Source organism: Deltaproteobacteria bacterium (assembly GCA_016709225.1).
In the GTDB taxonomy this organism is placed as follows: Bacteria; Myxococcota_A; Polyangia; order Nannocystales; family Nannocystaceae; genus Xiheibacterium; species Xiheibacterium phototrophicum.
The window spans coordinates 2,351,252-2,581,937 of record JADJEE010000012.1; the positions used below are offsets into that span (position 1 = coordinate 2,351,252).

Below are 230,686 nucleotides of genomic sequence, written 5' to 3' on the forward strand. Positions count from 1 at the left end.
CTGCAGCGCGTCGCGGCGGTCGACCTGCACCACGAAGGTGTGGAAGCTGTTGAACTGCGCGGGCTCGCACGGCGGGGAGAACACCCGGCTGCCATCGAGCAGCGCGCGGTAGCGGGCAGCATTGCGGCGCCGCGCCGCGATGACCTCGTCGATGTGCGCGAGTCGGTGCGCGAGCACGACCGCCTGCACGGTGTCGAGCCGCGAGACGGTGCCCCACTCGGCGACGGTGTTGCGATCGACGAGGCCGTTGTTGCGCAGCCGCCGGAGCCGCGTCGCCAGCTGGTCGTCGTCGGTGACGATGAAGCCGGCGTCACCCATGGCGTTGAGGTTCTTGAGCGGGTGAGCGGAGAAGCAGCCGACGTCGCCCATGCGACCGGCGTGGCGGCCTCCCAGCCGTGAGCCGAAGGCCTGCGCAGCGTCCTCGATGATCCGCAGGCCGCGCTCGGCTGCGATCCGCATGATCGCATCCATCGCGGCGACACGACCGGTCAGGTGTACCGGCATGATCGCGCGGGTGCGCGAGCCGATGGCGCGCACGACCGCATCGGGGTCGATGTTCTGATCCGGCAGCACGTCGGCGAACACCGGCGTCGCACCGACCATCGTGATCGCTGCGGTCGAGGCCACGAAGGAGTTCGGCGGTGTGATGACCTCATCGCCGGGGCCGATGCCCATCGCGCGCAGCGACAACACCAGCGCGTCGGTGCCCGAGGCCACCGCGATGGTGTGCGCGGCCCCGGTGTACGCACAGACCTGCTGCTCGAAGCGCTCGATTGCCGCGCCACCGATCCACTGAGCCTCGGCGAGCGCGTCGAGGATCGCCGGGCCCAGCTGCTCGCGCTCGGCGGCGAACTGCGCAGCGAGGTCCACGTACGGGATTGGCGCGCCATCGATGGCGACCTCGGGCATTCGTCGCGGTGCTGCGTGGTCCATGGCCGAGCCTTCGTGGTCTCCAGCTCTTCGTAGTGAGGACGGATGTTCGGCGCCAGTGCAGGGCTTCGCGGCGCAACGCCGCAGACGCACGAAGGGCGCCCACGGGCGACGGGCCCGCGCGCGCCCGTCGTGGAACGCCCGCGCGATCCGGAGATCGGTGCTACTGGGCGTAGAAGCTACGCACGGTCGCGATCACGTGGTCTTGCTGCTCGCGCGACAGGTGCTGGTCGCAGGGGAACGTGATGATCTCGCCGAGGTGGCGATCGGTCACGGGGAAGTCGCCCGCGCGGTAGCCGAGGTGGGCGAGACCCTTCTGGCGGTAGACCGGGATCGGGTAGTGCACCTTGGCCTCGATGCCGTGCGCGAGACAGTGCGCGAGCAGCTCGTCGCGTCGCTCGGCGAACACGATGTAGAGGTGGTAGACGCGGCGCATGCCATCGACCCGCGGCGGGATGCGGATGCCGGGGATCTCGCACAGGTGGCGGTCGTAGTACGCCGCGTGCTCGATGCGCTTGGCCGCGATCGACTCGGTCTGCGGCAGCAACCAGTTGCCGACGACGGCCTGCAGGGTGTCGAGCCGCGAGTTGTAGCCGAGCACCGCGATCTCGTCGCGGTTGGACATGCCGTGGTTGCGCAGCAGTCGCAGGGACGCGGCAGTGTCGTCGTCGTCGGTGACGATCACGCCGCCGTCGCCCCACACGTTGAGGTTCTTGAGCGGATGCAGCGAGAAGCCACCCGCGCGGCCCCAGGTACCGGCCCGCTTGCCGCCGATGTCGGCGAGGATCGCCTGGCAGGCGTCCTCGACCACCACCAGGCCGCGGCGCGTCGCGATCTCCATCAGCGCCGGCATGTCGGTCATGTAGCCGGTGTAGTGCACCGGCATGATGGCCTTGGTGTTGGGCGTGATGGCCTTCTCGACCTGCGCGACGTCCATGCAGAAGGTGTCGTTGCAGTCGACGAACACCGGGCGCGCGCCGACCTCGGCGATCGCACCGACGGTCGCGATGAAGGTGTTCGCGGTGGTGATGACCTCGTCGCCGGGTCCGACCCCCGCGGCGCGCAGCGGCAGCTTGAGCGCGTCGGTGCCCGAGCCCACGCCGATCGCGTGCTTGCTGCCGATGAGGGCCGCGAAGCCCTGCTCGAAGCGCTCGAGCTCGCGGCCGAGCGTGAAATCCCCCGACTGCACGAGGGCCTTGATGTTCTGCAGCAAGTCGTCGATCTCGGCGAACTGCTGCGGCAGGTACGAATAGCGCACGTGCATGATGGCGATCCTCGGGGCTAGAACGGGCCCTTGAAGCTGGGGTGCGGGATGTCGAGGGGTCGATCTTCGCGGTGTTGCGCGAGCTTGCTCGCAACCGCCTCGGTGACGCTGCGCGGCAGACCCACGAGCTCTCCGATGGTCTCGGCGATCTTCGGCGAGCGCGGGTAGTAGTGCTGGGAGAGTGCGCTCGAGCTGGGCGTGGGGTGCTCGGGCAAGCCGATCCGGCGGGGGGCGGCGCGCAGATCGTCGAACGCACCCGCGACGGTCTGCGCGATGACCTCGGCGCCGATGCCATAGCCGGCGTGGCCGGTGTCGACGGTGAGCAGGCGACCCGTGCGTCGCACGGACTCGACGATGGCGTCGGTCTGCAGCGGTCGCAGCACGCGGAGGTCGAACAGCTCGACGCCGCAGCCGGCCTCGGCCAGCGCCTGTGCGGCCTGCAGCGCCTCCAGCGTCATGTACGAGGTCGCAACCACGGTGACGTCGTCGCCCGAGGTCAGCTTGCGCGGGCCATCGAGCGGTAGCGGGGCATAGCCGGGATCGATCGCGCCCTCGGCGTAGTGCACCCAGCGGTGCTCGATGATGACGACGGGACCATCATCTTCGATCGCACCCAGCAGCAGGCCCTTGGCGTCGCGGGCACACGAGGGCATCACGACCTTCAGGCCCGGGATGTGGGCGAACAACACCTCGAGGCTCTGCGAGTGCGCGGGCCCCTGGCCCCAACCGCGCCCGACGATGAGCCGCACCGTGATCGGCACCCGGTGTCGACCGCCGGAGACGTAGTGCATCTTGGCGGCGTTGTTCACCAGCTGCTCCATCGCGAGCAGCGTGAACTCGACGCGCTGGTGCACGAGCAGCGGTCGCTGGCCCGCCAACGCGGCACCGATCGCGGCGCCGGTCCAGCCGTTCTCGGCGATCGGCATCTCGAGCACGCGGTCGGCACCGAAGCGCTCGCGCAGGCCCGAGGTGGTGCCGAACACGCCCTTGGGATCGGTCACGCCCTCGCCCATGACGAACACGCGCGGATCGTGCTCCATCGCGAGCACGGTGGCCTCGTGGATCGCATCGGCCGCGTGGGTGACACGGGCTCGGTTGTCGCGTGCGAGCTCAGGCATGGACGGACTCCGCGATCGTGTGCGGCGCGGGGAACGGCGCGGCAAGGGCTGCAGCGAAGGCCGTGTCGATCTCGGCGGCGATCTCCGCCTCCATCGTCGACAACGCCTCCTCGTCGAGCTCGGCGGTCTCGATGAGTTCGTTGGTGAAGCGCGCGATCGGACAGCGCGCGGCCCAGCGCGCCAGCTCGCCCGGCGGGCGATAGCCGAGGTGATCGTCGTCGGCCGGCCCGCAGTGTTCGAGCAGGCGATAGGTGTGCGCGATGATGAGGCTCGGGCCCTCGCCCCGACGCGCGCGCATGGTCGCGTGGGTCATGGCGCCGCGCACCGACAGGACGTCGTTGCCGTCGACCTCCATCGCCGGCATGCCGTGGGCGTCGGCGAATGCCGACAGCGGACGCACCGGCTGCCGCTGCGACAGCGGCGTATAGACCGAGTAGAGGTTGTTCTCGAGCACGAACACCAGCGGCAGCCGGCCGGTCGCGGCCAGGTTGGCGCTCTCGTGCACGACACCCTCCTCGAGCGCGCCGTCACCGAAGAACGCCACCGACACGCCGTTGTCCCGGCGCTGCTTCGAGGCCAGCGCCAGGCCCACGCCGAGCGGCACGTTGCCGCCCACGATCGGCACGCTGGCCATCACGCCGGCATTGTCGTCGAACAGATGCATCGAGCCGCCGCGACCACTGCAGCAGCCGGTGACCTTGCCGTGCAGCTCGGCGATCATGCCCTCGAGATCGCCTCCCTTGGCGAGGTAGTGCGCGTGGCAACGGTGGGTGCTGACGATGCGATCGGTGCGTCGCAGCACCGAGCACGCTCCGACCGCCGCCGCCTCCTGGCCGATCGAGAGGTGCACCGGGCAGCGCATGCGACCGGCCGGGTACTCGCGGGCGATGCGTTCTTCGACCCGACGGATGCGGATCATCTGGCGCAGTAGCTCGCGGCGCTCGAGCGCCGCGGGCACCGCGTGGACACCGGCTCGGGGCAGGCCCAATTCGTAGAGTTCGTCCATGACGTCACTTCAGGTTCGCGACCTGCATGCGCTTGATGTTGTGGTAGAGTGGATCGTTCATCGCGTCGGGCACCTTGCCGGCCGCGAACGCATCGCACAGCTCGCGCACGGCGTCGGCGATGGTGTGGCGGGGCGCGAGCCCGATGCGAGTGCGGAGCTTGTCGTCGGTGACGTGGTACGAACGGTTGTCGTTGGTCGGCACCACCTCGAACTCGATGCCCGGATCGACGTTGCGTCGGACCACGTCGGCCAGCTCGCGCACCGTGAGGTTCTCGTTGCCAGCATTGAAGATCTCGCGATCGACGAGCTCGTCGGGCTGCACCAGCAGGTCGAGGTAGACCGCGACCATGTCGGCGATGTGGATGTTCGGCCGCATCTGCTCGCCACCGAACACGCGGATGCGGCGGTTGTGCCACGCGTGCGCAGTGAGGATGTTGACCACGAGGTCGAGGCGGAGCCGCTTGGCATAGCCACACACCGTCGAGGGCCGCACCGTCACCGTCACGAAGCCCGGTGCAGACTCCTGCGCCAGCACCTGCTCGCACAGCGCCTTGTACTTCGAGTAGTCGGTCAGCGGCTCGAGCGGCAGGTCCTCGGTCACCGCCGACTCCTGCTTCACGCCGTACACGCTCGATGACGACGCGTACACGAAGCGCTTCACACCGGCCTGCTTGGCGGCCTGCACCAGCGGACGGAACGCGTCGTAGTTGATCGAGCGGCCGAGTGCGGGGTCGAGGTCGTAGGACGGGTCGTTCGAGATGCACGCGAGGTGGATGACCGCGTCGACCCCCTGCATCGCACGCGCGACCGCCTCGGGATCGCGGATGTCACCCTCGATCTCCACGAGATCGGGGGTACGCACGTCGTCGAAGAGGTCGCGGCCGTAGAGGTAGAGATCGAGCACGGTCACGCGATAGCCCTCGCGCAACAGCGCGGGCACCAGCGCACTACCGACATAGCCGGCGCCGCCGGTCACGAGCACGTGTTCGATGGGGGGACGAGTCGGGGCAATCATGATCCACTCCGCGCAAACTTCGTAGTGAAGCGGACCGCCGTCTGCCAGGGGACCGCACCCCCGGGCCGCACTGGAACCGACGGCCCCGATCGGGCCACCTTCGCTGGTAGACTGCGGCAGCCAAGCCCGTGAGCCCATCGGATCCTTCGCAAGGCCAGGCGCCGGCCCGCGCTCCTCGTGCACGTGGGATGGCATTCCTCGGCCTGCTGAAGCAGCTTCGCGCGCGCTTCGGGGCCGACGCCGTCGCCGCGGCCTTGCCGACGTGGGGCGACGAGCTGGCCGCGATCTGCGGCGAGCGGCTATCGAAGACCGAGTGGTACCCCTACGCCGCGTTCGTGCAGCTGCTGGAGGGCTCGGAGCGCGACTTCGGCGATGGCGACGGCGCGCTGGTGTCGGTGCTCGGCGAGGGCGCGGCACGCAGCGATCTCGGCGGTGGCGCGTTCTCGATCCTGCGTGTGCTGGCCTCGCCCCGCCACCTCATCGGCTCCTGCGAGCGGGTGTGGCCGCGCTACTACGAGCACGCCGGTCGCATGGTCGCGCTCGCGACCGAGCCGAACGACACCGTGCTGCGCATCCTCGACTTCCCGAGCATGGCCCGGCTGCACTGCCGCATGATGGAAGGGTGGATGATCTCGGCGATGGCTCAGCTCGGCGCACGCGTGGCGCCGGGGGGCCGTGAGACCGTCTGCGTGAGCGACGGCGGCCCGTTCCACGAGTTTCGTTGCCGCTGGACCACGTGATCGCGGACGTTCAGGTCCCGACGCGCGCCAGCGGCGATGGGGCTGCGATCGCCACCGACGCTTCGTTGCGACGCTGGCCGGCCGCGACCGCGTGGGTCAGCCAGCTGGTCATCATGTGCGAGAGCACGCCGTGCGCCCCCTCGACCAGGCCGTAGTCGCGACACGGCACGAGAATCGGGAAGTCGCACAGCGCCATCGCCTTGCCGCCCTCGAAGCCAAGGAAGCCGACCGTGATCACGCCCTGGGCGCGGGCGACCTGCAGGGCCTCGACGACGTTGGGCGAGTTGCCGCTGGCGGTGATCACGATGAGGACGTCGCCCTCACTCGCCGCCGTGCGCAGCGGCTCCGAGAACACGCAATCGAAGGTCTCGTCGTTGGCCCACGCCGTCATGCGCGCGACATTGTCGACCAGCGAGTGCACGCGAAAGCGCTTGCGCGCGCTGCGGGGGTCCTTGCCGCTGACGGTCTTCTCGAAGTCGCACGCCAGATGACTGGCCGCCGACGCGCTGCCGCCGTTGCCAGCCACGAACACCCACGCCCCGCGCTCGTACGCGGCCAGCAGCGCGCGATTGGCCGCGATGACCTGCGCCTGGTCGATGCGGGCGAGTACCTCACCGACGCTCGCGAGGTAGGTCTGCGTGAAGAGGTCGATGCCGTACTCGTTGTCGTCGTTCATGGGCGCGCTCTCGCGATGGCGAAGGGGTCGGAGGCAAGGGTGCCGGCCGCGATCGCCTCGCGGGCGAGCTCGAGGCGGGCGGGGGAGTCGATCGCAACGCGGAAGCCGTCGAGCCGCTGGGCCGCCAGGCGACCGCTGCGGGCCAGCGTCGGGAACACGTGGGCCGGCAGGTCGCAGATCGGCAGCGATGGAATCGCCGCGCGTGCCCGCGGCGACAGCACGCACACGCCCGAGAACGCCCACCACGGGATGTGCCCCTGCGCGACGCGGGTCGGACGCTCGAGGAAGTCGACCACGCGGTCGTCGGCGTCGAGCACCGCGCGGCTGTTGGTGCCGATGCGCTGGTGCACGAGGATGGTGCCCCAGGCCTGCTGCTGGCGGTGGTGCGCGAGCAGGCCCGCGAGGTCGTGGTCGGTCAGCACATCGCCGTAGTGGACCAGGAGATCGTCGTCCTCGCCGAAGCACTCGGCGAGCTCGCGCACGGTGCCCGCGGTGCCGCGCGGCGCAGACTCGTGCACGAAGTGCACCCGCACGCCGTGCCGTGAGCCGTCGCCGAGCACGGGGAAGAAGCGCTCGGCGAGGTGGTGGATGTTGATCCACACGTCGGACACGCCGGCGATCGCGAGCCGGGCGACGATGTGCTCGAGGATCGAACGATCGCCCACCGATAGCAGCGGCTTGGGCGTGTCCTCGCACAGCGCGCCCAGGCGCGTGCCGAAGCCCGCACACGGCACCAACGCGTTCAGCCGACGAGCCACTGTGCGGCCTCCATCAGCGTCGAGCAGCAGTGGTCGGCGGGGGCCGGCGTCACCCGCAGTGCCGACACGATGGCCGGGTCGTCGTGGCGACCGCTGTGCAGCCACACGGTGCGACAGCCGGCCGCCTGACCCGCCGCGACGTCCGAGGGACGATCACCGATCATGATGGACTCATGGGGATCGAGGCCGAGCTCGGCAATGGCCCGCAGCAACATCCCGGGCGCCGGCTTGCGGCACGTGCACGCGACCCGGTACGCCTCGAGATCGGCGTTGGGGTGGTGTGGGCACAGGTAGAACGCGGCCAGCGGCACACCACCGCGCTCGACGATGGTGGCCTCGATCCGCTGTTGCAGCGTGCGAACCGCCAGCTCGTCGAGCAGCCCGCGGGCGATCACGGTCTGGTTGCTGATGCCGACGAGCACGTAGCCCGCGGCATGCAAGCGTGCCAGCGCGGCGGGCACGTCGTCGGGGATCTCGGCGTCTTCGAAGCGGGCCAGCGGTCCACGGTCGTGCACGAGCACGCCGTCACGGTCGAGGAACACCGCGCGACGGCGCGGCGTGCCCTCGACCTCGGGCGTGCTCACGGCCGCACCCCGGCGACGCGCAGCTGCGGCACGCCGGTGAGCTCGCGCAGCGAAGCCAGCAGCGTCGCGCGTCGGATCGACGCGCTGTTGCCCATCACGGCCACCATCTGCGCCCCGGCGAGGTTGCCCAGGATGCCGGCGATGTTGGGCTCGAGACCGGCCGCGATCGCCATCGACGACAGCGCGAGCACGGCGTCGCCGGCCCCGATGCGCTCGACGACGGTGTCGGCGAGCGCGGGGCAGCGATGGATGCCCGACCCGCGGGACCACAGCATGGTGCCATGCTTGCCGAGCGTGGCCATCATCGCGCGAGCCCCCATCCGCACCGCGGTGCGCTCGAGCAGGGGTGCGAGGTCGCTGGTGAGGTCACGGGCGTCGAGCCGCAGCTCGCCCTCGTGCAGGCACGCGTAGTCGGCCCGCGGGTACTTCGAGAGCACGTGATAGCCGGTGTTCGCCGCGTTCAGCTGGGTGTTCACCGCCAGGAACGGCGCCTTCGCGGTCAGCAGGTCCACCGCCGCGGGCGTCAGCAGGCCGTGGCCGTAGTCGGTGACGATGCAGAGGTCGCAGCGCGAGAGCGCGTCGTCGAGCCGACGCAGGAACGCCCGCTCGTCGTCGCCGGCGATGGGCGTGAGGTCCATGTGGTAGACGCCCATCATCTTCGCGCGGGAGTAGGCATCGATGTAGCGTCGCTTCACGATGGTGGGGGATCCCGTCATCGTGGCGAAGCTCGCGCGCACGTGGCCCCGCAGCGACTGTCGCACGAACTCCTCGCGCGGCTCGACGGTGCCGAGCGCACTGACGACCTCGACGTCGCCACAGAACTCGGCGACATGGTTGGCGACCGCGAGCACACCGCCGGCCTGCGCATCGCAGCGCAGGAAGCGGTTCACGATCATCGGCTCCTTGCCGCTCTTGCCGATCGCGTCGCAGTACGCGTACTCGTCGATGATGGTCTCGCCGACCACCGCCACGCGCAGGCCCTGCATCGATTGCAGGCCGTCGTGGATGTCCTCGAGCGAGAGGCTGGCGGCGATCTGCTCGCGGGTCGGAGTGCGATCGTCGAACGAGGTGCGATCGTCAAGCTGAGACATTGCGTCCTCCATGGGCGGCCGCCCCGAGGTGTCGAAACCACGCGTCGGTCGCGACCGCAATCGACTCCGGCGTCCACACCGGCGCGTCGCGCCAGTCGTCGATGTGCGAGAGCAGTCGTGCGACGCCCTCTTCGATGCCCACCTTGGCGTGCCACCCGAGCAGGCGCTCGATCAGGCCGGTGTCGGCGTGGGTCCGGTCGGGCTCGCCGGGGCGCTTGGGCAGGTGCACGACGGGGCCGCCGAGCAACCGCACGATGTCGGCCACCGCGACCGGTCGACCGGTGCCGACGTTCATCGCGACCCCGCAGATCGAGCTCTCGGCCGCGCACACGAAGGCATCGACCACGTCGGTCACGTAGGTGAAGTCGCGCGACTGCGAGCCGTCGCCGACCACCGTATAGGGCTTGCCGGCCAGGCGCTGCGCGAGGAAGACCCCGAACATCGCGCCGTAGGTGCCGCTGGTGCGTGCGCGCGGCCCGTAGACGTTGAAGAGCCGCAGCGCCACCACCGGCAGGCCGTAGACCTGCCCCCAGTGCATCACCGCCTGCTCACCGAGATACTTGGTGAGGGCGTAGGGGTACTGCGGTCGGCAGGGCGCCTGCTCCGGCGTCGGGTAGTGCTCGGGGATGCCGTAGCACGATGACGACGCGGCGTAGAGGAAGCGCTCGACCCCCGCCGCGCGGGCAGCCTCGAGCACCGCCATGGTGCCGTCGACGTTTGCGTGGGCATACGCGAGCGGCGACTCGATGGAGGGCACGATGTCGGCGAGCGCGGCGAGGTGGAACACGCGCTGGCAGCCCTGCACGATCGGCCGCACCGCCGCGATGTCGGCGACGTCGACCCGATGGAACTCGAGCGCGGGGTTGCCTTCGTGGTGCGCGAGGTTGCTCAGCCGACCGATCGAGAGATCGTCGAGCACCCGCACTCGCCAGCCCTCCGCGAGCAGCCGATCGCAGAGGTGGCTGCCGATGAAGCCCGCACCGCCGGTCACCAGCGCGGTTCCGCGGTGGCCCTGCTGCGCGCCCTTTGCCGTGTCGGTGTCGTCCAACGTGCGATCTCCCGCTGACGGGAGGTTCGTAGTGACGTGGACCGGCCCGTGCCAGTGCCAGGGCGGCGGGGCGCCCCACTTCGACGCGTCCGCGGGCCGCAATCGGGACGCCCATGGCCGCCGCGCGTCCGCTCGGACGGCGCACGACGGGGATCCTGCGGCGAAGCGACGCGGCTACCGGCGTCCGCGACGGCGACGCACGAGCGCCAGTGCAAGCAGCCACGGCGCGCCGACCAGCCCACGATCGCGCGGGCCGACCACACACGCACAGCCGCCGCCACCGTCGGTACCGGTGGGGCCGCCGCTGCTCGTGCTGCCGTCGGCGGCGAGCGTGGTGCTGCTCTCGCCGAGCGTGGTCGCGCCCACCGAGGTATCCGCGACGCCGGTGGTCGAGCCGCCGGTGCTTCCGCCGGTGGTCGAGGTGCCAGTGCCCTCACCTGTGCCGGTGCCGGTCGAGGTGCCCGCGACGGCACCGAAGTTCACGATCGGGATCGAGATCGACTGCTCGCCGAGGGTCTCTGGCGTCGCGCCGCCGGCGAGGTCGAACAGCTCCGCGACGTGCTCCCCCGCAGCACCGCCGTTGTCCCCGAGGAACTCGATGTACTCGGGCGTGTTCAGCAGGTAGCGCATGCGGACGTGGACGACCAACAGATCGTCGTTGGGATCGTCGGGGGTCGCGTCGACGACCTGCGGCATCGGCTCGAGCACGTAGCTGTGATCGTCGAAGTTGGGCCAGGTCCCACCGGGCTGCAGCTGGTAGCGATCGCCGACCGGATCGGTCTGCGGATCGGCGATCAGACCCAGCGGCGGGATGCGATTGTCGAGGACCCAGTGGTTGTTGCGCAGCAGGTGCAGCTCGGTGCCATCGGCGAAGTCCTCCGCGATGGCCTCGTAGGTGCGGATCTGGCCATCGCGCTGCAGGCCGTTGTCGGCGTCCCACGAGCCCGAGCTGTAGAGCACCTCGCCGTTGTACTCGGCGGTCATCTCGAGCCAGGCCACGCGACCCTCGGCGTAGCCGCTCGGCAGCTTGTGGCCGGTGTTGTTGGCCACGCGCACGCCGAGATCGGCGATGCCCTGCTCGAGGTCGATGGTGTTGGGCGCGAGGATGCTGATGCTCGCGGCACCCTCGAGCAGATCGTCGTAGCGCGCCATGGTGTTGTCGAAGGAGCTGTCCGGCAACACGTTCGCGCCGGCCGAGCCGTACTCCTGCTTGAGCAGCGAGACCACGAAGCGATTGGCGCCCACGAGGTCGTGGCGACGGCCGCCGCTGGGGTGCGACTGCACCGGCTGGTACTGCGTGCACGCAGCGATGTCGTCGACCTCGGGCATGTGGCAGTCCTGACAGCTCAGGAACGCCGGGCCTTCGATGGCGTAGTCGCTGTTGAGCCACTCGCTGTAGGTGCGCTGCTCGTTGAACGGCGTGCCCATGCCCACGCCGGCGTCATCGACCCGCTCGAGCGGCGTGCTGACGTCGTGGCACGTGCCACACAGCCGCGACGAGCCGATGTAGGGGTCGTACAGCCATGCGTGCGGCGGCGGCAGCAGGCCGTCGCTGTAGTCCCACGGGCCGCGGCGCGGCACGTTGGTGTCGACGAACACGTCGTCGATGGTGTAGTTCGCGTTGCCGACCGGTGCCTCGAGGTCTTCCATCGCGCGATGGCAGATCTCGCACTCGACACCCGACAGCTCGTCGCTGGTCAGCTCGTCGATGCTCGTCACATCGCCGTGGCCATCGAGGAAGGCCCGCGGCGCGTGGCAGCGGATGCACAGCTCGGTCTCGCCGGGGGCGTCATCCGCCGCGACCGCGACCGCGCCCCAGAACACGGGATCGCGGCCGGCATTCGCCATCATCGAGCCCTGCCAGGTGCGAAACGGCGAGAAGGGGGGCTCGGCCGCCATCGAGGCGGGGTTCGGGAACAGGTGGCAGTTCTCGCACTCGTCGGTGGTGTTGAGCGGATTGACGAGGGTGCCGGGTTCGGTCGGCGCCGCGATCGCGTGCGCCGGGACCAGTGCCAGCACGGTGATCGCGAGCGCCCGGCGGCTCACTTCGCCGCGCCTCCACGTCGGCGCCGCACGCCCACGGCGAACGCGACCAACAGCCACGGCCAGCCGCGCGACGGCTGCCCCGCGTCGCAGCTACAGCCGCCGGCGCCGTCGTCCTGCGCCGCGCCGCCGCTGCTGTCGTCGAGGCCACCGCTGCTCTCGCCCGCCGTCACCGTCGCAGACTCGCTGTTGCCGGCGGTCACGGTCGCGCCGCCGCTGGTGTCCGCACCACCGCCGGTGGTCTCACCGCCACCACCGCTGCTGCCGCCACTGCTGCTGCTCGAGCACTCGAGCCCCTCGTCGATCGTGCCGTCGCAGGTGTTGTCGGCGTCGTCGCAGACCTCGACGTTGCCCGGGAAGTTGGCGCCGTCGGTGTCGTCGCAGTCGGTGGCGTCGGCGACGTAGCCCTCGGGCGGGACGCAGCCGCCGATGGTGTCCTCGAGGTTGCCGTAGCCGTCCATGTCGGCGTCGCGGTACCACGTGTCCGGGCAGCCCTCGGTGACGTGGATGGTGCGATCGATCGGCGGATCGAGCAGGGTGTCGACGTGGCCGGAGGGCCACCGCACGACGATGCTCTCGGCCGAGGTCGCCGAGCCGAGTCCGAAGTGCCGCGTCGCGGCATTGACGATGCCGTACGCCTCACCGGCCCGGACCTCGCGGACCTGCGTGCCCAGGTCGCTGGTGACCTCCACGCGCGCCCCGACGGCGCTGCGGTTGCTCTCGACGCCCGTGAGCCACACGTTCACGTAGTGGTTGTCGTTGCCGGGATTGATGAACATCCGGTCGGCGACGTTGCTGGGCTCGTTGTAGCCGGTCGCGAAGCCGGCCAACACATCGGGGAAGCCATCGTCGTTGAAGTCGCCGATGACCGCGCTCTGGATGCCGTGGTTGTCGGCGGGGAACGGATCCATCATCGCCGTGAAGGTCAGATCGCCACCGTTGTTGAGGAACAGCCGGTGCTCGCCGGCGCGGCCCGTGACCAACAAGTCGATGAAGCCGTCGTTGTCGAAGTCCTCGAAGTGGGTCTGGATGCCGAGGTCGATCGCGTCGAGGTCGGCGATCATGCCGGAGTCCGCGGTGACATCCGTGAAGATGCCGAGCTCCGCACCCGGGCCCATGTTCTCGTAGAGGCGGCTGCCGATGTTGTGGGTGATGAGGAACGCGTCGAGATCGCCATCGTTGTCGATGTCGCCGAAGTCGGCCGACCACGATTGCGCGAGCGGCCGCAGGCCCGCGGCCTCGGCGACGTCGGTGTAGTTGCCGCTGCCGTCGTTCTGGAACAGCAGGTTGAGGCGACGGCCGTCCATCGGGTTGTTCACGCCGAGCCGACACTTGGCGATGTACAGGTCGATGTCGCCGTCGTTGTCGTAGTCGGTCCAGGTGGTGCCGTAGTTGCCGCTCGAGTCGGAGGGGATCGTCGACTGCGGCACGATGATGGTCGGGTCGTACGCCAGCGCGCCGGTGCCATCACCGCGGTAGCGGGAGGCGATGCCATCGTCGTGGCAGGCGAACAGGTCCAGCTCGCCGTCGTTGTCGATGTCGGCGAAGTTGGTGCACTGCACGAAGATGTCGGGGCCGTCGAGGAAGCCGGTCTGGAAGTCGGCGCCGTCGTCGTCGGCGAGCAACAGCTTGAGGCCGTCGTAGAAGCCGCCGGTGAAGATGTCGGCGTAGCCGTTGCGATCGACGTCGGCGATCGCCATGCCCCACGAGTTGCCCTGGATGGAGCCGTAGTCGAGCAGCACGAAGCTGCCGTCGGGCTGCTGGTACTCGATCTCGAGCGACTGCGTCTCGTCGAGCCGGATGAGGTCGTCGAGGCCGTCCTCGTTCATGTCCCAGGTGCCCATGACGACACCGCTGTGCAGCGAGGGGTTGTTGAGCGAGGCGCTCTCGTTGGTGAAGGGCTCGAGCGCGAGCGCTTCGGCGGGCAGCGTCAGCGCGAGGAGCCCCAACCAGCGGGTTCGCAGGGTCGCGTGGGATGAGCGCAGTCGAGGGGTCGCGGACGCACGCAGCTTGTTCGAGCGGATCATGGGGGTAGCCTCTGCCAGGCACGACCATACCCCAGGGTCCCCGCAAGGGTTTGTCGACGGTTGCGGCGCGGGCCCGCCAACGACGACGCCACGGCACTCGCGCCCGCACGTCGCCGCGTCGTCTGCGATGGCGCCTTCGCACGCGCAGCGGCGGTCATGCGCCACGATGCAGCCCCAGACGGGCGGATACCCCCTGTCGCGCGTCGTTGCGCGCGCTACGACCGCTACGATGCGTGCGTTCGTTGACTCACGAACGCCGCACACGATGTGGGCGAGATGCTGCACATCCGGAACGCGCGACTCGGGCAGCGCGACGCCGACGGATGCGAGCACGCGCTCAGGATCGCCGCACCCATCGCTTGATGCGCACGCGCCTCGCATCACGTGGTCGGCTCATCGCTCGCGCGTTCGCGACGCACGACGCGTGGGGCCGGTGCCGCGGTCGCGTCGCCGTCGCACGACGGCGAGGAGCCACGGCAACCACATCGCGTGGGTAGTGTGGGCAGCGTGGGGGCCGGGGCGTGACGGCGCGGCGCTGGCACACGCGCAGCCACCGGCGTCGACGTCGTCACGTGCGCCCGGCGTGTTGCCGCCCTCGCCGTCGCCCGTGACGCTGCCGCCTTCGCCGTCGCCCGCGGTGGTCCCGTCGCCATCCACGGTGGTGGTGCCGTCGCTGCTGGAGGTCGGCTCGCCCTCACCTGCCGACGAGTCGCTGGCATCGTCCCCCGCCACCGTGACGACGAAGCTCTGCTGCACCGCGCCGACGTCGTTGTCGAGCTGCACGGTGAACGCGTAGCTGCCCGGGGCCGTGGGCGTCCAGGTCAATGCACCGCTGGCCGCGTCGATGCGCGCGCTGGCGGGCGCGTCGGCCAGCGACCACCACAGCGGCAGATCGCCGGCCCCGCTCGGTTGATACGCCAGCTCGATGTCGAGCTCGGCGCTGTCCGGCGGGCTGCCAGCGATGCTCGGGAGCACGAGCGCGTCGGGCTCGTCGACGACGATGCCCTCGCCCTCGACGAAGGCGTCCTCGAACTCGAACAACACCCCGTCGTCGGCATAGACGAACGGCCAGCGCGGCTCATACGGCACGTGTCGCGTGGCGGCCTGCGCTCGCCAGGTGGCGACGCGGTGGTAGGCCTCGCCATCCCATTGCGCGACGGTGGTGGTGCGTGCCGCATCGAAGCGCACCGGCACCCGGCACGGCGCGTCGAGCTGCGGCGGGGTGGTGAGGATGTTCGCGCCGTACGCGGTCGCCTGCCGTGCCTCGCCTTGGTCGTCCCAGTCGACCACGTAGAAGAACGGTGCGCACAGCGGTGGCTCGTACTCGGCCAACAGCGCCCACGCCAGCAGCAGTGAGCCCGAGCCGACGCCGGCGGGCGCGTAGTCCTCGTCGTAGAGGTCGCGCACCGCCGTGTAGACCGCCGTGCGCGTCGGCGTGAGCGACAGCCAACGACCGACCTGCGGGCGATAGCTGCCATCATTGGTGGGTCCGCCACCGATCGCGTTGCGAATGGTGCCGTCGTCGACATAGACCCGCTGAACGAAGGTTGCCGCGAGACCCTCGAGATCGGCGGCATCGAACACCACGCCGCGTCGCGCCGCCTGCACGGCGAAGTCGACGTTGATCGCCGCGTGCGACACATCCTCGCCGTTGCCGGCGTAGGCGCCACCCCAGTAGTTCCACAGGTACGCGCCATCACCCGCGACCGTCATCATCGCGCGCAGGCGTGCGGCCAAGGCGGTGGCCTTGGCGGTCGCATCGGCGTCGCCGGTCAGCGCGCCGTACAGCAGCAGCGCGCGCCCGAGCGCGTTCGATTGATTGAGCGGCTGATCGCTGCCGGCGTAGTCGAGGAAGCTCGCGTCGGCTGCGAACACGTAGTAGCCGGCCGGGTTCCACTCGAACTCGTGGAACGCGATCGATTCCTGCGCCGCCGCCAGATACGCCTCGGCCTTGGCACCGAAGCTCTCGCCGTCGTAGGCGAGCTCGTCGGCGTACGGCGAAGCCCGTACCGCCTCGACGAACTCGAGCATCGGGTGGATGAGCATGCCGGTGTGCACCGCATAGCAGTACGCGCCGTCCTGGTAGCTCATGTTGCGCCAGCACGCCCCCGAGATGCCGCGATAGTCGCTGACGCCGCGCGCATCGTCGCGCTGCTCGAGCACACCATCGGCGTGCCAGGCGAGGCGATCGAGGTACATCGGATCGCCAGTCACGCGGTACATCGCGGCCAGCGAGGCCATCACGTACGACTCGCCCCACGCCAGCGTGGCGGTCTCGTTGTCGGCATCGCGGTACCAGTCACCGTCGGCGACGTTGTCGTAGGCGTCCTCGTAGGACCACCGGGCCGAGACCGCCAGCGGAAGAACGGCAAGCCACGCGAGCAACATCGCAGCAACGGTAGCACGCGGGCGCGATGCGGCGTGTGGCCGCGCCTACGTCACACCGCGTAGGTGCGACCAGATCGCCCGCGTCACTCGCAGATCTGGGCCATGCCCATCGCAAACGTCGCCGTGGCGCCACCGCCGTCGATCATCACCTGACCGACGGACGACACCGTGACCGTGGCCTTGCCGGTCACATCGACGACGCCACCGTCGACCGACACGCACGTGGCGCTCTCGAGCATCAGGGCGGTCACGCCTTCGATGGTGGTCGACGGCGCGCGCAGACGCGCGGTGCCGTCGAGCGTCAGCCGGCTGTCCATCACCTGTGCGCGCACCTGCGTGGAGCTGTTGAGCAGCGCGCCGGCATCGAGCTTCAGGCCGCTGGCGGCCGAGGTCAGCGTCGTGGTGGTGCCGAACATCGTCGCCTCGCCCGGCTGCAGCAGCAGCGAAGCGTCGGCGCCCATCAGCTGCAGCTTCGGCGTGTTCACGACCACGCTGTCGGGCTTCATGACGATCGACGAAGCGCCGCACACGATCTTGATCTCGTCGCGCACGGTGATCGCATAGGTGCCCTGCACGGAGAGCTCGGCGCCGGGGATCCCCGGTGCCTGCACGTCGCCGCCCTTGCCTGCCCCGCCCTGGATCACCGTGCGCAAGCTGCCGGCGATCTCGAGCGACTCGTTGCCGCCCACGCTCCGCCCGCGATCGCCGTCGACGTGGATGGTCTCGTGGCGATCGATGGTGGTGCCGCGATCGCGACCGACCTTCTCGGTCTCGTCGACCCCGACCGAGCGCGTGCTCGAGGCCAGCACCACCTCGTCGAGGTTGCGTTGCGCATGCAGGTAGATCTGCTCGTGACCGGCCGCGTCCTCGAACGACAGCTCGTTGAAGCCATCGGAGTCGGGCGTGCTACGGGTCTTGAGCACCGTGCGGGTCTTGTCGTCGGGCAGCGCGCGCGGGGGCTGGTTGCGACCGTTGTAGACACAGCCGGTGCACAGCGGCCGGTCGACGTCGCCGTCGATGAACGTGATGACCACCTCCATACCGATGCGCGGCAGGAACACGGTGCCGAAGCCCGGACCCGCCATCGACTGCGCCACGCGCACCCAACAGCTCGGGGCCGAACCGTCGCCGCGATCCTTGGCGTGCTGGTCCCAGTGCATGCGCACGCGGATGCGACCGTGCTCGTCGACGTGGATCTCCTCGCCCTCGGGGCCGACCACGGTGGCCGTGTGCACGCCGCTGATGCGTGGCTTGTGGCCCCGCCGTCGTGGCCGGAACACCGCGGTCGCGGGCACGCACGAGAAGTGGTTCTCGTGGTGGGTCGCACCGCCATCGCGCTCGGGCTGGGTCATGCGGTGGTCGACACGGGTCACCAGCCAGCTCGCGTCCGACGCGGGGTTGGCCATGCCGCCGAGCTCGACGACCTGTCCGACCGCGAGCCCGACCACCGTGCTCGCGCCGTGGGCGTGGCGGCCGCGCAGGATGTCGCGCTGCAGCTCGAGCTCTGCGCGCCACGGCGTGCGATCGGGCCCGACCGCGGGGTCGTCCTCGTCGACCGCTGCGAAGACGCCGTGCTCGAAGCTCTCGTAGGTCGGTGGATCGTGGTCGCCGATCTCCGCGTAGATGACGTCGTCGTCGCCCGCGCGCCAGCGTTGCTCGAGGTAGCGCACGCGCTGCGGGCGGGGCTCGGCGTGGTCGGCGAACGCATGCACCGTCTCGAGCTCGAGCATGCCGCCCTGCTGATCCGGCGCGCGCAGCTGCAGCGTGTCGGGCACGTCGGCGAAGGCGAAGGAGCGCCCCTCGTCGATCAGCTGCAGCACCTCGGCGCCGGCCGCCTGATCGTGGAAGAAGTGCGCCGTGATGCCCTCGTCCTCGAGCAGGCGGTGGATGAAGGCCAGGTCGCTCTCGCGGTACTGCACGCAGTAGTCGTGGACCGGGTGCTCGCCGAGCTTCGCGACGTCGATCTTGCGCTGCGTCCGCTCGAAGGTCGGCGCGACGATGGCCTGCACGATCTGCGGCACGCTCATGCCCTGGAAGATCCGCGATCGTCGGCCGACGTCGAGCAGCGCACAGGCGGGCCCGACCGACAGCCCCAACACCAGGCCCTCGCGCGTGCTGCCCAGCACCGCCGCCTGGCGCACCACGCCGAACATCGTGCGGATGTCACTCTCGCGCCCGAGCGTCAGCTCGACATGGGCGCCCAACAGATCCTCGAGCTCGACGGTGTGATCGACCAGCAGTTCGAGCTCGATGGCGTAGGGCCGCGCGAGCTCCTCCGTGATCCGCACCCGCCGCACGGTGGTCGCAAACGTGCTGCTCTCGCCGGCGATCGTGCGCAGCTCGACGCGCCACTGCACGGGCTCATGGGTGACTCGGGGGTCGCTCATCGGTGGGATCCTCGATCGAAGGGCGGTGGGCGACCGGCCATGGCCGCCCCCCTCGCTGCTGCCCGTGCCGGACCTGGTCGCTCGCCGCGCCGAGGGCCGTGCAGGCGCCATGCTGCATCGCCGGGTCGTGCCCGCCAAGGGGGCGCGCGGCCGGGGGCTCGGCCGCAGCGTGGGTGCTCGGGCATGCCGGTGGCCGGTCGACCCGCGCGTGCCGGCGCTTGCACGCCGGCCAAAGACGTCGCCCCGCGGGTCAGGCATGCGAGCGGGGCAGCCGGCGCGAACACAAACCATGCCCGCGTCGATGCGATCACCCCGGGCACTGCTCGAGCCGAGCCGCGCGCGCGATCAGATAGTCGCGCTCCGGAACGCTGGTGGTGCACGCGGCCGCGGCCCGGTAGTGCACGAGCGCGGCCGCACGGTCGCCGGCCATCTCGAGCAGGTGCCCTCGCACGGCGTCGAGCCGATGGCCACCCGCGAGCCGCGGCTCGTCGGCGAGGGCGGCCAGCGCTGCCAGGCCCGCCGCCGGCCCGCGCACCATCGCGAGCGCGACCGCGCGATTGAGCCGGACCATCGGGTTGTCGCTCATCGCCTCCAGCGCTCCGTACAGCGCGAGGATCTGCGGCCAGTCGGTCTGCGCGGTCGAGGGCGCTTCGTCGTGCAGCGCCGCGATCGCAGCCTGGATCGCGTAGGGCCCGAACCGCCGTCGCGACAGCGCCTCGGTGACCAACGCGATGCCCTCGGCAATCGCGGCGCGATCCCAACGGCTGCGATCCTGCTCGTCGAGGGCGACCAGCTCGCCGCGGGCCCCCGTCCGCGCATCCCGACGGGCATCGGTCAGCAGCATCAGCGCCAGCAGGCCCAGCAGCTCGCCGTGGGTCGGCCGCAGCGTCAGCAGCATGCGCGCGAGCCGGATGGCCTCGCGCGCGAGGTCGACCCGCACCAGGTGCGCGCCACCGCTGGCGTAGCCCTCGTTGAAGACCAGGTAGAGCACGTGGAGCGCGGCATCGAGGCGGGCATCGAGCTGCTGCGGTCCGGGCAGCTCGAAGCCGATGCCCGACGACGCGATGGTCTGCTTGGCCCGGCTGATGCGCTGCGCCATCGTTGCCTCGGGCACCAGGAACGCCCGCGCGATCTCGCCGGTCGTGAGCCCCGCGACCGCGCGCAGCGTCAACGCGATTGCCGAGGTGCGCGTCAGCGCGGGGTGGCAACACATCAACACCAACGCGAGCGTGTCGTCGGCGGCGACCTCGGCATCGTCATCGGGTGCGGGGGCCGCGACCGGCCCGGCATCGAACACGAAGATCTCACGGCGCGTGCGCGCCAGCTCGGCGCGCACGTGATCGGCCAGCCTGCGCGACGCGACCCGCAACAGCCACGCGCGCGGCTGCTGCGGGACGCCCGTGTCGGGCCACTGACGCGCGGCGGCCAGCAGTGCCTGCTGCAGGGCGTCCTCGGCGGCCGCGAAGTCGCGGTGGCGACGGGCCAGCTTGGCCAGCACCTGCGGCGCCAGCTCGCGCAGCAGCGTCGCCATCGACCCCGCTGCGGCCGTACTCACGGCTCGACCGGCGGCGCGCTCATGACCTCGCGGATCTCGATCGGCATGCGCAACGGCTTGCCGTCCTTGCCGGGCGCCGACGAGGCCTGCGCCGCGATCGCGTGGGCGCGCTCGGGCGTCTCGACGTCGACGATCCAGTAGCCGGCGAGGAACTCCTTCGACTCGGCGAACGGCCCGTCGGTGACCTCGGGTGCGCCCTTGGCCCCGGCTCGCACGAGCCGCGCCTGGGCCGGTGGCGCGAGGCCCTCGGCGGCGACCAGTTCGCCGTCGCGCTGCAGCGCCTCGGTCATCTCGGACATGTACCGCACGTGGGCCTGGATGGCCTCCATGGGCCACTTCATGACGTTCCAGTCACCGTCGCCGCGGGGGGCATTCATCATCAGCATGAACTTCATGGCTTCGTCTCCTCGGGTGCTCGGCCGCCGGTGATTCGGGCGGCGTTCACGGCCCTGTCGGAGCCACCACCCGCGTTCTCGACATCGCGCCGCGACTTTTTCGGAGGCCCTCGCGGGCTACAGGCACCCACTCATGTCGGGGAACGCGCAGACCCCATCGGTGCACTCGTTGGTGATCACGCCGGTACGCAGGAAGGTGTCGAGCTGGCGCTGGAACTCCGGCAGCTTGCGCAGCTTGCCGTGGGGATCTTCGCAGGCGCGCTGCGGCAGGTTGCCGACCGGGTCGGGCGGCAGGCCGAACGCGTACTCGACGATGCCCGAGCCCTCGTGCGGCGCGGTCACGGTCTCGAGCCCGTAGATTTCCCGGACGCCGCTGTCGATGTGCGGCATGCCCATGGTCCGCGCCATCACGTGGGCACCGAGCGTGGTGACCTGGTGATCGCCGACGGCGTCGTTGATGAAGACCTGGTGCGCGGGCGTACCCGGCAGCATGTCGCGCAGCACGTAGGGCGCATAGCCAGCGGGCTCGGTGCGCTCCCACAGCATGTCGGTGAGCGCCAGCAGATACGTCTGCTGGCGGGTGTCGGGGTAGCTCGCGCGGATGATCTCGAAGAAGGGATCGAAGTCGGCGCTGCGGCTGAGCAGCAGGTTGTAGGGCATGCCCGGCACGCCCAGCACACCGCGCTCGACGTCGGTGGTGAGCGCCATGTACGTGGCGCCGAAGATCCCGCCCTGGCTGATGCCGTGGTAGTAGGCGCGCTCGGGATCGATGAACCCGCCGTAGTCCGGATCGGCGGCGAAGCGCCCCTTCATCATGCGCATCGCCAGCAGCGAGTTGAGCATGCCCTGGTGCTGGCGGTCGACGACGTCGGCGAAGCGGTGGAACTCGCCGGCAGCGATCAACGCACCGATCTGCAGCTCGTCGTCGGCGGCCATGCCGATGAAGTCGACGCCGAACATGATGTAGCCGTAGGCGTCCATGAACTCGAGGAAGTGACCGCTCTCGATCTGCTCCTTCTCGCCCAGCAGGCCGTGGCCGTACTGGATGAGCCCCGCGGGCGCCTGCACGGCCGCGTGCGGGATGAGCACCTCGAAGCCGAAGCTCGCGGTCGGCATCGCGGGGTTGATCACCGGCAGGCCGTCATCGCCGAAGACGAGCTTGGCGCCGGGCCCCGGTTGATCGAGGTACATCGGCACCGTCATCTCGCCGAAGATGCGGTAGGCGATGTGGTCGGGCTCGTAGTCGTCCTCGACGCTGGTGATGGTGTACTCGGGGCCATCGTCTCCCACCATCGCGAGCGACTCGTCGCGCATGCGCAGCATCCAGCCGGTCTGGTTGTCGCGCGACGCCGTGGTGAAGTCCCACGCCAGCTGCAGGCCGTCGCGGGCCACGCCCGCGTCCGCTAGGCGGGCGAAGATGTCGGCGTAGAGCGGTCGGCGGGCCTCGATCGAGGCCTCGTCGGAGGCGGTACCGTCGCGCAGGGCGGCGAAGCCTGCGGTCGGCGCGAGCTCGTCACCCACGCCGTTGCGCAGGTGCGAGTAGCCGACGATGTAGCGGTGATCGTCGCGCAGGCGGATCGCCGGATGCATGATGAGCAGCTTCTGCTCGGGATCGTCGGTGGTCGCGTCGAGCTCGACGAAGTGGGGGACACGCTCGCCGGTCTCGGCGTCGAGCAGGATGCTGGGGCAGTCGGCCGCCATCGAGCGCGCGATGTCCTTCGAGCTGGGGAAGCCGACCAGGCCGTAGGGCACCAGCTCCGGGAAGTGGGCCAGCATCGCGATGCCGGGCGTGAAGCCATCGGCGCGATTCCACGGATCGGCCTGGGGCCGACCGCCGTAGTAGTCCATCGGCATCGCGTCGACCTCGAGCTGCACGCGGCGACCGGTCTGGGTCGCGTCGTCGGCCACGGTGTACACGTTGCTCGGGAACGGCAGCGGGCAGAAGCTCGGCACCAGCGGATCGCACGCGACGTGCGGCCACTCGACCACCGGCGCGATCGGATCGCCGGTGGTGGTCGAGTCGGCGGCGCCGGTGCTGGTCTCTGCGGCGCTGGTGCTGCCACCGGCGTCGCCACATGCGGCGAGGGTGAGCGTGACGAGCAGCGGAGCGAACGAGCGACAGGACGGCATGGGCTTCCTCGCGGTCAAGGGGACCGCGCGAGGATAGCGAGCCGACGCGCGCTGCAGGGTACGCGCGCGCGTGCGTCTGGTCTCGCGCGTGCGGAGCAGGGTGTTCCATCGCGATCAGTCACGTCGGGCCACGCGCGCGGCCCGACGCGCCCGCACGCGCTCGACGAACTCGCGCCACAGCGTCTTGGTGGGCACGTACTCGAGCCGATCACTGCGACGGTACTGCGGCTCGATCGCGGCCACGTGGGTCTGGACGAGCACCATGCCGCGCGAGACGGTGGAGCCCGCCACGAGGCGCGGGTCCTGTTCGTCCGCATCGGCCTCGTCGGCGGCCTGGCCGGGCGGGTCACACGGTGCGTCGGCAGTCGCGTCTGCATCGCTCGCGTTGCCGGGCTCGATCGTGTCTTCATCGGCGATCCGCAGCGCCTCGGCGTCGGCGGGCGCCACCGGGGTCGTCGCTGCGTCGACCGCCGGCGCGTAGGCGAGATCGAACGGCCGCGTCGACTCGGCCTCGGGCCACGTGCTGGGCGACACCTCGCCGTGCCCCGTGCACGCGGCGAGCCCTGCCAGCGCCGCCGCGAGCAGCGGCCGTGGGCTCGCAGGCTCGGGTCGCAGCGCGATGATGCCGTCGGCACGGGTGCGGTACTCGACGCAGATCCGCTCGCCGTCGTGCTGAGCCAGCAGCGCGCGGACCTCGGGCTCGGTCATCTCGCCCAGGCGCAGGACCGGCTTGCTGCACTGCTCACACCACGCGCGTCCGCGACCGCGCGCCGCCAGCTCGACCCCACTCGGACACGGCCCGATCACCGGCAGACGATCGCGATGCAGCGGCATGGTGGCGGATCGAACGACACTGCACCGCGGCCCTGACACGACAACCGTCCCTGCCCGCCCTTGCACCAAGCCGTGAGGCTCGAATCGACGACGACGGGGGCGGCGGATCACGCCACCGACGGTGCGCTCGCGGTGCCCGAGCCGAGGCCACGCCCGGGGTGCACGGCGATCGCATCCCAGCACGCACGCTCGGCCTGCGCGACCACCTCGTCGTCGAGCACGAGTCGGCCCTCGGTGTGCGCGCGCATCATGCCCACGAAGGCGCCGAACACGAGCTCCATCAGCAACGTTGCGTCGAGCGGCTTCACGAGGCCCTGCGACTGCGCGAGCCCGAGCATGCTGCGCGCGAAGTCCTTCAGGTTGCGATCGAGCGCCACGCTCTCGTCGTCGAGATACGAGGCGTGGTTGTGGGTCTCGATGAACATGAACGCGTCGGGGTCGTCGCGCGCGAACGCGATGATCTCGAGCCACATCACGCGGAATTGTTCGCGCGCGCCGACGCCCTGCGGGAAGGCCTTGAACACGCGCTGCATCACCACCGACTTCCACTTGCGGTAGAGCTCGTTGACCAGCGCCTCCTTGCTCGGGAAGTAGTGATAGATCGTGCCGGCCGCGACCTCGGCACGCTCGGCGATGTGCGGCATGGCGGTGCCATGGAAGCCGCGCTCCACGAAGCACGCGAGCGCGGCGGCCATGATCGACTCGCGTCGGTCCGGCCGGGCTGGCGGTCGGCCCCGTCTTGGCTTGCCCTCCAAAATACCGAATGAATGTTCGAACAATTCCGGGCGCTTTGCCAGCTCCCCGTGAATTTCCCTTGCCACGTGGGCTTCCCGGTGCTTCCCTACGCCTCAGATTTTTCGAACGAACATTCAATCAAGAACTCTGGAGCACCATGACGACGCGATCCCTCCCCGCCCTGATGGGCCTGGCCCTGACCCTCACCTCCGTCACCGCCTGCGACCTCGATCTGCCGCCCGGCGACATCACGCAGCCGCAGTACTGGGGTGACCTCTTCCTCGCCAAGTACGCCGACGAGCTGGTGCTGAACGAGCTCGAGCCCGGTCCCACTCCGCTCGAGCAGCCGCGCGTGGTGCTGCTCATCACCGGCGTCACGATCCCCGCGGCGTGGTTCGAGCCGATGATCGCACGGCTCGAGCGCGACGGCTTCGTGCCCGTGGTCTACGAGCCGCCCGAGCTGCTGAGCGGTGACCTCTTCGAGAACTCCGAGCGGCTCGCCGATGTCATCGACCAGGTCCGCGCCGAGCACGGCGTCGACACCATCGACATCCTCGCCGAGTGCACCGGTGGTCTCATCGCGCGTCACTACGTGCAATCGCTCGGCGGCGCGCCCAAGGTCTCGCGACTCGTCACCTTCATCTCACCGCAGCACGGCCTGCCCAAGGCTCCGTGGGCGCAGGACATCGTCGGCTGGCCCGCGCTCGACGACCTCACCCCCGGCAGCGAGTTCCTCTCGGCCGTCAACGACGCGCCGCTACCCGAGGGCCTGCCGATCACGTCGATCTACACCTGCACCGACGAGTACATCCAACCCTACGAAACCTCGATCATCCCCGGCGCCCGCAACATCGGCCTGTGCGACGGCTTCGTCGGCCACTTCCAGTTCTTCTACGACCCCGCGATCTACCTCGTCATGCACGGCGCGCTCGTCGAGCCCCTCCCCGGCGACCCCGCACCGGGCAGTGACGACGACGGTGGTGAGGCCGACGACGGTGAGGCCGACGACGGTGAGGCCGACGGTGGTGAGGCCGACGACGGTGGTGAGGCCGATCCCGACGACGACGGTGATGATCCGGACGCGGACGCCCCCGGCGAGACGGCGCAGGGATGCAGCGTCGCCCCGCGCACGGCTGCTACGCCGACATGGCTCGCGGGCCTCGCGATCGGACTGCGTCGCCGACGTCGCATCCGCGTTTGACGGCACCGCCCGCTCCTTGCGAACGCCGTCCCGGGTCGTCGGACGCACTTGGGTTGCCGCCCATCCGCGTCCGTGGCACCACGAGATCGATGGACCTGTCCCCGCAGAACCTCGGGCGTGCTGGCGGCATCGTGGTGATCCTCCTCGGCGTGGCCGGAGTCGTGGGGGCCGGCTACATGGCGCAGGAGGAATGGGCGGCGTGGCTCTTCATCGGCACCGCGGCGTTCGGACTCGCCTTCGTGTTCGCAGGCGTGAGCGCGATCCGATCGGCCGCGCCACGCGTGGTCGAGGTGATGCCCAAGGACGAGCTGAAGCAGCTCATCGACGCCCGTCCGGTGCCGTTCTCGATCTGCGTGCGCTGTCGCGCGATCATGGATGGGGCCGCGCTCGGCTGCAGCGCCTGTGGGTCGGTCGTCGACTGCGTTCAGATCGCCACCGAGGCCGAACGCACCATGGGTCGCGCGGCGCTCGGATAGGCGCGGCCGGTCTCCTGGCGTCGCCCAGCGCCATCAATCGAAGCGGCTGCCGATGCGCAGGGTCCAGGACCCCAGCACGCCGGTGTTGCCGGCGACCGCATCGACCACGCGCAGGGTCCACTCGCCGTTGACCGACTCGTCGCCCGAGAAGCCCACCGGCGCGGCGTGGAAGCGGAACAGATCGGCCTGGTCCTGTGCCACGAGCACCTCGTTGCCCGCGGGATTGGTGAGGGTGACGCGGAGGTCCTGCGGGTTGGCGTGGTCGATCTGCAGGTCGATCTCGACGTCCATGTCGACGGTCGCGAGGCCGTAGACGAGCAGCGAGCGCGACAGCCCCTGCGCGTCGCCGTCGGGGATCGCGACGTCGAGTGAGGTCTCGAAGCTGCCGTCGGCGAAGTTGCCGACCATCCACGCCGGCAGGCACAGGCCCTCGTCGCCGCGGGTGAGTCCGGCGCACATCAGACCCTGACCGAGGTCGCACGGGGCCGATGCACTGCACTCGGTCTGCTCACCGAAGCCCGCGAGCAGGGTGCAGCGGCCCACGTTCGAGGCCTCGGAGCTGCCGACGCAGGTGCCCTCGGCACAGTCCGCGTTCGAGCTGCAATCCTGGCCCTGCGAGCCGACGCCGGCGCTGCAGCGCTCGATCTCGCCGTCGCTGATCACGGCGACGCGCTCGGCAGCGTCGAGCGGGAAGTAGGCGCCGACCGAGGTGTCGCCGGCGCCGAACTCGTAGACCACGTACGCGCGCGCGCTGGTGCGGTCCCACAGCTCGGTGCGGTTGATCTCGCCCTCGTCGGCGCGGGAGAACGCGTCGTCGACATCGGTCACGTCGGTGTGGGCCGAGCTGCGTACTGCCTCGACGACCTGCGCGCGCTGCAGCTCGCTCAGGCCAGCGGGCGATTGCAGCCGCACGCGCGGGCCGCTGACGACGTCGTGGGAGCTGCGCAGGTCGTGATACTGGTCCCCGAACACGCACTGCACGGCGAACGGCGACAGCTCGTCGAAGCATGCTGGGCCCATCTCCTGCGCGAAGGCCTCGAAGCCCGCCGCACAGAAGGCCGCCGGCATCGGCGCCTCGCACAGGCGATCGAACACCGGCCCGAGCGCCTCGCCATCGGTGCAGATCGCGAGCGCCTCGGCGGGGGTGAGATCGGGGCTCTCGGGATCGGCGGCCGAGTCGGCGACCTGCGCGTTCATGCAGGCGAGGATGTTGTTGGCGACGGTCTCGTCACAGCCGGCGGGCGCCGGGGGCAGCGGCGCGCAGTCACCGTTCTCGCAGGTCGACGACAGGCGATAGGCCCCGCGACCCCGCGCGTCGTGGGTGCCGACCACCACGAGGTACTCGCCGGCAGCGAGCGTGAGGCCGGTGATGCGGGACTGTCGACCCCAGCCCGCGTCGTCGTCGAAGGCGATCGCGGTGTCGCCGAAGGCCTCGCCCTGGCGGGGGCCGAACACGAACAGCGTGGTGTCGAGCGCCTTCGCGGTGCCCTGTCGCGTGATCTCGATGCGCACGCGTGCGCCCTCGCGGACCGAGAGGTGATAGCCGTGGAACTCGAGGTCCTCGGTGAAGCGACCGGTGCGGGCGGCCTCGAGCTCGAGCGTGCCGAGGTCCTCGACGTGATCGATGGCGTCGCCTTTGCCATCGCCCAGCTCGGGGATCACGGCGTCGCTGCGATCGTCGGCGCTGCAGGCAAACAGGGAAACGGCGGCGAGTGCGGTGATGGAGGCGCGCATGTCGAGCTCGACCGGCCGCTGTGCAACCTCGGCGCCGCGGTCTGTCACGGACCCGCACGCGGGATCTCGGGGGCTTTCGCTGGACGCGTGACTCCGACGTGACCCACGCGGGCCGGCCCGGCCGGCCGTGGCCACGAGAGTCGCCACCCCACCCGAGCGGCCGCCAGGGGCCCGCCCGAGGCCGTCGCGCACATGGGCGGCGCTGCCACGGATCGATTTGGCCGCGGGTTGCACGTGCAGGTCGAGACCCCATGACACGCGCCACGCATGTTCCATCGTTGCTGATCCTCACCGCGCTCGCGGGCGCATGCGCCTTCGAGTCCACCGCAACCGCGCATCGCGTGCCGGTGCCGGTGTTGGTCGGGCCAGTCGAGCAGATCGGCGGCGCACCGCGTCCGAGCAGCGCCGACGACGGCCCGCAATTCGACATCAAGGTCGATCGCACGGTGACCGCCTCGAGCAGCTCGCAGACCAGCGGCAACGTCACCGTCACCACCACCACCGCGACCGCCTCCACCGCCGGTGCCGGCCTGGTCGACGCCCGCGTGCGACTGGCCGCCAACGGCGCCAAGAACCGCCTGGTCCGCGTCGACCAGCTGCGCGTGAACTCGTACAGCGGGTTCTTCTACTCGGCGGCGTGGATCAGCAGCCGCGTGCGCATCAAGGGCCACGTCGGCCGCGATGTCGTGCTGCCGGATGCGCCCGCGCTCGCGCCGGGAATCGAATCGCCGCCGGGTGACACCACGAACTCGAACGCGGCTGCAACGACGACACCCGCTGCGAACTCCAACCTGCGCTGACACCAAGGCCCCGGACCATGACCCGCCGCATCTGTGCTCTCACGTCGATCTCCTGCGTCGTCCTCGCGCTCCTCGATGGCTGCGCCGGAGGACGCTCCAACCTCCGCTTCGACGACACGCGCTACCCCGTGTCGCTGTCGCCGACGGTGCTCGGCTCCGACGGCGTCGTGTTGTTGCCCGCACGCCGCGAGGTCGTCGGCAAGCTCGAGATCGAGACCAAGGTCTACGGCCTGCTGTGGGCAGCGGTGCCGCTGACGCCCAACAAAGATCTCTCGACACAGGTCAACGATCAGATCGAGCGCGCCGGCGGTCAGGCGGTCGTGAACCTGCGCGTCACCAGCCGGCAGTGCGGCCTCAACAGCGCGTGGGTGCTGAGCACGGTGCCGCTGTGGCCGGGGTGCAGCAAGGTCTTCGTGCAAGGCGACATCATCCGCGAGCGCGCGCCCGAGGCCGTGGTCGAGATCGAAGCGCCGCCCAGCGAACCCGCGGCCAGCGAACCGATCGCGCACGCCCACCCCATGACCCTGCCGTGAACTCCGCGAGGAACTCCATCATGAAGACGTTCGCATCTCTGCTCGCCACCTCGACCCTCATGCTCGCGTGCAAGCTGGCGCCACCGGCCCCGCCGTACCTCAGCACCGAGGAACTCGCCGTGGTCGTCGTGCGCCCCAGCCAGGACATGGCGATCCGCATCGCGCAGTACTGCGAGCCGGTCGCCGCGGTGACGGCCTTCGGCGACAACCACCTGCGCCAGAACGCGCACACCCGCGGCGCCAACCTCGTCGAGGTGCTGTACGACGCCGGTGGCAGCACCGCGGTGCTACACAGCTGCCCGCTGGGCTTCGACGCCGGCGAGGGCACCTTCGAGAGCAACGACGCGGCCGCGCGCGGGTCCTCCTCGAGCGTGACCACCCAGACGGTGACGTTGCACTGAAAAGCGCTCCGCGCTCGGACGTTGGCGCGCACCCGGAGCCCGCATCGGGCCACGCACACCCGCGGCGATCATCGCAGATGAATGCGAGAGGATGCCGCCGGCTCTCGATCCCGACGCGCTCGCACTGCCGGTGCTGCAGGACCCTGCCTGCGCCGCCTACGTGCGCGAGCTGTTGCGCACGCGCTGGACCGACGGCCACGACGAAGACGCCGTGGCACGCGTGCAGGCCCGCATCGACGCACGCACGATCGTCTTCGTCGCCGTCCACCACGGCAACTTCCCCAGCCTCGAGTTCCTGGCGCCGGCGCTGCGCGAGCGCGGGCACACGACGCTGGCGATCTATCTGCAGGGCGACGCACACGGCGAGGGCTTCGACCACACCGAGTGCTGCGGTGGTTCGCTCTCGCGGCTGGCGGCGCTGCTGCGGTCACTGCCCGACGGCACCGCGATCTATCTGCAGGCCCATGCCCGCTGGGTGTGGCTCGGGCAGCTGGTCGCCGCGGTCGCACCGCGACTGCGGCTGGTGCAGGAGATCTGGGACTGGATGGATCAGTTCGCGCCGGCCGCACGCGCGCAGGACTTCGTCGACGACGGCGTGTTCACCCACGCCGAGCTCGCGCTGATGCGTGGCGCCGAGGCGTGGGTGCGTGACCACGCGTATGCCGTCGTGCACAAGCACGGTGGGCGCGAGCAGCCGCCGTGGCCCACCGGCGCCGCGGCGCGCGAGTGTCGGATCATGCCGTGCCCGCCGCGCGCGTGGTCGCGGCCGCCGCTGCGCCGCGAGCCCGGCCCGTGGCGGATCGTACACGTGGGACAGATCAAGTCGCAGCACGCACCGGTGCGGGCGTTCGGCGACCTGCAGCTCGCATCGCTGTTCCAGCGCTGGACCCGTCAGGGCCTCTACGTGAGCGCGTACCCCGGGGTCGCACCGGCCGCCGATGCACTCGTCGACTACGAGGCGCTCGCGCGCCGCGATCGGGCCTTCGCGCTGCATCGACACCGCTCGATCGGTGAGCTGGTCGGCGCACTGCACGGGGCCCACGACTACGGCCTGCTGCTGTATCCGTTCCCGCGCGAGCTCGCGGTCGGTCGTGCGCACCTGCGTACGGCGCTCGCGAGCAAGCTGTTCACCTACGTCGCCGCCGGCCTGCCGGTGTTGGTGAGTCCGGAGCTGGCGTACATGGCCGAGCTGGTCGAGCACCACGGCATCGGCCTGGTCGTCGAGGCGCGCGATCACGATCGGTTGCGCGAGCGCCTCGACGTCGTCGACTACCCGGCACTGCAGCGCGCAGTCCGGGCCGCGCAGTCCGAGTTCCACATCGAGCGCTTCGTCCCCGCGCTGGTCGAGCTGCTCACCGCCTGCGGACCCGTCGCCGCCGAAACACCACCATGACCGCTCGTCGACCGCAACGCATCGCGATCGCGCTGCCCCGCGACAATGACTTCTACCGCGCCCTCGCTGCGCAGATGTGCCGCGGCTTCGAGGCGTGCGGCCTCGAGGCCACCAGCGTGCTGCGTCTGCTCGCCGCGGACGACATGCGGGACTTCTGCGCCAGCGTGCGCCCCGACGTGTTGCTCGAGATGAACCGCTCGCGCGCGATGGCGGAGTTCGTGCCCGACGACGTCGTGCACCTGACGTGGGTCGTCGACCTCGGCGGTCGCGCGGTCGATGACTTCGCGGGCTCGGCGTACACGTATCTCTTCAGCGACGCGTGGCTGCCCCACTTCACGCTCGACGCGCCGCATCGTTGGCTCGGCCCCGGCGCGTGCCCGCAGGACTACCCGCAACGCGCCCACACCTCGAACCAACGCCTGGCGTTCCTCGGCCACATCCCGAATCCGTGGACCCCGGAGGAGCTCGCGCGCGACGTCACCGGCGGGGCTGGCGTGTGCGACTTCGGCAGTCTGCTGCCGGCGATCGAGCGGCTGCTGCGACCCGACGATCCGCACCAAGCGCTGCTCGGCGTCGAGGACTTCCTACGTCGCATCGACGGGGCCTGCTATGCGATCGGCGGCCACCCCTTGGTGATCGACGACGCGCTCGCCTACGACATCACGTGCCGCGTGGTGCGGCACCTCAACCGCACCGAGCTGGCCGACGCGGCGCTCGCGATGGCATCGCGGCGCGGCCTGCAGGGCGACGCGCTCGCACGGTGGCTCGGAATCTGGGGCACGCCCAACTGGTCGCGGTGGCCTCGCTTCGCGCCGCACTACCACGGCTGGCTCGCCACGCCGGCGCAGATGTCCGAGGTCTACACCGGCACGGAGATCGTGCTGCACGAGGGCACCGGCGTGCACTTTCGATCGATGGATGCGATGAGCACCGGCGCGCTGGTGTCGTTCCGCGAGGGTGATCTCGGCAGCCATGTCGACGCGATCCACCTCGGCTTCGAGCCGCACGTGCACTTCGTGCCGTTCCACCTGCACGAGATCGACGACGCCCTCGCGCCGTACCTCGCCGACCCCGTGCGCGCGCAGGCCATGCGCGACGCCGCGGCCGCGCGCATCCGCGACGCCCACACCTGGCGCCACCGCGCGCAGGGAATCCTCGACGACCTCGCGAGCCTGTGACCCGATGAACGCACCCGTAGCCACCGACACCCCGGTCGAGCCGACCGCCGCCGACGCGCGCTGGTCCGAGGCGCGGATCCTCGAGGCACTGCTCGACGCCGGGCTACCGCTGCCCGAACTCGACGCGGTGGTGCTGGCGATCCCGCAGCCCGCCGCCGCGATCGTGAGCCTGCGACGACTCGCACCGAACCTGCGCGCGATCGTGGTGCTGTCGTCGACGGCCAGCGATCTGCCGCTCGTCGGCGCGACCTCGCTGGTCATCGGTGACGCCGACACCCAACGCGACGACGGCCTCGCACTGCTCGAGACGCTGCTGCGTGCAGGCGTGCGTGCCGCTCGGGTCGCGTGGATCGACGACCCCGATGCCGGCGATGACGACGTTGCGACCGCGTTGGTGCGTGCGCTCGGTTGGCGTGGTCTGGAGCCGTGGCTCGACACGATCGCGCCGGAGGACGCTCGTGCGCACGCGGTGCTCGGCGCATGGGCCGAGCGACTCGAGCTCGAGCAGAGCTCCGTGGCGGCGCTGCGACTGTGGCTGCTGCTCTACGCGCACACGCGCTCGGGCGCGATCGCAACCCGCGTCGCCATCGCCTACGACAAGCTCGGCGCACCCCAGCACGCTGCGCGATGGCTGCCGCGTGCCGATGCACCGCCCGCAGCGATCGACGAGCTGGTCGCCCAGGCACGCGCCGACGCGGCCGTGCAGGCCCAGGCCGAGCAGGCCCAGCGCGACGCCAACCTCGCGGCCCTGCGCGAGCGCTGGCCGGCAGCCGCGGAGGCCCTCGCTGCCGCGTCGTGCAGCGGTCTGGACATCCTGTGCACCGATGCCCTGCCGTGGCGCTGGTCCAGCGCGGCCGGGGTCCGGCGCGATCCGTATCCGTTGGTCGTGAGCATCGACGACGACGGCATGCGCGAGCGCGTTCGCGTGCACGCGCATCCCGAGTCGCCGGCCCGACTGCGCGCGCAGATGACCGCGCGCGTCGGCGCGGCGGGACGGCACGCGATGGTCGGCCTCGCCGACTGGGCCGCGGTCTTGAACCTGGTGGGCAACCGCGTCACCACCACCCTGCCGGGCTGGACGCAGCAGGTCTACGGCTTCGCCGACGACACCGCAGTCCTGCGACGACTGCTGGGCGCGATCGATCTGCGCGCCGTGCTCGCGTCGGGCGTGTTCGCGGCGGTGTTCGTGGGCGATGACGCCACTTCGCAGGCCCTGCGATTCTTCGCGAGCGAGCGACTGCGACCGGTACCGAGGATTCGCGTGGGCTGTGATGCCATCGATCCCGCGCTCGCGCGACTCGATCGCGAGCGCATCGAGGGTTGGCACCGAACGACTGCGGCGCTCGCCGACCACCACCGCGACACCGCCGCCCGCGCGCTCGCGAAGCTCGACGCCGGCGCACCGCTGCGCGTGTGGCTGTGGTCGTCGATCCACACCACGGTACTGCGCCACGTCGGCGCGGGTCTGATGGCCGGCTTCGACGCGCTCGGCCACACCGCGCAGCTGCAGATCGAGCACGACCCGCGCGACAACTACGACCTCCCCGCGGTCGCCGATGCATTGGCGGCGTTCGATGCCGACCTCGCGATCCAGCTCGATCACATCCGACCCGAGTACGGCCCGCTGCTGGCGCCCGGTCTCCCGGTCGCCGCGTGGGTGCTCGACGAGCTGCCGCCGCTGTCGGATCCTGCGCTCGTCGCCAAGCTCGGCGCGCTCGACCTCACCTTCGCGTGGAGCGCTCCACTGGCGCGTGCCTACGCCGAGCGGGGCCATCCCCACAGCGCCAAGCTGCTGTTCGCGGTCGACCCTGCCACCTACCACGCCCGCGATGTGCTGCCCGCCGAGGACGCGATCGCCTACGCGACCCATCTGACGCTGCCGTTCGAGCCACGCTGGGCCCCTGGCATCTACGCCGAGCTCGAGCGCGTGCTGCAGACGATGCCACAGCTGCCGTCGGGCCTGGTCGAGCTCGCACCCGTGATCGAGCGGCTGCTCGCGCGCACCGGCGTGATCGTGCCGGAGCCGCTCGCGAGCACGTTTGCCTACGACGCCCTGCTGGTCGCGCGCCACGTCGAGCGCACCCGCGTGGCCGACGAGATCCTCGCGGCGGGTCTGCCCCTGCGACTCTACGGCCGCGGGTGGAATCGCATCGAGCGCTTCGCAGCCCACGCCCACGGCGAGATCGCGGCCGGGCCCGACCTGCGCGCGATGTACCAGCGCCACAAGGTCGTGCTGCACATCAACACCCGCTGCAACCTGCATCCCCGCGTGCTCGAGGCCGCGGCCAGCGGCGGCTTCGTGCTCGCGCGCTCCGACGGCGACTTCGACTGGGCCGATGGCGGGGTCCACGACGCGCTCGAGATCGGCCGCGAGCTGTGCCTGTTCGACGACCCCGCCGACATGCTGGCCAAGCTGCGCCGGGCCCTCGTCGACGAGCCGTGGCGACGCGAGTTCGCGCGGGCGGCCCACGACCGCGTGCACGCCGATCACACCTACGTGCAGCGGGCGCGTACGATCGTCGACGCGCTGCACGCCCGCCTGCGCGCCGTGGCCGGCGATCCGACCACGCACGACCCCGCGTAGTATCGTCACCCGCGATGCTCTTCCCGCGTCGCGCCTCGCTCGGTGTGTCCCTCGTCGTGCTCGCGTGCGGTTCGCCCTCGGGCGGTGACACCGGCACCAGCTCCGGCGACGGCAGCACCTCCTCGACCGGCAGCGACGCCAGCGACAGCGGCACCTCCGACCCGGGCACCAGCGGCAGCTCCGGTGCCGCCGATGGCTCGAGCAGCACCGGCACCACCGGCGATCCCGACGCGTGCTGGACCGACCTCGCGTTCGGCGAGCAAGAGGTCTTCTACGACGGCTTCGCCGACGGCAGTGAGGGGCTCGCGTTCGGTGCCGACGGCAAGCTCTACGCGACCACGATCGCGGGCACCGACGGCACGCTGTGGCAGCTCGACGCCGATGGCAACGCCGTCGACTTCGCCCACGTGCCCTACGCCCTCGGACTCGCGCCGCGACCCGAGGGCGGCTTCGTGGTCGCGTCCATCGGGGTCAACATGCAGCCCGACGGCGCTGTGTATCGCGTCGACGCCGACGGCACCGCCACACAGTGGGCGACCGGCATCGACAGCCCCAACTTCGTCACGCTCACGCCCGACGGCGGCGCGTTGGTATCCGACGATTTCGACACCCGCATCTTCCACGTCGCCGCCGACGGCACCGTCACCGTCGCGCTCGAGATGATCGAGTCACCCAACGGCATGGCCTACAGCCCCGACGGCAGCCACCTCTACGTCGCGACCACCTTCGCCGACGATCCACCGATCACACGCTTCGAGGTCGACGCGCAGGGGCTGCCCGTGGCCGGCACCGGGGTCGAGATCCTCCGCATCGGCCCGGTCTCGACGCCCGACGGCATCGCGGTCGACGAGGCCAACATGGTCTACGTCGCCGCCAACTTGAAGGGCGAGATCTGGCGGGTCGACGGTGGGTCGACCGAGGTCGTGCCCGGCGAACTGGTGAGCGATGGCCTCGGCTCGCCGGCGAGCCTCGCGTTCGGCCACGGCGCCGGCTTCGACCCGTGTTCGATCTACGTCACGCAGCTGTTCGGCGCGAGGATCCTGCGGGTCGGCATCGGCACACGCGGCCTGCCGCTGCCGTAGCGCGGGAGTCCCTGGACGCCTCACCGCGCGTCGCGTCGCGTGCGTCACCGCAGGTCGTCGTGCTCGCGCAGCCACGCCTGCACGGCGGCCAGATCGAGCGGCGTCTTCTCGGGATGCTCGCGGTAGAGCGCGAGGGCTTCGCGCGCCAGCGACAGCGCTCGTGCTCGCTCGCGTGGCTGCGTCCAGAGCACACGAGCGAGGGCCCAACGCGTGGCCGCGAGCTCGTCGCTCGGCAAGGGCTCGCTGGCTTGCAACGCCAGCGCGCGCTCGAGCACAGGGCGAGCCGCGGCCACCTGACCCGCGCGCAGCTGCGCCTCGCCCAGCAGCGTCAAGAACGACGCGAGCTTGATGTGCTGCGGGCCGAACTTGGACTCGTAGATCGCGATCGCCCGCGAGGCGTGCTCGCGGGCGTCATCGAGACGCGCGAGCTCGATCTCGGTCGCCGCGAGGTACGACAGCGCGCGCGCGAGGTCGGGGTGGTTGGGCCCCAGCGCGGCCTCACGCAGCGCACACACGCGGAGATAGCCCTCGCGCGCGGCATCGAGGTTGCCCAGCGACATCTCGTCGCTCGCGAGGTTGCCGAGCGCCATCGTCGTGATCGGATGCTCGGGCCCGTATACCCGCGACGCGAGCTCGTAGGCCCGCTGATCGAGATCGCGGGCACTCGCATGCTCCCCGCGCGCATCCTCGGTGACACCCAGCGACAGCAGCGACGACACCAACTCCGGGTGATCGGGCGGCAACGATCGCTCGCGGATCAACAGCGCACGCTCGATCAGCACGCGGGCCTCGTCGTAACGACCCACCTGCACCAACGCCGTGCCGAGGTTGTCGATCGCGAAGGCGGTGTCGGGGTGGTCGGCACCGAGCGCTGCTTGGCTGTCGTCCGCGAGTCGCCGCATGATGTCGAGCGCGATCGTGGTGTCGCCCAGCTGCAATCGGATCGCCGCGAGCAACGTGTCGGCGCGAGATGCCTCGGGACTGCCGACGATGGTCGTCTCGCGGGAGCTCTGCGCCGCCAGCTCGGCATACGCGTGCGCGAGCGGCAGCTCGCCCATCTCCATCAGCGAGAGCGCCAGATGCGAGAACAGGCGCGTGCGGAGATACGAATCCTGATCGCCGGCTCGCATGCGATGCAGCTGCGCCCGCTCGGCCCACGCGAGCCCGTCCTCGAAGCGCCGCATCCGCGCGCCGATGAGTGCGAGCAGGCTGGCCGCCGCATGCGCGGCCTCCTGCTCGAGGCCGGCACCGGCGGCGCGGTAGTACGCGTCGAGCATCATGGCCTCGGCGCGCGGCAGCTGCCCGACCTCGCCAAGCTGCAACGACAGCCGCATGCGGCTCTCGACCACCAGCGGTACCCAGGCGAGTCGATCGGCCTGCGCGACCGCGGACTCGAGCGACTCGAGCATCTCGTCGATGCGGCCGGTCAGCCGCGTAGCGGCGGCGCTGGCGAGGTGTTCGCGAATCGACGCGATCTCGTCGTCGGCACCTGCAGGCTGCGCAGGCTGTCGTAGCAGCGCATCGTCGTCGAGGCAGGTGGCGACGCTGGGCAGCGAGAGCGCGGCACCGGCCGCCAGCCGTAGCATCGCGGTATCGGCAGTCGGCAGGCGGTGCACCAGGCCCGCGAGCACGAGCTGGCGGTTCGCGAGGCAGGCATCGGCGCGCGCGACGAGCTCGCGATCCCAATCACGCGCGAGCTCGGCATGACCACACACCTCCGCGCGCGCGGTCGCGAGTTCCGCGGCGTAGGCATCGAGCCGCGCTTCGACCCGCTCGTCGGTGGCGGCGGCGTAGCCCGCCCCGGTCGCCAGCAGGCCCTCGCGCACCGCCGTGCGCACGCCGTCGTCGACGCCCGGCCACACCGCGACGATCGACTCGCCCGCCTCGGCGCAGCCGGCCGCACGGCGTCGTTCGTCGAGTTCCTGCCAGCCCCACCGCATCGACGCCACCGCGACCACGACCCCGAGCGCACCGAGGGCCATGCGACGGCGCCTGCGCGTACGCAGCTGGGCGAGCGCGTCGAGCAGCGCATCCATCGACGCAAAGCGACGGGTGGGGTCGGCCTCGAGCCCACGCGCGAGCACCCGACGCAGCGCGGGCTCGGGCTGCGCGACCATGGGGTGCTCGCCGCGATCGGGCTCCTGCGTGACGCGGCTGTTGGGTCGCACGCCGCACAGCGCCTCCCAGGCGCTCACGCAGAAGGCGTACTGATCGGAGCGGGCATCGGCGGTGGCCCCCGCGAACAGCTCGGGCGCCATGTACCCCGGCGTGCCCGCGATGCGAGCACCAGTTGCGTTGGACTCGGCCGGTGTCGGCGCGCTGCCGTTCGATTCGTACCCATCGACGCCGCTGGCGAGCGCGAGGCCGAAGTCCAGCACGCGCACGCGCCCATCGTCGCCGAGCATCGCGTTGTCGAGCTTGAAGTCGCGATGCACGATCCCGACCGCGTGCGCGGCCGCGAGCGCACGACCGGCCTGCACGAGCAGCTGCAGCACCGCGCGGGGGCGCCGATGCGCCGCGCGCAACCATGTCCGCAGCGTCTGCCCCTGCACCTGCTCCATCGCCACGAACAGCTGCCCCTCGTGCGTGCCGACCTCGAAGACCGCGACGACATTGGGGTGGTTCAGCTGCGCCAGTGCCCGCGCCTCGCTACGCAGCTGCTCGGGGTCAGCCGCGTGCGCGTGCAACAGCTTGATCGCGACCCCCCGGTCCAACAGCGGATCGAACGCCGCGTAGACGCTGCCCATCCCACCACGCCCGAGCGTGGCGACGATGCGATAGCGACCGATGCACTGCAGCGGCGTGCTCGGATCGAACAGCCGCTGCTGTACGATCGCCTGCGTCGCTGCGGTGTCGATGCCCGGGGCCTGCTCGCGCGTGTCCATCCCGGCGTGTGACCGACGGTGACGAATGGGAGGGCCTGCTGTCCAGGCCTGCGCGCAACCGCACCACCGGCGGGCCGCTAGCCGGGGTCGTCGGCCAGCGCGGGCGCGGCCGGGTCCTCGACGTGGGCGGCACACCCGGCGAAGCCGCGGCGCAGCGCGTCGGCATCGAGGGCGTAGCCGACCACGACCATGCGACCGTGGCGCGGCGTGGCGTCCCACGGCGCGCCGAAGGTGATCTCGACCAGGTCCGCGACGCCCTGCAGGATCATCCGCTCGTCGACGCCGGCGACCGCGAGGATGCCCTTGGTGCGGAAGATGCGACCAGCGAAGGGCGCGAGCTCGGTCTCGATGAACTCGGCGAAGCGATCGCCGTCCACATCGCCGTCGAGGCTGAGCGAGACCGACTCGTAGACGTGGCGCATCCGCTTGGGCGCCGGCCCACGGTAGACGGGCAGCTCGCCGTCGCGTGCGGCGAGCAAGGCGTCGAGCGAGCCCGGGGCCGCGATCTCGCCGCGCGCGCTGGCGACCACCACCGCCGCGCCGTTGTGCGCCGCGATCACGCGGGTGGCGTCGGCAATCGCGACGTGGTCGCACGCGTCGGTGCGCGAGAGCACCACGACGTCGGCATAGCCGACCTGTTCGACCGCGAGGTCGTGGCGCTCGAGCAGGTTCACGCGCGTGGCATCGACCACGGTGATCACACCGTCGAGGACGAACGCGCCCGAGCGACCGCCGCTGGCAATGGCGGTGACGACACCGGCGGGTGAGGCCGCGCCAGAGGTCTCGATCAGAATCCGACGCGGCGGGGTCGCGGTGGCCGCGAGCTCGTCGAGTGCGTGCACGAGCTCGGCCTGCGTGCTGCAGCAGATGCACCCGCCGGTGATCTCGACGAGCGTACGCACCCGCGCCGCGAGCAGCTCGCCATCGATGCCGATGTCGCCGTGTTCGTTGACGATGACCGCGACCTCACCGCGAGCGAACCCGCCCAACCACGCGTTGACGAGCGTGGTCTTGCCGGCGCCGAGGAAGCCGGTCACGACCGTCACGGGCACGGGCAGCGACATCCCTCGCGAGTGTGGCACGCGCGACGCGACGCGCGAAATCCCGCGCGCGCGAGGCCATCGCGCTGGTGCCGGCGACACCCCGTGGTCGTCGCCGTATGATCGCGGCCATGGCAAACGGCAGCGCTCATCGGGGTGTGGCGTGCTTGGTGGCGTGGCTCGTGGCGTGCGCACCACCGACGTCGCCCAGCTCGAACGCCGCTCCGGTGGAGCCCGCGACACCGACCTCACCGGCGGCGCCGGTCGAGCCCGCCACGCCGACGTCGCCCGTCGAACCGGCCACGCCGGCCGCACCGGCCACGCCGGTCGAGCCCGCCGCGCCGGCGACACCGGTGCGTGCCGACGAGACGCCGCCACCCGGCTTCACGCCGATCCCCGCCTCGCGCAAGGGCGCCTTCCCGGGTGTGGCGTTCACCGAGGTGCGGGCGTTCGCATTCGATCTGCATGTCGACGAGCGCTCGGTATGCGGCATGCCGCTCGATGCCGACGGCACACCGTGCGAGACCGTCGAGGGACCCGGCGTGGTGCTGACCGAAGCGCAGACCAAGACGCTGCTCGCGATGCTGTCGAGCAAGAGCACGTTCGGGTCGGGCTCGTCGTGCTTCCTGCCGCACCACGGCTTCGTGTTCTACGACGCCGCCGGCACACCGGTCGCAGAGCTCTCGCTGTGCTTCATGTGCGCGATGATGGTCGCTCTGCCCTCGCTGCCGAAGATGAAGCCGGTCCAGGGCACCGATACCTACGGGCTCAACGAGAAGTCGACCGCACGACTGCGGGCGCTGTGCCACGAGCTGGGCCTGCCGATGTGCGACGCGAAGAGTCCGGCGGAGTTCTCCGGCACCGCTCGCTAGCGCGCCGCTTCAGGGGAGTTCGGCGTCGATCGACTCGCCATCGAGGTAGTACCAACGCACGCCCTCGCGCACGAAGGTGCTGTGCTCGGTGAAGCTGACGTCGCGACCGTCCTGACGCAGCGCGGCGGTGAAGGTGACGCTCGCGCGACCGGCCGCGTCGTCGCGCTCGTGCGCGTGCACGGTCAGCCCCACGAACTCGGTCGCGCGACAGTAGGCCACCAGCTCCTGCTTCCACGCGCGCCGATCGGCTTGGGCGTGCGGACTCTCGGGATGGGTGGTGTCGATGAGGAAGTTCGCGTCACCCGTCGCATACGCGCTGTAGCGTGCTCGCATCAACGCCGGCGGCGTGGCCGGACGGCCACGGTGGTAGACGCCACAGCACTGCTTGAGCTTGGCACCGGAGCCGCACGGGCACGGCGCGTTGGGCGAGGGCTTCACGCCGCGCGAGCTTAGCAATGAACGGCGGTGACGAGACCTGCCCGCGCCGCGGGGCCGCGGCGCTGCGGCGCTGCCGGGGTGCTATCGTCGGCGCCGTGGCACAGCTCGACCTGGTGACGCTCATCGTCGAGGAGTACGACCCTGCGATCCGATTCTTCGTCGGTGCGCTCGGCTTCGATCTCGTCGAAGACTCGCCCTCGACCACCAACGACGGTCGCGCCAAGCGATGGGTGGTGGTGCGCCCGCCCGGCGGTCAGACCGGCCTGCTGCTCGCCCGCGCCGACGGCGATCGTCAGCGCGACGCGATCGGCCAGCAGATGGCCGGCCGCGTGGGCCTGTTCCTGCGCGTCGACGACTTCGAGGCCAGCCATGCCCGCATGCGCGCCGCGGGGGTCGAGTTCGTCAGCGAACCACGCGACGAGCCCTTCGGCCGGGTCGCGATCTTCGTCGACATCGCCGGCAATCGCTGGGACCTGCTGGGCCCGCGGCCCGGTCGCTGACGCAGATCACCGTCACGCATGTGCAGCGGCGGCCTGCTCGACGAGGCAGGCCCGCAGCGCGTGCTTGGCCCGGTGCAGCAAGACATCGACGTGGCCACGGGTGAGCCCGAGCGCAGCCGCGACATCCTCACCGCCCTGCTCTTCGAGCAGGCGCAGCGTGACGACCGCGCGTTGCGTGTCGCACAGCCGCGCGACGCAGGCCTGTACGCGCACGTGCTCCTCGGCGCGGGCGATCCACAGCTCGGCATCGTCGATGTCGCCGCTGGGCTCGGCGCCATCGATCGGCAGGTGGGGCTTGGCGAGATGATGCCGGCGTCGACGGTTGCGCGCGGCGTTGCGCACGATGCCGGCGAGGTACGGCCGCAGTGCTTCGTCGTCGTCGAGCTCCAGCTCACCCTGGGCCAGCATCGACAGCAGCGTGCACAGGCCGTCCTGCACGCAGTCGACCGCGTCCTCGGGGGCGAGGCCCTCGCGGCGGGCGACCGCGGCCAGCGCGGATCGATCCACGAGGATCAGCCGCTGCAGGAGCGCGAGGGGATCGAAGGACGCAGTCATCCGTGGGTGTGAGGTGCCCAGGCCCCCGCGATCTTACGCCGGTAAGATCGAACGCGCCCGCGACCTCCCCGGGCATGTCCCCGCTGCTTCCCGACACCGTCGATGCGACCTTCCCCGCCGCCGCCGCCGCCGCACCCACGACCGCGCTCTACTTCTCGGCGACCTGGTGCGGCCCCTGCCGCAGCTTCGGCCCGCTGCTCGAGCGCGTGATCGCCACCATGGGCGATCGCGTCGCGCTCGTGAAGGTCGACGTCGACGCGTCGCCGGAGCTCGCCGTGAAGTACGGCGTGCGCAGCGTGCCGACCGTGGTCGTGCTGCGCGACGGTGAGATGGTGGCACGCAACAGCGGTACGCTGCCCGAGGGCGGCGTGCGGCGTCTGCTCCACGCAGACGGCTGACGGTCGCGGCGTGACTCACACTTCGGCGATCTCGGCGTGGTTCGTGCGGCGCTTCGGTGATTGTGTGGCACCGAGCAGCGCCGCGAAGCGTCGCGCCATGGCGGCCGCGCGCCGCGGACTCGGCCACCCGAGCCCCGGTGGTGTCGCCGCCGCGGCTGCAGCAGCGCGCGTCGGCAACGACGCCAGCGCCTGCGCACGCGCGGCTTCCACCTGCGCGCGCTGATCCGACGGCAAGCGTGCGAGCAGCCACGCGTGCACGTCGAACGCCAGCTGACCGTGCCGACACTCGTCGTCGGCGATCGTCGCGAACACCCGACGCAGCTGCACATCGGTGAGCGCCTGCACCTGGGCAGCCGCGAGCACGGCTGCGAAGGCCTCGTCGACGCAGCCCTCGACGGCGTTGTGCAACGCGACGGCGAACAGGTCGTCGTGGCACGGCCCGGCTTCGCAGCGCGGCACCGTGGCGCCCTCGCGTGCGGCCAGCCGCGCCATCGCGTGCGCATGCCGACGTTCGTCGCGCGCCGCTGCGACGCAGCGCGACCGCAGCCCCACCGGCGCCCGGTGTCGCGCGAGCGCCCGCGCGAGCTCCTCGAAGGCCTGCACCGACGCGGCCTCGAGGTGGGCCGCGAGCGCGAACCACCGGCCACGCCCGTCGCCCGCCACGGTCGCCGCGCGGTGCCCCTGCGGTCGCCGGCCGCAGGTCGGCTCGACCTGCTGCGACTCGATGCTCTCGACGCGGCAGCTCACCGTCACCGCGGTCTTCTCCGGCGACCATGGATCGACGACCTCGTCGGGGTCACCGGTGCTGCACGCGGTGATGTAGGTCCCGTAATCGTCGTCCACGTCGAACAGCAGGTGGCACGCCGCCTCGCAGCGCGCGTCGTCGTCGAGCTCGGCCTCGCGAACCTGCTGCACCTGCGCGGCGGTGAGGGTCCCTTGGTGCTCGGTGGTCACGGTGGTCTCGACGGTCTCGAGCCCACCGCAGCAGCCGTCCGCCAGCACCGCGGCGACCAACGAGGCGAGGTGTGGGAGATGCGTTCGCGCCATGGCAGCCGAGGTGGTGCCCCGCCAGGCGAAACGATCACCGGTGCGCACGAGATTCTTCGCAATGCCCTAGCTAGCAGCCGATGCGTTGGGTCGCGAACACCACGTCGTCCACGAAGAACGACAGCCGGCGAGCGGAGGGCTCGCCATGGTTCGTGAAGCGCAGCGCGTTCCAACCAGCGGCTGCCCAGCTGCCGCGAAAGCGGATGTCGGTGACCGCGATCTGCGGCTCACCGTCGACCCAAACCCGCGCTTCGCCGTCGTCGAGGCCGGGTCGGTCGAGCCGCACGAAGGCCTCGACGCAGCGCCAGCGCCCGACGTGGGCGGCATCGAACCACGGCGTGCGACCGCGGCGGGCCCACAGCCGCTGCAGGCCGCCGCGCCAGTCGTTGCGACCGTCGCAGCCCAGGCGGCCCTCGGCGTCGATGCAGCTCCAGCCCAGCGGTTCGAGCAGCGCCGGCGCCTCGGAGCGGATCGCGATCTCGGCTGCGATCGCCCACCGCGTGGGATCCATCGCGATGACCTCGCCGAGATCACCGGGCGCGTCGCGGCCCCAGTCGTCGTCGGTGCGCACGCGGTAGCGAACCCATAGCTCGTCGAAGCGCCGGTCGGCAGCGGCGACCGCCTCGGCGCGCCCGGCCGGCTCGGGGCCCGCACCGACCCGCAGCGTGACCCAGCCACCGAAGCCGACGTGGGCGGCTCGCGTCACCCGCAGCACGCGGTTGCCTGCGTCGGCGCCGTGCGATGGATCGGGCTCGATCGCGAAGCCGTCGTCGAACACCAACCACTCCGCGAGCTGCAGCCGCGGATCGTCGATGGCGTCGAAGTCCTGGCAGGCGATCCATGCCGCGGGCGCGGCCTCGGAGCAGCCCTCGGCGACATGCTCGTCCGTGGCCACGGCCACCTGCTGCGAGGGCGCCCGCATGTCCCCACGCGTCGACGGGCCACACGCCGTGCACGCGACGACCAGCCAAGATCCCCCACGCACGCGGTGCCGCGCCACCTCGCGAACGCTACCCGATCCCCGCGTCACTGCGGGGCCGATCACTCGCTGGCGTAGGGTGCGAAGCGCTGCTCGCTCTTGCGGCCGCGATTGAGCTCCGCGAGCTCGTCGGCGGGATAGGCGTCGGCGCTGCCGGCCGGGAGATGCTTGCGCACGAACGCGACGATGCTCTCGCGTGCGCGGGTGCCCGCGCCCTTGCGGACCTCGTCGATGCGCGGCACCTCGGCGTCCTCGAAGCCCGGCAGCGCCACACGCATGCGCTCGTCGCAGTCGTCCCAGCGGTCGAACAGCGTGCGACGCCGCGATCGCGCGTCGCGATCGGGCGCGCCCCACACGTCGAGGAGATCGCGGTACAGCGCCGCGAGTCGACGATCGATCTGCGCCTCGGCGTGCGCCACGGCGATCGCCAAGCGCAGCTCGAACGTGCGCTCGAGCAGGAGCTGCTTGTCGCGCGACCACAGCTCGCGCTTTTGTCCCTTGCGCACGAGCGTGTACAGATCGGGGATCTTCAGGCCACCGGGCGCGGCCTTGACGATGTGATCCTTGAAGCGCACGCGGCCGTCGGGCAGGAGCTTGGCCGTGAAGTGACCGGCGGGCTCGCGGTAGGCGTAGTTGCCTCGACGATCGCGCGCGAAGCCGGCTTCGGCCAGCGTGCGCGGCTTGCCATCGCTGCGCCGCCGGTCCCCCTCGGGCTCCCCACCGATGCCTTCGTCGGCGCCCGGCGAGGCCCCGAGCGCCGCCGCGCTCGAGCCCGACAGCCGCGGGCTCGGCAGCGTCACCTTGCCGGCCGTGGCTTGATCCCGCAGACCGCTCAGCGCGAGCGCGTGCGGCGAGGCCCGCGTGCCGGCGCGATCGGAGGGCGGCGCCGCCTCGGACGGCGCGGGCACGGCCGCCGGTGGACTCGGCTTCGGATCCGTCGGCGCGCCGCGATCAGGACGATCACGACGATCAGGACGATCAGGGGATCGCGATCCACGGGGCGTCGTCCCGGTCGCCGCCGCGCTGGGCCCCGGTGTGTCGGCCGTGGGGCGCGGCGCGGGGGCCTCGGCCTCGGGCGGCGGTGCGGCCGGGCGCGCACCAGCGGGCTGCGACGGATCCCAACGGACCACCTCGATCGGCGCGAAGGACTCCGATCCGCCCACGAGATCCGGCAGCAGCGGCGGCGCATCGACGCGCGACACCAGCACGAACGCCAGGCCGTGCACCGCGAGCGACACCACCACGAGCACCGTGTGGCGGACTGGAGACGACGACGCCATGGACCGCGCGCGCGAGCATAGCTCGCCGCTGCGGCGGGCGCCGCGACGTCACCTTGCCGGAGCCGAAGGCGCGTCGTCCGTTCACCGCAACAGCTCCGCCAAGCAGCCGTCGATCGCCGCCCACGCACGGGCCGCGGCGATGGGATGGAACGCGAGTCCGTGTTCGGGCGCGGCCGCCTTCGCGAACGTGAAGGCGTGCATGGCATGCCCGTACGCACGCAGCTCCCAGTCAGCCCCGGCGGCGGTCAGCTCGGCCGTGATCGCGAGCACGTCGGCGGGTGGTGCGACGGGATCCTCCCAGCCGTGCAACAGCAGCACCCGCGCATCGATCGGCCGCTGCTCCCCGAGCGACGGCGGCGCGAGGGCCCCGTGCACGCTGATGACACCGCGCAGGCCCGCCGGCTGCGCGCGGACCAGGTCGAGCACGCACAGACCACCGAAGCAGAAGCCCAGCGCGGCGCAGCGCGAGCCATCGATCGCGGGATGGCGGCGCGCGGCGTCCAACGCCCCGAGCAGGCGCGCGCGCAGCAACCCGCGATCGGCGAGCAGCGGGTTCATCAACGCGTGGTTGTCGCCCAGCGGGTCGCCGCGCACGCCCTCGCCGTAGACGTCGAACGCAAACACGGCGTGGCCGCCACCCGCGAGGCGATCCGCGATCTCGCGGATGCCGTCGTGCAGTCCGCTCCAGTCGTGGGCCAGCAACACGGCGGGTCGCGGCGGGCCCTCGGGCCACGCGACGTAGGCCTCGAAGCGCCCGTGGTCGATGCGATGTCGATGGGTCTCGCGGTGGATCGCCGGGGACATGTGCGCCCCAGCTGAGCACGGCACGCGCGCCGACGATTGAACGAATCGGACGCCCGCGACGGCCGGTGGCCGGCGCTACAGATAGAATGCCACCGGCGCATCGAGACCGAGCGTGTCCTGCACGAGCACGGATCGCCCGGCGCGTCGGTAGGCCCCCGGCGTGGTCGCGAGGCGTCGACGCCAGCTGCGGATCTGGTGCGCTTGATCGCTGTAGCCGTCGAGCGACTCACCACGCCCGTGCTGCACCGCGAGCACGCTCGCGTGCAGCCGCTCGAGATCCATCAGCGCCTTGGGTGCGACGCCGAGGTGACGGCGCAGCCATCGGTCGAGCTGGCGCACGTGCGTGTCGGCGGCCGCAGCCGCGTCGGTGACCTTGGCCCCCGCGCGCAGGCACGCATGCGCCCTGGTGATCGCCGCGAGCTCCGGTGGTGCCGCGACGCGCTGGGCGAGCGCGAAGAACCACGCGTCGAGGGTCGCAGCGCGCTCGGCTTGGCTGCCGGCGGCCAACATCGACCCGCGCAGCCGCGCGGCCGCAGCGTCGCCGATCACCGCGCCGAGATCGAGCAACGCGGCGGCCGACGCACCGCTGTGCGGCAACAAGCGCGCGAGCCCGACCGGCGTCAGCATCACCATCACGAAGTCGGTGCATTCGGACGGCCACCAGCACCGCGCGCGCGACTGCAGCCCGAGCAGCGAGGTCGTCGGCACCGGGCGGCCGCACTCGTCGGCGTTCGGACGCCCGAGATCGATCGACAGCACCGCAAAGGGTACCGGCCCGGTTCGCACCGGACGCCCTCGGTGCGCCCCCTCGAGGTCGCGCACGAACCAGTAGCCGGCGATCCACCCGCGCAGCGGTCCCGCCGGCGCGACGATCGACAGCGGCGTCGGCGGTGTGCGCAGATCCATCGCGTCGCGATCGTAGCCCGTGCCGGCATCGATCGTCGCGGGGCAACACGCGCACGTCCGCGCGCCTTGCTCGGCGGTCCAGCGCCACGGTTCCTTGCGTCGGCCGGGCCGACGCGCGCGCAGATCGTTCTCCTCGGCCCCATGGCCGGCGTCGCTATCTTCGAGCGACACCGAGCACGCGATCGCTCGCTGCCCTGCGCGCGATCGCCATGTTCCCCGCCCGAGGAGCACAGACGTGATGCACCCCCAAACCTCCCCGACCTTCGATCGCACCGTGATGCGTGCCGTCCTCACGGTGACGCTGTCGACCACGGCCGCCTGCTTCAACCCGGGGGCGAAAAGCTCCTCGGACACCGGCACGGAGGGCTCGTCGAGCGGCACGTCGACCACCGACGGCAGCAGCTCCGGATCGAGCGCGACCGACACGAGCACCACGCACGATGGCAGCAGCAGCGGCGCGGCGGATAGCAGCAGCGGTGGCGACGACACGTCGAGCTCGAGCACGACGGCGCAGACGGACTCCGGCTCGTCGAGCAGCGGCGAGCCGGTCGCGGTCTGTGGCGATGGTGTGCTCGACCGCGCGACCGAGCAGTGCGACGATGCCAACGACGTCGCCGGCGATCTCTGCGACGCCGCCTGTCACTTCGAGAGCCTCACGTTCTCGTTCACCGGCGCGAGCGAGAGCTTCGAGGTCCCCGCGTGGGTCGACGAGCTGCGCATCGAGGCCTGGGGCGCGCAGGGCGGTGGCGCACGCTGTTGCGACGACACGCACCAAGACGACGGCGGGCTCGGTGGCTACGTGGCCGCAACCTTGCCGTCCCTCGCCGGCGAGACGCTGACGATCGCGGTCGGCGGGCAGGGCACCTCCGAGGGCGCCGGTGGCTTCAACGGCGGCGGCAACGGTGGCCTGTACGCAGCCGGCGGTGGCGGTGCTTCGGATGTCCGCATCGGCGACGATCTGATCGCGCGCCTCGCCGTCGCGGCCGGGGGCGGCGGGGGCAACTGCGGCTGTCCGGACCACGGAGCCGGCGGCGCGGGCGGTGGCCTCGACGGCGACCCCGGCCTGAGCTACGGCGGGTACACGGCGGCAACCGGCGGCACACAGAGCGCAGGCGGTAGCCCCGGTGATGTCGCGACGGCGGGGGATCTCGGCGTCGGCGGTGGTCCGTTGATGGACTCGTATCACATCGCCGGCGGCGGCGGCGGTTACTACGGCGGCGGTGCGGCCTACGCCGCCGGTGGCGGTGGCGGTTCGTCGTACTACGGCGCCGCCCTCGATGCCTCGACCACCGCGGGCCTGCGCGCGGGCGATGGCGAGCTCGTGATCACGCCGCTGTCGGCGTTGTGATCGCGGGCGCTGACGCCACGTTGGGCGGTGGCCGCACGGGCGCGTGCCCGCGCGCATGCGTGGGTCGCCGCGTCGTCGCGCGGCACCGCGGTTGCACTCGCGGCCCACCTTGCCGAAGCTGCACCCGCCGATGCCCGCGACCGCGACGCCCCCGCGCACCCCATGGGTCCGACGCTTCGTCCTGGCGATGCTGCTGTGCTCGTGCGTCGCGCAGCGCGAGCGTCAGCTCGAACGGCGCTTCGGCGCGCTCGCGGTGCGCGATCGCAGCATCGATCACGTCGACGCGGGCGCCATCGACTACACCACGCAGGTGCGCCCGATCCTCGAGGCGCGCTGCGTGGTCTGCCACGCCTGCTTCGACGCACCGTGCCAGCTCGATCTCGGCTCGCCCGAGGGCATCGATCGTGGCATCAGCAAGCAGCGCGTCTACGAGGCCACACGCCTGCTGAACATCGACCCCACGCGGCTGTTCGAGGACGAGCAGAGCACGACGGCGTGGCGCGAGAAGCACGACTTCCGCCCGGTGCTCAACGAGCACGACCAGAGCGAGAAGGCCAATCGCGAGGCCAGCGTGTTGTTCCGCGCGCTCGAGCTCAAGCGCAAGCATCCGCTGCGCGCGGGCGCGACGCTGTCCGACGACATCGACCTCGACCTGCACCGCGATCAGCAGTGCCCGACCGAAGCCGAGTACAGCCACTTCGCGCAGAAGCATCCCCAGTGGGGCATGCCGTTCGCGCTGCCGGGCCTCGATGATCGCGAGCACGAGATCGTCACGCGGTGGATCGCCGAAGGTGCCCGCAGCACGCCCACACCCCCGCTTCCCGCGTCGCTGCAGCAGCAGGTCGAGCGCTGGGAGGCGTTCTTCAACGCCGACGACGCCAAGACGCGTCTGACCAGCCGCTATCTCTACGAGCACCTTTTCCTCGCCCACCTCTACTTCGGCGAGCCACAGGGTGCGCCGCAGTTCTTCGAGCTGGTGCGCTCCAAGACCCCGCCCGGTCAGCCCATCGAGCGCATCTCGACGCGGCGGCCCTACGACGATCCCGGCGTCGCGCGTCCATTCTACCGCCTGTGGCCCGTGCACGAGTCGATCATCTCGAAGCTGCACCTGCCCTACCGCCTCGACGAGGCGCGACGCGAGCGCTGGACCAAGTGGTTCATCGACGCCGACTACACGCTCGACGCGGTGCCCGACTACCGCAACGGCGCCAACCCCTTCGCGACCTTCGCTGCGATCCCGGCGCGCTCGCGCTATCGCTTCCTGCTCGACGAGGCCGAGTTCACGATCATGGGCTTCATCAAGGGCCCGGTGTGTCGTGGGCCGGGCGCGATCAATGTCATCGAGGAGCAGTTCTGGGTCTACTTCGTCGACCCCGAGCTCGACACCCAGCTGAACGACGCCGGGTTCCTGGCGCGCAACGCCAGCGCGCTCGCGTTGCCGGCCGAGGCGGGCTCGAATGCGCGGCCGCTGGCGACCTGGCTGCACCAGAGCAAGGACGAGGAGCGCTGGGCCAAGGCCCGTCAGCGCGCGTTGCGAGAGGACTTCGCCGAGCGTCGCGCGGACCTCGGGATGTTGTGGGACGGCGACGGTGACAACGCCAACGCGGTGCTCACGGTGTTCCGCCACTTCGACAGCGCAGCGGTGGTCAAAGGGATGGTTGGTGACGCCCCCAAGACCGCGTGGGTGATCGACTACCCCGTCTTCGAGCGCATCCACTACCTGCTCGTGGCCGGCTTCGACGTCTACGGCAACGTCGGGCATCAGCTCGCCACGCGCACGTACATGGACTTCTTGCGCATGGAGAGCGAGATCAACTTCCTGCAGCTCCTGCCACCGAGGGCGCGCAGCAGCGAGCGGGCGTACTGGTACCGCGACACCCACGAGCGTCCGTACCGCGAGCTCGTCGATCGCTTGATGAAGACCGACATCACGACCGGCATCGAGTACGCGACCGATCGACCCAAGCAGGAGCTCTACGCCGCGCTCGCCCGCCACTTCGAGAAGCTCCTCGAACGCCGCTACGATCTCGACGAGGCACCCGACGACATCGCGACCCCACTGGCCGAGCTAGGCCAGCTCCACGGCGCGCGACTCCAGCACGCCGTGCAGGCAGCGCTGTTGCTGATCCCCGACGCACCCGCGGGCTCGCAGATCATCAGCATCATCCGCAACGACGGCCACACCAACATCGCGTCACCGTTCTTCGAGGAGAACCGACGCGTGCCGGCCGAGGACACCCTCACGATCGCCCGCGGCTTCGTCGGTACCTACCCGAACGCGTTCTGGGAGGTCGAGCGCGCGCGACTCGGCGAGTTCGTGCGGCGCTTCGCGGCGGTCGACGGCGAGGCCGACTACGCGGCCCTGCAACACGACTTCGGCAAGCGTCGCACCGACCCCGACTTCTGGCAGACCAGCGATCGCGTCGCGGAGATCTACCGCAACGACTCGCCGATCGAGTTCGGCCTGCTCGACCTCGCCCGCTACGAGCGCCCCGCGAAGCTGTCGCGGGGCCGCTAGCGGAGCTCGGACGCCACCTCGGTTCACGAAGTGGCCCGCGCTCGGGCGACGGTCAGCAGGCGATGTGCCGGCAGTTCCAGGTCTTGCAGACCCAGCCAGCCGAGGTCTCCTTGCACGATGCGTCGCAGATCGTGCACGTGCCGTGGTCCTCCGGCGGAAGCTCCTGGGGGTCGAGCGTCGCCTGCAAGTCGCTCGCGCCCACGTTCGGGTTGTCACGCGAAGGCGAGCTGTCGAGCTCGACCGCGAAGTCTCCCTCTTCGGTGCGCAGCGTGCCCGAGGCTCGGTCGGCGCCCAGCCACAGCTCGCCGTCGACGAACTCGTCGAACGTCGTGACGATCGAGAGTCGGGTGGGCGCGTCGTCGCCGTCGTCGACGAGCTCGTCAGCGTCGCGGTCGAAGGTCGGCGCCTGCTCGGCGTCGCACGCAGCCGCCAGCACGGTCGTGATTGCAAGGATGGTCATCAGGGCTTTCATCGCTCAGCTCCTCTTCGGTGCATCGCGGCACCGATCGCGAGCCATGAGTGGATGCGGCCCTTGGCTTCCGTCACCGGCCGGATGGCGCGAGCCTCCGTCGTGATCACGGACACGCTCCGGTGAGCGCGCGCGCGGCCCAGGCGGTGGCTCGTCACGACGCCCGAGCCGTGCGACCGGCGTCACGCGATCGCGGCGCGCGGGCTGGACGGCATCACCGCGAGGAGGATCAAGTACAGCAGCACGCCCTTGCCGAACAGCAGCGCAAGGGCCACGAAGCCGAGGCGGAACAACACCGGGTCGGCACCGAAGCGCTCCGCGAGGCCGGCGCAGACGCCAAAGAGCACGCGATTGTCACGCGAACGAACGAGCGGGCGGGTCACGAAGGGGTTCAATCCAGGGTGCGGCGTCGCCATTCCCTCGCCCCCACGCGGGTGTGACGGCGATCGCCGACGGCACGTGCCACGCTTCAGCTGAGGTCGGCGAGGTCGGCCATTGCCTTGGCGACCTGCGGCCGCACCTCGGGCGGGAAGATCGCCCGGTAGTGGACGAAGGTCTCGCGCGATAGACCGCGTAGTACCGGCGACGCGTCGAGCAGCCGTTCGAGCCGGCCACCGCTGCGGACCATGAGGGTGGCGTCCTCGATGTACGCATCGATCTCGACGCGATCGATGCTCGCCTGATCGCCGTCGATGGCGGCGCTGCGCATGACCTCGGCGAGGCGCTCGCGGGCCTGCTCGACGGCGACGTCCTTGCGCAGGCGCAGCGTCTTGAACAGCCGTCGCTCGCGCAGCCGCGTGGCCAGCTCGGCGAGCTGACGATCGTCCGAGTCGCTCCACGCCCGTAGCCCCGACTCGAGCGCGTGATCGTCGAGATCGAGATAGCCCGCGACGTCGATCGGCTGACCCGCCAGCAGCGCGGCCAGCGGGGCCGGCGTGCCGCGCTGCGGGCCGAGCCGCGCGAGCCGACGAAACAACGACCGCAGCACCGCCTCGGCGGCGCGCACCGCCTTGTGCAGGTAGACCTGGCGATACATGTACAGCCGCGCGAGGAAGAAGCCTTCGACCGCGGTGAGGCCCTTTTCGCCGTCGACCGTGAGGGTGACCGCGCTCGCGCCGGGAGCGTGATCGAGGCGCAGCGAGCCCAGCAGCCAGTCGAGATCGAGCAGGCCGTAGCGCACGCCGGTCATGTGCGAGTCGCGGAGCAGGTAGTCGCAGCGATCGACATCGAAGGTGCCCGACACGGCGCGCGCGAGGTGGCCGATCGGATGCTCGCCGTGGATCAACCGCTCGACCTTGGCGGGCATCGTGGGATCGATGCTGCGCAGCACCGCGTTCACCTCGGAGCCGCGATCGAGCAGGATGCGCGAGGTCCAGTCCTCGTGGGCCAGCGCGCCCGGGACCACCGCCTCGAAGGTGTGGCTGTAGGGTCCGTGACCGAGGTCGTGCAGCAGCGCCGCCGCGAGTGCGACGCGCGCGTCGTCCGGCTCGATGCGCTCGCGCTGCGGGATGTCGCTCGACAGCCTTGCGACCCGCTGGAGGTAGCGCTTCATGACGTGCGCCGAGCCGATCGCGTGGGCGAAGCGCGAGTGCTCCGCACCCGGGAACGCCAGCGAGGCCGCACCGAGGCTGCGGATCCTGCGGAGGCGTTGCACCTCGCGGGTGTCGAGCAGTCGCACCACCACCGACTCGACCTCGCCATCGAACGCGATGAGGCCGTGGACCGGATCGCGCAGGATCATCACTGCATCACTACCTGGTTTGTTCGCTTTGGACCATGCCGGTGTCGGGCCCCGACGCCCGACTGGGGTTCCAGTGCGCGCTGGCTCGGGACACACGAAGGTGTGCGCATGGGCGCCGTCGTGCCGCAATCAGGCCCGCATCGGCCGCTTCGCGCTGGGGCTGCCGTGCTATGCTGCCGCGAGCTGAAGATGGCGACCTGCGCGAAGTGTGGTTTCGTGATGGACGCGCGGCGGCCGACGCCGCCCAGCTGTTCGCGCTGCGGTTCGCCGATGGCTGCGGCTGCGGGCAGCTCCGGTCCACCCTCGGTCGGCCTCGAGGATCTCGATGGCGTCGGCGCGCCGCCGGCGTTCGGCGGAGAGGGCCACATCGGCACCACCTCGGGCTCGACGCTGTTCGGACTGATCCCCGACGACGCCCTCGACGCCCCGGTCACGCGGCCGCACGGCGCGAGCTTCGACGACACCTTCGGTGAGCTCGACCTGCCGATGCCCGGCGACGATCTCGAGCTCGATCTGCTGTCGGGGACACCGGTCGGCCCGACGCCGCAGTCGTCGCGTGTGACCCCGGCCGTGGCGACCCCCGCAGCTCGCTCCGCACCGGCACCGATGCCGCCGCCGCGCAGCGGTCCATCGCGGGACACCATCGACGCACCGGCGCCGCGCTTGTCGAGCGCGGCCCCGCCACCGGCACCGGCACGCAGGCCCGCCGCTGCACCGCCCTCGCCACCGGCCTCGCCACCGGCCTCGCCACCGGCCTCGCCACCGGCCGCTGCGCGACGCCCGGACGTGCCCACGCCGTTCGACCTGCCGGCACCGGTCGATCGCGCCGCCACGCCTGCCTTTCGTCCGCCGTCGGATCTGCCCGCGCCGGTGGAGCGCGGCACGTCGAGCACCTTCAAGGTGCCCTCGGTGGATCTGCCGGCGCCGTCGCGTCCGGTGCCCACGGCGTTCCGCGCCCCAGAGCCTCCGCCGTTTCGCGGGCCACCGAGCCCACCCGGCGGCACGCGACCGTCCGACGGCGCGCCCCGCTTCGGCACCGACAACAACATGATCTCGATCGCCGAGCTCGACTTTCCATCGAGCAGCGACGCCGATCTACCCGCGCCCGCGGGCGTCACCGATCTGCCACGCCCCGCGGGCCTCATCGATCTGCCCAAGCCCAGCGAGGCCAACCTGCCGCAATCCGCCGAGGGTGGGCTGCTGCGGCCGGCCGAGGGCGGAATGCTCACCTCGGCCGAGGGCGGCCTGCTCACGCCGGCCGCGCTCGACGTCGAGCCCGCACACATCCTGCCGACCGCGGCCGAGCAAGCGCTCGTGCCCGCGGGCGAGCTCCCGGCACCGAAGCAGGGTGGCAGTGCCGCGGCGAGGGCCGCCGGCGCGAAGGCAGCCGCCGACGTGGCCGCGGTGGGTGTCGATCCCATGGGTGCCCGCCGCTCGCCGGCACCGCGTGCCGTGAGGGGCGAAGGTGGTCGACGTCCGTTGATCCTCGCCGCGGTCGGCGTCGGTCTCATCGGTCTGCTCGCCGGCGGCGCGTGGGCGGCCGGCGTGTTCGACCCGCCGAGCGACGAGGTGCCGGTGACGCGCGGCGGTGCCGGCTCCAAGCCCAAGCCCAAGCCCAATGCGCCGGTGGCCCCGGCCGGCAAGGCGGTCGAGCGCGCACCCGAGGTGTTGGGACAGCTCGCCCTCGACACGCCCGCCGGCTACGCCGCGGCGATCGATGCCGCGGCCGCCACCGGTGATCCGGTCGGTCAGGCCGAGGCGGCGCTGTTGCTGCACCTGCGCTTCGGCCCCGATCCGCTGCGCAGCGGCCAGGCCGCCGGTTGGCTCGAACCCTACGCAAAGCAGGGCGAGCCCTTCGTGCAACGCGTGCTCGGGCTCGCCGCGCTCGCGGCCGGCGCGTTGCCGCAGGCCGAGTCCGCCTGTGCCGACGACGGCCCACGCACGCGCGTGTGTCGAGCGATGATCCGCATCGCACAGCGTCGCTTCACCGACGCGGTCACCGAGGCGGACGCCGTGCTCGCGACCACGCCCTCCGAGGTGATCGCGACCGTGCTGCGTCACGAGGCCCAGGCCGCGATCGATGCCAGCGCGGAGCTGCCGAAGATCGAAGCGTCGCTCACGAAGCTCCCGCACCACCCCGACCTGCTCGTGGTCGGCATCCATGCGGCGGTCGACGCTGGTGCGCTGCGAAAGGCCCACGCGTGGCTCGCCGAGCTTGGCCCCGCCGATCCGAGCAGCAAGTCGGCCAGCGCGCTGCGGCTGCGACTGCGCGCCGAGCTGGCGCAGGCCGCCGGCGCCACCGCCCAGGCGGCACGACTGTACGAAGAGGTCGCGGGCCTCGTGCCCGACGACACCGCGTCCTCCATCGCGCGGGTGCGATCGCTGATCGCAGCCAACCGCGTGCTCGAGGCCGAGACCGCGCTGCGGCCATTGCTGCAGTCGCGCCCCGACGACGCCGCGGTCGCGATCTTGGCGGCGACGGCGAAGCTCGAGGCCGGCAAGGGCGACGACGCGCTCGCGGCGGTACAGGCGATCGAAGCCAAGTGGCCGGGCCGTGGCGACACCGCGCTCGTGCTCGGCCAGGTGCAGGCCATGCGCCTGCAGAGCGAGGCCGCACAGACCTCGTTCGCCTCGGCGCTGCAGCGCGACCCCACGCTCGTGCAGGCGTCGATCGAAGAGGCGCGCCTGCTGGCGACACTCGATCGACTCGGCGACGGCATCGCCAAGCTGGACACCGCCCGCAAGCACGCCAGCGACCGTGGCGATCCGGCCGCGGTCGCGCAGGTGCTACGGGCCAAAGCCGCCCTGCTCGACAAGGGTGGCCAGCAGACCGCCGCGCTGGCGGCCTACGATCAAGCCCTCGAGGCACGACCGAACGACAACGCCGCCCAGCTGGCGCGTGGGCTGCTGCGCCTGCAGCTCGGGCAGCACGACGCCGGCCGCAGCGATCTGCTCGCGGTCTACGAGCGCACCGGCAGCTTCGTCGGGCTCACGGCACCGCTCGGCCGCATCTTCGTCCGCGAGGGCACCTACGACCAGCTCGAGGCGCTGGTCGGTGACAGCCTCGACGATCCCGACGCACCGACCGAGATGCTCATCGTCGGCGCGCGACTGCGCCTGTCGCAGGGCAAGACCGACGACGCCAAGGCGTTGCTGCAGCGCGTGCTGGCGGTCTCGCCCAACGACTGGGAGACCCACTTGCTGATGGCGCAGGCGCTGCTCGACGCGCAGGAGAAGGAGGAAGCGCTGGCCGAGATCGACCGCTCGATGCCCGCGACCCCGAGCGCCGAGCGACACCTGCTCCGCGGCAAGATCCTCGAGCATCTCGGACGCTACCCCGAGGCGCGGCCCGACTACCTCAAGGCGCTGCAGATCGATCCCGATCTCGACGAGGCGCGGTTCCTGTACGGACGGCAGCTCTCGCGCGCCGGTGAATCGCGGGCCGCCGTCGAAGAGCTCGGCACCGTCACCTCGCACACCGATCGCTTCCCGGCCGCGTACGTCGATCTCGGACGGTCGTGGCGCGAGCTCGGCGAGGGTGGCAAGGCGATCGCCGCACTCGATCGCGCACTCGAGCTCGACGCCACGCTCTACGAGGCCTACTACCTCCGGGGTCGCGCATACTTCGATTCGAACGAGATCGCCAAGGCGGCGACCTCGTTCGAGTCGGCGTGCGCGGAGGCGGCGTCGCACGAGTATTGGTACCCCGAGGCGCTGGTATTCCTCGGCCGCGCACAGGCTCGCAGCGGCAAGACCAAGGCTGCGCGCGAGGCCTTCGAGAAGTTCCTCGCGGTCGCGCCCGCCAACCATGCCAGCCGTGCCGAGGCCGAGCGTCAGCTCGCCGACCTCCGATAGCGCCCTCGACAGGGCGACACCGACGGCTCGCTACGCGAGCTGCACGTCGGTGTCGTACTCGCGCGTCACTTCCTTGCGCTCCGGATCGACCATGAACACCCGCGCCTTGCCGGTGTGTCCGTCGAACTCCGTGAGCAGCCAGATCTCGACGGCCCAGTTCTCGGTGTTCGCCAGGCACGGCGGCGCCCAGCCGATCACCACCGCCCCACCGAGTCCGTCGGTGCGGCGCGAGGCCGCCGCCTTCTGGTAGTTGGGACTGCGCGTGACGGTCTTGATGGCCTGGTCCGCGATCGTGCCGCCGACCTGCTTGCGCCAGTGGCTGAGGAACCGGAAGTCCTCGATCTTCGAGGTGCCGGCCCGCAGCACCGCGACGTAGGACTCGCTGGCGTCGATCTCCCCGTAGTCGGGCAAATCGAACTCGGGATAGAGATTGGTCTCGCCGATCTCGTCGTCGCGATCCTCGACGACCGCCTCGACGCGCTCGCGGTCGCGCTCGTCGTACGAGGCGAGCACGCGCAGCAGATAGAACTGCGACGGTAGCTGGTGATCCCAGTCGAGGATCGCCCGCACCGAGGCGAAGGTCTTGCCGCCGAACGCCGACAGCTGGGGCAGCGCACCCGCCAGCTCCTGCAACATGGTCGGGTCGGGCGCGTGGCCCTGATCGATCACCCGCGGATGCAGCTTCAGCTGCTCGAGGATCGCGCGCCGCACGAGCTCGATGTCACGTTGCCGCTCGGCGCCTGTGCTCACGCGACCTCCTGTCGTGCCGTCGCGGCCGCACGGATCGCCGCCACCGCAGCCGCGATGACCGTGGGCCGCAGCTTCGACGCCGCGGGGTGCACCACGAGGCGGCCCGTCACGTCCACGATGGTCTCGACCTCACGCAGCCCATTCTGCCGCAGGGTCTCGCCGCTCTCCACCAGATCGACGATCTGATCGGCGAGTTCGGTCACCGCGGCGAGCTCGACCGAGCCGGACAGCTCGATGACCTCGGGGTCGATGCCGCGCCCCGCGTAGTGCCTGCGCGCGACCTGGGGATACTTGGTGGCCACCCGCACGCTCGTGCCGCGCCGCAGCGTCGCCGGCCGCGCGGTCGGCTCGGCAACCACCAACCGGCAGCGACCGATGCCCAGATCGACTGGCTCGTAGAGGTCCCGCCCCTGCTCGAGCAGGGTGTCGAGGCCCGCGATGCCCAGCTCGGCCACGCCGTACTCGACGTAGGTCGGCACGTCGATCGGCTTGACGAGCAACACCCGGTGCCCGCCCGGCAGATCGATGCTGAGCCGGCGGTCGTCGGCCGCGAGCGCGCGCGTATCGAAGCCGGCCGCCGCCAGGATCGAGGCCGCGCCGCGGAGAATTCGCCCCTTGGGCAGCGCGAACGTCAGACCGTCGACCACGGAGGTCTTTGGAGACTACCACCGTTCGCCGGCCGCGGCGCTGGACGAGCGGGCCTCGCGGGGCCCGACCCCGACCCGATCGTGGCCACGGCCAGCCCGTTCAGCCCTTGGCGCCGTGGAACCGGCGGATGTTGGCGCCCAGCCCACGCAGCCGCTTCTCGATCGCCTCGTAGCCGCGATCGAGGTGGTAGACCCGGCGGATCTCGGTGGTGCCGTCGGCCACGAGCCCCGCGAGCACCAGCGACGCGGATGCGCGCAGGTCGGTCGCCATGACCTCGGCGCCGGTCAGCCGTGGACCGCCGCGCACGACCGCGCTGTGACCGTGCACGGTGACGTCGGCGCCCATGCGCGCGAGCTCGGGCACATGCATGAAGCGGTTCTCGAAGATCGTCTCGGTGATCAGGCTCTGCCCGGCCGCACAGGTCGCGAGCACCATCATCTGCGCCTGCATGTCGGTGGGGAAGCCCGGGTAAGGTCGTGTCGAGATGTCGACCGGCGACAGTCGCTCGGGCCCGATCACGCGCAGGCCGGCGTTCTCCACCCGGCACTCGACGCCGGCCTCCTCGAGCTTCGCGATCGTCGCGTGCATGTGATCGACCGGCGCATCGAGCAGCATCACGTCGCCGCGCGTGACGGCGGCCGCGACCGCGAACGTGCCGGCCTCGATGCGATCGGGCACCACCGCGTGATCGAAACCGTCCAGCGCGTCGACGCCCTCGATCTCGATCGCAGTGCCGCCGGCACCGCTGATGCGAGCACCCATCTTGACGAGCACCCGCGCCAGCTCCTCGACCTCGGGCTCGCGCGCGACATTCTCGAGCCGCGTGACACCCTTGGCCAACGTGGCCGCCATCATCACGTTCTGCGTGCCGCCGACGGTCACGGTGTCGAACACGAAGTTCGCACCGCGCAGTCGCTTGGCCTTGAGCTCGACGTAGCCGTGCTTGATCGCGATCTTCGCCCCGAGCGCCTCGAGCCCCTTGAGGTGCTGGTCGATGGGCCGCGCACCGATCGCACAGCCACCCGGCAGCGACACCCGACAGAACCCGTGCCGCGCGAGCAACGGCCCCATCACGGTGACCGACGCGCGCATGGTCTTGACCATCTCGTACGGCGCCTCGCGCGGACCTTCGCCGACGCCGGCGGGGTCGATCTTCAGCGTTCGATCACCGGTCACCTCGCAGCCGAGGTGGCCGAGCAGCTCGGACATCGTCGCGATGTCGGACAGTCGCGGGAGATGCCGGATCGCACACTTGCGATCGGTCAGCAGCGCCGCGCACTGGATGAGCAGAGCGGCATTCTTGGCGCCGTGGATCGTGACCTCGCCCTTGAGGCGCTGGCCACCGTGGATGACGATCTTGTCCATGCTGTTGGCTTCGGGGTCGCGTCGGTCGGGCTCACGGCGAGGGCAGACGCACGGTGCCGTCGTCGGGGTTCTCGCGGCGCGCGCGGGCATCGGCGCGGCGCAGGGTCTCGGCGTCGGCGAGCTGGGCGAGCGCGTCGTCGATCGCCGCGCGTGCGTCGGCATCGATGGCGACCCCGAGCTGCGGCAGCGCGCCGGCACAGGCGTCCTGCGCCTGCAGCTCCCACGTGCGCACCACCGGTGCGAAGCTGCGATCGGCGGTCGGCTGCGGGAAGCGATGGTTGACGCGCGTGCGTGACCACAGCGGGCGGCCGTGATCGAGCGAGACCAGCGTCATGCGATCGGTCTCGATGCCTTGGCCCTCGTGGCCGTCGTCCCAGTGGCTCTCGACCAGCGCCACGCGCTGCCCCGCGATCTCGTAGACACCGGCCAGGCGCTCGCGCCACGGCATCGAGATGCACGCACGATGGTGATTGTCGGGCCCGCCGCCACCGGTCTGGGGATCGACGCACGGCGAGCGGTTGCACTTCCCTTCGACCCGCAGGCCGTTCCAGTGCTCGTCGACCGCAACGGTGCGCGCAGGCAACAGCGGCCAACCCAGCGCGAACGCGTCTTCCATCGGATCCCAGGTCCGCGGCATGCAGGCCGCCGTCGGGGCCGCCGGCCCGTAGAACGCCGCGCTCGCCGACGCATCGCGCACCTGGCCGCGCCGCTCGGCCCGAAGGCCGCGGTAGTACAGCTCGAGCGCAGCGGTCTCACCGGCCGGGATCGCGACTCCGTCGGCGACGTGATCGTCGTGATCGGCATCGCGACCGAGCGCGAGCCACGAGACCGAGTCCTGCTCGTGCATCTGCGCAGGCGTATAGGACGCGGACAGGCGCAGCACCTGCGGACAGTCGCGTGCCGGGGCCTGCCACGCCAGGTTCGCGGCGGCGTCGGACACCGGCTCGACCTCGAGCCCCAACGGCGCCAACGCCTCGCGCAGCGCCGGCAACGCGTGATACGTCGAGCCCGGCGCCTCGGCGCACGCGGAGCTGACGAGGCACATCGTCACGAAGATCTGCAGCGACGCACGCACGGGCAGGCCGCAGGAGCATCGCCCCATCGCGCGCGCTTGGGCAAGTCCGCCACCACCCTCGCACCGTGGGGCCGCGTCGAAAACTTGCGCACTGCGTCGCAGTTGTGTCTTTGGCGTGGGTCATGCTCCGCGCGATCACCCACCGCGTCATCACTGCTCCCGCGCTCGCCGCCGTCTTCGCGAGCTCGCTGGTCGGCGGTCTCGTCGTCCCCACGCAAGCATCGGCGAGCAACAACAGCCTCACCACGCCGATCACCGGCGCCTCACTCGATGCGATGTGGCCCATCGCCGTCGAGGTCGAGATCGTGCGCGTCGACGGCGACGGCGAGACCGTGCCGCGCACGCGATCGCGGGCCGTGCTCAGGCGTCAGCGATCGATCGTGCCCGATGGACACGAGCTGCAGCTGCACAGCGCCGTGCGAACCGATCGCGGCCGTCGAGAGTTCGCACTGAGCGTCACCGCCCATCAGCACCCAGGTGATGCGGTCGAGCTCGAGTGGTCGCTGCAGGTGCGCGATGCCGAGTACCGCAAGCTAGATGCGCCCTCATACTTGCTCCATCGTCTGCAGCTCTCCAACGTGCTGGAGCTGGCCGAGCCGACCCTGAAGATCGCGCGCGCGGACATCGTCTCGGTGCGACGCGAAGGCCACACGCAGCGGCTCGAGATCGACGGAGAACTCCACGAAATCCGCATCTTTGCCCGCTCCATGCGCGGTTGACACAGGCCACCGGCGTGCTATTGCTTGGCCCGCCGAAAGCCCCGCTGCGGTACCTTCGTTCGGGCTTCGCGGCAACCACCGACCCACCCGCCGCACCCTCTTCTGCGGGAGAACCGAAACGATGCGCAATACCCTGTCTCGACTGGCCCCGTCCTCGCTCTTCGCGTGCGCACTCGTGATGGTGCTTCCCCTCGGCGGCTGCAAGCCCGAGTACCCGAAGTGCAAGAAGGACAAGCACTGCAAGGTCGACCTCGGTGAGAAGTGCGTCGACGGCCAGTGTCAGAACTGCGCCACCGACGACGACTGCAAGGGCAAGGCGCCCGGTGGCGGTGACTGGACCTGCTATCAGTTCCGCTGCACCGATCCGAGCACGATCCCCGCGGGCGCCGGTGGTGCCGGTGCGTTGGGCTCGCCCTGCACGGCGACCAACGAGTGCGGCGGTGGCCTGGTCTGCGCCGAGGGCAAGTGTGCCAACTGCACCGACGACCTGCAGTGCTCGCCGGGCACCTGCGATCTCGGCACTGGCACCTGCACCACGCCTGGCGGCGGCGGTGGCACGGCGTGCCAGACCGACGACCAGTGCGCGATGGACGAGATCTGCGACAACGGGCAGTGCGCCTTCTCGGGCGACACCCCGGCCGGTCCGAACCCCTGCTCGGTGGAGGCGGTCTTCTTCGACTTCGACAGCCCGAACCTCTCGAGCGAGGCGCAGGACCAGCTCAAGGGCCTCTCGGAGTGCATGAAGCAGCAGAACCGGCTGGTGTACCTCGAGGCCCACGCCGACCAACGCGGCACCGAGGAGTACAACATCATGCTGACCGACAAGCGCGGCAACGGCGTGAAGAAGTTCCTCGAGGACCTCGGTGTCACCGCGTCGAACATGCAGGTGGTCTCGAAGGGCGACCTCGAGGCGACCGGCACCGACGCCGCGTCGATGCAGAAGGATCGTCGCGTCGAGTTCGTGTGGCCGTAGTCTGCGAAGGGGAGTGTTGAACGTGCGAATCCGTCTCGGTGCTCCATTCGTTCTCGCGCTCGCGCTCCCCCTGCTGCCCACCGGCTGCCTCGCGCTCAAGGCCGATCAGGACGAGATCGCCCGCGAGGTGGCCAAGCTGCGCAAGGAGGTGGCGCAGAGCCAGGAGACGCTGCAGCGCGCGTCGTCGCTCTCCGACGAGCTCGAGAAGAAGCTCGCGCAGGTCGAAGAGGTGCTGCGCAGCAACCAGGCCGGCCTCGGTGCCCGCGTCGACGTGCTCGAGACCGACACCCAGGACCTCCGCGGTCGGGTCGAGAACGCCGAGAACGTCGCGAGCGCGGTGCAATCCGAGCTCAAGGAGGTCCGCTCGGATCTCGACGCGCGCCTCAAGCAGCTCGAAGAGAAGCTCAACGAGGCCACCAACATCCCCGAAGGCAAGTCGGAACTCTACGCCGAGGCCGATCGGCAGATGAAGGCGAAGAAGTACAAGAACGCCCGACGGCTGTGGCGCACCTACGAATCGCGCTACCCCGAGGACAGCAAGCTGGCCGAGGTCAAGTTCTTCATCGGGCTGACGTACTTCTCGGAGCGCGACTACAAGGCCGCGCTCGGCGAGTTCTACAACGTAATCCAGCAGTCGCCGGACTCCTCGGTCATCCCCGACGCGCTGTACTACTCGGGCCTCGCGTTCGCGAAGCTCGGTCAGTGCACCAACGCGATCGCGTACTTCGACGCACTGCGCCAGAAGAAGACCAAGGCCCCCGAGGACTACAAGAAGAAGGCCGGCGAGCAGATCGATCTGCTCAAGAAGGACACCGGCGAGATCTGTCTCGACAAGGACAAGGCGCCCGCGAAGCCCAGCTAGGCGCGGCGTCCGGCCCTCGCACGAAGGCCGGCGCCGCTGCAGCCGCTACAGCAGCTGCATGTACGCGATGATGTCCGCGCGCTCGTCCATCGACAGCGGCGGCAACCCGACGATCTGGAAGTAGTCGGAGTAGTGGGCCATCAGCTCGTCGAGGTCCGCGGCGGAGTTGTCGTGGAAATACGGCGCGGTGTCCTTGGCGCCCCACACCGTGGGGATGCGGAAGAAGTTGGCCTCGGCCGGATCGCCCGTGACGAGCGCGCGGCCCGGATCGGGCGAGTCGATCACGGTGGTGGTGCCGTCGCCATTGTCGACCACGAAGCTCTGCACCGGGTTGCCGGCCTTGTTGAGCTCCGACACGAACGCGGTGAAGAACCGCGAGCCCGGGGGCAGCGGCGCGAGCAGGAACTCCGAGGTCTGGTTCAGCATCGGGCCGGCGTGGCAGTGCCCGCAGACGCCGCCCGCGCTGGGCACGAACCACGCGCGCCCGCGGATCTGCGCCGGCGTGTTACCCGGCGGCAGCGTCGGCTCGGGGCCACCGTTGGCCCAGTGCTTGAGCTTGTTGTTCGAGAAGAACTTGTTGGTCTGCTGGAACTCCGCGATCGCGGTCAGCTCGGCGAAGGTCGGCTCGCGGCCAGGCTCGGCGTGGGCATGGATGGCGCCGTTGGCCTGGTCCTGCAGCGTGGTGAAGCGACCGTCGGCCATGAAGATGGTGTCGAGCGATGGCACGTTGTTGGTGGTGGGCACGCCGCGGGCAAAGGTCGCGTGGGTCGCCGATGGATCGGCGGCGAGCGACCAGTTCGCCGGCAGCGGGATGTCGATCAGCACCGTCGCGTCGGTGAGCAGGCGATCGTAGGACTCGCCCAGGCGATCGTCGCTGTCGAGCGCGCGAAACAGCGGCCCGTCGTCGTCGCACTCGAACGCGTCCTGCACCTGCTCGGGCGACAGCGCGCCGGTCGAGCTGGTGTGGCACGTGCGGCACGTGCGTCCGTTGCCATCGAAGGTCTCGTCTTCGAACAGCTTCTTGCCGTTGGGTTTCTTCGCGGCCTGTGGCGAGGTCGCGGCGGCGAGCCCGACGTCGGCCACCGGCGGGTCGTCGGGCTCGACGAGCGAAGCGGTGGGCGTGGGCCCATCACCACCTTCGTCGCAGGCGACAGGCAGCAGCAACATGCAGGCGGCGAGGAGCGAGAGCGGAGCAGAGCGGTCGGCGTGCATCGTCAGCCACGATGGACCTCGCCGTCGCGGGTGGTCAAGCGCGGCCCACGGACACGAACGCCGTGACACGGGCGTCGACGCGACGCGATGCGCGATCACGAACTCGCGCATGCGATGGCCACCGCCGTTCGGTGGTTTCAATCACACTTTGCGGCACCACGCTCGGTGATGGCCGGTTCAGCCGCGGAAGTAGGCGCGGCCGGCCAGCACACCGATGACCCCGCGTGCGCGCAGCTGCGTGCTCTGCAGGCGGATCATCTCGTCGGGGTTGCCGGGGCGCACGGCCTCGATCTGGAACTGCACCTGCGGGAACGGCTCGAGGCTCTGCAGGTACTCGAGCGAGTACTTGCGGGCCTCGTCCTCGTCGCGGGCGAGCACGCTGAAGCCGGTGGTGTAGCCGTGGGCGTCCTCGGGCCAGTGCTCGAGGGCCGAGGGCGACTGCGCGCGCGCGGTGACGGTGAAGGTCGTCATCTCGGGCGCACGCCCGTGGTCGGCCTCGTTCAGGGTCTCGAGCATGTGCGCGGTGATCCAGTCGCGCTGGCCGGCCATGCGCGCGACCTCGCGGGCCTCGCCGTAGCGCTGCCGCGACCACAACGCGTCGAACACCTCTTCGGACACCAGGCTCGCATAGCTCGGCGAGAGATGAGCCGAGTCGATCGCCGCCAGCCGATCGATGGCGCCGTAGAGCAGGCCCAGCGCCTTGTCGAGATCCGCATCGGGCTGCGCCAGCGTCCACGCGCCGAACACCGCCAGCGTCAGCGGGCTGTTCGGGTCGGACTCGTGGGCGTTGCGCATCGACGCGAACGCCTCCTCGGGCTGACCCATGCGGTACTGCGTGATCGCGAGGTTGTACCAGCCGCTGCCGTGGGTGCGGTCGATCGAGAGCGCGGTCTGGAAGCGATCGATCGCCTCCTCGAACTCGTCGAGATCCGACAGGCAGATGCCGTGCTCGACCAACATCTCGACCGACAGCGGGTCTTCGTCGAGGTAGGCCTCGTAGACGTCGGCGGCCTCCTCGAGCCGACCGCTGCGACGCAGCAAGGCACCGAGGGCGGCATTGGCCTCGAAGAGGGTCGGGCCATCGCCGTCGACCTCGATCGAGCGGCGATAGCACTGCTCGGCCGCGGACTCGTCGCCCAGGCGCTCGAGCACGGCGCCGAGGTTGTAGTGCTGCAGCGAGCCGGTCGCGTCGACCTCGATGGCCTTCACGAAGGCGTCGCGGGCATCGGTCAGCTGGCCGCGAAGGTCGTAGACGTTGCCCAGCGCGATCAGCACGTCGGCCTCGCGGGGCAGCTCGTCGGCGGCGCGCTCGGCCAGGGTCAGCGCGTGGTCGAGGTCACCGGTGTCGCACAGGCCGCGGATCCACATGCAGTAGAGCGGCAGGCGATCTTCGTCCGGTAGCTCGGGCTCCCAGGAGCTGCGGAGCATCCGTACCGCGGAGTTGGAGGCGCCCTCGTCCAGGAGCGTGGCCGCGGCGTCTAGCTGAGCGCGAAGCGACATCAGGCAGCTCCAAGATTTTTTGCACGGTCGGGCCCACGAGGCAATTGCCGAAACGGTGCGGGTCCTCGCGGGGCGATGCGGCGCACACCGACCTCGCCTGCACCAGGGCTCGTGGGCGCTCGTCCGCGGCGTCGCGCGACGACGAGCGCCGGGTTGACAGATGCGATGCAAACAGCGGCCGCGCGAGCCCGGTTCGGGCGCCCAGGGCGCCCGGACGGTTCCGCGCGGCCCGCTCGATCAGCGACGCACGCGGCGACGAGCGGCCCATGCACCGAGCACGAGCAGCGCCCACGCCGGGGAGCCGAAGCGTGCGCCGGGATCGACCGCACACGACTGCTCGCCCTCGACCCCGCGACCCCACACGTCGCCGCCACCGATGCCGTCGTTGGCGTCGGGGTCGACGCCCGCGGCCTGCTCGTCGATCCGGGTCAGACGGATCGCGTCGAACACCACGCGCCGACCGAGCGAGTTGGACTCACCGGTGGCATCGGCGAGCGTCAGCGAGCCCCCGCTGCCGCCGTCGAAGTTGAACGTGCCCAGCGACACCCAGCCGTTCTTCGTCGACTGGTTCATCACCACGGTCGCGAGTCCACCGGCGTGCTGGAGCTTGTACTTGGCCTGCTTGCTGGTGTTGTTCGGCGTCGGCACGTTGGCCTCGACGCGGTACGTGCCGGCCTCGGCGAAGTCGAACAGCACCTCGGCGTAGTTGGTGACCGTGGTCTTGGTGGTGCCGGTCCACACCGAGTCACCGCCCTGACCGCCCTGGACCTTGCGCCACCACTGCGAGGGCCCGTGGAAGACGTAGCAGGCGTCGCCGTCGTCGATGGTGCCGCCGTCGGCCGCGATCAGACCGCAGCTGGGACAGTCGGCCGCGCAGGTGCTGCTGTCCTCGCTGCCACCGCAGGTGCCGTCGCCACAGCTGTCGCCGTTGCCACCCCAGGCCAGCAGCGCCTCGAGATCGCCGTTGAAACGGTTGGTGTCGGTGTTGCCGTTGACGCCGGCCGTCGAGCCGCTGTCGGTGTATTGGTGGAAGGTCCACTCGCTCCACTGCGACGGCAGGTTGGGGCAGCCGTTCGTATAGTGGGCGATCCACAGCGGGTAGTCGGCGAACGCGGACGACTTGACGTAGTCCTGCCAGAAGAAGCGGCCGGTGTAGATGATCGGCTTGACGCCGGTGGCCGCCTCGACGCGGTTGACCCACTTCGTCACCGCCGCCGCGACCGCGGTCGACGACAGACCGCCATGGCTCTCGACGTCGATCACCGGCGGCAGGTCACCCGGCTGCAGCGGGCCCATGTGCTCGAGCAGCAGATCGGCCTGCGCCTCGGCGTTCTGGCCGGGCTCGAAGTACTGGTACACGCCGACCCGCAGACCCGCCGCGCGGGCCTTGGACCAGTTCGCGTCGAAGAACTGATCGAAGGTGTTGAGCCCGTGCGAGACGCGGACGAACGCGAACTCGACCCCGTCGTTGGCGACCGAGGTCCAGTTGACGTTGCCCTGCCACTTGGAGATGTCGATGCCCTTGACCGTGCCCCCGCTGGCGCACACCGAGGCGGCGCTGGGATCGATCTCGGTCGCGAGCTCGTCCGGTGAGCTCTGGCCGGCGGCCTCGACCTCGCCGGCGCGCAGGGCCGCCGCGAGCTCGTAGTCGCGCAGGCCGTCGCCCATGGCGCGGTCGTCGTCGGGGTGTGCCGGGGCGGCGGTGGCCGTCGCAGGCAGGCCCACGAGGGCCAGGGTGATGCCGAGGTTCAGGACGCTGGCCGCTACCGCGGCCCACACCGTGCGGCGCTCTCGCCCGATTCGAAGTCGCTCTCGCATGTCCGCATCTCGTCTCTCTGCCCCAGCCCAACATCACCTTAGGGGGGCGCGACGACGAGCGACAGCTCAGTGAGGGCGCGACTACGCAGGCCTACGTACGAAGATCGCATGTAGGCAACGGCCGCGGTGAACCGCGACCGCAATTGCAGCACGCGGTCGGCCGATCAGCCGCGGCGTCGCTGCACACGACGTCGGCGTGGCCACACGATTGGCAGCAGCAACCACCACGCCGACGCGCGTGCGTCGAGATCGCTGCGACAGCCACAACCGCCGGCGTCGTCGCCATCGGCGAAGCCCGGCGGCAGCGCACTGTCGTCGCCGCTGTCGACCCCACCGCTGCTGTCGCCGCTGGGCAGGCCCTCGGTGCCCTCGCTCGGCGACCCGTCATCGGTGTCGTCGCCCGCGGTCGGATCGGTGGTGCCGCCGGTGTCGTCGCTCGCGGGCGGATCGAGCCGCGTGAGCCGCACCGCGTCGTAGACCAGCTTGATCTCGCTGGCCGGCGGATCGCCGGTGTTGTCATCGAGCTCGATGGCCTGGTCGTGACCACCGGCCTCGAACACGAACTCGCCCAGCTGCGCCCAGCCATCGTCGGACGCGGCCGCTGCGACCTGATCGACGATCATGTCGTTGCTGCCGCCGGCGTGGGTGATGTGGTAGCGGGCCCGCGTCGACATCGCGAACTCGGGCACGAGGTGGGCCTCGACGCGGTAGGTGCCGGCGTCGGCGAAGTGCAGCTCGATGCGACCGAAGTTCGACTTCGTGTCGTAGTCGGTGGCCATCGTCCACGCCAGATCGCCGCCTTCACCGACGCTCTCGTGACGCCAATACTCCTGCGGTCCGCCCAGCTGATAGCAGGCGTCGCCGTCGTCGATGGTGCCGCCCAGCGCATCGACGATGCCGCACGCGGTGCAGTCCTCCGGGCACACGTCGGCGTCCTCGTCACCGGTGCACTTGCCGTCGCCGCACACCGCGGGCGCGGCGAACAAGCCCGAGAGCGCGGTCAGATCGCCGTTGAAGTCGTTGCGATCGACGTCGCCGCTGATGCCCGCGACCGAGCCGCTGCTGGTGTACTGGTGGAAGTACCAGTCGTCCCACTGATCGGGGATGTTCGGGCAATCGGTCGTGTAGTGGGCGATCCACAGCGGGTAGTCGGCGAACGCCGGCGACTGCACGTAGTCCTGCCAGAAGTAGCGACCGGTGTAGATGATCGGCTTCACGCCGGTCGCGGCCTCGACGGTCGCGATCCACTGCGCCACTGCGTTCGCGACCTCGGCCGGCGGCAGGTTGCCGTGGCTCTCGACGTCGATCACCGGCGGCAGATCCTCGGGCCCGAGCGGGCCCATCATCTCGAGCATGATGTTGGCCTGCTCGACGGCATCCTGACCCGGCTCGAAGTACTGGTACACGCCGCCGTAGATGCCGGCCGCGCGCGACTCGGCCCAGTTCTCGTCGAAGAACTCGTCGATCGTGTTGATGCCGTGGGTCGCCCGCATGATCGCGTAGACGATTCCGGCGCCCGCGACCGAGTTCCAGTTGATCGAGCCCTGCCACTTCGAGACGTCGATGCCCGGCAGCGTGGTGCCGTCGGCACAGGTGGTCGCGGCGAAGGGGTCCTGCGGCGCGAGCAGCTCGTCGGCGCCGACGGCATCACCGGCGCGCTGCAGGCCCGCGCCCATCGTGCCCACCGGGCGCAGCTCGGCGGCCCCTGCGATCCCCGCGACCGTCATCGCCGACAGCGATGCGACTGCGGTCACACGCCCGACGCGACCCGCACGCCCCACTCGAAATCCCTGTCGCTCGCCCATCGCCGCCGCCCCTCCCAGAAGGACCCGAGGGCCCCCCATGAGAGGTACCCGGTTGCTCGCCCGGTGAGGGCGACGATATCGCCGCGTACGCAGGCCGGCGTAGGCGTTCACGCGCATCGCCCTCGCGCACGCGCACGCGCACGCGCACGCGCGCGCGGGGGCGGGGACTCCGCCACCGGTGCCCCGCGTGGCCCCGGCCGACCAAGCTCTCGCCAGTTTGAGCTGCGAACCCGCCTTCGGACGCCGATCTTGCGCCAGGTCACGTTTCGCCGATCGCTTGATCGTGCCGCCACGACGACTAAGATCTGGCCCATGTTCGCGTCGTCTCGTCTGCGCGCCCGCTTCGTGGTCCCTGGCTTGTTCGGTCTCTCCCTCGCGGTCTCGGGCCTCGTGTTGCCCGTCGCCCACGCCGAGGACGACGACGTGATCGCGGCCGAAGACGAAGACGCGCCCAAGGACGCCGCGGCGATCAAGATCGAGCTCAAGCAGGAGAGCGGCAAGGTCCTCAAGTACGACGGCGCCGTGCTCGACTGGGGCGCCGACGGCAACGTCGAGTTCAAGGCCGACAACCACGTGCACGACGTCGCGCTGCGGGTCGATCGCGGCGAGGGCGAGGGCAAGACCATCCAGCTGACGGTCGGCTACACCCGCGATGGCAAGTCCATCATCGAAGACCACACGGTCTCGTCCGAGATCAAGAAGCGCGAGGTCATCCGCATCGAGGGTGGCATCGCGATCGCGATCACCGTGACGCCGAAGCCGAGCAAGGCCACGCCGCCGCCGGAGGAGACCAAGCCGAGCGAGAAGCCCGACGAGACGCCCGACGAGCCCAGCGAGCCGCCCGCGCCCAAGAAGCGCAAGATCGAGGGCGGCGACAGCGACGACCCGCTCGACGGCCTGCGCTGATCCATCGGCCCCGCAACGCCAACGGGCTCGGCACCACACCCACGTGGTCCCGAGCCCGTCGTCGTTTTCGGTGCGTGCGTGCGTGCGTGCTACCGGCCGGCGGCCTCGAGCTTGGCGAGCCGCTGCTCGAGACTGCCGAGCTCGCGCTGCAACGCCGCCTTGTCCTCGCGCAGCTGCTCGAGCTCGGCGTGTAGCGCCTGGATCGACGCCAGCGCGACACCATCGGCGTCGACCTGGAAGATGAGCCTGTCGGTCTTGCCCACGCCGAAGGCGGCGTGGAAGTCCTGCGCCATCGGGCCGATGTGCCGGATCGCCTCGTCCTCGAAGCGGTAGCTCCACGTCGTGATCGGCATCGCGAGCACACGCTCGAGCACGTTCTTCGGATCGACGGCCGCGAAGTTGTGCTTGCGATTGCGATCGCTGATCGGACACACCTGCCCGCAGAACTCCTGGCCGGGCTCGATCGGCACGCCGCCGCAACACTGCAGGTCTTCGCAGCAGGCTTCGCCCATCGCACAGCTCTCGCCGTCGCCGACGCACATCCCGCCGCAGACCTCGCCCAGATCGCACGCGGGCGGTTCGTCGCCGTTGGGGCACTGCCACATGCCGTCGGCGCAGCACGACGCCGTGCCGATCAGGCAGAAGGGCATCGCGTCGGGGTCGCAGCAGCTCGGCGGCGGCGGACAGGGCTCGCCCTCGACGTCACAGGCCCCCTGCTCGGGGCATGACCACTCGCCATTGCCGCAGCAGGAAGCCGGGCCGCCCATGCACGCCGGCGGATCGCCGACGCAGCACTGGGGCTGCTCGCACACGACGCCGACGTCGCAGGTCGGATTGCCACCCTCGTCGTTGCACGCCCACGTGCCGTCGACGCAGCAGCTCGATCCTTCGATGCACGGCGGCGCCTCTTCCGGCAAGCAGCACACGTCGGGACCCGTCGTGTTGCCGCCGCTGCTGCTGCTGCCGTCGCTGCTCCCGCTGCTGCTGCTGCCACCGCTGCTCCCGCTGCCACTGCTGCCACCGCTGCTGCTGCTGCCATCGGTGGTCGCCGTCGTCGTCGCGGTCGTGCCGGTGTCATCGGTCGTCGTCGCGGTGCTCGACGCCGAGGTGTCCGCGGTGGTCGCGGTCGTCGATGCGGTGGTCGAGGTCGAACCGCCCGAGGCCGAGCTCGAGCTCGAGCCCGAGGGATCGGTGTCGCCGGTGACATCGTCACCACAACCCGCGACGAGACACGCCGACGCAAAACCAATGGAGATCAACTTGCGCATGGTCCACCAAGCCCTTCCCGGCCCGCGGATGAACGCCATCCACGAGGTCCGCTCGGGTGAACGGCCGCGACGCGGGCAATCCTTCGCCGAGGATTGCTCGCGCCTTGCGGGACCGGTCGGAACCGACGTCCGGTGGCATCGCGACCTGCCGTAAGGTGACGTCCCGACGGACGTGCACGTCGGTGCACAAGCGCGGACGTTGGCGGCGAGTGACGCGTGCCCGCGGCGTGCTAGGCTCGCTGCGGAGCGCCCGCGTTGGGGTGTTTCGAGCATCGGGTCCCATTGGGGGGCCGAGCAGGGCCGGACCGGCCAGGTGGGGTGGAGACGATGGTCGCGATGGATCTCGTGCGTGCAACCATGGTGGGTTTGGTCGTCGCATCGGCGTGCGGCGGTACCGGCGGCGGCGATGGCAGCGGTGACGGCTCCGGTGGTTCGTCATCGGCGTCGACGCACGGCGACGACAGCAGCGCCGGTGGTTCGTGCGTCGAGGGGTGTCCAGCCGGCAGCGATTGCGTCGACGGCACCTGCGTGCCCTGGTGCGACTGCGCCGATCCATGCAACTGCGGCTGTGCCGTGGCCGCGGACGACTGCCCGTCGATCGAGTGCTCCGTCGACGGTGACTGCGGCGAAGGCCAGGTCTGCCTCGACGGCCTGTGCAACCCGGCACCCCCGGACTGCGCGTCGCGTCCACAACCTGGCCCCGCGGAGCCGCTCGCGCTCGGCGAGGGCGACGGCGTCGTCACGGCGCTGGCCTTCGTCGAGATCGATGCCGGCGCGCCGCAGCTGCTCGTCGCGCGCGGCGACGCCGTGTTGGCCGCGAGCGACACCACCGTGACACCCCTGCTCACCGCCGGGCCGGTGCAGCGCCTCGCAGCCGCCGACCTCGACGGCGATGGCGTGGCCGAGCTCGCCGTCGCCGGCATCGCGCCGGCGCCGACACTGCAGGTGTTCCGCCGCGATGCGGACGGCACCACGTGGACCGCCTTTCATGAAGACGCGCTCGGCGGGCACGCCATCGACGTGTTGGTCTTCGGCGATCACGACGGTGACGGCATGATCGATCTGTTGGTGCAGACCGAAGCCGGTATCTCGTCGCTGCCGGGCCTCGGCGGCGGCGGTCTCGCGGACGCGGTCGCGCTGGGTGCCGCACAGGCGCAGGGCCGCATGGCCGCCGGCGATTTCGACGGCGACGGCAGCGTCGACCTCGCATATCCCGTGGCCATGGGCTACGGCATCATCGTCGGCGGTGCGGGTGGCGAAGCCGGCCTCGAGGGGGTCGGTGCCGCCTCGCCGTCGGTCGGGATGTTCGCTGACGACTTCGACGGTGACGGCGTGGTCGATCTGCTCGACGTACGCGCCGACGCGAACCTGCGCCTGTGGGACCCCGCGTTCGGAAGCCGTGGCAACGCCGACGACTTCGATCTCACCGACGTCGTCCACGTCGGCGTCGCGCGCATCGACAGCAACGAACGGGCCGACGTGTTCGCGATCGCCTCCGACGGCTCGCTGGCGACGCGCTTCGGCTGGGACGTGCGCCCGGAACTCGAGCTGGTGCCGCTGGCGTGCGACGAGGTCGACGCCTCGCTGACGCCGCCCTCGGTCGTCGCGGTCGGACGCGACGCCGACGGGGTGCTGTGGCTCGCGACCAGCGATGGCAGCACGGTCGAGCGACGCCGCTGGTGAACCACCGCGGCGATATGCTCGCGCGCCCCTCAGCGTGACAGTCGTGTGATGCCGGCCGGCAAGCTCGCGAACACCGAGCCGACATCGCCCGCGCGCGCGCTGCTCTGTCCGTCGCTGCCCGCTCGGCCGGGCTGGCCCGCGCTGCCCTCGGCGCCATCGATGCCGTGCTTGCCCGCCTTGCCGCCGCTGCCCTGGCCGTTGCCGCTGAAGCCACCGTCGCCCGCACGGCCCGCACGGCCGGCCTCACCCGCGCGACCGGCCGAGGCATCGAGCGCGATCATGCTCGCGAGCTCTGGCAGTGACGCGTCGTAGATCACCTCGAGCACACCGCCGTTGCCGCCGTTGCCACCGCTGCCTCCGTTGCCGCCGCGGCCACCATTGCCGCCGGTGCCACCGGGGTTGCCTCCGCCGCCGCTGCCTCCGCGACCACCATTGCCACCGGCACCACCATCACCGCCGTCGCCCCCACCGGCGACGATCATCACCGGCTTCGAGGCGTCCATGAGCACGAGGTCGTCGACATCGCCCTCGATCTTCACGAGCACCATCCGATCGTGGTGTGGCGTCTTCACGAGCGTGGCGTAGGCGGTGATGCGCGGCCCATCGGCACCGTCGCCGCCATTGCCACCGTCGCCACCGTCGTCGCCGATCGCACCATCGGCACCCGGCGCGCTGTCACCTCCGCCGTCGCCAGACTTGCCCATCGAGCCTGTCGCACCACCGCGACCGCTGCTGCCGAACTCGCCGAACGATCCAGCGTGGGTGATGCAGTCGTAGCTCGGCTCGAAGCGCAGGGTCGAAGGCGCGACCTTGCGCTCGCGGGGATAGCTCGCCGTGATGGTGAAGCCGCTCAGCTCGTTGGCGAGCATGTCGCTGCCCGGCACGAATGCGCCGGTCTCGAGATCGACCTCGCCGCCCTCGGCGGTGAACCCGAACTCCTCGAAGTCGAGCTTGCCGGCGTGCTTGCCCTCGTCGGCCAGCGACCAGGTCTCGAGCCGCTTGTGCTTGCCCTTGCGGCGCTTGTGCTGCGCGTCGGCGTACACCGCCAGCTGGACGCCACCGCGGGCACAGATGCCCTTGGCGTCGCGCAGCCCCAGCGTGATCTTCGAGACCTCCCAGTGATCGAGCTTGGCGGCGTTCTTCTTCGCCGCATCGACCACCATCGTGATGATGCTGCAGCCCGCCAGCGGAGCCGCGAGCGCGGTGACGAGGGACGCGGCGAGCAGCTTCGTGGGGAGCTTCGTTCGGAGCTTCGTTCGGTGCATGGCGGGGCCTCTTGGCGTCCCCTCGAGAGCAGGCGGTGTTCCAGGCCCGGGGAGTGCCCCGTGGAGAGCCGCGATACCCGTGGGATCGCGCAGGCTTGTGCGGCGCACGAAGGGCCCGGGCCGCGAGCTGGGTCGACGCGGATCGATCCGCACACGACCCCTGCGATGACCCGATCCGCGTCGCGGCGCGACCGCACCGCACCGCGGGCGGTGTCACGTTCGCCCATGGCGTCAGCGCACGATGGTCAGGCCGAACTCCCGCTCGATGCAGGGCGCGCGGGTGAGCGGGGGTTCGTCGCGACTGCAGAGCCCCGTGCCGCTGCTGGCGTGATAGCCTGTTGGTGCGAATGCTCCGCGTCGCGCTCGCCGCTTGTGCCCTCGCGCTGGCCTGCGTTCGACCGAGCAGCGCACCGCCCTCGGGTTCGCAAGCCGTGCCGGCGGGGCGCGGGCGGGCGATCGGCATCGTGACCGGCGCTCCGTGGATCGGCGGCGGCCCGCCGGACCACCGACCGTGGCGGGCGATCACGGCGCTCGACCGTCGATTCGACCTCGTGCCGCTCGACCTCGATGGTCCGATGGAAGCCAGCGTCGGCGTCGTCGTCGTGCCGCAGCTCTCCTCGCTCACTCAGCCGCAGCTCGAACGCCTCGCGGAAGCCATCGACGGCGGCGTGCCGGCGATCCTCGTCGCCGATCCGATACCGATCGTCGACCTCCGCCTCGGGCCGAGCGAACCGATCGCCGGCAGCGCGGGGTCGAGCCTGTCGGGCGACACGTCGGGCCCGACCAAAGGCAATGCCGTCGGGTTTCTCGCACGACTGGGCGTCGCGTGGCGGCCCGGTGACGTCGTGGTCGATGCCGAGGGCATCGCGGACGCGCCGCTCGAGCTGGTGACCGCCGACGCCAAGGCGCCGCTGGTCGGACCGCTGGTGCTGTCGTTCTCCGGTGACCTCTCCGCCACCGGCGATGCCATCGCGTGGACGCCCCTCGTGACGACGCGGCGTCCGACGCGGACCGCCGCGAGCGACGACTACGTCCAGCATCATCCGTTGTTCGGGCCGCAACTCATCCGCTCGAGCGAGGAGGCACCCGTGCCGCGCAAGAGCACCGATGCGCAGGTGCGCACGATCGTGGCCCGCGTCGACGCACCCGGCGGCACGACCCGCGCGCCGGTGATCGTCGCCGCCGACCTCGACGTCTTCGGCGACGCGCGCATCGACCTCGAGATCGACCACGAGCGAGTTGTCAACGAACGCCTGCTCGCCGGCCTCGTCGGCCAGCTCGTGGGCGATGGCGACGACCCCGTGGCACCGGTCGTCGGCGCGCCGTTGTTGGATCCGGCGACGCGCGCCTCGGTCGTCGCGATCGAGGTGCGCTCGCAATACGATCGCAGGCTGCCGGCGGAGCTCGGCAGTCACCAGGAGCGGCTCCTCCAGTGGCTCCGGTTGGAGCACCGCGAGAACGCGTGGATCATGCATTCCGGCCTCGCCGAGCCCGCCGAGCCGGCACGCGTGGACGCGCTGCTCGACGCGCTCGCGACGGCGCGCTGGGAGCCCGCGCCAGCAATGTCCACGGTACTGCGAGATCCGAGCGCCGATGGCACGTCGGACGCGATCCGGATCGTCGCGCGCGATGCCGACGGCGCGACCGTCCTCGACGTGCTCGTCGCCGGCAACGGCGACCCACGACTCGCGCATCCGACCTTCGCCTCCGAGCCACGCGCCGTCCGGCTGGCGCTCGCGGCGAACCCATCGGTGCGGTCGTTCGCCCGCGGCGTCGATCTCGGCCCGACGCCCCCGCAGATCGCGTCGGCATCCGTGACCACCTATCGCATCGACGCGGCGCGAGGGCTCCTCGCCGACGTCCAGACACACCCCGCGAACGCTGCGGCACTCGCCGCGTTGCTCGGCGCTCGCTTCTTCCCGATCCATCGATCGACCCAAACGACGGCCCTCGAGCTCGCCGCGCGCGGGTTCAACCTCACGCAAGGCGGGAAGCTCTGGGGCAGCGTCGGCGAGATCGAGCTGAAGCTCGCGAGCGGCAAGACGATGCGCGTCGTGTTCGGCGCCTCCGGCGACGACGGGCGCGCCACGCTCGTCGAGGGACGCGACGACGACGCGCTGTGGATCTACGCCGTCGACGAGGCGATCGTGCAGCGCGTGCTCAGCGGGAGCTGAGCCGGCACGAGGCTCCCGCACCCCCTTCGAGGGCCGAGCATTCGCCCACCGGGCTCGGACGAGGCCGACTGTGCGCTGAGCCGTCTTGCCCGGCTCGTGCGACCTCCTACGGCGATGCCCACGCGCCCGCTTCCGTGGTTGTTCCCGGCCCTCGTCGTCGCGCTGCCCGCGGTCGCGCACGCGCAGGACGAACCGATCGTCTACGTGCGCTGCCCCCACACGACCGAGCCGCTGCAGTTGCCGACCGGCACGACGATCTTCGGCATCGACATCTACGACATCCTGCCCGACGTCACGCACTTCTTCGGGGGCTTCGCAGCACCGTGCGATCTGGTGCTGCGCGAACCCGAGGGCACCGAGACCGTGCTGTACGACTGCACCGCGACCTCGACCGACGAGGCCGGTTGCGCGGCGATGGACCCGGCGGTCTCGTTCGACGGCGAGACCATCGCGTTCTCGGTGTTTCGCGGTCCGCTGGTGCCCGGCGAGGAGAGCTTCTCCGAGGCGATCGGCGGCGACGGGGCCTTTCACGACCTGCCCGGGCGCAACCTCGCGACGACCGAAGCGCAGCTGCACCTGGTCGATGTCGCGAGCGGCGAGGTGACTGCGCTGCCCCACGTGGCGGGCGCGATCGATGCCGGCCCCGCCTGGCTGCCCGACGGACGCATCGCGTTCACATCGACGCGCGACGGCAACCGCTCGACGATGGTCTTCGGCACCAACAGCGCCGCGCCGGGTTCGCGGATCTGGTCGATGGATCCCGACGGCCGCAACGTCGATTTGGCGAGCCATCACTCGCTGTCCCAGGAGCAGCATCCGCTCGTGCTCGCCGACGGACGCGTGGCCTACTCGAGCTGGCAGATCTTCGGCGGCATCACGTTCCGCTACACCAACGGCAGCCCGGGCGGCTTCGGCACCATCGGCAACCACTTCAACATCTTCGTGCAGTCACCCGACGGCGCCGAACCGTTCGCGTTCTATGGGCAGCACTGCGGCGACCACTCGCCGATCACCTCGGCCAATGTCGATCACAAGGCCGCGCACTTTCTCACCCAGGACTCCGCCGGCCGCGTGTGGTTCAACGACTACTACCGCGGCAACAACAACGCGCTCGGAAACATCGTCGGCGTGATGCCCGAGCCCGAGGGGCAAGAGGGCATGCTCGACCACGAGGCGCCCCTGCCGGATCTGTACGCGCCGCGCGACATCATCCGACTCGCGACGTGGTCGAGCAGCTCGGACAGCTTCGCGGCGCTGATGCCTGCGCCCGCGTACGTCCATCCCGAGTACGCCGATCCGCTGCCGTGGGCGGGCAAGCTCGGCCACCCCACGGCGCTACCCGACGGTGGCCTCGCGGTGGTGTGGGGCAAGGGCGCGTGCAGCACGGTCGCAGACAACGGCGTGTTCGCGTCGTTGGGCCTGCCCACGCCGCCGAACACCTCCGGCTCGGGGGGTGGCAACGCGGCCAACGTGTTCACCCAGCTCGGCCTCGACACACCGGGCTGTGATGCGGGCATCTACGAGGTCACGACGATCCCATCGCTGCATCCGAGCGACCTCGAACAGATCGTCGATTCGAAGCAGTATCACGAGATCATGCCGCGCGCGGTGGTCCCCTACGCGGCGATCCACGGCATCGAACGCCCGGCCGAGATCCCGCGCGCCGATCGGGCCACATCGCGCCCAGACCTTCCTGTCGGCACGCCGTTCGGCCTGCTCGGCGCCGCGTCGATCCTCGACCGCGAGACCCACCCCGTGGGTGGCATCCACTTCCAGGGCGAGCACCAGTTCCACCTGCAGGGCACCGACACGATCGACTACGGCGACGACGATCTGTGCGGCGTGCGGATCCTCGGCGTGATGCCCAACCGCGGCGACAACACCTACGAGCAGATCGCCAACGTCGCCGGGGAGCGCGTGCTGATCCTGGGCGAGTTCGGCGTGCGCAACACCGACGAGGGCGGCGCCGCGCTGATGGATCCGAGTGGCAACCCCGACACGAGCTTCCTCGTGCGCTTCCCGGCCAACATGCCGTACTTGATGCAGGGCATCGATTGCGACGGCCGCACGCTCAACACCGACCAGAGCTGGCAGAGCCTGCGCCCCGGTGAGATGAAGACCTGCGGTGGATGCCACGTGCACTCGAAGGAATCGCGCGTCGGGTTCGACGAGACCTTCGCCGGCCTCCCCGACTACCCCATCATCACGCTCGGCGAGGGCACCGTGCCCCTGCTGGCCGGCGTCACCGCCGACGGTCCCGCGGTGCGGGAGGTCGAGGGCTACGGGCTGCAGATCGACTTCGAGCGCGACATTTCGCCGATCTTCGACGCCCACTGCAGCAGCTGCCATGGCGGCGCGACGCCGGCGGGATCGCTGGCGCTCGATCTGCCGGGTATCGAAGAGGGCTCGACGTGGTGGTGCCTCGTCGAAGACGGCGGGCAGTCATGCGTGCCCGAGGCGCAACGCATGAACACCGGCGCCGGTGGCAGCAGCACCTCGTTCCGCCGGCCGCAGCTCACCCGCTACGTGCGCGCGTTCAACTCGCTGGGGAGCTTGCTGTACTGGAAGGCCGCCGGCCAGCGCACCGACGGCAACACCGATGCGACCTTCGACGACGCGAGCCCGGCGGAGGATCGCGACCTCGACTTCGGTCCCGCCCACGAGACCACGATCACGCCCGAGGAGCTGGGCCTGCTCGCACGTTGGATCGAGATCGGTGCACCTGGCGGCCCCGAGGAGCTCACCGACACGCAGCGCCCCACCCTCACGCTCGCGGCGCTGTACGAGAACGACGCCGTCACGGCGTTGCGCGTCGGCACCGTCGACGTCCCCAGCGGCATCGATGTCGCGTCGCTGCTGGTGTGCATCGTCGACGGCGCGGGCAACTGCACCACCATGCTCGCCGAAGGCGGCGCGATGCCCCACGACGTGCTCGAGATCCCGCTCGACACGCCTCTGGACGATCCCGAGGTCGAGGTGCTGGCGCGCGTGCGCGACCTGGCGGGCAACGAGACCGAGCTGCGACGCACCGTGCGATGGCTGCTCGACTCGCCGCTGCCGCCCGACCCCGCGGGCACGACCGGTGGCGCGGACGAGAGCGGCTCGGGTTCGGCCACCGCCGACGGCACCGCTGGCGGAGCTTCGGCCGGCACGGCCAACGACGAGAGCGGCGCGGGGCTCGATGGCGGCGGCGGTGGTGGCGGCAGCGGCTGCGGCTGCACGCAGTCGCGCGGCAGCAGCGGGTGGTGGCTCGCGCTGGTCTGCGTCGTGCTGCGGCGCCGTCGCGCAGCCGCTCGCGCGTGACCACGGACACGCGCCACGACGAGCGTGGTTCGTGATCGACGTGACGGTCGATCGCGGCGACGCCGAACGGACCGATCGCGGTGCGGCTCGGCGACGACGCAGCGGCGCTCGCACGGTTGAGTCGTGGCTCTGTGCAGGCAGTGATGACGTCGCTGCGTCGAGCTACACGTGGATCCCGTCCACGGCGAGCGCCTCGACGAGGAGTGCCTTGCCTTGCGTCAGCCGCTGGGTGTCGCTCAGGCCATTCGGCGAGTGAAGACCCCAGACCTTGGGGAGCCCGACGGTGTGCGCGGGCATGAGGAAGATGTCGAAGTAGTCGTACCTCTCCTCGTGCCACGCAGTCGACTGCATGTTGTCGGCAACGTGGACGCGGTGATTCCACTCGTTCGCAAACGCCGACCAATATACTTCTTGCGATTCGTAGTCCTGGAAGAGATATGCGATCGTGGTCCCGTACTCCGCGTTGGTGACGTGAAATGCCTTGGTCCCGACCTCGTGTGCGCTGTTGCACCACGGATAGATGACCCCGTGCCAATCTGCGACCTCGCGTGGGCCGATGATGATGCTGAGCCCGGGATTCTCTTGATCGACGATGTTGATCGTGAACTCGTGTCCGTTGCCGATGATGCGCGCGCCTGTGTTCCAGATTCCCATGGCTTCCTCCTGCGCCGTACGCGGGGGTCCGCGCGTTGACTCGACGACGCAGCCGTGGGTGCCGTTCGGCGTCGTATCGATCCTCGCGCCACCCGCGAGACAACTCACAGGTCCCGCAGCTCGATCGTCAGGTTCACCCAACGCGCCCGATCATCGCCTCGCCGACCAGCCACGAGGTGGACACTCCGTACGAGCCCTCGGCCCGCAGAAGAACTTTGGCACGGCACCGCTGCCGGGTCGGTTGGTGATCGATGTGGGCATGAACCTGCACGATCTCGCCTGCGCGAGCAAATGCGATGGCCTGCGTCGACCCGCCCTCGATCGGATGGCGCGTGATCCTGCGGCCGCAACGCATGACGAGCTCGAGTGACGCGGACTCGGGCGCGGGTGCCCATAGCGTGAGCTTGCCAATGACGAATGCCGACGAAGCGTCTCGGCTCGGGAGGAACACCGAGAAGTCGAACGTAGCCGGCGGCTGCGCGGGCTGACGGATTGTCCGCGCTGGCGGTGGCGGCGACACGCACTCACCGGGCGTCATCTCGCCGTTGCGCAGGCATACGCGTGCCAACGGTATCGTCCGCTGTCCCGGTGATACGCCGACGACGGCACCGCGGCACACATGCTCACGAAGACCGGTGTCGGGCTGGATGTGCGCCGATAGCCGGACCCATTCGCCGGCATCGAGCGCCACGAACTCATGCTCGACGATCTGAGACTCGACCACTGGCAGTCCAGATTGTGGGCAGCTGGTCAAGACGACCAAGTGGTCGGGTGCCGGGGTGCGGCCTGCGGTGACGCCCAGGTCCCACCTGCTGCCGTCCTTCTCGATGTCGACGGACCAAGCATGCGGGCCGATCACGGCGCGTGGCGGGCAAGCGCCCGGTTCGCTCGCATCGCGATCGAAGCACACGTCTACGCGGTCGCGAACTGCGGGGGTCAGGCCCGGATCCACGAGCAGTGTCGTCACGCGACAGCCGATCCCGGATCCGTAGTATCCGACGCGGATGAACAGACGTTGATCGATCGCCACCGTGCCGCCAGCGCGTGGCAGTGCGCCCGCGGGGATCACTTCCCTCGCTTCGGTGGTGAGCCCTTCGTAGGGTGCATTCGAGCAGGTGGCGTTGACCACGAGTCGCGCGCTCGGTCTGGTGTCGACCGTCAACCGTGCCGTCGAATGCAATGCAAGAACCTCCGAGGACGCTTGGGGCTCTTGGGACTGCCACACGACCCGCAACCCTTCGATGCCGAGCGCACCGGGCTCGGGCATGGTGACCTGCGGATCGGCTGCGACATCGACGAACTCGATGTTCCCGTAGGTATCCGTGGCCATCGCACCAACCTCGTCGGCGCCGGCGACGAGCGCGGCCTCGGCGAGCGCCGCCAGCTGCTGCCCAGGCACATCGTGGTCGGCCACCAGGATCAGTTGCGCACCGAGATCGCTCGCGCGCGTGGCCGCGAGGTGCGGCGCGATTGCTGCGATCGCCGCGTCGATCTCGCTGGTATGCAGCGCGGCGTCATCGACACCGACAGTCATGCCGCTTCGCGTGACCCGCATCGCGATGCCCGCGCCCTGACGGCCTCGGACATCAACGGTGGGCAGTCGCGCCAAGTCGGCGTCGGATAACGCCCAAGGGCTCTGCCACAGCCAGTGGTCGGCGAGCGCCGCAGCCAGGTCTGGCTCGGCGCCCTGGCGCACCATCTGGTCGTAGGCGGCGAACGTGCTGAGGTGCGACCCGGAGAGCTCGAAGCGGACAGGGTCGGCAAGTCCGAAGTGACCCAGCTCGCAGGGCTCGTAGGCCGCCCGCCGTGCCTTCGCAGATCCAGCCCCGTTCGCGAAGGCCTGCCTGGCAGCGACGAGTGAGGCCTCGAAGTCCGCGCACGTCGAGCGCAGCGCGGCGTCGTGCCGGTCGAGGTTGAGAGGGACGTGAAGATGCTCATCCGAGAGAAAGGCCACGGGCAGTCCGGGACAGGCCTCGTAGGCGATCCGGCCGGCTCGACCCTCGTTGGGGCTCGGACCGAACCACAGCGGGTGTGCCTCGCGCCATGACTCCAGACTCGCGACACCGGCGCGCAGCGTCGCGTTGGAGCAGGGCTGTGACGGCTGGCAGGCCGCAGCCGCCACGACCGCGCACGCGAGCCATCGTCTCCACCCGATCATGTCGTCGGTCCGTCCTCAGTTGCGAAGATGCCGCGCACGAGCCTCCGGTTCGCACGAGTGGCGGCGCGAGATCCAGGGCCCGTCGATTCCTCCCGCGATCGCACGCGACTGGAGCGAATGATCCGCGAAGACGCCCACGCTCCTGGATGGCGACGCTCAGCCCTCGGGCTCGCAGACCGAGCCGCCCTCGATCTGAGCGTTGGTGCGGAAGGTGTTGAGGTACTGCCAGTGCGGCGGCTCGTGCTGCGGGATGGTGCCGTCCTCGCGCACGTTCGTGACGTGGTAGGTGTGCTGGTTCCAGATGCGGCGGGCTTGGATCCACCGATCTTGGGCGTCGCGGTACACCTGCACGGTCGGGTGCGCGTCGTTGTGATTGGTGACCACGACGATCTCGGCCGAGCCGTCGTTGTCGACGTCGGCGACCACGGGGTACTCGATGATCGTGATGCTGCCGCGCGGTGCCATCAGCTGCACGTCACCGCTGAGACCGTCGAAGACCCACAGCTGGCTCTCGTCACCGTAGATGGCCTCGGCGATGCCGTCGCCGAGGAAGTCGAACGCGGTGCCCGAGGCCAGGCCGCTGAGGTCGGCCACCGGTGCGCTCCAATTCGTCGAGGCGTCGCCCTCGAACGAGGTGTAGTGATTCGAAGAGCTGACCGCGAACTCGGCATGATCGTCGCCGTCGAGGTCGTGGATCGTCGCGGGCCGACGCCAGTCGCCGTCGCCGGTGGGATTCATGGGGCCGAGCTTCACGGTGCCATCGTGCTCGAGAATGGTGAAGCCGCTGCTCTGAATCACGATGATCTCCGGCGCGCCGTCGTCGTCGATGTCGCCGATGGTCGGGTGTCCGCCTTCGATGCTGGTGCTGAACAGCTGCGAGCCGTCGTGATGCCACGCGCTGCGCCCGAGCACGAGCTCGAGATCACCATCGTCGTCGAGATCCGCGGCCGCCGACGAGGTCCAGTACAATGAGCTGAAGTCGGTATCACCGGCGGCGAACAGCTGGTTACCATCGCCGTCGAGCACCCGATTCGCGATGATGATCTCGGTGCTGCCGTCGTTGTCGAGATCGGCCAGCGCGATCGCGTGCTCGCCCGAGAGCCCCATCCCGTCGTTCTGCCACTTGGGGGTGCCGTCGTGCTCCCAGGCGGACACGCCCGAACCACCGCAGCTGCCGTTCGAGCCGGTCTGCGCGACGATCTCCATCAGCCCATCGCCGTCGATGTCGCCGATCGCGGGCGTGCTCGCGCGCGCGACCGCAGCGACGATCTCGAAGTGCAGGCTGCCGGTCGCGCCATCGAGCACGAACAGGTGCGCGTCGGCGCAGGTGCCGGTGTTGACCGTCACGACGATGTCGGGCGTGTCGCAGAGATCGATCTCGCCGTCGCTGTTGTCGTCGGTCAGGTTGCCGACCAGCGGCGTCACGATGCTGTCGTTGAAGCTGCCCTGCCCGGCCCAGCTCCACTGCAACATCGGCGCAAACGAGTCTGCCGGCGCCTTCATCTCGCACGGCCCCATCGCATCACCCTCGTCGCTCACCTTGCAGATGTCGATGGGCGCACCGGTGGTACCGGACTCGTCGCCGACGCCGACATCGAAGATCGGACCCTGGCCGCTGCCCGAGCCGCTCGAGTCCGCGGGGCCCGTCGCGCTCGTGGTCTGGCCGCTCACCGAGGTCGCCGCCGTCGTGCTCGTGCCGCCGTCGGAGCCCGGCGCAGAGGTCTCCGAGATGACCGCGTCGTCGCGATCGCCAGTGGTGCCGCAGGCCCACGCGAGCAACGGCGCCAACGCGAGGTAACCACCAGCAGCAGGACGGATCGTCATGTTCACCTACCGCGGGGGATCATCGCCGGTCTGCGATCCGCCGTCGAGGCACGCCCGCGGCCGCTGGGCGGGCGCCACGCCGCGATGGTCGAGCTCCCGCGCGTGACCACGGACACGCGCCGACCGAACCACCGGCGCGTGGGCGTTACCAACCCCGACGTCGGGCGCGGACCCGGCAGGGATGGTGGTGCGATGCACGGACGGGTAGCGAATCTCTGGGTGGTGTCGATCGTGGCCGTGACGGCCTGCGCGAGTGAGTTGGACGAGATGGACGCCGCGGACACCGATGGGTCCGCGCTGCGTGCCTGGGTCAGCAGCTCGTCGTCGTCCAGCTCGTCGTCCAGCTCGTCGTCGTCGAGCACGTCGTCGTCGACGGGCACGTCGTCGTCGTCGTCGAGCAGCTCCTCGTCGTCGACGGGCACGTCATCGTCGTCGTCGTCGGGCACGACCGGTAGCGAGTCCACGGGCGGCGGCTGCACGCAGAACTCCGACTGCGACGACCTCGAGGACTGTACCGACGATGTCTGCGCCGACGGCCATTGCTCGAACACCGCCGTGGCCGACGACACCGAGTGCGACGACGACCTCAACTCTTGCACCCGTGACGTGTGCGTCGCCGGCGTCTGCACCCATCCCGAGAAGGAGATGGGTGCGTCGTGCGACGACGAACCCAACCCGGCCACCGAGGACAAGTGTTGTGGCGACGCCTGCACCCACTACCCGAGCGGCGCCCTCGCGGTCTCCTACGCCGCCACGCTCTACGATCCCCAGAACCAGCGCGGCGACGTGAACAAGGACGGCAAGATCGACGACGCCGATCGCTGCCCGATCGGCAGCCTGAGCGCGAGCCTCACCGGGCCGAGTCCCGGTGCCGATGCCGGCGCTGCCGTCGTCACCTTCACCGTCACGATGACGTTCTACGTCGACGGCGACCCCGCGGTCCCCGCCGCCTGCACACAGCTGGAGGGACGCGACATCGCCCAGGCCTTGGGCAACATGACACCGCCGATCGAGGGCTACAGCTACAATCCCGCGACCGGCACGGCGACGATCACTCGTGAGTCCGTGCTGTGCTGCGAGAGCAGCCCGATCGATCTCACGCTCGACATGAGCGGCCCGAGCTTCGCGAACAACGTGTTCTTCCTGAGCGCAGATGTCGACGTGGGCGTCGACGACTGCTGCTATGTCAGCTCGATCTCGGGCACGATCGGGGAGCTGATCTTCCACGAGGAATGAGCGAGCGAGCCGGACTTCTGGCATGCCGCCACCAGCACGCCGGCCCGTCCAACGCACACAGGGCGTTCAACGCCGAAGCGTCCGCGATGCGTTCACTCCCGGGTCTCCGTCGTCGCCGATTTGCTTCTGGCGGCAACGCGCGCTGCGAGACCTTTGCAACGGCTGCCGCCGCGTGCTACCCGATCTCCTGGTGGGGGCGAACAACAATCGCAGATGCGTTCTTTCTGACTCGCGCAGGTCGAGTCGGCACGGCGCGCAGGCTTCTCGACTGCGCTGGCTACCGCTGTGTGGGCTGGTCGCGTGCTCCGAACCAGGCGAGGACCGAGCGACGCCACAGCTCGAGCCGGTCGCCGCGTATCAATCGTGCGAGAGATACACGAACCAAGTACTCGTTCGTGACTGCCTTCCCCTTGGGACCTTGCATCACGTGGATGCCGACCACTTCGTGGGGATCTCCGCGGCCGGTGAGAACACCGACGAGTACGAAGTTTGCGCGACGATCTTGGGAGCGGACAGCGACACCATCTGCAGTGTGTCGGATGCGGCCGGCACCGCGGCGGACACCGGCGGAGAGCGCGTTTGCGTGCCGATCGACACGTTGGATTCCCTGCAGCTCGCGTGGCAGCATTCGGATACATCGAACGGAAATTGCTCATGGAAGTTCGAAGTCGTCGACGACAGGGATGACCCGGCGGACGAACTCACGCTCCACCTCGTGCCTCCGCCCGACGAGTGTGCGCCGGCAGAGGAACTCGAGCGTTGTTTCGAGTTCTAGTGTCCGGACACGCCGCCCCCCCGAGTCCGTTGCAGCCGGTCCCGCCGCCGACACTCGATCCGCACGCGGCACCCACCGCGGAGCTTCAGGCCCCCGAAGAACAGCTACGGGGTCGGCATCCTCCGCGGCATCCTCGGCATCAGCGCGCGCGTTCGTCCACGATGCCGAGGAACATCGCGATCGCGTCCGGAATCACGCGATCGTCGAAGTCGAAATCGGGGTGATGACACCCGGGCGTCTCGCGATCGGCGTCACCCGTGCCGACGAAGAAGAACGCGCCCGGCACCGCTTGGCACAGGTAGGCGAAGTCCTCGCCGCCCGCGATCGGCAGGCCCGCATCGCTGACGCAGTCGGGCCCGAGCACGCGCGCCGCGACGCTGCGCACGACCTCGGCACAGTCGGGGTCGTTCATGACCACCGGGTAGCCAGGCTCGAGCTGCAGGTCGGCGCGCACGCCCATCGCCGCCGCAACACCGTGCACGACCTCGCCGATGCGCTCGAGCACGCGCGCGGTGATGTCGGGCGCGAAGGTGCGGACGGTGCCCTCGAGCTCGGCGCGCTCGGGCAGCACGTTGTCGGTGGTGCCGGACGTGAAGCGACAGATGCTCACGACGGCGCCGCCGTCGTAGCCGAGCCCGCGCGCGACCACGGTCTGCAATGCGACGACGATCTGCGCCGCCGCGACGATCGGATCGCGGCAGATCTGCGGCTGGCTGCCGTGACCACCGACACCGTGCACGGTGATGCCGAGCCAGTGGGTCTGCGCCATCATCGGGCCCGGCTTCACGTGCACTCGGCCGCGCGCATGGCCGGGCCAGTTGTGCAGGCCGTAGACCTCGTCGACGCCCGCGAGCGCGCCCTCGGCGACCATGCGCTTGGCACCGCCACCATCGACGCCCTCTTCGGCGGGCTGGAACAGCAGCCGCACGTTGCCCGCGATGTGCTCGCGGCGCGCCGCGAGCATCGCCGCGACACCGAGCAGCACCGCGGTGTGACCATCGTGGCCGCACTTGTGCGCGCGGCCCTCGTGCACCGAGCGGTACGGCAGATCGGTGTGCTCGGGCATCGGCAAGCAGTCCATGTCGGCCCGCAGCGCAATCGTGCGACCGCGCGGCTGCCCGTGTAGATCGGCGACCAAGCCGGTGCCCGCGCACGCCCGCGGCGTCCAGCCGTGGCGCTCGAGGAACGTGCGCACGAGTGCCTGCGTGCGGTGCTCCTCGAAGCCGAGCTCGGGGTGCTGGTGGAGATCGTGGCGGATCGTCACCAGCTCCGGGTGCAGGCGCTCGAGATCGGATCGCACGGCGGCATCGAGGACGGGCATGGGCGAGTGCAGGCTACTCCAGGCCCGCGTTCGGCTACGCTCGTGCGCCGGACATGGCGACGTGAGCGATCGATCACCGTGGCACGACCATGTGCCGCTGCGGGCCCTGGCGCGGCGTTACCCCGCGCTCGCGAGCGCCGAGCCACCGACGCGCGACGAGCTCGCGCGCCTGGTCGCGCCCGAAAACTGGCAACTGGTCGCGCCGTCGTCGCGCGCCCACGCCTACGAACACGCGATCGCCCAGGGGTGCATCCCCACCCGCGATCGCTCGTGGCATGATGCGTTCAACGTGATCGTGTTCGCGGGCTTCCCCGTGGCCAAGCGCGCCCTGCATGCCCGCGTCGCCGCGGCCATGGCCGCTCGCGCGCGCACCGGCCCGCGCAGCCGCGAGGAGGACGCTCTGGCGTTGCTCGACGAGACCGCGGTGCTGGTGGTCGGCGACGACACGACGATCGCGGGCTTCGACGCCGCGCGGGCCCACGCCGACGTGGACGGCATGGACCACGCCCTCGCCGATCGCGGCTGCGCCTTCGTCTTCGGCCACGCGCTGCTCGAGCACCTCGTGCTGGGTCGCCATCCGATCGGCGCCGGCGTGTGCACGCTCGTGCTCGATCGCCCGCACGACCGCGGCGCCGTCGACCTCGCGCTCGCCGGGGCCATCGCCGCCGGTCGTTTCGCAGCGCCGTGCTTTGCACCCACGGTGCCGTGGCCCGAGCCGCGCGTCGAGGCCTGGTGCCACGCGCCCGACGTGGCATGATCGCCGGTGATGGCGACCGGCGTGCAGGGGCGCGGCCCGATCCGCTCGAAGGCGCTCGTGCTCTACCAGGGCGAGCGCACGCCGCATCGCTCGTGCGGCATCGCGTTGGCCGAGGCCTTCGGCCGCCCCACCGCGGCCTACCAGAGCCTGCGCCGCGGCGGCATCACCGGTGAAGGCACCTGCGGCGCCATCGTGGCCGGGCAGCTGCTGCTTGGGGAGCTGCTCGGCGACCCCGACCCCTGCGGCAAGGTCACGCCCGCGCTGCGCAGCGCGATGACGCGCTACCTCGCCCGGGTCCACGCGGAGCTCGATCGCGACGGCGTCGAGTCGACGATCTGCAACCACATGACCGCGCCCAAGGGCGAGTTCACCTCGGCGGCGCGTCACGCCTTCTGCACGGGGATTGCCGCCCAGGTCGCACAGCTGGTCGACGAGACCTTGCGCGAGCACGGCGTCGCGGTCACGGCGACGCCCGTGGCCCTGGCCGATGGCGGGCAGTTCGATCCCAACGTCGACGACGACGTGCCCTGAGCGGGCGATCACCCGTCCGCGCCACCCTCGCGCCGGCGGGCACCGCGGGCGTTCCAAAGCTCGCGCTCGGGTGGGGATCTCTGCGAACATCCCCGCGCCCGTCCACCGACGGGCCGACAACACCATGGTTCAGATCCCCGACGAACTCGCCCGTGCGATCCAATCCGGCGACTGTGTGCTCTGGGTGGGCGCCGGTATCGGTGCCCTCGGTGCACGCCCGGGCTGGGAGCCCCTGCTGCGCAAGCTCGTCACGAGCTGCCCCGAAGATGCCCGCGAGGCGCTCGGCGATCTCATCGAGCAGGGCCGCTGGCGCACGGTGCTGTCGTACGTGCACCGCCACTTCGGTGACGAGCCGCTCGCGAAGGTGCTCAAGGAGGTCTCGAGCGAGTCACAGGATGCCGCGCTCGACCCCGGTGCCGCAGCGCTGGCCGAGCTGCCGTGGCGCGCCTGCTTCGCGACCACGTACCCCGATCTCGTGGCCCGCGTGTTCGCGCAGGCCGGCCGTCGCGGCGATGTCATCTCGCACGTCGACGTGCACCACCTCTCGCTGCGCGACCACGCAGAGTTCTTCATCCTGCGTACGCCCCCCAACGGCCGCGCGATGCGGGCCGACGGCGTGTTCTACGATCTGGTCGAGGAGGTCGCGCGGACCCGCACGATCCTGTTCCTCGGCTTCGATCCCGACGATCCGGATCTCGTGCAGATCCTCGATCTGCTCGATCGCATCGGACGCGGCAACCAACACTTCGCGCTGCTGCCGTGGGTCACGCCACCCGAGGCCGAGGAGCTGCGCGATCGCTACGCGATCGAGGTGATCGGCGGGGCCGCGAGCGCGTCGCTGCCGGCACTCGTCGCCGACCTCTCGCGCGCGTGCACCGAGGTCGCGGTGCGACCGAGCACGGCCGGCGATCGCCTGGTCGCGCTGGACCTCGCCCGCGTCGTGCGCGGGGTCGACGTGCGGGCCGACCTCGCCCGCGACGAGGCCTTGACCCTCGACATCGGCTGGATCGAGCACCTCATCGACGCGCTGCCCGCCGGTGGGCTGGCCGGCGTCGGCAGCAGCACGCTGCTGCGCACCGGCAGCGCCCTGCTCGCGCACGGCCGCATCGATCGCGCGCGCCGCTGCTTCCAGCAGGTCATCACCCACGGTGCCGGCCGCGAGTACAGCAACATCGCGCGCTTCGATCTCGCGTGGGCCGCTGCGCTCGAGGGTGATCGCGCGGCCGCGCTCGAGGGCTTCACCGCCTGCCTCGAGAGCGATCGCAGCCTCGCGATCGTGCCGCCGCGCTTCGAGCTCGTCGAGATCACGGGCGCCACCGGCACCGGCCTGGTGCTGCGATGCCGCGATCGCGAGCACAAGACCGAGCTCGAGGTCACCGTCGCGACCATGCCGCGTGCGGTCGGCGAGCAGGAGCAGTCGCGCTTCCACGTCGCCGTGCAGGCGCTCGCGGGCGTCGATCACCCGAGCGTGAAGGGGGTGCGCGGCGGCTTCGCCGACGGCCGCCTGTTCGGCATCACGCGCGAGCCGACCCCGGGGCTGTTGCTCTCCGACTCGCTCGAGGACAAGCCGATGGCGCTGGCCAAGGTGCTCGAGCTGGTGCGGCCGCTCGCCGACGGGCTCGCGGCCTGCCACGCGGCCGGCGTGCTGCATCGCAACGTGAACCCACGCAACGTGCTGGTATCCGGCGACGGTGCGGTGCTGCGCGGCTTCGGCTTCCCGCCGGTGATCGGCTTCTCGCGACCGTCGGTGCGCGCGGCCAACCTCGGCTACGCGGCGCCCGAGCTGCTCGCCGGTGCGGCTGCCACGGCGGCCAGCGACGTGTACTCCCTGGCCGCGCTGGTCTATCGGCTCGTCACCGGGCAGACGCCCGCTGGTGCGGTCGCAGCGGTGCACGGCTTCGGCGACGACATCGATCCGCGACTCGAGCCGGTGTTGCGCGCGGCGCTGCACCCCGACAGCGCCGCACGTCCTTCACTCGCAAAGCTGCGCGAGCAGCTCGACGAGATCCTCGCGACGCCCGACATCGGCCGCGCGCTGCGGGAGTCGGGGCGCACGGCTGCGCCTGGGGCCGAGCAGGTCGTCGACCTCGGCTCGCGACCGATCGCGGTGCCGAAGGCCACCGGCGATCGCGGCTCGGCCGAGGCCGCGGTGCCGCAGGCGGTGGCCGACGCCGTGTCGGCGCCGCTGGGCCAGAAGTTCTTGCCGCCCGAGGATCCCGACGATCTCGAGGGCTGGGCGTGGATCCTCGAGCGCAAGCCGACCCACGTCGAGGCTCGCGCGGCGATCGTGCGCATCGAGAACCAGGCCCGCGAGGCGCTGCGGTGGGATCGCGTGGCCGAGGCGCTCAAGGTGCGGCTGGGCAACACGCAGATCGCCCGTGACCGCATCGCGCTCATCCGCGAGCTGGCCGAGATCTACGAGCAGAAGCTGGCCGCGCCCGCGAGCGCGTTCGAGATCGTGCAGAGCCTGATCGAGGAGCTGCCGGCCAACCTGCAGCCCTCGGCGGCCGACGATCTGCGACGACTCGCGGAACTCACCGGCCAGTGGTCGCAGCTCGCCGACAGCATGATGATCGTGGCCGAGCGTGCCACCGAGGTCGAAACCCAGGCGCGCTTGTTCGCCGAGCTCGGAGGCATCTTCGCCGAGAAGCTCGGCGCCGGCGACCGGGCCGTCGCCGCCTTCGAGAAGGCCAACGAGCTGGCCCCGACCGCGGCCACACTGCAGGCCGTGGTGCCGCTGTACCGCAAGCTCGGCCGCGACGCGGAGCTGGGCGGTGCGTTGATCTCGCTGGCAGATCTGCAGCAGGGCGCCGATCGCCACGCGTCGCTGGTGGCGGCGGCCAAGCTGCTGCGCGAGTCGCTGGACGACGAGGAGAGCGCCTTCGGTGCCATCGAGATCGTGCTCGCCGAAGACCCCGAGCACGCCGACGCGCTGGCCGCAGGCGAGTCGCTCGCGCGCGCGCTCGATCGCAAGGCATCGCTGGTCGACATCCTCGCCCGCCGCGGTCAGGCCGCGCTGAGCGACGCCGACGCGGCCGCGGCCCTGCGCGAGGCCGCGTCGCTGGCCCAGGAGTTGGGCGATGGCGATCGGCGCATCGAGCTGCTCGGCAAGCTGTTGCAGCGCCGTGGTGACGATCGCGAGGCCGCCCTTGCACTCGTGACCGCGCTGCGCGACGCGTACGGCCGCGACCCCGGTCGCCGCACCGCGCTCATCGACGCGCTCGCGACCTACGTCGACCGCGTCGATGCGGCGGCCGAGCGCGCGGCGCTGCTCGCCGAGCAGGCCGCACTGCTCGATCAGGAACTCGACGGCAAGGAGCGCGCCGCCGATGCCCGCGAGCGCATCCTCGAGACCGTGCCCGCCGACCACGCGCTGGCGGGCGAGGCCGTCGCGGCGCTGGCCAAGTGGTACCGCCGCCAGGACGACCGCGCCGCGCTGGCCAAGCTGTGGCAGCGCCGCGCGCAGGGCAACGACGCCAGCGAGGCGGTGCAGCTCGAGGCGTGGCAGCAGCTGCTCGAGCTGCGCAAGGCCGCGCCCGACGACACCGCCACGATCGAGGCGCTCGAGCAACTCTCGCGGCTGCAACCCGCCGAGACCAAGTGGCGCGACGATCTGCTCGAGCGCTACCTCGCGATCGACGACTTCAAGCGCGCCGGACCGCTGATCCGCGCGCAGGTCGACGCCGAGACCGACCCCAAGCGCAAGGCCGAGCTGCTGCTGCGCGGCGGCATCCTGCGCCAGGAGCTGGGCAAGATCGAAGGCGCCGTCGATGCGCTCGAGCAGGCGGTCGCGCTCGATCCTTCGCTCACCGATGCATGGCTGCAGCTGCGCGAGCTGTACGCCGCCAACGACCAGCCGCTCAAGGCCATCGAGGCCCAGGTCAACGCCGCGCAGGGCCACGGCAACCGCATCGAGAAGGTGAAGCTGCTGTTCGACGCCGGCCGGAAGTACGTCGACGAGCTCGGCAAGCCCGATCGCGGGCTGGTGCTGCTCGAGCAGGTCGTCGAGCTCGATCCCGACCATCGCGAGGCGACCGGCATCTTGCTCGAGCGCCTGGTCGCGCAGGGCGATCTGCAGCGGGCGTGGCCGCAGGCGCAGACCTACGTGATGCAGGTGCGCTCGCAGCAGGCCAACGACCACGCGCTCAACCTGCGCGCGCTGTCGCTGGCCGGCCGCTGCGCGCTGGCTGTCGACGCCAAGGATCGCGCCCGCGAGTACCTCGAGAAGGCGCGAGCACTCGATGCCACCAACCTCGACGTGCTGCGCTTGCTCGCCGAGCTCGACATGGACGCCGGCAAGTTCGCCGATGCCCTGCGTCACTACCAATCGGTGGTGCTCGGGGTGGGTGACAAGCTCGCGCCCGGCGAGCTCTCACGGCTGTACGTGCGCATGGGCGACGCTCGCCTGGGCATGGACGAGAAGCCCAAGGCGATCCAGATGCTCGAGCGCGCGATCGACATCGATCCCGACAACGAGCCCGCGATCGAGCGCATGATCGAGCTGGCGACCGGGGCCGGCGGCGCGCCGGCGCTGGTGAAGGCCAAGCGCCTGCTGGTCGATCTGATGGCGCGGCGCGAGCAGTCGGCCGATGATCCCGCGCCGCTGCAGCAGCGCCGCATCGCGCTGTTGCAGGAGATCTCGAAGGTCCAGGTCGACGATCTCAAGCTGCTCGAGGACGGCGTGCGCACCCTCGAGGAGGTGCTCGCGATCGTGCCGGACGATCCGTCGATCCTCCACAAGATGCTCGATCTCTTCACCGTCGCGCAGCGCTGGCGCGACGCCACCAACGTGCTGTCGCGCCTGGCCGAGGCGCAGAAGAGCGATGTCATCCGCGCCAAGTACCTCTACGCCGGCGCGGTGATCGTCCGCGACCACCTCGACGACGACGCCGCATCCCGCGACTGGTTCACGCGCACGATGGAGTGCGACCCCAACCACGAGAAGGCCTACGTCGCGTTCATCGAGCTGCTCGAGAAGACCAAGGACTACAAAGAGCTCGGCCGGCAGATCCGCGCGCGCTTGAAGGCGCTGCCCGAAGGCACGCCGCCGGCCAAGCACCTCGAGCTGTTCACGCGGCTCGGCGAGGTCTACGAGAAGCTCGATCAGCACAAGACCGCGCTCATGGCCTTCCACCAGGCCGCGCGCCTGGCCGGCGCCGCCGGCGAGAACGAGGACCAGGTCCGCAAGCGGCACGAGAAGGCCATGAAGATGGCAATCGCACTCGGCGACGACGAGCTCGACAAGGCCGTGTCCCACGGCCACGCGCTGATCTCGGCGGCGCCGATGGAGTTCGAGACCTACCACCGCCTGGTCGAGCTCTACCTGAAGATGAACCGCAAGGACCGCGCGCGCTCGATCGCGCGGACGCTCAAGTTCCTCAAGCAGGCCGACGAGGCCGAGGTCGAGCTCGCCGAGTCTGCGGGCGTCGGGGGCCAGGCCCGCGGCACCATCTCGCGCGAGCTGTGGCGACAGGCCGTCTACCACTCGAGCATCGACCCACGACTGTCGGACGTGTTCGCGATGGTGTGGCCGATGGTCGCCGCTCGCGAGGGCCGCACGCTCGCGCACCATCGCGTGCGTCGTGACGCGCGCATCGAGGTCTCGATCCAGTCGCCGACGGCGCTGGCGCGGTTCCTCGCCCACGCCTGCCAGGTGCTCGATGCCCCCGTGCCCGACTTCTACCTGCAGGAGACCGAGACCGGTGGTTTCACGGTCGACGCGCTCGCCGATGTCGACGGTGGCCCGAACCGCACGGTGTACCCCTCGGTGCTGGCCGGTCGCGAGGCCATTGGCGAGCAGGGCGAGGCCGGCAACAAGTTCCGCACCGGCCGCGTGATCGCCCGTGCGAAGCCCGAGCACATCCTCTCGGTGGTGCTGTCGTCGGCCACGAGCCTGCGCAACGCCGCGTGGGGTGCGATCGCGGTCACGCTGCCCGAGGTGGCGGTGCCGCTCGACTGCAAGACCGAGGCGACCGCGTATGCCGACGAGTTCCGCAAGTTCCTGCAGGCCTCGCGGCTCGAGCAGCTCAAGCCGCTGACCACCAAGATCGCCAAGGCCGGCGACGTCGATGCCCGCGCGTGGCAGAGCGGCGTCGCGTACACCGTCACGCGGGCCGGCTTCGTGCTGAGCGACAGCCTCGAGATCGCCGCGCAGATCCTCACCCGCGAGGGCGACAAGGGCAGCCCAGTGCCGGCCAAGGATCGCATCCGCGATCTGGTGTCCTACAGCGTCAGCGAGCCGTATTTGCGCCTGCGCAAGGAACTGAACCTCGGGCGATAGCGAACCGCCGGAGCACGCACGACGACGTGCTCCGGCCGCAAGGTCGGCCCGCGCTCAGGTCTTGGGCACCAAGAACTCGCCGGCGGGCCGCTTGGCCACGCCGTCGACCAGCCGCTGCAGGTTGGGCGCATCGGCCAGCAGCGTCTTCTCCGGCGTCGCCGCGATCGAGACCACGATCGCCGACACGAACAAGTCGGCGGCCGAGAACGGACCAGCGAGCCACTCGCGATCCTTCAACGCGGCGTCGACGACCGCGAGCCCGTGCTTCACCTTCGGGATCGCCGCGTCGATGGCCTTGCGATCGGGGGTACCGCCGTCGCCCTTGGGGAAGAGGTAGTGCAGGACCAAGTCGCCGATGCACGCGGGGTAGAGATAGCTGGTCGCGACGCTGATGAACTCCATCGTGCGCACGTGGGCGAGGTCGTCGCTCGGGAACAGCTGGGTGCCGCCCTGGAACATGCGGTCGAAGTAGTCGACGATCGCGATGGTCTCGTAGAGGGTGACGTCGCCGTGGGTCATGGCCGGCACCTTCGCGAACGGGTGCAGTGCGCGGTGCGAGTCGGCACCGAACTCGACCGGCACCAGCTCGTGGGCGACGCCCTTCTCGGCGGCGGCCATACGGGCGGTGCGGACGTAGCTGCTGACGGGGATGCCGTGGATCTGGACTGTGTTCATGGTGGACTCCTGGGTCGGCCTCGGGCAGCGAGGCGGGCGGGTGCCTACGGCACGGCGCGGGCCGGAGTTTCAGCGCGGGCGGCTTTGACAGCGACGTCGCGACGATCGAAGCTCACGAGCGGGCAACTTGGGATCCGACCGCGAGCCAGCATCACGCGACGTCGACGTCGAGGTGGCGATCATCGGAACGGGCTTCGCCGGGCTGTGCATGGCGATCGCGCTGCAGCGCCAAGGCCGGCACGACTTCGTCCTGCTCGAGCGCGCCGACGAGGTCGGCGGCACCTGGCGTGACAATCACTACCCGGGGGCGGCATGCGACGTACCGTCCCACCTCTACTCGCTGTCGTTCGTGCCGAACACGGAGTGGTCGCGCGTCTACCCCACGCAGCCGGAGCTGCTCGCCTACCTGCGACAGGTCGCCGATCGCTTCGGCCTGCGCCCGCACATCCGCTTCGGGCACGAGCTGCGCGCAGCCGACTGGGACGACGCCCGGCAGTGCTGGCGCCTGACGACGAGCGGCGGCGTGCTCACGGCGCGACGCCTGGTGGCCGGCAACGGCGGGCTCTCGGAGCCCAAGGCACCCGCGTTGCCGGGGCTCGAACGCTTCGGTGGCGTGCAGTTCCACAGCGCGACGTGGAACCACGACTACGCGCTCGCGGGCAGGCGCGTGGCGGTGATCGGTACCGGCGCGTCGGCGGTGCAGTTCGTGCCGGAGATCGCCCGCGTGGCGGGCCGCGTCGATGTCTACCAGCGCACGCCGAACTGGATCGTGCCGCGACCCGATCGCGCGTACCGTCCGTTCGAGAGGTGGGCGTTCCGCCACGTGCCCGGCGTACGTGCGGCCTATCGCGCGCTGATCTACTGGCGCAACGAGACGCGGGTGCTCGGCTTCGTCGTGCATCCGGCGTTGATGCGGATCGGCCAGCGCGCGGGCGAGCAGCACATCGCCGCGCAGGTCTCCGACCCCGTGCTGCGGGCGCGCGTGACCCCGAGCTACGCGTTCGGGTGCAAGCGCGTGCTCATCTCCGACGACTGGTATCCCGCGCTGCAGCGACCCAACGTCGAGCTCGTCACGAGCCCGATCCGCGAGATCGTGCGCGAGGGCGTGATCGACGACGCCGGCAACCTCCGCGAGGTCGATGCGATGATCTTCGCGACCGGCTTCTACGCCACCGAGAACCCCATCGCCGCGCGCATCCGCGGTGCCGGCGGCCAGTCGCTCGCGCAGGCGTGGCAGGGCGGCGAGCAGGCCTACCTGGGCACGCTCGTGCACGGCTTCCCCAACCTGTTCTTCATCGTGGGGCCCAACACCGGCCTGGGACACAACTCGATGGTGTTCATGATCGAGACCCAGGTCGCGTACATCATGCGGTTGCTGCGGCTCTGCGATGCCCATGATGGCGCCGCGATCGATGTCCGCGACGAGGTGCAGCGGCGCTTCAACGACGAGCTGCAGCAGCGGCTCGGCAGCTCGATCTGGGCCAGCGGCTGCAACAGCTGGTATCAGCACGCCAGCGGCAAGATCACCGCACTGTGGCCGGGCTTCACGTTCTCGTTCTGGCGACGCACGCGTGCGTTCGCCCCCGACGACTACGCGTTGCTGCCGGCCACGCGGTGAGTGAAGGCCACGCGCGCGACCGAGTTGGCGAACAGCAGGCCACTCGACTCGGGCGGTAGATCGCACTCGACCTCGGCCTGCGCCAGATCGACGAGCTCGCGACCGAGGGTGTGGGCGGCTGCGCGAGCGGCGTTGACGGCGGCCGTCAGCGCGGCCTCGTTCGCGCGCGCCCGCGCGCTCGCGGGGTCACGCACGCCGAAGAGAATCCCCGAGCCCGGCGCGGCACCGGCCATGATCGCGACGTCGAGCAGCACGCCGGCGGCCTCGGGCGGCATCTGTGCCCGCATCACGCGGTGCAAGCGATAGCCATTCGAGCCGCCGGCGTCGTCGAACTGTGGCTCGAGCGAGCGCTCGTCCTCGCGCACGAGCTCCGGCAGCATCGGCTCGGTCTCGCGGATCGAGTCGAGCACGATGTTGATGCGCGAGACACTCTCGGCCTGCGCATCGCTGACCGTTCGTCCCTCGGTGATGATGACGAGGCGCAGCCACGCGACGTCGGCAGAGATCGGCAAGCTGGACTCGCCGGTGGCGGAGATGGTGCCGTCGTGATGGGCCATGCGTCGGCGCGATCGTAGCAAATGCCGCTGCGATCGTCGCAGCCGTGAGCCTGGGCCCCACGTCCGGTCACGGGGCAGCCGCCCCGTACAGCTCGATCTCGCCGCCACGGGCGAGCGTCAACCGAACCGCCGCGCCCGGGGCTGCAGCCATCAGCTGCCGCGCAAGATAGCAACGGCGTCCGGTCACGTCGTGGCCGTCGATCGCGACCACCTCGTCGCCGACGCGCACATCCACACCCGCGAGCGTGTCGTCGACGCGCGCGACCGTGGGCGTGTCGCTGCAGTACATCGGGATCTCGAGCTCGACGCCGAGCTTGCCCTTGGCGCCGCTGCGACGTCGCACGAGCGGGATCTCCAGCAGCCCGTCGGCGCCGTCGGTGGGGGCGATCACGATGAACTCCACGATCGACGGGTCCGTGCCGGCGATGTCGGCACTGATCGCGAGCAGGTGGATCGTTGCCGAGGGGCTGTCGGGCACCGTGAAGAGACCGTCGCCACTGCTCAGCAGACCGGCGGGCCGGGTCTGCAGCAGCTGCTCGGCCTTTGCCGCCTGCTCGGTGGGCCCCGCCGCGTCGTCGCCGACGACCGCGACCACGTCTTGCAACGGCGCGCCGGTGCCGAGCTCGACGAAGCGCCCGCGCAGCGTGCGGTTGGCGACCAGCGCGACCGAGAGGATCGCGTCGCGCCCCGCGACGAGCTCGACGTGGGCCTGCCCGCGGCCCTCGCGTGCGACGGCGACGACGTCGTAGGCCCCCGGTGCGAGCTTGTCGAACGCGAAGCGCCCACCATCGAGGACGAACGACTCGCGCAGTCGCGTGCCCGCATCGCTGCGGCGCAGCTCCACGGACAACCCCGAGACCGCGGCGACGCCAGTGACTTGACCATGAAGACTCGCGAGCGCCTGCAAATGGAGCTCGATTGCACCACCGGTCGCGACCGCCTCCGCACGCGCGACGCCGCCTCCGCGCCGCTGCGCGAGCACGGTGTACGTCGACGCAGCGACCAAACCCGGCAACGTGAAGCGGCCCTCGGCGTCGCTCAGCACGGAGCCGTTCGAGCCGGCCGCGCTGCGATCGCGCAGTGCCTCGGCGCGCTGCTCCGGGCTCGACAGCGCCGTGGTCGCGAGCGCACTGACCACGGCCTCGGCGACCGGGCTGCCGTCGGCGTCGAGCACCACGCCGCGGATCGCCGCGGTGGCCGGTGCGACGAGATCGACCGTGCTGCCCTGATGCACCACCAGCTCGACGGTCTTCTCGTCGAGGCGCACCTCGGCGTCGTCGCTGGCGCTGACGATGTGACGGCCCGGCACCATGCCATCGAAACGAAAGCGGCCCTCGTCGTCGCTCACACTCTGGCGGAACGAACGGCCGCGCTCCTCGCTGCGCGCCCGCACCTGCACGCCCGCCAGACCGACGCCATCGCGTCGAATGGTGCCGGTCAGGCCCGCGCTCGCGGCCATGCGCAGCTCGATCTCGACGTCGTCGCGATCGATGTCGACGGTCACCTCGGCGTCGCCACCCTCGGGCGTGCTGGCCGAGAACGCGTGGGGTCCGCTGCCGAAGCCCGCGATCTCGAAGCGACCGTCGAGGCCCGCGCTGCCGATGCGGGCCAGACCATCGCCGGCGCCCGAGGCCGTGAACGCGATGATCCGCGCAGCCCGGGGTTTGCCTTCATCGTCGAGCACACGGCCCCGCACCGTGCGGCCCTTCTCGACGATCCACGTGGTCTCGTGGGCGCCGGACCCTTCCACCACCAGCACGCGCTCGGCGTGCTCGCTGGTGTGGCCATCACAGCCGATCACGACGTCGTAGCGCGCCGGCAGCACGCCCTCGAACACGACCTTGCCATCGCCCTCGATGGTCGCCACGAGCGAGTTCTCGCTGGCACCGTCGACCAGCCGCACGAAGCCACCGGGGCACGGGCTCGACGACGGCGCGACCACCACGCTGCCGAGCACGGTCGCCGACTCGACCAGCTCGATGACGGCGTCGTCGACCGATTCCGCGAGATCGAGCGTGTAGCTCTGCGGCGCCTCGCCATGCATCGAGTCCAGCACGGCCATGGGCCGGTAGCGACCCGGTGCGAGCGCACCGATCCGAAAGCGACCCTCGCCGTCGGCGTAGCCGACGGTTCGATCGGAGGGCACGCCGTTCTTCCACTCGCGCAGCACCACGCGTGCGTGGGCGACCGGTGCCCGAGTCGCGCGCATCATCACGATGCCCGCGATGCTGGCCTCCGGCACCATCGCGATCTCGATGGTGCCGCGGGGCACGTCGACCTGCTGTACCGCGTCGGCATAGCCCGGCGCGCGGGCCTGGACCGCCCATGTGCCGCTTTGTGCCCACGCCAGGAAGTGTCCGTCCTCGTCGCTTCGTGCGTGCGCCGGCGCGCCGATGCGCCACTGCTCGGGCACGTCGATCGCCTCGCGCGGCAGCGCGATCGTGATGCTCGCGCCCTCGATCGGACCGCCGAGCACGTCGGTCACGACACCACGGACCTCCACGCCGCCGCGGGCGAGCACGATGTCGACACCGAGGCGCGCCTCATCGGCCGCGAGCACGATCGCCGCAGGACGCGGGCCCTGCATCGCAAAGCCCGGCACGAACCCACTGGCGCTGGCATGCACGCGCATCGGCGCTGCGTCGCGTAGGGCGATGCGGTAGTGGCCCTTGGCATCCGCGGCCTCGCAGATCGACGGCGCGTGGGTGTCGCGGGAGGCACACACCCACGCGCCGCCGATCGCCGCGCCCGCGTCGTCGCGCACGACCCCCGCGATCGAGCCTTCGCGCAGCAGCGGTCCGGCTGCACGCGTCGGCCTTCGATCGTCAGGCATGCCCGTCGCGACGCCCGCGGTGGCCGGGCCCGCGTCCCCGGCGACCCCGGCCGTCTCGTCCACCGCACCGGCCCGTCCCCGGCACCACGCCAACACCACCGCGGCGAGGCACGCACCCAGCCACAGCGTCCACGTCCACCATCGCCGCGACGGACGAAAGCCCTCGTCCACGCGCCCACGCGCCGATCCACTCGCCATCGACAAGCGCTTGTCGTGGGCCGCCGCGGTCCGTCACCGATTTCGTGCACGACACGGCGACGTGGTCGCCAGCGCTCGTCACGGCCGGACCGTGATCTGGCCGTAGACCGGTGCGTCCGGATCGCACTTCGATCCGTGCACGTAGTAGACGGTCAGCTCGTTGACACCGGGATTCGTGAAGCGGTGTGCGTGGTCGATGGGCCCCGCGTCGGTTTCGGGCAACCGACCCGCGCGACGCTCGCGCAGCGCTTCGTCCCACTCGCCGAGGGTCTGATTCGACCCCGCGACATCGAGGACCCCACCGCCGCGGCGTTGTGACTGCCACAGCAGTTCCTCGTAGATCTCGATCATCGTCGCTTCCGAGTTGTCCCGAGCGTTGCGCAAGGTCGAGTCCAGCGCCACGAGATCGGCGATCTCGTGGATGTTCTGGGTCTGGAACGCCGTGATCTGCCCCGCAGCGCCGGCGTCGACGACAAGCTGTTGGGGGCATCCGTCGCCGCCGGGACAGATCGCCGTGGGCTTGGGTTGCAGTCCCGCGTGTTGCACCGCGAATTGCAGACCCCACGCGTCGATGCTTCGCTCGAGGATGGTCTCGGTCTGTTCGGTCCCACCGATCTCGGCGAGACCTGCCGTCAGCTGGCCATCGGCATCGACGTAGCCGCCAGCGCCGTTGATCCGCGGGAACCCGGCCTGGATCAGCTGATAGACCATGGTCTTGCCCGGAAACGCGGCAGCGAGTTCCGCGAGCTGCCGCTCGTAGAACTCGTAGAGGTACCGAGGCCGGTAGCCCGCGTTGGCCCAGACTTCGGGGTTGCAGACGCAGTCCGGGTCGCACTCCTTGGGTAGGCGGTTCTCTGCGGTGAACAGATTCGCACCGGACGGCTTCACGTACGCGAGCGCTCGGTACCAGTCGACCCGCGCCTTCAGGTGGTCGGCGACCGCCGAGAGCATGCCGAAGTAGTGGTCCTGATAGCGGTCGTCGAACGGAGCACCGAGGTCCATCGACGCTCCACAGTCGCCGGGCTCATCGGGATGACTGCCCTGATCCTCGAACGTCAAGCGTGGAACCCCACCGCCCCCGTTCGGTCGCTCGATCGGCGGCGACAACCGGTTGCCCGAGCCGGGTTCGCGTGCATTGGTGTCGAAGATCCAGTCGGGCGTGCCCTTGCGTCCGGCCTCGATCGAGAGCGAGTACAGCTTCCCATGTCGAACCGCCCGATCGACCTCGCGGTCGAGGATCGAGAAGTCATACACACCCGCGCCGGGGTTGATGTCGCTCCACGCCAGCCGGAGATAGACCCCGGTGATGCCCGGGTCTTCCCAGGTCGACATCATCGTGGTCCCCGGCTCGCCGCGTGCGCAGAGGTGGAAGTCGAAGTACTGGCCGCGATCCTCGTCGGCGCCGCATGGGTCGTTCCGGTCGAGCGCGAGTCGGGCATCGACCATGACCAGGCCATCGCTGTCGGGGCTCGGGTTGAGCGCGAACACCCCGCCGGGCGCGACCGGCATCGGCCCGGTGAACTCGACGCTCGGATCGTCGGAATACGGGGCCGGCGGGTCGCAGGCGGCCGCCGGGGACCCGATCCGCACGATCGAGTCGTAGCGGTCATGGAATCGCCAGACGACGGTGTGCCCGTTGCCGATGGTCAGCGAAGGGGGATCGAAGGCGCCGTCGGCATCGACATCGACGTAGTGGAGCGCAAACGGCTGGCTGTCACCACTCGCGACCAGCTCACCGGCTCCGTCGTCGGGTGCCCCAGGAACTGCGTGCTCGGCTTCATCCTCGTGCTCGGCGGCCGAGGTCGGGTCGAGGGCGCACCCGGCGGTGAGCGCCGCAACCCAGGAAGACACATGGCGTAGCGTTGGGGTCATCCCCAACCATGGTCGTCGAGCCCGGGCATGATGACGGGCGAGCCGCGAGCACCGCGGGGCACATCGATCGCCTCGCGCGGCAGCGCGATCGTGTGCTCGCGCCCTCGATCGGCCCATCCAACACATCGGTCACGATCCCGCGTACCTCGACGCCGCCGCGGGCGAGCACGAGGTCGACGCCGATGCAGGCCTCGTCGGCCACGAGCACGATCGTGGCCGCACGGGGCCCATCCTCGTGCGCACCTCGTGCCGGGCCCCGTCAGCCCGCGTCGGCCGGACAGCCATCGATCGCGAACCACAGCGCCCACGCATCGCCCTCGCGGACCTCGACGCGGGGCTGGCCGGCGAGCAGCGCCCGCACGGCCGTACGCAGGGGTGGCGACGACGACGGCACTTCGGCGGCTGGCTCGCTGATCTCGATGCCATCGACGTCGGCATCGACCACCGGCCCCTCGGGCGCGGGCTCGACCACGCAGGTGTGGACCTGCGCGAGGAGCCGCGCGCGCGCGAGTAGGGACGCCAGGTGTGCGATCGCAGCGTCGTCCTCGACCTCGACGATCGGCTTCGACGGCAGCACGTCGTCGACCAGTGTGACGCCGACGTCGAGGTCGACCGCGAGCGAGCGCTCGAGCACCTCCCGTGCGGCATCGTCGACGGGCGCACCCACGTGCACCACGTACACGGTGAGGTCGGCCGCGGTTGCATCGACGCCGATGGCGAGTGGTTGGCCCGCACTGGCGGCAGGCCAGCGGGCGTGGATCGCCTCGACGAGCTCGCTGTGGACCTCGCCGAGCCGCTCGGCGAACGGCGCGGGCGGGGCCTCGGGCATCGTCACCGGCTCGCTCGCAGTGGGCGGAGCGATCGGGGTGACGGCGGCGGCAGCCTCGGCGTCGGGCACGGCGCGCACGTCGACCCGCGGCGTGACGCCGGAGATCCGCGCCAGCTCGGTCTCGATGCGGTGCTGCAGCGCGTCGGCATCGGCGCGCGAGCCGATCACGATCACCATCGCTTCGACCTGGTGTCGCTCGACCCGCAGTCGACTCGACACCACCTCGGCATCGATCTCGTCGAGCAGGGCACGCGCGCCAGTACGAACCTGCACCTGCCACGTGACCTCGTCGAGCGCGCGACGCAGCGGGACATACACCACGCCGACCAAGGCGACGGGCATGAGCATGCGCAGCCACGACCCCCAGCGCGACGCGAACAGCCGCGCGAGCTGACGCGCGACCCCGCGAACCACGCGCTCGCCGGTCTCGCGTGCCAGATGCTCCGACTCGAGCGCGGCGATCGGCACCTGGTTGAAGCCCAGGGCCAGGAACGCAGCCATGCCAACCAACACGATCGCGACCATGTTGGTGAGGAAGAGCAGCGACGCGCCGAACGCCAGGGTCCACTGCCCGGTGCCGAGGCAGAAGCCGGCGGTGCACAACGGCGGCACCAACGAGATGCCGATCGACGTGCCCGCCGCGGTGGTCGCGGTGTCCGAGGTGGTTCGCACCGCCGCGTAGGCCCCCGCCAACGCGCAGAAGGCCGCGGTGATCAGATCGAGGGCGGTCGGTACCGTTCGCGCGGCCAGCTCGGCGTTCATCTCGTGGAACGGCAGCAACACGGTGACGCCGGCCGCCCCCGCGATCACCACCAGCACGCTGAGCGCGACCCGCTGCGCCGCGCGCAGCGTGAGGAACGGTCCGCCGGTCGCCAGGCCCATGCCGAGCCCCACGATCGGACCCATGAGCGGCGCGACCAGCATCGCCGCGATCACCACCGCGGTGCTGCCGAGCACCAGGCCCAGCGTCGCGATGCCCACCGAGACACCCAGCTGCAGCCAATACGCGATCGACGACTTGGCGTCGCGCTCGAGCATCTGCGCGAGGATCGGCTCCCGCGAGGTGGGACCGCTGCCGATCAGCTCCGCGAGGCGATCCTGTAGACGCACCATGGGTGCTGGGATCCGCGGGCCCACGCTGCCCGAGAGGGTACCCCAGACCAGCAGCACGTGATCCGCCCCACCGAGGATCCGCGGCGTTGCCGTCAGCCGGCGCCGGAGCGCAGCACCGGCTCGATCTTCGCGATCATCTCGCTGGGCGTGAACGGCTTCTGCAGGAATCCGGTGAGGCCCTTGGCGGTGAACCGCCGCGTGGCCTCGATCTCGTTGTAGCCGCTGGTGAGGATCACCGGCACGTCGGGACGAATCGCCCGCAGCTCGCGGAACGCCTCCTCGCCGCCCATCACCGGCATCGTCATGTCGAGCAGGATCATCGCGATCTCCGACGCACGGTTGCGGAACACGTCGACGCCCTCGCGGCCGTTCTCGGCCTCGAGAACGGTGAAGCCGAAGTGGGTCAGCATGCGTCGCATCGCGCCCCGCACGGAGGCGTCGTCGTCGACCACCAGGACCAGGCCCGAGCCCTTGAACTCGACCGACGAGCGCTCGCGGCGCGCGGGCTTGGCGTTCGTCGCCGGGAAGAACACCTTGAACGTGGTGCCACGGCCTGGGCTGGAGTAGACGCGGATGGCTCCGCGATGCGAGCGGACGATGCCGAGCACCGCCGCAAGCCCGAGACCGCGACCGGTGAACTTGGTCGTGAAGAACGGATCGAAGATCCGTGCCTTGGTGTCGTCGTCCATGCCGATGCCGGTGTCGTGGACCTCGACGAACACGTAGCGGCCCGCCGGAAGCTGCTCGGCGGCGAACAGCTCGCCGGCATAGCCTTCGTCGACGTCCTGTGCGCCGGTGGTGACCAGCACCGTGCCGGCCTCGTCGCCGATCGCCTCGGCGCCGTTGATCACGAGATTCATCAGGATCTGCTGCAGCTGAGCCGAATCGGCCTCGATCGCCGGCAACGATGGCAACAGCTCGAGTCGCAGCTGCACCTTCTTCGAGATCGTGGTCTCGAGTAGTGCCACGAGCCCGCGCACCATCTCCGAGAGATCGATGGGCTTGATCTGGAAGTGGCCCTTGCCCGAGTACGCCAGCAGCTGACGGGTGAGGTCGGCGGCACGCCGAGCTGCCTCGAGCACGTTGTCGAGGTCGGGTCGCGCCGGATGCTCCGGCGGCACCGACAGCAGCGCGGTCGCGGCTCCGCCGAGCACGGCGGTCAGCAGATTGTTGAAGTCGTGGGCGATGCCGCCGGCGAGCAGCCCGAGGCTCTCGAGCTTCTGCACCTGCAGGAGCTTGGCCTGCAGATCGTCGCGCTCGCGATCACGTCGGCGCCGCTCCGACAGATCGACGATGAACGCCACACCGCTGCTGCGTGTGCGATCGAGCCGCGCGCCGCCGACGAGGACCGGTACGCGCGCTCCGCTCGAGTGGAGCAGCTCCTTCTCGTAGGGCGTGCAGCTGCCGCGCTCGATGATCTCGGCACGCGCGCGGTCGTCGGCTTCAGCGCTCTCGCCGAGCTCGGCGTCGGCCCACCGCAGCACCCCGGCCTCGAGCTCGGCACGGGTGCGGCCGAGCAGCTGCAGGAGCGCGTCGTTGGCGTCCGAGACCATTCCATCCTCGTCCCAGAACATGATGGGGATCATGTTCGAGTCCATGATGTGTCGGAACCGGGCCTCCGAATCGGTCAGCTGCTCCTGCGCCGACACCTGCTCGGTGACGATCGTCGTGATGAGCATGATTCCCGCCACTGCGCCCCCGGGCTCACGGACGGGCACGGCCTGGATCTGGAAGAACTGATCGCCGATGTTCTCCACCCAGCGCTGATCCTCACCTTCGAGCGCACGCCGGATGTGGGCCAGACCCACGGGATTGCCCTTGAACTCCTCGAAGGCATTGCGACCGACGAGCTCCGGGCGGCTGCTGAGCAGCAGGAACGTGCCGTCGCGATCGATGACCGACACGCGCACCGGCGCATGGCTCAGCAGCGCATTGAGCAGGTGCTTGGACGTCAGCCCGAGGGTGCCCTCGCTCCACATCGGCCGAGGATAGCCGACTCGGGTGCGGCTCGCGCAAGCGTGACGCTACGGCATGATCGCCGCCTCGATCACCTTGCCGGCGAGAATCTGCTCGTCCAGCACCGCATCGGGTAGGCCCAGCAACGCGCCGATGGTCTTGCCCACCGATGGCAGACCGTCGTCGTAGGAAACGTCGCCGCCCTCACTCGGAGCACCGGTCGCAGCGTCGAAAGCCCGCGCGGTGAAGTCGTCGCCGTCGGGCGCGAGGCCGCCGATGACCGCAGGTTGGACGTGTGCACCGACCAGCATGGTGACGTGGTGCGGTGCGTGGTGCGTGCGGCCATCCAGTGCAGCGCCGCCGAGGCTGCGACCGAACACGTTGAGCGAGGCGAACGTCACGCGATCGGCGAGGCCTTGCCACTGCAGTAGGTCCATCAGTAGCCCGAGCTGGGCCATGCCGGTGCCGTGTTGCTCGATCTCGAGCGCGAGTCCGGGATCGTTGTGGTTGTCGCCACCGAACGGGATCTCGAGCGCCACCACTGGCGAGAGTCCGAGCTTGACGATCGCGACCGCCGCATGGATCTCGTCCTCGGTGCGGTTGCCCGCGATCAACGACAGCACGTCGGCCGCGCTCTCGCCGAGGGCGCGGACATCGTTGCGCGCCTTCGTGTGATCGTCGAGGAAGCGCCGCTGACTCGCGCTCCCGTGGGTCCGGAGGATCGCGTGGAGGTCATCGACGGTGTCGTCGCGCACGGCCTGCAGGTCGAACAGCGGACTCTCGTCGGCGAGCATCAGCTCGCGCAGGGTCTGCGGTAGCAACCTTGGTAGTGCGCGGCCCTCGTAGGTGAGGTTGACGTCGCCGACCGGCACCGGCGCGGTCCCGATGGTACCGAGGGCAGGCGCGAGATGCTTGGCGAAGATCGACGCGATGGTCTCGTCGCGATAGGTGTCGCCGAGCAGCTGCAGCACCTTCACGAGGTGCCCGTGGACCTGCGTCCGCGTGGAGTGGTGAATGAACGCGCTGCGATCGAGCACCCACTGCGGCAGCGTGCTCCACACCTGAGCCGCCGTGGTCGCGACCGCACCGAGGGTGATCGAAGTCGGCGCCATCGAGGGATCGTCGGCGTGCACGACGGCACCGACGTAGGTGCCCGGCGCGTTGGCGTTGAACGGGTCGCCCTTGTCGCGACCGCTCAGGATCAGAAACTGCGCGCGGTCTGGATCGACGGTGTCGTCGCCGGCCGCGAAGGCCAGCGGCTGACGCAGAAACGCCAGCGGTAGACCAGTGGCGAGTGACGCCACGCCGAGGCCGGAGAGCCCGAGGGAACGGAGCAGGGTTCGTCGGTGCATCATGGGGTTCACATCGAGGTCGAGGCGACAGCGGCCGAGACGCAGGCGCTGACGAAGGTCGAGCGCAGCGCGTCAGCTTCGGTGGCCCCGTCGGCGCTGGTCTGCGTCCAGTGTTGATCGAGTACGACGCGCAGCTCGCTGGCGCGCGCATCGACCATGGGAATGCCCATCACCTCCGTCACCAGATGATCGAGCACGTCGTCGCGATCGGCCGGAGTCCACAGCGCGCCGGGCTGGTCGCCGTACCACTGCTCCGCGATGCTCAGGCACAGCCGCTCGATCGCCGCCACCGAGAACACGTCGGGTCGCGTGGCCACGAACGGCCGCTCGGCGGAGCGCCCGTAGCTCACCGGCGGCACCCCGAACGACAGCGCTGCGTGGCGCTTGAGCAGCGGCTTGGGTGCGTCGAGCACACCCTCGAGCGCGCAGATGTCGACCACGCCCACGCGCTGGGACATGGCGGCGCAGAAGCGATCCTGCGTCACCGGCAGCACCGGTGTACCAAACTCGTCGGAGGTAGCGGTGCGGCTGGCAAAGGTGAACACCGGAGACGTGACCAGTTCCTTCACGAGCACGCGATAGTCGAAATCGGTGTCGGCGAAGCGCGCGGCAATGCGTTCGAGCTCGGGATCATCGGCGACGCAGGCGTCGGCATTCGCCAGCGTGCAGAGCTTCTCGGTCCACGCGGCGGCGAAGCGCGCGTGCTGGGCCATCGCGGCCGCGAGATCGCCGACGCCACGCCCCGCGATGGGCTCGCTCCCCTCGAGCGAGAAGTACGCGACGTTCGGGATCTCGGCCTGCAGCGCGTCGGGTCGCCACATGCCCGCGTAGGTGTAGCTCTGGCGCAGGAAGTCACGCAGCGGATCGAGATCCTTGTGGCAGCCGTAGCAGGTCGAGCCGGGCTCTGCGTGGCCCTCGTCGACCTGCGCGCCGTCGGCAGGCACGAACACATTCTCGGGATCGAAGGTGCGTCCGAGCGCGACGATCAGGGTCTGGTTGCCGTTCACGCGGTGCTGGTTCGAGTCGTTGGTGAGCCAGTTGGCGGAGAAACCGAGCGTCGTGAAGAATCCGACGCGATCGCTGGCGAGCACGAGTTCGTCGGTCGCGCGCAGCGTCGCGAGATCGAAGAACGCCGTCGGTTGCTCGCCTTCCTCGGCCACGCGCACGGTGATCGGTCGCAGCTCCCAGTCCTGCTCGCCGAACACCTGGGGACCGATCGAGCAGCCGTTCTTGGCCGGGGTCAGCCGCAGCATCAGCTCGAACGCGCGCTGCACCGCCTTGCGGCCGGTCCACGATTGTCCCTCGAGCTGGGCGACGCAGTTGTCGGTCGGTGGCTCGTCGAGCCACCACGTCATGAAGTCCGGCGACATCGGGTCGAGCGTCGACGCCAGCGGAATCGGTTCGCCAGTCCAGCGCACGCTCAGCGTCATCTCTGGGTACGCGTCCGCAACCCACGATGGCAGGTCACCGCCGACATCGTCGCGCGGCAGCGCGTCCATGGCCGCCAACAGCATCATTTGCGGCACGTCGAGCTGCATCCGCCGCGTGGTCAGGATCTCGGTGAACGGCCGCCCCTGCGCCACCAGCTCCCACGCCGTCTGCGCGAACGCGTGGCCCAGCGCCGCGACCAATCGCCCTTGCGTGCGATCCTCCGCAGCGGCGAAGTCGTTGGCGGTGAGATCGAAGTGCTCCGCGAGATTCGCCGCCGACGCGTGCTGCTGCAGCAGCTGATCGAAGATCGTCACCGTACGCGCGCGGAACTCCGGCGTCGCCAGCCAGTCGTCCACCATCGCCGACAACGTCGCCGGGTCATCGACATACGCGGCCAGCTCCGCATCGGTCGGCGGCAGCCCCGTGACGAAGCCCTTCGCCTTCGTCAGCGCCGACACCGGCGGCAACGGCTCGAACGGCGGCGGCGGCTCCCCCGTCGTCCCCGACTCGCTCTCGCCATCGGCCCCCTCACCCGCCGACCCACTGCCCTCATCGTCGCCCTGCGCATCGGTGCCCTGCCCCGTCGACGCCTCCGCCCCGCGCGTCGCGCCCTCGTGCCCCGCACCATCACCGCCGCGACACCCGCCCGACATCCCCACGCCACCCAACAGCCCCCACACCAACACCGCCCCACGCCCGCCCACGGTCACGATCACCCCATGCCGCCACACGCCTCATCCGTCACAACCCCTTCGAAATTTCGAGAACGCGACAACCCCATACTCCGGCCCGCCACCCACCCAAGCGAAGCGAGCGAAGCAGAGGCGAAGCGAAGCGAAGCAGAGGCGTTCGCGCAAGAGGAAGGATTCGCGCGAAGAGGAAGGCGCGCCCAAGCGCGCCTTCCGTCGCCTGAATCCCTCCTCCTCCGCCAACAAGCGAGCAAGGCGAGCGAAGGTGGGGCAAGAGGAAGGATTCGCGCGAAGAGGAAGGCGCGCCCAAGCGCGCCTTCCGTCGCCTGAATCCCTCCGCCAACAAGCGAGCAAGGCGAGCGAAGGTGGGGCAAGAGGAAGGATTCGCGCGAAGAGGAAGGCGCGCCCAAGCGCGCCTTCCGTCGCCTGAATCCCTCCTCCTCCGCCAACAAGCGAGCAAGGCGAGCGAAGGTGGGGCAAGAGGAAGGATTCGCGCGAAGAGGAAGGCGCGCCCAAGCGCGCCTTCCGTCGCCTGAATCCCTCCTCCTCCGCCAACAAGCGAGCAAGGCGAGCGAAGGTGGGGCAAGAGGAAGGATTCGCGCGAAGAGGAAGGCGCGCCCAAGCGCGCCTTCCGTCGCCTGAATCCCTCCTCCTCCGCCAACAAGCGAGCAAAGCGAGCGAAGGTGGCGGAGGAGGAGGGATTCGAACCCCCGGTACCCTTGCGAGCACAACGGATTTCAAGTCCGCCGCCTTAAACCGCTCGGCCACTCCTCCGGGCCCGCGAGGGTAGCGGCAAGCCCCGCGCCCACACAAGTGTTAGAAGCGGCGCGCATGCAAGCCCTGGTCTTCGACGGCACCCTGCAGCTGCGCGAGCTGCCCGACCCCACGCCAGGGCCCGGCGAGGCCCGCGTGGCAGTGCGGATGGCCGGCATCTGCAACACCGACCTCGAGATCACGCGGGGCTACGCCGCGGACGCGTCCGGGGCCACGACCCACGCGCGCGTGCTCGGCCACGAGCTGCTGGGCGTCGTCGACCGCTGCGACAACCCGGCGTGGCTGGGTCGCCGCGTGGTCGGCGAGATCAACCTCGGCTGTGGTGCGTGCGAGCGCTGCGATCGCGGGCTCGCCAAGCACTGCGCGACGCGACGCGTGATGGGCATCCGCGATCATGCGGGCTGCTTCGCGCAGTACGTGGTGCTGCCGCTCGCCAACCTCCACGAGGTGCCGCCGGGTGTCACCGATGAGGCCGCGTTGTTCACCGAGCCGCTCGCCGCGGCGCTGCAGGTGCTCGAGCAGATCGACGTGCCCGTCGGCAGCGAGATCGCAGTCGTGGGCGACGGCAAGCTGGGCTTGCTGGTGGCGATGGCGCTGGTCGAGCACGGCGCACGCGTGACGGTGCTCGGCCGGCATCCCCACAAGCTCGCGATCGCCGGCGGGCTCGGCTGCAGCATCGCGCGCGGCGACGAGCTGCAGCCCGCGAGCTTCGATCGCGTGGTCGAGGCCACCGGCGGCGCCGAGGGTTTCGCCCTGGCGCAGCGGCTGCTGCGACCACGCGGCACGTTGGTGCTGAAGAGCACCTTCCACGGCGAGACACCGGTCGCGATGGCGCCCATCGTGGTCGACGAGCTGACCATCGTCGGCTCGCGATGCGGCCCGTTCGGTCGCGCGCTCGCGCTGCTGCAGCGCGGCCGCGTCGACCCGCGGGCGTTGCTCGAGGCGCGCTACGATCTCGCCCACGCGACCGCAGCGATGGCCCATGCCGCACGCCGCGGTGCGCTCAAGGTCGCGCTCGATCTTCGCGAGGGTGCCCGCGGTCTCGCGACGCCCTGATAGCATCGCGGGCGATGCCCGACACCAGCCGCGAGTTCGACGTCACCGTCATCGGAGCCGGCCCGTCGGGCTTCGCCGCCGCGATGCGGTCGTGGGACTTCGGCAAGCGAGTGTGCCTGGTCGAGCGCGGCCGCCTGGGTGGTGCCGGGGTTCACAACGGCGCGTTGTCGTCGAAGACGATGTGGGAGCTGTCCCGCGACTATCGCAACGCCACACGACGCGATCGCGGCTTCACGACCACCGGCGTCGAGGTGCACTTCGGCGCGGTCTGTGAGGCCGTGCGGATGGCCACCGACACCAAGGTCGAGCACATGACGCGGCAGCTCCGCGAGCTCGCGACACCGCTGCCCGGTCACCCGGGCTCGATCACGCTGGTGCGGGGCCAGGCCAAGTTCGTCGATGCGCACACGCTGCAGGTCGAGGACCCCGAGACCGGCGAGCGCCGCAGCATCAGCTCGCACGCGTTCGTGATCGCGACCGGCTCGCGACCACGGACGCTGCCCGACATCCACGTCGATGGCGAGGTCATCCTCGACTCCGATCACATCGAGTCGCTGTCGCGCTTCCCCAAGAGCCTGGTGATCCTCGGCGCCGGCGTGGTCGGCTGCGAGTACGCGACGATCTTCTCGAACTTCGGCCAGACCAAGGTCAACCTCATCGACCGCGCCGAACGAATCCTGCCGTTCGAGGACGCCGATGTCTCACGGCTGTGCTCGAGCAACCTCGAGCGCAAGGGCGTGACGATCCACCATCGCGCGAGCCTGGTGTCGATGCGCCGTGACGGCGACGAGGTCGAGTACACGATCGAGCACGCCACCGGCGGTCGCGAGACCATCCGCGTCGAGCGGGCGCTCGTCTCGATCGGCCGCGTGCCCAACTTCGAAGGTCTCGAGCTGGCGAAGATCGGCGTTGCGATGACCGAGAAGGGCCAGCTACAGGTCGACGACACCCAGACCTCGGTGCCGCACATCTACGCCGCCGGCGACGTGACCCTCGACATCGCGCTCGTGAGCATCGGCGAGATCGAGGGCCGCCACGCGGCCGAACGCATCTGCGGCGCGCCCTACCAGCCGTTGTCCTACGACAACCTCTCGACCATCATGTTCCTCGACCCCGAGGTCGCCGCGATCGGTATCAACGAACAAGAGGCGCAGAAGCGCCGCATCCCCTACCGCGTGGCCGTCTACAACTACGCACTCGTCAACCGCGCGATCGCGATGCGGGCCACCGACGGCTTCGTGAAGCTGTTGGTCACCGACGACGAAGAGATGCGCATTCTCGGCATGCGAGCGCTCGGCGTGCACGCCTCGACCACCATCGAGGGCGTCTCGCTGATGATGCAGTCCAACCGCTCGGTCCGCGAACTCGCCGAGCTGCTGCATCCGCATCCCGCGGTCACCGAGGGCCTGCAGGACTGCGTGCGCATGCTGATGGGCACCAGCATCCACAAGCCCGAGGTATTCCGAAACGACCTGCGCCTCAGTCGTGTCGACTACGCACCCGACGGTGCGCCGCACAGCAGCTGAGCGCGATCACGGGCACGCCGCGAGACTGGCGATCCAATCGTGCACCACCTGCGCGTGCGGATCGGGCACCGCGGTCGCCAACGGCGGCATCTGGCCCAGGCCGCGGCGGTGCAGCCGCTGCCAGATCACCGAGCCCTCGGGGTCGCCGGGCACGATGCGCACGACGCTGTCGACCCACGCGTTGTAGTACTGCGTCATCACGTTGCAGGTGTGTGTGTCGGCGAGCGGCGTGGTGTAGCGCAGGTCCATCGTGAGCGCCGCCGGAGTCCAGCCGCCGGGACGATGGCAGTGGCCGCAGTTGCCGTGCAGGTACGCGCGTGCGCGCTGCTCGAGCGGGGCCTCGGCGTCGTCGGGGCTCGCGATCGGCGTGAGCTCCGGCACCGCCGCTTCGAACATCCCGATGTCGCGCCACGCGGCGAGCTGGTCGGCCTGCACGTGGCCGTAGTCGTGGATGCGATCGAGCTGATCGATGCGAGGACCGAGCGCGTTCGAGGCCCCGAGCCCATGGCAGACCTTGCAGCTGGCACGGCTCGGCCACGCGTACTCGAACTCGTTCGCCACGCCGTCGGTGACCACCGACAGCATCGTCGTCGCGGCGCCGTCGAGCAGCGTCGCGTCGCTGCCATCGTCGTTCCACCGGTACGAATGGAACTGCCAGCCGAACTCGCGGCGCACCATCACGCGCGTCTCGACCGATCGCCGCGTCGCCGGGTCGGCGGCGTCGAAGTCGAACGCGAAGTTCTTGATCAGCAGGGTGCCGATCGGAAAGCCGAAGAAGCCCTCGTCGTCGACCTCGATCTGCTGGCCGGGGGGCAGCACCACGTAGCGCTGCTTGACGGCACCATCGGTCCACAGCGGCGCGTTGATGTCGTAGGGCACCACGCCGACGGTGGGCGTCAGCGCGCGCAGATCGTCGAAGCAGCCGCTGTCGGAGAGCGTGGTCGGGAACACCGCCGGGTCGGCCGGCACGATGACACGCTCGGTCGCCTCGCCGCCCAGCAAGTAGATGCGCCCGGCGTCATCCCGCGCGATCGCACTCGGTGGCGACGCGGTGACACCGAGGATCTCGTCTTGGATGAGCACCTCCTGCGAGTCGGTGTCGAGCCCGCGCACGCGGCCCGAGCAACGATCGGCGTAGATCAGCGCGCCGTCGAGATCGGGAAACTCGGCATCGCGCGCGACCACGACGCCGGCAATGCCGCAGTCGCCGTCGACACTGCGGTAGCTCGCCGACGGCGGCAGGGTCGAGAGCTCACCGCAGTCGCCGCCCGGCAGCAGGCACGTGCCGCCGTCGAACCACGGCCAGCCGAGGTTCGACGCCGAGTCGATGTGATCGATCTCGGATTGCTCCGCGCCGACGTCGACGCAGTACGGCTTTGGATCGCCGGGATCGAAGACGCAGCGCCAGGGATCGCGCAGGCCTCGCGCCCAGACCTCGCCGGCGTGGCCGCCCTCGCCGACGTGGGGGTTGTCGGGCGGGATCGCGTAGGTGCCGGTGGCATCGAGCGTGCGGACGTCGAGGCGAAGCAGCTTGCCGCGGCGATCGCCGAGATCCTGCGCGACGGCGTCGATGTCGTCGCCGGGATCGCCAACGCCGATGTACAGCATGTCGTCGGGGCCGAACACGAGCGCACCACCGCTGCGATCGCCCACGCTGCCCGCGAGCTCGAGCACGACGTGTTCACTGAGGGGGTCGATCACGCCGGTGTCGAGATCGGCCCGGAAGCGCGAGATGACCCCGCGCTCCGGCAGGTTCTTCGACTCGAAGCGCACGTAGACGTCGCCGCTGTCCGCGTGGTCGGCGGGCAGCGCGATCGCGACGACGCGCGATGCCCGTGCCGTGAGATCGAGGGCCGGCTGCGGGACGCCAGCGACATCGAGGACATCGAGGGAGAGATCGACACGCGCGACGTAGGTGCGACCGCCGTCGGGGGCCTGCGCGAGGTCGACGATGGCCGCATCGTCGAGCGCAGGCTCGAACGCGACCGGCGGCAAGAGCCCGGGGGCGAGGCCATCGAAGCGGCACGCGATCACGTCGGGTCGGGGCGGCAAGGGCTCGCCACCGGTGGTGTCGGCGAGGCCGCTCTCGCTGCCGCCGGTGCTGGTGCCGGTGCCGGTCTCGCTGCTCTGCGCAGCGGCGTCGTCGTGGGATCGACACGCGAACAGCAGCGCGAACGAGCCGACGAAACGGCGCGTGCTGGCACGGAACACGTAGGACCATGTTCGAACCACAGCGACCGCAGGGGCAAGGTGACCACCGCGCAATCACTGCGTCTGCTGGTAGATTGACGGGCGTGACCGACACGCCCGTGGCCCCCGCGACCCTGCCCCATCGCACGCCGCGTGTGCCCGCAGACGAGCTCGTCGCGCGCGCGCAGGCGATTTACGCGCGCATGGACCAACGTCGTAGCGTGCGAGCGTTCAGCCCCGACCCGGTGCCGCGCGAGGCGATCGATCTCGCGATCCTCGCCGCCGGCACCGCACCGTCGGGCGCGCACATGCAGCCGTGGACGTTCGTCGCGATCGACGACCCGGTGACCAAGCGCGAGATCCGTCTCGCCGCCGAGGCCGAGGAGCGCATGAGCTACGAGGAGCGCATGTCCGAGGAGTGGCTTCAGGCACTCGCGCCGCTGGGCACCGACTGGCACAAGCCCTACCTCGAGATCGCGCCTTGCCTCGTCGTGGTGTTCGAGCAGGTCACCGGCCTCGACGACGAAGGCCAGCCCCGCAAGCACTATTACGTGCGCGAGAGCGTCGGCATCGCGTGCGGCCTGTTCATCTCGGCGCTGCACGAGATGGGGCTCTGCACGCTCACCCACACGCCGAGCCCGATGGGCTTCCTCTCGCGCATCCTCGGCCGACCCAAGCACGAGCGGGCGATGATTCTCTTTCCGGTGGGCTACGCGGCCGACGATGCCACGGTGCCTGCGCTCACCCGCAAGCCGCTCGAGCAGCTGCGCGAGTGGAATCCTAGCGTGTCGCCGTGACCACGACGCTCTGATAGAAGCGTACCGCCCGTCCGATTTCGTCGACGGCCACACGCTCGTCGGTGCCGTGCAGCCTGCGACGGTCGACGTCATTCATGCGGATCGGCAAGAAGCGATACACGCGATCGGTGAGCCCGGTGTAGTAGCGCGCGTCGGTGGCCCCGACCACCAGCGAGGGGCTGAAGATGGCCTCGGGCCAGATCCACGCGATCGCCGACTGCAGGTGGTCCCAGCCCGGGCCCTGCATCGGCGAGGTCGGCGAGGGATCCCAGCAACGATCGACGCACCGCACCGCGATCTCGTCGTCGTCGACCACGGCGTGGATGTGAGCCTCGACGTCTGCGACGGTGTCACCCGGCAGCACACGGAAGTTGACGATCGCACGGGCGTTGGCGGCGAGCACGTTGTCGGCGCTGCCGGCCTCGAAGATGGTCGGCGCGGTGGTGGTGCGTACGATCGCGTTGCTCGCGGGATGCCGCGCGAGCACCCGCACGACCAGCGGATCGAGCAGCCAGCGATTGGCGAGCGCGAGCCGGGCCACGAAGCCCATCTCCGGGGTCAGGCGATCGATCATCGCCGACGCCGCCCCGCGCAGCTCGCCGGGCATCTGCTCACCCTCGAGTCGCGTGATCGCAGCGCCGAGTCGACCGATCGCACCGTGGGTCGGCGGCATCGAGGAGTGGCCGCCCTCGGCGCGCAGCGTGAGCTCGAAGCTGGCGACGCCCTTCTCGGCGATGCCGACCAGCGCCACTGGTGCGACCACGCCGGGCAGGATGCCTTCGATCACCGCTCCGCCCTCGTCGAGCACGAACTGCGCCTTCACGCCGTGCTCGACCAGCCACGACGCGAGCACCTGCGCCCCTTCGCGACCACCGACCTCTTCGTCGTCGCCGAACGCGAGCCACACGTCGCAGGCCGGCTCGTGCCCCGCGTTCAACAACGACTCGACCGCCGCGAGCAACGCGATGACGCTGAGCTTGTCGTCGAGCGCGCCGCGACCCCAGACGAAGCCGTCGGCGATCGCCCCCGAGAACGGTGGGTGGGTCCAGTCGGCCTCGGTGCCGGGCTCGACCGGCACGACGTCGAGGTGGCCTGCGAGCACCACCGCCGGCGCCGATGGATCGCGGCCGCGCCAGTGGTAGAGCACTGCCGCGGTGCCGACCGGCACCCGCTCGAGCCGCTCGTGCACCTGCGGGAAGCGGGCGCGCAGCAACCCATGGAGCTGCTCGAACGCCGCTGGCGTGCCGCCCGTGCTGCGCGAGACGGTGGGGATCGCGATCGCGTCCGCGAGCGCCCGCGCGACCTCCTCGACGGCAACCTCGGGCACGCTCGGCGCCGGTCCGGGATCGACCTGCGGCGCGGTCACCGTGGCCGCCCGCACCGCACAGACCAGCGACAGCGCACCGAGCCCGAGAGCGGTCCACTTCAGCGCGCGGACGATGGGACGGCGGCGAGCCACGCCGCCGCACGATACCACGGCGTGTTCACGCGGCCTTGCGCGCCTGCGCGAAGGCATCGACCGTGTCGGACAGCCGCAGCAAGACGTCGCCGAGGCGTGAGCGCCCCTGGGTGACGCCGTCGACGTAGCCGCGCACGAGTCGGTAGGTCGGGTGGCGGGCGATGTCCGGGTTGCGATCACCGAGCTCGACGTAGCGACGCATGGCCTTCGCGGCCTCGTCGAGCTCGAGACCCATCGCGACGAGGTTCTCGCGGCTGCGCGCCATCATCGGTAGGTAGCCGAAGAACATCGCGTAGAGGCCGGTCGGCCGCACGAACGCCTTCACCAAGTCGAGCGTGTTCTGCCACGGACCCTGGGCCTGCCCGTAGTACTCGAGCATGTGGAAGTCCATCGCGAGGTGGCGGGCCTCGTCGGCGTTGATGCCCTCGAACGCGCGATGACAGATCGGATCGTCGACCACTCGCACGAGGTACTTCACCAACGCGCCATCGAGCACCAGCTCGGTCATCGGGATGATCGCGGAGAACACCGAGGGGTGCACGCGTGCCGCGTAGTGTTCGAGCGTGTCGATCAGCCGACGCACGCTGGGGTTGGGCTGTGGCCGCTCGTGTCGACCGAGGATTCCCCAGCGCACCATCAGCAGTCGCTCGGCCTCGGCATGCCGCGCCTCGTCGATCGCGAACGACTCGAAGATCGCCTTGCGCGTGGGGTCGGGCTCGTTGCCGGCCATCGCGTCGAACACGATCGCGGCGGTCGATTCGATCCAGTAGAGGTCCGCCATGAACGGCTTGAGCTGCCGTGCCTGGTCACCGTTCACCCGCTCGGCCCCGGCTGCGTCCCACGGGACTTCATCGGTATGCCATTGCAATCGTTGACATTTCTCGAGGAGCCGACGCTCGTCCAACATGCTCTCACCCCTGCACGATCAACTGTTACACCTTTTGGTGTAGAGTTTCAAGGCATGGTCTCGACGGCCCGCTTCGTCGCCCCCGACCCGCCCCCTGGCGCTGCGCGAGGGGCCGACCCCGCGTCGGCGCGGATGACCATCGATGCGCTCGCGATGGCGGCGAACACCACGACCCGCAACGTACGCTCGCTGCAGACCCGCGGCCTGCTGCCGCCGCCGGTGATGGTCGGGCGGGTCGGGCACTACGACGGCGCACACCTCGAGCGCCTGCAGCTCATCGCACGCCTGCAGGAGCGCGGCTACTCGCTGGCCGCGATTGGCGATCTGATCGCGGCGTGGCACGGGCAGCGCAGCGTTGCCGAGCTGCTCGGCTGCGAGCGCGAGCTCTCGCCGGTCCACGAGGCGCCGATCGAGGCCACGCTCGCCGAGCTGATGCAGCGCTTCACCGGCCTGACCGACGAGCTGGTCGCCCGCGCGATCGAGCTCGAGCTGGTGGTGCCGCTGCCGGCGGTGGCGGGCGAGCCCCCGCGCGTGCGCGTGCCGAGCCCGCGCCTGCTCGAGGTCGGTCGCGCGCTACAGGCGATCGGCATCCCGCTGGCGGTCGCGCTCGACCAGCTCGCGATCCTACGCGAGGGCACCTCGCACCTGGCCAACGCGCTGGTCGCCATGTTCGCGAATCACATCGTGCAGCCGTGGGCGCAGGCCGGCCACTCGCTGGCGACGCTGCCGGAGCTGGTCGATCGCATCCGTCGTGCGAAGCCGCTGCCGCTGGTGGCGGTCGAGTCGTTGCTGCAGCAAGCGATCGAGCGCGAGGTCGAGCGCGTGATGGCCACGATCGTGCCGCGACCCTAGCAGCACGCGACTACTCGTCGAACAGCGGCAGCTGTCGGCGGTCGCCCGCCGGCGGTCGGCGGAAGCTGCTCGTGTCGTGCTCGAAGCGCTCGGCGGCCTCGAAGCCCAGCCGGCGGTGGTGCGCGGCGAACAGCGACTCGATGGCCTGCCAGCGCGGACCCTCACCGCGCATGCGGCTGCCGAACGCGGCTCGATTGAGCTCGCCGTCACGCACGTCGCGGATGCTCGACAGCACGTGCTCGGCCCGCAGCGGCAGGCTCGCGCGCAGCCGCTCGGTGAAGACCGTGCGCACGCTGGTGGGCAGCCGCAGCATGATCATGAACGCGAGCGTGGCTCCGGCCGCGCGCGCGCGGGCGAGTACCTCGGGGATCTGTGGGTCGTTCAGGCCCGGGATCACCGGCGAGATGCTCACGCCGGTGCGGATGCCCGCCGCCGACAGCACCTCGAGCGCACGGAATCGGCGCGTGAGGCTGCTGGCGTAGGGCTCGATCGCGCGGGCCTGGGCGTCGTCGGCGAACGGGATGCTCACGAACACGGTGCAGGCCGCCGTGCGGGACAGCTCGGCCAACAAGTCGACGTCGCGCTCGACCAGCGCGCCCTTGGTGACGATGCCGACAGGGTTGCGGAAGCGCAGGCACACCTCGAGCATGCGCCGCGTGAGGCCATAGCTGGCCTCGAGCGGCTGATAGCAGTCGGTGACACCGGAGAACGCGAGCATGTCGCCACGCCACGACCGCGATGCGAGGCGGTCGTACAGCAGCTCGGCGGCGTTGCGCTTGACGACGATGCGGCGCTCGAAGTCGGTGCCGGCCCCGAACCCGAGCAGCTCGTGGGACGGTCGCGCATAGCAGTACGCGCAACCGTGGAAGCAACCGCGGTAGGGATTGACGCTGTAGCGGAACGGCACGTCGGGGCTGTCGTTCTCCACCACGATGCTGCGGGCCTCCTCCTCGTAGACCGACAACGCGGCGGCCGGGGCTTCGCCGAGGTATTCGACGTGCGTCGACTCCCACGGGTTCGGCGGATTCGCGACCGGGCGTGGCACCTGCCACTATGCTATCCCGTCCGACAGCCCTTGCCCGCCGAACGCCACGACTCCGCCAGTTCTTCGCACGCGCGACTGCTCGCGTTGGCGCCGCTGGTGGCCTGCGCCGGATGCACCGGTGAGCTCGCGATCTTCACGACGCTGGCGTTCAGCATGAGTCTTGGCGCGTGGCTACTGGGTCGCGATCGATTGCGACGCAGCCTGTACGAGGCCGAGCACATGCGGCTCGCGATCGCCTCGGGGCAGCACCGCGCGCTCGAGGACGACCTGCGCAAGCAGCTGGCGCTGGTCGAGGCGGGTGAGGCGGTGAGCGCCGAGCGTGAGTGGCTCGCGCGGGCGCAGCTCGGCGGCTTGCTGCTCGCGGAGTGGCGCCTCGACGAGGCCGCGGAGATCTACGGCACCCTGCACGAGCCGCGCTCGCCCCAGCTCGCCGCGCTGGCGGCGTTTGGTCGCCACGAGCTGTCGGTGCTCACGAGCACGCCCGACGAGCATCGCCTTCAGATGATTCGCGACGACCGCGACACCTGCTTGCAGCACATGCCCGCGAGTCATCGCGTCGAGGTCGCGCGCGCATGGCAGGCCCTCGAGGGGCTGTGTCTGGTGCGGATGGGTCGCGCGCGCGAGGGACTGCCGTTGCTCGAGACCGGCGCAGCCACGCTCGAGTACAGCCCCGCGTTGGTGGTGTACCTGTTCCACCTCGGCCAGGCCTACGAGCACATCGGCGAGCGGGCGCTGGCGCAGGCGCGTTACGAGCAAGCGATGTCGGCGTTCCCCGGCACGCGCCTGGCGAGCGAGGCACGTGCGCGGCTGCATGCGCTCGGTGCCGGCGAGGGCGCGATGTTCCGCGGCATGCTGCCCGAGGCGCCGAGCGTCGCGACGGCGTCGACCGCCACGCTCGCGATCGCGTCGGCCGCCGCCCACGCCCCTGCGCTGTCGGGTGACGACGAACCGTTTGCGCTGCACGGCGACGTCGATGGCTCCGCGCAACTCGCTGCACGCCGCGGCGACGATCGACCACGCGCTCGCGACGACGACGAGCCATGAACGGCCAACGATCGGCGCTCGTCGGTGCATCGATCCGTGAGCGCTGTCACGATGCACGATCACGGCTGCGATCGCGGCTGCACACCCGAGCTCCGACATCGCGGCGCGGCCGCGCCACCGCGATGCCACAAACGTCACCAAAACGCGGTTCCGTGTGACGGGTCTGCTATCGTTCCGGTGACGTGGCCGCCTCGACCTCGGGTCGCTCTGCCTTCGGCGCCGTGCTCCGCACGGTGACCCACGGTGCTGCCTACGCGCGGCACTTGGCGCGCGGAAACCACGTTCCGGGCGATCTGACGTCGAGTCGGCCAGGCGCGGTGCCGGTGCTGCTCGTGCACGGGTTCCTCGGCACCCGCGGCACGATGATGCCGCTGGCCAAGCGCTTCCAGGACGATGGCCGCACGACCTTCACGTACCACCACGGCACGTTCCAGCTGCGCTCGTTGCTGAGCGGCGCACAGGAGCTGGTCGAACACATCGATCGATTGCAGCGCACGCTCGGCGTCGAGCGCTTCGATGTCGTCGGCTTCAGCATGGGCGGGCTGATCGCGCTGCAAGCGGTGAAGTTCATGCAGGCCCATCGCGCGATCCGCCGCCTCGCGCTGCTCGGCGCACCGACGGATGGTACGTGGGTCGGTCTGCTCGGCGTCGCGACCATGGGGTTGCTGAGTCAGAGCGTGTGGCAGTGCCTGCCGACCAGCGACTTCATCGCGGATCTCCGCGCCGCACCGCTGCCACCGGGCCTGCGCGTGCGGCAGATCCACGCCTCGCAGGACGCCCTGTGCCCCCTGCCGGAGCCGCTCGAGGGCATCGATCGCGACCACGACTTCATCGTGCTACCCGGCGGCCACTCGTCGCTGGTGGTCAGCCACGGGTTCTATCGCGAGCTCAAGAGCTTCTTCGAGGAGTCGCACGGCGACGACGCGCGCTCGCCCGGTGGGCATGACGCCGAGGCTGCGGCCGAGTAGGCAGCGCTGGCGCGAGTTCCTCGGCGCGCCGCCCGAGCGGTCAGAACGAGAGCACGCCCTTGTTGCGCAGCCCGACGAGCTGCTTCATCAACGTGATGTCATCGACGGTGCTGCTGTCCATGACCTCCCACCAGCCACCGGCCTCGAGGACGTCCTGCACGAGGTCGAGCTCGGCCGCGGAGAGCTTGTTCCACCGCACCGGCGACGGCTTCACCACCGTCACGGTCTGGCCGTAGACCGGCAGCGAGGCTTTCTTGCCGAGGTTGGCGAGCTCGTCCTGCTGACGCGCGGCCTCCATCAGCATGTGCTCGAGCGACTGGTTGATCTCGAGCGGCGGATTGTCGATCGGCGTGTTCTCGAGCTCGAACATGCCGCGGTCCCAGTTGAGCATGCGCAGCAGCGCCTTCTCGGGGTGCAGCAGGCGGTTACCGACGATGTCGGCGTAGTAGACCCGCCCCTCGCGCAGGTGCAGCGCGCCAACGCGACCACGACCGACGTCGCGGACCTTGAGACAACCGGTCTTGCGGCTGGTGGCGAGCCACTGCAGCACGTCCATCAGCGGAATGTCCTCGATGCTGCCGGTCATCGAGCGACCTGCGACATCGTTGGGCCGGCGGCGACGCTGCTCGCCGGCGCGGCGCTGCGCGACCTCGGCGACGTCCTTCAGCTCGACCTTCGCGAGGCTCGAGCCGATCGCGATGCGATCGCCCTCGCGCAGGCAGTGCTGCAGCACGCGTTCGCCGTTGACGAGCGTGCCGTTGCGCGAGCCGAGATCCCGCACCCAGATGCGGCCGCGCGCGCCATGGAAGCGCGCGTGCTTGCGACTCACCGCATCGTCGGAGAGCACGAGGTCGGCCTCGGTGCTGCGACCGGCGATCACGGCCTTGCCGGCCTCGAGCGCAAAGTCCTGGCCCTGATACTTGCCGCGGACGAAGTGGAGCACGAAGACTGGCGCGGCTGGAGCCATGATCCCTACCATCGCCAGGATCGCTGCCGGCGCGGTGTCGCGTCAAGCCGGCCAACCACGGGCCGTGAGTCGACGCGCGTGCATGAACCTCCATGTCGCGCCGTCTGGGATCGCGACAGCAATGCCGCGCGCGAACGCAGGATCGGGACATTTTGGCTCGCACGCGTGCCCACCGTCACGGGCATTCGCGCCGGCGAGAACATTACCGATTGCGATGTGCGTCCCAGGGGTTCAGAAGTGAAAGAGAGGGTCTTGGTGAACATGCGTGCTCGATCAGCGCTCGCCGCGCTCCACCGTCCAGGCAAGTTGATCGCCTTCGCGGCTCTGCTGGGCCTCGGTGGCCTCGTGAGCAGCGGCTGCGCGCGATCGCGGATCGACGACACCAACTACCCCTCGGGGCAATCGCCGCGCACGATCATCGCGCAGCCCGGGACCTACGACGACATCTACGTGACCGAGTCGACGGTCACGACCACGACCACGACCACCACGACCACCGACGGCGCGCCAGTTGGTTACGACACCCTCTCCGACGGCTCGCGCGTCGAGGTCGTCACCTACGTGCACAGCTACCCCGAGGCGATCGAGACCTTCCCGCGCGTGTACTGGGGCGGTCAGTGGTACTACAACGTCAACGGCGACTTCGTGTTCTGGAGCCCGACCTACGGCGGTTGGGTCTACTACTGGGGCCCGCCCGGACCGCTGGTCACCTGTTGGAACGGCTACTACCCGTGGGCGCCGTACTCGTGGGGCGTCGGCTACTACGGCGCGGGTTGGTACTGGGGCGGCGTGAGCTACTACGGCTACCACGCGTACGGCTTGCCCGTCGCGAACCAGCAGCATCACCATCACCACTACTGGGCCGACAACGGCGGGCCCAGCAAGCCGCCGTCGCAGGGCGCTCCGTCGCATCCGTCGAGCCCGGGTGGTCCCGCCTCCGATGGCCCGCGCCGCACTCGCCCGGCCGCTGTCGCCGATGGTCCGCGTCGCAACCCGGTGAACGCAGGCGCGACCCGAGCCGATGCCGCGGGCACCACCCGGACGCCGGGCGACGGTGCGCGCCGCAACCCCGTCGGCGACGCGCGCAACGGTGGCCTGGCGGCGCCGGGCAGCGCACCCACGCGGAAGCAGGATCCCGCGGTCGCCTCGGCCGCACCCTCGCGCCTCGCTCCGACCGCGGTTTCGCGTGATCCGAGCCCAGCTGCGAAGACCGGTGCCGCACCGGTGCGTACGGTGCCGGTCGCCCGCGACGCGGTTGCGACTGGGCCCGCGCGTACGCCCACGCGCAACAACTCGTACACCACCGCGTCGGGTCAGCGCGTCACCACGATCGATCCGCGACGCCCGAGTGCCGCGCCGGTTCGATCGGCGCGTACCGTGGGCTCGTTGCCCGCTGCGAATGCACCGGCCCGCGTGGCCAACGATCCCTTCGCGTCGCCGGCCACCGCGCGGCCGCGCTGGGATCAGCCCGCCGCGCCCTCGCGCTCGTGGAGCTCGGGTGGCGCGTCGCAAGGCCCGGTGACGACCGCGCCCGCGCGCAGCAGCGCGCCCGCGCGTAGCGCCGGTGGCAACACGCCAGCGTGGTCGGCCGGTCGCAGCAACCCGGCACCGTCGCGCTCGTACAGCCCGCCATCGCGCACCTCGGCGCCCTCGCGTGCGGCCAGCCCATCGCGCTCGTACAGCCCGCCATCGCGCTCGTACAGCCCGCCATCGCGCTCGTACAGCCCGCCATCGCGCTCTGCTAGCCCCTCGCGCTCCGCTAGCCCCTCGCGCTCCGCTAGCCCTTCTCGCTCGTACTCGCCGCCGTCACGCTCGTCGGGCGGCTCGCACAGCAGCCCCAGCCGCAGCGCACCGTCGCACCACAGCAGCCCGAGCCGCAGCGCCCCCTCGCGCGGCCACCATCGTTGATCGTAGGGTTGGCCGCATGGTCGACCTCGTGATCACGGCGGTGCCGTGCCTCAGCGACAACTACGCCTACCTCGTGCGCGCCCCGGGTGCGAGCGCGGCGTGGGTCGTGGATCCCTCCGAGCACGCGCCCGTGATCGCGGCGCTCGAAGCCCACGGCCTGCAGCTCGCCGGCGTGCTCGCCACCCATCATCACCCCGATCACGTCGGCGGCATCCCGGGTCTGCTCGCGCACTACGGTGAGCGCCCGGTCGGGGGGCATGCAAGCGATCGCGAGCGCATCCCGTCGCAGACGCTGTTCGTCGACGCGCCGACCGATCGCTTCATCGACACCGACGTCGTCATCGACGGTCGGCGCGCGCTGGCGGCCCACATCCCCGGCCACACCCGCGGTGCGATCGCCTGGTACCTGCCCGCGCACGGCGGCGACGTCGGCCACGTCTTCACCGGTGACACGTTGTTCGCCGCGGGCTGCGGTCGCCTCTTCGAGGGCACGCCCGCGCAGATGTACAGCAGCCTCTCGCTGCTGTGCTCGCTGCCGTCCGAGACCAAGATGTGGTTCGGGCACGAGTACACGGCCTCGAACCTGCGCTTCGCCGCGGCGACCGAGCCCGACAACGCCGCGGTAGCCGAGCGCGCCGCCGACCTGCCGCCCTGCACCACGCCGACCACGGTCGCGCTCGAGCGCGCGACCAACCCGTTCGTGCGGGCCGGCGGTGCCGAGGAGCTCGCGCGTCGTCGCAGCGCGAAGGACACGTTCCGGTAGTCCGCCATGGTCGAGCGAGCGTCGACGCTGCGCGCGTGGCTACGAGCCGCGCGACCGCTCGCACAGGCCAACATCGCGGTGCCGCTGGTGTTCGGGCAGGCGCTGGCGGTTGCCCACGGCGCGCGCTTCGATCCGTGGATCTGCGTGCTCGTGCACGTGTTCGGCGTGCTCGATCAGCTCGTGATCGTGTTCGCCAACGACGTCGCGGACGAGGCCGGCGATCGCCTCCATCGCGCACCGACGCCGTTCTCGGGTGGTTCACGGGTGCTGGTCGACGGACTGCTCGATGCACCGCGGCTACGCGCAGCCGCGATCGCAGCTGCGATCGCGCTGGTGGGTCACGCGGGTCTGCTTGCGTCGGTGTGGCATCGACCGCTCGCGCTCGTGGCCGCAGGCGCGGCCCTGCTGCTGCTGCTCGCGTACAGCTACGGCCCTTTGCGTCTGTCGTATCGCGGTGGCGGCGAGCTGGCGCAGGGCCTGGGCCTCGGTGCAGTGCTGCCCGCGTTCGCCTACGCGATGCAGGCCGGCTCGCTCGACGGGCTGTCGCCGCTGATGCTGCTGCCCACGATCTTGCTCGGGATCGCAGGCAACATCGTCACTGCGCTGCCCGACGAGCCCGCCGATCGCCTCGCCGACAAGCGGAGCTGGCCAGTGCGCGTCGGCGTCCGTGTCGCTCGCAAGCACGCACTGCTGGTGACCGCACTCGCCATCCTCTGCACGCCCCTGGTGCTGGGCGACGACGCGACCCCCGAGCGCCTGTTCGCCACCGAAGCGCCCGCGCTCGCGCTGCTCGCCGTCGCCGCACTGACGTGGCGCTCGGCGCTGATCGAGCGCCGCCGCGAGTGCATCGCATTCGTGGTGGCGGCCGCCGGCGCCGGCTCGCTCGCGATGCTGGCGTGGAGCGTGTCGCTGCTGTGGCGCTGATGCGGGCCCCGACGATCCCCGTGCCGACGAGACGACGCGGCCCCAGGCTTGCGCGCCGCGACGCGCCCGCGCGCCGCTACACGCCCGCGGCGATCCAGCGCCCGACCGCAGCGAGCACGGCCTCGTCCTGGTCGCGCACGTCCTGTGCGACGAAGCGCGTGTCGAAGTAGGTCGCGACCACCAGCGGTGCGCGATCGGGCGGCTCGATCCACGCGATGTCGTTGACCCTCGTGGTCATGCCGTCACCGACCATGGTGCCGGTCTTGTCGCCCGCGACCCACGCCGCCGGCAGCCCCGCGCGCAGGCGCCTGGCGCCGGTCTGGGTCTCGATCATCCAGCCGCGCAGCAGCGCCTGCGACGGCGCAGAGAGGCCACCCGTGCCCTTGCCGAGCAGACGAGCGATCAGCGTCGCCATCGCGCGCGGCGAGGTGGTGTCGCGGGGATCCTCGCCCTCCACGACGTTCATCCACGGCTCGAGGCGATCGAGCCGCGTGACCTGGTCACCGTGGTCGCGGCAGAAGGAAGTGAAGCCCGCTGGGCCACCCAGCACGCCGAGCAGAGCGTTGGCCGCCGGGTTGTCGCTGGTGGTCTGCGCCGCATGGGCGAGCTCGCCGATCGTCATGGTCGCGTGCTTGGCCTTGCGCGCCAGCGCCTCACGCACCCGCGGCTCGGTCACGGGCGCATGCGGCACGAGATCGGCCTCGCGCAGCTGCACCTCGCCGTCGAGCCGCAGCGCGCCGGCGTCGACGCGCGCGAGCACCATCGCGGCCAACGCGAGCTTGAAGGTCGAGCACATGCCGAAGCGCTCGTCGAGGCGATGACCCACAACCTCGCCGCTGCCGGTATCGAGCAGCGCGACGCCGAGGCGGCCCTCGCCCTCCATCGCCGCGAGCGCGTCGACGGGCCACCGCACACGCGTCGTCGTCGTCGTCGCCGATGTCGTCGATGCCGGCGGCGTCGACGGCTCGGGCGCCGCGCTCGACTCGGGCACAGCGCTCGCGCTGCCGCCAGGGCCACAGCCCCACACGAGGGCGCTCGCGCCGAGGGCGAGCAGGCATTCACGACGCGAGCACTGGCGCTGCTGGAGCATGGGCCGCCCGTACGCGCCACCCGAGGCCGGCATTCCGTGTCCGCTCAGGCGCCCGGATCCGGCGAGCGAGCCAGGGCGAGCACCTGCTCGGCGTTGTCGCGGAAGATCTTCTGGAAGCGACTGTCGTCGAGCACGAGGCTGAAGTAGAGCCGCTTGGGGTGGAAACCGGCGTGATAGCGCGTCATGCCCAGCGCACGTTGCAGGCGATTGACGACACCGAGCGCAGGGCCCGGCACGCGCACCGGCCGGATGCCGCGCTCCTCGAGGAACTTCGACAGGGGTCCGACGGTGAGGCCGGCGACGTTGTAGACGCCCTTGCCATGCAGGAAGATCGCCAGCAGCAAGTCGCGCGCGAGGCGTTCCTTGCTGGTGGGGTTGATCATCGGGTCGAAGCCGACCGGCAACACCGGGGGCGTGCTCTCGAAGAGCAGGTTCACGCCCGAGAGCACGCCGCCGCCGAACACACCGCTGGGCCGCAGCACCATGACCTCGCAGTCGGGGCGGTCCATCTTGGCGCGGCACATGAACTCGGCGTCGATGGTGTCGCGCAGGATCGGGTGCACGTCGGGATCGAGGTTGAGATCGCCGTCTTCGCGAACCTTGTAGTCGCTGCGGGGGCCGATCTTGTAGACCGCGTCGGACGAAAGAAAGATGTACTTCGACGCGCCGTGCCGCAGGGTCGCGTCGAGCAGGTGGCGCGCCGAGTTGACGTTGAACTCGTGGCTCTCGACGCTGTAGCCGCGCGGGTTGCCCTGGAACGCCAGGTGCACCAGCGTGTCGAGTGGGCGCTCGCGCAGTCGATCGAGCAGGAAGAGGTTGTCGACCTCGCGGCGCTTGCTGAGGTCGGCCGACGCGAAGATGAAGCGCTCCGGGTCGCAGCCAAGCAGCGAAGGCGGGCACGCACCGCGATCGACCCCGAGCACGAGGTCGACCTCGGGCGCCGCCAGCAGGCGCTCGATGAGGTGGATCGCGACCCGGCGGCGCGCACCGGCCACGAACACGCGACGCGCACCCGCACGCAGCGTCCCCGGGGTCGGCATCTCGGCGGGGTTCACCAGCGCGGCGGCCTTGAGTGTGGGGATCTTGCGGCTGTCGGACATCAGCGATTGCCCCCCTCGTACTCGCGGCGCTGCTCGAGCCCGCGTTGGATCAGATCGGCGACCGCGTCGCGCACGCGCTCGACCTCGCGCTCGCGCACCTCGACCGAGCGCAAGGCGTCGGGATCGATGTCGATCGGCTCGCCGTAGTGGATGAAGTAGCGCACCGGCTTTGGCAGCAGCCCCAGCGGGCCCAGCAGCGGGAAGGTGGTGGTGATGGGGAAGTACGGCAACCGCAGCGCGCGCGCGAGCGGCTTGAGATCGGCGACCATCGTCATCTGTTCTTCGGCGCCGACCAGGCCGAACGGCACCACCGGCACGCGATGTCGCGCCGCGAGCTCGACATGACCGTGGCTGAACGCCTGCAGCTCGTAGCGACGCTCGGCGGGTTTGCCCAGGGCGTGCGCGCCCTCGGGAAAGATGCCGATCACGTGGCCCTCTTCGACCAGACCGTCGAAGTTGCGACGCGTGCCGGGCATCTGGCCGAGGCTGCGGAAGAAGACCCCGAGGAACGGCACCTGGTAGACGAAGTAGTCGACCATGAACCGCATCAGTCGCGGCGGCTCGGAGTAGCGGAACACGTCGACCGCCAGCATGACCGCGTCGAACGGCAGCACGCCGCTGTGATTGCCAACCACCACCGCCGCGCCGCTTCGCGGCACGTGCTCGTGCCCGGCCGAGACCACGCGGAAGTAGTGGCGGTGCAGCCAGTAGCCGATCGCGTAGCCGAACCCGAGCGTGTCGGGCTCGGTGCCGAATGGATCGGTGCCGAAGCCGGCGTCGGACAGCGAGTAGGCCTGCACGCGCTCCCACTCGGACTCGGGCAACAACGCCCGGACCAGCTCGGCCTTGCGTCGCCCGATCATGCCCCGCCCGATCATCGGCGGTTAATAGCGCACTGGCGGCTTGGCGTGGGACTCGCGGGTGTTGCGTCGCTCGAGTCGCAGCTGCCACTCCTCGGCGGGCACCGGGATCACGTAGACGGTCGGCCACACGAAGCGGCGATCGGTCGAGCCCATGCGGCGGGCCCAGTACTCGACGTCCACGACCATATACGGCTCGTCGTCGATGACGACGATCTCGTGCACGCGGGGCACGAACTGCGAGCCCTCGGTGGTCTCGGTGCGGAACAGCAGCCGCCCTTCGCAGGCATACTCGACGTACGGCATCGCGGAAGAGCCCGAGCGTAGCACGGCCTCGGCGACGACCCGGCTAGAAGCAGATCCTGCGCGCGTCGCCGGCCGGGGTCTCGATCGCCTCGCAGGTCATGCCGGACGGGCATACGCCCTGGCTGCAGTCGAGCGCGCACGCGGTGGCGCCGTCGGGCAGGCCGATGTCGAGGCACGAGACCTCCGCGCCCGCGCCCGGTGCAGGCGCGCAGCCACTGGCGTCGTCGGGATCCACGCAGCTCGCCGAGCAGTAGCCGCCCTCGCGCGTGGGAAAGACACACAGCGGAAGCGGGGCGCACTCGTCGACGCTGGCGCACGCCGAGTACATCGCGCCCGGGCTGGTCGGCCGCTCGCCGGGATCGCCCTCGCTGCCACCACCGCCGTCGGACTCGACCTGCGGACCGCAGCCGAGCACCGTCACGATCGCGAGCCACGCGAGGTCTGCGACACGCATCTCGCCGACAGTACCGCAGCACGCCGACGGCCCGTGCAGGAACGCGCGACGCAGACGTTGCAACCCCCGCAGCGGCGGCTCGTCCCCCTTGCACATGCGTCTTGCCCGCGTCCTCTTGCTCGCGCTGCCCTGCGCCGTCGCGTTCGCGTGCGACCGCGAAGCGGCCCCGCCTGCCCCGTCGACTCCGACCCCACCACCGCCGCCCAAGGCGACCAGCAACGAGGACGCCGACGCGCGCCCGAGCGATGGCAAGGTCGCAGCCGCTGCTGGCAAGGCCGCCGACGGTGATGCCAAGGTCGCCGACGGCGATGCCAAGGCCGCTGGCGCCGAGGGCAAGGCCGCCGACGATGCGGTCGCAGCCGGTGATGCCAAGCCCGCCCCCACCGCGGGCTCGCTCGAGAACGCCGCGGTCTTCGTCGTGCGCGACAAGGGCTTCGTGGTGCTGAGCGACGCCGGCTTCGCGGCCGTGCCCGACAGCAATCGCTTCGTGAGCGCGCTCGAGCGCGGCGCCGACGGCAAGCTGTACACGCTCGGCTCGGGCGAGATCTCGCGCTTCGACGGCGCCGGCTTCGAGCGCATCGTCGAGCTCGCCTACGACACGGTCGGCAGCGTGCAGGCGTTCGAAGTCGACCGCGAGGGCCACCCGTGGGTGGCCGGCAGCGCCGGTGTCTCGCACCACGACGGCACCACGTGGACGACCGAGCCGCCCGCGACCTTCGGCAAGGCCGATCCGTTGATGATGGGCCTCGCCGTCGATGCCGACGATCGACCGTGGCTGGTGACCGCCGATCGCATCTTCCAAGGCGGCGCCGACGGCTGGAAGGAGGCGCCGTTGCCGAAGGGCTCGCGCTTCTTCCAGTCGGCGCTGCGCAGCCCTGCCGGCACGGTCTACTTCGGCAGCGACGCGACCGTCTACCGCACCACCGGGCCCGCCGCGGTCGCGAAGGCCAAGGTCGGCGGGGGCTCGTTCCCGATCCTCGGCGACCTCGCGTTCTCGAACGGTGGCATCGGCGCGATTCGTAGCGACATCGAGGCCGTCAGCGTGTTCGAGCCCGCGGCTGCGGTCGCGCGCTACCGCGGCGGCGTCGACTTCAAGCTGGGCTCGATCACCGAGGTCGCGGTCGACGATCGCCAGCGCGTGTGGGTGGTCGGCGACGCCGGCGTCGCCGTGGTCGGGCCCGACAAGCTGCGGCACGTGTGGCGCTCGGGCACCATCGAGGAGATCGCCGGACCGATCACCGCCGTGCTCGTGCAGGGCCGTGGCCCCGAGCTGCCCGACGCCGGCGCGATGCAGAAAGGTGGCCTGCGGGGCCGCGTGGTCGACGGCGAGAAGGGCGTCGCGGCGGTCGCCGTCGAGCTGTGCGAGAGCCCCAACCTGTTCTACTCGCGCACGCCGTGCACCGGTGCACCGACCCACCTGAAGGGCAAGACCGACGCCGACGGTGCGTTCACCTTCGAGGGCGTACCGCTGGGTGCCTACGGCTTCGCAGTGAAGATCGGTCGCAAGTGGCAGATCACCATGGGCTCGGTGGGCTCTGGGCACATGAAGCCCGGCGAGACCCACGACATCGGCGAGATCCAGATCGCGACCAAGTAGCCGTCAACCGATCGCCGCGAGCACGGCGTCGCGATCGCCGAGCATCGACGTGCAGGTCTGCTGCCGGCACACCACTGCACCCCGCCGCGGTGACGCCACGAAGGTCCACGACAGCGGCGTGGACCGCCCGCGACGGCGATCCTGCAGCGCGTCGCGCAGGGCCTGCACGTCGGCGTCGTCGTGGGAGGGTGCGAAGAGCTTCACGTGGACGGCGTCCGGCGCAGCCAGGCGCGCGGCCTGCAGTAGGCTCGCGTAGCCGAACGGCTGCTTGCTGGCGCCGCGGAAGCGATCGAGCGTGCGCTCGAGGATCTCGCGCGCCGCTGGGGGTGCGTGGTCGCTGGCGTCGAGCCGCAGCAGCAGCTCGATCGCGAGCGCAACCCCCGATGGCAGCGGTCCGTCGTGCTGACTCTCGCTGCGCTCGATGAGCGCCTCGCCGTCGTCGGGCGTGAAGTCGAAGCCGTCGCGCTGCGGCCGTACGAAGTGGTCGACCAGCTGCGCCGCGAGCTGCTCGGCCTGCGCCAGCCAACGCGGCGCCAGCGTGACCTCGTGCAGATCGAGGCATGCGCACGCCAGCGCCGCGACGTCGTCGAGCACACCGCGCAGCTGCACGCGGCCCTCGAAGCCCGAGCGCAGCACACGACCCTCGGCGTCGAGATGATCGCGACAAAGCGTCTCGACGCAGGCCCGTGCGAGCTCGACCCACGACGGCTGGGACAGCGCGGCGGCGGCTCGGATCAGCCCGCGGGCCAGCAACGCGTTCCACGAGGTCAGCACCTTCTCGTCGCGCAGCGGCGGCACGCGCGTGGCTCGGTGCGCCAGCAGACGCTCGCGCGCGGGCTGCAGCCGCGTCAGCAACGACGCGACCTCGGGCGCATCGTCGTCGACGCAGCGCGCCAGTGGCTTCATCAGGTGCAGGATGCTGCGGCCGTGCTCGAAGTTGCCGCCGGGTGCGACCCCGTAGACCTCGCAGAAGCGCCTCGCGAGCTCGGCGTCGCCGACCGCCTCGGCGACCTCGGCCGGGGTCCAGCAGAAGTACTTGCCCTCCTCGCCCTCGCTGTCGGCGTCGGTGGCCGCGAAGAAGGTGCCCGCGCTCGTGCGCATGTCGGCCACGAGATACGCGACGGTCTCGTGGGCGACGCGCGCGAGATGCTCGGCCTCGGGCCACTCGATCGCGGCCTCGGCGTACAGCGGCAGCAGCTGCGCGTTGTCGTAGAGCATCTTCTCGAAGTGCGGCACCAGCCACTCGCGGTCGGTGCTGTAGCGCGCGAAGCCGCCGCGCAGGTGATCGTAGATGCCGCCCTCGTACATGCGATCGAGCGTGAGCCGCAGCGCATTGCCGCAGGCGGTCGCGAGCTCGTCGCCCGCGGGGCCGCGGGCAATCGTCGCGAGGATCTCGAGCGCGGTCGGGTTGGGGAACTTGGGCGCGCGGCCGAAGCCGCCGTCGCGCGCATCGACGCGCTCGAGCAGCCGTCGCGCCGCCGCACGAGCGGCCTCGGGGTCGTCGAGTGCGGGTGCGTCGTCGGCCGCTGCTCGCTCGTCGTCGACGATGCCCGCAATCGCGGCCATGCCCTCGCGAAACGACGCGACCTGCGTGGCGACCTGCTCGCGCCGTGCGGTCCACAGATCGTGGATCGCGTCGAGCACCTGCGCGAAGCTGGGTCGGCCATGGCGCGGCGCTGGCGGGAAGTAGGTGCCACCGTAGATCGGCTCACCCGCCGGCGTCAGGAACACCGTGAGTGGCCAGCCGCCGCCCTGCGACAGCAGCTGCACGACCTTCTGATAGATCGCGTCGAGGTCGGGTCGCTCCTCGCGGTCGACCTTGATGTTCACGAAGCGCTGGTTCATCACCGCGGCGATCGCAGGATCCTCGAAGGACTCGTGGGCCATCACGTGGCACCAGTGGCACGCGCTGTAGCCGACCGACAGCAGGACTGGCCGATCCTGCGCGCGCGCCAACGCGAGGGCCTCGTCGCACCACGGCCACCAGTCCACCGGGTTGTCTTGGTGCTGGCGCAGGTAGGGGCTCGAGGAGCTCGCGAGGCGATTGGGCATCGTGACGGCGGCGATGCTACGCCGCTGTGGCGGTGCTCGCCCCGCCTCGAGGGCCTCGCCGAAGGCGCCAGCACCGGGCCCGCGCCCCGCTCTGCAAGGGCGGCAGTCTGCCCGCCCGGCGCCCCGCGACGCCCCCCTTGTGCGGAGCCACGATCCTGCTACAGTCCGCGCCCCAACGACCAAGGGAGAGGTGTCCGAGTGGTTGAAGGTGCCAGACTCGAAATCTGGTGAGGTTAATAGCCTCCGGGGGTTCGAATCCCTCCCTCTCCGCCCACTCGAGGGTCGACAATCGGGTCGACCCTCGTCTCCGATCACTCCGACCGCCCGTCTCGACGGGCACTGCCAACGCCCCGCTCCCCCACGCCACGACGCAGGTCTTCGCGTTCGCCGATCCGCATGGAGAGGTGTCCGAGTGGCCGAAGGTACATGACTGGAAATCATGTGTGGCGCAAAACGCCACCGCGGGTTCGAATCCCGCCCTCTCCGCCCACACGCTTCGGCAACGAGAAAATTTCCCCGTCGCGGGGCCTCATGCCCCGGGCGACGGTTCCCTCGCCAACTCCGCCAGGACCGGAAGGTAGCAACGGTAACGGGGGGCCGGGTGCCCGGGGCACTTTATTGTCGTCGCGACGATGCGACGCTTCACAGGCACGCGCCGAGCCCGGTGCAGTTGCCCGAGCAGCACTCGTCGTCGTTGCTGCAGCCGTGGAGCGCGTTGAAGCACGCGATGCAGTTCGTGGTGTTGAACATGCAGCCGTCGCACTGTAGCTGACCGCTCGAGAAGGCCGGCTGGCTCGCACAGGTTGCACCGCCGAGGTTCGGCCCGTCGCAGACCTCGTTGCCCTCGATCGTGCCGTTGCCGCAGGTCGGCTGCAGCGAGCAGTCGCCGAGCACGTAGTTGCAGGTCTCGTCGCAGCCGAGGTCACCGGAGCCCAACATGATCGACGAGCACGTCGCGCCGCCGAAGTCGGTGCCGTCGCAGTGCTCGCCGGGCTGCAGCATGCCGTCGCCACACACCGGCGTCGCGCCGGTCGAGCTGTCGCTGCCGTCGTCGCTGCTGCTCGCGGCGGTGCCGGTGGTGGTGCCGGGCGCGGAGGTCGAAGTGGTCGGGTCGCTGCCGCCGCTGCTGCTGGCCGAAGTCGACACCGCGGTGGTGTCGACCTGCCCACCATCGGCGACCGCACGGCAGGCGGGTTCGATCGGTCCGACCACGCAGCCGTCGTGGTCCGCCGTGCACACGCTGCAGCTCGTCGGTCCCCGATCGCCGTAGCGCTGCAGGCAGCTGGCCTCGGGGTCGGCTTGGTTGCCGCAGTGGCTCGCGTTCGCGCGCTCGCACGCGGGCAGCATCGTGAGCAGCGCGCCGAGCCACGCACCCGAGCTCAGCCCACCCATCGCGCGACACGAGCGATCCACGTGGACGCAGCTTAACACCCTCGCGTGTCGCACCGACGTTCGAATCGAGGCGCCGCGTCCGCGCTCGCACCGCGTTCGTGTCGGCTCGATCACGATGATGGACGGGCGAGGTCGATCATGTCCGGGGATCCCTGAGGCGTGATGCCCCGCGCGCCGTGCCGATGCTTCGATGCTCTCGCGCCACGGAGTTTCACCACGGGCTGCTAGACTTCGAAGCCACCGCGGCAGCGCAAACCCGTGCAGTCCAGCGTCCCCCACGATCACGATGCCCTGCTCGATGTCGGTGCGGTGGTCGACGCGCGCTACCGCATCGAGCGACTGCTCGGTGAAGGCGGGATGGGTGCGGTGTACCGGGCCGTGCACGTCGGGCTCGGCCGCACCGTCGCACTCAAGGTGTTGAAGCCCGAGTGGCTCGGCTTCGGCGAGGTCGTGCGGCGCTTCCGACAGGAGGCCCGCGCGGCCAGTGCGATCGGCCACCCGAACATCATCGAGCTGCTCGACACCGGCAGCCTCGCCGATGGCCGCCCCTACATCGCGATGGAGTACCTCGACGGGCGCACGCTCTACGACGAGCTCGTGCACAACGGCGCGATGTCGACGCCCCGCGCCTGTCGCATCGGTGCCGCGATCGCCCACGCGCTGGCGGCCACCCACGCGATCGGCATCGTGCACCGCGATCTCAAGGCCGAGAACGTGATCCTCGTACCGGGCAACGACGGCGAGATCGTCAAGGTGCTCGACTTCGGCGTCTCCGCAGATCTCGGCGACGCCGGACCTCGCATGACGCGGCCGGGCCTCGCGGTCGGCACGCCGATCTACATGGCGCCCGAGCAGGCGCTCGCGGCCCCGCCGACCCCCGGCTTCGACATCTACGCGCTCGGCGTGGTGCTGTTCGAGATGTTGTCGGGCCAGCCACCGATCGACGGCACCACCGCGGTGGAGATCCTGCAACGCAAGGCCACGGCGGCGCCCTCACTCGCGACGCTCTGCCCCGACCTGCCGACCGCGTTGATCGAGCTGGTGGATCGCTGCCTCGCGATCGCACCCGAGCAGCGGCCGAGCGATGCCGCCGAGATCGCCCGCGTGCTCGAGCGCGTGAACGCCGAGCCGACGCTCCCGCTGGGTGTGCCGGCACCCGCGGTCGCACGCAGGCGCGTCGGCGCGTGGATCGTGGGTGGCGGCGTGGTCGCGGGCGTGCTCGCAGCCGCGCTCGCGTGGTCGCTGCGGCCGCCGGCAGATCCGACACCGACCGCGCCGCCCGTGCTGACGCCGGCCGCCGACGCCCCGCCCGCACCGCGCCCGCAAGCGACGCCTCCGCTCGCACCGCCGGCGGAGCTCGACACACCGAAGCCGGTCGAGACACCCACGCCGATCGAGCCGACGCCCGCGGTCGTGGACGATGCCGCGCCGGCGAGCACGCGTGACACCAAGCCGAAGCCGCGCACGACCGAGCGCCCGACGACGGCGACCGCACCGACACCAACACCGGCGAGCACGCCCGCCGAGGCGCCCGCGCACGCCTCGACCGCCTGCGAGCGGGAGCGTCGCGAGGCCGAGGACGCGCGACTGGCCGCGGACTGGCGCGGCATGTTGCGACACACCGAACGCGCCGAGTGCTGGTCGTCCAAGTCGGCGCGCCAGAAGCTGCGCGTGAAGGCCAGCCTCGAGCTCGGTCGCTACGGCGACTGCATCGCGTTCGGCCGCGAGCTCACCGATCCCACCGCGATGTCATGGGTCCGCCAATGCGAGCTACGCAACAGCCGAGAGCAACCCTCCCCGTGATCGCCAGCGTGCTCGCCATCGCGATCGTCGGCGCCGCCCAGCCGCTGGCGCATGCATCGAGGGCCGCGGCGCCTTCGAAGCCCGCGGCGGCCGAGCGCGCCGCGGCCGAGCCCAGCGACCGCACCGATGCCCCGACGTGGGCCAATGTCGCGGTCGACACCTCGGGGGTCGGCGAGGCCGGCCCCGCGGTGCGTCGCCGCGTGCAGGAGCGCGCGGATGTCGTGCTGCGCAACGCCGGCGTGTTGCCGGGGCGCGGACCCGACGACCCCACCATCCGCGTGATCATCCGCGAAGTGCAGGGCGAGCGACCGGGGTGGTCGTACCGCGTGTTCACCGACGCAGGTCAGGGTGACGCCACCGCGGAGGACAGCTGCGACCTGTGCACCGAGACCGAGCTCGTCGATGCGATCGAGGGCCGCGTGGCGATCATCGCCGCGGCCCTGCGATCCGCCGCCGAGCGGGCCGCAGCCGCGGGTGCGCCGGTGTCCACGCAGCCGCCCCCGCCCCGCATCGCAGACCCCCAGGGCGAGCAGCCCCAGCCCCACGGTCGCGTCGGGCCCACCGGCAAGGCCGGCTTCGGCCCCACCGGCAAGGTCGGCTTCGGGTTGATCGGGGTCGGCGTTGGCGGCATCGTGGCCGGGGCCGTGCTCGCAGCCCTCCCTGCCCACCCCAAGCCGGGTGAGCCGCTGCGGGAGATCTATACCCAGCCCCCGGGCTATGCGCTGCTCGCCGCGGGCGGCACGGCGCTGGTGATCGGGACCGCGCTGGTGCTCGCCGATCGCTACGGTCGCAAGCGTCGTGGCCGCGCGGTTGCGCGACGCCCGTAGCGACATGGAACTCGCGGTGCTGATAGGCTGAAGTCCCCGAGAGGAGAGCCCAAGCACGCATGCCCACGTGGAACGAGCTGCAAGACTACGCCCGATCGAAGTACGTCCTCGACGACGACGAAGAATCGTTCTTCTCGCTCGTGTTCCGCATGGATAGCGGACGCACGCAGAAGATCCGCATCCGCCACTTCCAGGCCTTCGACGAGAGCTGGATCGAGTTCCGTAGCGTGGTGTGCAAGGGCGCCGAGATGCCGGCGAAGATCGCCCTACGCAAGAACAACGAGTTCGCCATCGGTGCGCTCGCGCTCGACTCCGACGACGACTACGTGATGCTGCACAACGCGCCGCTGTCGACGATGGACCCGGCCGAGTTCGACCGCCCGCTGCACGTGATCGCGGGTACCGCCGATCGACTCGAGAAGGACTACTCCGAGGGCAACGACGACTGGTAGTGACGGCCCACCGGGGGTCCGCGGGTGCGGGCCTCCTCGGCCGCCAGAGGCCGCCTGCGCGCGCGAATTCGCGGCCGGGCGGCCTTTTTTGCATTCTGCGTCCGCGCCGGAGAACCGCCGACGCGCTGGGGCGTCTGCAGGAGACACCGATGGCCGTGCATCAAGACCAGGTCCCGATCCAGCGCCCCTGCCCGGTCGATCTGCCCGAGAGCTTCCGCGCCGGCGCCCGCGAGCGACACTGCGACCACTGCAACAAGCGCGTGCACCTGCTGTCGAGCCTGACCGAGCGCGAGGCGCAGGCCTTCCTCGCCGCGGCCGCTGATCAGGACGTCTGCGTGACGTACCTGGTCGGCGCCGACGGTCGGATCGCGTTCCAGCCCGAGCCCACGATCGTGCCGGTGTCGTCGCTCTCGCGTCGCCGTGCGAGCGCCGTCGCGGTGGCGTCGCTGGGCGTGGCACTCGCCGCGTGTGCCCCCCACGAGCGCCCGCGCATCGACGACGTCGAGCCCGCGCTCACCCAGAGCGTCGGCCCGAGGATCCCCGACGCAGCCGAGCCGACGACCGACGAGCCCTGCGCCGGTGAGAAGCCGACCGTCGTGCCCGAGCACACCATGATGGCGGGCGGCTTGATTGCCGAGCCGCCGCCGGTTCCCGAGCCGCCGCCCCCGGACCTGCGACCGCGGATGTTTGCGGGCGCGCCGCGGATCGTGCCGCCACCACAGACCAAGCGCGGCGCGATGAAGCGCATCGACTGAGGCGCCCGCCCGCCCTTCACGGCGCGCTGATCGACCAGAAGTGCGCGGCCTCGTCGCCCTGCAGCACGATGGTGTGCACACCTTCGCGGGCGTGCGACTCGATCGCGGGTCGCTTGGCACCCGCGCGGCCGAGCGCCTGCACCCGCAGCACCGGATGGGACGAACGCAGGGTGATGGTGCCCTCGATGGGTTCGCTGCGCAGCGGCAGCGTGCTGCCGGGGCCGGGCAACACCTGCGCGACACTCGACAGCAGCAGGCGGTGCGCGTCGACGATCGGTGCGCCATCGAGGCTGCTGACGGCGACGGCGACCTTGGGCGTCGTCATCGCGATCGTCACCGCCCCGAGTGCGATCGTGCGCCCGCCGAGCCAACCGGTCGCGAGCTGCGTGCGCGGCGTGTCGATCACGTGGGTGCCCGCGACCCAGTCACGCGTCATCTCGCCGGTGTCGGCGACGACCTGCGTCGCGGCCGGCGACAGGTGATCGCGATCGACGTCGTCGAGCTCGATGGCCCCCGGCGGACTCGCAGCGTCGGTGTGCAGCCACGGTAGCTCGGGCGTGGCCGGCAGCCGCACGCGCACCTGGCTGTGCTCGACCAGGGTGCGCAGCGTGGCCGCGTTGCCGGCGTGCACGGGCCGACCGAACGCCGCCTCGCGATCGAGTGCGAGCACGTAGCGATCCTTCGCGGGTTGCATGTCGCCGCGACGGTACAGCAGCGCCGCGGCGGGCATCATCGCCATGACCCCCGCGTCGTACCAGCTGCACCAGATGTCGGGGTTCACCGGCGGCTCGATGGGGCTCTGCACGTACGCGTAGAGCATCATCGCGTCCCACTGCTGCAGCGCCGCGATGCCGGCGACGAGCGGCGGTCCGATGAAGCGATCACGCGCGGGCGCGGGCACGTTCCACTCGGTGACCGAGATCGGCTTGCCGAGCACCGCACCCATCGCCATGTGGTGGACGAAGTGCGACTCCACGTGGGGGTTGGTCGACAGCGTCTCGGGCGCGCCGTAGCTGTGCACGTCGACGAGATCGCCGGTGGTCAGTGACGGCAGGCTGTAGAAGCTCTCGTCGCCCCACAGCTGGGTGGTCGCGATCGGGCCGCGGTAGCCCATGCCGCGCAGCTGGGTGATCGAAGCGCCGAAGAACTCCGCCTCGATGTCCGCGAGCGCGAGCTTGGTGTTGCCACCCCGCCACGGCTCGACCGGCCGCGGGATGTCGAGCTTGGTGCGTGCGGCGAAGCGCTCGACCGCCGCCTCGAACATGCGGTGGTGCTCGGGTCGACCGGCGCCCGCCGTCATGAAGTGGCCAAAGTGATGCGAGATGTCGTTCTCGTTGGTGACCAGCACCGCGAGCACGCCGGGATCATCGAGGTAGCGGCGCTTGGTGTAGCGGTTGGTGCGGTCGAGGTACTGCCGCGCGAAGCTCTGCATCGCGTCGGCGACCTGCGGGTTCACGTAGTTGAAGCCCTGCGGCTTGCCGCCCTCGAGCTCGCGGAAGGCATCGATGCCATCACCGGGCTGGAACACGCGACCGACGTGCAGATCGAGCCACACGTAGATGCCTTCGGCCTGTAGCGCCGCGACCCAGCGATCGATGCGCTCGAGCGCGGCGTCGTCGAGCGTGCGGGTGCTGCGACCGCGGGGCCCGAACACGTTGGGCTCGACCCACGCGGAGTCGTGGTGGTGGATCCGCACCAGGTTGAAGCCGAACGCCGCCAGCCGCTTGGCCTGCCGCTCGATGTCGGCGTCCTGCGCGACGAACAGCGCGTAGGCGGCGACGTTGGTGCCCCAGAAGCGCTTGCGCACGCCCGCGCGCACGAAGCCGCCGTCGACCGCATCGATCTCGACCGGGCCGTGGACCCCCGCCGGCACGTCGTCGGCGTTGAGGAACGAGAGATCGACCGGCACGTCGTCGTAGGGCAGCGTGTCGGCGTGCCAGCGCGCGGGGTCCATCTCGGCGTAGCGCGCAGTCGCGGACGCGCGCCATCGGCCGTCGTCGGGCAGCACGATCCGCATCGTCAGGGTCTCGTCGCCCGCGGGCAAGCTGCCGGCATACAGGCCGAACTGCATCGCCGACGCGGTGGTGTCGTACTGCAGGAACGCGGGCGCACGATCGAGCTCGAAGCGGAGCTCGCCGCGACCACTGTCCCAGCGGAACCCGCGTTGCTCGGCCAGCGCCTCGGGCGTACCCGAGGCGGCACCGAGCGTGCGCGGGTCGGCGCGCAGATCGAGCTGAAGACCGCCGCCGGAGACCCCAGGCACCTCGCGCTCGGCGTGACTGCGCAGCTCGATGAGCGCGCCATTGCCCCCCGGCAGCGGCTGCGCGTGCACCTCGATCCGCAGGCCCAACGGCGCCGCCTCGACGGCGAAGTCGACCGCACCCTCGCGCACCCGCACGTCCTTCAGCTCGGGATCGTACGAGGCTCCGTTCGCGCCGCCGAAGCGAAAGCGCGAGACCAACACGTCGGCGTGATTGAAGCGCACGCGGACGTGACCGGCGTCGTCGAGCTCGACGGTCCAGCTGGCGTCCGCGACGACGACGTCGCCGTGGCGCTCGGTGTCACCGCCATCGTCGTCGGCCGCTCGCTCGCCGCCGCCGCTGCCGCCCTCGCCGCAGCGTCCGGCGCACTGCGAGCTGCAGGCGAGCACCGGCAGCAAGAGCGCGGCCAACCATCGCAGGCGCGAGCGCGTCATGCCTCAGTAGGGCCGATCGGAGCCGAAGATGCGCAGCTCCAGCTCGTCGGCCGCGCGCGCGACCTGGTAGGCCAGCGCCGCGATGTCGGTGTCGGTCGCGTGGGCCTGCGGCAGGAAGCCCTGCACCACGATGTCGGGCATGTCGTTCTTGCCGCGCACGAGCGCGACGCGAGCGAAGCCCGGCACGCCGATCGGCAGCAGCAATACCTCGGGCTCGACCAGTCGACTCAGCTCGCCGACCTCGGCCTCGACCCCCACCAGCGGGCGACCCTCGATGAACTCGTGGGTCGCGAGGCGCACGAACAGCCGCACCACGTGTCGGCGACCGCCGGCGAGCGGCAGCCGGATCTCGACGAAGTTCTCCTGCTCGCGCCACACGCCGCTCAGCAGGTCCGAGATGTTCTGCACCCGCGGCAGCATCTCGTCCTTGCGCGCGCCCTCGACCGCGGGCGGCTGCTGACCCTGCTCCGGTAGCGGTGGGATCGGCGTGTCGGCCAGCACGTAGCGCGCGACGAGATCGTCGAAGTCGGTGTCGGTGTCCTCGTGGGTCTGCAGGAACTCCACCGCGCGATCGATCGTCACCGGTCGCCCCCAGCCGACCACCAGCGGATGCCCACCGAGGGCGCCGCGCCAGGTGCGGGCGAACGAGCCGGTGTAGCAGGCACCGAACACCATCAGCCGCAGGCCCGGCGAGACCTTCGCCGTCTCGACATCGCCGGGCGCGACCAACGAACCATCGCAACACTCGACGCGACCGTCGTCGTGGCCGTGCGCGCTCCAGTAGATGCCCGCCGGCACCAGCCCCTCGACGCCCTCACCCTGGCCGTACAGCGCGTCGAGGAAGTCCTGCTTGCCGCCCTGCGGATCGAGCACGACCGTGAAGCCGTGCTTGCGCAGCAGCTCGATGTCATCCTGGATCTGCTCGGTCTCGCGACGCACCATCATCTGATCGGTGTCCCGCGCGACCCGCAGGCCGAAGATGAAGAGGAACGACTTGCCGTCGCCGATGCCGGAGGCGAGCGGTGGCAACGTCTCACGCACCGACGGATCATCGCCGCGGCCGCGGCTGCCCCAGTGCTTGGGCTGACTGTCGCCCCACGCACTCGGCGCGGACGCAGGCGCCTCGGAGGGGCTCGGGGTGAGCGCGGCGCCCTCGACCACGGTGAGCGTGGGCGGTGTCGCGTCGGCGGACGGTGCGTCGGCGGACGGTGCGTCGGCGGACGGTGCGTCGGCGGATGGTGCGTCGGCCGGCGCAGGCGTCGACGTGCTCTCGGGTGACGCCACGGCGGCCGCTCCCGCCGACTTCGCGCGGGCCTGGGCCTTCAGCTCGCGTCGCCGCGTGTTGTACTCGAGCGTGGTGATGTTGCCGGCCTTGTGCTCTTCCCAGATCTGATCGAGCGCGGCTTGCAGCTGCGTGTCGTCGTCGTCATCAGCCATGAGGGGCTCCGTGCGATGCAGTCGAAGGTGGGGGTGCGCGCCTACTTCGACGGCGCCGGGCCGGCCGGGCGGTCGGTCTGGAACTGCTTGCCGAAGTAGTAGTTCAAGCTGCCGCCGAAATAGAAGCCCGTGTTCCAGCCGCCGGTCAAGGTGATCCCGAAGACATCCTTGATGATCAAGCGTGCCGAGAGCGCGAGGTTCACGATCGGGATCACCGGCGGCAGGTCGTGGTTCTTCTTGCGGTAGCCGAACTTCTCGAGGTCCTGGACGTTGCAGTGGTCCGCGCCGCAGTTCGCATACCCCTGGGGATTGGGTCGCGAGAGGTTGTTGGGATCGAAGTTCGGATCCGCGTTGGTCTCGCTGGGGTCGTAGCGCGGGGTGCAGCGGTTGAAATCCGCGAGGTCCTTGGTGGTCTGGCACGAGTTTGCGGTCTCGGTGCCGTTCTTGAAGCCGCCCGGTGCGGCTCCGAGCGCGGTCTGCCACACGCCACCGAACACGACACCGAGCCCGAGTCCGCCGCCGCCACCGATGCCGAACTCGACGTCGTCGCGCACGACGATCGGCGCGCGCGCGATGAAGTCGGCCTCGATCACGAGCATGTCGAGCTTCACCTCGGTGTAGTCGGCGCCGCCGTTGCCTCCGGCGAGCGCAGCCTGGCCCTTGTCGAGCCACAACGCGTCCGGCGTATGCAGCCGCTGATACCCGGCGACGCCGACGATGTCGAGGATCCGCGACTGCCGGTAGACATACTCGAGCGCCGTGTAGAAGTTGCAGCCCTTGGTCTTGAGCAGGCCACGCTCGGCCGCGAAGTTGCCGATGCTCTCGCCGCGACACAGCGAATTGGCGTGGCTGTCGAGGTAGCGCGCGAGGATCCACGTCGGCACCACGGTGATGCCACCGCGCACGCCGATGCCGTGGCGGTTGAACTGCGCGGTGCGGGCCCGACCACGCTCCTCGTGCAGGGTCACCGGATGGTCGCCGTCGTCGGTGGGGTCTGCGGGCGGCGTGACCTCGGATGTGGGCTCGGGCGGCGGCGGCTCGGCAACCGTCGGGGTGCCCGATTCCGGCGCCTTCGACGAGGTGGCCTCGAACGGCGGCGGTTCCTCGGCGGCGGGTTCGCCCTCGGGCGCCACCATCGGATAGCCCGGCGGGTCCATCGGATGGGCCGCCGCGTCGACGGGGGCCAACACGGCCATCGTCACGGACAAGGCAAGCAAGGGCCGTAGCATCATCGCCCGATCATAGGCATGGATGCCTACGGGGCTACAACCGGATTGTGCGCCACGACTTGCCGTAGAACTTCGTCGCCATCACCAATCCGAGCAGGTTGGTGTACACGGCCGCCGCCACCCACACGCCCTCGAGGCCGTAACCGAGATGCGGTCCGAGCAACCATGACAAGGGCACCAGACAGCCGAAGTGGAGGCCGAACTCGACCATTGCGACGAAGTTGTTCGCGCCTGCGCCGTACAGTGCCTGCGCGAGCACGAGCCCGGTGACCATCATCGGTAGACCCGCCACCACCAGCCGCAGCGACGGCGCCGCGGCGATGCGCACCGCGGGGTCGTTGGGCGCGAGCAGCCCGATGATCTGTTCAGGGATGGCCAGGAACAACACGCCGACCACGCTCATCGCGTAGATCCCCACGCGCACGGATTCCCACCCGTAGCGGGCCGCGAGGTTGGGCTTACCCGCGCCCAGGCTCTGGCTCACCGCGGTCGCGGTCGCGGTTCCGAACGCGATCGCCGGCATGAAGCACAGCGCGGCGGTGTCCATGATCGCCTTGGTCGCGGCCGTCATGGTGTTGGTGCCGTCGTCGCGCGCCGCATCGATGTCGCCGACGAACTTCATGAACAGCGCGAAGCCGGCCATGAGGATCACCGTCGCGCTGCCCGAGGGCACCATCAGCTTGACGATGCGACCCATGATGAGAGGGTCGATCTTGGCGCGCAGCACCCGGTAGTTCGCTCGGATGTCGCGCCGAAGCGTCGAGCCGATCATGATCAGCATGCCCATGTACGTGCTGATCGCCGAGGCGATCGCAGCGCCCGAGAGCTCGAGTCGTGGGATGCCGAGCGTCTCGTTGCCGTAGATCAGCAGGTAGTTCATGCCGATGTTGGCGAAGTTCATCACCAGCGCGGCGTACAGGTGTACCCACGTGCGACCGAGGCCGTCGTAGAAGGCCTTGAACGCGAACGTGATGACCATGCCGGGCACGCCCATCATGCGGATCTGCGTGTACGCGACCCCGATCCTGCGCTGCTCCTCGCTGGCACTCGCGAGGAAGTCGATGCCCGCGGGCGTGATGTAGTAGCCGAAGATGCCGCCGAACAGACCCAACGCGACCGACAGCAGCGCGGCGTTGTAGAGCGCCTCGCCGGCCTTGGGCAGATCGCCCTCGGCGTAGCGCCGCGCGACCATGGCCTGCGCACCGACGCCGAGCGCCGCGAAGAAGCCACCGACGGCCCAGAACAGCGGCATACCGAGGCCCAACGCCGCCTGCGACGCGGTCGCGGTGGCACCATCGAGGTAGCCGACCATGAGCGTGTCGAAGTAGTTCACGAAGAACTGGGTGATCATCGCCAGCATCACCCACGAGCCGATGCGGAACACCCGTCGCACCAGCGGCATCTCCAGCGCCAGCTTGAACACGCGGGGCGGCGCGTCATCGAGATCGGTCAATGCGTGCGCCAAACGGTTGCCTCGGTGCCGGACTGGCTGTACCCCAGTGAACGCAAGGGAACAAGGCGCCTGGCGTCAATTCACGTCACTTCCACACGGCCGCGGTTGGGCCGTACGACGACGCCACGATGCGCTCGTCGTCGCATGCGACGACGCGCGAGCGCCCGCGCCGCGCCGGGCAAAGCTCACTTCGCGGCGCGCGCTTCGAGCTGCTTGCGGAGGTCGGCCTCGAGCTTGCCGAGACACTCGGGGCGATAGCCGCGGTAGGAGGCCCGGATCACGCCCTTGTCGTCGACCACGAACGAGAACGGGAACTTGGGGCTGCCGTACTCGCCGGCGTAGTCCTCGGCGCCGATCAGCACCTTGGCCGCGAGCTTGCGCTTGTCGATGAACTCCTTCACCGGCGCAGGATCTTCGTCGGTCGCGATCGCGACCAGCGACAGGCCGTACTTGCGATAGCGCCGGTAGAGCTGGTCGAACTCGGGCAGCTCCTTCAGGCAGGGCTTGCACCACGTGCCCCAGAAGTTCACCAACACCACGCGACCGCGGAAGCTCTTGTTCGAAGACTTCTTGCCGTCGACGCCCGCGAGCTCGAAGGACTTGAGCTTGGTGCCGAGGCCCTCGTCCTTGCCGCACGAGCTGTCGATCTTCGTGTGCAGTGCCTTGGGCAGCTCGAGCGCGACCGGCTCGCTCGGGGCCGCGCCGCCATCCGCCGCGCCGCCATCCGCCGCGCCGCCATCCGCCGCGCCGCCATCCGCCGCGCCGCCATCCGCCGCTGCGGTGCCACCCTCCGTCGCCGGTGCGGCGCCACCGTCGGCGTCGGCGACCGCACCGCCGCTCGGATCCGCCGGGGTCGATGCGCCGTCAGCTTCGGCCTCACCACCGCTGGCCGGCGGATCGTGGGCCGCCAGCACGCCGTCGGGCTCGCCGCCGCCGTCGTCCCAGGTCGGCACCGCCCCTGCGCCGGTGGTGCCGGGCTTCGGACACGCCGCCGACAGCAGCGATGCGGGGAGGATCGACCAACGCAGCCACGACGACAGGCGAACGCGAGAGCTCATGCCGGCGGGTAGCGTAGCAGGCAACCCGTCGCGCGTGGGGCCGCGGCCTACGCCAGCGCGCGGCGCAAGGTCGACCAGATCTGGCGCAACTCGTTCGCGCCGGCGTGGTACGGCAACAGCAGTCGCACGGTGTGGCCGCTGCACACGGTGACGAGCACGCCGAGCCGCTGCATGGCGTCGCCCAGGGGAGCCGCGGGCTGTCCGTCGCCGGTGATCTCGATGCCGATCATCGCGCCGCTGCCACGGACATCCTTCACGCGCGGCTCGGGATCCTCGGCCGCGATCGCCTGCAGAGCCGGCAGCTGCGCCGCCGCCAGCGGCAGCAGGCCGTCTTCGTCCATGATGCGCAGCGTCGCGACCGCGGCCGCGCATGCCAGCGGGTTGCCGCCGAAGGTCGAGCCGTGGCTGCCCTTGATCATGTGCTCGGCGTGGGCACCGGTGGTCACACACGCGGCGACCGGGAAGCCACCCCCGACCGCCTTCGCGAGCCACACGATGTCGGGCTGCAACGACGGGTCGTCACCGACCAACGTGTCCCATGCGAGGAACTTGCCGGTGCGACCGCTGCCGGCCTGGATCTCGTCGTCGCCCAGCAGCGCGCCGTGGCGCGAGCACAGCTCGCGCAGGCCGACCAGGAACTCGCGACTCGCGGGGTAGATGCCGGCCTCGCCCTGGATCGGCTCGACCGCGACCATCGCGATGCGCGGACCGTACTGCTCGAACAGCGCGGCGACACTGTCGAGCTCACCGAAGCGAGCCCGCACGACGTTCATGGTCGCGAACGCGGTGCGGTCTTCGCCGATGCACGCGACGTAGGGCTGCCGGTACGCCGCATTCGCCGTCATCGCCAGCGCGCCGAGGGTGCGCCCGTGGAAGGCGCGCTCGAACACCATGACGATGTCGCGGCCGGTTGCTCGCATCGCGAGCTTGAGCGCGGCCTCGGTGACCTCGGTGCCGGTGTTGGCGATGAAGGTGCGGGCGTCCTTCAGCTTGACGCGGGCCGCGAGCTCGCCGGCGAGTTGCTGCTGTGGCGCGGTGAAGAACGTGCCCGCGGCGCCGACGAGCTTGCGCATCTGCTGCTCGATCGCCGCGATCCAGTTGGGGTGGGCGTGGCCGAGCGGCAGACAGCCGATGCCGTTGACCGCGTCGAGATAGACGTTGCCCTCGGTGTCGCGCACCCGCAGCGAGCCGCGACCAGGCGCGACGTCGTCGAACACCGCGGACTCGAGCATCAGGTTGCGCGGCGCGTAGGTCGGCCACCGGAGATCGTGCATGCCGCAATGCTATGGCAGCCCGCCTGCGCCCGCGCAAGCGCGCGTCAGAAGCGGCCCGCCACCCCGGCGCCGAGCCAGCGCAGCTCGTGGCGTACGACCACGCGCTGCGCTCGCAACAGCGTACTCGCGCGCACCGTGCCGCGATTGCGGGGCTGGGTGAACGCGAACAGGCCGATGACCGCGGTGATCATCGCCAGGCCGGCGGTGACGCCGGTCAGCGCGTTGGAGACGTCGCGATAGCGATGGAACCGACGATCGTGCTCGATCGGGTACGGCCGCTTCGGGTTCTCCTGCGAGCCCATCTCGAGCAACGCAGCCTTCTCACGATTCCACAGCTCTTGCTCGCGCTCGAAGGTCCGCTTCTCGATCACCGCGAGCGATCCGGTCACGACCAACGCCGAAGCCGAGGCCGCGGTGAGTCCGAGCCCGGTCCAGAAGGTCGGCCGCAGCCAGCGGCCACGCTTGCGCGTGGTCGGCAGCGGATCGCGACCGCCTCGGCCGACGTCGAAGGCCTCGACCAATACCTCCTGCTCCTCGCCGGCGCGCACCTCGATCACGCGATGGCGGCGATCGTCGGGGCGTGGGCCGAGCATGTCGACGTCGATGCGACCGGGTTCCACCAGCAGCGGGAAGTCCTGCTGCGAGGTCAGGCGACCGTTGATGCGAAGCTGTCGCAGTCGCACGCCGGCGGCGACACTGAGCGTCAGACGACCGACCTGCCGCATCAGCCGGTCGAGCGCGCGCTGCAGCTCCTCGCGCTGTGAGCCGCAGAAGTCGGGATCGACGTCGGGGGTGTCGCATGCCGGCAGCGCGAGGTAGCGCTTGGCCGCCTGGGCGGCAGCGACGTGATCGCCGGCGCGTTCGTAGGCGAGCGCGAGGTTCGAGAGCGCTGCCGCGGCCGGGATCGCCGCGAACGCTGCCTCGAACTCCAGCGCCGCTTGGGTGTACGAGCCGCGATTGAACGCGAGGCGTCCGGCCTGGAAGCGGGTCCTGAACTCCTTGACCAGCTGCTCGTAGATCTTGTCGCCGGTGTTGCCGGGCGCGGTGCTCGGTGCATCGGCGGTGCCGGGGCCCTCGTCGGGCGCGGGCGCGGGCTCGGTGGTCACGGGCGGCGCCGCGTCGAGCTCACCGGACTCGAGCTCGCCGGACTCGGGCGCGCCGGACTCGGGCTCGATCGCCGCAACCCCGGCGCGTACCCGGGTACCGGGCAGCGCGATCGCCAGGGCGCAGAGCAGCCGCAGCAGCATCGCCATCATCGTGCGGCAGGAGGATCAGCCACCCGGCCGCAGACGTCCACCCTTGAGGCTCGGCATCTCGGCGAGCGTGCGGCCGTCCCCGCTCTCGCGCGGCTGCTCTGGCGGCGTCGGAGGCGTGACCGCGGGGCCGCTCGCTTCGGGGGCTTCGCCGGCGGGCTTGAGCTTGGGCTTCTTCGTGCGCCCGGGCGCGGTGAAGCGGATGTTGGTGTTGGTCTTCGGGCGATCCTCGGGCTGCGCGAGGGCCACGAAGCGGTAGGTGTGGTTCTGCGGTCCGACCGGCACCAACGTGGCGTCGTAGGGCTGGAAGCCATCGTGCTCGAGGCGCACCGCCACGGGCTCGTCGCCGCGGGGCATCTCGACCGTCATCGGTGTCACGCGGTCGTAGCGGCGACCGTCGATGGTGACGGTCGCGCCCTGCGGCTCGGTGTTGAACACCCACTTCACGATCTCGGGCTCGTCGCTCGCGGCCGCCGTGGTGCCACCGCCGTTGGCGGCGCTGGGCTCGACGCTCTCCACCCGTGCGGGCTCCACTTCGTTGCTGCGCTGCGCGTAGCTGACGATCGCCGTCCCCACCGCGGCGCCGACCAGCGGCAGGCCCAGCAACAACGACCATGAACGCGACGATCGCGGCGGCGGGGTCGACTGCGTCAGCGCGGTGGGCACCTCGGGAAACTCGCGCAGGGCCTTGGACGTGCCCGCGGGCGTGGACAAGAGCGAGGTCGGGGTGCGGCCCGCCGCGGCGCTGCGGTTCGACGCGCTGCTCGCCGCCGCCTTCGCGACGTCGCCGAGATCGACCGAGCTCGCGCGATGGCGATCGGAGGTGCGATCGATGCCGCGCCCGCGCGCCGATGCCCGCACGTACTCGAGTCGCGCATCGAAGTAGCGCTTGATGACATCGGCGATGTGCTCGCGCGCGGAGTCGGGGCTCGGCGTGGCACGCATCGCGACCCGCAGGTCACGCAGCATCTCGTGGGCGTCGGCGTAGCGACGCTCGCGGTCGGGCGCCAGCGCGCGCTCGAGCACGCGCAGCACCTCGGGCGGCAGGTCTTTGCGGTGCTCGCGGATGTCGGGCAACTCGAAATCACAGGCCCGCGCGAGGATCTCGCTCTCGGTGTCGCCCTGCAGCAGCCGCTCGTTGGTGAGCAGCTCCCACATCACCGCGCCGAGCGCGAACAGGTCGGTGCGGCGATCGATGGGCTGTCCGCGCGCCTGCTCTGGCGACATGTACGGCAGCTTGCCGCGCAGCTGACCGGTCAGCGTGGTGCTGCGCTTGCCGGCGGCCTTCATGATGCCGAAGTCCACCACGCGCACGCGCCCGTCGGTGCCGGCCAGCAGGTTGTGCGGCGACACGTCGCGATGCACGAGGTGGTACGGCACGCCGTCGGGATCGACGAGATCGTGGGCGGCTGCGAGACCCTCGCACGCATCCGAGACGATCTGCAGCACCGCTTCGAGCGAAAGCAGCTCGCCGGTCTTGCGCAGCTCCTTGAGCACCGACGAGAGCGTGTCGCCCTCGACGTACTCCATCACCATGAAGAAGACGTCGTCCTCGCGGCCGAGGTCGAGGATCTCGACCACGTGGGGATGACGGATGCGCGCGGCGATGCGGGCCTCGTCGAGGAACATCTCGACGAACTCCTGCTCGTTGGCCAGGTGGGGATGGATGACCTTGACCGCGACCAGTTTCTCGAAACCGGCCGTCCCGATCGCCCGGCCCAGGTACACCGTCGCCATGCCCCCGTGCCCGAGCCGATGCAGCAGCTCGTAGCGGCCGACCAGACGCTCGCGCGGGCCGGCCTCGGGCGCCAACGAAACGCTGGCACGCGCGGGCTTCGACCGCGCGTCGACCACCTTCGTTTCGGCCTCGGCTTCCATGTCTCGCGGGGGGTGCGACGGCGACTTCGACCGGGGAACTCGGCCGCAGCGCGGAGCCCTTTCGAAATCACGATACGCGAAAGTGGCGGAGGGATCACGGTCCGGTCGCACGCGAGGACCGCGAGAACCGTGCATCTCGGCATGTTTCCTGGATGCGGCGAGGTCACCGGAGCGCCGCGGGCTCGCTCGCTTTGAAGGGTTTGACAGCACGCCGCCGCTCGCTCCGCGCCCACGTGCGCGAGGCCGCCCGCGGGTGTCGGCGCAACGCGCCGGAAGCGAGCAGATCTCGGAGATCGCACCGCCGCGGCCATATTTGTTGGATCGGTCGGAGCGATCCCTGGCCGATCGACGTAGTCATCCTCAGGCGCCACGTCGCGACAAAGTCCAAGCATTTGGATCGTTTGTCACGCGTTGTCCACAGCATCTTGTGCCGGCGTCTACGGCGCTCCACAACATCTTGTGGAATGACCCTTGCGTGTTGCAGGGCCTTGGTTTACTTCCCTCATCAGGAGATCTCGCCCGGTTCGCCGTTTGTGAGCGGGGTCCCATTCGGGGGTAGTCATGGCCAAGCGACAGACGCGCCGCAGCATTTCGGTCAAGGGCATCACGTACCAGCGCCTCAAGAACTTCTGCGAGGCGCAGAGCCTGAGCGTGAGCGGGTATCTCGAGGACATCATCGCGGCCAAGCTGGACGCAGCCAATGTCCCGGTGCCGGAGAAGGTCGAGCCGCGGGCCAAGCCGAAGGCCGGCGAGCCCGAAGAGATCATCTCGCAGCACTTCACCTTCTAGGCGCGAGTTCGTGACGCTGGCGCGCGATCGCTGCGCGCCCACGCCTCAATCCCTTTGGGTATGCTCCGCCAGGGGTGAGGGCTGATGCGTCGCAAGGATCTCGAGGCGATTCGACAACTGGTGTCGCGGCGTCGTGCGCTCCAGGGGATGGGTGCCGTCCTCGGCGCCACGACGCTGGGATGTGGTGACGACGCGGTCGGCGGCGACGGCACGTCGTCGGGCTCGAGCGGCACGTCCGATGGATCGAGCACCGGCACGAGCTCGAGTGGCACGGGCAGCAGCTCCGGTGCGGACGGCTCGACCAGTCTCGATCCCACGTCGAGCTCGGGTGCGGACAGCTCCGGTGGCTCCGACTCCACCGGCGAGCCTGTCGACGCGTGCGAGGGCGACGGCGGTCTGACGCCGGAGGAGCTGCTCGCCGACGTCGACAACATCGTGCTCGTGATCATGGAGAACCGCTCCTTCGATCACTACTTCGGCTCCACGACGTTCCTCGAGGACTGGCAGGTCGAGGGCCTCACCGGCACCGAGAGCAACCTCGATCTGTCGGGCACCGCGATCGAGGTGTTCGCGATGGACAACCTCGAGGTCGCGGACCCACCGCACGACTGGGACCCCGTGCACGCGTCGTGGAACGACGGCGCCAACGACGGCTTCGTGGTCCAGCACGAGCTCGACCACCCCACCACGCACACCGAGGTGATGGGCTACTACGTGCGCTCGCAGCTGCCGATCCTCTACGCATTGGCCGAGAACTACACGCTGTGCGACCACTGGCACTGCGCGGTGCTGGGACCGACCTGGCCCAATCGCTTCTACCTGCACGGCGGCAGCTCGGGTGGCACCACCAGCAACTTCCCCGCGCCGACCCTGACGAACATCTGGGACGTGCTGAGCGACGCGAACATCAGCCACGCGAACTACTACAGCGACATCCCGTGGGTGTGGGGCGCGTACGCCAACCCCTTCGTCAACTACACCTCGCAGATCGACGAGTTCTTCGCGGCCGCCGAGGCCGGCTCGCTGCCGCGCTTCAGCGTGATCGACCCGAACTTCGGCCTGCTCGGCGGTGGCGAAGGCCAGAACGACGACCACCCCGACGCCAACGTCACCATGGGCCAGGTGTTCCTGGCGTCCATCTACCAGGCGCTGGCCCAGAGCCCGCAGTGGAATCGCTGCCTGCTCATCATCACCTACGACGAGCACGGCGGCTTCTACGACCACGTCGCACCGCCGGCCGCGGTCGATGACGAGTTCGAGTTCCAGCGCATGGGCTTCCGCGTGCCGAGCGTCGTGATCGGACCCCACGTGCGTCGCGGCTGCGTCAACTCCAACACGCTCGAGCACTGCTCGGTGTTCGCGACGGTCAACACCCGCTTCGGCCTGGCGCCGATCAACAACCGCGTCGCGCAGACCGCCGACCTGTCGAGCTGCATCAACCCTTCGTTCGTCGGCAACCCGCAGCCGCCGGTCGCGCTGCCGCAGCTGCAGGCGCGACTGCCGGAGCTGCTGGCGGTGAAGGGCCCGAAGCAGTCGCACCCCGAGATGCGACAGATGATCGCGCAGGGCAAGATCCCGGTCCCGGCGCATCGCCGCCACCCCGACGCCAGCCGCGACATCGCGCTCGAGCTCATCAGCCACGCCCAACGGCTCGGCGTACTGAAGCTCGTCGACTGACGACGCCGCCCAAGCGCCCAAGGGCTGCTACATTCGCGGCCCGTGAGCTACGTCGTCCTCGCGCGGAAGTACCGTCCGCTGCGCTTCGCCGACATGATCGGCGAGGAGCACATCGGTCGCACGCTGGGCAACGCGATCCTGCAGAACCGCGTGCACCATGCCTACCTCTTCTCAGGGGCGCGCGGGCTGGGCAAGACCACGACCGCCCGCATCTTCGCGAAGGCGTTGGTGTGTGAGCGCGGGCCGACGCCCGAGCCGTGCAACGTCTGCGAGCAGTGCGTCGCCGTCACCGAGGGTCGCTCGGTCGATGTGATCGAGATCGACGGCGCGAGCAACAACTCGGTCGAGAACATCCGCGGCCTGCGGGAGCAGGTGCACTACCTACCGCAGAGCGCGAGGCGGAAGGTCTACATCATCGACGAGGTCCACATGTTGACCACGTCGGCGTTCAACGCCCTGCTCAAGACGCTGGAGGAGCCGCCGGCCCACGTCAACTTCGTGTTCGCAACCACCGAGCCGCACAAGGTGCTGCCGACGATCCTCTCGCGGGTCTCGCGGCTCGACTTCCGCCGCGTGTCGGTGGCCGAGATCGTCCTGCACCTGCAGAACATCCTCGAGCGCGAGGGTCTGGGCGTCGACCCTGCCGGCCTGCGGCTGGTCGCGCGGGCCGCAGGCGGCTCGGTGCGCGACGCGATGACGCTGCTCGACCAGGTGCTCGCGTTCGCGGCCGATCCCAAGGCCGTCGGCGAGCACGAGGCCCGTGCGGTGCTCGGCCAGGCCGAGCGCACCGCGGTCGCCGACCTCGTCGACGCGCTGCTGGCCCGCGACCCCGACCTCGTGATGCAGCGCTTCGATGCGCTCGCGGCCGCCGGGCACGACCTCACGGTGCTGTCGCTGCAGATGCTCGAGGATCTACGCGACCTCACCGTCGCCCGCAGCTGTCGCACGCGCGAGGCCTTCGTCGACGCCACCGCCGACGAGCTCGACGAGCTCATGCGTCGCGCGAGTGTGGTCGAGATCCCCGTGCTCACGCAGGCCTTCGATCGCCTGTGGCGGGTGATCGATCGCCTGCCCAACGCGCGCTCGCAGCGGTTGGTGCTCGAGATGGGCCTCCTGGAGCTCGCGCAGAGCGAGCCGCTGGTGCCGCTGGGCGATCTGGTCGAGCGCCTGCACGCGCTCGCCGACGGCAAGCCGGTGCCCAGTGGCGGCTCGCCCGGCCCCGGCCGCGGGGCGGCCCCGGGTCGCACGCCGCCGTCGCGGGCACCGGCCGGCCGCGGTGGCGCGCAACGCAGCGCACCGAGTGACGACCCGCCGAGCTTCGCTCGCCACGACGATGCGCCGTCGTTCGCTCGCCACGACGATGCGCCGTCGGTGGCCCGCCACGACGTTGCGCCATCCTTCGCGCGCCACGACGATGCGCCGTCGGTGGCCCGCGGCGACGACGGCGGACCAGAGCCTGTGCCGCCGCCGACATCCGCGGTGCGCGAGGCCTCGACGAGGACACCGGCGGCCGTGGGCACCGCGGCGCCGCGCACGTCGGGCCCGACGATCGAGCCCGTGCACAGCTACGAGCCCGGTGTGTCCTACGATCCGAGCGCCGCGTCCGAGGCGATGCCCGAACCCGAAGCCGCGCCCGCACCGATGACCGCCGCGCCCGCCGAGGACGCGAGTCCCTTCATGCATCGGCTGTGGGAGATGGCGCAGCAGAGCGGCGTGATCGTGCCGGGCGCCGGTGGTGCCTCGGCGCAGGTCGTGGCGCCGAGCAGCGAGGCCCCGCGCAACGGCAGCGCCACCGCGGCGCGCAACGGCCACGCCGGCAGCAACGGCCACGCCGGCAGCAAGACCTCGGGCATCGCAGTGCCGGTCGCCGAGCCCGAGCCGCCGAGCCACAGCCCGGTCTGCGCCGCGCCGGCGCTGCGCGTCGATCCGACCGAAGACCCGTTCGAGGCGTGGACCAACCTGGTCGCGGCGCTGCGCGAGGACGACGAGCTGGGCTCGGCCGTGCTCGGTGAGGTCGGGCTCATCCGCTTCGGCGACGGCGTACTGCGGCTCGCGGCGCCGCGCGGCAGCTTCGCGCACACCGAGCTGTCGTCGACCGACTTGCGTGCACGCATCGAGCAGCTCGTGCGCGAGCTGGTCGGCACCACCTTCGTGGTCGAGCTCGTCGACGGCGAGGCGAGCCTGCCGGAGTGCCCGAGCCTGGTGCTCGTCGAGCGACGTCGCCGCGAGGAGCTGCGCGCCGCGGTCGAAGCCGAGGCCCGCGAGCACCCCGCCATCGTCGCGCTGCTGCGGGACTTCGACGCCCAGCTCGCGATCACCCGCCCGATCGGCGAGCGCTGACGCCCGCGGCGGTCGCTCGCTCGGGGCGTGCTATCCTCGGCGAGCCGCCATGCCCGACATCGACCTCGCCGAGCTCATGCGCCAAGCGCAGCAGATGCAAGAAACCATGACCATGCTGCAGCGCGCGCTGGAGCAGGTCACCGTCGAGGGCTCGTCGGGCGCGGGCATGGTGAAGGTGAAGGCCACCGGCGGTCAGCGCATCGTCGGCATCGAGATCGATCCCGCGGCGCTCCAAGAAGATCGCGACATGGTCCAGGACCTCATCGTCGCCGCGGTGAACAACGCACTCGACCGCGCCCGCGAGGTCGCGCAGGAGCGCATGAGCTCGATGATGCCCCCGGGCATGCTGCCGCCCGGCATGATCCCGGGCCTGTGAACACCCCCGTCGATCCACTGCAGCGACTCGCGGCCCTGCTCGCGCGTCTGCCGGGCATCGGCGAGAAGACGGCGCTTCGGCTCGCGCTCGCGTTGGTGCGAGCGGATCCCGAGTACGTGCGCACGCTGGCCGACGCGGTCGGCTCGGTGCACTCGACCCTCAAGCTGTGCCGGGTCTGCTGCGACCTGACGCCCACCGAGCTGTGCCCGCGATGCGACGATGCGCGGCGCGATCACGCGACCATCTGCGTGGTCGCGCAGCCGCAAGACCGCATGGCGATCGAGCGCGCCGGGGTCTTCCGCGGGCTCTACCACGTGCTGCACGGGGTGCTCGATCCTCTCGCGGGGGTCGGCCCGAGCGATCTTCGCGTCGAGGCGCTGCTGCGGCGACTGCAGGCCCACGACGGCCCCGACGCGGTGCACGAGATCATCGTCGCGACCAGTCCCAACGTCGAGGGCGACGCCACGGCGCTCTACCTCTCGCGTCTGATCGCGCCGCTCGGTGTCAAGGTCACGCGGATCGCCTCGGGCCTCGCCGTCGGTGGCGAGCTCGAGTACGCCGACGTGACGACACTGCATCGTGCGCTGCAAGAGCGACGCAGCCTCTGAGGTCGGAGGGAACCGCCGCGATCGGGCCCTGGGGGCACCCGCGCGAGGTTTCCGGCCGGACGGCCCCCTCGCCTCGCATGCGGTTCGTGGATGATCCGCGCGCATGCCCGCCTCGATTGCCATCAAAGAGGTCGAGAAGCCGGGGCGCGGCCGTAGACTTGCCCAATCGAGTTTGCTAGGTTCGCCCGGTTCCCGGCGGCCCCCACCGCGAGGAGTGCGTTTCCGCAATGCTCACGCCACAACTCGTGATGTACGAGGATGAGGTTCGGCGCATCCAAGGTGTCGCCGACCGCCTGCAACAGGACTCGCGTTCGCGAGCGATTCTCGTCGTCGACAAGAACGGGCAGCTCATCGCGGCCTCGGGCTCGGCGGCCGAGCTGGACACGACGTCGCTCAGCTCGCTGGTCGCTGGCAACGTCGCCGCCACAGGCGGCATCGCCAAGCTGATCGAAGAGGAAGAGTTCACCGGCCAGTTCCACGAGGGCAAGGACGCCAGCGTCCACATGACGCTCGTCGGTCGCCGCGTGATCCTGGTGGCCCTGTTCGACAAGGCCACGACGTTGGGGCTCGTGAAGTTGCGCGTGAAGAAGGCGAGCGTCGAGCTCGAGGCCATCCTCGAGGACGTTGCGAAGAAGGCTCAGTCGCCGCAGCAGAGCGTCTTCGCCGAGATCACCGACGCCGACATCGACAACCTCTTCAACGACTGATGCGCTTTAGGGGCGGCTTCGCCCCAGACGGATACCGAAGGGCATGTCCTTCATCAACTACAGCTCGCGCGAGATCAACTGCAAGCTGGTCTATTACGGCCCGGGTCTCTGCGGCAAGACCACGAACCTGCAGTACATCTACAACAAGACCAAGCCCGACGCGAAGGGCAAGATGATCTCGTTGGCGACCGAGACCGAGCGGACGCTGTTCTTCGATTTCCTGCCGCTGTCGCTCGGTGAGATCCGCGGCTTCCGTACGCGCTTCCACCTCTACACGGTCCCGGGCCAGGTGTTCTACGACGCCAGCCGCAAGTTGATCCTGAAGGGTGTCGACGGCGTGTGCTTCGTGGCCGACTCGCAGATGGAGCGCATGGAGGCCAACATCGAGAGCCTCGAGAACCTGCGCGACAACCTCACCGAGCAGGGCTACGACCTCGACAAGCTGCCGTACGTCGTGCAGTACAACAAGCGCGACCTCCCGAGCGTGGTGCCGGTCGAGGAGCTGACCGAGGTTCTGAACCCGACCAAGGTGCCGGAGTTCGAGGCGGTCGCGACCACCGGCGTCGGCGTGTTCGACACGCTCAAGGCGCTCGCCAAGCAAGTGCTCACCGAGCTGCGCAAGGGCGGCTAGTACCTCGACACAGCGATAGTGATGGGTCAGAACGCCGCCCTGACCGCGCCTCGCTGCGTTGCCGCACCTTGAAATACGCCCGGTATTCCGGCGGCACGGCGCCTTGCGGAGTCGCGGCCATGACGGCGTTCTGACCCATCACTATCCCTGTGTCGAGGTACTAGGCTGTGTCCGGTTTCCCCGAAACCGTCAATCTTTGGGCGGATCGGGGATCCGTGATCCAAGGGGGCATGACCACGACGGGCATGCCTCGCCACCGCCTTACCGACGCGCAGTGGGAGCTGATCGGGGACCTGTTCCCGACGAACAACTTCAAGACCGGTCGGCGGCCGCGGGATCGTCGTCTCATGCTCGACGCGATCTTCTGGGTGTTGCGAACTGGGGCTCCGTGGCGAGACCTACCGGAGTGCTTCGGCCCATGGTCGACCGCCTGGGACTTCTTCGACAAGTGGACGAAGGACGAGACGTTCGACCGCGTACTTCGGCGATTGCGGAGCATCGCCGTCCCGCACGACGCGGACCCCTCCGAGTTGTGGTGCATCGACGGGACATCGATTCGAGCTGCGCGCTGCAGCAGCGGCGGGGGGAAAAAGCGGGGGCTGGGGCACGAAGATCCACATCCTGTGTGACGTTGAGGGCCACCCACTCCACTTCGAGCTCAGCGCCGGACAAGCCCACGACGGACCGATGCTCGCGCCGGTCCTTCAAGGTGCTGACGAAGCACTGCATGATGATCGAGGTGTCGTCATGGAGTGGCCGTTGGCACTCGCAGGCGACAAGGGCTACCGCGCGGAGTGGATCGATAGGTATCTCTCCTCGCCCTGGGGATCACACCGGTGATCCCCACGAAGCACAACGAGACTCGAGCGCTGCGCCCGGTCGCCTTCAACAAGCGCCTCTACAGGCGCCGCAGCATCGTCGAGTGCCTCATCGGCTGGCTCAAGGAGTCGCGACGCGTGGTGACCCGCTTCGAGAAGACCGCCATCAACTTCGGCGGGATGGTCCGGCTTGCCTTCATCCACCGCTATCTACGCATCTTCGGGGCTTGATGGGAAACCGGACACAGCCTAGCGTCGGGCCGCGTCGGGCCTTCGCCGCCCGACGCACGCCACGCGTGGGGACGCACGCGGCACGAAAGGCCGCGCGCCGCCTCAGGGCTTGGCGTCGTCGCCCGCGTCGCCGAGCAGCTCGTCCCAACCCGACGCGTCCACGGCCGGCGCCTCGACGGCGCGCACCGAGGCAGCCGCGACGACCGACGGCGCCGCGACGACCGGCGCCGCGATCACCGGTGGGGCCGCGATCACGGGGGCCGCGATCACAGGGGCCGCGATCACGGGGGCCGCGACCACGGGGGCCGCGATCACAGAGGGTGCCGCGATCACAGAGGGTGCCGCGACGGCCGGCGCACGCGAGGCGGCGGCCGTCGGCATCGGCGGTGGCAGGAACGTCGGCTCCGGCTTTGCGGCCGCAGCGATGCGCTCCGCCGCGGCCTCGTCCGCGAGCCGCTTCGCCTCCGCCGCGGCCTCGTCGGCCAACCGCTTCGCCTCCGCCGCCGCGCGCTCCGACACCCGCCGCGCCTCGGCCTCGGCCTCGCGACGCAGTGCGGCGGCATCGTCTTCGCGGCGCTTCGCCGCGGCGGCCTCTTCCTCGCGGCGCTTCGCGGCGGCCTCGTCTTCGCGGCGCTTCGCCGCGGCGGCCTCTTCCTCGCGACGCTTCGCCGCCGCCTCGTCCTCGCGGCGCTTCGCCGCGGCGGCCTCTTCCTCGCGACGCTTCGCCGCCGCCTCGTCCTCGCGGCGCTTCGCCGCGGCGGCCTCTTCCTCGCGACGCTTCGCCGCCGCCTCGTCCTCGCGGCGCTTCGCCGCGGCGGCCTCTTCCTCGCGACGCTTCGCCGCCGCCTCGTCTTCGCGGCGCTTCGCCGCCGCCTCGTCCTCGCGGCGCTGCGCCGCGGCGTCGCTCGGCTTCGCGGCGTCCGACTTCCCGCGCTGACGCTTCTCGCGTCGCTCTTTGCGTCGGTCCTTGCGGTCCTTCTTCGCCTCGGTGCGCGACGGCGCGGCGGCGGCCGGGCGTGCGGCGATCTCGGTGGCTTGCTTGGCCTTGCGCGCGCGCTTCTCCGCGGCGTCGAGTGCCGGGCGCAGGGCCTTGCGCGCGCGCTTGAGCAGCTCGCGCGCGAGTTCGTCGTCCTCGAGGTCGTCGTGGGCCTGCGTCGCGTCGAGCAGCTCGAGCGCCGCGGTCGTGTCGTCGCCGCGGGCGAGTGCGAGCGCGAGCGCGGCGAGCACCCGCGGATGACCGCCGAGCTGTTCGCGCGCGAGATCGAGGTGCTGCTTGGCCACCGCGGTGCGCCCCACGTCCTCGAGCAACGCGATACCGAGATCGAGGTGATCGCGGGCGCCGAGCTTCTGCTGCTTCTCGAGCTCCTGCAGCAGCTCGCGCGCCTCCTTGCGATCGCCGGCCAGCAACAGCCCGTGGGCCTGACCGCTGATCAACGCCGCGTGGCCGGTCGCGCCACTGATGCGCGCACAGTCCGAGAGGCTCTTCGCCGCCGCGCGCCCGTTGCCGACCACGAGGTGCAGGCGCCCCTTCTGCAGCGCGACCCATGCGTGCGGCGCAAACATCTGCACCACGCGCAGCTTCTCGAGCGAGCCGAGCCAGGTGTTCGCGCGCCCGCGATCGACGCGATCGATGGCCTCGGCGATCGTGCCGAGGCGGCGGTCCATGATGGGCCCGAGGAACACGAGCACGATCAGCCCGGCGATCGCGAACACGATCCGCGTGACCGGTTCGGGGATCAACAGGGCCAGCAGCAGGAACGTGGCGCCCACGCCGAGCCGCAACACCATGCCACCCAGCGGGCGCCCGCCCCGCGACCAGACCGCTCGCTCGACCTCGACATCGAGGAGGTCGCTGCGCCGCTTCAATTCGCCATTTGGCGGCCAGCGATAGCAGGTTTTCGGGCGCAGCTCCATTCGCGCCCCGGCGAGGGACCCCCTTCGGCGGGCACGCACAGACTCGGGTACGGCGGCCGGATCGAAGGCCGGAACCCGCATCGGCGCGGGTCAGGCCCACTTCCGCCGCCTGCTACACTCCCGCCCGTGGTTCAGCTCGCCGCCGACGTGACCGCATACCTGCATCGACGCGAGGTCGTGGCCTACGAGCAGCGACTCGCGCGGGCGGCCTACGCCTACGGCGTCGATCTGCGCCGCTCGGCCTGGCTGGCCAGCTCGACCTTCGGCGATCCGCTCATCCGCTCGGTCGACCGCAACTGGAACGAGCTGGTCGCGGACCTCTCGGGCTCGATCCTCCAGGATCCCGCCCGCACGGCGCCGATGCCCATCATGGAGGAGATCGCCCGGCTCTCGCACATGCTGCGGGCGCCCCTGCCCGCGCTGCGCCAGCTGGTGCGCAGCAGCGCGATCACCAACTGGCCGCTGGTCACGCCGCTCGGCACCACACGCGGCGCGGTGCAGTGGCTCGTGGTCGACAGCGAGCGACTGATGTCGCTGCCGCCACACGAGCGCACCTTCTTGCTCGCGAGCGCGCTGGCGGATCTGCAGTGCGAGCACGCGCCGGTGGTGACCGCCCACCTCATGGCCTACCGCGCCGATCGAGGCCTTGGATTCGTGCGCACGCTGCTGCGACCGTGGGCGAAGGTCGGCATCTTCTCGAGCGATCGCGCGGGGCTGCTCGGCGTCGCCGATCTCGGGCTCGCGATGTCGGCCCTGCGCGCGCACGCGGAGCCGATCGCGAGCTGGATGCCTGCCCATGCCTCGCTGCAGATGCGCGAGCCGGCCCTCGCCGACTTCGATCGCTCGAGCACGATGGCGCGGCTGCGCTTGCTGCTGCAGCGACAGACGCAGGCCGCCGAAGGCGAGGCACCGACGGTCGGGCCGCCAACGCGCGTCGCTGCGTCCGAGGAGACCGAGGCCGAAGCGTCGACCGACGATCACGACGACGACGGTCCCGCGCGTGACCCCGGCGAGCGCAGCGACCCTTACCGGCACGCAGCCAAACCTCCACAGCCGGAGCCGCCGCCGGATCACGACGAAGAGCTGGCGCGTGCGCTCGCCGGCGCGTGGTCGCTCGCGCGCTGCGACGCACGCCTCACCCGGCGCCTGGGATTGCTATGAACGACGTCGTCACCTCGCCCCGCGAGCGGCTCGAGCCGCTCGCCCAACGTATCGCCGCGATCGCGCAGCAGCTCGGCCTCGACGCGCTCGCCGAGAGCATCGCGCGAGACACCGCGCGCCGACTCGCACAGGACGTCGTCCGCGTGCTCGTGCTCGGCGAGATCAAGCAGGGCAAGAGCTCGCTCATCAATGCGCTGCTCGGGCCCGGCCACGACGCACTGCCGATGGGCGTCACGCCGACCACCGGCGCGACCGTGGTCGTGCGCTGCGATGCCGCGCCGGGTCGCGTGCGCGTGGGCGCCGGCGGCGAGCAGTCGCTCACGCCCGAGGAGTTCACCGCCGCCGCCAAGGGCACGCCGGTGGGCGCAGATGCACCGGCACCCGACGGACACCTGGAGCTGCGCGTGCCGCCGGGTGTGCTGCCCGAGGGCCTCGAGTTGCTCGACACGCCGGGCATCAACGACATCGCCAACTGGCGCGCGACCATCAGCCGCGGTGAGCTGCCCAGTGCCGACGTCTTGCTGCTGGTGCTCGACGCGACCCAGCTGCTGCACCGCACCGAGGTCGCGCTGCTGCGCGATGCGCTGTCGGCCGTCGGCGGCCTGTCGGGCTCCGGCGCGCGACTGCTGCTCGCGATCAACCGCATCGATCTGGTCGAGCCCGGCGATCGCCCGCTGCTGCGCGAGTACCTGCGCAAGGAGCTCGCGTCGCTGCTGCAGGGGGCCTACGAGCGCGGCGACGTGTTCGAGACCGAGGCCCGTGGTGCGCTCCGCGAGCCCGAGGCCGATCGCAGCGGCGTGCACGAGGTCTCGCGGCTGCGCAACGTGCTGCGCGAGATCGCGGCCTCGCGACATCGCGTGCTACCGACCCGCGTGCGCGCGGCGCTGCTGCAGTACACCAGCCTGCTCGGCCACAATGCCGCGGTCGCAGCCCACGCGCTCTCGCTCGAGCAGGACGCGCTGCGCCGCGAGCTGCGGGAGCTCGAGCGCGAGTGGGCCGAGAGCGAGCTCGACATGACCGCCGTGCGCGAGACCATCGCCGCCGCGCGTCGCCGATTGCTCGACGCCAGCGACGAGCGCATCGTCGGATTCCGCTCGCAGCTCGCCGCGAGCACCCTCACCGCGGTCGGCACCGCGAGTCACCGCGTGATCGCGACCCACCTCCCGGGCGCCTTGCACGACGCGTTGCTGGGCTTCGCGCGCGACGAGGGCGAGCGCTTGCGCGGTGAGCTCGACGAGCTCACCCGCGCGGCGCTACACACCCACAGCGAGCGCACGCGACGACTGCTCGCGATGCTGTCGCTACGGCTGGGCTTCCAGGGCCCGACGATCTATCTCGACCCGCCGTCGATCGCACTCGAGGCCGGGCTCATCGCGATCGGTCTCATCGGCACCGCAGTGATGTACTTCGGCAACGTCGTGGCCGGTATGGTGATGACGGTGGCGGGCCCGCTCGCGACGGTCGCGCTGCGCGAGCGCTCGCTCCGTGAGGCCCGCTCGCGCGTGCGTGAGGAGCTGCCCGGTGCGCTGGAGCGCGCGACCGAAGCCATGCGCGACGCAGTGGTGCGTGCGGTCGACGGCCACGTGACCGCGCTCGACGAGCACCTCGTGCTCGCCAACCGAGCGATCGGCGAGCAACTGACCGCGGTGCTGCGTCGGGCCCAGACAGCGCTCACCGTCGACGACGCGCCCAGCACGACCGAGCTGGTCGCGGGCCGACGCGCCCGTGCGCGACACGAGCTGCAGGCACTCGAGCTCGAGCTCGCGTCGCTGCGTGATCGTCTGCAGACGATCGACGTCAGCGACGCCGAGCCGATTGCGGCCGTGGCCGCCGACGGCGAGTGACGCCGCCGCCCCGCTGGCGGTAGACTGCTCGCCGACATGGCTCAAGAACCGCCGCAGGGGCGCAAGCGTACGGTCGGAGATGCGATCGGCGGCTTCGCCCGTCGCGTGGGTGAGCTGCTCGGCGAGGTCTCGGCGCAGGTCGTGCTCCCGGACGGTCTCAAGGAAGGGCTCGAGCGTGCGCGACTGCTGCGGCTGTCGGGCGCCCCCGACCAGGCGCTCGGCGTGCTGCGTGCGCTGCCCGATGCAGTCAGCAACCATGCGATGGCGCGCTTCTCCGCGGGGCTGTGCCACGTGCACGACGGCCTGCGCGGCGGCAAGCCGCTCAAGGCGTTGCTCGAGATCATCGACGCGCTCGGCGACGAGGAGCTCGGGCCCGCACCGCAGCAGCTGCTGCGCGCGGCCCATGCCGCATTCGAAGGTCGTCACGAGGCGGCGCTCGACGACCTGCGTCGCGCGACCCGGGACGCGGCGCGTGTGGTCGAAGGCGACGGCGGCGAGGCGCGTTTCCTCGCGCACGTGCTGGCCGCGGGCTCCCACTTCGCGCTCGGCCACGAGGATCGCACGCTGCGCGAGCTGCAGAAGGCGCGCGCGCACCTGCCCCCCGAAGCCGGCGCCCACCTGCGCGCGATGGTGCTGGTGCGGGGCGTCGAGCACCTGCTCGCCGCCGATCTGCTCGACGACGCCGAGCTGTGGGTTCGCGAGGCGCTCACACTCGACGAGCGCGATCGCGAGGCGACCTCGTTGCTCGCGCGCGTGCTCGCCAGCAAGGGCGATCGCGATGGCGCCGAGGCGGCGCTGCTCGGCTTCGACGAGGACGACCCCGCCTACGACCGCACGCGATTGTTCATCGCGTTGTGCACCGGCGGCGTCGACCCTCGGCCGATCGCGTTGCGCGTGCTGCAGCGCGATCCCGAGGATCCCGCGCTGCGACGGCTGTGGGCGCTGGCCGAGCTACGCCACGCCGCCGACGACCCCGCGGTCGAGCTCGAGCCCACGATCGCCCGCGAGATCATCGCGTCGCTGGTGCGCGCGTGCGAGGGCGCTGCCAAGGCCGCCGCCGATCGTTACCTGCACGAGCTCGCCCATGCTGCGCTGCGGCTGGAGCTGTTCCCCGACGCGGTGCGATCGCTCGTCGAGACGCGGCTACGCAGCGATGCCGGCACCGCCCCCGAGGAGCTGCGGCTGATCCGCGCGCGCGTGCGACTGGCGGCCGGTGATGCCAGTGACGCCGCCGGTGATTTCGTGGCCGGCGTGCCGCCGCGCTTCCGCGGCGACGCAGAGCTGGGCGGTGCGTATGGGCCCGATCCGCAGAGCCCCGTGCGCAACGACGACACCCGCACGGCCCTGCGCGCGGCCGAGCGCTCGCTCGCCGTCGCCGAGCTGTGTCTCGCGCGCAACGAGGCACTCGCGGCTCAGGAGTTGCTCGTGCAAGCGCTGGTCGAGTGGCCTGCGCTGCCACGGGCACGCGCGCTGCTCGGCGAGCTCGTGCACCCCGAGCACGCCGCCCGACTCGAAGACCTGCTGACCTCGTCGACCTCGCTGCTCGCGGGGGTGCCGACGCGCGTGCTCGGCGTGTCGCTCGAGGGGGTGCAGACCGCGATGTCGATGGTGATCGCCGCGCGTGAACGCCTGGCGCGACCGCTGACGATCGCGATCATGGGCGAGTTCTCGGCCGGCAAGAGCACCTTCGTCAACGCGCTGCTCGGCGAGGCGGTCGCGCCGATGGGCGTACTGCCGACCACGACCACGATCAACGTCTTCCGCAGCGGGCCCTCCGGTGGCGGGCGCGTGCACTACCGCGACGGGCACATCGAGACGCTCGCGGCCGACGAGGTGCAGCCGTTCTTGCACGGGCTCGACTCGACCGCGGCAGCAGCGATCCGCCACGTCGAGATCGAGCGCACCGGCCTGCGCATGGGTGACACTGCGGTGGTCGACACGCCGGGCTTGAACGCGCTCGATCCGTTCCACGAACAAGTCGCGCGCGGCTTCATCGACGAGGCCGACGCGGTGGTGTGGCTGTTCTCCGCCACCCGCAGCGGCGCGGCGTCGGAGGTCGGCATGCTGGCAAGCCTGCGCGCGGGCGGGCGCCAGGTGCTCGGCGTGCTCAACAAGGTCGACACGCTCGAGGCCGACGAGCAGCGCGAGCTCGCCGACTATCTGCGCGCGCAGCTCGGCGAGGTGTTGGTCGAGGTCGTGCCGGTCCGTGCCCGCGAGGCGCTCGAGCACCGCACCGGAGATCGCAAGGGCGAAGATCCATTCGCCGCGGTGGAGCAGTCGCTCGAGCGCAACTTCATGCAGCGTGCGCGCGAGCTCAAGCGCGAGCTCACCACCCGTCGCCTGCGCGAGGCGCTGGCGCTGGCGCGCGGCTCGGTGTCCGACGCGATCGAAGCGCTGACCCAGCGCGGCGTCGGTGCCCATGGTGGCATGGGCGACGGCGTCGGCGCGGCGGTGTTGCTGCGCCGCTTCGCCGACGCACTCGGCGTGGGCGTGCTCGACGTCGACGACGCGCTCGTGCGCGAGGGGCTCTCGCTCGGGGTCCTGCGCACCGGCAAGGGCGTGGCCAAGCCACCGCTCGATCCGCAGGATGCCGGCTATCTCGGGGCATGCTTTCGCGACGCCACGCTGGCGGCACTGCGTCGAGCGCTGCTGGCTCTCGCGCAGCAGGACTCGGGGGCCAGCGAGGTCGTCGATCGCGAGCTGTCGTCGTGGGCGCAGGGTCAGCTCGAGGGCCTCGTGATCGCCGGCTTCGTCACGCGCACGATGCTCGAGCGAGGCGGTGCGATCGTCGACGGCGAGGCCGCGGCACGGGCGGCGTTCCGCGACGCGCTCTCGCCGATCGCCGCCGCGTGGTCGGCCCGCGCCGAGGGCTTGGTCCACGCGGTCGAGCGCGCCCGTGCACGCGCGCGTCGCTGGGGTCGCGCGGCGCCGCAGGCCGAGGCGCTGCGCCTGCGCGCGACCGTGCTGTCGTCGATCGACGCACTCGCCCACGCGGCCCACGAGGTCCAGGCGTGAGTACGCCGCGTCGAACCTTCGGCGTCGACGAGGCCGGTCGCGGCCCGATCCTCGGGCCGATGGCGATCGCCGTGGTCGCACTCGAGTCGCGACAGGCCGGCGCACTGTGCCGCGCCGGCGTGGTCGACAGCAAGCACTTCGGCGCCGGGCCGGATGCATGCGAGCTGCGAGCGCGCCTCGCCGAGCAGATCCGCAGCAAGGCGATTGCCTGCGAGGTCCGCCTGGTCGAGGTCGAAGAGATCGACCACTACACCTGGCGCGGCCAGCTCAATGCGCTCGAACGCCGGGTGGTCACCGAGCTGCTGCGCGAGCTCGCGGTGGCGCATGGTGATCGCATCGTGTGCGACGGAGCGACGTTGTTCTCACCGCTGCGCGCGCTGTTCCCTTGGCTCGAGGCCCGCGATCACGGCGAGTCGGTGCACACCGCGGTGGCAGCCGCATCGATCGTCGCGAAGGATGCCCGTGATCGCGCCTTCGCGAGCATCGCGGCGCGCTACCAGCCGGAGTTCGGACCGATCGCCGGCGGTGGCTACCTCAACGCGGCCACGCGCCGCTTCCTCGATGCGTACCATGCACGCCACGGCGGCCTGCCGCCCGAGGCGCGCAAGAGCTGGGGCAACAAGGACGCCGCGAACCTCTCGCTCGCGTGAGCGGCTCGATCACTCGAGCGCGTCGTCGACCTTGGCGTTCTTCGATGGCGGCTTGGGGGCCGGCTTGGCCTTGGCCTTGCTCGACGACGCGGGCGCCTTGGGGCGCTCGGTGTCGATGAAGCCGACGATCTCGCCGTCGAGATCCCGCGCGAGCTTGTAGGCCGCGTCCGCCGACTTTCGATCGCCGGCGACCGCGTCGCACAGACCCATGCCCGCGTGGGCGCGCGCCTGCACCCGTGCATCGGCGTCGCCGAGCGCGAGCGAGTACTCCGAGCGCGCCGACTCGCAGTCGCCACGATGCCGCGCACGATCACCGCGCGCGATGATGTCCCAACGCGGCGGATCGCCATCGGCGGGCTTGCCCTGGGCCTGGTCGACAGGCGCCTCCTGCTCGAGCGCGCCCTTCTTCCGCAGCTGCTCGTCGGCCGCCTCCGCGCCCTGCTCGCGCTGCGCCTCGGCCTTTGGTTCGAGCACGACGCTCGGTGTCGTCGCGGTGACCGGTGAGGGCGGCGAATCCGGCGACGCGCTGCCGGCCACGCCGGCGCGTGACGAAGGCATCGCATCCTTCGTCGCGTTCTTCGATCCAGCCGGGTCGGTGGCGTACCAGTTGGGCTCCGCTGCGGCGGGCGCTGGCGCGGCCGCGGGTTTCGCATCATCGGCGCGGCTCGGTGCTGGCGCAGAGGCGACCGACTCGGAGCGCCTGTCGCCCTGCACCATCACCAGCACGAGCGCGGCCGTGCCCGCGAGCGCGACGCCGGGAATCAGCGCGGCCTTGCGCAGCCGCGTCCAGAAGCTCGGTCGCTCGGGCGCGAGCGCGGGGGTCGGCGCGACCGCAGGGGCCTCGGCGGCCGCACGTGCCTGCGCGAGCACGCCGTCGAGCAGACCGCGGGGCACCTCGACCATCGGCAGCACCTCACGGCTGAGCGCGAGGATCGAGCGGTAGTCGTCGAGGCGGCGACGCACCATCGGCGCGGCGTCGTCGTGCGCGGGCGCGAACTCCAGCGACTCGAGCGAGTCTTCGATGCGATCGAGCTCGTGCGGTGCGAACTCGGCGGGGTCAGCCATGGACCAATCCCTCCTTGCGCATCGCGACCGCCTCTTCGGCGTAGTCGGACTCGAGATCCGCGAGATCAGTGCGCAGCTTCTCGAGCGCGTACCGCATGCGCGACTTGACGGTGTTCTCGGGCGCACCGACGGCCTCGCCGATTTCGCGGAACGACAGGCCCGAAACCTGTCGCATCAAGAACACTTCGCGTTGATCGTCGGGCAGCTCGTCGATCGCCCGTGCCAGCCGCTCGCGCAGCCGCGGCGCATCGGCACCCTCGTCGGTCGGCACCTGATCGGCCGGCATCGCCGCCAGCAGGGTCCGGCCCTCCTCCTGCGCACGCCCGCGCCGCGGCGCGTCGAGGGATTCGTGCTCGCGAAAGCGCGCCCGCCGACTCTCGTCGACCGAGAGGTTGCGCGCGATCGTGTAGACCCACGTCGTGAACTTCGCCGAGCGCTGGTAGCGATCCTTCGAACGGATCACGCGCACGAGCACTTCTTGCAACAGCTCCTCCGCACGCGCTTGGTTGTGCACGCTGCGGAGCAGATAGTTGAAGATGCCGCGGCTGTGGCGGGCGACGAGGATCTCGAACGCACCCGCGTCGCCCTGCCGGAAGGCATCCATCAGCAGCTCGTCGCTGCGGGCATCGAGTTCGTCGGCCATGTCGTCGGCGAGACCCCTGGCGTGCGAGTGAGTTCCGCGCGGCCAGAGGCCCTGGCGAGTGTGCGACGCCGCCGGCGGGGACGGCAACCGCGGTCGCGTGGGCACGGGCCCTTGGGTGCCGAGTTCCATCGAGGCAGGTGCGCCCCCTTCGGCGGGAGCGTGGGCCTGGGAACGCAACGGCACGATCCATCGATCTGTCCCCGCGCTCGCGAAGTGGGGCAGATCGAGGATGTGGCCTCGCGGGGGTGTGCCGGGTTCACGGGGCCGAGCGGCGTCGGGTTCCCCGTTTCGGTCCCGGCGGCCGATGCGCCTTCGCGATCGGGACGTGATCGTCGGCGCGCTGACGATCGTCAGCGTCCCGGACCCGGCCGTCAACGCGCTGACAGCTCGGGGGCGCCACGTCTCTGGCGATCGGAGGGATCCAGTTTGGATCTCCCGGCTCCCTTGCATGGCACGGCCGCTGCACTAAGGGGCTCCGCTCCCCATGGGGGCCCTGCAACGAACCAAAAGCCGCCTCGACGCGCGAGCGATGTCTCCCCCGGCCGCGCCCGCAACCAACGTCGAAGCCCAACCGCCACCCTCTTCTCTCGAGCCCCCGCCCTGTCGGGGGCTCGGTCGTTTAAGGGTTCGATGCGCGCGGCGCTAGCGGATGCGGCCACGCGGCCGCGGCTGATCGACTGGGCAGAAGACACCGCCGCGCCCGGCATGCACGAAGGCGACGAGCTCGGTGCCGCAGCGCGGGCACGGTCGACCGGCGCGACCATAGACCTGCAGCTCGTCTTGGTTGTGACCAGCCTCGCCGCTCACGTCGCGGAAGTCTCGCAGCGTGGTGCCGCCGTTGTCGATCGCACTGCGCATGACGTCGCGAAGCGCAATCGCGAGTCGTGACCACGCGGGCGTCGTGAGCCGCCGCGCAGCCACCAGCGGATGCACACCGGCGCGATGGCAGGCCTCGATCGCGTAGATGTTGCCGACGCCCGCGACCACGCTCTGATCGAGCAGCACCTCGCGAAGCGGCCGACGACTCGCGCGCACGCTGGCCTCGAGCACGGCACCATCGAAGCCGCGATCGAGTGGCTCGGGTCCGAGCTCGACCAGCGGCGCTTGCGACCACAGCTCGTCGAGCGGCGCGGCGCGCAGGGCCCCGAAGCGTCGCGGGTCGACCAACCGAACCTCGCGATCGTCGTCGAAGCGCACCACGAAGTGGGTGTGCCTGGCGTGCTCGAGTGCGCGCGTGGCGAGGCCGAAGCGGCCGCTCATGCCGAGGTGCACGAGCAGTCCGAGCGTGCCGTCGTCGCGCTCGAAGTGCCACACGATGTACTTGCCGCGGCGTTCGAGCTTGCCCGCGCGGGCACCCACGAGCGACTGCAGACCCTCGCGACCCGGCGCGGTGCCGATGCGCAACGGCGCCGACGAACGCCACACCTCGGTCACGCGTCCACGCAGGCGCGCAGCCACCAGGCCTCGACGCACCGACTCGACCTCCGGCAGCTCGGGCACGGCGTCACGACCCCTGCTCGGCGAGGTCGTCGTCGGACGCTGCGCCATCGTCTGCGCCTGCGTCGGACGAGCTCGGCGAGGGCGGGTCCTGCTCGCGCGCGCGCTGCAGCGCGGCGAACTGCGCGGGCGCGAGCTTCTCGGGGCGGATCGCCGGATGGATGCCGGTCCGCTCGCACCACCGCTGCGCCGCGGGTCGGCCCGCCAACGACGACAACGCGTTGGCGAGGGTCTTGCGCCGCTGCTGGAACGCCGCGCGCACGAGCGCACGGAAGCCCGACTCGCTCGCGACCTCACCGAGCGGCTGCTCGCGCGGTCGCAGGCGGATCACGGCGGAGTCGACCTTGGGCGGTGGCAAGAAGGCGCCCGGCGAGACCGCCGTGACCCACTCGAGCACGCGCACGCGCCCGAGCACCACCGAGAGCCCGCCGTAGGTGCGTGAGCCCGGCGGCGCCACGATCCGCTCGGCGACCTCGCGCTGCACCATCACGATCCAGTCACCGGTGGTCGCGTGGTGATCGAGCAGTGCGAACATCAGCGGGCCGGTGAGGTGGTACGGCAGGTTGCCGACGATGGTCGGTCGCGGGTGCTCGGCATCGGCGGCGCTGGCGTAGTCGAAGCGCACCGCGTCGGCCTCGAACAGTCGCAGTCGTTCGGCGCCGGCGAACTCGTGGCGCAGCACGGCGCACAGATCACGGTCGCGCTCGATCGCCCACACCTCGGCACCGGTCGCGAGCAGGCCGTGGGTGAGCGAGCCGACGCCGGCGCCGATCTCGATCACGCGCACGCCCGCGCGCGCGCCCGCGGCCGCGACGATCGCCGCGTGCACGTCGGGCGCGTGCAGGAAGTTCTGCCCCCAGCTCTTGCGCGCCCACAGACCGTGGCGGCGCAGCACTGCCCCTGGTGATTCGAAGCTCACGACAGCTGCTGCCTCGCGTCGTCGATGGCGAGGCTGGTGTGCACCTCGAGGCTGGGTGTGCAACCGGCCGCGATGCGGGCGGCCGCGGCGGCGGCGATCATCGCCGCATTGTCGCCGCAGTAGCGCACCGGCGGCACCACCAACGTGAAGCCATCGGCGGTGGCGGCCGCGGCGGCGGCTTCACGCAGGCCGCGGTTGGCTGCGACGCCGCCAACGATGTGCAGCCGCTGCAGGCCGCTGCGCTGCACGGCGCGGCGACACTTCTGCACCAACACCTCGACCACCGCGGCCTGGAACGACGCGCATAGATCGGCGAGCCCGGCGACGGAATCGGGCAGGCCGCGCTGCTCGATGTGCACGAGCACCGCGGTCTTCAAGCCCGAGAACGAGAACTCGAGGTTGTGCTTGTCGGCCATGCCGCGGGGGAACGCGATCGCGTTGGGATCGCCATCGGCGGCGAGCCGATCGATGATGGGCCCGCCGGGATAGCCGAGCCCGAGCAGCTTCGCGACCTTGTCATAGGCCTCGCCGGCGGCATCGTCACGCGTGGCGCCGAGCAGCTGGTAGCGACCCAGGCCCGCGACCGCGACCAGCTCGGTGTGGCCACCGCTCACCAACAGCGCGACGTGGGGCTGCAGCGGCGCGGGATCGCTGCGATCGTCCCGCAGGCACGCGGAGAAGAGATGACCCTCGAGGTGGTGCACGCCGAACAGCGGCAGGCCGGTGGCGAGCGCGAGCCCGCGGGCAAACTGCACACCGACCAGCAACGCACCGACCAGCCCGGGGCCCTCGGTGACCGCGACGGCATCGAGTGCGTCCAGCGGGCACTCGGCCCGCGCCAAGGCCTCGTCGACCACCGCCGACACGGCGCCCAGGTGATGACGACTCGCGAGCTCCGGCACCACGCCGCCGAAGCGGGCGTGGACGTCGATCTGCGTGCGCACGACGCTGCTGCGCACGGTGCGATCATCGACCACGGCGCATGCGGTCTCGTCGCACGAGCTCTCGATGGCGAGCACGCGCGGCACGATCAATCCGGGGGCGCCGGCGGCGTGGCGGCCTTGGCCTCGAGCCGACGCAGCTGCCGTCGCACGGTCTCGGCGTAGAGGCCGGTCGGCGCGAGCTCGAGGTACTCGCGGTATGCGGTCGCGGCGTCGTCGAAGCGCGCCCGCTCCTGCTCGATCACGCCGACGGCGAGGTGCGCCTCGGCGTAGCCAGGCTCCACCTCGGTGGCCTTGCGCGCGTCGGCGAGCGCCGCGTCGTACTGCTTGTCTTCGATGAAGAGGTTCGAGCGCAGCACCAACGCGCGCGCGTGATCGGGCTCGCGGCCGAGCACGCGATCGATGCGTTGCCGAGCCTCGCGGGCCCGACCGAAGCGATAGAGCCGCTCGGCCTCCGCGGTCTCGATCTGCGCATCGAAGGGCTCGCCGGGCTTGGGCTGCGCGCCGTCGGGCCGCGGTTGGGCCGGGTTCGTGAGCTCGGCGGGCACGGGCGCGGTGCCGGCCTGGATCGGTCGTTGTGTCTGCTGCGGCTGGGGCTCGGCGATCGCCGGCGCCCGGTTCTCCCGGATCACGCCGACCGTGAAGCCCGCCGCCGCGAACATGAGGATCAACGCGGCGATGAGTCGGTACGGCGCGGGGTCGGCCGCGATCGCAGGCGGCTCGTTGCTGGCGTCGGCACGACCATCGACGAGCGACTCCTCGGCGGGCCGCGTCATGCGAACCCCGACCGCGTCGGACTCGTCGCCGAGCGTGCCGGCGGCCGGGCTCGGGCGCGGCACCGGGATCGCGTGCTCGTCGTCGTCGGTGACCGGCCGCGGCATCGCGCCGGCTCCGTGATCGAGCTCGAGCGTCTGCGGCTCGTCGACCACCGGCGCATCGAGGCCGAGCTCGGCGTTGATGCGGCTCTCGAGGCCCTGTTCCACGCCGAACCGCGGCAGCCGCGAGGGCTCCGGGTCCGGATCGTCGTTCATGTCGAACACGCCGCTGGCGGCCGCGCGCGGGGCCCCCACCGGCGGGCTCACCTGCCCGGGCGTCGGCGCGATGGTCTCGCGGGGCGAGGTCGAGCTGGGCTCGAGCGCCGTGACCCGTGAGGGCGGCGGCACCGTGGGATCGATCTCGTCGCTCGCCTCGCCGAAGTCGTCGAAGGTCTCGTCGAGCGCGAGGTTCTGACTCGCTGCCCGCAGCGCCGACGCGCTGAGCCCTCGACCCGGCGGCAAGGTGCCACCATGGTGGACCGGCGGCTCTGGATCGAGCTCGGCGACCGGCACCGTCATGTGGGCCGGCGGGACGAACGTGCCGATCGCCGGCGTGTCGTCTGGCGTGGGGATCAGGCGCGTCGCGGAGACGCGGCCCGACTGGTCGTCGACCACCTCGGCCATCGAGGTGATCTCGTCGTCGGACTCCTCGTCGAAGACGTCGGGCGAGCCGCGCTCGATCTCGTCGAGCTTGTCGCGCAGCGCGGTCATCACGTCGGTGCCCGCGGTGGTCGCGGGGCCCGACGGCAGCGGGCCCGGCAGCGGCGAGCCGTCAGGGATGCCGGGCACGATCGCGTCGTCGAGTTCGTCGTCGGTGGCACCGAGCGCAGGAAACGGCGCGGGGTAGCTCGGCGGCGGCGGCACGTCGACGTCGGCGAACGAGACCTCGGGGTCCTCGCGGACGGTCGCGGCGGTCGGGCTCACGCGGGTCGGCGCGTGGGAGTCCCACGCCTCGAGCGCGATCGCCCCGGTGTCCTCGGAGGGCGTGCGCTCGAGCGGCCCGTGGGAGAGCGTCAGCAGACCTTCGAAGTACGCGGTCGAGATGGCGGTGAGGACATCGAGATCGTCCTGACCGCTGTCGTCGACGACGTCGAGGATGCTGCGTCGACCATCGAAGCGCCGGATCGCCGCCAGCTGCTCGGGCGGAAGATCTTCGCGGCGATCTTCGAGCGCGGCGAGGTTGATCGCCAGCACCGAGCCGAGCGGCGGCAGCTGTTCCATCAGCCGGCCCCACTCGTCGACGCGGCGCATGCCCTCCATCAGCAGCATCTGCGTGCTGGCGTCGATCGCCGAGCTGCGGTTGATGGTCTTGAACTCGACCTCGAACTCGCCGTCGCCCAGGCCCAAAAGGCGATAGACCGCCGACTCCCCCTGTAGACGGCCCATCTCGGCATCGATCACGGCGCCGTCGCGGAACCACACCGTCGCCGCACCGAACTCGGTGCCGAAGTGGATCATGCCGCTCTTGCGGCTGATCTCGATGGTCTGCAGCAGATCGACCACGGCCATGTCGGCCAGGCGACCGCTGAACTTGGTGCGAGTGTCCTTGCGCTCGAGCTTCTCGTGCTGCTTGCGCTGCAGCAGCATGGAGACCCGCGTGGTGATCTCTTTGACGTAGATCGGCTTCGTCAGGTAGTCGTCGACGCCGAGCTCGAGACCGCGAACCTTCTGCTCGATCGATTTGTCGCTGGTCAGGAAGATGAAGGGGATCGCCCGCCAGCGTGCGTTCGCCTTGAGCTGCGTGCAGAAGGCGAAGCCATCCTTCGAAGGCAGCGCGGTATCCGAGATGATGAGGTCGGGCTCCGCGTGGGCCACGAACTCGAGCGCCTCTTCGGCCGACTCCGCGGCCGTGATGCTGAACCCGGCCTTGCGCAGGCTGACCTCGAGGACCCGCCGATTGCGGACGTCGCTGTCGACGATCAGGAGGTTCTGACGGGCCATGGGGGCGAAAGGCGCTGCGAGGCGCCGTGCACTCGGCGAGCAGACGCCGCGAAGACGGCCGATCGATCTACGAAGGGGATCGGGGGACCCTGCCGCGAGACGATATCAATCTGCGATGGCGGGCGGCAAGGATGCGCCGCGCGGCGCCACCGCGAAGGACGGCGTGGGTCACCCCACTGTCCTGCGCCGCACTCGGACGCCGCGCGTCCGAGAGGCCAGTCGATGGGTTTTCGACTATCGTTCTGGTCCCCGTGACCGGCACAGAGCTCGATCCGCGTCGTGAACCCTGGCGGACGCGCGTGCGTGCGGCCTGGCTGACCGCCTCCATCGGTGTGATCTGCGTGCTCGCGTTCGTGGGCACCGTGGCGGGGTGCGCGTGGACCAGCACGAGCCCGGGCCGGACCGCGATCGAGTCGCTCTACGGGCTCTCGAGCTGTCGCGCGACGATGGAGGCCGCCGGGGCGCTCGCGGTCGGTCGGGTCTGGGTCGACGGCGAGTGGTGGCGCATCGCCACCACCGGCTTCCTCCACGGCAGCTGGCTCCACTTGATACTGAACGTTTGGAGCCTATGGTCGGTGGGCGAGTGGGCCGAGCGCACGTGGGGTGCCGCGCGCACGGGGGCCCTCTTCGCCGCGGGCTGCCTCGGCGGCGCCTTGGGGTCGCTGGCGTGGGCCGAGGCCCCGGTGGTGGTCGGTGCCTCCGCCGGCATCCTCGGTTTGGCGGGTGCACTGCTCGTGGCGCGGCTCTTCGGCGACCCCGCGACGCGGGAGAAGCTCGCCGCCGTCTCCCCCATCGGACTCGGGGTCACGCTCGCCGTGCTGTTCGCGATCGGAGCGATCGTACCCGTCATCGCCCAGGCGGGGCACGTCGGAGGTCTCATCGCGGGGGCCTGTGCTGCGTGGGCCGGGATGCAACGCGGCTTCCTGCGCGGCGCCTCGGCGCTGGTCTTCGCGGTGGCCACCAACGAGGTCGTGCACATCGCAGCGCGGCCCGATGCCCGGGCGCACTACCACGAGTTCGTCGGTTTTCGCTGGATCGACCTCGACAATCAGGCCGAGGCGCTCCCCCACCTCGAGCGCGCCCTCGAGCTCGCACCCGGGGACCCGGCGGTGAGCAACGCCGTCGCCTACGGGCTCGCGCTCGCGGGGCAGGACCTCGACCGCGCGGACGTCCTCGTCGACGCTGCGCTCGCCGACGAGCCGGACAACGTGAACTACCTCGACACGAAGGGCTGGATCGCCTGCCGACGCGGCGATGCGGCGGCCGGACTCGCCTTGTTGGAGCGCGCCCGCGATGGCGCCGAGATTCCGGTGCAGGAGATCGAAGACCACCTCGTCGACTGCCCCGCCGCCGGGCCTTCGACGCCCTGACGGTTGGGGCGCTGGGCGGCGCGAACCTTCTGCCCGCCCGCGCCCCCCGTCGTCGGGGCGAACGCGGCGTGGCCTTGCGCGGAGGATGTTCCACGTGGAACACGGGTCGGTGGCGCGGAGCCTCTGACGCGGCCGGGCCTTCGGGGGATGGACCGGCGCCCTGGCCGGGCCTCGGCGCCGCCGGGCTCTGGCGCCGCCGGACTTCCCGGGCGCGGCTGCACGGGAGAGACCCGCGGGGCGAGCTCCACGGAGACCCGAGGGGCGGCTCCGCGGCTCCGCGGAGACCTCAGGGGCGGCTCCGCGGAGACCTGAGGGGCGGCTCCGCGGAGACCCGAGGGGGCGGCTCCGCGGAGAACCGAGGGGCGGCTCCGCGGAGAGCCAGGAGACCCACCCCCTCCCGCCGGGGTGGGCTCGGCTCCGCAAGCACGGGGTGCGGTGAGCCATCTCCAGGCGTACGAGTGTCCGGCAGGCGACCCGTGGGCCGGCCTCCGGGGAGACGCAGCCTCCAGACGCGAGAAGCCGTGACCGAGACCCGGCGCCGCGAACCCTCGCCGCTGCCGTGGGGGCGGCCCGCGACCGCCGACGGTCCGTCGCCGGCCCTGCCGCCAGCCCACGCCGCTCAGCGTCGGCGCGGTCGAACGCCAGAGCACGGACTCCGGCGGCAGCAGACCGGCGCTCCGGCCGGGCGCCGAGGTCGTTTGGTCCGTCCCCCGGCTCCCGAGCTCACCTCACCGCGTTTTCCAGACCCACGTGTTCCACGTGGAACCTCGCCGTCAGCGCCGAGAATTCGCGCGAACGGCGACAATCTGCGACTCGCCCCACGTGACGGTGGCCAGAATCTCGCGTTTCGCGCCGAGGCCCGCGCCGGCATGGAGGTGCGCGAGTAGCACTCCACGATCCATCACCAGGTTGTCCCCAACCTCGAGCCACCGATCCGGGGCAAAGACCGCACGGGAACTCGCCACCGAAAAGCCGCTCTCATCCGCATATTCATGGCGTTCGGCGAGCTTTTTACGCCACGTGGGATCGTCGGTCCTGGCCCGCACGACCCCACCTTTGTCGACAGTCGACGCCAGTGCGAGCTCGAGGAAGCTCGCGCGCTTTTGCCGCGGTTCGACCATCGTCACCGTGCACGGCGAGGCGGCCGCAACGATCAGCGCTGGGAAGCCGCCGCCCGACCCGACGTCCAGCCAGGCCGTCGTCGGTCCCACGATCCCGGCCCGCATCGCGCACGCGATGGTCGCGATGCCGTCTCCGAAGTGCGGCAGCAGGGCGGCCTCGTCGTGGGCACCCACGAGGTTCATCGCCCGACCGTAGCGCAGCCACAGATCGCGTAGCGTCAGCAGCCGCGCGAGCGCAGCGTCGTCGAGCGGGACCGCGAGTTCCTCGCCGATGCTCTGCAGCTGTTCGCGCACGACCCCCACGATCATGCCACGTCCTTCGACGCTGCAGTATCCTGCGCCCGCGCCGATGACCATCGAAGCACGCACCGCCGCGCGTCTCGCCGAGCTCGCTGCGGCGGGCCTGGCCCGTCGCGCGCCGGCGATCAGCGAGCGCAGCGGCATGCGCTACCGACTCGACGGCCGCGAGGTCGTGGGCCTGTGCAGCAACGACTACCTCGGGCTCGCCGACGCCCTGGGCCCGGCGCCCGCGTCGGTGAGCGCCGGCGCCGGCGGCTCCCGCCTGATCTGCGGCGACCTGCCGGTCCACCGCGAGGTCGAGCGCACGCTCGCAGCGATGTGCGGCTCCGAAGACGCGGTGCTGTTCTCGAGCGGCTTTGCGTGCAACGTCGGCGTGCTGCCGGCGGTGATCGACGTCGACGACACGGTGGTGAGCGACGCGCTCAACCACGCCTCCCTCATCGACGGTCTTCGTCTTTCCCACGCCCGCATCGACGTGATCCCCCACGCCGGCACACCCGCGTCGACGCCCTACCCTGCGCCGCCGTCGGTGTCGTGGTGGGTGAGCGAATCGATCTTCTCGATGGACGGCGACCGCATCGATCTCGCGGCCCTGCGTGCGCATCACGGCCGCGGCGGCGCCAGCTACGTCGACGAAGCCCACGCCTTCGGCCTGTTCGACGGTGGTCGCGGCCTGCTCGCCAGCCACGACGAGTCCGCAACCCTGACCATCGGCACGTTGAGCAAGGCGGCCGGCGTCGCAGGGGCCTTCGTCGCCTGCTCCGCGACCGTCTGCCGATGGCTGCGTTCGCGCGCGCGCAGCTTCGTCTTCTCGACCGGTCCGAGCCCCACATCGACCGCGCAGATCGGCCTCGCCCTCGACGTGCTGCGCAGTCGCGAGGGCGATGTCCGCCGTGCTCGTCTGTGGTCGAACGCGCAGCGCCTCGCGAACCTGCTCGGCGAGGACGATCCGCCCTCGCCGATCTTCCCACTGCTCATCGGCGACAACGCGGTCACGCTGGATCTCGCAACCGCGCTGCTCGACCTCGGCTGGCACGTGCAGCCGATCCGACCACCGACCGTTCCCCATGGCACCGCACGCCTTCGCATCACCGTGAGCGCGGCCCACGAGCCCGCGATGATCGACGCCTTCGTCGACGACCTGCGACGGGCGCTCGATCGTCTGCAGCTCCCGCTTCGTCTCGATCGCGGCGCGGCGCCATGACACGCCGCGTCGCATGCGTCGGCACCGACACCGGCGTGGGCAAGACCGAGGTCGTCTGTCGTCTGCTGCGACAGGCTCGTGCGCGCGGCGTATCGATGCTGCCGTTCAAGCCGGTGCAGAGCGGTGACGACGACCCCGGCGCCTCCGATGCGGAGCGCCTGTGTGCCGCCGCCGGTCGCAGCCGCGAGGATGCCGAGTGGATCGCACCGCTACGCTACGCGGCTCCGCTCGCGCCGGGCATCGCGGACGACCCGACGCCCTTCCTCCGGCCGGCCGTCCTCACCGACGGCTTGGCGGCACCGCTCGCCCGCGCGTGCGCAGCCCAGCGTGAGCTCCTGGCGCGCCATGATCCCGCGTGGCTGCTGGTCGAGCTCGCCGGCGGCTTGTGGGTGCCGATGCCCGGTGGCAGCTGGCAACCATCGTGGATCACCGCGCTCGCCGACGACGTGATCGTGATCGCGCGCGCGGGCCTGGGCACCATCAACCATTGTCTGCTCACCATCGATGCCCTGCACGCGCTCGGGCTCGAGCCGCGCGGCGTCATCCTCTGCGAGTGCGTCGCCCCCGATCCCTCGAACGAGCACAACGCGGCAGTCATCACCGCTGCCCGGGCCATACCCGTCGTCGGCACGCTGCACCACCGCCGCGACGACGACGATCTGCTCACACCCTTGCTGCGCGCACTCGCGTGAGCGTGAGCGTGCGCGTGCGCGCGCCTCACTTGCCGATGCAGAAGCGCTCGAAGATCCGCGCGAGCACGGCTTCGCCGACCGGCCCCAACGACGAGCGCCCAACGATTTCGTCGAGCCGCTGCTGCGCCGCGCGCAGGTGAAACGCCGCCAGCTCCGGCGCGCCACACGACGCATCGGCGAGCGCCAGCTCCTGCGCGGCCTCGCGGGCTCGATCGCGGTGTCGCTCGAGACCGATCCAAGCCGCGTCGGCGTCGCCGTCGAAGCAGGTCGCGAGTCGCGATCGCAACGCGTCGAGGTCCTCGCCGCGATCGCTCGCGACGCCGATCCACGCCGCCCGCCGACATCCGAGGTCACGCTTGCTCTCGACCTGCAGCGTCGGGACCGCCAGCTCCGGCGACGCGACCGGTTCGGCGTCTGCGGCCTCGATCCACAGCACCACGTCGGCACCATCGAGCTGCGCGGCGGTTCGTTCGATGCCCGCGCGCTCGATCGCATCGACGGCCTCGTGCATGCCCGCGGTGTCGACCAACACGCAGCGATGCCGCCCCACGGTGAGCTCGGCCTCGACGTAGTCCCGTGTCGTGCCCGGCTGCGCCGAGACCAACGCCCGTGGATACCCGAGCAACGCGTTGAACAGCGTGCTCTTGCCGGCGTTCGGCGGGCCCGCCAACACGACCCGCGAACGCGAGCGCGCCCTCAGCCCTGCGGCATAGCGATCGAGCCAGGTCTGCACGCGCGCGCGCAGCCCACCCAGCTCGATACGCCAGCGCGACACGTCGACGTCGCCGATGTCCTCGGGAAAGTCGAGGTGCGCCTCGATCTCCGCGCGCAGCCCCTCCACCGCCTCGACCAACGCCTCCACCTCGCGGCCGAGCTCGCCGGCGACCAATCGCCGCGCCTGATCCACCGCCGCCTGTGTCTGCGCGCCGATGAGTGCTGCGATGCCCTCGGCCTGCTCGAGCGTGAGCCGCCCCGACTCGAATGCGCGTCGTGTGAACTCGCCGGGTCCCGCCGCCACTGCGCCGTGCTTCAGGCACGCGGCCACGACCTCCTCGACGTTCACCGCACCGGCGTGCACGTGGAACTCGACCACGTCCTCGCCGGTGAACGAGTGCGGGCCCAGCATGCCCACCACCAACGCCGGCTCTCGCGTGACGCCACCGAGCGCGAGGCGGCGCTGCACGAGCCGCCTGTCGTCACCGACCGATGCGCCCATCGACGCCGCGATCTCGAGCGCCCGCGGCCCCGACAGCCGCACGATCGCCACGCCGCCATCGGGCGTGCCGGTCGCGATGCCGACCAGGGTCGTCCGCGCAGCCACGACGCGACCGCGCCCGCCTACGCGCGCGCGTTCTTCTCGCCACGGTCGCGGAACACGACCACGTGACGTCGACGCCCCTCACCCTCGGACTCGGTGGCGAGGCCATCGATGTCGAGGATCGTCGTGTGCACCACGCGTCGCTCCATCGCGCTCATGGGCTCGAAGTGGTACGGCTCGCCGGTGTCGAGCACCTTGGCGGCGGCGTTCTGCGCCAGCTGACGCAAGGTCTTCTCGCGACGCGTGCGGTAGCCGGCGACGTCGAGGGTGATGCGCATGCGCTCGATGTCCTCGGCCTGGAGCACGCGCAGCGTCAGGTACTGCAGCGCGTCGAGGGTCGCGCCGTGGCGACCGATCAGCAGGCCGCCGTCCTCGGGCGTCGCGTTGAGGTCGCAGTGCAGACCCTCTTCCTCGATCTCGATGTCGACCTCGACCTCGACGCCGAGCAGGCCCAGCACGCTCTCGAGGAACGACCGAACGATCGGCACGGCCTTCGCGAAGCTCTCGCGATCGCCGACGCTCGCGGGCGCGGCCTGGGTCGTTGGGGTCTTGGTGCTGCTCGGTGTCGTCTCGGACATGCTCGCTTCTCCCGCCATCATCTCACTGGTGATGGCCACGCGCGAAGCAACCGGCGACAACCGGCGCCCACGCGCACGAAATCCCTGCTCGCCGTGGCTGTTGCGCCACCCTGGGCCGCGCACGCGCGCGGCGCTCGAGCCCTCATCGGCCGCCTCATGTCGAGGGGGCCGCCTGATCGTTGCCCCGCACGCCGACCTGCACCGCCGTCTGCACGATCGACAGCAGGATGTTGGCGAAGATGTACACCGCCAGACCCGATGGCAGGAACAACATGAACAGCGTGAACATCACCGGCATCATCCAGCGCATCAGCTTGGCCTGCGCGGGATCCATGGTGTTCGGCATCATGCGGTTCTGCACCACCATCAGCACGCCGAGCGCGAGCGGCAGGATGAAGTAGGGATCCTGCTTGGTGAGGTCGGGCAGCCAGAGGAAGGTCTGGTGCACCAGCTCGACCGCCGCCGACAGCATCGAATACAGCGCGAACCAGATCGGCAGCTGCACCAGCGTCGGCAGGCAGCCCGCCAGCGGGTTCACGCCGGAGCGGGCGAACAGCGCCTGCATCTCCTGGCCCTGCTTGACGCGGTCGTCCTCGTACTTCTTCTTGATCTTCGCGATCTCGGGCTGGATCTCGCGCATGCGCTTCATCGAGCTCATCTGCTTGAGCGTCAGCGGCAGCGTCGCCAGCTTCACGCAGACCGTGAGCAGCACGATCGCGATGCCCCAGCTGTGGGTGAGGTCGTAGAACCACCGCAGCATGCCCAGCAGCAGGCGCCCGAGTGCCTCGGACAGTCCGCCGAACAGACCCCAGTTGATCGACTCCTTGAGCTCGAGGTTCGACACCGAGACCGCATCGAAGGCCTGCAGCTGCTCGAGCTCCTTGGGGCCGATGAACAGGCCGAACTCGTGGGTCTGGCTCTCGCCCGCGTTGAGCGTGACGACCCCGGTCGACAGTCGGTTCTCGACGAAGCCGCCCTCACCCGCTCGGATCTCGCAGTCGCTCGCAGCTTGCGTCGGCACCACGAACAGCCCGAAGTACTTGTTGTCGACGCCGCCCCACTGCACCGGACCGGCGTAGCTGACCGGGCCGTCCTCGACGTCGCCTGCGTCCTCGTCCTCGAAGTCCTCGCTGGTCTGGCACAGACCGCGGCTGACGTCGTACTGGCTGTCGCTGCCGCCGACCCGCGTCGACACGTGCAGGCGATGGTCCTGCGCCGCGTTGCTGCGGTTGGTGACGGTCACGGTGAGCTTGGCTTGGTAGCCGCCGAGCTGCTCGAAGCGCTCGGTGACCTCGACGTCGCTGCCGCGGTAGCCGAACGTCACGAAGCTCGGGCCCTCCTCGCGGAGCTCGTAGCTGGCGTTCTTCGGGATCTTCACGTCGCTGGCCGCGTCGGCGAAGCTGACCTCGAGCGTCGGCGCGCCGCCGAGCTTGAGGCTGTCGGTCGCGGTCAGCTCGCCCTGGAACTGCTTCGAGAGCAGCTCGATCCCGCCGAGGATGCCGCCGCGCGCCGGTGAGCGGTTGCTCAGGCGCAGTGCGCTGACGTCGTTGCGGAGCTCGCGATCGACTGCGGCGATGTCGGTGCGCACCGGCTCGTCGTCCGCTTCGTCGACCGCCTTGGCGTCGGTCTTCGCGTCGGTCTTGCCCTCGGGCTTGGTGTCGGTCTTACCGTCGGCCTTGCCCTCGAGCGCCGCGATCTCCTCGGGCGTGCGCTCCGGCTTGGGGTTGAGCCAGTCGAACGCGACGAAGATGATCGCGCACAGCGCCAGGGCAATGAGCGCGCGTTGTTGGAAGCTCATGGGCGGATGCTTTCGGCGTCGGGCGTCGGAGCCCCGAGGCAGCGATGCGAAACGACCGGCGGCACCGGATCGAACCCACCGCGATGGAAGGGATGGCAGCGACCCAGTCGTCGCAGGGTCAGCCACGAACCGCGACCCAGGCCGTGCTGTTGCAGGGCCTCACAGGCGTAGTGCGAGCAGCTCGGCGTGAAGCGGCAGCGGGGCCCGAGCCACGGCGAGACCACGCCTTGGTACACCCGCAGCAACGCGATCGCGGCGCGCGTCAACCCGCGGTGGATCGCCGTCCACCAGCTCATGCGTGCGCTCCCCGAGGAGCCTGCAGCTGCGTGCACACGCGCTGCATGTCCTTGGCGATCGTGGCGTAGTCGGTCTCGGCTGCGTTGCGCTTGGCGACCCAGACCATGTCGATGCCCGGCGGCACCAGGGTGCGACAGCGACGGAACGCCTCGCGAACCCAGCGCTTGATGCGATTGCGGACCACGGCGACGCCGACCTTGCGCGTGACCGTGACACCCAGTCGGGGCGCGGACAAGTTCGCCGAGGTGGGGTTGCGCACGATGAACACCAAGAAGTGTCGCACGTGCTGGCGGTTGCCCTGACCCTGCACGCGCAAGAAGTCGGCGCGGCGCCGCAGGCGAAACGCACGCGCGAACCGCTGACCCCCCCGCACTTGCCGTGAACCGATGGCCGGGGCCTCGATCACGGGCGCACAGCTCACTTGTGGCCGGTCGTGACCGTGAGCCGCTTGCGGCCGCGACGACGACGTGCGGAGAGAACCTTGCGGCCGTTCTTCGTCGCCATGCGCGCGCGGAAACCATGCGTTCGCTTGCGGCGGGTGTTGTGCGGCTGATACGTGCGCTTCATGGCGGAGTCCTCGAACCAGGAATGGGGTCTTTGGGGTGGCGCTGCTCCGGGGGCGATCGAGAGAAGGTATCGCGCGGGCAGCTGCCGGCTGCTCCGCGGACGCCCGGGGGGCGACCGTCGTTCGGCGCAGCAGTCTGGGACCCCGAGGGGTCGATGGGGCGCGATCGATAGCAGCGCTCCCGGGGGGTGTCAAACACTCTCGGACCCCCTGCGCCAAGCGCCGCGCACCGGCGCCACGTCGGCCTCGAAACCCGCCGCGACGGCAGCAATTCCGGATCGGCGGGCGCGCCGGATTTGGCACGGGACCTCCGGCGGGTGAACTGCTGCTTTGCCGAGGGCCCGCGAACTGGCTTGGCAAGCCAACCCGAGCGCACGCGACGTCGCAAGTCGGCTTGCGATGTGGGCAGTACCGGGGTCACCCCCTCTGCACTTCGAATTGTGCCGTGATCTCGACCAGATCGAACCCGCTTCGAGAAGCCCGAGGACGACGTCGGCGCGGCTTTGCGCCGATCTTCGGATCGAAGATCAATGATCCTCGCGACTTCGAAATTTCCCGAACGACGAGGCTTGCAGCGTCACAACCAGGTGAGTATTAGGCAACCCCCTCGGGGCGGCGCGACGAAGAAGCGCCTCGAAACGTCGATCCCACGTACGCGACCAGCTGCGTTCGAACGACGTGGCATTTGCGTGCCCTGGTGCGCAAAAGGCCCTTCCCACGCCCCTTCTTCCCTCCGCGGCTGTGCCGGCAGCCGCCCCGGGATGCATGCCCATGAGGGTCTGTGGACAGCCCCCCCTCCTCCCCAGGAAATCCACTCTGATTCTCGCGACTTCAACTGGAATCCACGACGACCCGAGTCCTGTGGATCGGAGGCCCATGACGGACATCTGGACGGATGCCCTCGCCGGTCTGCGCCCTCGTCTGGGCACAGAGACGTATGAGCTGTGGCTGCGACCCCTCGTGATGGTCGCGGCGGCACAGGGTGTGCTGCGCCTGCGCGCGCCGAGCCTCTTCATGAAGGAGTGGTTCGAGAACCACTACCGCGACGCGGTGCTGCAGGAGATCTTCTCGCAGACCGAAGAGCGCTACGCGATCGAGGTCGACGTCTCCGAGGAGGCTGCACCAGCGCCGGTCTTCGAACCTGCGATCGTGCCCACACCCGCGACAACGACTGCTCCGTCGCGTCGTGCTGCGGCGCCGGTCGGACTCTCGGAGCGTTACCGCTTCGGCACCTTCATCAAGGGTGCGAGCAACGAGCTCGCGGCCTCGGCTGCGTGTGCGGTCGCCGAGGAGCCGGGCCGTCGCTTCAACCCGCTCTTCCTCTATGGCGGCGTGGGCCTGGGCAAGACCCACCTGCTGCACGCGGTCGGCCACGCGCTCTACGAGCAGCGACCCGACCGACGCATCGTCTACCTCTCGGCCGAGCGCTTCATGAACGAGTTCATCTCGGCGGTGCGCTTCAACGAGTGCGACCAGTTCCGCAAGCGCTACCGCGAGGACTGCGACGTGCTGCTGGTCGACGACATCCAGTTCATCGCCGGTCGCGATCGCACGATGGACGAGTTCTTCCACGTCTTCAACGCGCTGTACGAGGCCGGCAAGCAGATCATGGTCACGGCCGATCGCACGCCGTCGGACATGCAGGGCATGGAGGAGCGCATCACGTCGCGCCTCAACTGGGGCTTGGTCGCAGACATCAAGCCGCCCGATCTCGAGACCCGCGTCGCGATCCTCCGGCAGAAGGCCGAGGACGAGCGCATCGCGATCGCCGACGACGTCGCGGTCTACCTGGCCTCGCTGGTGCGCTCCAACGTGCGCGAGCTCGAGGGCGCACTGGTGCGCGTTTCGACCTTCGCGGCGCTGAAGGGCGTGCCCATCTCGCAGGAGTTCGTGCGCGAGGTGATCGGCGACAACGCGGTCCAGCGGCCGCCGCAGCAGCTCACCGTCGAGGCGATCCAGAAGGCGGTCGCGGGCTACTTCTCGCTGCGCATCACCGACCTCAAAGGTCAGCGTCGCCACAAGGGCGTCGCGCGGCCTCGCATGATCGCCATGTACCTCTCGCGCGAGCTCACCGGCTCGAGCTTCCCGGAGATCGGTCTGCGCTTCGGCGGCAAGGACCACTCCACCGTCATCAACGCGTGCCGTCGCATGGCCGAGATGCAGACCAGCGACCCGGAGCTACGCACCATCATCGAGAGCCTTCGTCAGCAGCTCGTCGGTCAGGGCTAGCACCTCATCGACCTTCGTCACCGACCACCCTCGGTGTGCGCTGGCTTCCCGCGGTTCGTCGCTCCGACGTGCCGCGTTTCGTCGTGTCCTTCGTGGCCTGTGGACGACGACTCGAACAACCCTGTGGATACGCTGGTGACCCGCCGATCGCGCGAAGCCATCCCCAGACCCGGCCCACTTGCCCACGATCCCGTCCCGCCGCCATCCCCTGGAAAACCGCAGTGATCTCGAAGCAATACGACATTTACCCACGTTTCCACACCCCGATCCCTACGACGATGTTTTAATTCTCTTTTTTAGATCACTCTCGGCCCTGCCACCGGAGCTTCCGTCATGGAGTTGGAGATCGATCAGGCACGCCTGCTCTCTGCGCTCGCGCTCGCGCAGACCGTTGCCGACAAGCGCAGCACCATGCCGGTGCTCGCCAACGTGCTGCTGCGTGCGACCAGCGATGGTCACCTCGTGTGCATCGCGACCGACATGATGATCGGTCTGACCGAGTCGATGCCCGCGACCGTGAAGTCGACCGGTAGCGTCACCGTCGGCGTGAAGCACCTGCATGGTGTCGTGCGCACGTTGCCGCCCGGCAGCGTGCGACTGCGTGGCCTCGACAATCACTGGGTGCAGCTCGTCGCGGGTCGCAGCGAGTTCAAGCTCATGGGCATGCCCGAGAGCGACTTCCCCGAGCTGCCCGAGGCCGGCAAGGGCAAGAAGGCGCTGACCTTCGTCGAGGTGCCCGCGCACGTGCTGTCGGACCTCATCGCCAAGACGCAGTTCTCGGTGTCGACCGACGAAGCGCGCGTGAACCTGAACGGCGTGCTGTTCGAGTGCGATGGTCAGAGCGCGACCATGGTCTCGACCGACGGTCACCGCCTGAGCCGCTACACCGCGCGCTTCCCCGGGCCCGCGCTCGACAAGGGCATCATCATCCCGCGCAAGGGCATGCTCGAGATCCGTCGCATGCTCGACCGCGTCCAGGGCGACGTCGGCCTCGCGGTCGGTGAGCAGCACCTGTTCGTGCGCGCCGAGGAGCTCGCGATGAGCGTCAAGCTCAACGCCGTGCAGTTCCCGCCCTACCGTGCAGTGATCCCCACCAGCCACCAGCGACGCGTCACCGTGCCGCGAGAGGAGCTGCTGGGCGCGTTGCGCCGCGCCGAGGTCATGGCGCCCGAGAAGACCGCGACGGTGCGGCTGTCGCTGACCAAGGGCAAGCTCGAGCTCACCGCCGACAACCCCGACCTCGGGGTCGCGCACCAGGAACTGTCGATCGACTACGACGGTGAGGCACTGGTGGCCGGCTTCAACGCGCGCTACCTGATCGAGATCCTCGAGGTCATCGACGGCACCGAGTGCGCGCTCGAGTTCCAGGGCGAGCTCGATCCCTGCGTCATCAAGCCGGTCGACGGGCCGGACCTGCTCGGCGTGGTCATGCCGATGCGCATCTGAGGGCGGGCTCACCCGCACGAGCACGGGCGTTGCCGCTGACGATCCGCGCACTCGAGCTGGCCGGCTTCCGCAACCTGGTGGAGGCCCGGCTCGAGTTCGCCGAGGGCTTCACGGTGTTGTGGGGCCACAACGGCGCCGGCAAGACCAACGTGCTCGAGGCGCTGTACCTGCTGGCGACGCTGCGGTCGTTTCGCACCAACGATCTGCGCTGGCTCATCCACAACGACGCGGCCGCGACCACGGTCTCGCTGCAGGCCTACGACGAGCGCGTCGCGCTACCGACCACGCTGGCGATCGGCCTGCAGCGCACCGGCTCTGGTGCCCGTCGCAGCGCCTACGCCGATGGCAAGCTCGTGCGCAGTGCGGTGGACTTCTACGGCCGACTGCGGGCCGTGCTCTTCACGCCCGACGATCTCTCGGTGCTGCGCGAGAGCCCCTCGCAGCGGCGACAGTTCCTCGATCGCATGTTGTTCGCCCGCGAGCGCGCGCACATCGGCGACATCCAGGACTACGAGCGCGTGGTGCGTTCGCGCAACCACGTGCTGCGCGACGAGAACCTCACCATCGGCGAGCGCGGCTCGATGCTCGAGACGTACGAGGCCCAGCTGGCCCAGCTCGGCGCGCGGGTGTGGACCCGCCGCGAGCGCCTGCTCGCCACGCTCGAGCCCGGTGCCCATGCCAGCTTCGCCGCAATCCACGGTCGCCACGGCAGCCACCCGCACACGTCGCAGTCGTCCGACGAGCCCGGCGCCGACGCCCAGCTCAGCGTGCGCTACGCTCCGCGGCTCGGGCTGGTGCCCGAGGACGAGCGCGTCGCAGCGCTGCTCGACCGGCTGCGCGAGCGACGGAGCCTCGACCGCGACCGTGGCACCACCTCGGTCGGCCCCCACCGCGACGACATCGAGGTCGAGCTCGACGGACGCCCGGTCGGCGCGTTCGCCTCGCAGGGCCAGACCCGCGCCATCGTGCTCGCGCTCAAGCTGGCCGAGCTCGCGCTCGCCCACGAGGACGGCGACCGCCCGCTGTTGCTGCTCGACGACGTCGGCAGCGAGCTCGATCCGCAGCGCACCGACGCGCTGTTCGAGCGGCTCTCCGAGGTCACCGGACAGTGCGTGATCACCACGACCTCGCCGGCCTTCGTGCGCGTGCCACCGCACCGCGAACACCGCTATGTCGCGGTCGAACGCGGCCAGCTGACGAGCACCGCCGCCGGGGCCTGAAAAAGCCCTGTTCAGGCGCGTCTATCCGGTCGAAATCACTACGGTTATCCGGCGTTTGTCCACTGGTGGTCGGGGGCGTCCCGTGCTAGTGTCCGCACGCCCTTCCTGCAGCCTCGTCGAGCAGGGGATGTCTCCCCCTCGAGTGGCCGCCGACACGGAGCGAGCGGGCCTCCAACGGCCCGCCGACGCACGCTCCGGACGGATTTTCGACCCTCCATGTCCAACGAGCAGTCCGCACAGAAAGCCGACGACTACGGCGCCGATTCGATCTCCGTCCTCGAGGGGTTGGAGGCGGTCCGCAAGCGACCCGGCATGTACATCGGCGACACCAGCGACGGCTCCGGGCTGCACAAGATGGTGTTCGAGGTCGTCGACAACTCGGTCGACGAGTCGCTCGCCGGTCACTGCAATCGCATCGAGGTGAACATCCACCTCGACAACTCGGTGTCGGTCGAAGACAACGGCCGCGGCATCCCGACCGGACCCAAGGAGGTCCACGGCGAGATGATGGACGCGGCGATCGTCATCATGACGGTCCTGCACGCCGGCGGAAAGTTCGACAACCGCAACTACAAGGTCTCTGGCGGTCTGCACGGCGTCGGCGTGTCGGTCGTCAACGCGCTGTCGGACTGGCTGAAGCTCGAGATCTGGCGCGAGGGCAAGGCCCACCGCGCGCGCTTCGAGCGTGGCGGCGTCGCCAACGACATCGAGGTCGTCGGCAGCAGCGACAAGCGGGGCACCCGCATCACGTTCCACCCCGACCCGCTCATCTTCGCGACCACCGAGATCGACTTCGAGATCCTCTCGCAGCGCTTCCGCGAGCTCAGCTTCCTCAACCCCGGCGTCACGATCATCCTCAAGGATCTCCGCGACGGCCGCGAGAAGACCTTCGACGGCCAGGGCGGCATCTCGTCGTTCGTGCAGCTGCTGTCGCAGAACAAGCAGTGCATCGGCGACCCGATCTTCTTCGAGGGCAAAGAGGCCTTCGAGCACGAGGGTCAGGCCGCCGAGCTCGGCGTGGCGGTCTCGCTGCAGTGGACCGACTCGTACCAGGAGCACATCCTGTGCTTCACCAACAACATCGCGAACAAGGACGGCGGTACCCACCTGACCGGCCTACGCGGTGCGTTGACGAAGGTCGTCAACAAGTACGCCGAAGAGAGCGGCATGCTGAAGCAGCACAAGCAGCCGCTGTCGGGCGAGGACGTCCGCGAGGGGCTGGTCGCCGTGCTCGCGGTGCAGCACCCCGACCCGAAGTTCAGCTCGCAGATCAAGGACAAGCTCGTCTCGGGCGAGGTCACGGCCCTGGTCTCTCAGTTCGTCACCGACCAGCTGGGCAAGTTCTTCGAGGAGCACCCCAAGAGCGCCAAGTTGACCATCGACAAGGCGATCCTCTCGGCGCGCGCGCGGGCAGCCGCTCGCAAGGCCCGCGAGACCATCACCCGCAAGGGCGTGCTCGACGGCCTCTCGCTGCCCGGCAAGCTCGCCGACTGTCAGGAGCGCGACCCCGAGAAGACCGAGCTCTTCATCGTCGAGGGCGACAGCGCAGGTGGCAGCGCCAAGCAAGGCCGCGACCGCACCATCCAGGCCATCTTGCCGCTACGCGGCAAGATCCTGAACGTCGAGAAGGCGCGACTCGACAAGATGCTGTCGAGCCAGGAGATCGTCACGCTCATCACCGCGCTCGGCACCGGCGTCGACGACACCTACGACCTCGCGAAGCTCCGCTACCACCGCGTCGTCATCATGACCGACGCCGACGTCGACGGCTCGCACATCCGCACGCTGCTGCTGACGTTCTTCTATCGCCACTTCCCCGAGATCATCGAGCGCGGCTACCTCTACGTGGCCCAGCCGCCGCTCTACAAGGTCCGCGCCGGCAAGAAGGACGTCTACATCAAGAACGAGAGCGCGCTCGACCGCTACGTCATCGAGAACGCGATCGAGAACCTCGAGATGTCGATCGGCGGTCACGACCTCAGCCGCGAGGTGCTCGCCGAGCTGGCCCGTCGTGCGCTGCAGTACCGCGACATCGTCCGCGGGCTCTCGCGCGACCACCGTCCGGCGATCATCGAGGCCCTGCTCGACCTCGTCGGCAAGAACGGCCTCGAGCCCACGCGCAGCGCCTTCCAAGACGCCGCCGCGCTGGGTGAGCTCGCCGTCACGCTGGTCGCCGCTGCGCAGCAGCAGCTCACGTTGGCCGGCCCCGCCGCGGGCGGCCAGGGCATGGCCCAGCTCGGGCACGAGATCACCGGCGACCCCAGCGACACCGCGCTGTCGGTGATCCGTCTGCGGGTCGTGCAGGACGGCGTCACGCAGTTCGAGCACGTCGATCGCGATCTGCTCGACTCGCCGGAGCTCGGCGAGCTGCTGGCGGTGCGCACGTACATCGCCGGCCTCGGCAGCGGCAACATGGTGCTGCGCCGGCCCGGCCAGGCCGACGTCGAGACCGCCCGCCTGAGCGACCTCATCGACCAGATGAACACCGTCGGTCGCGCGGGCCTGGCCATCCAGCGCTACAAGGGTCTCGGCGAGATGAATCCCGAGCAGCTGTGGGAGACCACGATGGATCCCACGCGCCGCGCCCTGCTGCAGGTCCGCGTCGGCGACAACCTCGAGGCCGATCAGCTCTTCAGTGTGTTGATGGGCGACGACGTCGAGCCGCGCCGCGACTTCATCACCGCCAACGCGCTCAACACCCGCAACCTCGACGTGTAGGCGGTGGTTTTGGTCGCGCCTGCTGGGCGCTCTTCCTGGCGCAGTTGGTCTTGCTCGCTGTCCGTCGTGGCGAAGCCACGACGGGCTCGAGGGGCGCTGCGCGCTCGGGTGACTGCGTTGCCGTGGCGAAGCCACGACGGGCTCGAGGGGCGCTGCACGCTCGGGTGACTGCGTTGCCGTGGCGAAGCCACGACGGGCTCGAGGGGCGGCTCGATGCTCAGAGCTCGGCGGTCTTGGGCAGCTCGGCGTCCCACGCCAGCTTGGTGCCGCATCGCAGCATCGACGCGCCGTAGTAGGGATTGGCGACCTTGCCCTCGGCCTGCACCCACAGCGCGCCTTTGTCATCGAATGCCATCGGGCAGTGCACCATCACGTAGCCGCTCTGCAAGGAGGCGTCGGCGCGCATGGTCTCGATGATCGCGTCGCTGGCGTTCTTGAAGGCGCGGCGCGTGGTCTCGATGTCGCCGCCGCCGAGCGCCTTGCTGGCGGTGACGAGCCGATCGATGCCGGGCTTGCCCGCTTCTTTGCCGGCCTCCTGCTCGAGGCTCTTGGCCAGCCCCGCGACCGGCTCGAGCTTGTCGTCGGCGAGCGCAGTGGCGATCGCGACGTAGGTCGGCACGACGCCGGTGGGCGTGGTCTGGGCTGCGCCGCCGGCGGAGCACGCACCGACGGCGACGACGAAGGCGAAGCAGAGCGACCGCATGGCGTCCGCAGGCATATCACGGGGCCGCACGCCTGGCCGGAACGCGGACGTCGGGCGTCCGTGGCGCCGCCTGGGTCGTGGTGGGCGCGCTCAAGCGAACGGCGATCGAGGCCGATGCAGCGGCGGTGGAGGACACGCCCGCGGAGCCGCTGCAGTACCTCAGGGTCACCATCGCCAACGACGACGACGACGTGTCGATGACGATCTACGAGCTCGACGCGCGCGGCTGGGTCTACCGGCAGGTGCAGATGCGCAGCGAGGGCAACAAGTTCGCCCCCGAGGATGTGCTCATGTGCCGTCCGGTGAATCTACCGGCGATGCGCGGTCACCCGTGCACCGAAGCGATGACGTCCGAGGACTTCGAGCTGCTGTGGAGCGAGCTCGCGTCCGAGCGTCCGTTCATGGCGCGGCTTCCCGACGCTCGCATGGCCTGGGAGGGGACGCTCGATGACGGCCACGGGCGCCTGCGGGTGCGCTGGCAGCCGTTCGCGGAGCCGGCGCTCGGGTGGACCGAGATCCCCGGCTTCCTCGAGCTGTTCGTGCACGGCGACGGCCGCGACGCACGGCGAGCCTGTGCGCAGCTGTTCCTCGATCGACCGATCGCGTGGCGTGCCCTCGCCGGAAACACGCTCGCGAACCCGCGGTGTCTACCGACCGCCGCGTAGCGACGGCACGGGACACCCGCGGTCGTGCGTGCTCACGAGAACAGTGCGTCGAGCTCGTCGGCGACCGCGTTCTCGTTCTCGCCCTTGGCGAGCGCGAGCTCCTGCACGAGCAGCTGACGCGCCGTCTCGAGCATCTCTCGCTCGCCCGACGACAGCTGCTTGTCACCGCGCAGCAGGCACAGATCGCGCAGCACGCTCGCGATCTCCACCAGTGAGCCGGTGTTGATCTTCTCGGTGTACTCGCGATGGCGACGATTCCACGTGGCGGTGGAGATCTTGCCGCCACGACGACGAAGCACGTCGTACACGGCGTCGACTTCACGCTGGCTCACGAGCCGCCGCAGGCCAACGGCCGCAGCGTTGTGCTTCGGCACCATGACCTTCATGTTGTTGTCGAGCACACGCAGCACGTAGAACTCCATCGTCGCCCCAGAGATCTGGAGGTTCTGGAGTCCCGTCACTTCGGCAACACCGTGGCCGGGATAGACCGTCTTGTCGCCTACGACGAACGTGTCAGGCATGGGTCAGCTCCTCGTGGCGCCTTCGTGTAGCTTGGCGTCTGAATCGCGCCTTGGACGTCGGGAGGTTCGCTCATGGTCGGGGGACCGATGAGCACCGACGTCTTCGGGAGGGACACTCGCGTCAGACGACAGGCAACTTAGGCCGCGTATGTATAGCCGGCGTGGTCTCCGGCGTCAACGGTCCTGAAACACCGTTCCGCGAGAAATTACGCAAACCGTGAGGATCGCTGGAGAGACGGCGGTCGCGCCACCTGCCGCGGCGGCGAAATTCCAGTGTCGGCGTGCGTTGTCCGGCGTTCGTCGTCGGCCACGCGAGCGGTTGGCGTCGAGCGATCTTCGTCGCGCAGGCGATCACGCAGCGGTCGTGTGTTCCCTGCGTAGAGGCCACCCAAGGGCACTTGCCGCACGATCGCGCGGCGCGATTCGAGCCGCGAGTGGTGCGTCTGCGCAGGTGGGGCATCTGCGTGCAGGCGCCAGATGTACAGGGCGAGACGAACGCCGCGCGCGGTCCAGTCCGTCGTCGTCGAGGTGCTGCCGCGTACGCGAAGTTGCTGCGAAGTCGGGCATCGGGAATCATCGCCGCGCACATGAGCGCCGAACCGCCGCACGCCAGCAAGTCGCACGTCACCTCGCGCGCCGTCGGGCAGCGCACGGCGGCGATGGCGAGGCGTGGGTTCGCCACGGGAGCGCTCGCGTTGGTGTTGCTCGTCGGTGCGTGCGCGAACAATCCCGAGCGACTCCCGGAGCTCGACCGTCGCTTCTACTACAACCTCGACGCGTCCTCCGATCGCGAGGCCTTCCTGCGTCTGCGCGACGAGGATCGTCAGGGCTTCCTCGAACAGCGCGGGCTCTGGCAGAAGTGGGCAGCACTGCCCGAGGACCAGCGTGCACGCGCCGCGCAGGGTGAGATCGAGGTCGGCTTCGCCGAGTTTGCGGTGTTCATGGCGTGGGGTCCGCCCGCCGACACCCAGACGCGTGATCCCGACGGTCGCAAGATCAAGCTGCACACCTTCATCCGGTGCACGAGCGGTCCGAAGGTCGGACGACATGTGCGCAGCAACCTCGATTGCGATGGCACCTCGAGCGAGGTGCAGGTGACGATCGAGGGCGGCCGCGTGGTCGAGATCAACTACCCCAACTGAGGCAGGGCGACCGACGCTGCCGGCCGAGCGAGGGGCCGAGCGAGCGGCCGAGCGCGCGCGCAGCCAGGCCGCGCGCGTGCATCGTTGGTGCTCAGCCGAGGAACTCGAGGATCGTCGCGACCGGTACCCCCGAGCCGCCGGCCGTCGTGACGCCGTAGGGCTTGCTCGCCATCGCGGGCCCAGCGATGTCGCAGTGCAACCACCGGCAGCCCTCGGTGAACTCCGAGAGGAACAGCCCTGCGGTGATGGCTCCGCCATAGCGCTCGCCGGTGTTCTTCATGTCGGCGATCTTGCTCTTGAGCTGCTCCTTCAGGTCGTCGGGCAGCGGCAGGCGCCACATCGCCTCACCGACGCGACCCGCGGCGGCAATCCAATCGTCAGCCAGGCGATCGTCCTTCGACATCACGCCGGCGATCTTCGGGCCGAGCGCGACCATGCACGCACCGGTGAGCGTGGCGAAGTCGAGCATCATCGTGGGCTCGAGCTTCGAGGCGTAGACCATCGCGTCGGCCAGCGTCAGACGGCCCTCGGCGTCGGTGTTGTTGATCTCGACGGTGCGACCGTTGGAGGCGGTCAGGATGTCGCCGAGGCGATAGGCGTGGCCGCTGACCATGTTCTCGGTCGCGGCCACGATGCTGTGCACCTCCCACGGTACGCCGAGTCGGACCGCGCCCTCGAAGGCCGCGATCACGGCGGCCGCACCGGCCATGTCCATCTTCATGTCGAGCATGCCGTCGGTGGGCTTGATCGAGTAGCCACCCGAGTCGAACGTCACGCCCTTGCCGATGAGGCACACGCGGCCCTTGCTGGCGCCCTTGGGCTTGTAGCTGAGGTGGATGAACTTCGGCGGCTCGTCGCTGCCCTGCGCGACCCCGAGGAAGCAGCCCATCTGCCGTGCCGCACATGCATCGCGATCGAGCACCGTCAGCTGCACGTCGTGGTCGCCTTGCAGCGACGCGACGATCTCTTTGGCGGTCTCGGCGAGGTGTGTCGGTGTGACCAGGCCGGCGGGGCCGTTGACGAGGTCACGCGCCCGCGCAATCGAGCTCGCGATGATCTGTCCACGGCCCGAGCCCTCCGCGGGCGCGGTCGAGTCCGCGACCACCACGACCTCGCGCACGCTCCGACGGCTGCGCTTGTCCTCGGCCACGAAGCGCTCGTAGGCGTAGCCACCCAGCTCGCAGCCCTGCGCGAAGAGGTTGCCCGAGCGCACCGCTGCGGTCGCGTCGCCCCATGCGCCGATGCCCGCGAAGCTGCGCAGATCCACGGCCAGTCGCGACACCCCGGCGGCGTGTCCGAGCCGCACGAGGTCGTGGCCGAGGGTGCGCATCGCTGCCGGGTCGGCGAGGTCGCCCACGCCGACCAGCACGACGCGCTCGAGCACATCGCCGACCGTGCGCGTGAACGAGAACGTGTCGCCCGGCTTGCCGCCGAAGCGGGCCGCCGTGAACGCTTCGCGCACGGGCTTGCCGAAGGCGCCGTCGAAGGCGTCGGGGTTGGGCACGTCGCGCACGACGACGGCGAGCAGCTGATCACCGACCGCGGCCGGGGCTTCGGAGGTCCAGGAGAGCGTGAGCATGGCGTCCAGTGGTGCGGAAAAGACGCAGCGCCGCAGGCACTGCGAGCCGGACTATCGCACGGACGATGCCTCACCCCGCGACTGCAATTTGGCTTGCAATTTCCACGGGTTGCGCGCCCCTCGCGCTGCCGAAAAGGTCCCACCAACACTTACCTTTTCATACCCATCACGATCGTTCACCTACACAAAAGGATCGCTCACCTTCACGTAATTAGGCGACAAAGATAATAATTGTTATTGACATGCGCCAAACCCGACCGTATGGTCCTCCTACCGTTGCCCCTTGAAGGAGGGTCCAAAGATGGCTGAAGGCGATACCGAACAGGCACCCGCGAAGCGCGGCAAGAAGAAGGCTGGCAAGAAGAAGGCCGCCAAGAAGAAGACCGCCAAGAAGAAGACCGCCAAGAAGACTGGTGGCAAGAAGAAGGCGGCCAAGAAGGCTGGCAAGAAGAAGGCCGCCAAGAAGGCTGGCAAGAAGAAGACCGCCAAGAAGAAGGCTGGCAAGAAGAAGGCTGGCAAGAAGAAGGCCAGCAAGAAGCAGGCGGCCGCGAAGGCCTGAGCTGCGCCTCTACTGCGTGTCGAACGCAGGCGCCGTCGCAGTCCTTCGAGGCCGCGGCGGCGCGGTGTTTTAAGCGGTCCGATCGCTGAGGTTCGAGCCCCCAAGCGGCTCGCGTCGGTGACTGGAACGCGAGCATGCCCCCGCCGACCTCGAGCTTGGTCGAGGCCGCACAGACCCGCCGACCTCGAGCTTGGTCGAGGCCGCACAGACCCGGATCGAGGCGCGAGCGCGAGGCTACGAGCCGAGCAGCTGCGAGAACGCCGACAGATGGGCCGGGGCCCGCGGGCCCGCGAAGATCACGGTGGTGTCCGGCAGTGCCTCGACGTGCATCGCGAGCGCATCGAGCTGGGCGCCATCGAGGCGTCGCGATGGTCCCGCGCCGTCGGCCCGCAACCACGCGTGCGCGCCCACGAGCACGTCGTCACCTTCGCGCTCGTAGCGGGGACGGCCGCCCTCGAACGCGCCGTAGAGCAGCGTGACGTCGAGTTGACGTGCGAACTCCTGCGCAACGTCGGGTTCCCACAGGCCTTCGGGCTCCCACACCACATCGATGCCCTCGTCGCGCCGGGCTTGCACGAACTCGCGGATGCGCTTGCGACCGAGCGCGCCGGGTGTGACCGACGCGCCGGTTCGCAGCACCACACGCTGGCCACCGCTGGCCTGCACGCACAGCCGCGTGACATCCCACGCGTGGCGCACGGCATCGTTGTTCTGCAGTCCGCCGAACTCGTGCTCCTCGCCGGCGGGTCGCCGCGCCGAGCGTTGTCGCAGGCCGTCCTCGCGTGCGTGCGAGACCAGGTGCCACACGTACGGCAGCAGGGTCGCGGCGGGATAGCGCCGACGCACGACCTCGGACCAGCGCTGCATCGCCGACAGGCGCGGCGGGTCGAGCAGCGTTCGCTCGAGCAAGACCAAACCAACGCGCGTGTCGGGAGCACCCGCACGCGCGTTCTCTGCGGAGAGCAACAGCCCCAAACCGACCATGCGCGAGCGAGAGGGTAGGCCCGCGGCTCGTGCCGACGCAATCACGGCCCCATCACGATTGCCGGCACGCGCGCGCGAAGCAGCCGCGATCTCACGCGGGGTCGTCGAACGCCGGCGCGTCGCTGCCCGAAGGCTGGTAGCGAGGGACCGCGACGGTGACGACGGTGCCGCCGTTGGGCGCGGCGTCCAGCGCAACGCGGCCACAGAGCCCGCGGACGATGTCGAGCACCACCGGCAGGCCCAGGCCGGTGCCGCCGCTGCCCTTGGTGGTGAAGAACGGCTCGAACACCCGCGCGCGCACGTGCTCGGGGATGCCGGCGCCAGAGTCCTCGACCTCGAGCACGCCGAAGTCGCCCTCGTAGTGCAGCCGGACGTGCACGCTGCCCCGATCGCCGCCGCCACCGTCGCCGAGCGCGTCGATGGCGTTGGTGATGAGGTTCAACCCGATCTGATGCACCTCGTTCTTGTCGGCGTGCACGATGACGTCCTCCTCGGGCACGTCGAGCTCGAGCCGGAGTCGCCGCAGGCGCCCTGCACGACGCAGCAGTGTGAGGATGCCGTCGATCACGTCGCGCATCGAGACCGCCCCGCGCGTGCGCACGCGCGGGCGCAGCGGCGCGAGGATCTGCTCGATGTGTTCCTGCACCCGCCGCACGCTGTCGCGCATCACCTTGATCATGTCGGCGGCCGCGACGTCGGAGCCGCCTTGCTCGAGCATCGTGAGATAGCCCAGCAGCGGTCCGAGCTCGTTGCGGATCTCGTGGGCCGCGCTGCCCGCGAGCAGCCCGATGGTTGCGAGTCGGTCGGCCTGCTGCAGCTGCCGGCTCATCTCCTCGTGGGCGGTCTCGTAGTAGAGCAGGGCGAGCACGTAGCGGGTCTGCTCGCTGTCGTTGTCGACGCTCGGGGTCTCGCACACCGACAGGCTCACGCGGGCCGGCAGGCGGCGGCCTCGGGCGGCGCGCACGGTCATCTCACCGCGCCAGTGGCCGCGCGAGGGCGGGGCCGCGGCGAGCTCGACCACGCGGGCTTGGATGTCGCCCTCGGTCGGGTGCAGATCGAAGAGCTCGCGGATGTCGGCGTCGAGCAGCTCGTACAGCGGGCGGCCGACCAGCGCGACGAAGCTGTCGCTGGCGTCGACGAGGCGCCCCGAGGCGTCGAGCACGATGATGCCCTCGACCGCGCGATTGTAGAGCACCGAGAGCAGGATCGCGGTCCGCTGGTGACGCACCGCCAGCTGGCGATGCTCCTCCTGCAGACGTTGCTCGGCGGTCAGGCGGGCCTTGGTCGCCCGCCGCGAGTCGACTGCGCGCGCGACGGTGTCGAGCAGGACCTCGCGCGACACCGGCTTGGTCAGGTAGTCGAACGCGTGCTCGCGGACCGCCTCTGCGGCGGGCTGCAGGCTGAGGTCCGCGGTGATGATCACCACCGGCACCAGCGGATCGCGCGACTCGAGCGCCTTGAGCAGATCGAGGCCGCTGCCACCGGGCATCTGTAGATCGGTGACGACCACGTCGATCGACGCCGCGTCGAAGGTCGAGAGTGCCTCCGCCATGCTGCGCGCGACCGCGGCCTCGAAGCCGGCGTGACGCAGTGACAACGCCAGCGCGTGGCCGACGAGCTCGTCGTCCTCGACCACGAGAACGCCGCCGGAGTGTGTGCGAGGGGCAGGGGTCCAGCGCTGCCGCTCGGTCATCCACCACCTCGCGCCAAGAGCGAAATCGTGCCGGGCGTGGTGCGGATGTCGACCTTCGCGTCGGCCAGCGCCAGCAGCCGCCCGTGCGCAACCGGATCCCAGCCGGCGCTCGGCATCTCGCTCAGCGTGAGCGTCACGCCGGCCGGGCTCTCGCCCACCAGCTCGAGCCTGCGCGGCACGGAGTCGTGGCTCGCCGTCGCGATCACCACCAGGCACGCACACAGCAGCGAGAACTCGAGCTCGCCCGGGAACGGCAGCTTCGTCAGCGCCGAGAAATCGGGCGCCACCGTGATGGCGAAGCGATCGAAGCGCCGCACCAAGAGGCCGTGTACGCGCGTCCACGCGCCGGGGCCATCGAGCGGTCGCGCGCGCACGAGTCCGCCGAGCGCCGAGCTCAACACGCGGATGCGGTCGGCGGCGACGAGGCACTGCTGCAGTCGCGACTGCGCGTCGGAGCCCGGCACGGCGTCGTCGATCGACAGCTCGAGCAGCACCACCAGCGATTGCAGCGGGTTGTTGATGTCGTGCGTGGCGATCGCGATGAGCTCCGAGAGCGCATCGCGCTGCGCCTGGGCGCGGGCCGTTTCGTCCGCCTCCTGGCTGCCTGCGGCGGAGTCACCCATCTTTCGCGAGCGTACCCGTTTTGCCCGACGCCGACGCCAAAAACTGCCGCCCGTCGCGGTCGCGGGCTTGCGAGCGCGCGCGATTGCGAATATCCACCGCCTCGGATCGATGCCGAGAGCCCGACGCATCCGGCAGCACGTGAACCCGCTCGCGGAGCGCTATTCGTTGCCGCGGGCGCACCGCGTCGTGCGACCGGCCTACCTCGGGCCGCACGCGCCCGTCGAAGTCGAGCTCGGCTGTGCGGACGCCCAGTTCAGTTTTTCGCTGGCCCGCGCGCGCCCAGATGCGCTGGTGGTGGGCCTCGACATCCGCGATCGCATCGTGCAGCTCGGCGCGCGCCGAGCCGCGGCCGAGGGCCTGCGCAACCTCGTGCTGACGTACTGCAACCTCGGGGTCGATCTCGATCGCGTGTTCGCAGCCGGCGAGGTCGATCGCTTCCACCTGCTGTTTCCCGATCCGTGGTTCAAGCAGAAGCATCACAAGCGCCGCGTGCTCGAACCTGCGGTGCTCTCGGTCGTCCACGCGCAGCTGCGACGAGGCGGCGAGCTGCACGTCGCGAGCGATGTCTTCGAGATCGCGATGGCGGCGATGGCCGAGGTCGACGGCGATCCCGACAGCGGCTTCGAGAACCTCAGCGGCCCGTGGCGATTCCACCGCGAGAATCCCTACGGCGTCCGCTCGCGACGCGAGGACACCACGCTCGCGCGCGGACAGAGGGTCTGGCGCGTGATCTGGCGCCGCATCGAGCGCGGCGCTCAGCCCCCCGACATCAGCACGTCGACGGTCGGCAGGTAGAGCGCGTCGGGCAGCACCGTGCAGTTCTCGTAGTTCGCGATCTCGGCGTCGCGGGCCTCCGGCGCGGCCGCGGCGGCCTTCTGCGCGATGACGTCGACACACGCGCAGAAGCTCTTCGCACCTTCGCGCGCGGCCGCGTCGGTGCAGGCGTCGACCTGCCGCGCCAGGGTCCACTTGCGAAACGGCAGCTGACAGTCGAGCGACGGATACTCGGTCCCGAGCACGCAGCCACACAGCCCACCGTCGCGCGGCTCGTCGAAGGCCGCCGAGCACAGCGACTGCATGTAGCCATCCTCCGCGCGCAGCCGGCTGTCGAGGTCGCGTGCGCCACCGAGGACAGAGTTCACCAACGTCGGGATCACCCACGCCACGAACAGGCCGGCGATCGGCAGTGCGATGGCGAGGCCAATCAAGATCCCGGGCCACCGGGGCCGCGGTGGGTCGTCGAGGTGTGCGAGGACCATCGCCATCGACCACTGTAACGCGCGAGGGCGCCTCTCGCCGACACCCCAGCGATCCAACGTGCGCGTGCACACGAGATCCGCGTCTGCGGAGCCGTCGCGAGCGGCTGCGCAGGTGCGGCCGCTCGGGCCGGACGCGGACCGCGAGTCGGCCGCGAAAGCCGCATAGACCCACCAAGGCGCCCCCTAACGCGCCCGATCGGCAGCAGCCCGCGAACCATCCCGCGCTCGCGCAAGCTCGGGGCACGGGTCGCGTTCATCCCCCGATCCCTTGTCGTACACGCGTGCGCGTACGATACTCCGCCCCCGGCCGCAGCCCTGTTCGTGCGGCCCGCCTCGAAGGTATGCCGATCATGCGTCGCACCGCGCTCGCTCGCCCCGCACTGTCCTCCGTGTTGAGCCTCGCACTCGCGATCGCGCCGTGGGAGCTCGCATCCGCGGGCCCCGCGACGACGCCGAAGGACAAGCCCGCCGAGACCGCCGCGACGACGGGCGCTGCGACGACGGGCACCCCACCCGCCGACACCGCGCCCGCCGACACCACGCCCGCACCGGCCGACACCGACGGCACCGCCGTCGCCGACACCGAGGCTGCGCCCGCGGACACCGAGCCGGTCGCCGACACCGATGGTGCCGCGAAGGACACCGAGGGCGAGACCGAAGGCGAGACCGAGGGCGAGACGGAGGCCGATGTGCCGCCACCCGAGCCCGCACCGGACCCGATGGCCGATCGCCCGCCCGAGCCGCAGGTCGCCGGCAAGCCACGCAAGGGCGTGGGCTTGATGATCGCCGGTGGCACCGTGCTCGGTGTCGGCCTGGCTGCGTCGATCACCTTCGGCCTCGTGACGCGCCACTGCCAGTACGACGGCCCGCTCAAGTGCAAGTACCAAGATCAGGATCAGTTCCTGATCCCGATGTCGGTGTCCGTCACGTTGCTCGGCGCGGTGCTGCTCGGCGTCGGTGTGGGCTACAACCTCGGCTACAAGAAGTGGCAGCGTTGGACGCCCGCGGTTGCGGCGGCCGAGAAGGCCAAGGCCGAGAAGCGCGCCAACCGTGGTCGCCGCGGCAAGAAGTCGAAGACCAGCACCGCCTTCGCGCCGGCGATGTTGCCCGGTGGCGCCGGTGTCGTGGTCGGCGGCCGCTTCTAGCAGTCGCGCTTCGGCTCAGCGTTCGCGTCGCGCCACCACGACGGCGGCGAGCTCGGCGATGAGCTCGACGTCGTCGGTGCTCGCACGGGCCAGCAGCGCTTGCAGCCGCGCGCGCGGCGAGACCTCGCCCTCGCGCCCGCGCAGCGGCGTCGCGAGGTCCGGCAGCATCGCGGTGACCGTGGTGCCCATGCCGAGCGCGAGCCGCAGCAGTGTCCGCAGGCCAGGGCTGCTGTAGTGGCCGTTCTCCAGCCGCGAGACCATGTCGGTCGCGATGCCGGCGGCCTGCGCCAACGCGTGCTGGGTCAGGCCACGCTCCTCGCGTAGCGTCCGCACACGCTGGCCGAGCTCGCCCATGTAGGCGCGCTCCTGCATGCGCCGCGGCGTCTGCTGGTCGTCGTCCTCGTCGTCGTCTGCGTCGTTGGCCACGTGCGCGCGGCGAGCTTGCCACATTCGAGCGGCTGCCGCTGCGCGCGCGAGTGGAGCTCGTCGCGTCGCTCAGCTGGCGAACTCGAGCCGCTGGGCCTCGAGCACGCGGATGCGATCGCGCACCGCCGCGGCGTCCTCGAAGCGGAGCTCCTTGGCAAGCGAGGCCATCTGCTGCTTGAGCTCGCGCAGACGTGCGTCGATCTCCGCGGGCAGTAGATCGGTGTCACGCAGCTCTTCGATGCCGACCGGCAGCTGCTTGGCGCCAGCGGCCGCGCTCGGGGCCTTGGCGCTGGTGCGTCGCTCGGCGGCGCGCTTCTCGTTCTCGAGCGGATCGATGCCGCGCCGCGTGGTGCGGGGCACGATGCCGTGCACCACGTTGTAGTCGGCCTGGACCTTGCGACGACGATCGGTCTCGTCCATCGCGAACTTCATGCTGTCGGTGATGCGGTCGGCGTACATGATCACGCGACCGTCGACATTGCGAGCGGCGCGGCCGATGGTCTGGATCAGGCTCCGCGCCGATCGCAGGAAGCCCTCCTTGTCGGCGTCGAGGATCGCCACCAGGCTGACCTCGGGGATGTCGAGGCCCTCGCGCAGCAGGTTGATGCCCACCAGCACGTCGAACTCCCCCTGTCGCAGGCCGCGGATCAGCTCGACGCGCTCGAGGGTCTCGATGTCGGAGTGCAGGTACCGCACCTTCACGCCGAGATCCGCGAAGTACTCCGTCAGATCCTCCGCCATGCGCTTGGTCAGCGTCGTGACGAGCACGCGCTCCTGCTTGGCGATGCGCTGCTTGATCTCGTCGAGGAGGTCGTCGACCTGGCCTGCGATCGGCCGCACCTCGATCGGTGGATCCAGCAGGCCGGTGGGCCGGATGATCTGCTCGACGACCACGCCGTGGGTGCGCTCGACCTCGTAGTCACCCGGCGTCGCGCTGAGGAAGATCGCCTGGTGCACCCGCTGCTCCCACTCGGCGAACTGCAGCGGGCGGTTGTCGAGCGCCGACGGCAGACGGAAGCCGTGATCGACCAGGGTCTCCTTGCGGCTGCGGTCGCCGCGGTACATCGCAGCGACCTGCGAGACCGTCTGGTGCGACTCGTCGACGACCATCAGGTAGTCGTCGGGGAAGTAGTCGAGCAGGGTGGGTGGCGGCTCGCCAGCCTCGCGGCCGGTCAGATGGCGCGAGTAGTTCTCGATGCCCGAGCAGTGCCCCATCTCCTGCAGCATCTCGAGGTCGAACATCGTGCGCTGCTCGAGCCGCTGGGCCTCGAGCAGCTTCATCTTGTCGTTCAGCTCGACCAGGCGATGTTGCAGCTCGACCTTGATGCCCTCGATCGCGCGGCGCAGCTGGCTCGCCGGCGTCACGTAGTGGCTGGCGGGGAAGATGCTCGCGCGCTGCAGCGAGGCCTTGGGCTGGCCGCGCAGCGGATCGATCTCGCGGATCGCCTCGACCTCGTCACCGAAGAACTCGATGCGGATCGCGGTGTCGTCCTCGTAGGCAGGAAACACCTCGACGACGTCCCCGCGCACGCGGAAGCAGCCACGGTGGAAGTCGATGTCGTTGCGCTCGTACTGCATCTCGACCAGCTTGCGCAGCAGCTTGTCGCGGTCGAGCTCTTCGCCCACGGCGATCTGCGCGACCATGCCGAGGTAGGCCTCGGCCGCGCCGATGCCGTAGATGCACGACACGCTCGACACGATGATCACGTCGCGTCGCGACAGCAGCGAGTAGGTCGCCGAGTGGCGCATGCGATCGAGCTGCTCGTTGATGTTCGAGTCCTTCTCGATGAAGGTGTCGGTCGAAGGCACGTAGGCCTCCGGTTGGTAGTAGTCGTAGTACGACACGAAGTACTCGACCGCGTTGTGGGGGAACAGCGCCTTGAACTCCGCGTACAGCTGCGCCGCGAGCGTCTTGTTGTGCGCGAGGATGATGGTCGGCCGCTGCGTGCGGGCGATGACGTTGGCGATCGTGAAGGTCTTGCCGCTGCCGGTGATGCCGAGCAGCACCTGCGCGGCTTCACCGGCCTCGACGCCGGCGACCAACGCATCGATGGCCGCGGGTTGGCCACCCGCGGGGGTGAAGCTCGACACCAGCTCGAACGGGTGCTCGAGCCCGGGCCGCGGAATCACGACCTTGCGGGGGTCCCATTCCTCGCCGGTGTCGAGCGTCGGCGCGGGCGCACGACGATGCGCGACGGTGCCGGGCGGGGCAGCGGGCGACACGGACGCGGGCGGAACTCGGCGACGCGGCGGCATGGGGAAGGCACGTTATGGGCTGCTCGCGGGCTTTCGCAAGGGCGAGCGCGGCGCGCCGGTGTGGCCGCGCGCGCGGCCATCGTGCGGGTCTCGTTCGGAGACGGTGGGCGGGCGCGCGCATGTTACGGTGGGTTGATGGCCGAATCGGATGAACGGTCCCCCAGCGGTGCGCCGATCCTGCGTCACACGGCGGCGGCGCCGAGTGACGACGTCGCCCACGCGGACGACGAGCGCGTTGCGAATCACCTGAGCGGTGTGCTCGGCGGCGAGAGCATGGTCTTCCACGAGCTCGTCTCGGATCGCGTGCACATCGACGTGCACATGTTCGCGCCGACCTCGGATCGCCCGAGCTTCGTGCTCGCGACCTCGGGCATGAGCGCGCGCGCGATGACCATGCCGGCGGGCTTCGAGCAACCCGAGCAGTGGTGCTTCGGCGAGCTCATGATGAGCCTGCCGCCGACCTGGAAGCTCGAGCAGCGCGACTTCGACGACGAGCGCAACTACTGGCCGGTGCGGCTGCTCAAGATGCTCGCGCGACTGCCCCACGAGTACGCGACCTGGCTCGGATGGGGCCACACGATCCCCAATGGCGATCCTGCGCGGCCGTACGCACCCGGCACCGAGTTGTGTGGCGCGATGGTGATCCCGCCGTTCGCCTTCGGTCGCGAGCTCTTCGAGGTGCCGGGCGACCCCATCGTGCACGTGTACCAGGTGCTGCCGCTCACCGCGGCCGAGATGGACTTCAAGCTGCGATCGGGTGTCGATGCCTTGCTCGAGCGCATGGAGGCCGCCGACGACGGGATCTACGGCCCGCTCGACGCGGCGCGACGGAGCACCGTGTGATGGACGATCCAGGCCACGCATCGGCCCGATGCGACCCAGAGGGGGGTCGCTCGAAGGGGTCGAGTCGGCGACGTGAAGGTCGGCGGGGTTCCATCGGTGAGGGCGTGCTCGAGTCGGCGGCCGCCGACGACCAACACGCGGCGCCACTGCGATCGTGGGTGATCGAGTACGTGCTCATCGGCCTGGTCACCACGGGCTTCGGCACCTGCGGGCTCGCGCAGCTCTTCGGAGCTCACTGACGTTCGGACCGGTTCGCTCCCGCGGAGCACGCGAGTGGTTGCCGGCACCGGCACCGCTCCGGCCATGGACCGCACGTCGCACGGTCCGCGCTCGAGGCGGGCTCGCGTAGGCCGCATGCGGATGCGGGGGTGGCCGTTGTGCCAGTGGCCGGGTCGAGGGCGGCAGGTCGCGGGGTCCGGCGTTCGACCGTCGTGCCGTGTCATGCTCCGCGGCCGTGACGTCACTCGAGCCGCCCGCGTCCGACGAGGCTGCTCGCACGCGTGCGATCGGGCTCGGGTACGGCGTGGCGGCGTACGTCACGTGGGGCATCCTTCCGCTCTACTTCAAGCTGCTGCGCGAGGTGCCGGCGCTGCAGACGTTGGCGCATCGCATCGTGTGGGCGACGGTGTTGTTGGCGGCGGTGATCACCTGGCGTCGGAGCTGGCGCAGCGGTTACGACGATGTGCGTCGCGCCGGCGCGTGGCGGTTCATCCCGACCACGGTGCTGCTGTCGTGCAACTGGCTGGTCTACATCTGGTCGGTGAACAGCGGTCGCGTGCTCGAGGCGAGCCTCGGCTACTTCGTGACGCCGCTGGTCAACGTCGGGCTCGGCGTGTGGCTGCTGCACGAGCGGTTGTCGCGGACGGCTGGGATCGCGGTGGCGATCGCGGCGGTCGGGGTCGCGGTGCTGGTGATCGGCACCGGCACGCTGCCGTGGATCCCCTTTGCGCTCGCCGGTTCGTTCGGGACCTACGGCCTGCTGCGCAAGCGGATCGCCGTCGCGCCGGTGCCGGCCTTGCTGGTCGAGACCGCACTCATGGTGCCGCTGGCGGCCGGCTACCTGCTGTGGCGACCTGCCGAGGCCGCGGCCTTCGGGGTCACGCCGCAGATCGATGGTCTGCTGCTGGCGTCGGGGGCGGTCACGGCATTCCCGCTGATCTGGTTCGGGCACGCCGCGCGGCGGGTGCAGCTCACCACCCTGGGTGTGCTGCAGTACCTCTCGCCGAGCATGTCGTTCGTGATGGCGGTGACGCTCTTCGGCGAGCCGTTCGGGCTGTGGCACGCGATCGCCTTCGGGCTGATCTGGACCTCGCTGGCGGTGTTCGGCCTCGACGCCGCTCGTCGGCGCTAGCCGTCGCTCGGCGTTCTCCGGGGCTGCTAGCATCCCCGCGCGTGTCCATGCTCGCCGCCGGCCTCTACGCGATCCTCGACCTCCCCCATCGAGGTGGCCTCGCGCCGGAGCAGGTGGTGGCGGCGCTGGTCGAGGGCGCCCGCGCGGGGCTGGCCGCGGTGCAGCTGCGGGCCAAGCACGCCGGCACCGGCGAGCGCATCGCGTGGCTCGAGCGCCTGCTGCCCATCTGTGCCGCCGCCGGGGTGCCGCTATTCGCCAACGACGACCTCGACGCGGCGCTCGCCGTGCCGGGGGTCGCCGGCGTCCACCTCGGCCAGGGCGATGCCGGCTTCGACCGCATCGACGAGGTCCGAGCGCGGGCGGCCGCCGGCTTCGCGGTCGGCATCTCGACCCACTCGCTGCCGCAGCTGCGCGCGGCGCTGGCCCAACGACCCGACTACGTCGCCTTCGGACCGGTGTTCTCGACCACCTCGAAGCGGGATGCCGATCCCACGGTCGGGCTCGAGGGGCTGGCCGACGCCGGCCGCGTCGCCGCGCGCCCGCTGGTCGCGATCGGAGGGCTCGATGTCGAGCGTGCTGCGCAGGCCGTCGCCGTTGGTGCGGATCGCATCGCGGTGATCGGTGGGCTCGTCGCGACGACCGCCGAAGAGATCTCTTCGCGTGCGCGCGCCTACGTGGCGGCGATCACCGAGGCCGCGCGATGGTGGTCCATCGACGAGGTGCACGCCGCGATCCCGGTGCTGTCGAAGCCGACCCTCGAGGGGCTCGCGCGCTGGGGGGACGACCTCGGCGTGTTGGCGCAGATGCGACTCCCCGCCCGCTTCAGCCCGCGTTTCGAGGGGGGCTGCGCCCAGTTCCGGGCTCGCGACGTCTGCGATCTGCAGTGGGCGCTGGGCAAACATGCGGGCGAGAGCTGGGCGCAGTGGACGGCGCGCGGTGACACGGACGGGAGCGCCACATTGGTGCAGCTACGCTCGCTCGATCGCGCACGGTCGTGACGCGTCGGGGTTTCGCGACCACGACATCGCGATCACGGTCGCGAAGAATTTCTCGATCGCGATCCGTCCAAGAATTTGCGCGTGCGCCATTCGAGATGCAGATTCAGATCATGATGGGCGTACGTCGAACGGTCGCGAAGCCAGTGGGCTCGCGACGCGCCGTCACGGGGCCCTTGCCGCAACTGCCGCTGCGAGCACTGCGGGGCCCGAAGACCCTCGAGGATCGTCTGATCCCAGGGCTGTTCCTGTTCGCTTTCGTCGGTTTGCTCGCGATCCAGGTGTTCCTGGCGCTGAAGCACTGAAGGTCTGTCGCTCGGCAACGGCGTGCACGCCCTCGCGTTTGCGGGCGGCGATGCCCGATGGTGCCCGGTGCGCGAACACGGCTCGAGGGCAGCGGCCACTCGGGCGCGCTCCTTGGTGTCGAACCCGTCAGCGATCCGACGCTCGCATCACGCGAGCCGTCGGCGCCTGCGCTCGAAAGCGTCGCAAGGGGGCGCCCGTGCCCGAAAAAGGCTGCTCGGGCGCTGCGCCGACCCGTATCATCGACTGCGCTGGCGGTCTGCCGGCTCGCAAGAGACGTGACCACGCCCAACGATCCCTCCCGGCGCAAGCCTCCTCCTCCTCCGGGTCTCGCGCGGCGGCCGAATCCGCCCGACGCGGGCAAGCCCGGCGAGCCGTCGTCGAGCCCGGGTGCTGCGGCCAAGCCGGGCGGGCCGGGTGCGACGCTGCCCAAGCCGCCGGCCGTGCGACGCGGGACGCAGCCGTCGATCCCGCCGACGCCGTCACCGGTCCCCGCGGTCGCAGCGACCGCGACCGGTGTCTTCGAGATCTCCGACGAGGAGCTCGAGCCCAGCCCGCCGGCGCGGGCGTCGAGCCGATCGCTGCCCGCCGTCCCCCCGGAGCCAGGCGAAGCGGAGCTCGTCGTGCCGGCGATCGCGGCACCACCTCCGGCCGTCGCGCCGCCCACGATTGCGCCACCGACGATCGCACCGACAGGCGCGGCGACGCCCGCGACTGCGCCACCGACGATCGCATCGACGAGCACGGCGACGGCCGCGGGTGCGAGCGGAGAGTCGCCCAAGCCGCCGAGCGTGCCCCCGCGGACGCCACCCGCGATCAAGCCCCCGGCGCCGCCCCGTCCCGCCCCTGCCGCGGTCGGTCGACCCGCGATCGCACCGGCGCCGCGTCCCGGAGCGCCTGCGCCAGCATCCGCCGAGCGGCCCCGCGTCGCCACGCCGATGCCGAGCCCCGCGCCCACCCGCGCCGAGGGACCGCTCCCGACCCTCGCGGTCGGTCCCTCGCCGGTGCCCGCCGGCGCGACGCCGGTCGCCGACGCGATGCGCGACGCCCATGCCGAGGACGCCCGCGCCGCGATCATCAGCTACGTCGAGCTGCTCGGTCGCACCGACGACGTCGCCCGCCGCGGTCGCATCTGCTTCGAGATCGCGCGACTGCACGAGCTGCTGCGCGAGTACGAGGCCGCGCAACACAACTACCTGCAGGCGCTCAACGCCAGCCCCGAGCACCTCCCCGCGGTCGTGGGCGCGCGCCGGGTCGCGCTGCGTCGCGGCAGCTGGGACGCCGTCGTCGAGCTGTTCGATCGCGAGATCCGTCTCACCGCCGATCGCGGCGCGAAGGCGGCGCTGCTGCTCGCGAAGGGCCGCGTGCTGGAGGATCGCCTGCGCCAGCTGCCGGCGGCGCGCGAGGCCTATGCCGCCGCGATCGAGCTCGCCGATCCCGACGTCGCACTGTTCCACGCGATGGCGCAGATCGATGCCCGCGCCGCCTCGTGGGACGCGCTCGAGCGGCTGTACGAGTCATCGGCCAACGTGCTCGCCGACGACGCGAGCCTGCGCGCCGCGATGTTGTGCCAGCGTGCGCGTCTGCGCGAGCTGCATCGCGACGATCTCGACGGCGCCGCGCAGCTCTACGCGCAGGCCTTCGAGCTCGACGACGCCGCGCCTGGGGCCGCCGCCGCGCTCGAGCGACTCTACGCCCGTCGAGGTCGCCATCGTGAGCTGGCGGCGTTGCTCGAGCGCGAGGCCGACCTCGTCACCGACCCCGGCTCGCGCGCGCTGATCCTGCACCGCGCTGCACTCGTGACGCTCGAGCGCATCGGTGATCGGGCCGCCGCGCGAGCGCTGCTGGAGCGCGCCGAGAAGACCTCACCAGGCCAGCCGGTGGTGCTCGAGGCACTCGTGCGCGTGTACGAGGACGCCGCGCAGTGGCCCGAGCTGGTGCGCACGCTCGCGACGCTGACCGAGGCTACCCACGAGCCCGGCGAGCGCTTGGGCCTGCTGCATCGCATCGGCATGGTCTGCCTCGACGGGCTGGACGATCGCGACGGTGCGATCGCAGCGTTCGAGGCCCTGCTCGAGATCGACGCCGCGCACGTGCCGGCGCTGCGAGCCCTCGCGCCGCTGTACACCGCGACCTCGCGCTTCGACGCACTGGTGAAGATGCACCGTGGTGAGGCTGGCACCGCGCGCGAGCCCCATCGCCGCGCCAGCGCCCACGCGAGAGCCGGCGAGATTCTCGAGCGACTCGAGCGCTTCGACGAGGCCATCGGCGAGCACGAGCACGCGCTCGCGCTGGTACCCGACATGCTGCCGTCGTTCGAGGCGTTGGTCGGCCTGTTGGCCCGCGCGCAGCGGCACCGCGCGCTCATCGAGCTCTACGAGCGACAGCTCGAGCGATTCGATCTCGAGCGGCGGATCGAGTCGTTGTTCGCGATCGGCGATCTCTACCGCGGTCCGCTCGCCGATCCCGAGCAGGCCGAGTTCGCGTACCGCCGCATCCTCAAGCTGCGGCCGCAGCACCTGGGCGCGATCCATGCGCTCGCGCGCGTGGCCGCGGCCGCCGGCCGCTGGCGTTCGCTCATCGAGGCGCTCGAGCTCGAGGCCGGCATCGCCACTGCGCCGCACCAGGTCGCCGATCTGCTGCATCGCATCGGCGAGATCCTCGACGAGCGACTCGAGCGGCGCGACGAAGCCATCGCGCGCCTGCGTAGCGTGCTCGCGCTCGAGCCCGCCCACGCCGCCACGCTGGCCACGCTCGGGCGCATCTTCCACGCCGAGGGCCGCTGGGCCGATCTCGCGGAGATCTACCAGCGCGAGCTCGACGCGGCGACCGACGAGTCGACCCAGGTCGCGCTGCTGCACAAGCTCGGGGAGCTGCACGCGCGCCAGCTCGCCGATCTCGACCAGGCCACCGGGTTCCTGCGCCGAGCTCTCGATCTCGATCCACGCCACGGCGCCTCGTTGCAGGCGCTCTCGCGGATCCTCCGTGGGCGCGCGCAGTGGCGCGAGCTCGCGGCGCTGGCCGAGTTGGAGCGCGATGGCTTCCGCGATCCGGCCAGCCGTGCGCTCGCCAGCTTCCAGCTGGGCTTGCTGTACGAGGAGCGCCTCGACGATCGCGCGGCCGCCGAGCGTTGCTACTCGCTCGCGGTCGAGCTGAGCCCGAGCAATCGTCCGGCCGCCGATGCGCTCGCGCGCGTGCGCACCGAGCTGGGGCACTGGGCGCAGCTGGTGGAGGAGCTCGAGCGCGGTGCCACCACGATGATCGATCCGCGGCTGGCGACCGCGACGCTGTTCCGCGCCGCCGAGGTCGCGCGCGATCACCTGCGCGATCCGGCGCGTGCGCGTACCGACTTCCAACGGGTGCTACAGGCCGAGCCGGGCCACGTCGGCGCACTGCTGGCGCTCGAGGCTCTGCAGCGCGAGGCCGCCGACGTCGAGGGATTGGCCGACACGTTGCTGCAGCAGGCCCGCAGCTTCCGCGGCGGCACGGCACGCGCGATGGCGTGGCACGAGCGTGCCCGCGCACTCGAGCTCGCGGGCGTCGGCACCACCGACGAGCGGGTCGAGGCGCTGTCGGGTGTGCTCGCCGTGCATGCCGCCGATCGAGGGGCCCTGACCGGGCTCGAGCGCGAGGCGCTCGACAGCGGCGATCCGCGGATCATCGCGAGCGTCGACGGACGACTCGCGAGCACGGTCGGCGATCCCATGCTGCGCGCGGCGTTCCTGACCCGCCGCGCCGAGGCGCTCGAGGCCGCTGGCGGACCGCAGGCCCTCGAGGTGTACCGTGAGGCGATCGCCCTCGATCCCGAAAACCTCGGGGCCCTGCGCGGGCTCTCGCGGCTTGCCGAGGTGCTCGGCGACGTCGATGCACTGGTCGAGGTCGCGGAGCACGAAGCCTCGATCGCGAAGACGCCCGCCGAGGCCGCCGAGGCGTGGACTCGGGCCGGCAACGCGCGCATCGATCAGATCGGTGATCGCGGCGCCGCGGTGCGTGCGTTCGACAAGGCGCTGCAGCTGTGGCCCGATCACGAGCGCGCTGCCACGCGGCTGTCGGCGTTGATGCGGCAGCAGGGCCAGCTCGAGAAGCTCGCCGATCGTCTGCAGCGTGCCGCCGGCGAGGCTCGCGATCCCGTGCGGCAGCGGGCGCTGTGGCTCGAGGTGGCGCGCCTGTACGCCAAGGAGCTCGACAACCTCGGCGGCGCGATTCATGCGCTCGAGCGACTGCTGCGGGATCATCCGAAGGATGCGAGCGCGCTGCTCGAGCTGGCGGGGCTCTACCTCGCCGATCGCCGCACCGATGACGCCATCGCGCTGCTGCGGCGCGCCGCCCAGGTCGCGCAGGGCGACCAGCTGGCCGAGGCCAACTTCCTGCTCGCGGTGGCGCTCGAAGACAAGGGCGACACGCCGGGGGCGTTTCGTCACTACGAGCTCGCGATGCAGCAGCGGCCCGACGACGCCCGCGTGTTGTCGCGCGTCGTGGCGTTGCAGCTCGACTCGGGGCTGTTCGCGGCCGCGGTCGACAGTGCCTCCCGCCTGCGCGGCCAGGTGAAAGACGAGCCGGCGCAGGTTGCCGCCGACATCGCGCTCGCGCAGGCGCACCTCGGCGTGCGGCACATCGACGAGGCCATCGACGCGCTCGCCGATGCGATCGCGATCGAAGGTCCGGGCGGCACCGCGAGCACCGAGCTCCACCGGGTGGCGACGCAGCCCGAGCACTGGCAGCGCTACATCATCGCGCTGCGCGGACAAATCGGCGGCGCGGGTGATCACGCCGCGATGCTGTGGCTCGAGCTGGCACGCACCCAACGCGATCGGCTCGGTGAGGCCGAGCACGGCCGCGCGACGTTGATCGAGGGCCTGCGCGCGTGCAACGGCGATGCTGGCCTGCGCTTCGAGCTCGCCAACGACCTGCGACTGGCGCATCGCGTGGTCGATGCCATCGAGCAGCTGCAGCAGGTGCTCATGGACGACGTCACGCGCATCGAGGCCTGGCGCTCACTCGCGCAGGCCTTTGGCGATCTCGAGCAGCCGCGCGCGCGCGGCCTCGCGACCGCAGCGATGCTCACCTTCGAGGTCGCGAGCCCCGAGGAACGCGAGCAGATGCGCGGCTGGGCGCCGCGCACCGAGGCGATCCGGCCCGGTTCGCTGGCCGGTGATGCGACCGCGGATCTCCACGTTGCGCGCGACCAACAGGCCCCGGCTGCTGCACTGCTGGCCTCCATGGTCGAGGGCCTCGCGAAGATCCGCCCTGCGGATCTGTCGCGCTGGGGCGTGGGCAGTCGCGACAAGCTCGCGCAGCGACCCGATCAGCCGCTGCGCGTGCTGGTCGATCGCATCGCGGCGCTGTTCGGGATCGAGGAGTACGACGTCTACCAGCACAACCTGCGCGATCGCACCGTGTTCGTCGAGAACACCGGTCGGCCGAGCGTGCTGGTGGCGTCGTGGCTCGGCGAGCTGCCGCCGAGCCAGCAGGTCTTCGCGATCACGCAGTCGATCGTCAACCTCTCGCGAGGGCTCTTCACGATCGATCTGTTCACGCCGCGCGAGCTCGAGATCCTGGTCGCCGCGGCCGCGCGGAGCAGTGCGCCCTCGTTCGGCGAGACCATCGCCGCCGCCGACGTGCTCGACGATCACATGCGAACCATCGTCAAGGCGATCTCGCGCAAGCGCAAGCGAGCCTTCGAGATCGCCGCCGAGGCGCTGCCGCGCTCGCGTGGTCCCGACACCGCGACCTTCATCCAGTGGGCGCGCCAGAGCGCGCGCCGCATCGCGTTGCTGGTCGCCGACGATCTGCCGGGCTGCATCACCACCGTCGCGCGCGCCGAGGGCATCCAAGGCAAGCTCGGCGTCGCCGCCGTGCGCACCTCGCCGGTGCTCGCGGACCTCGTGCGCGTGTGGATCTCACGCCCGGCGATGACGCTACGCTACGCGAGTGGCCTGCTGCCGATGCCCGCCGCACGACCGGGGTGAGGCAGGCGCGCGCGCAGAGCGAGGCGGTGCCCATCCGTGTGCGCCGCCCCGCGTCGCATGGCGCAGTGCTACGGCGCCTCCATGCAGAGGCCGGTTTGATCGTTGCAGACGGGCTTGTACCACGGGCAGTTGGCGTCGCTGCCTTGGCAGGGCTCTTCGCCGCGACAGCACTCGCCGGGACACTTGCTCGCGTCGCAGCCTAGCTCCTTCCACAATTGCGGGTCGGCGTTGCACACGGAGAAGGGGATCGAGACGTCGCTGCATGCCGCAATGGCACCGTCGCCGCAGGCCTGCTCTGGGTAGCATCGCGTTCGGTTCAGGGCGACGTCACGACAGGGCTCGAGGCGCTCGTCGAAGTAGTTCGAGAGGCACCTGTCGACGGTCGAGTCACTCCCACAGGCGCGCGCCCACGTGGCAAACGCCTCGCAGGCTTCGACCTCCTCGTCGCGCTCGGGGTCGTCGACCACGGTGCGGTCGGAGCAGCCCCAGCCGACCAGGATCCCGACCGCGGCGAAGACGAGTTGGCGCAGTCGCATCGACGTCACCTACTCCACCCGGTACGCGATCGTGAAAGGCGACCCGCTGCGGAGCAGCGTGAGCGTGAAGTCGGATGCCGAGGCCAGGCTTGCGTACGCGTCCAGTACGCCGGGGATGGTGTTGATGGCCATGCCGTTGAGCACGATCGGTCGGTCACCGGTGCGCAGGCCGAGGGCATAGACCACCGTACCGGCGCTTACGTCCGTCAAGGTCCAGTTGGTGCCGGTGACCATGTTGACCCGCGGCGATTCCTTCAGCAGCCAGCCGGGGTTGTCGAGCATGTCCTCGAAGAAGCCGGCGTCCACGTCGTACCGGCTCTTGTCCGAGTTCCACGTGATCGCCTGGCTGAGGACGTAGTGATCGGTGTAGCTGTCGTCGGGGAGCTCGGCGACGCCGGGGTCGACGTCGAAGCCCGCGGTCGTCGAGTCGGCGCCGCCGGTGGTATCGGGGGCGTAGATCTGGAACGCGGCACAGCTACCGATGCCGCCGCTCTGAACGAGGTCCGGGATCAGGTCGGCGTCGAGCGAGGGGCCGATGATGTTCTCGCACTCGTTGTGGTTGACCCCTGGGGTCTCGTCGATGATCTCGAGGCAGCGCGTGACCGCAGCAGCGTAGATCTCGTCGCGGTAAAGCATGAGAATCCCGCCGGGGGTCTCGTCGTCGCCGATGATGTGATCGATGGCGTACTCTGCGTGGACCTCGGGAGGCACGCAGACGCAGCCCTTCGGCGCGTCTCCATCGGGTGGAGGCTCGATGATGTCGCCGACTTCACCCTCGTCACATACCCACGGATCGACCGTACCGTTGTCCTTGCAATACCGTGGCCCCGGTACGCCAACCGGCGCCTCCGGATGCGGCGGCAGCCGGGCGCACCACAGTGTCCCATCCATCACCGGCATGGTGCCGGTGTCCTCGGCGCTACCGATCGTGCCCCAGCTGTCGACCGTCTGATCGTTGAGCACGCCCTTGGCGCAGCCGGCGAGGCCCGTGGGCGCGACGCTGAGACCAAGCACCATCATCCAGCTACTGAATGCGATGCGATGCGATGCGATGCGATGCGATGCGATGCGATGCGATGCATGATCCCGATTCCTTCGTGCCTCGCATGTCCGCACGAGGCTTCATCAGTGTTCCCGCCGTGCGCGCGATCGTCAAGCGTCGTGGTCGTCACATTGGCGTTCTCGGGACGCGCCACGGCAGCGCTTTCTCAGGCGTGCCCTGATCCCGATCGTCCTCTCGATCCCATGGCCACTCGGCATCGCGCGGGCGCGGTGGTTACGTGGCATGCATGCAGCGCTCGCCGCCGCTCGTCGCAATGCCGGCCCAGCGGCCTCACGCGACGACGGGCACGCCCTGCGCGTCGTCGCCGAGCAGCTCGAATGCGGCGCGGTGCTGCGTGACGAGACGCTGCGCCGCGCCATCGTGCGGCAGCAGCTCGAGCTCGCAGCGTGCGAGCTTGCTGTTGAGGCAGATCTTGTCGCCGCCGGGCGGGTTGCGGTAGCGCAGGCCGACGAAGCGCTCGCGCGGCGCAGCGATCGCGACGTTCAAGCGCGCGCTGTCGTTGCGGGTGGAGAAGCGCCATGACAGCGCGTCGATCGAGACATCGGCGAAGGGGGCCCGCGAGAGTGCGTTGAAGCGATGCTCGTGCTCGCCGATGCGCAGCACGGCGACGGTGAGCCACGGGGTCCACAGCGGGCCGAGGCGGAGCTTGGCGCTGGCGCACTCGAGGAACGCGTCGTCGCGATCGTCGAAGCCGGCGACCTGCGCCCAGGCGTAGCGATCGGTGTGGCGCGTGCCCCAGTTGTGGTTCTGGCTGCCGAGCCAGCGATCGACGACGTGGGTCTCGCCGTCGACGTCGATGGTGCCGCGCAGCCGCACCATCGGTGCCGGCACGAGGGTCTTCGCCTTGGGAAAGCCGCCGCGGTAGCGCGCCGGCGGGAGCAGCAGCAGCGGCGCGTCTGTGCCTTCGTACGTCAACGACCACGCCACGCGGTGACCGCCGTGCTCGAGCGTGCCATGCAGCGCGCCATCCTCGAGGCGTGCGCCCGGCAGCTCGACCGCGAGGCCGTCTTCGCGCACGCGACAGGCTGCGATGGGATGTTCCGAGCGACACGCGACCACGCGCTCGCCGTCGAAGACCATCGCCCACAACTCGCCGATGGCATCGCTCGGTCGGCCGGCAGGTGAGAAGAGCGTGTAGCGGATCCACAACGCCAGCGGCTCACGGGGATGGTTGGCGCGCACGAACCAGCTCTCGTAGTGGCCCTGCGAGTCGCTCGCACGCCATCTCGCGCCGTTGCAGCCCCCGCGCGTCGACAACGTGGGATCGATCGTCATCCCTGCTCGTACCGCGACCCGAGGGCGATCGTCCATGACGTCCGACGTCATCGGGCCTCGGGTATGCTCCCCGCCCATGAGATCCGTGCTGGGGTTCGCCGTCGTGTCGATGCTGTGGGGCTGTGCCGTGTCCACCCCCGCCCATGCCGCTGCGCCGGTGCCCAAGCGCGGCACGACGGCGCGCACGGAGCACATCACGCCCGAGATGATTGCGGATCTCGAGAGCGTCGGTGAGGTCGCGATCAGCCCCGATGGCCGCCACGTCGCGTTCGTGAAGCGCGTGCCACGAGCCCAACACGATGGCCCGTCGACGATGGTGCGCGCGCTGTTCGTGGTCGATGCGGGCAAGGGCGCGCCGCGGCAGTTCACGTTCGAGCCCGATGCTGCGAGCGCGCCGACGTGGTCGCCCGATGGCCAGCAGATCGCATTCATCGGCCGGCGCAAGGGCGATGCGGCCGCGCAGATCTACGTGGTCGCGGCCGACGGTGGCAACGCACGCCCACTCACCAAGCTGAGATCGTCGGTGCGCGAGCTGCAGTGGTCGCCCGATGGCCGCAGCCTCGCGTACACCACCGACGTCGCGCCGACCGAGCAGGAGCAGGCCGCACAGGATGTCGGTCGCGATCACGTGGTGGGCGACGTCGAGGGCACGCGGCGACAGCTGTTCGTGATGCCGGCAGAGGGTGGCGAGGCGATCGCGATCACCCCGCGCGACTTCCACGTCGAGCGCGTGCGTTGGTCGCCCAAGGGCGACGCGTTCGCGCTGGTCGGCGGCGAACGAGCCGACGTCGACGGCACCATGATGTATGGCGGCGTGTATCGAGTCGCGTCCGCCGGCGGCAAGCCCACGCGGCTTTGCGACACCGCAGGCAAGCTCGGCGAGCTCGCGTGGTCGCCCGATGGCGGGACGGTCGCGTTCCTCGGGGCCAGCGACATCCACGATCCCACCGCCGGCGTGGTGTTCGTGGTGCCAGCGACCGGCGGCACCGCGCGCGCGCTGACGGCCGAGTACGCCGGCACCGGGCAGTGGCTCGAGTTCATCGACGACGCGACGCTGGCGGTGATGGCCAACGAGGACACCGCCGTCGCGTTGCTGCGGGTCTCGCTGCGCGACGGCAAGCGCAGCCGCGCGATCGCGACCACGCCGATCTGCCACGGTGCCGATCTCGTACGCGGCGTGTTCGCGTGCAGCGGCGAGGGCCCGACGCACCCGCCCGAGCTGTTCGTCGGCAAGCTCGGTGCGCGCACGATGCAGCGGCGCACCCACGGCAACCCGCAGCTCGATCGGGTGCTGCTCGGCGAGCAATCGGTGCTGCGGTGGAAGGCCGCCGATGGCCTCGCGCTCGCGGGCGTCGTCACGATGCCGGTCGGCCACCGCAAGGGCGAGCGGCACCCGCTGGTCGTGATGCCACACGGCGGCCCCGAGGGGGTGTCGCAGCAGGGCTGGAACACCCGCTCGGGCTATCCGGTGCAGCTGTTCGCGGCCAACGGCTACGTGGTGTTCGAGCCCAACTATCGCGGTAGCTCCGGTCGCGGCGTCGCGTTCGGCAAGGCCGACCACGGCGATCTGGGCGGCAAGGAATTCGACGATGTGCTCGCCGGCATCGACGAGCTCGTGCGGCAGGGCGTGGTCGATGGCGATCGCGTCGGCATGGGCGGCTGGAGCTACGGCGGCTACTTCTCGGGCCTCGCCGCGACCCGGCACAGCGCACGCTTCCGCGCCGCGATGGTCGGCGCGGCGATCACCAACTGGATGTCGTTCACCGGCACCAGCGAGATCGAGCACGAGAACTCGCTGGTGCACTGGAACCTGTGGCCGTACGACCAGCCCGAGCTGGTGTGGTCACGTTCGCCGATGGCCCACACCAAGCAGTCGAAGACCGCGACGCTCATCGTGCATGGCAGCAGCGACACCCGCGTGCCGCCCGAGCAGGCCAAGGAGCTCTACCGGGCGCTGCGCCACGCGGGCACCACCACCGAGGTGGTGTTCTATCCCCGCGAGGGCCACGGCCTGGGCGAGCGCGAGCACCAGCTCGACTTCATGCACCGCTTCCTGGCGTGGTTCGATCGCCACCTGCAGGCCGCCGAGGGCTGACGATCACTTCGCAGTGCCGACCGGCTTCGGCGTCTTGTCGGTGATCTTGCAGACCTCGCGCAGCGCGTTCCACTGGGCGGCGTCGAGTGCCGGTGCGCCTTCCTTCTCGAGATCCTTCAGCGCCGACTGGCGGTGTTCGCCGGTCGGGTGTGAGGAGATGAACTCGAGCGCACCAGGCACGTTGCCGCCCTTGGCGGCCATGGTGTCGAAGAATCGCGCGAGCCCGCGCGAGTCGATGCCCGCGGCGTTGAGCAGCTCGACGCCCTTGCGATCGGCCTCGAGCTCGTCGTCGCGGCTGAACTTCGAGTCGACCACCGTGCGACCCAGCTCCGCACCCATGTCGCCGCCGCCGGGCAACAACAGCGAGAACACGCCGTAGCCGAGCGCTTGCACCACGCCCTTGTTGGGGTGGTCGGCCAGCTCGTGCGACATCTCGTGGGCCAGCACGCCGGCGAGCTCGTTGGGGTCGGCGGCGTTCGTGATGATCTCGTCGTAGATGACGACGTAGCCACCGGGGGCCGCGAAGGCGTTGAGTACGTCGTCCTTCACGACGTACACGCGGAAGGGCACGTCGTGATCCGCCGCGCGCGCCAGCTTCTGCACCAGGTCGTCGAGCGCCGCGAGCCCCTTCTGCTCGGTGCAGAACGACGCCTTGTCGCCCACGGATTCGATCAGCTCGCTGCCGATGCGGTCGGTCACGCTGTTCGGCACGAAGCGCGCGAGCACCCCCGACAGCAGGGGAATCGACAGGAAGAACGCACCCATCGCGACCGCGAGCACGGTGCCGATGATTGCGAGGCGACGCTTCTTGGGATCGTGGTGTGCCATGGTCCTCACGGGGTCGCGATCTACCAGGTCGACCGCGCGCGCATTGCCCCGCATCTCGCGGGGCCTAGGTCGCGGTCGTCCATGGTAGCGAATCTCGTGCGCGAAGAGGACGCCCTCGTTGAAAACGAGGGCGTCGATTGTCTCTCGCCACGCGCGGTCCTGTGACCTCGGCTTCGCCAGGGTGCGTGACTCACCAGCTGCGGCGCACGAACACCACCCGCGTGCCGCCGCCTCGCACTCCTTGGTAGGCCCCAGGTCGCTGCCACGCCGACACCGGCGCAGCGTAGCGCTCGCGTCCGAAGCTGCCGTCGTCGTCGTCGCCGTAGCCATCGAGGGCCCGCGCTTCGGCACCGCCGGCGAACCAAACGAACGCGGCGATGAGCAGCAGCATCGGGTTCACGAACAGGCCCACGAGCGCCATCGCGATCGCGATGCCCCGGCCCAGGCGCACCGCGGTGCCGGTGGCGGCCCTTCGGCCCATGCGCCCGGCGAGGAACGCCCGCAACGCACGACCACCGTCCATGGGGAACGCCGGGATGAGGTTGAAGAGCGCCAGCGAGAGGTTGGCGTACAGCAGGCCGTCGACCAGACCGAACGCCTCGAACGCGGTGACGCGCGACACCAGGGCCAGCGCCGCGGCGATCGCCAGGTTCACCGCGGGGCCGGCGAGCGCGACCGCGAGCTCGGCCTTGGGCGCGCGGGGCATGCCCTCGAGGCTGGCGATGCCACCGATCGGCGTCAGCAGGATGTGCCGCGTCGACACGCCGTAGCGACGAGCCACGAGCGCATGTCCGAGCTCGTGCAGCAGCACCGAGCCGAACACTGCCACCAAGAACGCAACCCCGAGGAGCACCGCGGCCCCGGTCCCGGCGCCCTGCCAGGCGGTCCAGCCCGCCCACGCCAGCAGCAGTCCGAAGGTCCAGTGCACATACGCGTCGATGCCGGCGACGCGGCCGAGTCTCCACGAGCCTCTCATGATGGAAACAAGCTGGGCCCGCGTCCGCGGCTCGCAACCGCGGGCGCGGGGTCGATCCTGTGAAAGTCGCGTGAACGGGCCCGGGCGCCCGCCTGCGGCCTCGACCGCGCGTGGGCGCCCGGCGCGACGCTGCGGACGCGCGCGCGATTGCGTAGAGTCCGACGCGATGCTCCGACGCGTGCGGGCGAGGTTCGTGGTGCCGTGGCTGCTGGTCGCAAGTGGCGCCTGCGTGGGATCGCCGTACGACGCCGACCCCTCCGGCCCCGCGCCGAAGGCCGCGCCGACGCCGACGCCGACGCCCTCCCGGCCACACCGCCCCGAGTTCGTGCGCGCCGCGGCTGGCGACGCCGGCGTCGGGCCGGTGGTGAAGGCGGCCCAGCGCGACGCCGATGCGCAAGGTCGACGGCTCGTGGTCTACGCGAGCGCACCGTGGTGCGAGCCGTGTCAGGTGTTCCATCGCGCCGTCGAGGCGGGTGAGCTCGACCGCGAGCTCGCCGGGATTCGCTTCCTCGAGTTCGACGTCGATGTCGACTCGCTGCTGCTCTCGGATGCCGGCTACGGTGGCCGCTTGATCCCTCGCTTCGTGCTACCCGACGCCGAAGGTCACGGCACCGACGACAAGATCGAAGGCGGCGTCAAAGGTGAGCGCGCCGCGCAAGAGATCATGACGCGGCTCGGACCGCTGCTCGCGAGGCGCTGATCGACGCGGTGCACGGACGTGTCACGGCACGTCACGATGTGGCCGCGAACACCTCGATTGCGTGGCGTGGCGCGGCGTCTTCCAGCCACGGCTTAACTCTGCGACGGCGCGGTTGCCACGGCTGCGGGACCACCGTAGGCTAGCCGGCCCATGGTGGATGATCCGCGTGCGAATGGTGATTCCGGTGCGCCCGACGACGACGCTGTCGAAAACGCGGGCAAGGGAATCGCGACGAACGCGGCCCGCGATGCGGTCAGTGGAGCATCCGCCGATCAGGTCGCCCAGGGCGCGGCCACCGGTGCCGTGTCGGCGGCGCAGGCTGCGGGCGCGCCGGGGGCCTCGCAGGCGGCGACCGCCGTGCAGACCGCGACTGCGGTCGCGGGCGCCGGGCAGGGCATTGCGCAGGCGGCCCAAGGCGGTGGTCCTGCGAGCGCGATCGGTGCAGTCGGAGGCGTCGCGGGAGCTGCGGGTGCGGTCGCGGGTGCCGGTGCGGCGGCCTCGTCGGCGCAATCGGTGGCCCAGGCCGCCGGAGCGGCGCAGCAGGCCGCCGGAGCGGCGCAACAGGCCGCCGGAGCGGCGCAGCAGGTCGCCGGTGTGGCGCAGCAGGCCCGCGCGGCGGCACCCGCTGGTCTCGTGCAAGCGCTCGAGCAGACCTTCGGCTCGCTGATGCCGAACCTGCCGGCGCGGCTCGAGGGCGTGCGCTTCCACTTCGCACTCACGCAGGGGCCGGAGATCCGCTGGCACGTGCGGCGCTACGCGATGACCTCCGAGCTGTCGCGGCCCTACGAGCTGCGTCTGCAGCTGGTTTGCGACGACGTCACCGCGCCGGTCGACGAGATGCTCGGTGCGCCGTGCGAGGTGCAGGTCGAGCGCGGCGACCTCGTGCACATCTACTACGGCATCATCGACGAGATCGACGATCTCGGGCCGCAGCAGCACGTGCTGCACGCCTCGGTGCGAGTGGTGCCGGCGTTTTCGCTGCTCGCCGATCAGATCGACACGCGGATCTTCCAGGGCCAGACCGTGGTCGAGATCCTGACCGACGTGCTGGGCGCCGCGCTCGCGCCCTACGGCCGCGAGGTCGATACGCAGACGTACCTGCATCGCGAGTACAACCCGCGCGACTACTGCACGCAGTTCCGTGAGTCGACGCTCGAGTTCTGCTGCCGGCTGATGGAGGAGGAGGGCATCGCGTTCCACTTCCTGCCCGACGAGGACGGTCGCCGCGAGAAGCTCGTCCTCATCGACAGCAACGCCGACTACCCCGAGATCGACGCCGCGTTTCCCGACGTGCCGGTGATCCCGGCCAACCCCGAGGAGGCCGATCGCGAGTCGATCCGCGGCGTCACCTGGCGGCAGCGTCGCGTCATCAACAAGGTCTCGGGTCGCGCGTACAACTTCAAGACCGCCGGCACCTACGACGAGGCCAGCGCGTCGGTGCAGGAGACCCACAACCATCAGGATCAAGAGCTGTACCTGCACGACCTGCGGCGTCAGATCACCGACGATCCGATCGGCGATCCACCGGCGGCCTCGTACGACGGCAGCGACCTGACACAGCGCGAGCCGATGGTCGCGCAGGTGCTCGAGGAGCAGCGTGCCCGCAGCAAGATCGCCAGCGGTCGCGGCAACGTGACCGGCTTCCGGCCCGGCACCCGCTTCACGCTCGGGAGCCACCATCGCGCCGATCTCGACGGCGCCGAGTTGCTGTTGCTGCGCGTGGTGCAGCGCGGCGAGGCCAGCACCGAGAACATGCGGGCCAACGGCGAGTTCGAGAACGAGTTCCACGCGATTCCGGTCGCGCACGAGTTCCGTCCCGAGCAACGCCACCGTCGCGCGAAGGTCTACGGGCCCCAGCTCGCGCGTGTGGTCGGCCTGGCCGACAGCGACGAGGAGATCCACACCGACAAGTACGGCCGCATCAAGGTGCAGTTCCACCACGATCGCCTGCAGCCCGCGGATAGCGGCGCGTCGGTGTGGGTACGCGTGATGCAGCCGTGGGCGGGCTCGGGCTGGGGCACCGTCTTCATCCCGCGGGTCGGCATGGAGGTCGTCGTGCAGTTCGTCGACGGCAACCCCGACAACCCGGTGGTGACGGGCTCGGTCTACAACTCCGACAACATGCCGCCGTACACGCTGCCGGACGAGAAGACCAAGAGCACCATCAAGAGCAGCTCGAGCGTCGGCGGCGACGGCTACAACGAGCTCACCTTCGAAGATGCCGCGGGGCGCGAGCAGATCATCGTGCACGCGCAAAAGGACTTCAACAAGACCGTCCTCAACAACCAGACCCGCAGTGTGGGCGCCAACGACTCGACCAGCGTCGGCGGCGATCAGTCGCTGTCGGTGACCGGCGACCGCACGCACTCGATCACCGGCAACGAGACCATCACCGTCAACGGCTCGCAGAAGATCACCATCGTCGGCGCCAGCACCGGTGACGGCCAGACCATCACCGGCGGACAGCTCGACATCACCGGCAAGTACAAGCTCGACGCCTCGCAATCGATCGAGGTGCAGGCGCCGGACTACATCCTCTTCACGGTCGGCTCGACGTTCATGAAGATCGAGCCTGATCGCATCACGATGCAGCAGAAGAACGGCGCGCGTGTGGTGTTGTCGCCGGACTCGGCGTTGGTCGCCTCGAAGGAGAACTCGCAGCTGGTGCTCACCGCCGACGGCCACATGCAGGCCAACACCGGCGGCGATCTGCTGCTGACGGTCGACGCCCAGCTGTCGGCCGGCGGCGCGCAGGTGCTGCTCAATGGGGATGCGCTGGTGCAGTCGAAGGGCAAGGCCGAGATGAAGCTCGACGCCAACGCCAAGGTCTCGGGCGCCACCGCGACCATGGACGCCAAGACCGACGCGACCGTCTCGGCCGGCACGAGCTCGACGCTGACCGCCGGCGGCAGCACTGTGAAGACCACCAGCGCGGCCGCCGAGGTGACCGGCCCACAGGCCAACATCTCGGGCAACGGCGCGGTCAACATCGCCGGTGGCATCATCAAGCTGAACTAGGCTCGCCGCCGGCGAGATACGAGAGCATGCGCCGTCTCGCCGAATTCCGTGCCCACTGCGAGGAGTTCATCTGGCAGCCCGATGATGCGGTGCTGCTGGTGAGCGGCGGCGACGGCGACGTTCCGTATGCGCTCAAGGTGCTCGAGCAGGTCGAGGGCGGCGACGAGGCCTCGCTCTACGTGATGATCGCCGATGAGTACCTCGATGCCGACACCTACGCGCGCACGGTCGCCGGGCGATGTGTCGCGCTGTACGAGGTCGCCAACGAGGGCCGGGCCGAGCGCAACGAGCCCCAGTTGGCGCCGTTCCCCGAGCGCATGACGGCGCCGGGTGTGCCGCCACGCGAGCGCATCGTGATCGCGATCGAGCACCTCGGCGCGCGACTGCCGGATGCCGAGGACTACCGGGTGGTGTTCGCGTTGCTGCCGTTGGTCGTGCACGACTGGGCCGACTACGCGCAGTTCGTGGCCGAGTTCACGCGGCTGCCTCCGCCGGCGCCCCAGCGCGACGAGCCGTGGAAGGCGTACACGCGGCTGTTCCTGCGGGACCAACGCGACCATGTGATCGGCGCGGCGCTGCTGCAGCGACAGGCGACGGGCATGCTCAGCGTCGACGTCGACATGTCGACCGACGCGTTCGCCGGCGACCTCGCGCAGGAGGCCGTCGATCCCGCGGTGCCGGTCAGCCAGCGGATGCAGGCGGTGCTGCAGCTGGCCAACATCGATCTCTCGTACAAGCGCTTCGAAGAGGCCGTGAAGAAGTTCGCGCTGCTGTTCGACTACTACGTCAAGTCGGACGCACCGCTGATGCAGGCGCTGTGCATGCAAGGTGTGGGCGATTGCCTGCGCATGGTCGGGCAGCATCCGCAGGCGCTCGAGCGCTACCAGCAGGGCCTGGCGATCGCGCTGGCGGCGAAGTCACCGATGCCACTGCAGCCCGGCGAGGATCCCGAGGCCAAGAAGCTGCATCCCAACGCACCGCCGGTGATGTTGAATCTGCTGCTCGCGGCCGGGCAGACCTCCATGACGCTGCAGCGCTACCCCGACGCTCAGAGCTACTACGCCGACGCGAGCAAGCTCGCGGCCAAATGCATGAACGCGTATGCTGCCTGTGATGCGCTGCAGGGCGAGGGTGATGCCGAGCGCGCGCAGGCCAAGCCCACCGAGGCGCTCGCTCGCTGGCACGAATGCGAGACCATCGCCGAGAAGTACGAGTACTACGAGCGACTCGTCAGCGTGCTCGAACGCATCCACGCGCTGTACCACGAGGGCCGGATGACGGCGGAGGCTGACGCCGCCCACACCAAGCTGCAGGGCGCCAAGCTGCTGCGCAAGAAGAGGGCGGCGTAGATCGATGGGTGGCCACGCCGATCCCCCGATGATCGCGCCGCCGACGGGTCGTCCCGCGGGGCCGCCGGCGCAGCCGGTGTTCGCGACGACGGGCAACGCACGGGCCGACTCGGTGCTCGCGACGCTCGACGCCACCATCGCGCCGTTTCGACAGGCGCCGCCACCCGAGCAGGGCGCCGCAGGGTGGGTCGCGCAGGGTCTGGGCGGTGTGTTGGGCGTCGTGAATGCGCCGATGATGTTCATCGACGCCGCGGCCTCGCAGGGTGTCTCGGCGCTGCTCGACGCGCTCGGGCTCTCGGGGCTCTTTCCACCGATGCCGGTCGCCACGATCGGCTTGAGCATGCACGTCGGCACGCCGCACACCCACGTGCATCCGCCGAGCCTCGTGCCACCGGCGCCACCGATTCCGTTGCCGAGCCTCGGGGTCGCGTTCCTGGCCGGCTCCGCGACCGTGCTGGTCGGTGGCGTGCCGGCGCTGCGCGCCGGTGACATCGGCATCGGTTTCACCTGCGGCTCGATG

180 protein-coding genes, 3 tRNA genes and 1 other RNA gene (2 of these 184 cut by a window edge) are annotated in these 230,686 nt (G+C 70.5%); 81 read left to right on the top strand and 103 right to left on the bottom strand.

Annotated features, from left to right (window positions below; all coding sequences use genetic code 11):
* From IPH07_34750 to IPH07_34770, 5 genes are all read right to left on the bottom strand, one after another.
* Positions 1 to 909 carry the 5' portion of a DegT/DnrJ/EryC1/StrS family aminotransferase gene (locus IPH07_34750; protein MBK6922601.1) on the bottom strand. 213 nt of this gene lie to the left of the window's left edge, so only the first 909 of its 1,122 coding nucleotides appear in the window; the start codon lies at positions 907 to 909; its stop codon lies off the left edge, out of view.
* Positions 910 to 1,093: 184 nt separating this feature from the next.
* On the bottom strand, positions 1,094 to 2,194 hold the full coding sequence (locus tag IPH07_34755; protein ID MBK6922602.1) for a DegT/DnrJ/EryC1/StrS family aminotransferase: 1,101 nt from the start codon (positions 2,192 to 2,194) through the stop codon (positions 1,094 to 1,096).
* Between the two features lie 17 nt (positions 2,195 to 2,211).
* Complete coding sequence (locus IPH07_34760; protein ID MBK6922603.1) at positions 2,212 to 3,312, bottom strand: alpha-ketoacid dehydrogenase subunit beta; 1,101 nt, start codon at positions 3,310 to 3,312, stop codon at positions 2,212 to 2,214.
* Positions 3,305 to 4,318, bottom strand: a complete 1,014-nt coding sequence (locus IPH07_34765; protein ID MBK6922604.1) for a thiamine pyrophosphate-dependent dehydrogenase E1 component subunit alpha — start codon at positions 4,316 to 4,318, stop codon at positions 3,305 to 3,307. Before IPH07_34765 ends, IPH07_34760 begins: the two co-directional genes overlap by 8 nt.
* Positions 4,319 to 4,322: 4 nt before the next feature.
* Positions 4,323 to 5,333: an NAD-dependent epimerase/dehydratase family protein gene (locus IPH07_34770; GenBank protein ID MBK6922605.1), complete on the bottom strand. Its 1,011-nt coding sequence runs from the start codon at positions 5,331 to 5,333 to the stop codon at positions 4,323 to 4,325.
* 188 nt (positions 5,334 to 5,521) lie between these two features.
* Between IPH07_34770 and IPH07_34775 the strand changes: the two genes are divergently transcribed.
* On the top strand, positions 5,522 to 6,073 hold the full coding sequence (locus IPH07_34775; protein ID MBK6922606.1) for a hypothetical protein: 552 nt from the start codon (positions 5,522 to 5,524) through the stop codon (positions 6,071 to 6,073).
* A gap of 10 nt (positions 6,074 to 6,083) precedes the next feature.
* Here IPH07_34775 and IPH07_34780 read toward each other — a convergent pair whose 3' ends face one another.
* From IPH07_34780 to IPH07_34845, 14 genes are all read right to left on the bottom strand, one after another.
* The gene (locus tag IPH07_34780) at positions 6,084 to 6,749 is read right to left on the bottom strand and encodes an SIS domain-containing protein (protein MBK6922607.1); all 666 of its coding nucleotides are present in this window, start codon (positions 6,747 to 6,749) and stop codon (positions 6,084 to 6,086) included.
* Positions 6,746 to 7,507, bottom strand: a complete 762-nt coding sequence (locus tag IPH07_34785) for a nucleotidyltransferase family protein (protein ID MBK6922608.1) — start codon at positions 7,505 to 7,507, stop codon at positions 6,746 to 6,748. The genes IPH07_34780 and IPH07_34785 overlap by 4 nt, the downstream gene beginning before the upstream one ends.
* Entirely contained in the window at positions 7,492 to 8,091 is a 600-nt protein-coding gene (locus IPH07_34790) for an HAD family hydrolase (GenBank protein ID MBK6922609.1), read from the bottom strand. Before IPH07_34790 ends, IPH07_34785 begins: the two co-directional genes overlap by 16 nt.
* Positions 8,088 to 9,182: a hypothetical protein gene (locus IPH07_34795; GenBank protein MBK6922610.1), complete on the bottom strand. Its 1,095-nt coding sequence runs from the start codon at positions 9,180 to 9,182 to the stop codon at positions 8,088 to 8,090. Before IPH07_34795 ends, IPH07_34790 begins: the two co-directional genes overlap by 4 nt.
* Complete coding sequence (locus tag IPH07_34800; protein ID MBK6922611.1) at positions 9,169 to 10,176, bottom strand: SDR family oxidoreductase; 1,008 nt, start codon at positions 10,174 to 10,176, stop codon at positions 9,169 to 9,171. The genes IPH07_34795 and IPH07_34800 overlap by 14 nt, the downstream gene beginning before the upstream one ends.
* Positions 10,177 to 10,404: 228 nt before the next feature.
* Positions 10,405 to 12,276, bottom strand: a complete 1,872-nt coding sequence (locus tag IPH07_34805) for a hypothetical protein (protein MBK6922612.1) — start codon at positions 12,274 to 12,276, stop codon at positions 10,405 to 10,407.
* Positions 12,273 to 14,300: a CRTAC1 family protein gene (locus IPH07_34810; protein MBK6922613.1), complete on the bottom strand. Its 2,028-nt coding sequence runs from the start codon at positions 14,298 to 14,300 to the stop codon at positions 12,273 to 12,275. Before IPH07_34810 ends, IPH07_34805 begins: the two co-directional genes overlap by 4 nt.
* 393 nt (positions 14,301 to 14,693) lie before the next feature.
* Positions 14,694 to 16,688 carry a putative Ig domain-containing protein gene (locus IPH07_34815; GenBank protein ID MBK6922614.1) on the bottom strand — a complete coding sequence of 665 codons (1,995 nt, stop codon included), beginning with the start codon at positions 16,686 to 16,688 and terminating at the stop codon, positions 14,694 to 14,696.
* A gap of 83 nt (positions 16,689 to 16,771) precedes the next feature.
* Positions 16,772 to 19,075, bottom strand: coding sequence for a type VI secretion system tip protein VgrG (gene tssI / locus IPH07_34820; protein MBK6922615.1), 2,304 nt, complete (start codon positions 19,073 to 19,075; stop codon positions 16,772 to 16,774).
* Between the two features lie 307 nt (positions 19,076 to 19,382).
* Entirely contained in the window at positions 19,383 to 20,606 is a 1,224-nt protein-coding gene (locus IPH07_34825) for an RNA polymerase sigma factor (GenBank protein ID MBK6922616.1), read from the bottom strand.
* Between the two features lie 20 nt (positions 20,607 to 20,626).
* Positions 20,627 to 21,025, bottom strand: a complete 399-nt coding sequence (locus IPH07_34830) for a hypothetical protein (GenBank protein ID MBK6922617.1) — start codon at positions 21,023 to 21,025, stop codon at positions 20,627 to 20,629.
* Positions 21,026 to 21,142: 117 nt separating this feature from the next.
* A complete protein-coding gene (locus tag IPH07_34835; GenBank protein MBK6922618.1) occupies positions 21,143 to 23,155 on the bottom strand; it encodes a hypothetical protein in 2,013 nt (670 codons plus the stop codon).
* A gap of 114 nt (positions 23,156 to 23,269) precedes the next feature.
* The gene (locus IPH07_34840; GenBank protein MBK6922619.1) at positions 23,270 to 23,989 is read right to left on the bottom strand and encodes a hypothetical protein; all 720 of its coding nucleotides are present in this window, start codon (positions 23,987 to 23,989) and stop codon (positions 23,270 to 23,272) included.
* Positions 23,990 to 24,096: 107 nt separating this feature from the next.
* The gene (locus IPH07_34845; GenBank protein MBK6922620.1) at positions 24,097 to 24,684 is read right to left on the bottom strand and encodes a TetR/AcrR family transcriptional regulator; all 588 of its coding nucleotides are present in this window, start codon (positions 24,682 to 24,684) and stop codon (positions 24,097 to 24,099) included.
* Between the two features lie 197 nt (positions 24,685 to 24,881).
* On the opposite strand from IPH07_34845, the gene IPH07_34850 reads away from it, so the two are divergent.
* Both IPH07_34850 and IPH07_34855 read left to right on the top strand, forming a co-directional pair.
* Positions 24,882 to 25,925 carry a hypothetical protein gene (locus IPH07_34850; protein ID MBK6922621.1) on the top strand — a complete coding sequence of 348 codons (1,044 nt, stop codon included), beginning with the start codon at positions 24,882 to 24,884 and terminating at the stop codon, positions 25,923 to 25,925.
* Between the two features lie 89 nt (positions 25,926 to 26,014).
* Positions 26,015 to 26,401 carry a hypothetical protein gene (locus IPH07_34855; protein ID MBK6922622.1) on the top strand — a complete coding sequence of 129 codons (387 nt, stop codon included), beginning with the start codon at positions 26,015 to 26,017 and terminating at the stop codon, positions 26,399 to 26,401.
* A 33-nt stretch (positions 26,402 to 26,434) separates the two neighbouring features.
* On the opposite strand, the gene IPH07_34860 is transcribed toward IPH07_34855, so the two are convergent.
* Entirely contained in the window at positions 26,435 to 28,183 is a 1,749-nt protein-coding gene (locus tag IPH07_34860; GenBank protein MBK6922623.1) for a proprotein convertase P-domain-containing protein, read from the bottom strand.
* A 203-nt stretch (positions 28,184 to 28,386) separates the two neighbouring features.
* Between IPH07_34860 and IPH07_34865 the strand changes: the two genes are divergently transcribed.
* The 7 genes from IPH07_34865 to IPH07_34895 all read left to right on the top strand — a co-directional run bounded on the left by IPH07_34865 (position 28,387) and on the right by IPH07_34895 (position 36,106).
* Positions 28,387 to 28,935 carry a hypothetical protein gene (locus tag IPH07_34865; GenBank protein ID MBK6922624.1) on the top strand — a complete coding sequence of 183 codons (549 nt, stop codon included), beginning with the start codon at positions 28,387 to 28,389 and terminating at the stop codon, positions 28,933 to 28,935.
* A gap of 17 nt (positions 28,936 to 28,952) precedes the next feature.
* On the top strand, positions 28,953 to 29,468 hold the full coding sequence (locus IPH07_34870; GenBank protein ID MBK6922625.1) for a hypothetical protein: 516 nt from the start codon (positions 28,953 to 28,955) through the stop codon (positions 29,466 to 29,468).
* Between the two features lie 20 nt (positions 29,469 to 29,488).
* Positions 29,489 to 29,869 (top strand): hypothetical protein, encoded by a 381-nt coding sequence (locus IPH07_34875; GenBank protein MBK6922626.1) that lies wholly within the window; start codon positions 29,489 to 29,491, stop codon positions 29,867 to 29,869.
* Between the two features lie 91 nt (positions 29,870 to 29,960).
* A complete protein-coding gene (locus IPH07_34880) occupies positions 29,961 to 31,262 on the top strand; it encodes a hypothetical protein (GenBank protein MBK6922627.1) in 1,302 nt (433 codons plus the stop codon).
* Entirely contained in the window at positions 31,259 to 32,440 is a 1,182-nt protein-coding gene (locus IPH07_34885; GenBank protein MBK6922628.1) for a glycosyltransferase, read from the top strand. The genes IPH07_34880 and IPH07_34885 overlap by 4 nt, the downstream gene beginning before the upstream one ends.
* A 4-nt stretch (positions 32,441 to 32,444) precedes the next feature.
* On the top strand, positions 32,445 to 35,024 hold the full coding sequence (locus IPH07_34890; GenBank protein ID MBK6922629.1) for a glycosyltransferase family 1 protein: 2,580 nt from the start codon (positions 32,445 to 32,447) through the stop codon (positions 35,022 to 35,024).
* Between the two features lie 14 nt (positions 35,025 to 35,038).
* Complete coding sequence (locus IPH07_34895; GenBank protein MBK6922630.1) at positions 35,039 to 36,106, top strand: SMP-30/gluconolactonase/LRE family protein; 1,068 nt, start codon at positions 35,039 to 35,041, stop codon at positions 36,104 to 36,106.
* Positions 36,107 to 36,150: 44 nt separating this feature from the next.
* Here the strand turns inward: IPH07_34895 and IPH07_34900 are convergent, their stop codons facing one another.
* Both IPH07_34900 and IPH07_34905 read right to left on the bottom strand, forming a co-directional pair.
* On the bottom strand, positions 36,151 to 38,991 hold the full coding sequence (locus IPH07_34900; protein ID MBK6922631.1) for a serine/threonine protein kinase: 2,841 nt from the start codon (positions 38,989 to 38,991) through the stop codon (positions 36,151 to 36,153).
* A gap of 77 nt (positions 38,992 to 39,068) precedes the next feature.
* Positions 39,069 to 40,055, bottom strand: coding sequence for a GTP-binding protein (locus tag IPH07_34905; protein MBK6922632.1), 987 nt, complete (start codon positions 40,053 to 40,055; stop codon positions 39,069 to 39,071).
* A gap of 107 nt (positions 40,056 to 40,162) precedes the next feature.
* Here IPH07_34905 and IPH07_34910 point away from each other — a divergent pair, with 107 nt between their 5' ends.
* Complete coding sequence (locus IPH07_34910; GenBank protein MBK6922633.1) at positions 40,163 to 40,903, top strand: hypothetical protein; 741 nt, start codon at positions 40,163 to 40,165, stop codon at positions 40,901 to 40,903.
* 9 nt (positions 40,904 to 40,912) lie between these two features.
* On the opposite strand, the gene IPH07_34915 is transcribed toward IPH07_34910, so the two are convergent.
* Positions 40,913 to 41,341, bottom strand: coding sequence for an SEC-C domain-containing protein (locus tag IPH07_34915; GenBank protein MBK6922634.1), 429 nt, complete (start codon positions 41,339 to 41,341; stop codon positions 40,913 to 40,915).
* Between the two features lie 95 nt (positions 41,342 to 41,436).
* Between IPH07_34915 and IPH07_34920 the strand changes: the two genes are divergently transcribed.
* Positions 41,437 to 41,841, top strand: a complete 405-nt coding sequence (locus tag IPH07_34920; protein MBK6922635.1) for a VOC family protein — start codon at positions 41,437 to 41,439, stop codon at positions 41,839 to 41,841.
* A gap of 12 nt (positions 41,842 to 41,853) precedes the next feature.
* Here the strand turns inward: IPH07_34920 and IPH07_34925 are convergent, their stop codons facing one another.
* Positions 41,854 to 42,396: a sigma-70 family RNA polymerase sigma factor gene (locus IPH07_34925; protein ID MBK6922636.1), complete on the bottom strand. Its 543-nt coding sequence runs from the start codon at positions 42,394 to 42,396 to the stop codon at positions 41,854 to 41,856.
* Between the two features lie 74 nt (positions 42,397 to 42,470).
* Between IPH07_34925 and IPH07_34930 the strand changes: the two genes are divergently transcribed.
* Positions 42,471 to 42,794 carry a thioredoxin family protein gene (locus IPH07_34930; GenBank protein MBK6922637.1) on the top strand — a complete coding sequence of 108 codons (324 nt, stop codon included), beginning with the start codon at positions 42,471 to 42,473 and terminating at the stop codon, positions 42,792 to 42,794.
* 15 nt (positions 42,795 to 42,809) lie between these two features.
* Here the strand turns inward: IPH07_34930 and IPH07_34935 are convergent, their stop codons facing one another.
* From IPH07_34935 to IPH07_34955, 5 genes are all read right to left on the bottom strand, one after another.
* Positions 42,810 to 43,841: a ferritin-like domain-containing protein gene (locus IPH07_34935; GenBank protein MBK6922638.1), complete on the bottom strand. Its 1,032-nt coding sequence runs from the start codon at positions 43,839 to 43,841 to the stop codon at positions 42,810 to 42,812.
* A gap of 70 nt (positions 43,842 to 43,911) precedes the next feature.
* Positions 43,912 to 44,736, bottom strand: a complete 825-nt coding sequence (locus tag IPH07_34940) for a hypothetical protein (GenBank protein MBK6922639.1) — start codon at positions 44,734 to 44,736, stop codon at positions 43,912 to 43,914.
* A gap of 146 nt (positions 44,737 to 44,882) precedes the next feature.
* Positions 44,883 to 46,100, bottom strand: a complete 1,218-nt coding sequence (locus IPH07_34945) for a hypothetical protein (GenBank protein ID MBK6922640.1) — start codon at positions 46,098 to 46,100, stop codon at positions 44,883 to 44,885.
* Between the two features lie 81 nt (positions 46,101 to 46,181).
* Positions 46,182 to 46,904, bottom strand: coding sequence for a dienelactone hydrolase family protein (locus IPH07_34950; GenBank protein MBK6922641.1), 723 nt, complete (start codon positions 46,902 to 46,904; stop codon positions 46,182 to 46,184).
* Between the two features lie 75 nt (positions 46,905 to 46,979).
* Positions 46,980 to 47,810 (bottom strand): AraC family transcriptional regulator, encoded by an 831-nt coding sequence (locus tag IPH07_34955; protein MBK6922642.1) that lies wholly within the window; start codon positions 47,808 to 47,810, stop codon positions 46,980 to 46,982.
* A 235-nt stretch (positions 47,811 to 48,045) separates the two neighbouring features.
* Here IPH07_34955 and IPH07_34960 point away from each other — a divergent pair, with 235 nt between their 5' ends.
* Both IPH07_34960 and IPH07_34965 read left to right on the top strand, forming a co-directional pair.
* Complete coding sequence (locus tag IPH07_34960) at positions 48,046 to 49,158, top strand: hypothetical protein (GenBank protein ID MBK6922643.1); 1,113 nt, start codon at positions 48,046 to 48,048, stop codon at positions 49,156 to 49,158.
* A gap of 130 nt (positions 49,159 to 49,288) precedes the next feature.
* A complete protein-coding gene (locus tag IPH07_34965; GenBank protein ID MBK6922644.1) occupies positions 49,289 to 51,676 on the top strand; it encodes a fatty acid cis/trans isomerase in 2,388 nt (795 codons plus the stop codon).
* Between the two features lie 52 nt (positions 51,677 to 51,728).
* Here IPH07_34965 and IPH07_34970 read toward each other — a convergent pair whose 3' ends face one another.
* From IPH07_34970 to IPH07_34980, 3 genes are all read right to left on the bottom strand, one after another.
* Positions 51,729 to 52,136, bottom strand: a complete 408-nt coding sequence (locus IPH07_34970; protein ID MBK6922645.1) for a hypothetical protein — start codon at positions 52,134 to 52,136, stop codon at positions 51,729 to 51,731.
* A 191-nt stretch (positions 52,137 to 52,327) separates the two neighbouring features.
* Complete coding sequence (locus IPH07_34975) at positions 52,328 to 52,561, bottom strand: PspC domain-containing protein (GenBank protein MBK6922646.1); 234 nt, start codon at positions 52,559 to 52,561, stop codon at positions 52,328 to 52,330.
* A 53-nt stretch (positions 52,562 to 52,614) separates the two neighbouring features.
* On the bottom strand, positions 52,615 to 53,886 hold the full coding sequence (locus IPH07_34980; protein MBK6922647.1) for an HD domain-containing protein: 1,272 nt from the start codon (positions 53,884 to 53,886) through the stop codon (positions 52,615 to 52,617).
* A gap of 189 nt (positions 53,887 to 54,075) precedes the next feature.
* Between IPH07_34980 and IPH07_34985 the strand changes: the two genes are divergently transcribed.
* On the top strand, positions 54,076 to 57,741 hold the full coding sequence (locus IPH07_34985) for a tetratricopeptide repeat protein (GenBank protein MBK6922648.1): 3,666 nt from the start codon (positions 54,076 to 54,078) through the stop codon (positions 57,739 to 57,741).
* Between the two features lie 30 nt (positions 57,742 to 57,771).
* On the opposite strand, the gene IPH07_34990 is transcribed toward IPH07_34985, so the two are convergent.
* The 4 genes from IPH07_34990 to IPH07_35005 form a co-directional block, all read right to left on the bottom strand.
* Positions 57,772 to 58,491, bottom strand: a complete 720-nt coding sequence (locus IPH07_34990) for a hypothetical protein (GenBank protein MBK6922649.1) — start codon at positions 58,489 to 58,491, stop codon at positions 57,772 to 57,774.
* Positions 58,488 to 59,138 carry an ATP phosphoribosyltransferase gene (locus IPH07_34995; GenBank protein ID MBK6922650.1) on the bottom strand — a complete coding sequence of 217 codons (651 nt, stop codon included), beginning with the start codon at positions 59,136 to 59,138 and terminating at the stop codon, positions 58,488 to 58,490. Before IPH07_34995 ends, IPH07_34990 begins: the two co-directional genes overlap by 4 nt.
* A 100-nt stretch (positions 59,139 to 59,238) precedes the next feature.
* Positions 59,239 to 60,504 carry a UDP-N-acetylglucosamine 1-carboxyvinyltransferase gene (gene murA, locus IPH07_35000; protein ID MBK6922651.1) on the bottom strand — a complete coding sequence of 422 codons (1,266 nt, stop codon included), beginning with the start codon at positions 60,502 to 60,504 and terminating at the stop codon, positions 59,239 to 59,241.
* Positions 60,505 to 60,535: 31 nt separating this feature from the next.
* Positions 60,536 to 61,579: a hypothetical protein gene (locus IPH07_35005; GenBank protein ID MBK6922652.1), complete on the bottom strand. Its 1,044-nt coding sequence runs from the start codon at positions 61,577 to 61,579 to the stop codon at positions 60,536 to 60,538.
* Between the two features lie 122 nt (positions 61,580 to 61,701).
* Here IPH07_35005 and IPH07_35010 point away from each other — a divergent pair, with 122 nt between their 5' ends.
* From IPH07_35010 to IPH07_35020, 3 genes are all read left to right on the top strand, one after another.
* Positions 61,702 to 62,298, top strand: coding sequence for a hypothetical protein (locus IPH07_35010; GenBank protein MBK6922653.1), 597 nt, complete (start codon positions 61,702 to 61,704; stop codon positions 62,296 to 62,298).
* A 178-nt stretch (positions 62,299 to 62,476) separates the two neighbouring features.
* On the top strand, positions 62,477 to 63,271 hold the full coding sequence (locus IPH07_35015) for an OmpA family protein (GenBank protein MBK6922654.1): 795 nt from the start codon (positions 62,477 to 62,479) through the stop codon (positions 63,269 to 63,271).
* A gap of 22 nt (positions 63,272 to 63,293) precedes the next feature.
* Positions 63,294 to 64,133, top strand: coding sequence for a tetratricopeptide repeat protein (locus IPH07_35020; GenBank protein MBK6922655.1), 840 nt, complete (start codon positions 63,294 to 63,296; stop codon positions 64,131 to 64,133).
* Positions 64,134 to 64,178: 45 nt separating this feature from the next.
* On the opposite strand, the gene IPH07_35025 is transcribed toward IPH07_35020, so the two are convergent.
* The 4 genes from IPH07_35025 to IPH07_35040 form a co-directional block, all read right to left on the bottom strand.
* Positions 64,179 to 65,300 (bottom strand): hypothetical protein, encoded by a 1,122-nt coding sequence (locus IPH07_35025; GenBank protein MBK6922656.1) that lies wholly within the window; start codon positions 65,298 to 65,300, stop codon positions 64,179 to 64,181.
* A gap of 222 nt (positions 65,301 to 65,522) precedes the next feature.
* Positions 65,523 to 66,773 carry a tetratricopeptide repeat protein gene (locus IPH07_35030; protein MBK6922657.1) on the bottom strand — a complete coding sequence of 417 codons (1,251 nt, stop codon included), beginning with the start codon at positions 66,771 to 66,773 and terminating at the stop codon, positions 65,523 to 65,525.
* Between the two features lie 309 nt (positions 66,774 to 67,082).
* On the bottom strand, positions 67,083 to 68,663 hold the full coding sequence (locus tag IPH07_35035) for a hypothetical protein (protein ID MBK6922658.1): 1,581 nt from the start codon (positions 68,661 to 68,663) through the stop codon (positions 67,083 to 67,085).
* 164 nt (positions 68,664 to 68,827) lie between these two features.
* Positions 68,828 to 70,417 carry a hypothetical protein gene (locus IPH07_35040; protein ID MBK6922659.1) on the bottom strand — a complete coding sequence of 530 codons (1,590 nt, stop codon included), beginning with the start codon at positions 70,415 to 70,417 and terminating at the stop codon, positions 68,828 to 68,830.
* Positions 70,418 to 70,780: 363 nt separating this feature from the next.
* Here IPH07_35040 and IPH07_35045 point away from each other — a divergent pair, with 363 nt between their 5' ends.
* Positions 70,781 to 71,374: a hypothetical protein gene (locus tag IPH07_35045; GenBank protein ID MBK6922660.1), complete on the top strand. Its 594-nt coding sequence runs from the start codon at positions 70,781 to 70,783 to the stop codon at positions 71,372 to 71,374.
* Positions 71,375 to 71,463: 89 nt separating this feature from the next.
* Here IPH07_35045 and IPH07_35050 read toward each other — a convergent pair whose 3' ends face one another.
* A complete protein-coding gene (locus IPH07_35050; protein MBK6922661.1) occupies positions 71,464 to 72,141 on the bottom strand; it encodes a tail fiber domain-containing protein in 678 nt (225 codons plus the stop codon).
* 837 nt (positions 72,142 to 72,978) lie between these two features.
* Between IPH07_35050 and IPH07_35055 the strand changes: the two genes are divergently transcribed.
* A complete protein-coding gene (locus tag IPH07_35055) occupies positions 72,979 to 74,325 on the top strand; it encodes a VCBS repeat-containing protein (protein ID MBK6922662.1) in 1,347 nt (448 codons plus the stop codon).
* 29 nt (positions 74,326 to 74,354) lie between these two features.
* On the opposite strand, the gene IPH07_35060 is transcribed toward IPH07_35055, so the two are convergent.
* Complete coding sequence (locus IPH07_35060; protein ID MBK6922663.1) at positions 74,355 to 75,590, bottom strand: hypothetical protein; 1,236 nt, start codon at positions 75,588 to 75,590, stop codon at positions 74,355 to 74,357.
* Between the two features lie 464 nt (positions 75,591 to 76,054).
* On the opposite strand from IPH07_35060, the gene IPH07_35065 reads away from it, so the two are divergent.
* Together IPH07_35065 and IPH07_35070 are read left to right on the top strand one after the other, a co-directional pair.
* Positions 76,055 to 77,764: a hypothetical protein gene (locus IPH07_35065; GenBank protein ID MBK6922664.1), complete on the top strand. Its 1,710-nt coding sequence runs from the start codon at positions 76,055 to 76,057 to the stop codon at positions 77,762 to 77,764.
* A 114-nt stretch (positions 77,765 to 77,878) separates the two neighbouring features.
* Positions 77,879 to 81,067, top strand: a complete 3,189-nt coding sequence (locus tag IPH07_35070; GenBank protein ID MBK6922665.1) for a PD40 domain-containing protein — start codon at positions 77,879 to 77,881, stop codon at positions 81,065 to 81,067.
* A gap of 162 nt (positions 81,068 to 81,229) precedes the next feature.
* Here IPH07_35070 and IPH07_35075 read toward each other — a convergent pair whose 3' ends face one another.
* From IPH07_35075 to IPH07_35085, 3 genes are all read right to left on the bottom strand, one after another.
* On the bottom strand, positions 81,230 to 81,721 hold the full coding sequence (locus IPH07_35075; protein ID MBK6922666.1) for a hypothetical protein: 492 nt from the start codon (positions 81,719 to 81,721) through the stop codon (positions 81,230 to 81,232).
* Between the two features lie 133 nt (positions 81,722 to 81,854).
* The gene (locus IPH07_35080; GenBank protein ID MBK6922667.1) at positions 81,855 to 83,879 is read right to left on the bottom strand and encodes a hypothetical protein; all 2,025 of its coding nucleotides are present in this window, start codon (positions 83,877 to 83,879) and stop codon (positions 81,855 to 81,857) included.
* A gap of 156 nt (positions 83,880 to 84,035) precedes the next feature.
* Positions 84,036 to 85,703, bottom strand: a complete 1,668-nt coding sequence (locus tag IPH07_35085; GenBank protein MBK6922668.1) for a VCBS repeat-containing protein — start codon at positions 85,701 to 85,703, stop codon at positions 84,036 to 84,038.
* Positions 85,704 to 85,895: 192 nt separating this feature from the next.
* On the opposite strand from IPH07_35085, the gene IPH07_35090 reads away from it, so the two are divergent.
* A complete protein-coding gene (locus IPH07_35090) occupies positions 85,896 to 86,939 on the top strand; it encodes a hypothetical protein (GenBank protein ID MBK6922669.1) in 1,044 nt (347 codons plus the stop codon).
* A 427-nt stretch (positions 86,940 to 87,366) separates the two neighbouring features.
* A complete protein-coding gene (locus IPH07_35095) occupies positions 87,367 to 87,714 on the top strand; it encodes a hypothetical protein (GenBank protein MBK6922670.1) in 348 nt (115 codons plus the stop codon).
* 139 nt (positions 87,715 to 87,853) lie between these two features.
* Here the strand turns inward: IPH07_35095 and IPH07_35100 are convergent, their stop codons facing one another.
* A complete protein-coding gene (locus IPH07_35100) occupies positions 87,854 to 89,035 on the bottom strand; it encodes an amidohydrolase (GenBank protein MBK6922671.1) in 1,182 nt (393 codons plus the stop codon).
* Between the two features lie 61 nt (positions 89,036 to 89,096).
* Here IPH07_35100 and IPH07_35105 point away from each other — a divergent pair, with 61 nt between their 5' ends.
* The 3 genes from IPH07_35105 to IPH07_35115 all read left to right on the top strand — a co-directional run bounded on the left by IPH07_35105 (position 89,097) and on the right by IPH07_35115 (position 96,603).
* Complete coding sequence (locus IPH07_35105) at positions 89,097 to 89,792, top strand: DUF3025 domain-containing protein (GenBank protein MBK6922672.1); 696 nt, start codon at positions 89,097 to 89,099, stop codon at positions 89,790 to 89,792.
* A 39-nt stretch (positions 89,793 to 89,831) separates the two neighbouring features.
* Positions 89,832 to 90,323, top strand: a complete 492-nt coding sequence (locus tag IPH07_35110; GenBank protein MBK6922673.1) for a C-GCAxxG-C-C family protein — start codon at positions 89,832 to 89,834, stop codon at positions 90,321 to 90,323.
* A gap of 70 nt (positions 90,324 to 90,393) precedes the next feature.
* Positions 90,394 to 96,603, top strand: a complete 6,210-nt coding sequence (locus IPH07_35115; protein ID MBK6922674.1) for a protein kinase — start codon at positions 90,394 to 90,396, stop codon at positions 96,601 to 96,603.
* Positions 96,604 to 96,657: 54 nt separating this feature from the next.
* Here IPH07_35115 and IPH07_35120 read toward each other — a convergent pair whose 3' ends face one another.
* The gene (locus IPH07_35120) at positions 96,658 to 97,278 is read right to left on the bottom strand and encodes a glutathione S-transferase family protein (protein MBK6922675.1); all 621 of its coding nucleotides are present in this window, start codon (positions 97,276 to 97,278) and stop codon (positions 96,658 to 96,660) included.
* Between the two features lie 208 nt (positions 97,279 to 97,486).
* Here IPH07_35120 and IPH07_35125 point away from each other — a divergent pair, with 208 nt between their 5' ends.
* Complete coding sequence (locus IPH07_35125; GenBank protein MBK6922676.1) at positions 97,487 to 98,896, top strand: NAD(P)/FAD-dependent oxidoreductase; 1,410 nt, start codon at positions 97,487 to 97,489, stop codon at positions 98,894 to 98,896.
* Here IPH07_35125 and IPH07_35130 read toward each other — a convergent pair.
* The 8 genes from IPH07_35130 to IPH07_35165 all read right to left on the bottom strand — a co-directional run bounded on the left by IPH07_35130 (position 98,869) and on the right by IPH07_35165 (position 112,500).
* Entirely contained in the window at positions 98,869 to 99,453 is a 585-nt protein-coding gene (locus IPH07_35130; protein ID MBK6922677.1) for an SIMPL domain-containing protein, read from the bottom strand. The genes IPH07_35125 and IPH07_35130 overlap by 28 nt on opposite strands.
* 67 nt (positions 99,454 to 99,520) lie before the next feature.
* A complete protein-coding gene (locus IPH07_35135; protein ID MBK6922678.1) occupies positions 99,521 to 102,484 on the bottom strand; it encodes a carboxypeptidase regulatory-like domain-containing protein in 2,964 nt (987 codons plus the stop codon).
* Between the two features lie 78 nt (positions 102,485 to 102,562).
* A complete protein-coding gene (locus tag IPH07_35140) occupies positions 102,563 to 104,335 on the bottom strand; it encodes a hypothetical protein (protein ID MBK6922679.1) in 1,773 nt (590 codons plus the stop codon).
* Between the two features lie 280 nt (positions 104,336 to 104,615).
* On the bottom strand, positions 104,616 to 106,298 hold the full coding sequence (locus IPH07_35145; GenBank protein MBK6922680.1) for a DUF389 domain-containing protein: 1,683 nt from the start codon (positions 106,296 to 106,298) through the stop codon (positions 104,616 to 104,618).
* A 92-nt stretch (positions 106,299 to 106,390) separates the two neighbouring features.
* Positions 106,391 to 108,277, bottom strand: coding sequence for a response regulator (locus tag IPH07_35150; GenBank protein ID MBK6922681.1), 1,887 nt, complete (start codon positions 108,275 to 108,277; stop codon positions 106,391 to 106,393).
* 45 nt (positions 108,278 to 108,322) lie between these two features.
* Positions 108,323 to 109,609, bottom strand: coding sequence for a hypothetical protein (locus IPH07_35155; protein MBK6922682.1), 1,287 nt, complete (start codon positions 109,607 to 109,609; stop codon positions 108,323 to 108,325).
* A gap of 5 nt (positions 109,610 to 109,614) precedes the next feature.
* Positions 109,615 to 111,747: a DUF1585 domain-containing protein gene (locus IPH07_35160; protein ID MBK6922683.1), complete on the bottom strand. Its 2,133-nt coding sequence runs from the start codon at positions 111,745 to 111,747 to the stop codon at positions 109,615 to 109,617.
* 663 nt (positions 111,748 to 112,410) lie between these two features.
* Positions 112,411 to 112,500: transfer RNA gene (locus tag IPH07_35165), tRNA-Ser, on the bottom strand.
* Positions 112,501 to 112,557: 57 nt separating this feature from the next.
* On the opposite strand from IPH07_35165, the gene IPH07_35170 reads away from it, so the two are divergent.
* A complete protein-coding gene (locus IPH07_35170) occupies positions 112,558 to 113,556 on the top strand; it encodes an alcohol dehydrogenase catalytic domain-containing protein (GenBank protein MBK6922684.1) in 999 nt (332 codons plus the stop codon).
* 14 nt (positions 113,557 to 113,570) lie between these two features.
* Positions 113,571 to 115,082: an NAD(P)/FAD-dependent oxidoreductase gene (locus IPH07_35175; protein MBK6922685.1), complete on the top strand. Its 1,512-nt coding sequence runs from the start codon at positions 113,571 to 113,573 to the stop codon at positions 115,080 to 115,082.
* A gap of 6 nt (positions 115,083 to 115,088) precedes the next feature.
* On the opposite strand, the gene IPH07_35180 is transcribed toward IPH07_35175, so the two are convergent.
* Positions 115,089 to 117,293: a PQQ-dependent sugar dehydrogenase gene (locus tag IPH07_35180; GenBank protein ID MBK6922686.1), complete on the bottom strand. Its 2,205-nt coding sequence runs from the start codon at positions 117,291 to 117,293 to the stop codon at positions 115,089 to 115,091.
* 8 nt (positions 117,294 to 117,301) lie between these two features.
* Between IPH07_35180 and IPH07_35185 the strand changes: the two genes are divergently transcribed.
* Complete coding sequence (locus IPH07_35185; GenBank protein ID MBK6922687.1) at positions 117,302 to 118,069, top strand: nitroreductase family protein; 768 nt, start codon at positions 117,302 to 117,304, stop codon at positions 118,067 to 118,069.
* Here IPH07_35185 and IPH07_35190 read toward each other — a convergent pair.
* The gene (locus IPH07_35190) at positions 118,053 to 119,528 is read right to left on the bottom strand and encodes a M20/M25/M40 family metallo-hydrolase (GenBank protein ID MBK6922688.1); all 1,476 of its coding nucleotides are present in this window, start codon (positions 119,526 to 119,528) and stop codon (positions 118,053 to 118,055) included. The genes IPH07_35185 and IPH07_35190 overlap by 17 nt on opposite strands.
* A 25-nt stretch (positions 119,529 to 119,553) precedes the next feature.
* Positions 119,554 to 120,396: a ferritin-like domain-containing protein gene (locus IPH07_35195; GenBank protein ID MBK6922689.1), complete on the bottom strand. Its 843-nt coding sequence runs from the start codon at positions 120,394 to 120,396 to the stop codon at positions 119,554 to 119,556.
* Positions 120,397 to 120,489: 93 nt separating this feature from the next.
* Here IPH07_35195 and IPH07_35200 point away from each other — a divergent pair, with 93 nt between their 5' ends.
* The gene (locus IPH07_35200; GenBank protein ID MBK6922690.1) at positions 120,490 to 121,287 is read left to right on the top strand and encodes a MerR family transcriptional regulator; all 798 of its coding nucleotides are present in this window, start codon (positions 120,490 to 120,492) and stop codon (positions 121,285 to 121,287) included.
* A gap of 10 nt (positions 121,288 to 121,297) precedes the next feature.
* On the opposite strand, the gene IPH07_35205 is transcribed toward IPH07_35200, so the two are convergent.
* Positions 121,298 to 122,332 carry a PA0069 family radical SAM protein gene (locus IPH07_35205; GenBank protein MBK6922691.1) on the bottom strand — a complete coding sequence of 345 codons (1,035 nt, stop codon included), beginning with the start codon at positions 122,330 to 122,332 and terminating at the stop codon, positions 121,298 to 121,300.
* Between the two features lie 30 nt (positions 122,333 to 122,362).
* On the opposite strand from IPH07_35205, the gene IPH07_35210 reads away from it, so the two are divergent.
* Positions 122,363 to 123,376 carry a hypothetical protein gene (locus IPH07_35210; protein MBK6922692.1) on the top strand — a complete coding sequence of 338 codons (1,014 nt, stop codon included), beginning with the start codon at positions 122,363 to 122,365 and terminating at the stop codon, positions 123,374 to 123,376.
* Positions 123,377 to 123,693: 317 nt separating this feature from the next.
* Entirely contained in the window at positions 123,694 to 124,344 is a 651-nt protein-coding gene (locus IPH07_35215) for an alpha/beta fold hydrolase (GenBank protein MBK6922693.1), read from the top strand.
* Positions 124,345 to 124,384: 40 nt separating this feature from the next.
* Here IPH07_35215 and IPH07_35220 read toward each other — a convergent pair whose 3' ends face one another.
* Positions 124,385 to 125,311 (bottom strand): DUF4388 domain-containing protein, encoded by a 927-nt coding sequence (locus IPH07_35220; GenBank protein MBK6922694.1) that lies wholly within the window; start codon positions 125,309 to 125,311, stop codon positions 124,385 to 124,387.
* Between the two features lie 261 nt (positions 125,312 to 125,572).
* On the opposite strand from IPH07_35220, the gene IPH07_35225 reads away from it, so the two are divergent.
* Genes IPH07_35225 through IPH07_35235 form a run of 3 tightly spaced genes read left to right on the top strand, consistent with a single transcriptional unit; the run spans position 125,573 to position 128,906 of the window.
* Complete coding sequence (locus IPH07_35225; GenBank protein MBK6922695.1) at positions 125,573 to 127,219, top strand: hypothetical protein; 1,647 nt, start codon at positions 125,573 to 125,575, stop codon at positions 127,217 to 127,219.
* A gap of 16 nt (positions 127,220 to 127,235) precedes the next feature.
* Positions 127,236 to 127,982 carry a hydroxyacylglutathione hydrolase gene (gene gloB, locus IPH07_35230; GenBank protein ID MBK6922696.1) on the top strand — a complete coding sequence of 249 codons (747 nt, stop codon included), beginning with the start codon at positions 127,236 to 127,238 and terminating at the stop codon, positions 127,980 to 127,982.
* Between the two features lie 6 nt (positions 127,983 to 127,988).
* Positions 127,989 to 128,906: a prenyltransferase gene (locus tag IPH07_35235; protein MBK6922697.1), complete on the top strand. Its 918-nt coding sequence runs from the start codon at positions 127,989 to 127,991 to the stop codon at positions 128,904 to 128,906.
* Between the two features lie 76 nt (positions 128,907 to 128,982).
* Here IPH07_35235 and bla read toward each other — a convergent pair whose 3' ends face one another.
* The 5 genes from bla to IPH07_35260 form a co-directional block, all read right to left on the bottom strand.
* On the bottom strand, positions 128,983 to 129,819 hold the full coding sequence (gene bla, locus IPH07_35240; protein MBK6922698.1) for a class A beta-lactamase: 837 nt from the start codon (positions 129,817 to 129,819) through the stop codon (positions 128,983 to 128,985).
* Between the two features lie 221 nt (positions 129,820 to 130,040).
* A complete protein-coding gene (locus IPH07_35245; GenBank protein ID MBK6922699.1) occupies positions 130,041 to 131,096 on the bottom strand; it encodes an NAD-dependent epimerase/dehydratase family protein in 1,056 nt (351 codons plus the stop codon).
* Entirely contained in the window at positions 131,096 to 131,959 is an 864-nt protein-coding gene (locus tag IPH07_35250) for an acyltransferase family protein (protein MBK6922700.1), read from the bottom strand. Before IPH07_35250 ends, IPH07_35245 begins: the two co-directional genes overlap by 1 nt.
* A 21-nt stretch (positions 131,960 to 131,980) precedes the next feature.
* Entirely contained in the window at positions 131,981 to 132,262 is a 282-nt protein-coding gene (locus IPH07_35255) for a hypothetical protein (GenBank protein ID MBK6922701.1), read from the bottom strand.
* A gap of 43 nt (positions 132,263 to 132,305) precedes the next feature.
* On the bottom strand, positions 132,306 to 132,716 hold the full coding sequence (locus IPH07_35260) for a hypothetical protein (GenBank protein ID MBK6922702.1): 411 nt from the start codon (positions 132,714 to 132,716) through the stop codon (positions 132,306 to 132,308).
* Positions 132,717 to 132,810: 94 nt separating this feature from the next.
* Between IPH07_35260 and IPH07_35265 the strand changes: the two genes are divergently transcribed.
* Positions 132,811 to 134,313 (top strand): hypothetical protein, encoded by a 1,503-nt coding sequence (locus tag IPH07_35265; protein MBK6922703.1) that lies wholly within the window; start codon positions 132,811 to 132,813, stop codon positions 134,311 to 134,313.
* Positions 134,314 to 134,316: 3 nt separating this feature from the next.
* Here the strand turns inward: IPH07_35265 and IPH07_35270 are convergent, their stop codons facing one another.
* Positions 134,317 to 136,365 (bottom strand): thioredoxin domain-containing protein, encoded by a 2,049-nt coding sequence (locus IPH07_35270; protein MBK6922704.1) that lies wholly within the window; start codon positions 136,363 to 136,365, stop codon positions 134,317 to 134,319.
* A 184-nt stretch (positions 136,366 to 136,549) separates the two neighbouring features.
* Here IPH07_35270 and IPH07_35275 point away from each other — a divergent pair.
* From IPH07_35275 to ffs, 3 genes are all read left to right on the top strand, one after another.
* Positions 136,550 to 136,635 (top strand) — tRNA-Ser (locus IPH07_35275).
* Between the two features lie 128 nt (positions 136,636 to 136,763).
* A tRNA-Ser gene (locus IPH07_35280) sits at positions 136,764 to 136,851 on the top strand.
* Between the two features lie 44 nt (positions 136,852 to 136,895).
* Positions 136,896 to 136,983, top strand: an RNA gene (gene ffs / locus IPH07_35285) — signal recognition particle sRNA small type.
* A 24-nt stretch (positions 136,984 to 137,007) separates the two neighbouring features.
* Here the strand turns inward: ffs and IPH07_35290 are convergent.
* Positions 137,008 to 137,778 carry a hypothetical protein gene (locus tag IPH07_35290; GenBank protein MBK6922705.1) on the bottom strand — a complete coding sequence of 257 codons (771 nt, stop codon included), beginning with the start codon at positions 137,776 to 137,778 and terminating at the stop codon, positions 137,008 to 137,010.
* Between the two features lie 237 nt (positions 137,779 to 138,015).
* On the opposite strand from IPH07_35290, the gene IPH07_35295 reads away from it, so the two are divergent.
* The 4 genes from IPH07_35295 (at position 138,016) to IPH07_35310 (ending at position 141,594) form a co-directional block, all read left to right on the top strand.
* Positions 138,016 to 139,560, top strand: a complete 1,545-nt coding sequence (locus IPH07_35295; protein MBK6922706.1) for a serine/threonine protein kinase — start codon at positions 138,016 to 138,018, stop codon at positions 139,558 to 139,560.
* On the top strand, positions 139,557 to 140,387 hold the full coding sequence (locus IPH07_35300) for a hypothetical protein (GenBank protein MBK6922707.1): 831 nt from the start codon (positions 139,557 to 139,559) through the stop codon (positions 140,385 to 140,387). Before IPH07_35295 ends, IPH07_35300 begins: the two co-directional genes overlap by 4 nt.
* Before the next feature lie 59 nt (positions 140,388 to 140,446).
* Entirely contained in the window at positions 140,447 to 140,839 is a 393-nt protein-coding gene (locus IPH07_35305) for a hypothetical protein (GenBank protein MBK6922708.1), read from the top strand.
* A gap of 149 nt (positions 140,840 to 140,988) precedes the next feature.
* A complete protein-coding gene (locus IPH07_35310) occupies positions 140,989 to 141,594 on the top strand; it encodes a hypothetical protein (GenBank protein ID MBK6922709.1) in 606 nt (201 codons plus the stop codon).
* Between the two features lie 16 nt (positions 141,595 to 141,610).
* On the opposite strand, the gene IPH07_35315 is transcribed toward IPH07_35310, so the two are convergent.
* The 8 genes from IPH07_35315 to IPH07_35350 all read right to left on the bottom strand — a co-directional run bounded on the left by IPH07_35315 (position 141,611) and on the right by IPH07_35350 (position 153,871).
* Positions 141,611 to 144,289, bottom strand: coding sequence for a cellulase family glycosylhydrolase (locus IPH07_35315; protein ID MBK6922710.1), 2,679 nt, complete (start codon positions 144,287 to 144,289; stop codon positions 141,611 to 141,613).
* Between the two features lie 3 nt (positions 144,290 to 144,292).
* Entirely contained in the window at positions 144,293 to 145,726 is a 1,434-nt protein-coding gene (locus IPH07_35320) for a hypothetical protein (GenBank protein ID MBK6922711.1), read from the bottom strand.
* Between the two features lie 41 nt (positions 145,727 to 145,767).
* The gene (locus IPH07_35325) at positions 145,768 to 146,943 is read right to left on the bottom strand and encodes a hypothetical protein (GenBank protein ID MBK6922712.1); all 1,176 of its coding nucleotides are present in this window, start codon (positions 146,941 to 146,943) and stop codon (positions 145,768 to 145,770) included.
* 46 nt (positions 146,944 to 146,989) lie between these two features.
* Positions 146,990 to 148,408: an MATE family efflux transporter gene (locus IPH07_35330; protein MBK6922713.1), complete on the bottom strand. Its 1,419-nt coding sequence runs from the start codon at positions 148,406 to 148,408 to the stop codon at positions 146,990 to 146,992.
* 185 nt (positions 148,409 to 148,593) lie between these two features.
* Complete coding sequence (locus IPH07_35335; GenBank protein MBK6922714.1) at positions 148,594 to 149,466, bottom strand: TlpA family protein disulfide reductase; 873 nt, start codon at positions 149,464 to 149,466, stop codon at positions 148,594 to 148,596.
* A gap of 47 nt (positions 149,467 to 149,513) precedes the next feature.
* On the bottom strand, positions 149,514 to 150,740 hold the full coding sequence (locus tag IPH07_35340; protein MBK6922715.1) for an aspartate aminotransferase family protein: 1,227 nt from the start codon (positions 150,738 to 150,740) through the stop codon (positions 149,514 to 149,516).
* Positions 150,741 to 150,784: 44 nt separating this feature from the next.
* Entirely contained in the window at positions 150,785 to 151,996 is a 1,212-nt protein-coding gene (locus tag IPH07_35345; GenBank protein ID MBK6922716.1) for a hypothetical protein, read from the bottom strand.
* A gap of 15 nt (positions 151,997 to 152,011) precedes the next feature.
* Positions 152,012 to 153,871 (bottom strand): serine/threonine protein kinase, encoded by a 1,860-nt coding sequence (locus IPH07_35350; protein ID MBK6922717.1) that lies wholly within the window; start codon positions 153,869 to 153,871, stop codon positions 152,012 to 152,014.
* A gap of 561 nt (positions 153,872 to 154,432) precedes the next feature.
* Here IPH07_35350 and IPH07_35355 point away from each other — a divergent pair.
* From IPH07_35355 to IPH07_35400, 10 genes are all read left to right on the top strand, one after another.
* Entirely contained in the window at positions 154,433 to 154,660 is a 228-nt protein-coding gene (locus tag IPH07_35355; protein MBK6922718.1) for a hypothetical protein, read from the top strand.
* Positions 154,661 to 154,744: 84 nt separating this feature from the next.
* The gene (locus IPH07_35360) at positions 154,745 to 156,337 is read left to right on the top strand and encodes an alkaline phosphatase family protein (protein ID MBK6922719.1); all 1,593 of its coding nucleotides are present in this window, start codon (positions 154,745 to 154,747) and stop codon (positions 156,335 to 156,337) included.
* Between the two features lie 42 nt (positions 156,338 to 156,379).
* Complete coding sequence (gene dnaX, locus IPH07_35365; protein ID MBK6922720.1) at positions 156,380 to 158,677, top strand: DNA polymerase III subunit gamma/tau; 2,298 nt, start codon at positions 156,380 to 156,382, stop codon at positions 158,675 to 158,677.
* Positions 158,678 to 158,726: 49 nt separating this feature from the next.
* Positions 158,727 to 159,053, top strand: a complete 327-nt coding sequence (locus IPH07_35370; GenBank protein ID MBK6922721.1) for a YbaB/EbfC family nucleoid-associated protein — start codon at positions 158,727 to 158,729, stop codon at positions 159,051 to 159,053.
* Complete coding sequence (gene recR / locus IPH07_35375; GenBank protein ID MBK6922722.1) at positions 159,050 to 159,661, top strand: recombination protein RecR; 612 nt, start codon at positions 159,050 to 159,052, stop codon at positions 159,659 to 159,661. Before IPH07_35370 ends, recR begins: the two co-directional genes overlap by 4 nt.
* Positions 159,662 to 159,888: 227 nt before the next feature.
* Positions 159,889 to 160,368 carry a roadblock/LC7 domain-containing protein gene (locus tag IPH07_35380; GenBank protein ID MBK6922723.1) on the top strand — a complete coding sequence of 160 codons (480 nt, stop codon included), beginning with the start codon at positions 159,889 to 159,891 and terminating at the stop codon, positions 160,366 to 160,368.
* A 43-nt stretch (positions 160,369 to 160,411) separates the two neighbouring features.
* Complete coding sequence (locus IPH07_35385) at positions 160,412 to 160,999, top strand: GTPase domain-containing protein (GenBank protein MBK6922724.1); 588 nt, start codon at positions 160,412 to 160,414, stop codon at positions 160,997 to 160,999.
* Positions 161,000 to 161,229: 230 nt separating this feature from the next.
* Positions 161,230 to 161,628, top strand: coding sequence for an IS5 family transposase (locus IPH07_35390; protein ID MBK6922725.1), 399 nt, complete (start codon positions 161,230 to 161,232; stop codon positions 161,626 to 161,628).
* Positions 161,561 to 161,839 carry a transposase gene (locus IPH07_35395; GenBank protein MBK6922726.1) on the top strand — a complete coding sequence of 93 codons (279 nt, stop codon included), beginning with the start codon at positions 161,561 to 161,563 and terminating at the stop codon, positions 161,837 to 161,839. The genes IPH07_35390 and IPH07_35395 overlap by 68 nt, the downstream gene beginning before the upstream one ends.
* Positions 161,836 to 162,048, top strand: coding sequence for a transposase (locus IPH07_35400; protein MBK6922727.1), 213 nt, complete (start codon positions 161,836 to 161,838; stop codon positions 162,046 to 162,048). The genes IPH07_35395 and IPH07_35400 overlap by 4 nt, the downstream gene beginning before the upstream one ends.
* 102 nt (positions 162,049 to 162,150) lie before the next feature.
* Here the strand turns inward: IPH07_35400 and IPH07_35405 are convergent, their stop codons facing one another.
* Positions 162,151 to 163,914, bottom strand: a complete 1,764-nt coding sequence (locus IPH07_35405; protein ID MBK6922728.1) for a hypothetical protein — start codon at positions 163,912 to 163,914, stop codon at positions 162,151 to 162,153.
* A gap of 174 nt (positions 163,915 to 164,088) precedes the next feature.
* Between IPH07_35405 and IPH07_35410 the strand changes: the two genes are divergently transcribed.
* The 4 genes from IPH07_35410 to IPH07_35425 are packed head-to-tail and all read left to right on the top strand — an operon-like array spanning position 164,089 to position 170,632.
* Positions 164,089 to 165,123, top strand: coding sequence for a hypothetical protein (locus IPH07_35410; GenBank protein MBK6922729.1), 1,035 nt, complete (start codon positions 164,089 to 164,091; stop codon positions 165,121 to 165,123).
* Positions 165,120 to 166,967: a dynamin family protein gene (locus IPH07_35415; GenBank protein MBK6922730.1), complete on the top strand. Its 1,848-nt coding sequence runs from the start codon at positions 165,120 to 165,122 to the stop codon at positions 166,965 to 166,967. The genes IPH07_35410 and IPH07_35415 overlap by 4 nt, the downstream gene beginning before the upstream one ends.
* A 36-nt stretch (positions 166,968 to 167,003) precedes the next feature.
* Positions 167,004 to 169,982 carry a dynamin family protein gene (locus tag IPH07_35420; protein ID MBK6922731.1) on the top strand — a complete coding sequence of 993 codons (2,979 nt, stop codon included), beginning with the start codon at positions 167,004 to 167,006 and terminating at the stop codon, positions 169,980 to 169,982.
* Positions 169,979 to 170,632 carry a hypothetical protein gene (locus IPH07_35425; protein ID MBK6922732.1) on the top strand — a complete coding sequence of 218 codons (654 nt, stop codon included), beginning with the start codon at positions 169,979 to 169,981 and terminating at the stop codon, positions 170,630 to 170,632. The genes IPH07_35420 and IPH07_35425 overlap by 4 nt, the downstream gene beginning before the upstream one ends.
* A 9-nt stretch (positions 170,633 to 170,641) precedes the next feature.
* On the opposite strand, the gene IPH07_35430 is transcribed toward IPH07_35425, so the two are convergent.
* The 6 genes from IPH07_35430 to IPH07_35455 form a co-directional block, all read right to left on the bottom strand.
* Complete coding sequence (locus IPH07_35430) at positions 170,642 to 171,697, bottom strand: hypothetical protein (protein MBK6922733.1); 1,056 nt, start codon at positions 171,695 to 171,697, stop codon at positions 170,642 to 170,644.
* Complete coding sequence (locus tag IPH07_35435; protein ID MBK6922734.1) at positions 171,690 to 172,340, bottom strand: RNA polymerase sigma factor; 651 nt, start codon at positions 172,338 to 172,340, stop codon at positions 171,690 to 171,692. The genes IPH07_35430 and IPH07_35435 overlap by 8 nt, the downstream gene beginning before the upstream one ends.
* A 642-nt stretch (positions 172,341 to 172,982) precedes the next feature.
* Positions 172,983 to 173,840, bottom strand: coding sequence for a bifunctional DNA-formamidopyrimidine glycosylase/DNA-(apurinic or apyrimidinic site) lyase (gene mutM, locus IPH07_35440; GenBank protein ID MBK6922735.1), 858 nt, complete (start codon positions 173,838 to 173,840; stop codon positions 172,983 to 172,985).
* Positions 173,841 to 173,844: 4 nt separating this feature from the next.
* Entirely contained in the window at positions 173,845 to 174,756 is a 912-nt protein-coding gene (gene rsmA, locus IPH07_35445) for a ribosomal RNA small subunit methyltransferase A (protein MBK6922736.1), read from the bottom strand.
* Positions 174,753 to 175,784, bottom strand: a complete 1,032-nt coding sequence (gene tsaD / locus IPH07_35450) for a tRNA (adenosine(37)-N6)-threonylcarbamoyltransferase complex transferase subunit TsaD (GenBank protein MBK6922737.1) — start codon at positions 175,782 to 175,784, stop codon at positions 174,753 to 174,755. Before tsaD ends, rsmA begins: the two co-directional genes overlap by 4 nt.
* Positions 175,785 to 175,786: 2 nt before the next feature.
* The gene (locus IPH07_35455) at positions 175,787 to 178,453 is read right to left on the bottom strand and encodes a response regulator (GenBank protein ID MBK6922738.1); all 2,667 of its coding nucleotides are present in this window, start codon (positions 178,451 to 178,453) and stop codon (positions 175,787 to 175,789) included.
* Positions 178,454 to 178,704: 251 nt separating this feature from the next.
* Between IPH07_35455 and IPH07_35460 the strand changes: the two genes are divergently transcribed.
* The gene (locus IPH07_35460; GenBank protein ID MBK6922739.1) at positions 178,705 to 179,823 is read left to right on the top strand and encodes a rhomboid family intramembrane serine protease; all 1,119 of its coding nucleotides are present in this window, start codon (positions 178,705 to 178,707) and stop codon (positions 179,821 to 179,823) included.
* A gap of 773 nt (positions 179,824 to 180,596) precedes the next feature.
* Here IPH07_35460 and IPH07_35465 read toward each other — a convergent pair.
* On the bottom strand, positions 180,597 to 181,253 hold the full coding sequence (locus IPH07_35465) for a class I SAM-dependent methyltransferase (protein MBK6922740.1): 657 nt from the start codon (positions 181,251 to 181,253) through the stop codon (positions 180,597 to 180,599).
* On the opposite strand from IPH07_35465, the gene IPH07_35470 reads away from it, so the two are divergent.
* Positions 181,252 to 182,448: an aminotransferase class I/II-fold pyridoxal phosphate-dependent enzyme gene (locus IPH07_35470; GenBank protein MBK6922741.1), complete on the top strand. Its 1,197-nt coding sequence runs from the start codon at positions 181,252 to 181,254 to the stop codon at positions 182,446 to 182,448. The two genes, IPH07_35465 and IPH07_35470, sit on opposite strands and share 2 nt — an antisense overlap.
* Positions 182,445 to 183,140: a dethiobiotin synthase gene (gene bioD, locus IPH07_35475; protein MBK6922742.1), complete on the top strand. Its 696-nt coding sequence runs from the start codon at positions 182,445 to 182,447 to the stop codon at positions 183,138 to 183,140. The genes IPH07_35470 and bioD overlap by 4 nt, the downstream gene beginning before the upstream one ends.
* Before the next feature lie 25 nt (positions 183,141 to 183,165).
* Here bioD and IPH07_35480 read toward each other — a convergent pair whose 3' ends face one another.
* The 6 genes from IPH07_35480 to rpmH all read right to left on the bottom strand — a co-directional run bounded on the left by IPH07_35480 (position 183,166) and on the right by rpmH (position 187,698).
* The gene (locus IPH07_35480) at positions 183,166 to 184,461 is read right to left on the bottom strand and encodes a tRNA modification GTPase (protein MBK6922743.1); all 1,296 of its coding nucleotides are present in this window, start codon (positions 184,459 to 184,461) and stop codon (positions 183,166 to 183,168) included.
* A 17-nt stretch (positions 184,462 to 184,478) separates the two neighbouring features.
* Positions 184,479 to 185,036, bottom strand: coding sequence for a KH domain-containing protein (locus tag IPH07_35485; GenBank protein ID MBK6922744.1), 558 nt, complete (start codon positions 185,034 to 185,036; stop codon positions 184,479 to 184,481).
* Positions 185,037 to 185,190: 154 nt separating this feature from the next.
* Positions 185,191 to 186,834 carry a membrane protein insertase YidC gene (yidC, locus tag IPH07_35490; GenBank protein MBK6922745.1) on the bottom strand — a complete coding sequence of 548 codons (1,644 nt, stop codon included), beginning with the start codon at positions 186,832 to 186,834 and terminating at the stop codon, positions 185,191 to 185,193.
* A complete protein-coding gene (yidD, locus tag IPH07_35495) occupies positions 186,831 to 187,130 on the bottom strand; it encodes a membrane protein insertion efficiency factor YidD (protein ID MBK6922746.1) in 300 nt (99 codons plus the stop codon). The genes yidC and yidD overlap by 4 nt, the downstream gene beginning before the upstream one ends.
* Positions 187,127 to 187,537 carry a ribonuclease P protein component gene (rnpA, locus tag IPH07_35500; protein ID MBK6922747.1) on the bottom strand — a complete coding sequence of 137 codons (411 nt, stop codon included), beginning with the start codon at positions 187,535 to 187,537 and terminating at the stop codon, positions 187,127 to 187,129. Before rnpA ends, yidD begins: the two co-directional genes overlap by 4 nt.
* Positions 187,538 to 187,548: 11 nt before the next feature.
* Positions 187,549 to 187,698: a 50S ribosomal protein L34 gene (gene rpmH, locus IPH07_35505; GenBank protein ID MBK6922748.1), complete on the bottom strand. Its 150-nt coding sequence runs from the start codon at positions 187,696 to 187,698 to the stop codon at positions 187,549 to 187,551.
* An 874-nt stretch (positions 187,699 to 188,572) separates the two neighbouring features.
* On the opposite strand from rpmH, the gene dnaA reads away from it, so the two are divergent.
* From dnaA to gyrB, 4 genes are all read left to right on the top strand, one after another.
* On the top strand, positions 188,573 to 189,925 hold the full coding sequence (gene dnaA, locus IPH07_35510) for a chromosomal replication initiator protein DnaA (GenBank protein MBK6922749.1): 1,353 nt from the start codon (positions 188,573 to 188,575) through the stop codon (positions 189,923 to 189,925).
* A gap of 333 nt (positions 189,926 to 190,258) precedes the next feature.
* Positions 190,259 to 191,371, top strand: a complete 1,113-nt coding sequence (dnaN, locus tag IPH07_35515) for a DNA polymerase III subunit beta (GenBank protein MBK6922750.1) — start codon at positions 190,259 to 190,261, stop codon at positions 191,369 to 191,371.
* A gap of 29 nt (positions 191,372 to 191,400) precedes the next feature.
* Positions 191,401 to 192,591 (top strand): DNA replication and repair protein RecF, encoded by a 1,191-nt coding sequence (gene recF, locus IPH07_35520; protein MBK6922751.1) that lies wholly within the window; start codon positions 191,401 to 191,403, stop codon positions 192,589 to 192,591.
* Positions 192,592 to 192,807: 216 nt separating this feature from the next.
* On the top strand, positions 192,808 to 195,309 hold the full coding sequence (gene gyrB, locus IPH07_35525) for a DNA topoisomerase (ATP-hydrolyzing) subunit B (GenBank protein ID MBK6922752.1): 2,502 nt from the start codon (positions 192,808 to 192,810) through the stop codon (positions 195,307 to 195,309).
* A gap of 217 nt (positions 195,310 to 195,526) precedes the next feature.
* Here gyrB and IPH07_35530 read toward each other — a convergent pair whose 3' ends face one another.
* Positions 195,527 to 196,012, bottom strand: a complete 486-nt coding sequence (locus IPH07_35530) for a DUF3347 domain-containing protein (protein ID MBK6922753.1) — start codon at positions 196,010 to 196,012, stop codon at positions 195,527 to 195,529.
* A gap of 80 nt (positions 196,013 to 196,092) precedes the next feature.
* Here IPH07_35530 and IPH07_35535 point away from each other — a divergent pair, with 80 nt between their 5' ends.
* Positions 196,093 to 196,677: a hypothetical protein gene (locus IPH07_35535; protein ID MBK6922754.1), complete on the top strand. Its 585-nt coding sequence runs from the start codon at positions 196,093 to 196,095 to the stop codon at positions 196,675 to 196,677.
* A gap of 32 nt (positions 196,678 to 196,709) precedes the next feature.
* Here the strand turns inward: IPH07_35535 and IPH07_35540 are convergent, their stop codons facing one another.
* Entirely contained in the window at positions 196,710 to 197,198 is a 489-nt protein-coding gene (locus IPH07_35540) for a CarD family transcriptional regulator (protein ID MBK6922755.1), read from the bottom strand.
* A gap of 587 nt (positions 197,199 to 197,785) precedes the next feature.
* Between IPH07_35540 and IPH07_35545 the strand changes: the two genes are divergently transcribed.
* Positions 197,786 to 198,340, top strand: a complete 555-nt coding sequence (locus IPH07_35545; GenBank protein MBK6922756.1) for a hypothetical protein — start codon at positions 197,786 to 197,788, stop codon at positions 198,338 to 198,340.
* 91 nt (positions 198,341 to 198,431) lie between these two features.
* Here IPH07_35545 and IPH07_35550 read toward each other — a convergent pair whose 3' ends face one another.
* Positions 198,432 to 199,919 carry a leucyl aminopeptidase gene (locus IPH07_35550; protein ID MBK6922757.1) on the bottom strand — a complete coding sequence of 496 codons (1,488 nt, stop codon included), beginning with the start codon at positions 199,917 to 199,919 and terminating at the stop codon, positions 198,432 to 198,434.
* A 301-nt stretch (positions 199,920 to 200,220) separates the two neighbouring features.
* Between IPH07_35550 and IPH07_35555 the strand changes: the two genes are divergently transcribed.
* Positions 200,221 to 200,478 carry a hypothetical protein gene (locus tag IPH07_35555; GenBank protein ID MBK6922758.1) on the top strand — a complete coding sequence of 86 codons (258 nt, stop codon included), beginning with the start codon at positions 200,221 to 200,223 and terminating at the stop codon, positions 200,476 to 200,478.
* A gap of 234 nt (positions 200,479 to 200,712) precedes the next feature.
* Here the strand turns inward: IPH07_35555 and IPH07_35560 are convergent, their stop codons facing one another.
* The 3 genes from IPH07_35560 to IPH07_35570 all read right to left on the bottom strand — a co-directional run bounded on the left by IPH07_35560 (position 200,713) and on the right by IPH07_35570 (position 203,778).
* Positions 200,713 to 201,387 carry a hypothetical protein gene (locus tag IPH07_35560; GenBank protein MBK6922759.1) on the bottom strand — a complete coding sequence of 225 codons (675 nt, stop codon included), beginning with the start codon at positions 201,385 to 201,387 and terminating at the stop codon, positions 200,713 to 200,715.
* A gap of 166 nt (positions 201,388 to 201,553) precedes the next feature.
* Positions 201,554 to 203,098, bottom strand: a complete 1,545-nt coding sequence (locus IPH07_35565; GenBank protein ID MBK6922760.1) for a response regulator — start codon at positions 203,096 to 203,098, stop codon at positions 201,554 to 201,556.
* Positions 203,099 to 203,151: 53 nt separating this feature from the next.
* Entirely contained in the window at positions 203,152 to 203,778 is a 627-nt protein-coding gene (locus IPH07_35570; protein MBK6922761.1) for a hypothetical protein, read from the bottom strand.
* A gap of 139 nt (positions 203,779 to 203,917) precedes the next feature.
* Here IPH07_35570 and IPH07_35575 point away from each other — a divergent pair, with 139 nt between their 5' ends.
* Positions 203,918 to 204,574 (top strand): methyltransferase domain-containing protein, encoded by a 657-nt coding sequence (locus IPH07_35575; GenBank protein MBK6922762.1) that lies wholly within the window; start codon positions 203,918 to 203,920, stop codon positions 204,572 to 204,574.
* Here IPH07_35575 and IPH07_35580 read toward each other — a convergent pair.
* Entirely contained in the window at positions 204,535 to 205,038 is a 504-nt protein-coding gene (locus IPH07_35580; protein ID MBK6922763.1) for a hypothetical protein, read from the bottom strand. The two genes, IPH07_35575 and IPH07_35580, sit on opposite strands and share 40 nt — an antisense overlap.
* A 350-nt stretch (positions 205,039 to 205,388) precedes the next feature.
* On the opposite strand from IPH07_35580, the gene IPH07_35585 reads away from it, so the two are divergent.
* Positions 205,389 to 206,183: a hypothetical protein gene (locus tag IPH07_35585; protein MBK6922764.1), complete on the top strand. Its 795-nt coding sequence runs from the start codon at positions 205,389 to 205,391 to the stop codon at positions 206,181 to 206,183.
* 15 nt (positions 206,184 to 206,198) lie between these two features.
* Here IPH07_35585 and IPH07_35590 read toward each other — a convergent pair whose 3' ends face one another.
* Both IPH07_35590 and uvrB read right to left on the bottom strand, forming a co-directional pair.
* A complete protein-coding gene (locus IPH07_35590; protein MBK6922765.1) occupies positions 206,199 to 206,609 on the bottom strand; it encodes a helix-turn-helix transcriptional regulator in 411 nt (136 codons plus the stop codon).
* A gap of 69 nt (positions 206,610 to 206,678) precedes the next feature.
* Positions 206,679 to 208,865 carry an excinuclease ABC subunit UvrB gene (gene uvrB / locus IPH07_35595; protein MBK6922766.1) on the bottom strand — a complete coding sequence of 729 codons (2,187 nt, stop codon included), beginning with the start codon at positions 208,863 to 208,865 and terminating at the stop codon, positions 206,679 to 206,681.
* A 135-nt stretch (positions 208,866 to 209,000) separates the two neighbouring features.
* On the opposite strand from uvrB, the gene IPH07_35600 reads away from it, so the two are divergent.
* From IPH07_35600 to IPH07_35615, 4 genes are all read left to right on the top strand, one after another.
* Entirely contained in the window at positions 209,001 to 209,708 is a 708-nt protein-coding gene (locus IPH07_35600; GenBank protein ID MBK6922767.1) for a suppressor of fused domain protein, read from the top strand.
* Positions 209,709 to 210,162: 454 nt separating this feature from the next.
* Positions 210,163 to 211,059, top strand: a complete 897-nt coding sequence (rarD, locus tag IPH07_35605) for an EamA family transporter RarD (GenBank protein MBK6922768.1) — start codon at positions 210,163 to 210,165, stop codon at positions 211,057 to 211,059.
* 41 nt (positions 211,060 to 211,100) lie between these two features.
* Positions 211,101 to 212,057 carry a thiamine phosphate synthase gene (locus tag IPH07_35610; GenBank protein ID MBK6922769.1) on the top strand — a complete coding sequence of 319 codons (957 nt, stop codon included), beginning with the start codon at positions 211,101 to 211,103 and terminating at the stop codon, positions 212,055 to 212,057.
* Between the two features lie 1,238 nt (positions 212,058 to 213,295).
* Positions 213,296 to 218,326: a tetratricopeptide repeat protein gene (locus IPH07_35615; GenBank protein MBK6922770.1), complete on the top strand. Its 5,031-nt coding sequence runs from the start codon at positions 213,296 to 213,298 to the stop codon at positions 218,324 to 218,326.
* Positions 218,327 to 218,394: 68 nt separating this feature from the next.
* Here the strand turns inward: IPH07_35615 and IPH07_35620 are convergent, their stop codons facing one another.
* The 3 genes from IPH07_35620 to IPH07_35630 form a co-directional block, all read right to left on the bottom strand.
* The gene (locus IPH07_35620) at positions 218,395 to 218,862 is read right to left on the bottom strand and encodes a hypothetical protein (protein ID MBK6922771.1); all 468 of its coding nucleotides are present in this window, start codon (positions 218,860 to 218,862) and stop codon (positions 218,395 to 218,397) included.
* Between the two features lie 9 nt (positions 218,863 to 218,871).
* The gene (locus tag IPH07_35625) at positions 218,872 to 219,882 is read right to left on the bottom strand and encodes a hypothetical protein (protein MBK6922772.1); all 1,011 of its coding nucleotides are present in this window, start codon (positions 219,880 to 219,882) and stop codon (positions 218,872 to 218,874) included.
* Between the two features lie 313 nt (positions 219,883 to 220,195).
* The gene (locus IPH07_35630; protein ID MBK6922773.1) at positions 220,196 to 221,200 is read right to left on the bottom strand and encodes a hypothetical protein; all 1,005 of its coding nucleotides are present in this window, start codon (positions 221,198 to 221,200) and stop codon (positions 220,196 to 220,198) included.
* A gap of 76 nt (positions 221,201 to 221,276) precedes the next feature.
* On the opposite strand from IPH07_35630, the gene IPH07_35635 reads away from it, so the two are divergent.
* A complete protein-coding gene (locus IPH07_35635; GenBank protein ID MBK6922774.1) occupies positions 221,277 to 223,295 on the top strand; it encodes a S9 family peptidase in 2,019 nt (672 codons plus the stop codon).
* Positions 223,296 to 223,298: 3 nt separating this feature from the next.
* On the opposite strand, the gene IPH07_35640 is transcribed toward IPH07_35635, so the two are convergent.
* Both IPH07_35640 and IPH07_35645 read right to left on the bottom strand, forming a co-directional pair.
* Positions 223,299 to 224,123 (bottom strand): M48 family metallopeptidase, encoded by an 825-nt coding sequence (locus IPH07_35640; protein MBK6922775.1) that lies wholly within the window; start codon positions 224,121 to 224,123, stop codon positions 223,299 to 223,301.
* Positions 224,124 to 224,313: 190 nt separating this feature from the next.
* Positions 224,314 to 225,099 carry a site-2 protease family protein gene (locus tag IPH07_35645; protein ID MBK6922776.1) on the bottom strand — a complete coding sequence of 262 codons (786 nt, stop codon included), beginning with the start codon at positions 225,097 to 225,099 and terminating at the stop codon, positions 224,314 to 224,316.
* A gap of 166 nt (positions 225,100 to 225,265) precedes the next feature.
* On the opposite strand from IPH07_35645, the gene IPH07_35650 reads away from it, so the two are divergent.
* The 4 genes from IPH07_35650 to IPH07_35665 all read left to right on the top strand — a co-directional run.
* On the top strand, positions 225,266 to 225,799 hold the full coding sequence (locus tag IPH07_35650) for a thioredoxin family protein (protein MBK6922777.1): 534 nt from the start codon (positions 225,266 to 225,268) through the stop codon (positions 225,797 to 225,799).
* Between the two features lie 150 nt (positions 225,800 to 225,949).
* Entirely contained in the window at positions 225,950 to 228,817 is a 2,868-nt protein-coding gene (gene tssI / locus IPH07_35655) for a type VI secretion system tip protein VgrG (GenBank protein ID MBK6922778.1), read from the top strand.
* A gap of 26 nt (positions 228,818 to 228,843) precedes the next feature.
* Positions 228,844 to 230,166: a hypothetical protein gene (locus IPH07_35660; protein ID MBK6922779.1), complete on the top strand. Its 1,323-nt coding sequence runs from the start codon at positions 228,844 to 228,846 to the stop codon at positions 230,164 to 230,166.
* A 28-nt stretch (positions 230,167 to 230,194) separates the two neighbouring features.
* Positions 230,195 to 230,686: the 5' portion of a hypothetical protein gene (locus IPH07_35665; GenBank protein ID MBK6922780.1), read on the top strand. Its footprint extends 3,969 nt past the window's final position; the window shows 492 of its 4,461 coding nt (coding positions 1-492); its start codon is at positions 230,195 to 230,197; its stop codon lies off the right edge, out of view.

Coding starts and splice junctions, on each gene's coding strand:
- IPH07_34755 (MBK6922602.1), bottom strand. CDS start 2,194: ATGCACGTGCGCTATTCGTACCTGCCGCAGCAGTTCGCCGAGATCGAC.
- IPH07_34760 (MBK6922603.1), bottom strand. CDS start 3,312: ATGCCTGAGCTCGCACGCGACAACCGAGCCCGTGTCACCCACGCGGCC.
- IPH07_34765 (MBK6922604.1), bottom strand. CDS start 4,318: ATGGACGAACTCTACGAATTGGGCCTGCCCCGAGCCGGTGTCCACGCG.
- IPH07_34770 (MBK6922605.1), bottom strand. CDS start 5,333: ATGATTGCCCCGACTCGTCCCCCCATCGAACACGTGCTCGTGACCGGC.
- IPH07_34775 (MBK6922606.1), top strand. CDS start 5,522: ATGGCATTCCTCGGCCTGCTGAAGCAGCTTCGCGCGCGCTTCGGGGCC.
- IPH07_34780 (MBK6922607.1), bottom strand. CDS start 6,749: ATGAACGACGACAACGAGTACGGCATCGACCTCTTCACGCAGACCTAC.
- IPH07_34795 (MBK6922610.1), bottom strand. CDS start 9,182: ATGTCTCAGCTTGACGATCGCACCTCGTTCGACGATCGCACTCCGACC.
- IPH07_34810 (MBK6922613.1), bottom strand. CDS start 14,300: ATGATCCGCTCGAACAAGCTGCGTGCGTCCGCGACCCCTCGACTGCGC.
- IPH07_34815 (MBK6922614.1), bottom strand. CDS start 16,688: ATGTTGCTCGCGTGGCTTGCCGTTCTTCCGCTGGCGGTCTCGGCCCGG.
- tssI (MBK6922615.1), bottom strand. CDS start 19,075: ATGAGCGACCCCCGAGTCACCCATGAGCCCGTGCAGTGGCGCGTCGAG.
- IPH07_34825 (MBK6922616.1), bottom strand. CDS start 20,606: ATGGCGACGCTGCTGCGCGAGCTGGCGCCGCAGGTGCTGGCCAAGCTG.
- IPH07_34830 (MBK6922617.1), bottom strand. CDS start 21,025: ATGAAGTTCATGCTGATGATGAATGCCCCCCGCGGCGACGGTGACTGG.
- IPH07_34835 (MBK6922618.1), bottom strand. CDS start 23,155: ATGCCGTCCTGTCGCTCGTTCGCTCCGCTGCTCGTCACGCTCACCCTC.
- IPH07_34840 (MBK6922619.1), bottom strand. CDS start 23,989: ATGCCGCTGCATCGCGATCGTCTGCCGGTGATCGGGCCGTGTCCGAGT.
- IPH07_34845 (MBK6922620.1), bottom strand. CDS start 24,684: ATGGCCGCCGCGCTCGCGTGCTTCGTGGAGCGCGGCTTCCATGGCACC.
- IPH07_34850 (MBK6922621.1), top strand. CDS start 24,882: ATGACGACGCGATCCCTCCCCGCCCTGATGGGCCTGGCCCTGACCCTC.
- IPH07_34855 (MBK6922622.1), top strand. CDS start 26,015: ATGGACCTGTCCCCGCAGAACCTCGGGCGTGCTGGCGGCATCGTGGTG.
- IPH07_34865 (MBK6922624.1), top strand. CDS start 28,387: ATGACACGCGCCACGCATGTTCCATCGTTGCTGATCCTCACCGCGCTC.
- IPH07_34870 (MBK6922625.1), top strand. CDS start 28,953: ATGACCCGCCGCATCTGTGCTCTCACGTCGATCTCCTGCGTCGTCCTC.
- IPH07_34875 (MBK6922626.1), top strand. CDS start 29,489: ATGAAGACGTTCGCATCTCTGCTCGCCACCTCGACCCTCATGCTCGCG.
- IPH07_34880 (MBK6922627.1), top strand. CDS start 29,961: ATGCCGCCGGCTCTCGATCCCGACGCGCTCGCACTGCCGGTGCTGCAG.
- IPH07_34885 (MBK6922628.1), top strand. CDS start 31,259: ATGACCGCTCGTCGACCGCAACGCATCGCGATCGCGCTGCCCCGCGAC.
- IPH07_34890 (MBK6922629.1), top strand. CDS start 32,445: ATGAACGCACCCGTAGCCACCGACACCCCGGTCGAGCCGACCGCCGCC.
- IPH07_34895 (MBK6922630.1), top strand. CDS start 35,039: ATGCTCTTCCCGCGTCGCGCCTCGCTCGGTGTGTCCCTCGTCGTGCTC.
- IPH07_34900 (MBK6922631.1), bottom strand. CDS start 38,991: ATGGACACGCGCGAGCAGGCCCCGGGCATCGACACCGCAGCGACGCAG.
- IPH07_34905 (MBK6922632.1), bottom strand. CDS start 40,055: ATGTCGCTGCCCGTGCCCGTGACGGTCGTGACCGGCTTCCTCGGCGCC.
- IPH07_34910 (MBK6922633.1), top strand. CDS start 40,163: ATGGCAAACGGCAGCGCTCATCGGGGTGTGGCGTGCTTGGTGGCGTGG.
- IPH07_34925 (MBK6922636.1), bottom strand. CDS start 42,396: ATGACTGCGTCCTTCGATCCCCTCGCGCTCCTGCAGCGGCTGATCCTC.
- IPH07_34930 (MBK6922637.1), top strand. CDS start 42,471: ATGTCCCCGCTGCTTCCCGACACCGTCGATGCGACCTTCCCCGCCGCC.
- IPH07_34935 (MBK6922638.1), bottom strand. CDS start 43,841: ATGGCGCGAACGCATCTCCCACACCTCGCCTCGTTGGTCGCCGCGGTG.
- IPH07_34945 (MBK6922640.1), bottom strand. CDS start 46,100: ATGGCGTCGTCGTCTCCAGTCCGCCACACGGTGCTCGTGGTGGTGTCG.
- IPH07_34950 (MBK6922641.1), bottom strand. CDS start 46,904: ATGTCCCCGGCGATCCACCGCGAGACCCATCGACATCGCATCGACCAC.
- IPH07_34955 (MBK6922642.1), bottom strand. CDS start 47,810: ATGGATCTGCGCACACCGCCGACGCCGCTGTCGATCGTCGCGCCGGCG.
- IPH07_34965 (MBK6922644.1), top strand. CDS start 49,289: ATGCCCGCGACCGCGACGCCCCCGCGCACCCCATGGGTCCGACGCTTC.
- IPH07_34970 (MBK6922645.1), bottom strand. CDS start 52,136: ATGACCATCCTTGCAATCACGACCGTGCTGGCGGCTGCGTGCGACGCC.
- IPH07_34975 (MBK6922646.1), bottom strand. CDS start 52,561: ATGGCGACGCCGCACCCTGGATTGAACCCCTTCGTGACCCGCCCGCTC.
- IPH07_34980 (MBK6922647.1), bottom strand. CDS start 53,886: ATGATCCTGCGCGATCCGGTCCACGGCCTCATCGCGTTCGATGGCGAG.
- IPH07_34985 (MBK6922648.1), top strand. CDS start 54,076: ATGGCGACCTGCGCGAAGTGTGGTTTCGTGATGGACGCGCGGCGGCCG.
- murA (MBK6922651.1), bottom strand. CDS start 60,504: ATGGACAAGATCGTCATCCACGGTGGCCAGCGCCTCAAGGGCGAGGTC.
- IPH07_35010 (MBK6922653.1), top strand. CDS start 61,702: ATGCTCCGCGCGATCACCCACCGCGTCATCACTGCTCCCGCGCTCGCC.
- IPH07_35015 (MBK6922654.1), top strand. CDS start 62,477: ATGGTGCTTCCCCTCGGCGGCTGCAAGCCCGAGTACCCGAAGTGCAAG.
- IPH07_35025 (MBK6922656.1), bottom strand. CDS start 65,300: ATGTTGCTGCTGCCTGTCGCCTGCGACGAAGGTGGTGATGGGCCCACG.
- IPH07_35030 (MBK6922657.1), bottom strand. CDS start 66,773: ATGCTCCGCAGCTCCTGGGAGCCCGAGCTACCGGACGAAGATCGCCTG.
- IPH07_35035 (MBK6922658.1), bottom strand. CDS start 68,663: ATGCGAGAGCGACTTCGAATCGGGCGAGAGCGCCGCACGGTGTGGGCC.
- IPH07_35045 (MBK6922660.1), top strand. CDS start 70,781: ATGTTCGCGTCGTCTCGTCTGCGCGCCCGCTTCGTGGTCCCTGGCTTG.
- IPH07_35050 (MBK6922661.1), bottom strand. CDS start 72,141: ATGGGCGGCCCGGCTTCCTGCTGCGGCAATGGCGAGTGGTCATGCCCC.
- IPH07_35055 (MBK6922662.1), top strand. CDS start 72,979: ATGGATCTCGTGCGTGCAACCATGGTGGGTTTGGTCGTCGCATCGGCG.
- IPH07_35060 (MBK6922663.1), bottom strand. CDS start 75,590: ATGCACCGAACGAAGCTCCGAACGAAGCTCCCCACGAAGCTGCTCGCC.
- IPH07_35070 (MBK6922665.1), top strand. CDS start 77,879: ATGCCCACGCGCCCGCTTCCGTGGTTGTTCCCGGCCCTCGTCGTCGCG.
- IPH07_35075 (MBK6922666.1), bottom strand. CDS start 81,721: ATGGGAATCTGGAACACAGGCGCGCGCATCATCGGCAACGGACACGAG.
- IPH07_35080 (MBK6922667.1), bottom strand. CDS start 83,879: ATGATCGGGTGGAGACGATGGCTCGCGTGCGCGGTCGTGGCGGCTGCG.
- IPH07_35085 (MBK6922668.1), bottom strand. CDS start 85,703: ATGACGATCCGTCCTGCTGCTGGTGGTTACCTCGCGTTGGCGCCGTTG.
- IPH07_35090 (MBK6922669.1), top strand. CDS start 85,896: ATGCACGGACGGGTAGCGAATCTCTGGGTGGTGTCGATCGTGGCCGTG.
- IPH07_35100 (MBK6922671.1), bottom strand. CDS start 89,035: ATGCCCGTCCTCGATGCCGCCGTGCGATCCGATCTCGAGCGCCTGCAC.
- IPH07_35120 (MBK6922675.1), bottom strand. CDS start 97,278: ATGAACACAGTCCAGATCCACGGCATCCCCGTCAGCAGCTACGTCCGC.
- IPH07_35125 (MBK6922676.1), top strand. CDS start 97,487: ATGGCGATCGCGCTGCAGCGCCAAGGCCGGCACGACTTCGTCCTGCTC.
- IPH07_35130 (MBK6922677.1), bottom strand. CDS start 99,453: ATGGCCCATCACGACGGCACCATCTCCGCCACCGGCGAGTCCAGCTTG.
- IPH07_35135 (MBK6922678.1), bottom strand. CDS start 102,484: ATGGCGAGTGGATCGGCGCGTGGGCGCGTGGACGAGGGCTTTCGTCCG.
- IPH07_35145 (MBK6922680.1), bottom strand. CDS start 106,298: ATGGTGCGTCTACAGGATCGCCTCGCGGAGCTGATCGGCAGCGGTCCC.
- IPH07_35150 (MBK6922681.1), bottom strand. CDS start 108,277: ATGTGGAGCGAGGGCACCCTCGGGCTGACGTCCAAGCACCTGCTCAAT.
- IPH07_35155 (MBK6922682.1), bottom strand. CDS start 109,609: ATGATGCACCGACGAACCCTGCTCCGTTCCCTCGGGCTCTCCGGCCTC.
- IPH07_35170 (MBK6922684.1), top strand. CDS start 112,558: ATGCAAGCCCTGGTCTTCGACGGCACCCTGCAGCTGCGCGAGCTGCCC.
- IPH07_35175 (MBK6922685.1), top strand. CDS start 113,571: ATGCCCGACACCAGCCGCGAGTTCGACGTCACCGTCATCGGAGCCGGC.
- IPH07_35185 (MBK6922687.1), top strand. CDS start 117,302: ATGTTCGAACCACAGCGACCGCAGGGGCAAGGTGACCACCGCGCAATC.
- IPH07_35200 (MBK6922690.1), top strand. CDS start 120,490: ATGGTCTCGACGGCCCGCTTCGTCGCCCCCGACCCGCCCCCTGGCGCT.
- IPH07_35220 (MBK6922694.1), bottom strand. CDS start 125,311: ATGGCTCCAGCCGCGCCAGTCTTCGTGCTCCACTTCGTCCGCGGCAAG.
- IPH07_35225 (MBK6922695.1), top strand. CDS start 125,573: ATGCGTGCTCGATCAGCGCTCGCCGCGCTCCACCGTCCAGGCAAGTTG.
- gloB (MBK6922696.1), top strand. CDS start 127,236: ATGGTCGACCTCGTGATCACGGCGGTGCCGTGCCTCAGCGACAACTAC.
- IPH07_35235 (MBK6922697.1), top strand. CDS start 127,989: ATGGTCGAGCGAGCGTCGACGCTGCGCGCGTGGCTACGAGCCGCGCGA.
- IPH07_35245 (MBK6922699.1), bottom strand. CDS start 131,096: ATGTCCGACAGCCGCAAGATCCCCACACTCAAGGCCGCCGCGCTGGTG.
- IPH07_35250 (MBK6922700.1), bottom strand. CDS start 131,959: ATGATCGGGCGACGCAAGGCCGAGCTGGTCCGGGCGTTGTTGCCCGAG.
- IPH07_35255 (MBK6922701.1), bottom strand. CDS start 132,262: ATGCCGTACGTCGAGTATGCCTGCGAAGGGCGGCTGCTGTTCCGCACC.
- IPH07_35260 (MBK6922702.1), bottom strand. CDS start 132,716: ATGCGTGTCGCAGACCTCGCGTGGCTCGCGATCGTGACGGTGCTCGGC.
- IPH07_35265 (MBK6922703.1), top strand. CDS start 132,811: ATGCGTCTTGCCCGCGTCCTCTTGCTCGCGCTGCCCTGCGCCGTCGCG.
- IPH07_35270 (MBK6922704.1), bottom strand. CDS start 136,365: ATGCCCAATCGCCTCGCGAGCTCCTCGAGCCCCTACCTGCGCCAGCAC.
- IPH07_35305 (MBK6922708.1), top strand. CDS start 140,447: ATGCCCACGTGGAACGAGCTGCAAGACTACGCCCGATCGAAGTACGTC.
- IPH07_35310 (MBK6922709.1), top strand. CDS start 140,989: ATGGCCGTGCATCAAGACCAGGTCCCGATCCAGCGCCCCTGCCCGGTC.
- IPH07_35315 (MBK6922710.1), bottom strand. CDS start 144,289: ATGACGCGCTCGCGCCTGCGATGGTTGGCCGCGCTCTTGCTGCCGGTG.
- IPH07_35320 (MBK6922711.1), bottom strand. CDS start 145,726: ATGGCTGATGACGACGACGACACGCAGCTGCAAGCCGCGCTCGATCAG.
- IPH07_35335 (MBK6922714.1), bottom strand. CDS start 149,466: ATGAGCTCTCGCGTTCGCCTGTCGTCGTGGCTGCGTTGGTCGATCCTC.
- IPH07_35340 (MBK6922715.1), bottom strand. CDS start 150,740: ATGCACGATCTCCGGTGGCCGACCTACGCGCCGCGCAACCTGATGCTC.
- IPH07_35345 (MBK6922716.1), bottom strand. CDS start 151,996: ATGATGGCGATGCTGCTGCGGCTGCTCTGCGCCCTGGCGATCGCGCTG.
- IPH07_35350 (MBK6922717.1), bottom strand. CDS start 153,871: ATGGAAGCCGAGGCCGAAACGAAGGTGGTCGACGCGCGGTCGAAGCCC.
- IPH07_35355 (MBK6922718.1), top strand. CDS start 154,433: ATGGCCAAGCGACAGACGCGCCGCAGCATTTCGGTCAAGGGCATCACG.
- IPH07_35360 (MBK6922719.1), top strand. CDS start 154,745: ATGCGTCGCAAGGATCTCGAGGCGATTCGACAACTGGTGTCGCGGCGT.
- IPH07_35370 (MBK6922721.1), top strand. CDS start 158,727: ATGCCCGACATCGACCTCGCCGAGCTCATGCGCCAAGCGCAGCAGATG.
- IPH07_35380 (MBK6922723.1), top strand. CDS start 159,889: ATGCTCACGCCACAACTCGTGATGTACGAGGATGAGGTTCGGCGCATC.
- IPH07_35385 (MBK6922724.1), top strand. CDS start 160,412: ATGTCCTTCATCAACTACAGCTCGCGCGAGATCAACTGCAAGCTGGTC.
- IPH07_35390 (MBK6922725.1), top strand. CDS start 161,230: ATGACCACGACGGGCATGCCTCGCCACCGCCTTACCGACGCGCAGTGG.
- IPH07_35415 (MBK6922730.1), top strand. CDS start 165,120: ATGAACGACGTCGTCACCTCGCCCCGCGAGCGGCTCGAGCCGCTCGCC.
- IPH07_35420 (MBK6922731.1), top strand. CDS start 167,004: ATGGCTCAAGAACCGCCGCAGGGGCGCAAGCGTACGGTCGGAGATGCG.
- IPH07_35430 (MBK6922733.1), bottom strand. CDS start 171,697: ATGGCTGACCCCGCCGAGTTCGCACCGCACGAGCTCGATCGCATCGAA.
- IPH07_35435 (MBK6922734.1), bottom strand. CDS start 172,340: ATGGCCGACGAACTCGATGCCCGCAGCGACGAGCTGCTGATGGATGCC.
- IPH07_35455 (MBK6922738.1), bottom strand. CDS start 178,453: ATGGCCCGTCAGAACCTCCTGATCGTCGACAGCGACGTCCGCAATCGG.
- IPH07_35470 (MBK6922741.1), top strand. CDS start 181,252: ATGCCACGTCCTTCGACGCTGCAGTATCCTGCGCCCGCGCCGATGACC.
- IPH07_35465 (MBK6922740.1), bottom strand. CDS start 181,253: ATGATCGTGGGGGTCGTGCGCGAACAGCTGCAGAGCATCGGCGAGGAA.
- bioD (MBK6922742.1), top strand. CDS start 182,445: ATGACACGCCGCGTCGCATGCGTCGGCACCGACACCGGCGTGGGCAAG.
- IPH07_35485 (MBK6922744.1), bottom strand. CDS start 185,036: ATGTCCGAGACGACACCGAGCAGCACCAAGACCCCAACGACCCAGGCC.
- yidC (MBK6922745.1), bottom strand. CDS start 186,834: ATGAGCTTCCAACAACGCGCGCTCATTGCCCTGGCGCTGTGCGCGATC.
- yidD (MBK6922746.1), bottom strand. CDS start 187,130: ATGAGCTGGTGGACGGCGATCCACCGCGGGTTGACGCGCGCCGCGATC.
- rpmH (MBK6922748.1), bottom strand. CDS start 187,698: ATGAAGCGCACGTATCAGCCGCACAACACCCGCCGCAAGCGAACGCAT.
- dnaA (MBK6922749.1), top strand. CDS start 188,573: ATGACGGACATCTGGACGGATGCCCTCGCCGGTCTGCGCCCTCGTCTG.
- dnaN (MBK6922750.1), top strand. CDS start 190,259: ATGGAGTTGGAGATCGATCAGGCACGCCTGCTCTCTGCGCTCGCGCTC.
- gyrB (MBK6922752.1), top strand. CDS start 192,808: ATGTCCAACGAGCAGTCCGCACAGAAAGCCGACGACTACGGCGCCGAT.
- IPH07_35530 (MBK6922753.1), bottom strand. CDS start 196,012: ATGCGGTCGCTCTGCTTCGCCTTCGTCGTCGCCGTCGGTGCGTGCTCC.
- IPH07_35540 (MBK6922755.1), bottom strand. CDS start 197,198: ATGCCTGACACGTTCGTCGTAGGCGACAAGACGGTCTATCCCGGCCAC.
- IPH07_35545 (MBK6922756.1), top strand. CDS start 197,786: ATGAGCGCCGAACCGCCGCACGCCAGCAAGTCGCACGTCACCTCGCGC.
- IPH07_35550 (MBK6922757.1), bottom strand. CDS start 199,919: ATGCTCACGCTCTCCTGGACCTCCGAAGCCCCGGCCGCGGTCGGTGAT.
- IPH07_35555 (MBK6922758.1), top strand. CDS start 200,221: ATGGCTGAAGGCGATACCGAACAGGCACCCGCGAAGCGCGGCAAGAAG.
- IPH07_35570 (MBK6922761.1), bottom strand. CDS start 203,778: ATGGGTGACTCCGCCGCAGGCAGCCAGGAGGCGGACGAAACGGCCCGC.
- IPH07_35580 (MBK6922763.1), bottom strand. CDS start 205,038: ATGGTCCTCGCACACCTCGACGACCCACCGCGGCCCCGGTGGCCCGGG.
- IPH07_35585 (MBK6922764.1), top strand. CDS start 205,389: ATGCGTCGCACCGCGCTCGCTCGCCCCGCACTGTCCTCCGTGTTGAGC.
- uvrB (MBK6922766.1), bottom strand. CDS start 208,865: ATGCCGCCGCGTCGCCGAGTTCCGCCCGCGTCCGTGTCGCCCGCTGCC.
- IPH07_35600 (MBK6922767.1), top strand. CDS start 209,001: ATGGCCGAATCGGATGAACGGTCCCCCAGCGGTGCGCCGATCCTGCGT.
- IPH07_35615 (MBK6922770.1), top strand. CDS start 213,296: ATGCCGAGCCCCGCGCCCACCCGCGCCGAGGGACCGCTCCCGACCCTC.
- IPH07_35620 (MBK6922771.1), bottom strand. CDS start 218,862: ATGCGACTGCGCCAACTCGTCTTCGCCGCGGTCGGGATCCTGGTCGGC.
- IPH07_35625 (MBK6922772.1), bottom strand. CDS start 219,882: ATGATGGTGCTTGGTCTCAGCGTCGCGCCCACGGGCCTCGCCGGCTGC.
- IPH07_35630 (MBK6922773.1), bottom strand. CDS start 221,200: ATGACGATCGATCCCACGTTGTCGACGCGCGGGGGCTGCAACGGCGCG.
- IPH07_35635 (MBK6922774.1), top strand. CDS start 221,277: ATGAGATCCGTGCTGGGGTTCGCCGTCGTGTCGATGCTGTGGGGCTGT.
- IPH07_35640 (MBK6922775.1), bottom strand. CDS start 224,123: ATGGCACACCACGATCCCAAGAAGCGTCGCCTCGCAATCATCGGCACC.
- IPH07_35645 (MBK6922776.1), bottom strand. CDS start 225,099: ATGAGAGGCTCGTGGAGACTCGGCCGCGTCGCCGGCATCGACGCGTAT.
- IPH07_35650 (MBK6922777.1), top strand. CDS start 225,266: ATGCTCCGACGCGTGCGGGCGAGGTTCGTGGTGCCGTGGCTGCTGGTC.
- tssI (MBK6922778.1), top strand. CDS start 225,950: ATGGTGGATGATCCGCGTGCGAATGGTGATTCCGGTGCGCCCGACGAC.
- IPH07_35660 (MBK6922779.1), top strand. CDS start 228,844: ATGCGCCGTCTCGCCGAATTCCGTGCCCACTGCGAGGAGTTCATCTGG.